Annotated in this window: 236 protein-coding genes, 2 pseudogenes and 1 riboswitch (2 of these 239 only partly in view); of the genes and pseudogenes, 170 read left to right on the top strand and 68 right to left on the bottom strand. The window is 40.1% G+C overall.

Annotated elements, in window-relative coordinates:
- From ACQKEZ_RS09185 to cydC, 15 genes are all read left to right on the top strand, one after another.
- Nucleotides 1–253: the 3' portion of a winged helix-turn-helix transcriptional regulator gene (locus ACQKEZ_RS09185; RefSeq protein WP_427300073.1), read on the top strand. It extends 68 nt beyond the left edge of the window; 253 of the gene's 321 nt are visible here — the last part of the coding sequence; its start codon lies off the left edge, out of view; it ends in the stop codon at nucleotides 251–253.
- A 403-nt stretch (nucleotides 254–656) separates the two neighbouring features.
- A complete protein-coding gene (locus ACQKEZ_RS09180; protein ID WP_427300071.1) occupies nucleotides 657–1,115 on the top strand; it encodes an NEAT domain-containing protein in 459 nt (152 codons plus the stop codon).
- 20 nt (nucleotides 1,116–1,135) lie between these two features.
- Complete coding sequence (gene isdC, locus ACQKEZ_RS09175; protein WP_427300069.1) at nucleotides 1,136–1,804, top strand: heme uptake protein IsdC; 669 nt, start codon at nucleotides 1,136–1,138, stop codon at nucleotides 1,802–1,804.
- Between the two features lie 20 nt (nucleotides 1,805–1,824).
- Nucleotides 1,825–3,627 (top strand): NEAT domain-containing protein, encoded by a 1,803-nt coding sequence (locus tag ACQKEZ_RS09170; protein ID WP_427300067.1) that lies wholly within the window; start codon nucleotides 1,825–1,827, stop codon nucleotides 3,625–3,627.
- A gap of 66 nt (nucleotides 3,628–3,693) precedes the next feature.
- Entirely contained in the window at nucleotides 3,694–4,584 is an 891-nt protein-coding gene (gene isdE, locus ACQKEZ_RS09165; protein WP_427300065.1) for a heme ABC transporter substrate-binding protein IsdE, read from the top strand.
- Between the two features lie 36 nt (nucleotides 4,585–4,620).
- Nucleotides 4,621–5,607 (top strand): FecCD family ABC transporter permease, encoded by a 987-nt coding sequence (locus tag ACQKEZ_RS09160; RefSeq protein WP_427300063.1) that lies wholly within the window; start codon nucleotides 4,621–4,623, stop codon nucleotides 5,605–5,607.
- On the top strand, nucleotides 5,594–6,364 hold the full coding sequence (locus tag ACQKEZ_RS09155; protein WP_427300061.1) for an ABC transporter ATP-binding protein: 771 nt from the start codon (nucleotides 5,594–5,596) through the stop codon (nucleotides 6,362–6,364). Before ACQKEZ_RS09160 ends, ACQKEZ_RS09155 begins: the two co-directional genes overlap by 14 nt.
- Before the next feature lie 26 nt (nucleotides 6,365–6,390).
- Entirely contained in the window at nucleotides 6,391–7,161 is a 771-nt protein-coding gene (srtB, locus tag ACQKEZ_RS09150) for a class B sortase (protein ID WP_427300059.1), read from the top strand.
- A gap of 42 nt (nucleotides 7,162–7,203) precedes the next feature.
- Nucleotides 7,204–8,121: an ABC transporter substrate-binding protein gene (locus tag ACQKEZ_RS09145; protein WP_427300548.1), complete on the top strand. Its 918-nt coding sequence runs from the start codon at nucleotides 7,204–7,206 to the stop codon at nucleotides 8,119–8,121.
- Entirely contained in the window at nucleotides 8,118–9,131 is a 1,014-nt protein-coding gene (locus tag ACQKEZ_RS09140; protein WP_427300058.1) for a FecCD family ABC transporter permease, read from the top strand. Before ACQKEZ_RS09145 ends, ACQKEZ_RS09140 begins: the two co-directional genes overlap by 4 nt.
- A gap of 3 nt (nucleotides 9,132–9,134) precedes the next feature.
- Complete coding sequence (gene isdG / locus ACQKEZ_RS09135; protein ID WP_427300056.1) at nucleotides 9,135–10,256, top strand: heme oxygenase; 1,122 nt, start codon at nucleotides 9,135–9,137, stop codon at nucleotides 10,254–10,256.
- A gap of 332 nt (nucleotides 10,257–10,588) precedes the next feature.
- Nucleotides 10,589–12,004, top strand: coding sequence for a cytochrome ubiquinol oxidase subunit I (locus ACQKEZ_RS09130; RefSeq protein ID WP_427300546.1), 1,416 nt, complete (start codon nucleotides 10,589–10,591; stop codon nucleotides 12,002–12,004).
- The gene (gene cydB / locus ACQKEZ_RS09125; protein WP_427300054.1) at nucleotides 11,991–13,007 is read left to right on the top strand and encodes a cytochrome d ubiquinol oxidase subunit II; all 1,017 of its coding nucleotides are present in this window, start codon (nucleotides 11,991–11,993) and stop codon (nucleotides 13,005–13,007) included. Before ACQKEZ_RS09130 ends, cydB begins: the two co-directional genes overlap by 14 nt.
- Nucleotides 13,007–14,734 (top strand): thiol reductant ABC exporter subunit CydD, encoded by a 1,728-nt coding sequence (gene cydD, locus ACQKEZ_RS09120; protein WP_427300052.1) that lies wholly within the window; start codon nucleotides 13,007–13,009, stop codon nucleotides 14,732–14,734. The genes cydB and cydD overlap by 1 nt, the downstream gene beginning before the upstream one ends.
- Nucleotides 14,731–16,461: a thiol reductant ABC exporter subunit CydC gene (gene cydC / locus ACQKEZ_RS09115; protein ID WP_427300050.1), complete on the top strand. Its 1,731-nt coding sequence runs from the start codon at nucleotides 14,731–14,733 to the stop codon at nucleotides 16,459–16,461. The genes cydD and cydC overlap by 4 nt, the downstream gene beginning before the upstream one ends.
- A gap of 55 nt (nucleotides 16,462–16,516) precedes the next feature.
- On the opposite strand, the gene ACQKEZ_RS09110 is transcribed toward cydC, so the two are convergent.
- A complete protein-coding gene (locus tag ACQKEZ_RS09110; protein WP_427300048.1) occupies nucleotides 16,517–17,542 on the bottom strand; it encodes a pectate lyase family protein in 1,026 nt (341 codons plus the stop codon).
- 771 nt (nucleotides 17,543–18,313) lie between these two features.
- Here ACQKEZ_RS09110 and gdhA point away from each other — a divergent pair.
- The 8 genes from gdhA to ACQKEZ_RS09070 all read left to right on the top strand — a co-directional run bounded on the left by gdhA (nucleotide 18,314) and on the right by ACQKEZ_RS09070 (nucleotide 26,251).
- Nucleotides 18,314–19,684 carry an NADP-specific glutamate dehydrogenase gene (gene gdhA, locus ACQKEZ_RS09105; protein WP_427300046.1) on the top strand — a complete coding sequence of 457 codons (1,371 nt, stop codon included), beginning with the start codon at nucleotides 18,314–18,316 and terminating at the stop codon, nucleotides 19,682–19,684.
- Between the two features lie 86 nt (nucleotides 19,685–19,770).
- The gene (locus tag ACQKEZ_RS09100; RefSeq protein ID WP_427300044.1) at nucleotides 19,771–19,884 is read left to right on the top strand and encodes a hypothetical protein; all 114 of its coding nucleotides are present in this window, start codon (nucleotides 19,771–19,773) and stop codon (nucleotides 19,882–19,884) included.
- A 496-nt stretch (nucleotides 19,885–20,380) separates the two neighbouring features.
- Entirely contained in the window at nucleotides 20,381–22,324 is a 1,944-nt protein-coding gene (locus ACQKEZ_RS09095; RefSeq protein ID WP_427300043.1) for a BglG family transcription antiterminator, read from the top strand.
- Nucleotides 22,325–22,446: 122 nt separating this feature from the next.
- Nucleotides 22,447–22,752, top strand: a complete 306-nt coding sequence (locus ACQKEZ_RS09090; protein ID WP_427300041.1) for a PTS sugar transporter subunit IIB — start codon at nucleotides 22,447–22,449, stop codon at nucleotides 22,750–22,752.
- Between the two features lie 13 nt (nucleotides 22,753–22,765).
- Nucleotides 22,766–24,115 (top strand): PTS cellobiose transporter subunit IIC, encoded by a 1,350-nt coding sequence (gene celB, locus ACQKEZ_RS09085; RefSeq protein WP_427300039.1) that lies wholly within the window; start codon nucleotides 22,766–22,768, stop codon nucleotides 24,113–24,115.
- A 26-nt stretch (nucleotides 24,116–24,141) separates the two neighbouring features.
- Complete coding sequence (locus ACQKEZ_RS09080) at nucleotides 24,142–24,468, top strand: PTS lactose/cellobiose transporter subunit IIA (RefSeq protein ID WP_427300038.1); 327 nt, start codon at nucleotides 24,142–24,144, stop codon at nucleotides 24,466–24,468.
- Nucleotides 24,465–25,793, top strand: coding sequence for a 6-phospho-beta-glucosidase (locus ACQKEZ_RS09075; RefSeq protein ID WP_427300036.1), 1,329 nt, complete (start codon nucleotides 24,465–24,467; stop codon nucleotides 25,791–25,793). The genes ACQKEZ_RS09080 and ACQKEZ_RS09075 overlap by 4 nt, the downstream gene beginning before the upstream one ends.
- A gap of 284 nt (nucleotides 25,794–26,077) precedes the next feature.
- Nucleotides 26,078–26,251, top strand: a complete 174-nt coding sequence (locus tag ACQKEZ_RS09070) for a hypothetical protein (protein WP_427300034.1) — start codon at nucleotides 26,078–26,080, stop codon at nucleotides 26,249–26,251.
- Between the two features lie 79 nt (nucleotides 26,252–26,330).
- On the opposite strand, the gene ACQKEZ_RS09065 is transcribed toward ACQKEZ_RS09070, so the two are convergent.
- Nucleotides 26,331–27,422: a branched-chain amino acid aminotransferase gene (locus tag ACQKEZ_RS09065; protein WP_427300032.1), complete on the bottom strand. Its 1,092-nt coding sequence runs from the start codon at nucleotides 27,420–27,422 to the stop codon at nucleotides 26,331–26,333.
- 395 nt (nucleotides 27,423–27,817) lie between these two features.
- On the opposite strand from ACQKEZ_RS09065, the gene ACQKEZ_RS09060 reads away from it, so the two are divergent.
- From ACQKEZ_RS09060 to ACQKEZ_RS09040, 5 genes are all read left to right on the top strand, one after another.
- Entirely contained in the window at nucleotides 27,818–29,215 is a 1,398-nt protein-coding gene (locus ACQKEZ_RS09060; RefSeq protein ID WP_427300544.1) for a right-handed parallel beta-helix repeat-containing protein, read from the top strand.
- A 486-nt stretch (nucleotides 29,216–29,701) separates the two neighbouring features.
- A riboswitch (SAM riboswitch) is annotated at nucleotides 29,702–29,810 on the top strand.
- A 180-nt stretch (nucleotides 29,811–29,990) separates the two neighbouring features.
- Nucleotides 29,991–31,109, top strand: a complete 1,119-nt coding sequence (locus ACQKEZ_RS09055; protein ID WP_427300030.1) for a substrate-binding domain-containing protein — start codon at nucleotides 29,991–29,993, stop codon at nucleotides 31,107–31,109.
- A 59-nt stretch (nucleotides 31,110–31,168) separates the two neighbouring features.
- Nucleotides 31,169–32,668, top strand: a complete 1,500-nt coding sequence (locus ACQKEZ_RS09050; protein WP_427300028.1) for a sugar ABC transporter ATP-binding protein — start codon at nucleotides 31,169–31,171, stop codon at nucleotides 32,666–32,668.
- Nucleotides 32,665–33,678, top strand: a complete 1,014-nt coding sequence (locus tag ACQKEZ_RS09045) for an ABC transporter permease (protein ID WP_427300027.1) — start codon at nucleotides 32,665–32,667, stop codon at nucleotides 33,676–33,678. The genes ACQKEZ_RS09050 and ACQKEZ_RS09045 overlap by 4 nt, the downstream gene beginning before the upstream one ends.
- Before the next feature lie 94 nt (nucleotides 33,679–33,772).
- The gene (locus ACQKEZ_RS09040; RefSeq protein ID WP_427300025.1) at nucleotides 33,773–34,405 is read left to right on the top strand and encodes a GTP pyrophosphokinase; all 633 of its coding nucleotides are present in this window, start codon (nucleotides 33,773–33,775) and stop codon (nucleotides 34,403–34,405) included.
- A gap of 163 nt (nucleotides 34,406–34,568) precedes the next feature.
- Here ACQKEZ_RS09040 and ACQKEZ_RS09035 read toward each other — a convergent pair whose 3' ends face one another.
- From ACQKEZ_RS09035 to ACQKEZ_RS09025, 3 genes are all read right to left on the bottom strand, one after another.
- On the bottom strand, nucleotides 34,569–34,730 hold the full coding sequence (locus tag ACQKEZ_RS09035) for a hypothetical protein (RefSeq protein ID WP_427300023.1): 162 nt from the start codon (nucleotides 34,728–34,730) through the stop codon (nucleotides 34,569–34,571).
- A 15-nt stretch (nucleotides 34,731–34,745) separates the two neighbouring features.
- Entirely contained in the window at nucleotides 34,746–35,831 is a 1,086-nt protein-coding gene (locus ACQKEZ_RS09030) for a tetratricopeptide repeat protein (RefSeq protein WP_427300021.1), read from the bottom strand.
- Between the two features lie 738 nt (nucleotides 35,832–36,569).
- The gene (locus ACQKEZ_RS09025; protein WP_427300019.1) at nucleotides 36,570–36,953 is read right to left on the bottom strand and encodes a VOC family protein; all 384 of its coding nucleotides are present in this window, start codon (nucleotides 36,951–36,953) and stop codon (nucleotides 36,570–36,572) included.
- Between the two features lie 120 nt (nucleotides 36,954–37,073).
- On the opposite strand from ACQKEZ_RS09025, the gene ACQKEZ_RS09020 reads away from it, so the two are divergent.
- Nucleotides 37,074–38,255 carry a class I SAM-dependent rRNA methyltransferase gene (locus ACQKEZ_RS09020; RefSeq protein WP_427300017.1) on the top strand — a complete coding sequence of 394 codons (1,182 nt, stop codon included), beginning with the start codon at nucleotides 37,074–37,076 and terminating at the stop codon, nucleotides 38,253–38,255.
- A 112-nt stretch (nucleotides 38,256–38,367) separates the two neighbouring features.
- Here ACQKEZ_RS09020 and ACQKEZ_RS09015 read toward each other — a convergent pair whose 3' ends face one another.
- The 3 genes from ACQKEZ_RS09015 to ACQKEZ_RS09005 form a co-directional block, all read right to left on the bottom strand.
- Entirely contained in the window at nucleotides 38,368–39,399 is a 1,032-nt protein-coding gene (locus tag ACQKEZ_RS09015; protein ID WP_427300015.1) for a trypsin-like serine peptidase, read from the bottom strand.
- Between the two features lie 130 nt (nucleotides 39,400–39,529).
- Complete coding sequence (locus tag ACQKEZ_RS09010) at nucleotides 39,530–40,210, bottom strand: CidB/LrgB family autolysis modulator (RefSeq protein ID WP_427300013.1); 681 nt, start codon at nucleotides 40,208–40,210, stop codon at nucleotides 39,530–39,532.
- Entirely contained in the window at nucleotides 40,204–40,578 is a 375-nt protein-coding gene (locus tag ACQKEZ_RS09005; protein ID WP_427300543.1) for a CidA/LrgA family holin-like protein, read from the bottom strand. The genes ACQKEZ_RS09010 and ACQKEZ_RS09005 overlap by 7 nt, the downstream gene beginning before the upstream one ends.
- A gap of 173 nt (nucleotides 40,579–40,751) precedes the next feature.
- Here ACQKEZ_RS09005 and cidR point away from each other — a divergent pair, with 173 nt between their 5' ends.
- The 4 genes from cidR to ACQKEZ_RS08985 all read left to right on the top strand — a co-directional run bounded on the left by cidR (nucleotide 40,752) and on the right by ACQKEZ_RS08985 (nucleotide 43,701).
- Complete coding sequence (cidR, locus tag ACQKEZ_RS09000) at nucleotides 40,752–41,639, top strand: cidABC operon transcriptional activator CidR (RefSeq protein WP_427300011.1); 888 nt, start codon at nucleotides 40,752–40,754, stop codon at nucleotides 41,637–41,639.
- 15 nt (nucleotides 41,640–41,654) lie between these two features.
- On the top strand, nucleotides 41,655–42,479 hold the full coding sequence (gene thiM, locus ACQKEZ_RS08995) for a hydroxyethylthiazole kinase (RefSeq protein WP_427300009.1): 825 nt from the start codon (nucleotides 41,655–41,657) through the stop codon (nucleotides 42,477–42,479).
- A complete protein-coding gene (gene thiE / locus ACQKEZ_RS08990) occupies nucleotides 42,466–43,137 on the top strand; it encodes a thiamine phosphate synthase (protein ID WP_427300008.1) in 672 nt (223 codons plus the stop codon). The genes thiM and thiE overlap by 14 nt, the downstream gene beginning before the upstream one ends.
- A gap of 186 nt (nucleotides 43,138–43,323) precedes the next feature.
- Nucleotides 43,324–43,701 carry a nuclear transport factor 2 family protein gene (locus tag ACQKEZ_RS08985; RefSeq protein ID WP_427300541.1) on the top strand — a complete coding sequence of 126 codons (378 nt, stop codon included), beginning with the start codon at nucleotides 43,324–43,326 and terminating at the stop codon, nucleotides 43,699–43,701.
- A gap of 35 nt (nucleotides 43,702–43,736) precedes the next feature.
- On the opposite strand, the gene ACQKEZ_RS08980 is transcribed toward ACQKEZ_RS08985, so the two are convergent.
- From ACQKEZ_RS08980 to ACQKEZ_RS08960, 5 genes are all read right to left on the bottom strand, one after another.
- Nucleotides 43,737–45,278, bottom strand: a complete 1,542-nt coding sequence (locus ACQKEZ_RS08980; protein ID WP_427300006.1) for a solute symporter family protein — start codon at nucleotides 45,276–45,278, stop codon at nucleotides 43,737–43,739.
- On the bottom strand, nucleotides 45,275–45,589 hold the full coding sequence (locus ACQKEZ_RS08975) for a DUF485 domain-containing protein (RefSeq protein ID WP_427300004.1): 315 nt from the start codon (nucleotides 45,587–45,589) through the stop codon (nucleotides 45,275–45,277). The genes ACQKEZ_RS08980 and ACQKEZ_RS08975 overlap by 4 nt, the downstream gene beginning before the upstream one ends.
- Before the next feature lie 107 nt (nucleotides 45,590–45,696).
- A complete protein-coding gene (locus ACQKEZ_RS08970; RefSeq protein ID WP_427300003.1) occupies nucleotides 45,697–46,365 on the bottom strand; it encodes a glycosyltransferase family protein in 669 nt (222 codons plus the stop codon).
- Nucleotides 46,358–47,047 carry a class I SAM-dependent methyltransferase gene (locus tag ACQKEZ_RS08965; RefSeq protein WP_427300001.1) on the bottom strand — a complete coding sequence of 230 codons (690 nt, stop codon included), beginning with the start codon at nucleotides 47,045–47,047 and terminating at the stop codon, nucleotides 46,358–46,360. The genes ACQKEZ_RS08970 and ACQKEZ_RS08965 overlap by 8 nt, the downstream gene beginning before the upstream one ends.
- Before the next feature lie 296 nt (nucleotides 47,048–47,343).
- The gene (locus ACQKEZ_RS08960; protein ID WP_427299999.1) at nucleotides 47,344–47,484 is read right to left on the bottom strand and encodes an anti-repressor SinI family protein; all 141 of its coding nucleotides are present in this window, start codon (nucleotides 47,482–47,484) and stop codon (nucleotides 47,344–47,346) included.
- Nucleotides 47,485–47,900: 416 nt separating this feature from the next.
- Here ACQKEZ_RS08960 and ACQKEZ_RS08955 point away from each other — a divergent pair, with 416 nt between their 5' ends.
- The gene (locus ACQKEZ_RS08955) at nucleotides 47,901–48,332 is read left to right on the top strand and encodes a GtrA family protein (RefSeq protein WP_427299997.1); all 432 of its coding nucleotides are present in this window, start codon (nucleotides 47,901–47,903) and stop codon (nucleotides 48,330–48,332) included.
- Nucleotides 48,333–48,357: 25 nt separating this feature from the next.
- Nucleotides 48,358–48,615 carry a hypothetical protein gene (locus tag ACQKEZ_RS08950; protein WP_427299995.1) on the top strand — a complete coding sequence of 86 codons (258 nt, stop codon included), beginning with the start codon at nucleotides 48,358–48,360 and terminating at the stop codon, nucleotides 48,613–48,615.
- 33 nt (nucleotides 48,616–48,648) lie between these two features.
- Here ACQKEZ_RS08950 and ACQKEZ_RS08945 read toward each other — a convergent pair whose 3' ends face one another.
- Nucleotides 48,649–49,494, bottom strand: coding sequence for a helix-turn-helix domain-containing protein (locus ACQKEZ_RS08945; protein ID WP_427299993.1), 846 nt, complete (start codon nucleotides 49,492–49,494; stop codon nucleotides 48,649–48,651).
- 185 nt (nucleotides 49,495–49,679) lie between these two features.
- Here ACQKEZ_RS08945 and ACQKEZ_RS08940 point away from each other — a divergent pair, with 185 nt between their 5' ends.
- From ACQKEZ_RS08940 to qoxD, 8 genes are all read left to right on the top strand, one after another.
- The gene (locus ACQKEZ_RS08940; protein WP_427299991.1) at nucleotides 49,680–50,855 is read left to right on the top strand and encodes a galactokinase; all 1,176 of its coding nucleotides are present in this window, start codon (nucleotides 49,680–49,682) and stop codon (nucleotides 50,853–50,855) included.
- Nucleotides 50,856–50,857: 2 nt separating this feature from the next.
- Complete coding sequence (gene galE, locus ACQKEZ_RS08935) at nucleotides 50,858–51,850, top strand: UDP-glucose 4-epimerase GalE (protein WP_427299990.1); 993 nt, start codon at nucleotides 50,858–50,860, stop codon at nucleotides 51,848–51,850.
- A 34-nt stretch (nucleotides 51,851–51,884) separates the two neighbouring features.
- On the top strand, nucleotides 51,885–53,408 hold the full coding sequence (gene galT / locus ACQKEZ_RS08930) for a UDP-glucose--hexose-1-phosphate uridylyltransferase (RefSeq protein WP_427299989.1): 1,524 nt from the start codon (nucleotides 51,885–51,887) through the stop codon (nucleotides 53,406–53,408).
- Nucleotides 53,409–53,412: 4 nt separating this feature from the next.
- Complete coding sequence (locus ACQKEZ_RS08925; protein ID WP_427299987.1) at nucleotides 53,413–54,495, top strand: M24 family metallopeptidase; 1,083 nt, start codon at nucleotides 53,413–53,415, stop codon at nucleotides 54,493–54,495.
- Between the two features lie 661 nt (nucleotides 54,496–55,156).
- Complete coding sequence (qoxA, locus tag ACQKEZ_RS08920; RefSeq protein ID WP_427300539.1) at nucleotides 55,157–56,113, top strand: cytochrome aa3 quinol oxidase subunit II; 957 nt, start codon at nucleotides 55,157–55,159, stop codon at nucleotides 56,111–56,113.
- A 27-nt stretch (nucleotides 56,114–56,140) separates the two neighbouring features.
- A complete protein-coding gene (gene qoxB, locus ACQKEZ_RS08915; RefSeq protein ID WP_427299985.1) occupies nucleotides 56,141–58,099 on the top strand; it encodes a cytochrome aa3 quinol oxidase subunit I in 1,959 nt (652 codons plus the stop codon).
- Nucleotides 58,099–58,716 carry a cytochrome aa3 quinol oxidase subunit III gene (qoxC, locus tag ACQKEZ_RS08910; protein ID WP_427299983.1) on the top strand — a complete coding sequence of 206 codons (618 nt, stop codon included), beginning with the start codon at nucleotides 58,099–58,101 and terminating at the stop codon, nucleotides 58,714–58,716. Before qoxB ends, qoxC begins: the two co-directional genes overlap by 1 nt.
- A gap of 1 nt (nucleotide 58,717) precedes the next feature.
- Nucleotides 58,718–59,104, top strand: coding sequence for a cytochrome aa3 quinol oxidase subunit IV (gene qoxD / locus ACQKEZ_RS08905; RefSeq protein ID WP_427299981.1), 387 nt, complete (start codon nucleotides 58,718–58,720; stop codon nucleotides 59,102–59,104).
- 80 nt (nucleotides 59,105–59,184) lie between these two features.
- Here qoxD and ACQKEZ_RS08900 read toward each other — a convergent pair whose 3' ends face one another.
- Nucleotides 59,185–59,445, bottom strand: a complete 261-nt coding sequence (locus ACQKEZ_RS08900; RefSeq protein WP_427299979.1) for a spore morphogenesis/germination protein YwcE — start codon at nucleotides 59,443–59,445, stop codon at nucleotides 59,185–59,187.
- A 480-nt stretch (nucleotides 59,446–59,925) separates the two neighbouring features.
- On the opposite strand from ACQKEZ_RS08900, the gene ACQKEZ_RS08895 reads away from it, so the two are divergent.
- The 3 genes from ACQKEZ_RS08895 to ACQKEZ_RS08885 all read left to right on the top strand — a co-directional run bounded on the left by ACQKEZ_RS08895 (nucleotide 59,926) and on the right by ACQKEZ_RS08885 (nucleotide 63,061).
- Nucleotides 59,926–61,140, top strand: a complete 1,215-nt coding sequence (locus ACQKEZ_RS08895) for an FtsW/RodA/SpoVE family cell cycle protein (protein WP_427299977.1) — start codon at nucleotides 59,926–59,928, stop codon at nucleotides 61,138–61,140.
- A gap of 107 nt (nucleotides 61,141–61,247) precedes the next feature.
- Entirely contained in the window at nucleotides 61,248–61,997 is a 750-nt protein-coding gene (gene nfsA, locus ACQKEZ_RS08890; RefSeq protein ID WP_427299975.1) for an oxygen-insensitive NADPH nitroreductase, read from the top strand.
- 56 nt (nucleotides 61,998–62,053) lie between these two features.
- Nucleotides 62,054–63,061 (top strand): LLM class flavin-dependent oxidoreductase, encoded by a 1,008-nt coding sequence (locus tag ACQKEZ_RS08885; RefSeq protein ID WP_427299974.1) that lies wholly within the window; start codon nucleotides 62,054–62,056, stop codon nucleotides 63,059–63,061.
- Between the two features lie 9 nt (nucleotides 63,062–63,070).
- Here the strand turns inward: ACQKEZ_RS08885 and ACQKEZ_RS08880 are convergent, their stop codons facing one another.
- Both ACQKEZ_RS08880 and ACQKEZ_RS08875 read right to left on the bottom strand, forming a co-directional pair.
- On the bottom strand, nucleotides 63,071–63,298 hold the full coding sequence (locus ACQKEZ_RS08880; protein ID WP_427299973.1) for a hypothetical protein: 228 nt from the start codon (nucleotides 63,296–63,298) through the stop codon (nucleotides 63,071–63,073).
- Between the two features lie 88 nt (nucleotides 63,299–63,386).
- Complete coding sequence (locus tag ACQKEZ_RS08875) at nucleotides 63,387–65,810, bottom strand: S8 family peptidase (protein ID WP_427299971.1); 2,424 nt, start codon at nucleotides 65,808–65,810, stop codon at nucleotides 63,387–63,389.
- A gap of 501 nt (nucleotides 65,811–66,311) precedes the next feature.
- Here ACQKEZ_RS08875 and ACQKEZ_RS08870 point away from each other — a divergent pair.
- The 6 genes from ACQKEZ_RS08870 (at nucleotide 66,312) to ACQKEZ_RS08845 (ending at nucleotide 71,474) form a co-directional block, all read left to right on the top strand.
- Nucleotides 66,312–66,590 carry a hypothetical protein gene (locus ACQKEZ_RS08870; protein WP_427299969.1) on the top strand — a complete coding sequence of 93 codons (279 nt, stop codon included), beginning with the start codon at nucleotides 66,312–66,314 and terminating at the stop codon, nucleotides 66,588–66,590.
- A 51-nt stretch (nucleotides 66,591–66,641) separates the two neighbouring features.
- On the top strand, nucleotides 66,642–67,475 hold the full coding sequence (locus tag ACQKEZ_RS08865) for a PRD domain-containing protein (RefSeq protein WP_427299967.1): 834 nt from the start codon (nucleotides 66,642–66,644) through the stop codon (nucleotides 67,473–67,475).
- Nucleotides 67,476–67,728: 253 nt separating this feature from the next.
- On the top strand, nucleotides 67,729–69,117 hold the full coding sequence (locus ACQKEZ_RS08860; protein WP_427299965.1) for a sucrose-specific PTS transporter subunit IIBC: 1,389 nt from the start codon (nucleotides 67,729–67,731) through the stop codon (nucleotides 69,115–69,117).
- 19 nt (nucleotides 69,118–69,136) lie between these two features.
- The gene (locus ACQKEZ_RS08855; RefSeq protein WP_427300537.1) at nucleotides 69,137–70,591 is read left to right on the top strand and encodes a glycoside hydrolase family 32 protein; all 1,455 of its coding nucleotides are present in this window, start codon (nucleotides 69,137–69,139) and stop codon (nucleotides 70,589–70,591) included.
- 229 nt (nucleotides 70,592–70,820) lie between these two features.
- Nucleotides 70,821–71,075, top strand: coding sequence for a hypothetical protein (locus ACQKEZ_RS08850; protein ID WP_427299963.1), 255 nt, complete (start codon nucleotides 70,821–70,823; stop codon nucleotides 71,073–71,075).
- 105 nt (nucleotides 71,076–71,180) lie between these two features.
- Entirely contained in the window at nucleotides 71,181–71,474 is a 294-nt protein-coding gene (locus ACQKEZ_RS08845) for a hypothetical protein (RefSeq protein WP_427299961.1), read from the top strand.
- Nucleotides 71,475–71,824: 350 nt separating this feature from the next.
- Here the strand turns inward: ACQKEZ_RS08845 and ACQKEZ_RS08840 are convergent, their stop codons facing one another.
- A complete protein-coding gene (locus ACQKEZ_RS08840) occupies nucleotides 71,825–72,634 on the bottom strand; it encodes a bifunctional hydroxymethylpyrimidine kinase/phosphomethylpyrimidine kinase (RefSeq protein WP_427299959.1) in 810 nt (269 codons plus the stop codon).
- 286 nt (nucleotides 72,635–72,920) lie between these two features.
- On the opposite strand from ACQKEZ_RS08840, the gene ACQKEZ_RS08835 reads away from it, so the two are divergent.
- Together ACQKEZ_RS08835 and ACQKEZ_RS08830 are read left to right on the top strand one after the other, a co-directional pair.
- Complete coding sequence (locus ACQKEZ_RS08835) at nucleotides 72,921–73,748, top strand: glycosyltransferase family 2 protein (RefSeq protein ID WP_427299957.1); 828 nt, start codon at nucleotides 72,921–72,923, stop codon at nucleotides 73,746–73,748.
- Nucleotides 73,745–74,425 carry a uracil-DNA glycosylase gene (locus tag ACQKEZ_RS08830; RefSeq protein WP_427299955.1) on the top strand — a complete coding sequence of 227 codons (681 nt, stop codon included), beginning with the start codon at nucleotides 73,745–73,747 and terminating at the stop codon, nucleotides 74,423–74,425. The genes ACQKEZ_RS08835 and ACQKEZ_RS08830 overlap by 4 nt, the downstream gene beginning before the upstream one ends.
- A gap of 35 nt (nucleotides 74,426–74,460) precedes the next feature.
- Here ACQKEZ_RS08830 and ACQKEZ_RS08825 read toward each other — a convergent pair whose 3' ends face one another.
- Entirely contained in the window at nucleotides 74,461–75,819 is a 1,359-nt protein-coding gene (locus ACQKEZ_RS08825; RefSeq protein ID WP_427299953.1) for an aldehyde dehydrogenase, read from the bottom strand.
- 229 nt (nucleotides 75,820–76,048) lie between these two features.
- Here ACQKEZ_RS08825 and ACQKEZ_RS08820 point away from each other — a divergent pair, with 229 nt between their 5' ends.
- The 3 genes from ACQKEZ_RS08820 (at nucleotide 76,049) to ACQKEZ_RS08810 (ending at nucleotide 78,168) form a co-directional block, all read left to right on the top strand.
- Nucleotides 76,049–76,381 carry a YwdI family protein gene (locus ACQKEZ_RS08820; RefSeq protein WP_427299951.1) on the top strand — a complete coding sequence of 111 codons (333 nt, stop codon included), beginning with the start codon at nucleotides 76,049–76,051 and terminating at the stop codon, nucleotides 76,379–76,381.
- 34 nt (nucleotides 76,382–76,415) lie between these two features.
- Complete coding sequence (locus tag ACQKEZ_RS08815) at nucleotides 76,416–77,735, top strand: purine/pyrimidine permease (RefSeq protein WP_427299949.1); 1,320 nt, start codon at nucleotides 76,416–76,418, stop codon at nucleotides 77,733–77,735.
- Between the two features lie 61 nt (nucleotides 77,736–77,796).
- Nucleotides 77,797–78,168 (top strand): DUF423 domain-containing protein, encoded by a 372-nt coding sequence (locus tag ACQKEZ_RS08810; RefSeq protein WP_427299948.1) that lies wholly within the window; start codon nucleotides 77,797–77,799, stop codon nucleotides 78,166–78,168.
- A gap of 54 nt (nucleotides 78,169–78,222) precedes the next feature.
- On the opposite strand, the gene ACQKEZ_RS08805 is transcribed toward ACQKEZ_RS08810, so the two are convergent.
- The 3 genes from ACQKEZ_RS08805 to ACQKEZ_RS08795 all read right to left on the bottom strand — a co-directional run bounded on the left by ACQKEZ_RS08805 (nucleotide 78,223) and on the right by ACQKEZ_RS08795 (nucleotide 80,433).
- Complete coding sequence (locus ACQKEZ_RS08805) at nucleotides 78,223–78,840, bottom strand: cupin domain-containing protein (RefSeq protein WP_427299946.1); 618 nt, start codon at nucleotides 78,838–78,840, stop codon at nucleotides 78,223–78,225.
- A 242-nt stretch (nucleotides 78,841–79,082) separates the two neighbouring features.
- Nucleotides 79,083–79,601 (bottom strand): spore coat protein GerQ, encoded by a 519-nt coding sequence (gene gerQ, locus ACQKEZ_RS08800; protein WP_427299944.1) that lies wholly within the window; start codon nucleotides 79,599–79,601, stop codon nucleotides 79,083–79,085.
- A gap of 157 nt (nucleotides 79,602–79,758) precedes the next feature.
- Nucleotides 79,759–80,433 (bottom strand): YIP1 family protein, encoded by a 675-nt coding sequence (locus ACQKEZ_RS08795; RefSeq protein ID WP_427299942.1) that lies wholly within the window; start codon nucleotides 80,431–80,433, stop codon nucleotides 79,759–79,761.
- Nucleotides 80,434–80,610: 177 nt separating this feature from the next.
- Here ACQKEZ_RS08795 and ACQKEZ_RS08790 point away from each other — a divergent pair, with 177 nt between their 5' ends.
- The 11 genes from ACQKEZ_RS08790 to ACQKEZ_RS08740 are packed head-to-tail and all read left to right on the top strand — an operon-like array spanning nucleotide 80,611 to nucleotide 90,770.
- On the top strand, nucleotides 80,611–81,381 hold the full coding sequence (locus ACQKEZ_RS08790) for a glycosyltransferase family 2 protein (RefSeq protein ID WP_427299940.1): 771 nt from the start codon (nucleotides 80,611–80,613) through the stop codon (nucleotides 81,379–81,381).
- Between the two features lie 5 nt (nucleotides 81,382–81,386).
- Nucleotides 81,387–82,799 carry a CDP-glycerol glycerophosphotransferase family protein gene (locus ACQKEZ_RS08785; protein WP_427299938.1) on the top strand — a complete coding sequence of 471 codons (1,413 nt, stop codon included), beginning with the start codon at nucleotides 81,387–81,389 and terminating at the stop codon, nucleotides 82,797–82,799.
- 21 nt (nucleotides 82,800–82,820) lie between these two features.
- Complete coding sequence (locus ACQKEZ_RS08780) at nucleotides 82,821–83,999, top strand: DegT/DnrJ/EryC1/StrS family aminotransferase (RefSeq protein ID WP_427299936.1); 1,179 nt, start codon at nucleotides 82,821–82,823, stop codon at nucleotides 83,997–83,999.
- Entirely contained in the window at nucleotides 83,996–84,868 is an 873-nt protein-coding gene (locus ACQKEZ_RS08775; protein WP_427299934.1) for a GNAT family N-acetyltransferase, read from the top strand. Before ACQKEZ_RS08780 ends, ACQKEZ_RS08775 begins: the two co-directional genes overlap by 4 nt.
- 2 nt (nucleotides 84,869–84,870) lie before the next feature.
- Nucleotides 84,871–85,992 carry an N-acetylneuraminate synthase family protein gene (locus ACQKEZ_RS08770; RefSeq protein WP_427299932.1) on the top strand — a complete coding sequence of 374 codons (1,122 nt, stop codon included), beginning with the start codon at nucleotides 84,871–84,873 and terminating at the stop codon, nucleotides 85,990–85,992.
- Entirely contained in the window at nucleotides 85,982–86,722 is a 741-nt protein-coding gene (locus ACQKEZ_RS08765) for a cytidylyltransferase domain-containing protein (protein WP_427299931.1), read from the top strand. Before ACQKEZ_RS08770 ends, ACQKEZ_RS08765 begins: the two co-directional genes overlap by 11 nt.
- Nucleotides 86,719–87,750 carry a PseG/SpsG family protein gene (locus ACQKEZ_RS08760; protein ID WP_427299929.1) on the top strand — a complete coding sequence of 344 codons (1,032 nt, stop codon included), beginning with the start codon at nucleotides 86,719–86,721 and terminating at the stop codon, nucleotides 87,748–87,750. The genes ACQKEZ_RS08765 and ACQKEZ_RS08760 overlap by 4 nt, the downstream gene beginning before the upstream one ends.
- A 2-nt stretch (nucleotides 87,751–87,752) precedes the next feature.
- Nucleotides 87,753–88,487: a sugar phosphate nucleotidyltransferase gene (locus ACQKEZ_RS08755; RefSeq protein ID WP_427299927.1), complete on the top strand. Its 735-nt coding sequence runs from the start codon at nucleotides 87,753–87,755 to the stop codon at nucleotides 88,485–88,487.
- A gap of 11 nt (nucleotides 88,488–88,498) precedes the next feature.
- Nucleotides 88,499–89,464 carry a dTDP-glucose 4,6-dehydratase gene (gene rfbB, locus ACQKEZ_RS08750; RefSeq protein ID WP_427299926.1) on the top strand — a complete coding sequence of 322 codons (966 nt, stop codon included), beginning with the start codon at nucleotides 88,499–88,501 and terminating at the stop codon, nucleotides 89,462–89,464.
- 3 nt (nucleotides 89,465–89,467) lie between these two features.
- Entirely contained in the window at nucleotides 89,468–90,322 is an 855-nt protein-coding gene (gene rfbD, locus ACQKEZ_RS08745) for a dTDP-4-dehydrorhamnose reductase (protein WP_427299924.1), read from the top strand.
- Nucleotides 90,315–90,770 carry a dTDP-4-dehydrorhamnose 3,5-epimerase family protein gene (locus ACQKEZ_RS08740; RefSeq protein WP_427299922.1) on the top strand — a complete coding sequence of 152 codons (456 nt, stop codon included), beginning with the start codon at nucleotides 90,315–90,317 and terminating at the stop codon, nucleotides 90,768–90,770. Before rfbD ends, ACQKEZ_RS08740 begins: the two co-directional genes overlap by 8 nt.
- Before the next feature lie 82 nt (nucleotides 90,771–90,852).
- Here ACQKEZ_RS08740 and ACQKEZ_RS08735 read toward each other — a convergent pair whose 3' ends face one another.
- Both ACQKEZ_RS08735 and hemQ read right to left on the bottom strand, forming a co-directional pair.
- Entirely contained in the window at nucleotides 90,853–92,034 is a 1,182-nt protein-coding gene (locus ACQKEZ_RS08735; protein ID WP_427299920.1) for an MFS transporter, read from the bottom strand.
- A 68-nt stretch (nucleotides 92,035–92,102) separates the two neighbouring features.
- Nucleotides 92,103–92,870 (bottom strand): hydrogen peroxide-dependent heme synthase, encoded by a 768-nt coding sequence (gene hemQ, locus ACQKEZ_RS08730; RefSeq protein WP_427299918.1) that lies wholly within the window; start codon nucleotides 92,868–92,870, stop codon nucleotides 92,103–92,105.
- 254 nt (nucleotides 92,871–93,124) lie between these two features.
- On the opposite strand from hemQ, the gene pta reads away from it, so the two are divergent.
- The 22 genes from pta to ACQKEZ_RS08620 all read left to right on the top strand — a co-directional run bounded on the left by pta (nucleotide 93,125) and on the right by ACQKEZ_RS08620 (nucleotide 108,599).
- Nucleotides 93,125–94,096: a phosphate acetyltransferase gene (gene pta, locus ACQKEZ_RS08725; RefSeq protein WP_427299916.1), complete on the top strand. Its 972-nt coding sequence runs from the start codon at nucleotides 93,125–93,127 to the stop codon at nucleotides 94,094–94,096.
- A gap of 111 nt (nucleotides 94,097–94,207) precedes the next feature.
- On the top strand, nucleotides 94,208–95,059 hold the full coding sequence (locus ACQKEZ_RS08720) for a MurR/RpiR family transcriptional regulator (protein WP_427299914.1): 852 nt from the start codon (nucleotides 94,208–94,210) through the stop codon (nucleotides 95,057–95,059).
- Between the two features lie 151 nt (nucleotides 95,060–95,210).
- The gene (locus ACQKEZ_RS08715; protein ID WP_427299912.1) at nucleotides 95,211–95,882 is read left to right on the top strand and encodes an RraA family protein; all 672 of its coding nucleotides are present in this window, start codon (nucleotides 95,211–95,213) and stop codon (nucleotides 95,880–95,882) included.
- An 11-nt stretch (nucleotides 95,883–95,893) separates the two neighbouring features.
- Nucleotides 95,894–96,769 carry a DUF1932 domain-containing protein gene (locus ACQKEZ_RS08710; protein WP_427299910.1) on the top strand — a complete coding sequence of 292 codons (876 nt, stop codon included), beginning with the start codon at nucleotides 95,894–95,896 and terminating at the stop codon, nucleotides 96,767–96,769.
- 47 nt (nucleotides 96,770–96,816) lie between these two features.
- Nucleotides 96,817–98,151 (top strand): TRAP transporter large permease subunit, encoded by a 1,335-nt coding sequence (locus ACQKEZ_RS08705; RefSeq protein WP_427299909.1) that lies wholly within the window; start codon nucleotides 96,817–96,819, stop codon nucleotides 98,149–98,151.
- A gap of 13 nt (nucleotides 98,152–98,164) precedes the next feature.
- Nucleotides 98,165–98,431 carry a hypothetical protein gene (locus tag ACQKEZ_RS08700; protein ID WP_427299907.1) on the top strand — a complete coding sequence of 89 codons (267 nt, stop codon included), beginning with the start codon at nucleotides 98,165–98,167 and terminating at the stop codon, nucleotides 98,429–98,431.
- A gap of 169 nt (nucleotides 98,432–98,600) precedes the next feature.
- A complete protein-coding gene (locus ACQKEZ_RS08695) occupies nucleotides 98,601–99,008 on the top strand; it encodes a YwqH-like family protein (RefSeq protein WP_427299901.1) in 408 nt (135 codons plus the stop codon).
- A gap of 1 nt (nucleotide 99,009) precedes the next feature.
- Nucleotides 99,010–99,288 (top strand): YwqI/YxiC family protein, encoded by a 279-nt coding sequence (locus ACQKEZ_RS08690; RefSeq protein WP_427299899.1) that lies wholly within the window; start codon nucleotides 99,010–99,012, stop codon nucleotides 99,286–99,288.
- An 11-nt stretch (nucleotides 99,289–99,299) separates the two neighbouring features.
- Entirely contained in the window at nucleotides 99,300–100,907 is a 1,608-nt protein-coding gene (locus tag ACQKEZ_RS08685; RefSeq protein ID WP_427299905.1) for a T7SS effector LXG polymorphic toxin, read from the top strand.
- 7 nt (nucleotides 100,908–100,914) lie between these two features.
- A complete protein-coding gene (locus ACQKEZ_RS08680; RefSeq protein WP_427299903.1) occupies nucleotides 100,915–101,334 on the top strand; it encodes a hypothetical protein in 420 nt (139 codons plus the stop codon).
- A 168-nt stretch (nucleotides 101,335–101,502) separates the two neighbouring features.
- A complete protein-coding gene (locus ACQKEZ_RS08675; protein ID WP_427299901.1) occupies nucleotides 101,503–101,910 on the top strand; it encodes a YwqH-like family protein in 408 nt (135 codons plus the stop codon).
- Between the two features lies 1 nt (nucleotide 101,911).
- On the top strand, nucleotides 101,912–102,190 hold the full coding sequence (locus tag ACQKEZ_RS08670; RefSeq protein WP_427299899.1) for a YwqI/YxiC family protein: 279 nt from the start codon (nucleotides 101,912–101,914) through the stop codon (nucleotides 102,188–102,190).
- 11 nt (nucleotides 102,191–102,201) lie between these two features.
- Nucleotides 102,202–102,348, top strand: coding sequence for a hypothetical protein (locus ACQKEZ_RS08665; protein WP_427299897.1), 147 nt, complete (start codon nucleotides 102,202–102,204; stop codon nucleotides 102,346–102,348).
- 110 nt (nucleotides 102,349–102,458) lie between these two features.
- The gene (locus tag ACQKEZ_RS08660) at nucleotides 102,459–102,731 is read left to right on the top strand and encodes a colicin E3/pyocin S6 family cytotoxin (RefSeq protein WP_427299896.1); all 273 of its coding nucleotides are present in this window, start codon (nucleotides 102,459–102,461) and stop codon (nucleotides 102,729–102,731) included.
- A 15-nt stretch (nucleotides 102,732–102,746) separates the two neighbouring features.
- Entirely contained in the window at nucleotides 102,747–103,073 is a 327-nt protein-coding gene (locus tag ACQKEZ_RS08655; protein ID WP_427299895.1) for a hypothetical protein, read from the top strand.
- Nucleotides 103,074–103,364: 291 nt separating this feature from the next.
- Complete coding sequence (locus ACQKEZ_RS08650; protein WP_427300536.1) at nucleotides 103,365–103,643, top strand: hypothetical protein; 279 nt, start codon at nucleotides 103,365–103,367, stop codon at nucleotides 103,641–103,643.
- Complete coding sequence (locus ACQKEZ_RS08645; RefSeq protein WP_427300534.1) at nucleotides 103,640–103,840, top strand: HNH/endonuclease VII fold putative polymorphic toxin; 201 nt, start codon at nucleotides 103,640–103,642, stop codon at nucleotides 103,838–103,840. Before ACQKEZ_RS08650 ends, ACQKEZ_RS08645 begins: the two co-directional genes overlap by 4 nt.
- 154 nt (nucleotides 103,841–103,994) lie before the next feature.
- Nucleotides 103,995–104,270: a hypothetical protein gene (locus ACQKEZ_RS08640; protein ID WP_427299894.1), complete on the top strand. Its 276-nt coding sequence runs from the start codon at nucleotides 103,995–103,997 to the stop codon at nucleotides 104,268–104,270.
- A 41-nt stretch (nucleotides 104,271–104,311) separates the two neighbouring features.
- Entirely contained in the window at nucleotides 104,312–104,581 is a 270-nt protein-coding gene (locus tag ACQKEZ_RS08635) for a hypothetical protein (RefSeq protein WP_427299892.1), read from the top strand.
- A gap of 60 nt (nucleotides 104,582–104,641) precedes the next feature.
- Nucleotides 104,642–105,037 (top strand): SMI1/KNR4 family protein, encoded by a 396-nt coding sequence (locus ACQKEZ_RS08630; protein WP_427299890.1) that lies wholly within the window; start codon nucleotides 104,642–104,644, stop codon nucleotides 105,035–105,037.
- A 324-nt stretch (nucleotides 105,038–105,361) separates the two neighbouring features.
- A complete protein-coding gene (locus ACQKEZ_RS08625) occupies nucleotides 105,362–106,216 on the top strand; it encodes a lipoate--protein ligase family protein (RefSeq protein ID WP_427299888.1) in 855 nt (284 codons plus the stop codon).
- A gap of 106 nt (nucleotides 106,217–106,322) precedes the next feature.
- Complete coding sequence (locus ACQKEZ_RS08620) at nucleotides 106,323–108,599, top strand: glycosyltransferase (protein WP_427299886.1); 2,277 nt, start codon at nucleotides 106,323–106,325, stop codon at nucleotides 108,597–108,599.
- A 280-nt stretch (nucleotides 108,600–108,879) separates the two neighbouring features.
- On the opposite strand, the gene ACQKEZ_RS08615 is transcribed toward ACQKEZ_RS08620, so the two are convergent.
- On the bottom strand, nucleotides 108,880–109,713 hold the full coding sequence (locus ACQKEZ_RS08615; RefSeq protein ID WP_427299885.1) for a hypothetical protein: 834 nt from the start codon (nucleotides 109,711–109,713) through the stop codon (nucleotides 108,880–108,882).
- A gap of 126 nt (nucleotides 109,714–109,839) precedes the next feature.
- Here ACQKEZ_RS08615 and ACQKEZ_RS08610 point away from each other — a divergent pair, with 126 nt between their 5' ends.
- Complete coding sequence (locus ACQKEZ_RS08610; protein ID WP_427299884.1) at nucleotides 109,840–110,073, top strand: DUF5970 family protein; 234 nt, start codon at nucleotides 109,840–109,842, stop codon at nucleotides 110,071–110,073.
- A 35-nt stretch (nucleotides 110,074–110,108) separates the two neighbouring features.
- Here ACQKEZ_RS08610 and ACQKEZ_RS08605 read toward each other — a convergent pair whose 3' ends face one another.
- Nucleotides 110,109–110,912 carry an RsfA family transcriptional regulator gene (locus ACQKEZ_RS08605; protein ID WP_427299883.1) on the bottom strand — a complete coding sequence of 268 codons (804 nt, stop codon included), beginning with the start codon at nucleotides 110,910–110,912 and terminating at the stop codon, nucleotides 110,109–110,111.
- 237 nt (nucleotides 110,913–111,149) lie between these two features.
- On the opposite strand from ACQKEZ_RS08605, the gene ACQKEZ_RS08600 reads away from it, so the two are divergent.
- From ACQKEZ_RS08600 to ACQKEZ_RS08585, 4 genes are all read left to right on the top strand, one after another.
- Nucleotides 111,150–111,371 (top strand): DUF1450 domain-containing protein, encoded by a 222-nt coding sequence (locus ACQKEZ_RS08600; protein ID WP_003215259.1) that lies wholly within the window; start codon nucleotides 111,150–111,152, stop codon nucleotides 111,369–111,371.
- Nucleotides 111,372–111,543: 172 nt separating this feature from the next.
- Complete coding sequence (locus ACQKEZ_RS08595) at nucleotides 111,544–112,845, top strand: HD domain-containing protein (RefSeq protein WP_427299882.1); 1,302 nt, start codon at nucleotides 111,544–111,546, stop codon at nucleotides 112,843–112,845.
- A gap of 30 nt (nucleotides 112,846–112,875) precedes the next feature.
- On the top strand, nucleotides 112,876–113,376 hold the full coding sequence (locus ACQKEZ_RS08590; protein ID WP_427299881.1) for a YwgA family protein: 501 nt from the start codon (nucleotides 112,876–112,878) through the stop codon (nucleotides 113,374–113,376).
- 228 nt (nucleotides 113,377–113,604) lie between these two features.
- Complete coding sequence (locus ACQKEZ_RS08585; protein WP_427299880.1) at nucleotides 113,605–114,414, top strand: zinc-dependent metalloprotease; 810 nt, start codon at nucleotides 113,605–113,607, stop codon at nucleotides 114,412–114,414.
- 57 nt (nucleotides 114,415–114,471) lie between these two features.
- Here the strand turns inward: ACQKEZ_RS08585 and ACQKEZ_RS08580 are convergent, their stop codons facing one another.
- On the bottom strand, nucleotides 114,472–114,657 hold the full coding sequence (locus tag ACQKEZ_RS08580; RefSeq protein WP_427299879.1) for a 2-hydroxymuconate tautomerase: 186 nt from the start codon (nucleotides 114,655–114,657) through the stop codon (nucleotides 114,472–114,474).
- Nucleotides 114,658–114,764: 107 nt separating this feature from the next.
- Here ACQKEZ_RS08580 and ACQKEZ_RS08575 point away from each other — a divergent pair, with 107 nt between their 5' ends.
- Nucleotides 114,765–115,421 carry a site-2 protease family protein gene (locus tag ACQKEZ_RS08575; RefSeq protein WP_427299878.1) on the top strand — a complete coding sequence of 219 codons (657 nt, stop codon included), beginning with the start codon at nucleotides 114,765–114,767 and terminating at the stop codon, nucleotides 115,419–115,421.
- Nucleotides 115,422–115,433: 12 nt separating this feature from the next.
- A complete protein-coding gene (locus ACQKEZ_RS08570) occupies nucleotides 115,434–115,958 on the top strand; it encodes a YwhD family protein (protein ID WP_427299877.1) in 525 nt (174 codons plus the stop codon).
- A gap of 128 nt (nucleotides 115,959–116,086) precedes the next feature.
- On the opposite strand, the gene ACQKEZ_RS08565 is transcribed toward ACQKEZ_RS08570, so the two are convergent.
- A complete protein-coding gene (locus tag ACQKEZ_RS08565; protein ID WP_427299876.1) occupies nucleotides 116,087–118,147 on the bottom strand; it encodes a transglycosylase domain-containing protein in 2,061 nt (686 codons plus the stop codon).
- A 235-nt stretch (nucleotides 118,148–118,382) separates the two neighbouring features.
- On the opposite strand from ACQKEZ_RS08565, the gene speE reads away from it, so the two are divergent.
- The 4 genes from speE (at nucleotide 118,383) to argS (ending at nucleotide 122,486) form a co-directional block, all read left to right on the top strand.
- Nucleotides 118,383–119,213, top strand: a complete 831-nt coding sequence (gene speE, locus ACQKEZ_RS08560) for a spermidine synthase (RefSeq protein WP_427299875.1) — start codon at nucleotides 118,383–118,385, stop codon at nucleotides 119,211–119,213.
- Nucleotides 119,214–119,283: 70 nt separating this feature from the next.
- Nucleotides 119,284–120,156: an agmatinase gene (gene speB, locus ACQKEZ_RS08555; RefSeq protein WP_427299874.1), complete on the top strand. Its 873-nt coding sequence runs from the start codon at nucleotides 119,284–119,286 to the stop codon at nucleotides 120,154–120,156.
- Between the two features lie 237 nt (nucleotides 120,157–120,393).
- Nucleotides 120,394–120,816, top strand: a complete 423-nt coding sequence (locus tag ACQKEZ_RS08550; protein ID WP_427299873.1) for a DUF1934 domain-containing protein — start codon at nucleotides 120,394–120,396, stop codon at nucleotides 120,814–120,816.
- The gene (gene argS, locus ACQKEZ_RS08545) at nucleotides 120,813–122,486 is read left to right on the top strand and encodes an arginine--tRNA ligase (protein ID WP_427299872.1); all 1,674 of its coding nucleotides are present in this window, start codon (nucleotides 120,813–120,815) and stop codon (nucleotides 122,484–122,486) included. Before ACQKEZ_RS08550 ends, argS begins: the two co-directional genes overlap by 4 nt.
- A 109-nt stretch (nucleotides 122,487–122,595) precedes the next feature.
- On the opposite strand, the gene ACQKEZ_RS08540 is transcribed toward argS, so the two are convergent.
- Nucleotides 122,596–123,564: a S66 family peptidase gene (locus tag ACQKEZ_RS08540; RefSeq protein ID WP_427299871.1), complete on the bottom strand. Its 969-nt coding sequence runs from the start codon at nucleotides 123,562–123,564 to the stop codon at nucleotides 122,596–122,598.
- 157 nt (nucleotides 123,565–123,721) lie between these two features.
- Here ACQKEZ_RS08540 and cls (ACQKEZ_RS08535) point away from each other — a divergent pair, with 157 nt between their 5' ends.
- The 3 genes from cls (ACQKEZ_RS08535) to ACQKEZ_RS08525 all read left to right on the top strand — a co-directional run bounded on the left by cls (ACQKEZ_RS08535) (nucleotide 123,722) and on the right by ACQKEZ_RS08525 (nucleotide 127,423).
- A complete protein-coding gene (gene cls / locus ACQKEZ_RS08535; protein ID WP_427299870.1) occupies nucleotides 123,722–125,224 on the top strand; it encodes a cardiolipin synthase in 1,503 nt (500 codons plus the stop codon).
- Nucleotides 125,225–125,335: 111 nt separating this feature from the next.
- Nucleotides 125,336–127,051, top strand: a complete 1,716-nt coding sequence (locus ACQKEZ_RS08530) for an ABC transporter ATP-binding protein (protein WP_427299869.1) — start codon at nucleotides 125,336–125,338, stop codon at nucleotides 127,049–127,051.
- A gap of 120 nt (nucleotides 127,052–127,171) precedes the next feature.
- Entirely contained in the window at nucleotides 127,172–127,423 is a 252-nt protein-coding gene (locus ACQKEZ_RS08525) for a hypothetical protein (RefSeq protein WP_427300532.1), read from the top strand.
- Here ACQKEZ_RS08525 and ACQKEZ_RS08520 read toward each other — a convergent pair.
- The 3 genes from ACQKEZ_RS08520 to cls (ACQKEZ_RS08510) form a co-directional block, all read right to left on the bottom strand.
- Nucleotides 127,415–127,639 (bottom strand): general stress protein, encoded by a 225-nt coding sequence (locus tag ACQKEZ_RS08520; RefSeq protein WP_427299868.1) that lies wholly within the window; start codon nucleotides 127,637–127,639, stop codon nucleotides 127,415–127,417. The genes ACQKEZ_RS08525 and ACQKEZ_RS08520 overlap by 9 nt on opposite strands.
- Nucleotides 127,640–127,724: 85 nt before the next feature.
- On the bottom strand, nucleotides 127,725–128,684 hold the full coding sequence (gene uvsE, locus ACQKEZ_RS08515) for a UV DNA damage repair endonuclease UvsE (protein WP_427299867.1): 960 nt from the start codon (nucleotides 128,682–128,684) through the stop codon (nucleotides 127,725–127,727).
- Nucleotides 128,685–128,696: 12 nt separating this feature from the next.
- Nucleotides 128,697–129,893, bottom strand: a complete 1,197-nt coding sequence (cls, locus tag ACQKEZ_RS08510; RefSeq protein WP_427299866.1) for a cardiolipin synthase — start codon at nucleotides 129,891–129,893, stop codon at nucleotides 128,697–128,699.
- A 154-nt stretch (nucleotides 129,894–130,047) separates the two neighbouring features.
- Between cls (ACQKEZ_RS08510) and ACQKEZ_RS08505 the strand changes: the two genes are divergently transcribed.
- The 7 genes from ACQKEZ_RS08505 to pyrG all read left to right on the top strand — a co-directional run bounded on the left by ACQKEZ_RS08505 (nucleotide 130,048) and on the right by pyrG (nucleotide 139,468).
- Nucleotides 130,048–132,159 carry a heterodisulfide reductase-related iron-sulfur binding cluster gene (locus ACQKEZ_RS08505; protein ID WP_427299865.1) on the top strand — a complete coding sequence of 704 codons (2,112 nt, stop codon included), beginning with the start codon at nucleotides 130,048–130,050 and terminating at the stop codon, nucleotides 132,157–132,159.
- Nucleotides 132,160–132,287: 128 nt separating this feature from the next.
- Nucleotides 132,288–133,466, top strand: a complete 1,179-nt coding sequence (locus tag ACQKEZ_RS08500) for an acetyl-CoA C-acetyltransferase (RefSeq protein WP_427299864.1) — start codon at nucleotides 132,288–132,290, stop codon at nucleotides 133,464–133,466.
- A 15-nt stretch (nucleotides 133,467–133,481) separates the two neighbouring features.
- On the top strand, nucleotides 133,482–134,342 hold the full coding sequence (locus ACQKEZ_RS08495; RefSeq protein ID WP_427299863.1) for a 3-hydroxybutyryl-CoA dehydrogenase: 861 nt from the start codon (nucleotides 133,482–133,484) through the stop codon (nucleotides 134,340–134,342).
- 14 nt (nucleotides 134,343–134,356) lie between these two features.
- Entirely contained in the window at nucleotides 134,357–135,466 is a 1,110-nt protein-coding gene (locus ACQKEZ_RS08490) for an acyl-CoA dehydrogenase family protein (protein WP_427299862.1), read from the top strand.
- A gap of 18 nt (nucleotides 135,467–135,484) precedes the next feature.
- Nucleotides 135,485–136,624, top strand: coding sequence for an acyl-CoA dehydrogenase (locus ACQKEZ_RS08485; protein ID WP_427299861.1), 1,140 nt, complete (start codon nucleotides 135,485–135,487; stop codon nucleotides 136,622–136,624).
- Between the two features lie 474 nt (nucleotides 136,625–137,098).
- The gene (gene rpoE, locus ACQKEZ_RS08480) at nucleotides 137,099–137,623 is read left to right on the top strand and encodes a DNA-directed RNA polymerase subunit delta (RefSeq protein ID WP_427299860.1); all 525 of its coding nucleotides are present in this window, start codon (nucleotides 137,099–137,101) and stop codon (nucleotides 137,621–137,623) included.
- A 237-nt stretch (nucleotides 137,624–137,860) separates the two neighbouring features.
- Nucleotides 137,861–139,468 carry a glutamine hydrolyzing CTP synthase gene (gene pyrG, locus ACQKEZ_RS08475; protein WP_427299859.1) on the top strand — a complete coding sequence of 536 codons (1,608 nt, stop codon included), beginning with the start codon at nucleotides 137,861–137,863 and terminating at the stop codon, nucleotides 139,466–139,468.
- A gap of 36 nt (nucleotides 139,469–139,504) precedes the next feature.
- Here pyrG and ACQKEZ_RS08470 read toward each other — a convergent pair whose 3' ends face one another.
- Nucleotides 139,505–140,035 carry a DUF2529 domain-containing protein gene (locus ACQKEZ_RS08470; protein WP_427299858.1) on the bottom strand — a complete coding sequence of 177 codons (531 nt, stop codon included), beginning with the start codon at nucleotides 140,033–140,035 and terminating at the stop codon, nucleotides 139,505–139,507.
- 180 nt (nucleotides 140,036–140,215) lie between these two features.
- Between ACQKEZ_RS08470 and ACQKEZ_RS08465 the strand changes: the two genes are divergently transcribed.
- From ACQKEZ_RS08465 to ACQKEZ_RS08420, 10 genes are all read left to right on the top strand, one after another.
- Nucleotides 140,216–140,590, top strand: coding sequence for a response regulator (locus ACQKEZ_RS08465; RefSeq protein WP_427299857.1), 375 nt, complete (start codon nucleotides 140,216–140,218; stop codon nucleotides 140,588–140,590).
- A gap of 178 nt (nucleotides 140,591–140,768) precedes the next feature.
- A complete protein-coding gene (locus ACQKEZ_RS08460; RefSeq protein WP_427299856.1) occupies nucleotides 140,769–141,626 on the top strand; it encodes a class II fructose-bisphosphate aldolase in 858 nt (285 codons plus the stop codon).
- 113 nt (nucleotides 141,627–141,739) lie between these two features.
- Nucleotides 141,740–142,381 carry a fructose-6-phosphate aldolase gene (gene fsa, locus ACQKEZ_RS08455; RefSeq protein ID WP_427299855.1) on the top strand — a complete coding sequence of 214 codons (642 nt, stop codon included), beginning with the start codon at nucleotides 141,740–141,742 and terminating at the stop codon, nucleotides 142,379–142,381.
- 270 nt (nucleotides 142,382–142,651) lie between these two features.
- Nucleotides 142,652–143,941 carry a UDP-N-acetylglucosamine 1-carboxyvinyltransferase gene (locus ACQKEZ_RS08450; protein ID WP_427299854.1) on the top strand — a complete coding sequence of 430 codons (1,290 nt, stop codon included), beginning with the start codon at nucleotides 142,652–142,654 and terminating at the stop codon, nucleotides 143,939–143,941.
- A gap of 32 nt (nucleotides 143,942–143,973) precedes the next feature.
- The gene (gene glpX, locus ACQKEZ_RS08445; protein WP_427299853.1) at nucleotides 143,974–144,939 is read left to right on the top strand and encodes a class II fructose-bisphosphatase; all 966 of its coding nucleotides are present in this window, start codon (nucleotides 143,974–143,976) and stop codon (nucleotides 144,937–144,939) included.
- A gap of 370 nt (nucleotides 144,940–145,309) precedes the next feature.
- On the top strand, nucleotides 145,310–146,593 hold the full coding sequence (gene rho, locus ACQKEZ_RS08440; protein ID WP_427300530.1) for a transcription termination factor Rho: 1,284 nt from the start codon (nucleotides 145,310–145,312) through the stop codon (nucleotides 146,591–146,593).
- Between the two features lie 128 nt (nucleotides 146,594–146,721).
- Entirely contained in the window at nucleotides 146,722–146,922 is a 201-nt protein-coding gene (gene rpmE / locus ACQKEZ_RS08435; RefSeq protein WP_034318270.1) for a 50S ribosomal protein L31, read from the top strand.
- A gap of 88 nt (nucleotides 146,923–147,010) precedes the next feature.
- Entirely contained in the window at nucleotides 147,011–147,619 is a 609-nt protein-coding gene (locus tag ACQKEZ_RS08430; protein WP_427299852.1) for a thymidine kinase, read from the top strand.
- 273 nt (nucleotides 147,620–147,892) lie between these two features.
- Complete coding sequence (gene malS, locus ACQKEZ_RS08425; RefSeq protein WP_427299851.1) at nucleotides 147,893–149,596, top strand: oxaloacetate-decarboxylating malate dehydrogenase; 1,704 nt, start codon at nucleotides 147,893–147,895, stop codon at nucleotides 149,594–149,596.
- Nucleotides 149,597–149,687: 91 nt separating this feature from the next.
- Entirely contained in the window at nucleotides 149,688–150,644 is a 957-nt protein-coding gene (locus tag ACQKEZ_RS08420) for an AEC family transporter (protein WP_427299850.1), read from the top strand.
- Nucleotides 150,645–150,679: 35 nt separating this feature from the next.
- Here the strand turns inward: ACQKEZ_RS08420 and racA are convergent, their stop codons facing one another.
- Entirely contained in the window at nucleotides 150,680–151,228 is a 549-nt protein-coding gene (gene racA, locus ACQKEZ_RS08415; protein WP_427299849.1) for a chromosome-anchoring protein RacA, read from the bottom strand.
- A 210-nt stretch (nucleotides 151,229–151,438) separates the two neighbouring features.
- Between racA and prfA the strand changes: the two genes are divergently transcribed.
- The 21 genes from prfA (at nucleotide 151,439) to ACQKEZ_RS08310 (ending at nucleotide 168,484) form a co-directional block, all read left to right on the top strand.
- Entirely contained in the window at nucleotides 151,439–152,509 is a 1,071-nt protein-coding gene (prfA, locus tag ACQKEZ_RS08410; RefSeq protein ID WP_427299848.1) for a peptide chain release factor 1, read from the top strand.
- On the top strand, nucleotides 152,496–153,386 hold the full coding sequence (gene prmC, locus ACQKEZ_RS08405) for a peptide chain release factor N(5)-glutamine methyltransferase (RefSeq protein ID WP_427299847.1): 891 nt from the start codon (nucleotides 152,496–152,498) through the stop codon (nucleotides 153,384–153,386). Before prfA ends, prmC begins: the two co-directional genes overlap by 14 nt.
- A 125-nt stretch (nucleotides 153,387–153,511) precedes the next feature.
- Nucleotides 153,512–153,991, top strand: coding sequence for a hypothetical protein (locus tag ACQKEZ_RS08400; protein WP_427299846.1), 480 nt, complete (start codon nucleotides 153,512–153,514; stop codon nucleotides 153,989–153,991).
- Nucleotides 153,992–154,132: 141 nt separating this feature from the next.
- Nucleotides 154,133–154,801, top strand: coding sequence for a stage II sporulation protein R (gene spoIIR, locus ACQKEZ_RS08395; RefSeq protein WP_427299845.1), 669 nt, complete (start codon nucleotides 154,133–154,135; stop codon nucleotides 154,799–154,801).
- Nucleotides 154,802–154,865: 64 nt separating this feature from the next.
- Nucleotides 154,866–155,309 (top strand): GNAT family N-acetyltransferase, encoded by a 444-nt coding sequence (locus tag ACQKEZ_RS08390; protein WP_427299844.1) that lies wholly within the window; start codon nucleotides 154,866–154,868, stop codon nucleotides 155,307–155,309.
- A gap of 163 nt (nucleotides 155,310–155,472) precedes the next feature.
- The gene (locus tag ACQKEZ_RS08385) at nucleotides 155,473–156,513 is read left to right on the top strand and encodes an L-threonylcarbamoyladenylate synthase (protein ID WP_427300529.1); all 1,041 of its coding nucleotides are present in this window, start codon (nucleotides 155,473–155,475) and stop codon (nucleotides 156,511–156,513) included.
- Nucleotides 156,514–156,584: 71 nt separating this feature from the next.
- The gene (locus ACQKEZ_RS08380) at nucleotides 156,585–157,139 is read left to right on the top strand and encodes a manganese efflux pump MntP family protein (RefSeq protein WP_427299843.1); all 555 of its coding nucleotides are present in this window, start codon (nucleotides 156,585–156,587) and stop codon (nucleotides 157,137–157,139) included.
- Nucleotides 157,140–157,202: 63 nt separating this feature from the next.
- Nucleotides 157,203–157,652 carry a low molecular weight protein arginine phosphatase gene (locus ACQKEZ_RS08375; protein WP_427299842.1) on the top strand — a complete coding sequence of 150 codons (450 nt, stop codon included), beginning with the start codon at nucleotides 157,203–157,205 and terminating at the stop codon, nucleotides 157,650–157,652.
- 159 nt (nucleotides 157,653–157,811) lie between these two features.
- Nucleotides 157,812–158,261, top strand: a complete 450-nt coding sequence (gene rpiB / locus ACQKEZ_RS08370) for a ribose 5-phosphate isomerase B (RefSeq protein WP_427299841.1) — start codon at nucleotides 157,812–157,814, stop codon at nucleotides 158,259–158,261.
- Between the two features lie 9 nt (nucleotides 158,262–158,270).
- Complete coding sequence (locus tag ACQKEZ_RS08365) at nucleotides 158,271–158,813, top strand: TIGR01440 family protein (RefSeq protein WP_427299840.1); 543 nt, start codon at nucleotides 158,271–158,273, stop codon at nucleotides 158,811–158,813.
- A gap of 177 nt (nucleotides 158,814–158,990) precedes the next feature.
- The gene (gene glyA, locus ACQKEZ_RS08360) at nucleotides 158,991–160,238 is read left to right on the top strand and encodes a serine hydroxymethyltransferase (protein WP_427299839.1); all 1,248 of its coding nucleotides are present in this window, start codon (nucleotides 158,991–158,993) and stop codon (nucleotides 160,236–160,238) included.
- Between the two features lie 147 nt (nucleotides 160,239–160,385).
- Complete coding sequence (upp, locus tag ACQKEZ_RS08355) at nucleotides 160,386–161,015, top strand: uracil phosphoribosyltransferase (RefSeq protein ID WP_427299838.1); 630 nt, start codon at nucleotides 160,386–160,388, stop codon at nucleotides 161,013–161,015.
- A 544-nt stretch (nucleotides 161,016–161,559) separates the two neighbouring features.
- Nucleotides 161,560–161,943 (top strand): ATP synthase subunit I, encoded by a 384-nt coding sequence (locus ACQKEZ_RS08350; protein WP_427299837.1) that lies wholly within the window; start codon nucleotides 161,560–161,562, stop codon nucleotides 161,941–161,943.
- 7 nt (nucleotides 161,944–161,950) lie between these two features.
- Nucleotides 161,951–162,685: a F0F1 ATP synthase subunit A gene (atpB, locus tag ACQKEZ_RS08345; protein WP_427299836.1), complete on the top strand. Its 735-nt coding sequence runs from the start codon at nucleotides 161,951–161,953 to the stop codon at nucleotides 162,683–162,685.
- Nucleotides 162,686–162,739: 54 nt separating this feature from the next.
- Nucleotides 162,740–162,952, top strand: a complete 213-nt coding sequence (atpE, locus tag ACQKEZ_RS08340) for a F0F1 ATP synthase subunit C (RefSeq protein WP_427299835.1) — start codon at nucleotides 162,740–162,742, stop codon at nucleotides 162,950–162,952.
- Between the two features lie 125 nt (nucleotides 162,953–163,077).
- Nucleotides 163,078–163,599, top strand: coding sequence for a F0F1 ATP synthase subunit B (atpF, locus tag ACQKEZ_RS08335; RefSeq protein ID WP_427299834.1), 522 nt, complete (start codon nucleotides 163,078–163,080; stop codon nucleotides 163,597–163,599).
- Nucleotides 163,596–164,141 (top strand): F0F1 ATP synthase subunit delta, encoded by a 546-nt coding sequence (locus tag ACQKEZ_RS08330; protein WP_427299833.1) that lies wholly within the window; start codon nucleotides 163,596–163,598, stop codon nucleotides 164,139–164,141. Before atpF ends, ACQKEZ_RS08330 begins: the two co-directional genes overlap by 4 nt.
- A 16-nt stretch (nucleotides 164,142–164,157) precedes the next feature.
- Entirely contained in the window at nucleotides 164,158–165,666 is a 1,509-nt protein-coding gene (gene atpA, locus ACQKEZ_RS08325) for a F0F1 ATP synthase subunit alpha (protein WP_427299832.1), read from the top strand.
- A gap of 88 nt (nucleotides 165,667–165,754) precedes the next feature.
- Nucleotides 165,755–166,618, top strand: coding sequence for a F0F1 ATP synthase subunit gamma (locus tag ACQKEZ_RS08320; protein ID WP_427299831.1), 864 nt, complete (start codon nucleotides 165,755–165,757; stop codon nucleotides 166,616–166,618).
- A 24-nt stretch (nucleotides 166,619–166,642) separates the two neighbouring features.
- On the top strand, nucleotides 166,643–168,064 hold the full coding sequence (atpD, locus tag ACQKEZ_RS08315) for a F0F1 ATP synthase subunit beta (RefSeq protein WP_427299830.1): 1,422 nt from the start codon (nucleotides 166,643–166,645) through the stop codon (nucleotides 168,062–168,064).
- Nucleotides 168,065–168,088: 24 nt separating this feature from the next.
- Complete coding sequence (locus ACQKEZ_RS08310) at nucleotides 168,089–168,484, top strand: F0F1 ATP synthase subunit epsilon (protein WP_427299829.1); 396 nt, start codon at nucleotides 168,089–168,091, stop codon at nucleotides 168,482–168,484.
- Between the two features lie 50 nt (nucleotides 168,485–168,534).
- Here the strand turns inward: ACQKEZ_RS08310 and ACQKEZ_RS08305 are convergent, their stop codons facing one another.
- Nucleotides 168,535–169,002 (bottom strand): hypothetical protein, encoded by a 468-nt coding sequence (locus ACQKEZ_RS08305; protein ID WP_427299828.1) that lies wholly within the window; start codon nucleotides 169,000–169,002, stop codon nucleotides 168,535–168,537.
- Nucleotides 169,003–169,174: 172 nt separating this feature from the next.
- Here ACQKEZ_RS08305 and ACQKEZ_RS08300 point away from each other — a divergent pair, with 172 nt between their 5' ends.
- From ACQKEZ_RS08300 to ACQKEZ_RS08275, 6 genes are all read left to right on the top strand, one after another.
- On the top strand, nucleotides 169,175–169,405 hold the full coding sequence (locus ACQKEZ_RS08300) for a DUF1146 family protein (protein WP_427299827.1): 231 nt from the start codon (nucleotides 169,175–169,177) through the stop codon (nucleotides 169,403–169,405).
- A 126-nt stretch (nucleotides 169,406–169,531) separates the two neighbouring features.
- A complete protein-coding gene (locus ACQKEZ_RS08295) occupies nucleotides 169,532–170,266 on the top strand; it encodes a YwmB family TATA-box binding protein (protein ID WP_427299826.1) in 735 nt (244 codons plus the stop codon).
- Between the two features lie 32 nt (nucleotides 170,267–170,298).
- Nucleotides 170,299–171,609, top strand: coding sequence for a UDP-N-acetylglucosamine 1-carboxyvinyltransferase (gene murA, locus ACQKEZ_RS08290; protein ID WP_427299825.1), 1,311 nt, complete (start codon nucleotides 170,299–170,301; stop codon nucleotides 171,607–171,609).
- Between the two features lie 247 nt (nucleotides 171,610–171,856).
- A complete protein-coding gene (spoIID, locus tag ACQKEZ_RS08285; RefSeq protein ID WP_427299824.1) occupies nucleotides 171,857–172,882 on the top strand; it encodes a stage II sporulation protein D in 1,026 nt (341 codons plus the stop codon).
- 336 nt (nucleotides 172,883–173,218) lie between these two features.
- The gene (locus ACQKEZ_RS08280; protein WP_427300527.1) at nucleotides 173,219–173,920 is read left to right on the top strand and encodes a VWA domain-containing protein; all 702 of its coding nucleotides are present in this window, start codon (nucleotides 173,219–173,221) and stop codon (nucleotides 173,918–173,920) included.
- A gap of 82 nt (nucleotides 173,921–174,002) precedes the next feature.
- Nucleotides 174,003–174,677, top strand: a complete 675-nt coding sequence (locus tag ACQKEZ_RS08275; RefSeq protein WP_427299823.1) for a VWA domain-containing protein — start codon at nucleotides 174,003–174,005, stop codon at nucleotides 174,675–174,677.
- A 44-nt stretch (nucleotides 174,678–174,721) separates the two neighbouring features.
- On the opposite strand, the gene ACQKEZ_RS08270 is transcribed toward ACQKEZ_RS08275, so the two are convergent.
- Nucleotides 174,722–177,070 (bottom strand): FdhF/YdeP family oxidoreductase, encoded by a 2,349-nt coding sequence (locus tag ACQKEZ_RS08270; RefSeq protein ID WP_427299822.1) that lies wholly within the window; start codon nucleotides 177,068–177,070, stop codon nucleotides 174,722–174,724.
- Nucleotides 177,071–177,153: 83 nt separating this feature from the next.
- Nucleotides 177,154–178,419 carry an L-lactate MFS transporter gene (locus ACQKEZ_RS08265; protein WP_427299821.1) on the bottom strand — a complete coding sequence of 422 codons (1,266 nt, stop codon included), beginning with the start codon at nucleotides 178,417–178,419 and terminating at the stop codon, nucleotides 177,154–177,156.
- A gap of 134 nt (nucleotides 178,420–178,553) precedes the next feature.
- Here ACQKEZ_RS08265 and fdhD point away from each other — a divergent pair, with 134 nt between their 5' ends.
- Complete coding sequence (gene fdhD / locus ACQKEZ_RS08260; protein ID WP_427299820.1) at nucleotides 178,554–179,342, top strand: formate dehydrogenase accessory sulfurtransferase FdhD; 789 nt, start codon at nucleotides 178,554–178,556, stop codon at nucleotides 179,340–179,342.
- A 10-nt stretch (nucleotides 179,343–179,352) separates the two neighbouring features.
- The gene (moaA, locus tag ACQKEZ_RS08255; RefSeq protein ID WP_427299819.1) at nucleotides 179,353–180,372 is read left to right on the top strand and encodes a GTP 3',8-cyclase MoaA; all 1,020 of its coding nucleotides are present in this window, start codon (nucleotides 179,353–179,355) and stop codon (nucleotides 180,370–180,372) included.
- 920 nt (nucleotides 180,373–181,292) lie between these two features.
- Here the strand turns inward: moaA and ACQKEZ_RS08250 are convergent.
- Both ACQKEZ_RS08250 and ACQKEZ_RS08245 read right to left on the bottom strand, forming a co-directional pair.
- Complete coding sequence (locus ACQKEZ_RS08250) at nucleotides 181,293–181,745, bottom strand: hypothetical protein (protein WP_427299818.1); 453 nt, start codon at nucleotides 181,743–181,745, stop codon at nucleotides 181,293–181,295.
- Nucleotides 181,746–182,133: 388 nt separating this feature from the next.
- Nucleotides 182,134–182,628: an N-acetyltransferase family protein gene (locus ACQKEZ_RS08245; protein ID WP_427299817.1), complete on the bottom strand. Its 495-nt coding sequence runs from the start codon at nucleotides 182,626–182,628 to the stop codon at nucleotides 182,134–182,136.
- A 127-nt stretch (nucleotides 182,629–182,755) separates the two neighbouring features.
- Here ACQKEZ_RS08245 and ACQKEZ_RS08240 point away from each other — a divergent pair, with 127 nt between their 5' ends.
- Nucleotides 182,756–183,643, top strand: a complete 888-nt coding sequence (locus ACQKEZ_RS08240) for a peptidoglycan DD-metalloendopeptidase family protein (protein ID WP_427300525.1) — start codon at nucleotides 182,756–182,758, stop codon at nucleotides 183,641–183,643.
- A 91-nt stretch (nucleotides 183,644–183,734) separates the two neighbouring features.
- On the opposite strand, the gene ACQKEZ_RS08235 is transcribed toward ACQKEZ_RS08240, so the two are convergent.
- The 5 genes and pseudogenes from ACQKEZ_RS08235 to ACQKEZ_RS08215 form a co-directional block, all read right to left on the bottom strand.
- Nucleotides 183,735–184,082, bottom strand: coding sequence for a P-II family nitrogen regulator (locus tag ACQKEZ_RS08235; RefSeq protein WP_427299816.1), 348 nt, complete (start codon nucleotides 184,080–184,082; stop codon nucleotides 183,735–183,737).
- 18 nt (nucleotides 184,083–184,100) lie between these two features.
- Entirely contained in the window at nucleotides 184,101–185,309 is a 1,209-nt protein-coding gene (locus ACQKEZ_RS08230) for an ammonium transporter (RefSeq protein WP_427299815.1), read from the bottom strand.
- Between the two features lie 192 nt (nucleotides 185,310–185,501).
- On the bottom strand, nucleotides 185,502–186,242 hold the full coding sequence (locus ACQKEZ_RS08225) for an amino acid ABC transporter ATP-binding protein (protein ID WP_427299814.1): 741 nt from the start codon (nucleotides 186,240–186,242) through the stop codon (nucleotides 185,502–185,504).
- A 10-nt stretch (nucleotides 186,243–186,252) separates the two neighbouring features.
- Nucleotides 186,253–186,915: an amino acid ABC transporter permease gene (locus ACQKEZ_RS08220; RefSeq protein WP_427299813.1), complete on the bottom strand. Its 663-nt coding sequence runs from the start codon at nucleotides 186,913–186,915 to the stop codon at nucleotides 186,253–186,255.
- A 57-nt stretch (nucleotides 186,916–186,972) separates the two neighbouring features.
- A pseudogene (locus ACQKEZ_RS08215) lies at nucleotides 186,973–187,861 on the bottom strand (transporter substrate-binding domain-containing protein).
- A 194-nt stretch (nucleotides 187,862–188,055) separates the two neighbouring features.
- On the opposite strand from ACQKEZ_RS08215, the gene ACQKEZ_RS08210 reads away from it, so the two are divergent.
- Entirely contained in the window at nucleotides 188,056–189,444 is a 1,389-nt protein-coding gene (locus ACQKEZ_RS08210; RefSeq protein WP_427299812.1) for an MFS transporter, read from the top strand.
- Nucleotides 189,445–189,486: 42 nt separating this feature from the next.
- Here ACQKEZ_RS08210 and ACQKEZ_RS08205 read toward each other — a convergent pair whose 3' ends face one another.
- The 3 genes from ACQKEZ_RS08205 to ACQKEZ_RS08195 all read right to left on the bottom strand — a co-directional run bounded on the left by ACQKEZ_RS08205 (nucleotide 189,487) and on the right by ACQKEZ_RS08195 (nucleotide 191,821).
- Nucleotides 189,487–190,086, bottom strand: coding sequence for an undecaprenyl-diphosphatase (locus ACQKEZ_RS08205; protein ID WP_427299811.1), 600 nt, complete (start codon nucleotides 190,084–190,086; stop codon nucleotides 189,487–189,489).
- 112 nt (nucleotides 190,087–190,198) lie between these two features.
- On the bottom strand, nucleotides 190,199–191,392 hold the full coding sequence (locus tag ACQKEZ_RS08200; RefSeq protein WP_427299810.1) for an MFS transporter: 1,194 nt from the start codon (nucleotides 191,390–191,392) through the stop codon (nucleotides 190,199–190,201).
- Nucleotides 191,393–191,407: 15 nt separating this feature from the next.
- Nucleotides 191,408–191,821, bottom strand: a complete 414-nt coding sequence (locus ACQKEZ_RS08195; protein WP_427299809.1) for a MarR family winged helix-turn-helix transcriptional regulator — start codon at nucleotides 191,819–191,821, stop codon at nucleotides 191,408–191,410.
- 350 nt (nucleotides 191,822–192,171) lie between these two features.
- Between ACQKEZ_RS08195 and spoIIID the strand changes: the two genes are divergently transcribed.
- The 4 genes from spoIIID to ACQKEZ_RS08175 all read left to right on the top strand — a co-directional run bounded on the left by spoIIID (nucleotide 192,172) and on the right by ACQKEZ_RS08175 (nucleotide 195,463).
- Nucleotides 192,172–192,447 carry a sporulation transcriptional regulator SpoIIID gene (spoIIID, locus tag ACQKEZ_RS08190; RefSeq protein ID WP_427299808.1) on the top strand — a complete coding sequence of 92 codons (276 nt, stop codon included), beginning with the start codon at nucleotides 192,172–192,174 and terminating at the stop codon, nucleotides 192,445–192,447.
- Between the two features lie 185 nt (nucleotides 192,448–192,632).
- Complete coding sequence (gene mbl / locus ACQKEZ_RS08185; RefSeq protein WP_427299807.1) at nucleotides 192,633–193,634, top strand: cell shape-determining protein Mbl; 1,002 nt, start codon at nucleotides 192,633–192,635, stop codon at nucleotides 193,632–193,634.
- Nucleotides 193,635–193,767: 133 nt separating this feature from the next.
- The gene (locus ACQKEZ_RS08180) at nucleotides 193,768–194,607 is read left to right on the top strand and encodes a flagellar hook-basal body protein (protein ID WP_427299806.1); all 840 of its coding nucleotides are present in this window, start codon (nucleotides 193,768–193,770) and stop codon (nucleotides 194,605–194,607) included.
- 34 nt (nucleotides 194,608–194,641) lie between these two features.
- Nucleotides 194,642–195,463 carry a flagellar hook-basal body protein gene (locus ACQKEZ_RS08175; protein WP_427299805.1) on the top strand — a complete coding sequence of 274 codons (822 nt, stop codon included), beginning with the start codon at nucleotides 194,642–194,644 and terminating at the stop codon, nucleotides 195,461–195,463.
- Between the two features lie 20 nt (nucleotides 195,464–195,483).
- On the opposite strand, the gene ACQKEZ_RS08170 is transcribed toward ACQKEZ_RS08175, so the two are convergent.
- Nucleotides 195,484–196,542 carry a tetratricopeptide repeat protein gene (locus ACQKEZ_RS08170; protein ID WP_427299804.1) on the bottom strand — a complete coding sequence of 353 codons (1,059 nt, stop codon included), beginning with the start codon at nucleotides 196,540–196,542 and terminating at the stop codon, nucleotides 195,484–195,486.
- A gap of 224 nt (nucleotides 196,543–196,766) precedes the next feature.
- On the opposite strand from ACQKEZ_RS08170, the gene fabZ reads away from it, so the two are divergent.
- Both fabZ and mscL read left to right on the top strand, forming a co-directional pair.
- Nucleotides 196,767–197,198, top strand: a complete 432-nt coding sequence (fabZ, locus tag ACQKEZ_RS08165) for a 3-hydroxyacyl-ACP dehydratase FabZ (protein WP_427299803.1) — start codon at nucleotides 196,767–196,769, stop codon at nucleotides 197,196–197,198.
- 126 nt (nucleotides 197,199–197,324) lie between these two features.
- Nucleotides 197,325–197,717: a large conductance mechanosensitive channel protein MscL gene (gene mscL / locus ACQKEZ_RS08160; RefSeq protein ID WP_427300523.1), complete on the top strand. Its 393-nt coding sequence runs from the start codon at nucleotides 197,325–197,327 to the stop codon at nucleotides 197,715–197,717.
- 26 nt (nucleotides 197,718–197,743) lie between these two features.
- Here the strand turns inward: mscL and ACQKEZ_RS08155 are convergent, their stop codons facing one another.
- The gene (locus tag ACQKEZ_RS08155) at nucleotides 197,744–198,154 is read right to left on the bottom strand and encodes a YwpF-like family protein (protein WP_427299802.1); all 411 of its coding nucleotides are present in this window, start codon (nucleotides 198,152–198,154) and stop codon (nucleotides 197,744–197,746) included.
- Nucleotides 198,155–198,271: 117 nt separating this feature from the next.
- Here ACQKEZ_RS08155 and ACQKEZ_RS08150 point away from each other — a divergent pair, with 117 nt between their 5' ends.
- The 3 genes from ACQKEZ_RS08150 (at nucleotide 198,272) to ACQKEZ_RS08140 (ending at nucleotide 200,856) form a co-directional block, all read left to right on the top strand.
- Nucleotides 198,272–198,640: a hypothetical protein gene (locus ACQKEZ_RS08150; RefSeq protein WP_427299801.1), complete on the top strand. Its 369-nt coding sequence runs from the start codon at nucleotides 198,272–198,274 to the stop codon at nucleotides 198,638–198,640.
- 399 nt (nucleotides 198,641–199,039) lie between these two features.
- Nucleotides 199,040–199,900, top strand: coding sequence for a Cof-type HAD-IIB family hydrolase (locus ACQKEZ_RS08145; protein WP_427300521.1), 861 nt, complete (start codon nucleotides 199,040–199,042; stop codon nucleotides 199,898–199,900).
- Between the two features lie 167 nt (nucleotides 199,901–200,067).
- A complete protein-coding gene (locus ACQKEZ_RS08140; RefSeq protein WP_427299800.1) occupies nucleotides 200,068–200,856 on the top strand; it encodes a PAS domain-containing protein in 789 nt (262 codons plus the stop codon).
- A gap of 70 nt (nucleotides 200,857–200,926) precedes the next feature.
- Here the strand turns inward: ACQKEZ_RS08140 and ACQKEZ_RS08135 are convergent, their stop codons facing one another.
- Entirely contained in the window at nucleotides 200,927–203,704 is a 2,778-nt protein-coding gene (locus tag ACQKEZ_RS08135; RefSeq protein WP_427299799.1) for a DEAD/DEAH box helicase, read from the bottom strand.
- Complete coding sequence (locus ACQKEZ_RS08130; RefSeq protein WP_427299798.1) at nucleotides 203,691–205,298, bottom strand: SWIM zinc finger family protein; 1,608 nt, start codon at nucleotides 205,296–205,298, stop codon at nucleotides 203,691–203,693. Before ACQKEZ_RS08130 ends, ACQKEZ_RS08135 begins: the two co-directional genes overlap by 14 nt.
- 186 nt (nucleotides 205,299–205,484) lie before the next feature.
- On the opposite strand from ACQKEZ_RS08130, the gene ACQKEZ_RS08125 reads away from it, so the two are divergent.
- Together ACQKEZ_RS08125 and ACQKEZ_RS08120 are read left to right on the top strand one after the other, a co-directional pair.
- On the top strand, nucleotides 205,485–205,628 hold the full coding sequence (locus ACQKEZ_RS08125) for a hypothetical protein (RefSeq protein ID WP_427299797.1): 144 nt from the start codon (nucleotides 205,485–205,487) through the stop codon (nucleotides 205,626–205,628).
- A 114-nt stretch (nucleotides 205,629–205,742) separates the two neighbouring features.
- On the top strand, nucleotides 205,743–207,062 hold the full coding sequence (locus tag ACQKEZ_RS08120) for a UDP-glucose dehydrogenase family protein (protein ID WP_427299796.1): 1,320 nt from the start codon (nucleotides 205,743–205,745) through the stop codon (nucleotides 207,060–207,062).
- A gap of 31 nt (nucleotides 207,063–207,093) precedes the next feature.
- On the opposite strand, the gene ACQKEZ_RS08115 is transcribed toward ACQKEZ_RS08120, so the two are convergent.
- The 3 genes and pseudogenes from ACQKEZ_RS08115 to ACQKEZ_RS08105 form a co-directional block, all read right to left on the bottom strand.
- The gene (locus ACQKEZ_RS08115; protein WP_427299795.1) at nucleotides 207,094–207,627 is read right to left on the bottom strand and encodes a chromate transporter; all 534 of its coding nucleotides are present in this window, start codon (nucleotides 207,625–207,627) and stop codon (nucleotides 207,094–207,096) included.
- The gene (locus ACQKEZ_RS08110; RefSeq protein ID WP_427299794.1) at nucleotides 207,627–208,211 is read right to left on the bottom strand and encodes a chromate transporter; all 585 of its coding nucleotides are present in this window, start codon (nucleotides 208,209–208,211) and stop codon (nucleotides 207,627–207,629) included. The genes ACQKEZ_RS08115 and ACQKEZ_RS08110 overlap by 1 nt, the downstream gene beginning before the upstream one ends.
- A 23-nt stretch (nucleotides 208,212–208,234) precedes the next feature.
- A pseudogene (locus ACQKEZ_RS08105) lies at nucleotides 208,235–208,462 on the bottom strand (AsnC family transcriptional regulator); the annotation flags it as partial.
- A gap of 87 nt (nucleotides 208,463–208,549) precedes the next feature.
- Here ACQKEZ_RS08105 and ACQKEZ_RS08100 point away from each other — a divergent pair.
- A complete protein-coding gene (locus ACQKEZ_RS08100) occupies nucleotides 208,550–209,167 on the top strand; it encodes a flavin reductase family protein (RefSeq protein WP_427299793.1) in 618 nt (205 codons plus the stop codon).
- Nucleotides 209,168–209,378: 211 nt separating this feature from the next.
- On the opposite strand, the gene ACQKEZ_RS08095 is transcribed toward ACQKEZ_RS08100, so the two are convergent.
- From ACQKEZ_RS08095 to ACQKEZ_RS08040, 12 genes are all read right to left on the bottom strand, one after another.
- On the bottom strand, nucleotides 209,379–210,023 hold the full coding sequence (locus tag ACQKEZ_RS08095; RefSeq protein ID WP_427299792.1) for an ABC transporter ATP-binding protein: 645 nt from the start codon (nucleotides 210,021–210,023) through the stop codon (nucleotides 209,379–209,381).
- Between the two features lie 14 nt (nucleotides 210,024–210,037).
- Nucleotides 210,038–210,733, bottom strand: coding sequence for a hypothetical protein (locus tag ACQKEZ_RS08090; protein ID WP_427299791.1), 696 nt, complete (start codon nucleotides 210,731–210,733; stop codon nucleotides 210,038–210,040).
- A 713-nt stretch (nucleotides 210,734–211,446) separates the two neighbouring features.
- Nucleotides 211,447–212,316 carry an NADH dehydrogenase FAD-containing subunit gene (locus tag ACQKEZ_RS08085; protein ID WP_427299790.1) on the bottom strand — a complete coding sequence of 290 codons (870 nt, stop codon included), beginning with the start codon at nucleotides 212,314–212,316 and terminating at the stop codon, nucleotides 211,447–211,449.
- 643 nt (nucleotides 212,317–212,959) lie between these two features.
- The gene (gene rbsB, locus ACQKEZ_RS08080; RefSeq protein ID WP_427299789.1) at nucleotides 212,960–213,877 is read right to left on the bottom strand and encodes a ribose ABC transporter substrate-binding protein RbsB; all 918 of its coding nucleotides are present in this window, start codon (nucleotides 213,875–213,877) and stop codon (nucleotides 212,960–212,962) included.
- A gap of 13 nt (nucleotides 213,878–213,890) precedes the next feature.
- Entirely contained in the window at nucleotides 213,891–214,844 is a 954-nt protein-coding gene (rbsC, locus tag ACQKEZ_RS08075) for a ribose ABC transporter permease RbsC (RefSeq protein ID WP_427299788.1), read from the bottom strand.
- A 1-nt stretch (nucleotide 214,845) separates the two neighbouring features.
- Complete coding sequence (locus ACQKEZ_RS08070; RefSeq protein ID WP_427299787.1) at nucleotides 214,846–216,327, bottom strand: sugar ABC transporter ATP-binding protein; 1,482 nt, start codon at nucleotides 216,325–216,327, stop codon at nucleotides 214,846–214,848.
- 15 nt (nucleotides 216,328–216,342) lie between these two features.
- The gene (gene rbsD, locus ACQKEZ_RS08065; RefSeq protein WP_427299786.1) at nucleotides 216,343–216,738 is read right to left on the bottom strand and encodes a D-ribose pyranase; all 396 of its coding nucleotides are present in this window, start codon (nucleotides 216,736–216,738) and stop codon (nucleotides 216,343–216,345) included.
- Nucleotides 216,735–217,616 (bottom strand): ribokinase, encoded by an 882-nt coding sequence (gene rbsK / locus ACQKEZ_RS08060; protein WP_427299785.1) that lies wholly within the window; start codon nucleotides 217,614–217,616, stop codon nucleotides 216,735–216,737. The genes rbsD and rbsK overlap by 4 nt, the downstream gene beginning before the upstream one ends.
- Entirely contained in the window at nucleotides 217,609–218,598 is a 990-nt protein-coding gene (locus ACQKEZ_RS08055) for a LacI family DNA-binding transcriptional regulator (RefSeq protein WP_427299784.1), read from the bottom strand. Before ACQKEZ_RS08055 ends, rbsK begins: the two co-directional genes overlap by 8 nt.
- Nucleotides 218,599–218,726: 128 nt before the next feature.
- On the bottom strand, nucleotides 218,727–219,866 hold the full coding sequence (locus ACQKEZ_RS08050) for a Ger(x)C family spore germination protein (protein WP_427299783.1): 1,140 nt from the start codon (nucleotides 219,864–219,866) through the stop codon (nucleotides 218,727–218,729).
- Nucleotides 219,856–220,959 (bottom strand): GerAB/ArcD/ProY family transporter, encoded by a 1,104-nt coding sequence (locus ACQKEZ_RS08045; protein ID WP_427299782.1) that lies wholly within the window; start codon nucleotides 220,957–220,959, stop codon nucleotides 219,856–219,858. Before ACQKEZ_RS08045 ends, ACQKEZ_RS08050 begins: the two co-directional genes overlap by 11 nt.
- Complete coding sequence (locus tag ACQKEZ_RS08040; protein ID WP_427299781.1) at nucleotides 220,949–222,430, bottom strand: spore germination protein; 1,482 nt, start codon at nucleotides 222,428–222,430, stop codon at nucleotides 220,949–220,951. Before ACQKEZ_RS08040 ends, ACQKEZ_RS08045 begins: the two co-directional genes overlap by 11 nt.
- Nucleotides 222,431–223,176: 746 nt before the next feature.
- On the opposite strand from ACQKEZ_RS08040, the gene pgsB reads away from it, so the two are divergent.
- The 5 genes from pgsB to ACQKEZ_RS08015 all read left to right on the top strand — a co-directional run bounded on the left by pgsB (nucleotide 223,177) and on the right by ACQKEZ_RS08015 (nucleotide 227,509).
- Nucleotides 223,177–224,358, top strand: coding sequence for a poly-gamma-glutamate synthase PgsB (pgsB, locus tag ACQKEZ_RS08035; RefSeq protein ID WP_427299780.1), 1,182 nt, complete (start codon nucleotides 223,177–223,179; stop codon nucleotides 224,356–224,358).
- Between the two features lie 15 nt (nucleotides 224,359–224,373).
- Nucleotides 224,374–224,823: a poly-gamma-glutamate biosynthesis protein PgsC gene (gene pgsC / locus ACQKEZ_RS08030; RefSeq protein WP_353854388.1), complete on the top strand. Its 450-nt coding sequence runs from the start codon at nucleotides 224,374–224,376 to the stop codon at nucleotides 224,821–224,823.
- A gap of 18 nt (nucleotides 224,824–224,841) precedes the next feature.
- Nucleotides 224,842–226,017, top strand: coding sequence for a CapA family protein (locus ACQKEZ_RS08025; protein WP_427300519.1), 1,176 nt, complete (start codon nucleotides 224,842–224,844; stop codon nucleotides 226,015–226,017).
- Nucleotides 226,004–226,174, top strand: a complete 171-nt coding sequence (locus tag ACQKEZ_RS08020) for a hypothetical protein (protein WP_427299779.1) — start codon at nucleotides 226,004–226,006, stop codon at nucleotides 226,172–226,174. The genes ACQKEZ_RS08025 and ACQKEZ_RS08020 overlap by 14 nt, the downstream gene beginning before the upstream one ends.
- 114 nt (nucleotides 226,175–226,288) lie before the next feature.
- On the top strand, nucleotides 226,289–227,509 hold the full coding sequence (locus tag ACQKEZ_RS08015) for a C40 family peptidase (RefSeq protein ID WP_427299778.1): 1,221 nt from the start codon (nucleotides 226,289–226,291) through the stop codon (nucleotides 227,507–227,509).
- Between the two features lie 68 nt (nucleotides 227,510–227,577).
- On the opposite strand, the gene ACQKEZ_RS08010 is transcribed toward ACQKEZ_RS08015, so the two are convergent.
- Nucleotides 227,578–228,459 (bottom strand): Cof-type HAD-IIB family hydrolase, encoded by an 882-nt coding sequence (locus ACQKEZ_RS08010; RefSeq protein WP_427299777.1) that lies wholly within the window; start codon nucleotides 228,457–228,459, stop codon nucleotides 227,578–227,580.
- Nucleotides 228,460–228,644: 185 nt separating this feature from the next.
- Entirely contained in the window at nucleotides 228,645–229,610 is a 966-nt protein-coding gene (locus ACQKEZ_RS08005; RefSeq protein WP_427299776.1) for an LCP family protein, read from the bottom strand.
- A 445-nt stretch (nucleotides 229,611–230,055) separates the two neighbouring features.
- Between ACQKEZ_RS08005 and ACQKEZ_RS08000 the strand changes: the two genes are divergently transcribed.
- A protein-coding gene (locus tag ACQKEZ_RS08000; protein ID WP_427300517.1) for a glycosyltransferase crosses the window boundary here: on the top strand, nucleotides 230,056–230,686 show its 5' portion. 764 nt of this gene lie beyond the right edge of the window; only the first 631 of its 1,395 coding nucleotides appear in the window; it begins with the start codon at nucleotides 230,056–230,058; the stop codon falls past the right edge of the window.

Here is a 230,686-nt window from a genome sequence, read left to right as displayed (position 1 = left end):
GATCATGAATCAACTTCTGACAGGGCCAAAACGCTTTTGCCAGCTAGAAAACGAAATGAGCATCAGCGGAAGGTTATTATCAAAGAGGTTGAAGGATTTGGAAGCTGAAGGACTCGTTGAAAAAAAAGTATATGCAGACATTCCTGTTCGAGTGGAATACGAGTTAACCGAACAAGGGGAAAAAATTGAAAGTGTCATTCGAGAAATTTCTTCATGGTCTGTTCAGATAAAAAACAGAGGGCAAAAAATATAATTTTATGTCTCAAACGTTGATTCCGACTGGTGTTGCTGGTCGGAATTTTGTTGTTTTATTTTCCAATATTCTAAGTCAATAGTATGAAATTGATATTGACAATAAATTTATTAATCATATAATATCAAGGAGTAGAGGGGTGTTTTCCCTGTAAAGGATTGGAGGTTATGCCATGAGATCATGACGGGACTGATAGCCTAGAGGATTCGACACATGCAGGTGAACATCAAGACAAGACATCTTTGATTCATTAGAAGCAAAGATTTATTTTTTTACCTTGATTGATAATGATAATCATAATCATTTATGGATTGCTAATCATAGGTAATTCAAAGAAGGTTATTTTTTTTCATTCCAATTGAGAATAATTATCAATATCATTTATTAATTAGGAGGAGTACACATGAAATCATTTCGTTCCGCTTCAAAAGTATTTTTATTATTGAGCTTTGTTTTCTTATTTGCATTTGCCCCATTTAGTTCAGCGTCTGCTGCGACATTAAAAGATGGTCAATATACTGCACAATATGCTGTATTGAAGGCTGATAGCGATTCTACATCAACAGCTAATTCTTATTTTGAAAAGCCAGCAAAGCTGATTGTGAAAGATGGAAAGATCAAAGCACAAGTGACGTTAAATAACAGTTCTTGGATTACGAAATTCCAAACACTTGATAATGGTGTGTATAAAGCTGCAACGGTTGTCAGCACAAACACTTCTGCGAATAAAAGAACAGTAGAGTTTAATGTATCTAGCTTAACAAATGTTTTACCAGCAAAAGTGAGCGTGACTGTACCACTTATCGGATATACAGGTAACTACGATATTCGTCTGAAGTTTGACGAATCAACTGTTCAGTAAAAAGGGAGGAAGCCAGCTTTATGAAAAAAATAATGTTTGTGCCTGCTTTGATCATGGCTATCTTGCTGGCATGGGTGATGCCTTACTCAACAGTACAAGCCGCATCATTAAGTGATGGTACATATTCGGTGAATTACACCGTGTTGAAAGCAGAGGGCAATGCCGTCTCAATGGCAAATGATTATTGGCTTAAGCCGGCAAAGGTCATTGTGAAAAATGGCAAGCTGACTGTACAAATGACCATTAAGAACAGTAGCTGGGTCACTGAATTTAAAGTGCCTAGTAATGGCGGTTATACCGACACACAAGTCTTATCGACGAATAAAAGTGCCAATACACGTCTTGTTCAATTCAATGCTCAAAGTATATCAAAACCAATTAAATCAAAAATTCATGTCACTGTAAAATCGGCTGACTACGATCATGATTACACGATTCAACTCAAATTTGATGAAAGTAGCATCAAATCATTGTCAGCAAGTGGTTCGAACGAATCTACAAGTGAAAGTAAAGAAGAGACAAAAACATCTTCATCCCAAGAGCAATCAACAGACAAGTCTTCTGAAAAGAAGGATGTAAAAAATGAGGAAAATCCTCAAACAGGTGATAACAGCCACATGGGTTGGCTTCTCGTCCTTGTGATATGTTCTGGAGGATTTTTAGCTAGAAAATTTGTGATGAAGCATTAAGAGAAGGGAAGTGTCACCACTTGAAACGTCTTTTACACCTTACGACAGCTAGCCTACTGCTTTTATTCAGTTTGCTGACTGCACTTCAGATTCCAGCAGGAACTGCTCAAGCTGCATCGCATGCAGATGGTGAGTATACTGTAGGATTCACCATTTTGAAGAATGATTCAACGGAAGCATCGATGATGGATACCTATACAGAAAAACCGGCGAAATTGACTGTAGAAAAAGGAAAAATCACTGCATTTTTAACGCTTAAACAAAGCAAAGAAATAACAGATTTTAAAGTGGAACAAAATGGCGCATTGGTTGACACTGTGACGGTAAGTGAGGATGTAGAAGCGAATACCCGAGTCATCAAATTCGATGTCGCAGATTTATCTTCAAAGCTAAAAGGCTGGGTGAAGATTTATTGGGATTTAGGCAGCTTTGTCTATGATGAAGCATATGATGTTCAGCTTTCTTTTGATCAAAGTAGTCTGACGCTCGTGTCACCTGCTGATCCGGATGATAGTACGACAACACCGGATGACGACAATACAACAAAGCCTGACGATACCACAACAACACCGGATGACGACAATACAACAAAGCCTGACGATACCACAACAACACCGGATGACGACAATACGACAAAGCCTGACGATACCACAACAACACCGGATGACGACAATACGACAAAACCTGACGATTCTTCCCATCAAGGAATCAAAGATGGCGTGTATCGTTTGAGCTATGAGGTGCTAAAAGGTGATACGGATGAGGCATCTCGTATGAACCAATACTTTTCTCATCCCGCATCTTTAACGGTGAAAAATGGTAAACAAACGGTTTCCTTCACTGTAAAGGATGATGCGTCAGTTGCTTCTGTTAAAACAGAACAAAACGGTACTTATCAAGAAGTGAAAACAGTGAGTAAAAATGAAGCGAAAAATACAAGAGTGGTTTCTTTTGAAGTAGCTGATCTTTCTAAAGCTGTCAAAGGAAAGGTTCATATTGTAGTGGCAGCTGCTAACTACAATCAAACGTACGACATTCGCTTCAAATTTGACCCGAGCAGTATTCAAGCGCAGGGTGATAACTCAGTAGATGAAGAAACACCGACAACAACACCAAATCCACCAACAAAACCAGAAACAACAGATGGTGGATCGAATCAAGAAGCAGTTGAACTTAAAGATGGTGTATATCAGTTGCCATTCTCAATCAAACAAGCTGATAAAGATGAGCTTTCTCGGATGAACGATTATGTTGTTAGTCCAGCTACATTGGTTGTGAAAAACGGACGTCATTACGTGTCCTATACAATCAAGAACAGTTCTGCCATCACAGCTTTTGAAATTGGGACGGCTGGAAAATATGAGAAGACACTTGTTGCGTCAACTGATGAAAAAGCAGATACACGTATTGTTCAATATGAAGTGAAAAGTTTAAGTAATGATCAATTTGCCCGTGTGAAAATTGACCTGCCAGCTGCAGGTTACCACGAGCAGTACGAAGTAAGACTGGACTATGACACAACAGGTATTGCTCTAGGAGAAGGAAGCGGTATCGCAACGGTACTTGGTGAAGATGATAGCATCAACTTTAACCAAAATCCAAATGAAAACGATTCGCAAACAACGCCATTAGTGAACCTTGAACCAGAAGAGACAGGTGCAGAGGAAATGACATACAACCGTACAGATGATGAATCTGAGACATCAGCAGCAGTTGAAACAAATCCGAAAACTGGAGATGCCTCTGTGATGTGGATCTATGCACTTCTATTTGCAGCATCAGCCTTCGTACTCGTCAAAAAATATCGAGCACGTACGCTATAATATACGTTTCATTGTGTGATGCGCCTTCATCCATTGGCGCATCCACTCTCTTTTTTTGAAAGGAGGATGCGCTTCTTGAAGCATCAAACGCTGTTTGCCGTAATCGGCACACTCATTCTTGTCCTCATGGCGGGTTGCAGCCATACGGCTGAAAGTTCAGCTAGTAGCAAGGTGGATACAGAAAGCAAGACACGTGTAGTGGCAACGACAGTTGCAGTCACCGAAATGATGGATGCCCTTAAGGTGGATCTTGTCGGGGTGCCAACAAGTCAAAAAAATCTACCTTCAAGGTATCGCGATCTGCCAGAAGTCGGGAATCCGATGAGTCCAGACATGGAAATCATTCAATCACTTCAACCGACAGATGTCCTATCTGTCACCACCCTTAAATACGACTTAGAAAAATCCTTTAAAAATGCAGGTGTCCACACGACATACCTGAATCTTGAGAGTCTGGACAAGATGGGTCAAGCCATCACCAAGCTTGGGAAAAAGTACGACAGAGAGAAACAAGCGAAAGAGATTGTTTCATCTTTTGAAAACAAAAAGAAAGAAATGAAAGAGAAAACAAAAGGAAAGAAAAAACCAACGGTTCTTATTTTGTTAGGTGTGCCAGGTAGTTATTTAGTTGCAACCGAGAATTCCTATATTGGCGACCTTGTGCGAATTGCAGGTGGCGACAACATCGTTAAAGGAGAAGAAATGGAATATTTGGCTTCAAATACTGAGTATTTACAAAAAGCCAATCCCGATATTATTCTTCGTGCTGCTCATGGTATGCCGGATGAAGTCGTTAAAATGTTTGATGAAGAGTTCAAAAAGAATGACATTTGGAAGCACTTTGAAGCTGTCAAACAGAATCGCGTATATGATCTCGAAGAAAGTCTTTTTGGTACGACAGGTAATTTAAAAGCGACAGAGGCTCTTGATGAGCTTGCCCGTATGTTATATCCATAATGAGTTGCTTATCTTATTCATAAAAGGACGTTCAAGATGAAAAAAACAGGATTTCTTTTTCTTATTGTGAGTGCATTGCTGGTGGGGATGTTTATTTATTCAGCAATCACTGGAAGTATTCACGTGACACCATTTGAGTTAGTCGAAGGTTTGGTTACAGGGCAAAATGCACAAGTAGACATCATCAAAGATTTACGGATTCCTCGTATATTAATCGCGCTATTTACAGGAGCAGCATTATCCGTATCTGGTGTGCTTTTGCAGTCTGTGATGCGGAATCCGCTAGCAGATGCAGGGGTTATTGGCATTTCATCAGGTGCCAGCTTTTTATCTCTAATTGCCATTACAGCACTTCCCCAATTTTATTTCTATTCCCCTCTCTTTTCTGTATTTGGTGGTGCGCTTGCCTGTTTCCTGGTGTATACCTTGTCGTGGAAAGGCGGACTAAGCCCGATCAGAATGATTTTGGTGGGGATTGCCATCAACGCCATGTTTACAGGTTTAACAGAGGCATTTGTCACGATTTGTAGCTATTTCAATGTAACGATCAATCAATCAGGTCAATCTAACCTCACAATGAAAACATGGAACGATGTTCGATTGGTTGGCGTCTATGGTGTCGTCGGTCTCGTCGTTGCGATGTTCTTTAGTAAATGGTGTAACTTGCTCTCGCTTCAGGATAAAACGGCAAAAAATCTAGGAATGCGTGTGACGAGAATGCGTGTATTCATTTCCATTACAGCCGTTTTGCTTGCAGCAGTGACAGCGGCAGTGGCAGGTGTCATTTCGTTTGTTGGTCTTTTGATCCCTCACATTGCAAGAAGGCTTGTTGGTTCCAATCATCGGGTGCTGATTCCATTTTCTGCGCTGAGTGGCGCTTTGCTCATTTTGACGGCTGATACTTTAGGTCGAACGCTGGTGGCACCGAATGAGATTCCAGCATCCACCATCATGGCTGTGATTGGCGGACCATTTCTCATCTTTTTATTAAGAAGGAGTGATCGAATTAATGGACATTCATGAGGTTTCCTTTTCATATGACCAGAAGAAGGACATTGTCCAAACGATCACGACAAGTATTGATATGGGGAAAGTGACGACGATCATTGGGCCGAATGGTTCTGGTAAATCAACACTGTTGTCATTAATGGCACATAACCATTTACCAAACAAGGGGCATATTTTATTAGATGGGCATCAGATTCATACTTATAAACCGAAGGAATTAGCGAAGCGATTAGCCGTTGTTCATCAACAAAATGAAGCGCCTGGTGATTTGACAATTGAACGAGTGGTTGCGTTTGGCAGAACCCCTCATCAATCAATTCGTGGAAGCAATCGGCTTGAGGATGAAAAGGCGATAGAGTGGGCGTTATCAAGCACAAAACTACTTGATAAAAGAAAGGTGACGCTTGACTCACTCTCAGGTGGGGAACGGCAGCGGGTGTGGATTGCGATGGCACTTGCACAAAAAACCCCTATCCTATTTTTAGATGAACCGACGACCTATTTAGATATTTATTATCAGTTTGACATCCTAGAGCTCATCCGAGAATTAAATGAACAGCATGGCTTGACCATCGTGATGGTACTGCATGATATGAATCAAGCTGTTCGCTATAGTGACGTGCTGATTGCGTTGAAAAATGGGCAATTAATGACCAAAGGACGACCAAGCGAAGTTTTAACCGAGGACATGGTGAAGCACATTTACGGTGTCTCTGTGACCGTTAAACAAGATGAAGACACAGGGATGTATATCGTGCCTGTTGGTATTTAAAGGCTTTGCAAAAGCAGGTGAGAAATGTGAAACAAGCAAAAAAACAACCATCGAAAGGAACACGCCTTTTTCAACGAATGTTCACGTTTGTGTGTATATGTGTTTTTGTGTACAGCGGAATTGCCTTAGGAGCCGAGCTGCTCGGTTATTACCAGAATCGCAAGGTACTTGCTGAAGCACAAACCATGTATGATCGTCAGACAGCGACAACTGAACAGCATGAAGCGGGGAAGGTGCGTTCTTCATTTGATGAACTTCTTAATGTGAACCAAGATATTGTTGGCTGGGTCGACATGAAAGATACAATGATTCAGTATCCAATTGTACAGGCGAAGGACAATGCGTATTATTTAACCCGTAATTATTTAAAAGAAGGTACTCGCGCTGGAAGCATCTTTATGGACTATCGCAATGATGCATTAGAAGAAAGTCCAAATACAGTCTTATATGGACATCGTATGAAGGATGGATCAATGTTTGCTGGGTTGAAGAAATATTTGCAAAAGGATTTTTTTGAAAGTCATCGGACCTTTCATTACGATACGCTCTACAAAAGCTATGAAGCAGAAATTTTTGCAGTCTATGAAACGACTGTTGCTTTTGATTATATTCAGACGGATTTCAGTGATTTGGGAGAATATGCACATTATCTTCAAGACGTTCGGAAAGAATCTATTTACAAAACGGATACAGACGTTTCAACGGATGATCTCATTCTCACCTTATCAACCTGCGATTATGTACTAGCTCCTAAGAGTGGTCGTCTTGTGGTTCAGGCGAAGCTGAAGGAAGTTTAAGAGAAAAGGAGAGAAAGAAGTTTGAGATTCATACGCACAGTCATGATGTGTTTGACCATGATGCTCCTCATTGCAGGATGCAGTCAAACGTCCTCTACAGAAAAAAAGACAGGGCAAGGCTCTTTGCAAATAAAAGATTTTTCCGACAGAACATTGTCCTTTGATTCAACACCTAAAAGAATTGTCGCTCTATCAACAGGAGATATGAGCATCGTCTATGCACTTGGTGAAAAGGTAGTTGGGCGCCCATCAGCGGATTTACCTGCTTCATTAAAAAAAGCGTCAGATATACAAGAAGTTGGAACAACCCATCAATTTGACCTTGAGCTCATCACAAGTCTTCAGCCGGATGTCGTACTAGGTCACGAGCAACTGAATGCAAAGGATGTTGCTTCCATTGAAGGAATTGGATCGCAAATGCTACTGACAAGTGTGAACTCTGTGAAGGACATCCAAAGACAGATTACACTGTTCGGTGACCTACTAGACAAAGAGAAAAAAGCGAAGGCACTGAACGAAAAAATTGAACAACGAATGTTGGGCGTTCAAAAAAGTAAAAAGGCGATTCGGACACTGGTTGTATACGGGGCACCAGGCACTTATATGGCAGCCCTGCCCAATTCATTAAGCGGGAATTTACTTGAACTGGCTGGTGGCGCAAATATTGCTGCTGATGAACCAGCACTAGAGCAATTTCCACAATATGCTCAGATAAATGCTGAAAAGGTGATTGAGGCAGATCCAGATCTCATTTTGCTGATGACGCACAGCAATCCTAAGGATGTAAAGGCAGGATTTATCAGTGAAATGAAGCAAAATGCAGCGTGGCATGATGTAACAGCTGTGAAAGAAGGACGAATTGAGATTTTGCCCAATGACTTATTTGGGACAAACCCAGGCATAGAAGTTATGGACGCACTGGACTATCTTGAGAAGAAATTGAAGCGGTTGGCAGTATGAGGCTAGATGTAGACTTTGATTTCCAAAAAAGACAATCAAGACGAAAGTGGCTATTTCCCTGCTTATTGATTTCCTTATGCATCGCTGTATTTCTTGGGCTTGCTCTTGGCTCGGTCCATTTATCCTTGTCAGATGTGATCTCTGTATTCACCTCTTCGACCAATCACGTTCATGAGAAAATTGTGATGGATTTAAGGTTGCCTCGTGTATTACTTGGTCTATTAGTGGGCGCTTGTCTAGCAGCATCAGGAGCCATTTTGCAAGGTGTTATCAGAAATCCACTGGCTGATCCAGGGATTATCGGTGTGACAGCGGGCGGAGGACTTGCGGCAGTGCTATGTATGCTTGTCTTTCCACAGTTAGCTTATTTACTGCCAGTTAGTGCCTTTCTCGGTGCTTTTTTAGCCGCATTTGTTGTATACATGTTGTCTTGGGATCAGGGGGCATCACCGCTTAAGCTGATTTTAGCTGGGGTGGCGGTGAACGCATTACTTGGTGCTGTAATGAACGGTCTGATGGTGCTTTACAGTGACCGAGTACAATCCGTTTTACCTTGGCTTTCAGGAGGATTAAACGGAAGAAGCTGGCATCATGTCAGCTTTATGTCACCATATGCACTTGTTGGACTGTGCCTTTGTTTCTTTGTCATTAAACCAATCAATCTCCTGCTTCTAGGAGATGATGCTGCACAATTATTAGGACAAAGAATTGAGATGACCCGTTTTTCCTTGATCGTCCTTGCCGCTCTTTTAGCAGGTGCGGCTGTCAGTGTCAGTGGGCTTGTCGGCTTTGTTGGACTTGTCGTCCCGCATTTTATTCGTCTGCTTATTGGAGATGACTACCGGTATTTGTTGCCACTGTCCATATTAGGTGGAGCTGTACTAGTGGTCTTTGCAGATACAGCGGCACGTGTATTGTTCTCTCCGATTGAACTACCTGTTGGCATCCTGCTTGCCTGTTTAGGAGCGCCTTTCTTCCTCTATTTATTAAAAAAGAAAGGGAGGGGCTAACATATGGATGTGATTTTACTCGACCAAGTATATCTCAAGCAAGGGGGATTCCAATTATCCTCTGTATCAGCAGCGGTACCAAAAGGCAAGATCACTGGCATTATCGGTCCTAATGGTTCTGGGAAATCCACCTTTATTAAAGCTGTGGCACGACTCACTCAGGCTGATAGCGGAGCGATTTTTATTAATGGAATGCAGCAGGCGACGATGACGGCTAAGGACATTGCAAAAGAAGTGGCTGTACTGATGCAATCAAGAACAACCATTCCGGCAATGACCGTAAGAGAGCTAGTTGCATATGGACGGACTCCGCATCGATCGTTTTATAAAAGACAAACCAAGGAAGATCGTGAAGCGATTGATTGGGCGATGGATGTGACGAATATTAGAGGAAATGAGAACCGCCTCCTTCACACGCTGTCTGGAGGAGAAAGGCAAAAGGCTTATATCGCCATGGCGCTAGCACAACAGACAGACACACTCATTCTCGATGAACCTACCACATTTTTAGACATTGCGCATCAGCTCGATTTACTTGAGCTTTTGAAGGACCTCAATAAAACACATGGATTAACAGTGTTAATGGTGCTTCATGATTTGCAACAGGCCGCAAAGTACTGTGATCGGCTCATTGCGATGAAAAGGGGCTCTGTTCATCAGATCGGTACACCAAAAGAGGTGTTCACTGCTGATTTTTTTGAAGAAGTCTTTGGGATTCAAGCAGAAGTTCATTTGGAAGGGGCGCATCCGCTCATTATTCCAATTGCTTCGATTCAACATAAAAAGGGAGATGAAAAGAAGATGATCATTGTTAACAACCAAGTAAGAGTTGAAAAAGGAAGTGCCGATAAACTCGTTCAACGCTTTAACAAACAAGGGCAAGTGGAGTTTATGGAAGGATTTTTAGGCATGGAGGTTTGGGTGACACAACAGACAACAGATTATGATGAAGTAACCATTCATACACGCTGGAACCGAAAGGAAGACTTTGTGAACTGGACAAAGAGTCAAGCTTTTGGCGAAGCACATTCACATGGGAAAGCCAAACCTGATGGTCTTCTAAAAAACAAGATTACTTATTACGAAGTACAAGTGACAAGACCAGCACTTCAAAAGAAAGCATAATATGACATAAAAAAGGCGCCGCAAGTAGACGAGCAGCGCCTTTTTTTATTGGGGTGAAAATGGCTACGTCACATAAACTTGACAAAGCTTTCAAACAATTGACACAATACCTCCCAATTTTTAGGTAAAAATTACTTTATTTTTGAATTACATCGGTGTAAAGTACAGGTATAAATAACTAACCGAATGAAAATCAAGAGTATACTTTCACTTGATGAATCATTTCAATAGACTCATTCATGTGAAGTGTTGAACAAACAGTGAACTTTATGTGAAGTTTTGAGCATGATGGAATGTTCATTGACGTTCGGTGTAAAGGAGGATGCCAAATGGTGAGTGAGTTATTTTTAGCAAGATTTCAATTTGCCTCAACGACATTATTTCATTTCATTTTTGTTCCTATGTCCATTGGCTTAGTGTTCATCATTGCTGTGATGCAAACACTATATGTCATGAAGAAGAAAGAAGTATATAAAAAAATGGCAAAGTTCTGGGGGCACCTTTTCCTGATCAACTTTGCAGTAGGGGTCGTCACCGGTATTTTACAAGAGTTCCAGTTCGGGATGAACTGGTCAGATTATTCAAGGTTTGTCGGTGATGTATTTGGGGCTCCGCTTGCCATCGAGGCGTTGCTAGCATTCTTCTTAGAGTCTACTTTTATTGGACTGTGGATTTTCGGTTGGGATCGTCTACCGAAAAAAATTCATTTATTGTGTATTTGGCTTGTTTCCATTGGGACCATTTTTTCGGCTTTTTGGATTTTGCTTGCAAACTCTTTTATGCAGGAGCCAGTTGGGTTTGTCATCAAAAATGGACGAGCAGAAATGAACGATTTTGGTGCGCTTGTGACAAATCCACAGCTATGGGTTGAGTTCCCACACGTCGTTTTTGGTGCACTTGCAACGGGTGCTTTCTTTATTGCAGGTGTCAGTGCCTATAAAATGCTGAAAAAACAAGAAATGGCATTTTTCAAAAAGTCATTTCAAGTGGCAATGATCATTGCGATGATTTCTGGTTTAGGTGTGGCATTCTCAGGACATGATCAAGCGAAGCATTTAATGCAGTCACAGCCGATGAAAATGGCCGCAAGTGAAGCACTTTGGAAGGATAGCGGTGATCCAGCTGCATGGACTCTTTTTGCCAACATAGATACAGACAAAAAGGAAAATCGCTCTGAGATCAGTATTCCATTCGCTCTTAGTTACTTGGCATACTCAAAATTCAGTGGCGATGTCCCTGGAATGCTTACGCTTCAAAAAGAATATGAAGAAAAATTTGGACCAGGAAATTATATTCCGCCTGTGAAAACAACGTTTTGGAGCTTTAGAATTATGGTCGGTTCAGGGATGCTAATGATTTTTGCTAGCTTGATCGGGCTATACCTTAGCTTTAGAAAGAAAATTGAAACGAGCAAATGGTTTTTACGCTTTATGGTAGGGATGATTGCTTTTCCGTTTATTGCAAATTCAGCTGGTTGGATCATGACAGAAATTGGACGCCAGCCTTGGACGGTCTTTGGCATGATGACAACGGCTCAATCCATTTCGCCAAACGTCACATATGGCATGCTGTTGTTCTCTGTTATTAGCTTTACAATCATGTATCTGATTTTAGCGATTTTATTAGGTTACTTGTTCATTCGTGAAATTAAAAAAGGTGCACATTCTGAAGATGACAAGCATCAAAAGGATGAAACAGACCTTTCAACAGACCCATTTGATGGAGGGGCATATCATGGCATATCTTAATGAGATTTGGTTTATTCTTGTCGCCGTATTATTTATCGGGTTTTTCTTTCTGGAAGGGTTTGATTTTGGTGTTGGAATGTCGATGCAGTTGCTTGGTAAAAACGATCACGAGCGCCGCATTTTAATCAATACGATTGGTCCTTTTTGGGATGCGAATGAGGTTTGGCTCATTACCGCAGGTGGAGCGATTTTCGCTGCTTTTCCGAATTGGTATGCGACCATGTTCAGCGGGTATTACATTCCGTTTGTCCTGCTGCTTTTAGCCCTCATTGGACGAGGGGTTGCCTTTGAGTTTCGTGGTAAGGTCGAGAAGGCTTCGTGGATCAAGACGTGGGATTGGGTGATCTTTTTTGGCAGTCTTCTGCCTCCATTCCTTCTAGGGGTGCTGTTCACCAGTATTCTGCGTGGAATGCCAATTGATCAGAGCATGAATATGTATGCTGGCTTTTCAGACTTTGTTAATGTGTATTCTGTCCTTGGCGGTGTGACTGTCACTGTACTTTGTCTTCTGCATGGGTTGATGTTTTTGACACTAAGAACAGAGGGTGATTTGCGAAAGCGTGCGAGACAGCTAGCGAAAAAGGTAGTGTTTGTTGCTTTGCCATTACTCGTTGTCTTTGTTGTTTTATCCATGATACAAACAGATATGTATACAGTACGTCCTATCGTCACAATCCCAATGACAGTCCTGATTGTCATTAGTTATCTCACCGCATTCGTTCTAATGAACAAAGAACGTGACGGTTGGACCTTCTTTTTTACAGGAGCAGGTATTATGCTCACCGTTGCGATGCTATTTGCTTCACTATTCCCGCGTGTCATGATTAGTTCATTGAATCACGCGTTTGATCTTACGATTCAAAATGCCGCATCAGGCTCTTACTCATTGACGGTCATGACGATTGTAGCGATTTCTTTGTTGCCTTTTGTGCTTGGGTATCAAATTTGGAGCTACTACGTGTTCCGTAAGCGTGTAAGTGGTAAGGAGAAAATGACGTACTAATGGATAAACGTTTGCTTCAATTAAAAGGGATAAAAGGGCTTCTTGCCCTTTTAGGCATTGTGTCGTTTATGCAAGGGGCCAGCATCATTTTTCAAGCACAATGGTTGGCACATGCCATTACAACGCTGTTTGACGGGAAAGATTTGTCTCAAGCCATTCCGTATGTTCTTTTGTTTCTTGCCGCTTTTGCGGTTCGTCACAGCCTAACATTGATTCGTGAGAAAGTGATGTTCGTCTATTCAACCCGAATTGGAGCTGACGTACGTAAACAGTTGCTAGATCAATTGTTTCGGCTTGGTCCAGCTTTTGCAAAGAAAAAAGGGACAGGGCAGCTTGTGACACTTGCGATGGAAGGCATTGCCCAGTTTCGTCAATACTTGCAGTTATTTCTTCCGAAAATGGTCAACATGGCGGTCATTCCAGCAATGGTGCTGATCTATGTGTGGATGCTTGATGGGACATCGGCTGTCATTTTGATCGTCACGTTACCTATATTAATTGTTTTTATGATTTTACTTGGTCTCGTTGCCCAAAAAAAAGCGGCAAAGCAGTGGAGATCGTATGAGAAATTATCCAATCATTTTACTGACTCGCTTCGAGGACTTGAGACCCTCCGTTATTTAGGAATGAGCAAAAAGCACCGCCGCAATATCGCTGAGGTGTCTAAACGTTATCGGCAGGCGACGATGAATACGTTAAAGGTTGCATTTCTCTCATCGTTTGCACTTGATTTCTTTTCAATGCTTTCGATTGCAACAGTAGCGGTATTTCTCGGTTTGAGATTGGTAGAAGGAGAGCTACTTCTTCTGCCAGCACTCACTGCATTAATGCTTGCACCCGAGTATTTCTTACCTGTACGTGAAGTCGGTAATGACTACCATGCCACACTAAATGGCAAAGAAGCAGGAGAGGCGATTCAGGTCATTTTAGATGAGAAGGGCTTCCAAACACAAGATGGACACGCGGTGACGTTAAATCGTTGGACAGAAAACGATGTGTTATCGCTGAAAGACATCAGTGTTCAGCACGATCTAGATGCGCCTTTATCCATTCAGCATGTTCATTTTTCTGTAAGAGGAAAGAAAAAGATTGGCATCATTGGTGAAAGTGGCTCTGGTAAGTCAACATTCACTGATGTGCTTGGCGGATTTGTCGAGCCGTCATCGGGTCAAGTTGCAATAAATGAACAGTCGCTCGTTCATTTACAAGTAGAGAATTGGCAACAGAATCTTGTTTATATGCCACAACATCCGTACTTGTTTCATGCGACATTAAAAGAGAATATTCGTTTTTATGAACCGAGTGCTTCAGATGGAGAAGTAGAGAGAGCGGCGGTTCAAGCTGGACTGACACCATTATTGGCTGAATTGCCAAACGGTCTAGATGAAGTCATTGGTGAGCAAGGGAGAGGTCTAAGCGGAGGCCAGGCACAAAGAATTGCGCTGGCACGAACCATTTTAGGCAAAAGATCGATCATGCTATTAGATGAGCCGACTGCTCACCTTGATATTGAGACAGAATATGAGCTGAAAGAAACCATGCTTCCACTATTTGAAGATAAGCTTGTATTCCTTGCGACGCATCGACTGCACTGGATGCCAGAAATGGATGAGATCATTGTTATGAATCAAGGAACTGTAGCAGAAGTAGGGACACATGAGACTTTGATGCAAAAAAAAGGCGTGTACTATGAGTTGGTTCAAGAGCAAATGGGGGAGATCACATGACAAGAGAAGGCTGGTTTACGCCTTATATTAAAGAGAATAGACGACTGTTTGCCTTGGTTCTGCTGTTAGCGGGAATTGCCGTTTTTTCTGCCTCTATGCTCATGTATACATCAGGTTATTTGATTTCTAAGGCGGCGACAAGGCCAGAAAATATCTTGATGGTCTATGTACCTATTGTGGCAGTTCGAACCTTTGGTATTTCACGTTCAGCAGCTCGATATGCAGAGAGGCTGGCAAGCCATCAGCTCATTTTGAAGATGATTGAAAAGATGAGAGTGCGTTTATATGATATGGCAGAGCGAAGCGTTGCTCATGCAAAGCTTGGAACGGGAGATATGCTTGGTTTGCTGTCAGATGATGTGGAACGCTTACAGGATGCGTATTTAAAAACCATTTTTCCGTCGATTGCAGCATTACTTTTATATGCTGCTTCAATTGGTGCACTTGGCCTTTTTTCACTTCCATTTGCAGGCTTGATGCTACTTTATTTGTTTTTGCTAGTTTTTGTTTTTCCTTTTGTGACGGTTCTGGTGAATAGAGCGCGTCAGATTCAGATGAAGCGAGGAAGAAGTGAATTATATAGTCAACTTACAGATGCGGTGATGGGGATAAGTGATTGGTTATTTAGCGGCAGACAGGCTGATTTCGTCCAAGCATATGAACAAAAAGAAGCACAACTCCTTCGTCTTGAAGCAACTAAACATCGTTTTATCCGTATGCGCCAGTTCCTTGCTCAGCTTTTGATTGGTGGTGCAGTTGTGCTGGTTGTATGCTGGAGCGGTTCACAAGTAGCCGTTGGATCAATGTCTCATACATTGATTGCGGCATTTGTACTTGTGCTATTTCCGTTAACAGAAGCCTTCTTGCCATTGTCAGATGCGGCTGGTGATATTCCTGTTTATCAACATGCTGTCCACAGGCTCAACCAGTATGAAGAAGAATCTTATCAGATGAACGAGGTGTCATCAGGGCAAGCCTTGTCGTCAGATGAAACAGCGGCGGTTTGTTTTGATCATGTTCATTTTTCTTACGATGATCATCATGAGGTCCTACATGACTTTTCCTTTTCGTTAGAGCAGGGTGAAAAACTTGCATTGCTTGGGAAAAGTGGAGCGGGTAAATCGACCATTCTCAAGTTGTTGGAAGGCGCTATTAATCCTAATCAAGGTTCAATTACGTTAGAAGGAAAGTCTGTGCAGGACTTGCAGGGAGTGATTTCTGAGCATGTATCTGTCCTGAATCAACAGCCATATTTGTTTGATACTTCGGTCATTAATAATATTCGTCTAGGTTCGCCTGAATCAACAGATGAACAGGTAAAAGAGGCCGTCAAACAGGTCAAGCTTCATGATTATATTGAGTCATTGCCAGAAGGTTATCGTACAGGAGTTCAAGAAACAGGTGTCCGCTTTTCTGGTGGAGAAAGACAGCGTATGGCATTAGCACGTATTTTACTTCAGGACACACCGGTTGTGATTTTAGATGAACCAACAGTGGGGCTCGACCCACGTACTGAGCGGGAGCTACTTGCGACGATCTTTCAAGTATTGAAAGGCAAAACGGTCATTTGGATCACACATCATCTGACAGGGTGTGAGGCATGCGACAAGATTTTATTTATAGAAAATGGTCAAATCGAGATGCAAGGCAACCATCAGACATTGATGGAGAAAAGCCAGCGCTATCAAAGGCTTTATCGCATGGATCGACCACTTTCATTTAGATAGAAACGAGTAAAAACGTTCGAACAAATGGTTGTCCGAACGTTTTTTTAGCTGTTCTTTAAGGATTGACTTTCCCAATGCCGGCGTATCCAATGACTTCTGACTTCACATTGCTCACGTTAAGCAAAGAATAATTATAAGGAGGGTTGTAAGATCCAGTAGAAGACGTTGGCAGGCTGCCTGTGCTGTTGACATACGAGTTGTTGATGACATGCCATGTACCAACTTGTCGGCTGTCCCAGCTACCAATTGCATTTTTCGTATTTTCAAATACGTTATGCTCAATACGCATTTTGGCACCCATTCGAGAGTTAATAGCAGTTGCCAGGATATTTTTGTAGTAGTTATTGTAAACGTGACCTTCACCAAAGCGCATGGACGGTACACGAGAGTTCAGATTCTCAAAACGGTTGTTGTGGAAGGTGATTTTACGGTTATAGTTGTCATTGTCAGAGCTGCCCATCAGCATGGTTTTCCAACTGTCGTGCACATAGTTCCAAGAAAACGTAATATAATCAGAATCATTTTTTACATCAAACAAGCCATCGTAGTCATCTTTGCCAGAGTTGAGGGTGTTGTAAAGCTCGTTATGATCGACCCATATATTTTTAGAACCGCCTTCGATGCCGATTGCATCCTTATCGCCAATATTACTATGGTGAATCTTTAAGTTACGAATGATGATGTTATTGGCACGCCATACTTTAATGCCAATGCCGTTAAATTCGCCTTTTGCTCCTTTGCCAACGAGTGAGACGTTATTTGTATCTTTAATATCAATTTTGTTTGCAGAGGTATTTGAAGGTGTAATTGTACCATCTACGACAATCTTCAATTTTTCGTTAGTCCCTTTGTTTTTTAATGCATTTAGGATGTCATTACCTGTTTTGACAGTGACCGTTTTACCGCCTTCACCGCCAGTTGTTCCCCCATTTAAGGTCGAGAAGCCTTGCTGATTGAAGTTTGCCATAATAGAAGGACTTTGTGGATATTTTGTTGTTGCTTTTGCTTCACCGCCTGGGGCAAATAAGGAGGTCACTAGACCAACAGCTAATACACCGGCTAACATAGGTACCTTTTTCATAACACAATCCTCTCCAGTCAAATTATTTTTTCACAAGGCTAATGATAAACGATTACAAAAAGAAGTCAGAATTTAATCTCTTTCCTTCTTTCTTTGGCATCGCCCCTTTCGGAATGTAGGACGAGCATAGCATGCAAAAAGTAATCATCGGCTAAGACATCAAGGTAGTTATTCCATGATTTTCTAGTTAACTAAGACGATGATTATTTGATTTTGTCTAAATGAGACAGGGTTCATTTGTTTAAGCCACAGTAGTCACATAGGGATCATGCTTCAAGGGTCTTCTATTTGCATAAAGACGCTGAGGATTATTAAAAATAATAATTGTCAGAAAATTTAGATTGTCATAATCATTACATAAGAAAAAATGAATTTTCGAGTTAATTTAAGATCTTAAATCATGAAAACAATGACAATTACGACAAAAATCTTCTATGGCAATTGGGTATTATCTATTGGTTTGTTGCTTCTTTTGTCCTTTTTTTTATCTATTGTAAACGGTCCAAAAAGAATGATGAAAGAATCGAGATAACATGAAAGAGCGGGACAATCCAAGTCTATGCTGACATCTTTAGCGCTAAAGTCATAAAAGTACGTCACGATTGTTCCTTAAAAAAGAGGCTAACTGCTTGATCTATCTCAATTCGGCATCGTTTTCATCTATTATCAATATTGATACTTTTTTACAACAAGTGTTAAATTGATCTCAATATGCGTTAGAAAATCTAACAATAGATTTTATGATAAATTCTACAAGGAGGCAGATGACACATGTTGACCTTAGATCGAGAAGCACAAGCAGCACAACACTATGTTAATCAAGTATTTGAAGCCGTTGTGAAACGGAATCCGGGAGAGGAAGAATTCCTTCAAGCGGCAAAGGAAATATTCGATTCGCTTGCACCTGTTTTTGCAAAACATCCTGAGTATGAAAAGCATGGAATCTTAGAGCGGATTGTCGAGCCAGAGAGATTATTGGTTTTTCGGGTGCCGTGGGTGGACGATGAAGGGAAAGTACGTGTCAACAGAGGATTTCGTGTCCAATTTAACAGTGCAATAGGACCTTACAAAGGGGGAATTCGCTTCCATCCTTCTGTCAATGCAAGCATTATGAAGTTTCTCGGCTTTGAACAAATTTTCAAAAATGCATTAACAGGCTTGCCGATTGGTGGAGGAAAAGGTGGAGCAGACTTTGACCCTAAGGGTAAATCCGACGGTGAAATTATGCGCTTTGTCCAAAGCTTTATGAGTGAGCTTGGCAAACACATTGGACCTGATCAAGATGTACCAGCAGGCGACATTGGTGTAGGTGCACGTGAGATTGGATATATGTTTGGGCAATACAAAAAAATGCGTGGAGTCTATGAAGCAGGCGTTCTTACAGGAAAAAGTCCTGGATTCGGAGGCAGCCTAGCAAGAAAAGAAGCAACAGGATATGGACTTGTTTACTTCATGGAAGAAATGCTAAAGTCACAGGATTTGCAATTCAAAGATCAGACCGTTGTTGTATCAGGTTCGGGTAACGTGTCCATTTATGCAATGGAAAAGGTGATCGAACTTGGCGGTAAAGTTGTAGCTTGCAGTGATTCAGGTGGTTGTATATATGATCCGCAAGGGATTTCTCTTGAAACGGTGAAGCAGTTGAAAGAGGTAGGGAAGAATCGAATTCAAGATTATACAGCCATTCATCCGCATGCTGAATTTATTGAAGGTTTTGAAAATATTTGGACCATTCCTTGTGATATTGCTCTACCATGTGCAACACAAAATGAAATTTCAGAAGAAAGCGCGAAGCAACTTGTTGCAAACGGAGTGATCGCTGTAGGCGAAGGAGCAAATATGCCATCGACGCTTGAAGCGGTAGAAATATTTAAAAATCACAACGTTCTATTTGCACCTGCGAAGGCGGCAAATGCTGGCGGTGTGGCAGTATCTGCTTTAGAAATGGCACAAAATAGCACGAGACTGTCATGGCGGTTTGATGAAGTAGATGATGAACTAAAACGCATTATGCAGTCAATTTACGCAAATTGTGTAGAAACAGCAGAAGAATATGGACACTCAGGCAATCTTGTCGCAGGGGCAAATATTGCTGGTTTCCGTAAAGTGGCTGATGCGATGATCGCACAAGGTGTGATTTAATCGCCTGCTCTCTAGTGTTTGTTTATACAGCGATTCGTTTGGGAATAGTGCTGTATGAGAAACAATAAGGGAGGCATAGAACAACAATGAAAAAATGGATGAAACGAATAATCAAATGGACACCCGTCATCTATCCAGTGATGAGAAAGATATATAAGGAGCGTAAAGCTGCAAAAGAGCGCAGTGTATCGGCCGGATAATCCGGCTTTTTTTTATGGACAATGATCTTAAGAAAATTTGAGGCTCTAAAGCCATGACAGGCTGTTCCATTCATATAAATCGTCTTTTGAACAGGCGGTTTATTTTTTTTGTGAAAAATATATACATCTAGTGATCTAATTGTTTTTTTCTCCGTTAAGTTCATAATAAATAGAAATATAAGGAAATAAATATGAAATGGAAAAAACATTTTAGCGGTACCGCTTAGTGTACGAATACCATGAAAAGGTGTATCGTCTTTTTCTTATAAAGTAAATCGTACGACCTGTAGAATGGAATTTAGAAAGGTTGATAGATCATTGGTCATGCATGAAAAAGTATAAAAAGGGGTCTATTGTCATATAAATGAGTTGGCATATTTCATTTTTTTCAGTGAACTATGAATAATGAAGAGGAATCCGTCTGCTGATCTAAAAAATAGATACATATTTACCGTGTCAGATCGGTTCTTCATCCTCACAGAAGGAGGCTTTTCATATGCTGAATAAAAGACTGTCTCATATATTAAGTCAGCTCATGGCAGCCAAAACCCCCTTAACTAGCTCTGCCCTCTCCGCCAGCCTTCAAGTGACAACACGTACCATCAGAACAGACATCAAAGAATTAAATACATTGCTGACGTCCTACGAAGCGAGTGTAGTAGCAGTAAGAGGCGCTGGATACGAGCTTATGATACAAGATGAAAAAGCATTTCGTTTGTTTATGAAAGAGGTGGTCGAGCAAAAAGAACCGTTGGCTGTTCTTCCTGAAGAGCGAGTGCGTTTTATCTTAAAAAAACTTTTGCTAGCTGACGGTTATACGAAGCTCGAAGACTTGCAGGAGCAATTGTTCATTAGCAAATCAACGATGAACAATGATATGAAGTGGGTCAAACGAAAGCTTGCGCCGTTTGAACTGACACTTCAAGCAAAACCGAATAAAGGATGCCGCGTTCGTGGTTCAGAAATGAAGATACGCTATTGTATGTCAGAATATTTATTTAATGAACGTCGTGCCTATCAAAATATGTGGAGTACGGCGGTCACTATTTTGCCAAAGGAAGAGCTGGATCTAATTCAGGAGACCATCATTGATTACATGAAAGAAGAAAAAATAGCGCTGTCTGATATTTGTATGAATAATTTAATTGTCCATGTTGCCATTGCTTGTAAACGGATGAGACATGGCAATTATGTTTCGGTCCTGCCAGAAGAAATTAAGGAGATTCCTCAGTCAAAAGAATACAAGGTTGCCAAACGAATGGTTCAGCACATTGAAGATATGCTACATGTGTTATTTCCTGAAGAAGAAGTTGTTTATATTGCCATTCATTTGCTTGGTTCAACCAAAATGGTGCAGTCCTTTTCTGGCGCAGGGCATCAGCAGATTGTTGATGATGAAACAAGTCACCTTGTCAGTGAGCTACTTACAGCGATTGACCACAAGCTTCAGCTTGGCTTAGCAGATGATGCAGAGCTCATGATTGGTTTGAGTTTGCATTTAAAGCCAGCAATAAATCGTTGTAAATATGGTATGAACCTTAGAAATCCAATGCTTGATGAAATCAAGATAGGTTATCCACTTGCTTTTGAGGCAGGGATTATTGCGGCCAGAGTCATCAAAGAAGAAACAGGTCTATCCATCCATGAGAATGAAATTGGCTATATTGCGCTGCATCTTGGGGCTGCTTTAGAGAGAAGAAAGATGGAAGTCCCGCCGAAACGTTGTCTCATTGTTTGTGCATCTGGAGCAGGGAGTGCACGCCTTTTGCAAGATCGCTTGCGCTCACAATTTGGCTCAAAGCTCAACATCCTTGGAACTGCGGAGCTTTATTCACTGCCGCATGTCTCATTACATGCACTCGATTTGATTATCAGTACTATTCCAATCAACATGGAGCTACGGATTCCAGTGGTTCAGGTAAATACGATCTTAGGTGGCAATGATTTTCTCAAAATCGAAGAAGCCCTCTCTAATGAATCCCGTGTGAACCTTGCGTCTCAATACATGAAAAAAGAATTGGTTTTTACAAAATGTGCATTTGATACAAAAGAAGCGGTCATCATTTTTTTAACAGAGAAGGTCATGGCACTGGGCCTTGCGTCTGCTGGACTGACTGAATCTGTGGTGGAAAGAGAGCAAGCAGCACCTACTTCATTTGGACATTATATCGCCATCCCACATCCGATGACGCCGCAGACACTAGAGACGTTTTGGGCAATTTGTACGTTGGAAAAGCCCATTGATTGGGGCGATAAAAAGGTGCAATTCGTTTGTCTTCTGTGCGTTGAAAAGAACAACCTAAAGGATCTAAAAGGCATGTATCACCTGCTTGGTGAGCTTGTTCATAACAACAAATTAATTCATTGTCTCATCGCTTGTGACAGCTTTGAGGAAATGCTCGATGTCTTGTACAAGAAATCACCTTCGTACAAGGAATAACAGCGTGATATTAACTTTTTCCACTGAGAAGCGGAAAAAGTATAGGTGTTTATGAAAGCGGTTTCAAAATATGATAAATGTGTAAAGTAAAGCTTCACACTTCATAAAGGGGGAGTTTACACATGAATATTTTATTAGTTTGCGCAGCGGGGATGTCGACTAGTTTGCTTGTGACAAAAATGGAGAAAAGTGCACAAGAACAAGGAAAAGACTATCGCATTTGGGCAGTGTCAGGAGATGCTGCAAAAAATCATATTGATCAAGCAGATGTGCTTTTATTAGGACCACAGGTTCGATACTTATTGCCACAAATGAAAAAGATAGGAGAGGAAAAAGGTATTCCAGTAGATGTCATCAATACTGTGCATTATGGCGTATGTAATGGCGGTGAGGTGTTAAAATCTGCTGAGCAATTAGTGAAAGAATAAGGGGGCGGCAGGGATGAATGGATTCAACCGATTTTTAGAAGAGAAGGTTATGCCGTTTGCTGGAAAGATCGCCGCACAAAGACATTTACAAGCATTGCGTGACGGTATCATCTTAACAATGCCTCTCATTATTGTCGGTTCACTATTCCTCATTTTAGCCAACCTCCCAATCCCAGGATATAGCGAATTCATGGCTAGTATCTTTGGAGACGAGTGGGCAACGAAGTTATCCTATCCTGTCAATGCAACTTTTGACATTATGGCACTTGTTGCAACCTTTGGTATCGCGTATCGACTAGCCGAGAAGTATGGTGTCGATGCTTTATCATCTGGTGCTATCGCTGTTGCTGCATTTTTACTAGCAACACCTTATCAGGTTCCTTTTACGCCAGATGGTTCCACTGAATCTATTCTAGTAAATGGGGGCATCCCAGTCACATTAATGGGCAGTAAAGGGTTATTTGTTGCCATGCTCATTGCGATGCTATCAACTGAGGTTTATCGTTTCATTGTTCAGCGCAATATTGTGATCAAAATGCCAGATGGTGTACCGCCAGCAGTGAGTAAATCGTTTATCGCACTTATACCAGGTTTTGTGGTGATCACACTGATCTGGTTGGTTAGACTGATCATAGAAATGACACCGTTTGAGAGCATTCACAACATTGTGACGATCCTAATCGGTACGCCGCTTTCGATACTGGGTGGTAGCTTAGGCGGGAGTATCATCGCCATCGGTGTGCAAATGCTTCTATGGGCTTGTGGAATTCATGGTGCGACCATTGTTGGTGGTGTTATGGGCCCAATCTGGCTTGGAGCAATGGACGAAAACCGACTGGCTTTTCAAGCAGGAGAGGTTTTACCGAATATTTTCACAGCACAATTCTTTGATATTTTCATCAACGTTGGTGGTAGTGGAGCGACACTTGCCTTAGTGCTGACAATGATTTTACGAGCACGAAGCAAGCAAATGAAACAGCTTGGAAGGCTTGCCATTGGGCCTGCAATCTTTAACATCAATGAACCGATTATTTTTGGAATGCCGATTGTAATGAATCCGATGCTCCTTATTCCATTCATCTTAACACCAATCCTCATGGTGATTACGACATATATTGGGATGAGTACAGGACTGGTCGCCAAGCCAGCGGGTATTGCCGTCCCTTGGACGATGCCGCCAATCATCTCAGGTTACCTTGCAACAGGTGGTAAAATCTCTGGAGCAGTTATGCAACTGATCAATCTTGCTCTATCATTTGCCCTATACTATCCTTTCTTCAGAATGTGGGATAAGCAGAAATTGAAAGAAGAAAATGAACTGGAATCAAAAGCTTCATCTGCTGAGAACATTGTCAGTATGTAATGAGGGAAGCGAGGGGGAACTGGCCAATGGAAATGGAACAAATCGTGTTTCAACTCATATTGCACGGTGGAAACGGCAGAAGTGCAGCGATGGAGGCCATCACTTGTGCAAAACAAGGCAATTTTGATGAAGCGAAGCAGAAATTACAAGAGGCAGCAGAGGCGCTGAATGAAGCACATCACTCACAAACAGAGTTGATCCAAGGTGAGGTTCGAGGAGAAAAGGCAGAGCTCAGTCTGTTGATGATTCATGCACAGGATCATTTAATGAACGCAATGACTGTCAAAGAGCTAGCAGCAGAAATCATTGAGATTCATGAGAAGATGAAACAATTCGGAGGTGTCAATTCATGATCGAAGGAATTAAGATTGTCACGATCGGGGGCGGATCAAGCTACACGCCGGAACTAGTGGAAGGCTTTATTAAACGCTATCACGAACTGCCCATTAGAGAATTATGGTTTGTGGATATTCAAGCAGGCGAAGAAAAATTGAACATTGTCGGTGCACTGGCGAGACGCATGATTGAAAAAGCAGGCCTGCCCATTGAAGTCCATTTGACATTAGATCGTCGTGAGGCCCTCAAGGATGCAGATTTTGTGACAACGCAATTCCGTGTCGGCTTGCTTGAGGCGCGAGCAAAGGATGAACGAATTCCGCTCAAGTACGGTGTCATTGGTCAAGAAACCAATGGTCCAGGGGGGCTATTCAAAGGGCTTCGCACGATACCGGTGATTCTAGACATTGTAAAGGATATGGAAGAGTTATGTCCAAATGCGTGGCTTGTTAACTTTACAAATCCTGCCGGCATGGTGACTGAAGCTGTTCTGCGCTATACCAATTTGAAAAAGGTCGTGGGTCTTTGTAATGTACCGATTGGGATGAGAATGGGGATTGCCAAAGCACTTCAAGTCGATGTTGAACGCATACAAGTACAGTTTGCTGGGTTGAATCATATGGTGTATGGATTAGATGTTTTTTTAGATGGTGTCAGCATTATGGATCAAGTGCTGCAGGAAATGGGCAATCCGACCAGTCAGTGGTCGATGAAAAACATCGAAGCGAAAAATTGGGAGCCCGCCTTTATCAAAGGGCTTGGCGTTATTCCTTGTCCATATCATCGCTATTACTATAAAACAAAGGATATGTTTGAGGAAGAACAGCTTGCCGCAAAGGAGAAAGGAACGAGAGCGGAAGTGGTTCAACAAGTAGAGCATGAGCTATTTGAACTCTACAGGGATCCAGACTTGGCCATCAAGCCACCACAGCTGGAAAAACGGGGCGGTGCTTACTATAGTGATGCGGCATGTAATTTGATTAGTTCTATTTACAATGACAAGCACGACATCCAGCCAGTCAATACGATGAATCGTGGTGCGATCGCTAGCATTCCAGCAGACTCTGCCGTAGAAGTAAATTGTATTATAACAAAGGATGGACCAAAGCCTATTGCTAGTGGCGATCTGCCTGTCGCAGTTAGAGGACTTGTCCAACAAATCAAGTCATTTGAGCGTGTTGCAGCAGAGGCGGCAGTGACTGGAAACTATGAAACAGCCCTTGTCGCTATGACCATCAACCCACTTGTTCCATCTGATGAGATAGCGACACAAATTCTAGATGAAATGCTTGAAGCGCATAGAGAGTACTTGCCTCAATTCTTTAAATCAGTGAACGCATAATCATGATCGGCTCCATGTTGAGGAGCCGATTTTGTATATGTATGAAGTTGTGACGACATCTGGTAGAAATACATTCTATTCAATTGGATAAAAATGTAAAAAATGATAGAGTGGCGACAAGTAAAGAAAACTAATACATTTTCAACATCGGTGAAAATGCTAGGGATATACTGGTGTTGCATCAGGCTATTGTGCAAATAACAAAGGATGTATATGTATGTGCTACTTGGGGGAGAGTTTAGAGTTTCATCTCTTTAAAACATGATATAAAAAGGTGATGTAATATGATGACAATTGTAGCTGTATTAATGATTTTTACGGGTGTTTTTTATTTTGGCGTTTATATGAAAAAATGTAAAGATCATAAACAAAAGGACATAGGTTATAGAATTGTGTTTGGATCTATTTTCCTTTTGTTGAGTGTTCCAATTATCAACACCATCATGACTGGTAGTTAAATGAAACAAGTGTTTAAGTCTATTACTTTAAAGATGATTGAACGCAAAAAAGAACCCATTTAGGGTTCTTTTTTCAAATTCACGCTTGTTTCACGACAGAATCAACTTCGACGGTCCAGCCAAAGATGTCAGGTTTTGAGCCTTTTTGGATACCAGTGATGGCATCATACAATTTCTTGGATACTTCGCCTGTTTCGCCATTTTGAATGACATAACGTTCTTCATTAAAGATCAGTTCGCCAACAGGAGAAATAACTGCGGCAGTTCCTGTTCCAAAAATTTCTTCAAGCTCGCCAGCTTTATGTGCTTCAATCAATTCATCAATCGAGATTTTGCGTTCGGTGACTGGAATCTCCCAATGCTTGAGCAGTTCAAGAACAGAATTACGTGTAATGCCTTCTAGAATGCTACCGTTTAAGGCAGGTGTCACAATCTCACCATTGATTTTAAAGAAGATGTTCATACTGCCGACTTCTTCAATATATTTTTTCTCCACCCCATCAAGCCAAAGAACCTGAGAGAAGCCTTTGCTTTCTGCTACCTGCTGCGCTTTTAAGCTTGATGCATAGTTCCCCGCAGTTTTAGCATTTCCCGTACCGCCTTTCACTGCACGCACAAATTCATTCTCAACCGCAATTTTAACGGGATGTATTCCTTCTTTATAATACGATCCAACAGGAGAGAGGATGATGAAGAGTTTATATGTGCTAGATGGTGCTACTCCTAAATAAGGCTCTGTTGAGATGATAAATGGACGGATGTACAAAGAAGTTCCCTCTGCATCAGGCACCCAATCTTTATCGACGCGAATCAATTCGTTCAACCCTTCTAGCACCGTTTCTGTTTCAATCTGTGGGATACAAAGACGGTCATTCGATTTGTTCAAACGCTCCATGTTTTTTTCTGGTCTAAATAAGAGAATTTTTTGATCCTCCGACACATATGCCTTTAAACCCTCAAATACAGATTGCCCGTAATGGTATACCATTGATGCAGGATCCATTGGAATCGATTGATAAGGAATAATTCTCGGATCGTACCAGCCTTTCTCAACTGAATAATCCATCACAAACATGTGATCTGTGAAGATTTTTCCGAATTCAAGTTTATCAGAGTGCGGTTTTGTCTTTTTGGTTGAACTTAATTCAACTCGGATGGGTTGTTTTGACATTGTAGATCTCCTTGCTGTTTGATTATTTGAAAATTCTAATAATATGAAATAATTATGATTCTATTCTATACCTTCAAAAAATATTAGCAATAGGTTTTCTGGAATTATGAAAAGAAAAATCTACAGAAAGCGCTTTCCCCCTCTCTTCTTCATTTTCTCTTGTCATAGCCTAAATGAAAACAAGAAAATTCACCCATAAACATTATTAACTGACTAATCAGAAAATTTAAAAGTGAAGTGTAAAATAGAATCGTTATGTGAAATATTCTTTCAACCATACACCTTTTTATCAGACGAATGCAAGAAAAAAAGAAAAATGTAACAACCTTTTTCGAAAACCGATACAATTGAGTAAGAAAGGAGCGAATCAATTGAAACGATTCTTACTAGGTCTAATGATTATATTTATCATGACAATGAGCTTTGGCTGTCAAGCGTTGACTGAAGAGGCGAGGGCTAAGCAAGGACCTACATATTACGTAGCGACGAACGGAAGCGATCAACATCCAGGAACGAAAAAGAAGCCATTCAGAACGATCCAGAAAGCGGCACGTATGGCGAAGCCGGGCGCGACGGTATACATTCGGGGTGGAACATATTTAGAAAGATTGGTCATCCAGCATTCTGGCACAAAAAAAGCGCCAATTGTGTTTCAAGCCTATGGAAAAGAAAAGCCTGTCATTAGCGGTGCATCCATAAAAGGAAGCAAGGCAAATGGAGGATTAGTGGACATAAATCAGAAGAGTTATATTACAATCAAAGGTTTGTCGATTGCCCATTTGATCAGTCAATCTGAGGATGCCACGCCTGCCGGTATTTTTATTTCTGGGAGCGGAAAAGGGGTCAAGCTGCTTCATAACCACATTTTTGATATTCAAACCAAACACCGAAACGGTAATGCACATGGTATTGCTGTATATGGAACAAAGGCACCAAAAGCAATTGAAGACCTCGAGATTAAAGGGAATTTAGTGGAACGATTAAAGCTTGGTGCAAGTGAAGCAGTTGTGTTAAACGGCAATGTCACCAAATTTCGTATAACCGATAATATTGTGAGACGATCAGATAATATTGGTATAGATTTAATCGGCTTTGAGAAGACAGCGCCAACCACAGCTTATGATCAGGTACGAAATGGTGTTGTATCTAAAAACAAAGTATATGAAATTTCCAGCTATGGAAACCCAGCGTACGGAAAGGAATTTTCCGCAGGTGGGATTTATGTCGACGGTGGAAAAGACATTGTGATTGAACACAATATCACACATCACAATGACATCGGAATTGAGGTGACAAGTGAGCATAAAGGGAAAATGGCAGAGAATGTCCGCATCCAATATAATCAGGTCTATCTCAATCGTTTTACAGGCATTTCGATTGGAGGCTATGATGAAAAAAGGGGCGGCACTTCTTATTCAACGATCTCACATAATGTTCTGTATAAAAATGATACAGCTGGTTTAGATGGCGGGCAATTCTTGATGCAATACAAATCAGTGCATAATAAAGTGACGAAAAATATCATGACGGCAAGCTCATCCCATTTTTTGATTGTCAATCTGTATCAAGTGAATGAGAAAAATCTATTTCAAAAAAACGTCTACGATGATCGGCAGGGGGCGGCTAAGTCAAAATGGGTATGGAAAGGAAAGGAGCTGAACGGGTATCAAATATACCGCAAAAAAAGCGGGCAAGATAAAGGTTCAGCATATCTTAATCCTTTATATATCAATGAAAAAAAATATGATTTTCGCTTGAAGTCAACATCACCTGCCAAAAAAATTGTTGAGTAGATAATAGGGTTTTTTGAAGGAACGATAAAAAGGCTAAACAATTAAGTGGAAGTGACAGAAAATGTACTTCCCGAACTGTCAGTTCAGGTGATCATTGTTTGAAAGACCAAGACCAGCCTAGCCAAATTTTCTCGATTCAGATGACATCTCATGATAAAACAGATCGAACTCATAAGGGATGTTGTCTTTGATGACAGCCCTAGTGCATGATCAGTGATTTGAATAAGGTTGGTCTCAGAATGAGTATGTTGAACGGCATTCATCAAAAAAGTCTGTTCATAACGGTACAAAACAAATTCAGCAAACATCATTCAGTACATTATCACTTCCAAATACTACCTGGCGGCTCAATGCTGTCAGGCTTTTTTAACTTTCTGTTCATGCAATTAAATGGGAATTTTGAAAATATTCTAAAAGGTTATTGACAATCCTTTAGTCCCCTATTAAAGTAAAGAGTACATTTGAACATGACAATTTGATAGTATTCTCTTATCAAGAGAGGCAGAGGGACTGGCCCGATGATGCCCGGCAACCGTTTCTAATTAGAAATTGGTGCTAATTCCTGCAAAGCTCAAGTAGCTTTGACAGATAAGAGAGGAAGACTTCCCGATAAATATCCATCTTTGACGGTAATGAAACCTCTCTTAATCAAGAGAGGTTTTTTTGTGTCTTATGACAAATATGGATACCTCATGTGGGTGAAAACCTGACAACTATTTACCCTAGTTTTCAGATGTGAAAAATAATAATAAACAACTTAAGGGGGAACTTAGGAATGAAACTTCGTTTATGGAAATCATCCATCTTGTTACTCATTGTCTTTACTTTAGTGTTAACTGGTTGTGGGGCGGGCTCAAGCGCAGGCTCAAAAGCGAAATCAAATGAAAAGGTGTCATTTGACAATGTGCCGAAACGGTTTGCAAAAGGACAGGGAGCAAAAATCAAAGTCATTCGAAAAATTGGCGGTGACGATCACACTGCACAATTTTTAGCTGGAGCAAAAGCAGAAGGAGAAGAAATGGGTTTTACAGTGGATGTGTATACAGCTAACGGAGACACAGCAAAATTCCATGATGCGATTGCGCAAGCACTTGAAGAAAACTATGACGGCATCATTATTTCACATGGTGACGATGACGCAACGGTTACTGATGTAAAAAAGTTAGCTGAGAAAGGAATTCCGGTGGTCGCATTTGACTCCAATCCTAAGCTCAAAGACATAAAAGGTGTGACAGTCACATCTCAGGATGATGAACAGCTTGCTAAACTTTCACTTGATTCACTTGTTTCTGATTTTAAAGGAAAGGCAAACATCGCTTATTTATGGGTAGATGGATTTCCACCAATGGTGAGACGCAACAAAGTATATAAAGAAACCCTTGAGAAAAATCCAGGCATTAAAGAGCTTGATCGCTTTGGGATTGCCTCATCCGATACATCTGTTCAAACGCAAAATGCAGTAGCTGCCATGCTGAATAAATATCCAAAGGGTAAACTTGATGCCATCTTTGCTACTTGGGATGCATTTGCAATCGGTGCTGCACGTGCATTAAAGGAGGCAGGCAGAACAGAAGTGAAAATCTACGGGATTGATGTATCAAATGCCGATCTTCAGGAAATGCAAGCAAAGGACAGCCCTTGGAAATATACAGCGGCGGTTGATCCCAAGCTCATTGGTGCTGTTAATCTAAGAATTTTAGCGAAGAAATTAGCAGGTGAAGATACGCCTGCATCATTCGACCTTGAGGCTTCACTCATTTCACAAAAGCAGCTACAAGACGCAGGCAAGGCAGTGAACATGGTGAACCTTGCTGAAGAAGTCAAAGGCTTTGGAACTTCGACAGCATTTGAAGAAGATTGGATCAAAACATTGAAGGGACATTACGCTAAATAACACCAATTGCACTCTCTTCTAAGCAGAGAGTGCTTCGTTTTTCAAAAAGGAGGATCAATATGTCAACGCCACTTGTAAATATGAAGCAAATATCGATCGAATTCCCTGGGGTCAAAGCGCTTGATCGAGTTGATTTCACACTCCAAAAAGGCACAGTTCACGCCCTGATTGGAGCAAATGGCGCTGGTAAATCCACCTTAATGAAGGTATTGGCAGGCGCACATCAGCATTACGAGGGAATTATTCAAATCAATGGGGAAAAACAAACAATCCGCTCACCGAAGGAATCCACTCTATACGGGGTGCAGACCGTGTATCAAGAGGTTGATACCGCACTTGTCCCGTATTTGACGGTTGGAGAGAACATGCTTATACACGAACTGGAACACAAACAGTTTGTCAGATGGAAGGAGCTACATCACAAAGCAACTAGCATCTTGAAGGAGATGCAAATAGACGTTTCCTCCAAAAGGCTTGTGAGCGAATTGACACTAGCAGAAAAACAGATGGTACTCATTGCTAAAGCCGTATCTACTAAGTGCAGTATCTTAATTTTAGATGAGCCAACAGCTCCGCTTAGCCACACAGAAACGAACAAGCTGTTCGCAATCATTCGTCAGCTAAAAGCAAATGGAACTGGAATTATCTTCATCTCACATCGTATGCCTGAAATATTCGAGCTATGTGATGAATTAACAGTGATGAGAAACGGGACGCATGTGGCCTCACATCATATATCCGAGACAAATACCAAGCAGGTCATCGAAGAAATGCTAGGCCAGAAAATGGAGGAACAGTTCCCAAGCAGACAGCCTCAGATTGAATCAACAGTCGTGTTTGAAGTAAAGGAGCTACATGATAGTGGGAAATTAAAAGACATCAGTCTTCATGTGAAAAAAGGAGAGATTGTTGGGATTGCAGGTCTCGTAGGAGCTGGAAAAACCGAGCTATGTAAAGCGCTCTTCGGTGCTTCCGAGAAGAAGAGTGGGATCATGAAACTCAATGGAAAAACCGTTCATGTGAATTCACCATATCAGGCTGTCAGGTCAGGGCTTGCCCTTGTTCCAGAGGAGCGCCGAAAGGAAGGCATTTTGACTGAGGAAACAGTGGCACGTAACATAACTGCCGCAAACCTCGGCTCTTTTACGCGCTTGTTCAGTTTCCTACATCGGTCAAAGGAAGAACAGGCGGCGTCCGAAATGGTTCAACAGCTTGGCGTGAAAACACCAACCATTGAAACAAAGGTAAAGCATTTGTCAGGTGGCAATCAGCAAAAGATTGCAATCGGTAAATGGCTATTAGCTGACGCTGATGTATATGTCTTCGATGAACCGACAAAAGGGGTAGATGTCGGTGCCAAGAAGGATATCTTTTCACTCATAGCTGCACTCGCTGCACGTGGAAAAGCGATCATTTATGCTTCAAGTGAGCTTTCGGAAATTGCCGGCATCACTGATCGAGTCTATGTGCTGTATGACGGTGAAATCATCCGAGAGCTAACCAATCGGACAGATGAAGAAGAGCTTTTATATTATTCAACAGGAGGACAATCACAGTGAGTGAGCTACAAAACCCAGCGCCAGTTCTTGAAATTAAAAAGAAACGCCCATCGTTTGACCTATTCGATTTCTTTTATAAATATGGCACGATTTTAACGATTGTCGTGTTGGTGGTTGTTTTCGCTATTGCCAATCCATCCTTTTTACAGACAGGGAATATCATTAACATTTTACGGTCGATTTCGATTGTGACCATTATTGCAGTTGGACTGACCATTTCGCTTGCAGTGAATGGCTTTGATTTATCAGTTGGTTCGATTGCGACGTTATCGAATGCGATTGTAATTTCAATGTTTGTCTGGTTTTCTCAAAATCTGTTCATTGCCATCCTATCAGCGCTTGCTGCTTCCATTATTGTCGGATTACTGAACTCATTTATGATTGTGAAGATGAAAATTCCCGATATGCTCATGACATTAGCCATGATGTTTATCATTCAAGGAATAGCGCAGACCTATACAAAAGGAGCAACGATCTCTGAAAATATGGTCATGCCTGATGGGACATTTTCAAGTGGTACCATCCCATCCTTTTTCAGTCAGATTGGACAGGCGCCTTACATCATCCTTATTATGGCAGTGGTGGTTGTGTTTGCCCATGTTTTTCTCACATATACGAAACATGGCCGTTACATGTACATCATTGGAGGTAATAAGGAAGCGGCAAGGTTGTCTGGTATTCATGTGAACAAATATAAGGTTATGGCCTATTTATTATCAGCATTATTTGCTGCGATTGGCGGGATTGTTCTTGCATCAAGGGTCATGACCGCAGAAATTAACGCAGGCTCACCTTATTTAATGGACGGAGTAGCTGCTGCTTTTATTGGCTTCTCTGTCATGGGAGTAGGAAAGCCGAATGCTTTTGGCACTTTTGTTGGTGCAGTGCTGATTGGTATTCTCCAAAACGGTCTTGTGATGATGTCTGTTCCTTATTATGCGATGGATATTGTGAAAGGGTCTGTACTCGCTCTTGCGCTAGCCCTTACGTATTACAAACAGCGAGGCTAAAATGAACATTTTTTAAAACTTGAGAGGACTTTTCTCCGTCTAGTCTATGGAAAGCGGTGTTGGAGCCGTTTGCTAAAGGAGATGACAAACAGAAATGAATATGTCAGCAACTCACGTGGAAGATTTGAAAAGTGTGATGGAAGACTGGAAAAATGAACTTTTAGTGTATAAATTCGCTTTAGATGAAATGGATACAAAATTCTCTATTATTAGCCAAGAATATAACTTGATACATGGACACAATCCAATTGAACATACAAAATCTCGTATTAAATCCTTTGAAAGCATCGTTAATAAACTAGCGAGAAAGGGCTGTGACATCACAACACAATGTGCAAAGGATCATATTCATGACATTGCTGGTGTACGTATCATTTGCTCGTTTATTCATGATATTTATAACATCATTGATGTGCTGAGGCAGAGAGAGGATCTAAAGATACTTCAAGTCAAGGATTATATTAAACATCCGAAGCCGAATGGGTATCGCAGTCTCCATTTAATCGTGGAAATTCCGGTCTATTTAACAAATCGAGTGGAACACGTCAAAGTCGAAATTCAGGTGCGTACCATTGCGATGGATTTCTGGGCAAGCCTAGAACACAAAATCTACTATAAGTTGAATAATGAAGTTCCGACCCAGCTCACAGATGAGTTGAAAGAAGCTGCGGATATTGCTCACTATTTAGATGAAAAAATGCAAAGCATTAAACGCGAAATAGATTAAAGAAACCGCCAAAATCGGCGGTTTTTCATCATATAGTGGGGTCTCTTTTTCTTGTATACGTCAAAATCAAAAATCCAAGCCTATCACCCTATCAAACGGCAAAGGAGACAACGTTTCAAAAAATCAGAGCCCAGAGCCCCTGTGTTTTGTTTTTCACTTATGCCTATGGGTTGGTTCCTCGATCATTTTTTTGGGCAATAATTGAGATATCCTGCGCTTGTTTTGCCTGTGTATCACTCTCTTGATGGGCTGTTGTGGTTAAGATTCCTGACACAGTCAACAAGGCTGTTAATGCCCCAGTGATTAGCCATTTCTTCATCATCATCAACTCCTCAAAAACTTAAAAAGTTTTCAGTTTTAATGCCTTATTCCAGAAATAAGATGCTGCCCCATGCTGCCCTGTTTCAGTTAAATATTCAGCAACGTCGGCACTGATGGCTTCAAGATCAACGAGAAAGTTCATAGCCTCTAATTGGTCGCAATACGTGTTAATTTGTTCAATCATATTTGGTTTTTCTAGCATTAATGCTTCTAAAATAGATAGTTTCAGAGAAATATTTCGTTGTTTTAAATTTTCTGCTTTTTTGAGTGAAAGCTGTACATAGTAGTGGAACAATCCAGGCTTTTTCAGCTTAAATAATGCCTTTGTATAAGCATACATAGCAAGTAAATAGCCACCTGGAGAAGAGATTTCGAATTTCTCGATTAATAATGCTTTTTCGAGAAGTGGGACAGCCTCACTGTACTCGCTTCTCAAACTTTTAATAAAAGCAGCGTTGCAGTAAGCATGACCCAGCAAATCTGGATCTTCCATGTTTTCTAGTGATTGAATCACTTGCTGGAATAGTTGTTCAGCTTCAACATATTGACCTTGATCGGCATAATTCAATGCGAGCATCATTTGACAGCTGATTGATTTCTTCACATAACATGGATCTGCGTCATAAATAGATGAAGCAATATTTAAGTGGTGTATGGAGAGAAGTGTAGATCTAATATTGTAATACAAACATCCTGTTTTATAATGAAATTCTGCTTTTTCAATATCGTCGTGTACATGATCCAATTGATCTTCTGCCAGTTTAAAATGATCAAAAGCTATATTGTGATTCCCACGGCGCATCTCGTACATCCCTTTAAAAAAATAATAATAATAGCTTAGCATATGATCTGTACGGAGAGCATCTTCATTGACGAAAAGACTATGATCCAAGGAAGCGGTATCTTCCATGAAATCTTTAAAACGATATTCTAATAATTGGTAATATAAAAGCACATCTTGATTTTCTTCCATCCGATCGAGCGCTTCAAGAATGTCTTCTTTTAATTGAACGGCATCTTGAATCTCCCTTTTTTTCATCATCACATACCAGTCATTTAACATGTTTGCTACTTCAACTGATGACAATACCCCTGTTTTCCCCAATTAATATCCTCCTTTCTTTCACTTTTTCAACAAATTTAAAAAACCCTAACAAGAAATATTTTACAATTTGAACCTTAAATGTGCAATATGGATTTTCGATACAAAAATGGCTGAGTCATATATTTATATATTAAGCTGTCCATATAGGTTTGTAAAACATGTTTTCATATGTAAATCCAACCAACGATTACAAATAAAGTTATTTATTGATGCGAATGTTTATGTATGCGTTTGCAAAAATGGATCGATATCAAACGAGTATGATTACAATGAAAACCTAAAGAAATCCTTTGATGAACATGAAATATTGAAAACATCATTGCATCGGTGAAATTCTAATGGATCGAGAAAAAAGTACCTGACCTGCTTGATAAAGTAGGTTTGAAGGAAAAGGCAAAAAGCTATCCAAACAGTGATCTGTCAGACAGAAACATCGTGTAGCAATCGCAAGAGCATTAGCTATGGACTAGAAGGTGCTATAAAAGAGTAAAAGCAGGTGTGCATGGCATACCCGCTTTTACTCTTTTTTTCGTGAAAAAATATAGCAATATCATCATAATGAACAATCCGATGCTGGCACTGCCAGTTACCAAGCTCTGCGCAACAAATTTAATAGTGCGATAATGGCGAGACAAAGAGCTCCAATTAGAGGATGTTGGAGCTGTAACTTCAATGTTATATCAACTAGCTGTTGAGTCATCTAATGTATCAGCCTATAGCTACATTTCCTAGGAAATATTAACGTTGGAAAAATTCAATCCACTCACGGTCTGGTCCACGGAAGAAGAAATAGCAGTAACCATTTGGAAGTGTTGTGATTTCCTCATCGATTAACTCAATTTGCAGTTTCTTGATTCGATTGAATTCTGCGTGGATATTGTCAGTGGTAAAGGCGAGGTGATGCACGGTTCCTTCATCAGGTAGTTCACTACTGTAGCCTTGTATGAGCTCGATTTCTGTTTCTTCGCCATCTTTAAATCCAAGAAATGCAAGCTCTATCACACCATTTGTGTGGGTGATACGATCTTTTAACTTCATACCAACTACCTTTTCGTAGAAATCAATTGAATTGTCAATACTCTTTACCATGATGCCTGTATGATCTAATCGTAATGTCGTCAATATGGTGCCTCCTCTATATGAATGAGTCATATTTTTCTCCTCATCTTACCATAATACAACGTAACATATACATTCATATGGTAGGATAGAGAGAGTCAATTTAGGATAGGGATGACATGAATGAAAAAGATTACATTAAAGCAAGAATACGCAGACAAAGTGAAAAAAGGATATCCCCTCATTTCAAAGGATGCTGTTTTGAACGTGAAAGGCGCAAATGAAGGTGAGATTGTCGAATGGCTGGATGAGAGAGGTACCTTTCTAGGAAAAGGCTATTACGGTGTGCAAAATAAAGGTATTGGCTGGGTGCTGACCTATGATGCCAATGAGAAAATTGGCAAAGCTTTTTTCATCTCAAAAATGGAGCAGGCTGCTAAGAACCGAACTCACCTATTTTGCGATCCAAACACAACAGCATTTCGTGTCTTGAATGGAGAGGGTGATGGTGTTGGTGGCATCACCATTGATTATTATGACGGATTTTATCTCATCCAATGGTATAGTGAAGGAATTTACACATTTAAAGCAGACTTCCTTGCAGCAATGGAGCAGGTTTTTTCTGATTATAAAGGCATCTATGAAAAGAAACGATTTGATACGTCTGGTCAATATATAGAAGATGATGACTTTGTGAAGGGTGAAAAGGGAGAATTCCCACTCATCGTGAAGGAAAATGGGATGAATGTCGCTGTTTACTTAAATGATGGGGCAATGACAGGTATTTTTCTTGATCAACGTCATGTCAGAAAGGCCATTCGTGATCGTTATGCTAAAGGGAAGACGGTATTAAACACATTCTCTTATACAGGTGCTTTTTCGGTGGCGGCTGCGCTTGGCGGAGCAAGTCAGACCACAAGTGTAGACGTGGCAAATCGCAGTTTAAGCAAAACGACAGAGCAATTTGAAGTGAATGGAATAGATGCTTCAAGTCAATCCATTAAAGTCATGGATGTGTTCAAATACTTCCCTTATGCAGCCAAAAAAGAATGGCGATACGATCTTGTGATTTTGGACCCGCCTTCCTTTGCCCGTACAAAAAAACACACATTTAGCGCAGCGAAAGATTATAAAAAGCTGTTGAAAGAAGCTATCCAAATTACGTCAGAAAACGGCGTCATTGTCGCATCGACCAATAGCAGTGCGTTTGGAATGAAGAAGTTCAAAGGCTTCATTCAACAAGCATTCAAGGAATCAGGTCAAAAATATCGTATTCTAGAGGAATATACGCTTCCAGAGGATTTTCGTACAACAAAAGATTATCCAGAAGGCAATTACTTAAAGGTCGTATTTATCCAAACGTAAGATCCCATTATTTATCTGAGAAATCATGACAGGCTGTCGAATTACGACAGCCTGCATCTATTTTATTTCATTTCATCTTATAAATAAATGATCCGATTTTAATGATGTTTCCTCATTCCATTAAATCAAACATCGTTCGCACGTCTTGGGAGTTAGGAGTGGCAAATAACGTAGGGGTGCCTGAGGTTGAACGACGAGAGGTAACAGCAAAAACATATCCTAAGTTTTCATCAATGATTTCTCTTAGCCAAGGTCCCCCACTAGCACCCCCATTCATGTCACATGGCATTTTAGCGTCAGTACTAAATAATCCAGCACTTGTCGAAGCTCCATCACAGAAATAAGGCAATTGCCCATCAAAGGGGCTCTCCGCAGGCCATCCGAAAATACGCACACTGGGCTGATCTTTACCATAACCTGTTGACAGTCCATTTCCTCCAACAGTATTAATAAGATTCTTTGTCTTGGGATAAACAGTAAAAAAAGCTTGATCATGACTGAAATGACTGTTATTTATCCAAGCATTAAAGGTGCGAGCCTCTTTCCAATTCCAAATACCATAAGGTAAAGAACCGTTGTAATATGCTGGAGCAAAAGCAATGTTAGAGTGCCAGCCTTTGTCTTTCCCGCCATGTACACAATGTCCTGCGGTTATGACTAAATTTTTGTAATCGTTGTTTATAGCTGAGGCAGAACAAACGTAATCTTTCCTATCATAAGAATAAAATACTTTTCCCGCAGTAGAAGGAACAACAACATTTGTTTTAGCATCACTGCTACTATCGGGAGCAACGGGATCGGAAATATCACTAGGTTTCTCTTCTGTTAAAGATGAAGATTTATTATTTTTGGGATGCGTGTCGTTATTTGAGTGAGTTGGATCATTGGGAATGGCTTTTTTCATTCTGTCTTTTGTCCAATATCCTGTAGGATCGTCTTCTAAGTTAGAAGAGCTTTTGAAGTCTTTCGGTTTAACTGGTGAGGTCTTAGATTGGGTTAATGAATCTTTGTCTTTTGATGTGGCAAGAGCTTTAGGCATATTTAAACAAACTATAATCGTCAAGGCAGTTAGAATGGCAGAAAGTATGAATAGGAATTTCCTCATATCATCACCTCTTTTTCCATTATTTACAATCATCATCATTATAGCATATAATTCTAAAAAGGATTTAAAAACTTTCGTGTTGTTGATTCATTTGTTTAGCTCCATTACAGAGCGACTCGAAATGAAGAATTGATACTAAAAAGCCATTTTCACCCATGAAAATGGCTTTTTATAGTGTGATCGACATTAACAATGGTGCAACACAAAGGGTGATAATAGCTGATATGATCATAGATACACTTGAGATGGTCCCTGAAACAGCGCTAAGCTCAAATGCTTTAGATGTTCCAGCACCGTGTGCTCCTGTACCGAGTAGGACGCCTTTGGCAATATCGTTATCAATTCGGAAGTAGCGAATGACCATTGGGCCAATGATAGAGCCGAATAAGGCTGTTAAAATGACGAACACTGCCGTAACGGACGGCATTCCCCCGATCATTTCTGAAACGCTCATTGCGATGGGTGTTGTCACAGAACGAGGCACAAGACTTTCGATCAGACCTGTATCTAAATGAAGCAGTTTGGCAATAAAGGCAGTGGATAAAATGGCAATAACTGAACCGCAAGCCACGTTTAAAATAATTTCCACTGCATGCTTCTTTAAAATGTGAAAATACTTATATAACGGGATCGCAAAAGCGACTGTGGCTGGCTGAAGCATATTCGTTAACCACTTCCCGCCTTGATTATAGGCATCATAAGGAATGTTAATGATCAGAAGTAAGCCAACAAGGATAAGCGGTGTAATAAGCAACGGTGATACATAGACCTTAGGATGACGCTTGTAAATGGCTTTTGATCCAAGGTAAAGAAGGACCGTCAATATGAAAAACAACAACCCCACTAGCACAGCTTCTTACGCTCCTTTCTTTTGGCAATTGTCTGTGTCATGATGCCAGTAGAGAGCATCACTACAAATGTACTGATGAGGACGACAAGGACAATGCTTGTGCCAGATTGCGAGAACATCTCCCCATAATCTATTACACCGACCGCAGAAGGGATAAAAAAGAGCAATAGCTCACCCAATAACCACAAGGCTCCTAGTTCAATCCATTTTAATTGAATGATGTTAAAGTGAAGTAGTAAGAAAATGACAAGAATGCCTAAAATCGTACCCGGTATCCTAAGATGCAAAAAGGTCGCGAATAGGTTCATCAGCTTGGAAAAAACAAACAAGACAGTGACTTGAAGAGTGCCGACAAGCGACGTTTTGATCAAGTGCATTTTCTTTTCACTCCTTTTCTAAATAAAATGTTCATTCTTTCACAAAAGCATGATAACGTTTCATTCGTTTGGCTTAATTAAAAGTGTACAGCACGTTTTGTTATAGGTAAAATACATATATCGAATAGTTATTATTCCATTTGTCTATAGGGAGGAGGGCGTATATGGACATTAGACATTTAACGTACTTTTTAGAAGTCGCAAGATTAAAGAGCTTTACAAAGGCCTCACAATCTCTTTATGTTTCACAGCCGACCATCTCAAAAATGGTCAAAAACCTAGAGGATGAACTAGGTGTTCAATTGTTTGAGCGAAGCGGCAGACAAATTGAAATGACCGATGCGGGACAAACCATGTACACACAAGCAAGTGAAATTGCAAAATCTTTTCAAAACTTGACGAATGAATTAAACGATCTAATGAATGTGAAAAAAGGGCATATTCGCATCGGGCTACCACCGATGATTGGATCGAGCTTTTTCCCAAATGTGATGGGGGAATTTCGGCAGCAATATCCTGATGTCACCTTTCAGCTTGTCGAACATGGATCGATTAAGGTTGAGGAAGGCGTGGAAGACGGCTCTCTTGATATTGGTGTCATTGTTCTGCCTGCTAATGATAAAATTTTTCATACGTACACGATCATAAAAGAGAGTATGAAGCTTGTCACCCACCCATCCCACCCAATGGCGGAACGTTCTGAGGTACATCTAGCGGATTTAAGAGAAGAATCGTTTATCTTCTTCAGAGAGGATTTTGTGCTACATAGTCGGATTATGAATGAATGTATGAATGCAGGTTTCAGGCCAAATGTCATTTATGAGACTTCACAATGGGATTTCATTAGTGAAATGGTGACGGAAAATTTAGGAATAGGACTTTTACCAGAACGAATTTGCCGTGATCTTGATCCTGAGAAAGTGAAGGTCATGTCGTTAAATCCTTCTATTCCGTGGCATCTAGGTGTTATTTGGCGAAAGGATCGCTACATGTCATTTGCAGCAAGAGAATGGCTGAAGCATACGAAGTCCTATGTCTGGGGCGCAGAGTAAAAGGAGGACAATCATATGAATACGAAGCAAGCATCTGATATTTTAGAAGCAGTGAGAACGAAGAATCCACTTGTGCATAATATCACCAATCAAGTTGTCACTCATTTTACTGCAAATGGGTTGCTCGCTTTAGGTGCTTCTCCCGTCATGGCAAATGCCAAAGAAGAAGTGGCTGAGATGGCTCAAATCGCAGATGCACTTGTTTTAAATATAGGTACTTTAACAAAAGAGACAGTTGAAGCAATGATCATAGCAGGGAAAGCAGCAAATGAAAAAGGTGTACCTGTTTTATTAGATCCAGTTGGTGCAGGAGCCACAATATTTCGCACTCAGTCTGCTAAGCAGATATTAAATCAGGTCGATATAGCGGTTGTGAGAGGGAATGCCGCTGAAATTGCGAATGTACTAGAGGCAGAAGGTTGGGAAATCAAAGGCGTTGATGCGAAGGAAGGACATGGTGACGTTCGCGAATTAGCCAAAAAAGCGGCACTTGAGTTCGGTTCTGTTGTTGTCATTACAGGAAAAGTAGATGTTGTGACAGATGGAAAAGACGATTTGACCATCTGTAACGGACATGAATGGCTAACAAAGGTTACGGGGGCAGGATGTTTATTAACCTCAATTGTAGGTGCTTTTTGTGCAGTCTCGAACTCTCCGCTTCATGCAGCAGCAGCGGCACTTGTATTTTATGGTGTTGCCGCAGAGAAAGCGGCGCAAAGGACAGTAGAACAAGGCCCAGGAAGTTTTCAAATAGAGCTCTTAAATCAATTATTACAAACATCCGTACAGGATGTGGTTACATCTGGTCGATTAGGAGGACATGAACATGGCGAGGGTTGAACAACAGCAATTGAAACAACAATTATCTCTTTACTTTATTATGGGGACAAATAATACATCCGCACAGCCACTTGAGGTAATTGAGGAAGCTATCAAAGGGGGCATCACCATTTTTCAATTTCGTGAAAAGGGCAATCATGCGCTTCAAGGGGAAGAAAAGAAACGCTTTGCACAACAAGTACAGGCGCTTTGCCGACAGGCTCAGGTTCCGTTTATTGTGAATGATGATGTGCCCCTTGCACTTGAAATTGAGGCTGACGGTGTTCATGTTGGGCAAGAGGATGCGAATGCCCAAGAGGTGAGACATGTCATCGGAGATAAAATATTAGGCGTGTCTACTCACAACTTGGCTGAAGTGAAGCAGGCAATCCAAGCTGGAGCAGACTATGTCGGAATAGGACCTGTCTACCCGACAGAAACGAAAAAAGATACTCGCTCTGTACAAGGTGTTTCCTTCATAAAAGAGGTGCGCAGTCATGGTTTGGACATTCCGATCGTTGGAATTGGTGGCATTACTTTGCATAATGCTGCGCCTGTCATTCAAGCAGGGGCAGATGGGATAAGTGTCATTAGTGCCATTAGTCAGGATGATAATCCGAGCAAGGTCGCCTCTGCTCTTGTTTCGCTTGTTCTGGCTGAAAAAGAGGCACTGTTATAAGGAAAAAGCGAGGCGCATAGATTTCCATTATAAGCAGGTATGGATTCAATGAATTCATACCTGTTCGCTCACTCAATAAGTGATTTTTGTTGTAGATTTCAAGTAATTGACAAGCAATGATTCATTATGTACAATTTCGTTAGTTCGATAAACATCGAAATGTAAGGTGGGAAAGGAGATGAAATGATGGAAGTTTTAGATACGTATTTCCGCCGCTATGATGAGGCAGGAAAAGGGCAACAGCAAATGGATGAGCTGTTGAGCCTATTTTCTGAAGACGTGATGATCGTTTTAAATGGTCGTCAAAAACCTGGATTGAACGAGTTTAAACAGTTTTTAAATACATTTTTTCAAACGCATGAAGATATTAAACATATGTGGGATCAGTGGGTCAAAAGAGAAGATGGAAAATATGAGACAAATTGGGCTGTTTGTGGAAAGCTTGCGAATGGCAACGTCTATACGGCAGAGGGCGTCGATATTGCAGAACTCGATGAATCTGGAAAAATTGTCTACTTAGAAAACGTACCAAATAATCCTCAGTTATTTGCTCGTTATGAATAAAATGCCAGCTAAGTATAGCCGGCATTTTTTTCATTTCAACTATCTGAGTCCATGTGCATGCCCGTATGTGCTTTCACTTGGATTTCTGCAAACGCGTCTTCATCCACACGTTCAGATGACAAAATGGTACCTAAATAAGCTGCGAGGAAGCCTAGCGGGATGGAAATAATGCCAGGGTTTGTGAGTGGGATCAACGGTTCTCCAGTAAAGATTGCAGCGCCTGAAGGGTCCCAAACACTAGGACTGAATGACACAAGAATCAGTGCACTCACCAACCCAGTCAAGCTCCCTGCAATTGCGCCAGTCGAGTTGAATCTTTTCCAAAACACAGTAAAAATGATTAATGGTAAATTGGCACTTGCTGCTACTGCGAAGGCAAGTGAGACAAGAAATGCAACGTTTAAGGATTGCGCAAATAAAGCAAGAAGGATAGAAAGTACAGAAACACCAATGGAAGCAAAACGTGCTGCTTTCATTTGTTCTTTTTCGCTTGCTTTGCCTTTTCGGATCAGCTGGCTGTAGATGTCATGTGCAAAAGCAGAAGCGGCTGATAATACAAGCCCAGTCACGACTGCTAGTATTGTCGCAAATGCAATTGCTGACACGAAAGCAAATAAAAAATCACCGCCAAGCGCTTGTGCCAGAAGTGGTGCCGCCATATTTCCAGCTTGATCAGCTGCGGTGATCGCTTCAGATCCAACAAATGCAGCCGCACCAAATCCGAGGAAGACGGTCATTAAATAAAAAATCCCGATAATCCATGTGGCAGAAAGAACAGACTTTCTTGCCGCCACAGCATCTTTCACTGTATAAAAGCGAATCAGAATATGCGGAAGTCCAGCAGTACCAAGCACAAGCGCTAGATTAAGAGAGAGAGTTTCCAGTGGCACATTATATTTGTTTCCTGGATTCAAAAAGGCATCTCCTAGTGGTGTTGCTGTTTTCATCTGCTCAAACATATTGGCTAAGCTAAAATCAAATTTTGCAAACACTAGTAGAGAGATGATCAGTGTTCCAATCATTAGCAATACGGCTTTTGTGATTTGAACCCAGCTTGTGGCAATCATCCCGCCAAAAACAACATAGATGGTCATGAGCACACCTACGATCAGTACAGCGATTGAATAATCAATGCCTAGAAGAAGCTTGATGAGCGCACCTGCCCCCACAAGCTGTGCAATCATATAAAAAGTCGAGACAGTAATTGTATTAAAGGCGGCTACTCCTCTAATAGCGGGGCGTTTGAATCGAGAGGCGATCATATCCGCCATTGTATATTTACCAAGGTTTCTAAGTGGCTCTGCTACTATATATAAAACAACAAGGTAAGCAACTAAAAAGCCAATACTATAGAAAAAACCATCAAACCCATTCAGCGCAATCATTCCAGCAATGCCTAGGAATGAGGCCGCAGACATATAGTCCCCAGCAATGGCGAGACCGTTTTGAAATCCTGTCAGTCCTCCACCTGCTGTGTAGAAGTCACTTGCATTTGTTGTTTTTTTTGCTGCAAAATACGTAATGACCAGTGTGAGTCCAACGATCGCAACAAATAAGATAAATGCGGTGATGCTCATTTGTCATCACCACTTTCTAATTTTTTTAAAGCGCTTACATAACGATCGAACCGAGCTGCCTTTTTTGCGTATAGTCCACATAATGTCCAAGTCATGATGAACTGTGTGATGGCAAATAACCATGCCCATGAAATAGGACCAATTGCCGGTGTGTTCAAAAAGGTGAAATAGGATGTAGCAACCGGAAGTGAAAAGTAAAAGAGAAAAAAGAAAATTGTCATGGGTACAATAAATCGGCGTTTTTCCTCAAGAAGTTTTCGAAAATCCTCTGATGCGGCAACCTTCCTGTAATGAACGTGTTTTTCTGACATTGTTTCCTCCTTTATACGGATTAGGGACAAGGTACTCCAATGAATATGAGGCGTTCTGGTTGTTTATGACAGTATAACATAAAAAAGGCACCCGAAAAGGGCGCTTTTTACCTATAATTTGTAAGGAATGTTTGTCTGGCTTTTTCGTATGCAACCGCATCAAAATGATCACCGCATTTGTGCAAACACCAAGGCTCTCTCTGAGTAACAATCCCTACATCATATCCATGGCTCGCAAATTCGAGAGATTGAGAGACGTCATAAAAGTGAAAGTCATCAAATAAATCATCCCGCCATTTCAAATCATACTGGGTTGCCATCAATAAACCATCAATTGCAGCCGCTTTTGTAAAAGCTGGTGCTTCTTGTTGTTCAAGTGTAGATTCAAAACTAAGGAGCTTGTAGGTGTCATGTCTATATTCGATGACCTTACCATTACATCGCTTACTCTCCCACCAAATCCCATTATCCGGAAGATTTTCTGCTCCAATCACCCCGATCATCCCGAGTGATGGATTTTGCAAGAACAGCGGAATGAGTGTGTGGAGCATTTGTTGATAAATGATCAGTGTGTCCTGATGAAGATAAATTTTGAACCTCGCAGGATGCTCAATTGCTTGATTGTAGCCAGATGCCATACTTTTTACACCCCGTAAAGGCATGACTTCAACTCGATAGCCAGCAGGCGCAGGCAAGGAGGCGAGCTGCCTAAAGCATTGATCAAACATTGTATCATCATTCACACAGAGGACAAACAAAATCGTATGGTTAGTCAATGATTTGAACCGCCTCAATGACATATTGATAGGCAGTTGATTCCTGATTGAAATCAAAGCGAATACCATGCTTCACAAGCAGTTCATGTAAATCATTGGTGATGTGCACATAAGAGGGGTGCTGTACACGAATGGTTTCAACGTTCTGAATACGAAAGCCTGATGACTGAAACAGAGCATTTATTTCATGAAGGGTAAAAAAGCGTAAATGTGTTTGATCCATCAGTCCAGATTCTGTATACGTCCATCTACCTGCTAAAAGTTCAAGTACTGTTGAAATATGTCCAATGTTGGGAATGGAGGAGAGGATGACACCTTCTTTTTTGAGAAAGGGCTTCACCTTCTTTAATACAGCCCACGGATCAGTTAAATGCTCAAGAACATCACCAAATACGATACAATCAAACTGTTCGGACGAATAGGGTAAATCCATTTGTTCAATATCTCCACATAACACATGGTGTAGTTGTTGCTTTGCTTGTTTGGCTGCCTCTTCAAACGCTTCAAGTCCATATATTTTCCTTCCTTTTTGCTGCAATGCTTTCCCAAGCTGACCTGTCCCACACCCAATATCAAGAATTGTGGTCCATTCATTCCGAATTCGCTCAACGATGACGGGATTAGCACCGTGATAATATTGTTCTTTCTTTTGATGATAATAGGAAAGGGAATCTGAACTCACTGTCTACCCACCTTTCTTTGCTTAAAAAAGCCTTCTTGATAATATATTGTTGGATAGTTTGTCTTTATACCGGAAGATGTAAGGGAAATATAGAGGAGAGATGAGGTCATATAAAGAACGGGAATCGGACTGTCCTCCTAATATAGAAAGACAGGACCCCATCATGAGAAGGGATTTAGTGGAGAGGTTTTCGTAACGTTTAGCATATCGTCATGAAAGGATTTTCAAAAGATCAATTGACAGGTCAGAACTTTTTAGCCAAAGCAGTCTGAAAGACAAAGGATATCGGCGTTGATTTACGGTTTGTTTATTTTCTTCTGATCACCGTTGGATGTTAAAAATGCTTGTATTTCTTCGATGTCTAGTCCAATTTTTTTCGCTTCCTGAATCAAATAAACCCACTCTTCGTCAACTCTTCTTTTTACATGCGTATCCATAAAATCCTCCAGTTCAATAAGACATATTCATCTGCAACCAATGACTTTTACAAACCGTCTAAGTATCAGTACGAGTGTGTTGGTTGACTAACATCAAAACATAGCAGTATTAAAAAAACAATGACATTTAACCTATTTCGAATGCTAGATCACCGACCACATTCCTAAAAAAATGACTAAAAAACCCAAAAACATTCTGTACTTATTTCTAATAATAAACAATTGTAAAGTCACTTAAAAGATTATAAATTAAAATAATGATAAAGACCTAAATCATTTGGCTCATATAAAGAACGTGAGAGCATCCGTGCTTGTTTTGAGCAAGTTTCATCTTTTCAAGATGTGTACAATGCCGATTTGGGAAGTTTGCGCCAAGATGGTATTCTTAAAGAAACAAAGAAATCCACCAAGAAGGAATGAAGAAAGACATGTTTAGCCTTTTTCAAAAATATCAAGAAGTTGTCATGTATCTTGTGATGGGCGTGTGCACAACCATTGTCAACATTGTCAGCTTCTATTTACTAGTTGAGATGTTTTCCATGGATTATAAAACGGCAACAGTTGTATCTTGGGTATTTGCTGTTCTCTTCGCTTATATCACAAACAAAAAATATGTCTTCAAACAAAAAACACCTGACACCAAAAGCCTGATGCGTGAGCTTTCTTCATTTTTAAGTGTACGCCTCATCTCTCTAGGTGTTGACCTGGGACTGATGATTTTATTCGTGAGCCAAATGGCTATTAATGAAACAATCGCAAAAATCCTTGTGAATTTTGTGATCGTGGTTGTCAACTATGTCGCCAGCAAGTGGTTTGTGTTTAAGAAAACAAAAGAAGATGTTATTTAACAAGTGAAGAGATAGGTGATCAAGAATGAACAGCAGGCCAGACGAATTATACGATGTGATCTATCAACAGATGGAAAAGCAGCATGAACAAGTGCTGAAACTAGTCAAAGAAATGACGGCAAATCCAGAAGCATTTACAGAACGGGAAAAAGAAAAGATCGACCGAATGGACATTGCGCTCCAAACGACTACGGACATCTTAGAAAATTTAATGACACCCGATACACAGATGACCATCGTCCTGAAACAAGGGAGAATTCATGTCGATCTGACAAACGGATAAAGAAGCAGCCATTGAACAAGTGGCTGCTCTTTTTTATACATCGCTTGTTTCCCGTATCTGCTTTGGAGACATGCCAATTTTTTTGCGGAATACTTTATTTAAGTAATTCGCATTTCGGTAGCCGCACTGCATCGCAATTTCTTCAATCGAGTATTTCGTTGTTTTAAGTAACGTTTCCGCCTTCTCTAATCGAATATTTGTCAAATAGTGAATTGGGGTAAAGCCTGTCGCTTTTTTGAATTCTCTCGTAAAATGACTTTTGGATAAACGTGCCGCAACTGCCATGTCATCCGGCCCGATTTCTTCATGGAAATGGTGGCTGGCAAACAAGGCAGCTTGTACAATCGGTTCAGGCCATTTCTCCATTTGTCCTTCAAGCTTTGGCAAATATGAATAAAGTTCCATGACAAACTGATAAGCAAGGCTTGACCCCTCAAACGGATTGGTAATCCGCTTCTCACTGGCTTCGTCATAAATATCTTTCAGAAGACGGATCGGCTTTGAATTTGGATGAAAACGCATGACCTGCTTTCCTTGTTTAATAAAATGATCAAAACAAAGATCACAAGCTTCCCCGTAGAGCGTCAAATAGAGAAATTCCCAATGCTCACTGTCCTCTGGGAAGTAGTATTGATAAGCACTTGGGCTTTTCACGAGAAAGGCTTGCCCTGGTAGCACTTTAAACCGCTGTTCCCCAATTTCGATCATGCCATGACCAGACAGTGTGAGTTGAAAAATACATTTGCCCTGATCCTTCCGTTGTACACCATTCCAGCTATATAAAGAAGAAGATTGAACCTCCCAGCCAACAGACCAGATTTGAGCAGTAAGTGGAACATCAGAATGATGAAAACGAAAAGCAAATGCTTCTTTTTTCAAATTGGAAATCCCCCTTTCGTAGCAAAAAACAACCCTTTTGCGTTTTTAATCATGATACACCTCATAAACACATCGTACCATCCACAGCAAAAAAAGGGTATTTATTAACGGTTTTTTTACCATTGAAAATAGTCTGCTCCCGCAACTAGAATAAGAATATAAGATGATAGAAAAGGGGACATGACATGCTTGAGACCTTAAAATCCGCTTTCAAACAGCAATTTGGCCACACAGATTCACTTCGCTATTTCTTTGCTCCTGGCAGAGTTAATCTTATTGGGGAACATACAGATTATAATGGAGGACATGTTTTCCCATGTGCACTGACACTTGGAACGTATGCGGTTTGTGCAAAACGCTCAGATCGTCTTGTGAAAATGTACTCCCTGAACTTCCGGGAGGATGGAATCAAAGAGGTGGACCTTTCTGAAAACGTTTACAAAGATGCAGATGGCTGGGCAAATTATCCGAAAGGTGTCTTAAAGATGTTTGAAGAGGCAGGGATGTCTGTGAAGGAGGGGTTTAACATTGTCTACTACGGCAACATTCCAAATGGTGCAGGTCTCTCTTCATCCGCTTCCATTGAGCTTGTCACAGCTGTACTTTTAAATGAATGGCATGCATTTGGCGTATCGAAGGTCGACCTTGCACTTCTCGCACAGCGTGCAGAAAACAAGTTTATCGGAGTCAATTGTGGCATTATGGATCAGTTTTCTATTAGTCTTGGCAAAAAGGATCATGCCATTTTACTAAACTGTGACAACCTCTCGTATGAGTACAGCCCATTTCGGCAATCAGGGCTAGCGCTTGTGATTGCGAATACGAATAAACAACGTACGCTTGCTGACTCAAAATACAATGAACGTAGGGCAGAGTGCCAAGCCGCTTTACACGATCTCAATCAAATGCTACAAATCAATCATTTGTGTGAACTAACCGTCGATGAATTCGAAAAACATGCGCATTTGATTCAAAATCAGATCAATCTCAAGAGAGCAAGACATGTAGTGACTGAAAACGAGAGGACCGTCAAAGCTGTAAAATTTTTAAAAGGTGATAAAATTGAAGAACTAGGTTCTCTCATGAAAGAGTCGCATCTTTCACTTAAACATGATTATGAAGTGACTGGAGAAGAGTTAGATATACTGGCAGAAGCGGCATGGCTTCACCCAGGGACAATCGGTTCCAGAATGACAGGCGCGGGATTTGGCGGTTGTACCGTCAGCATTGTTAGGGAAGAGTCACTTGAATCATTTATAGAAGAAACTGGTGCGATGTATTTCAAACAAACAGGTCTTCAAGCAACGTTTTACACAGCTGGAATTGGGGGCGGAGCTAGAGAAATCACAGAGGAGGAATAAATGTGGCAATTTTAGTTTGTGGTGGCGCTGGTTTTATCGGCAGTCATGCAGTAGCAGCTTTACTAGCAAAAGGAGAAAAAACGGTGATTGTCGATAATCTTCAGACAGGTCATCAGGAAGCTGTACTAGCTGGTGCAGTGCTTGAACAAGGTGATTTAAGAGATGCTTCGTTTTTAAAAGCGGTATTTCAGACGCATGACATTGAGGCAGTGATGCATTTTGCGGCTGATTCTCTTGTTGGAGAAAGTGTGGTTGATCCGCTCAAATACTATGACAACAATGTCAGTGGGGCGACTGTGCTACTTCAAGTAATGAATGAGATTGGTGTCAAAAAAATCGTCTTCTCATCCACAGCAGCCACATATGGCGAGCCAAAGCGTGTACCGATCGTTGAGACGGACCCGACTAATCCAACGAATCCATATGGTGAAACAAAGTTAGCCATTGAAAAAATGCTGAAGTGGTCTGAACAAGCATATGGGATTGAGCATGTTGTGCTTCGTTATTTTAATGTAGCAGGCGCTCATACAGAAGGTCTTGTTGGGGAAGATCATCAGCCTGAGACTCACCTCATTCCGATCATTCTTCAAGTGGCACTTGGGAAACGAGAACAAATCATGATCTATGGAGACGATTATGATACAGAAGATGGCACATGCATCAGAGATTATATTCATGTAATGGATTTAGTGGACGCACACATTTTAGCAGTTGATCGTCTTCGTGATGGAAAGGGAAGTGCAACCTACAATTTAGGAAATGGAACAGGCTTTTCGGTGAAGCAGGTAGTGGAAGTAGCAAGAGAAGTCACAGGTCATCCGATTCCAGCACAGGTAGCAAAAAGGCGTGCAGGTGACCCAGCGAAGCTGATTGCTTCCTCTGAAAAAGCCCTTCAAGAACTAGGTTGGCAGCCTCAATATGCTGATCTTCACACAATCATTAAAAGTGCATGGACTTGGTTCCAAAAACATCCGAATGGCTATCAAAGTGAATAACGCGTAACAGCCGGCTTGAGAGGAGACAAAGGGAATGGCGATTGATATTTTTGAAAAGCTTGAGCAGTTGATTCAATACGGGGTAGATACAAAATTAATGACACCACTAGACAAGGATTATACAAGAAATAGATTACTAGAGGTGTTAGAACTAGATGACGTAGGGCTGAAGAAGCTGACGGGCGAAGTACAGCCGCTTGAAGTGATCCTGTCAGCTATCTTAGATTGGGCAGAACAAACAGGTCTCCTTCCTGAGGGAACAGATACGTATCGGGATTTGCTTGATGCGAAGCTAATGGGGTGCTTCGTGGCACCTCCAAGTGTTATTTTTGCCACCTTCGAAGAAAAACGACTTCAAGAAGGGGCGAAGGCAGCAACAAGTTGGTTCTATGAGCATCAAAGACATGCACATTACATTCACACAGGTAGAATTGCAAAAAATATTCAGTGGTTCACCAAAACGGATGATGGCATGCTTGAAATGACGATTAATTTATCTAAGCCGGAAAAGGATCCAAAGGCGATCGAAGAAGCAAAAAAAATGAGCCAAAAGCAATATCCACTTTGTTTGCTCTGCAAGGAGAACGTGGGATTTCAAGGGAGAGTTAATCATCCTGCAAGGCAAAACCATCGCGTGATTCCTCTGACGTTACGAGGGGAGGAGTGGTTTCTTCAATTTTCTCCATATGTTTATTATCATGAGCACTGTATCGTGTTGAAAGGGAAGCATGAACCAATGAAGCTGACGAAAGCGACCTTTGAACGTCTGCTTTCCTTTATCACGATGTTCCCTCATTATTTCATTGGATCAAACGCAGACCTTCCAATAGTAGGTGGTAGCATTTTAAGCCATGATCACTTTCAAGGAGGCGCACACGAATTTCCAATGGCAAAAGCAGAAATGGAGGACACATTCACCCTGAATGCATTTCCGCAAGTGAGAGCTGGTATTGTAAAGTGGCCAATGTCCGTTATCCGCCTAAGAAGCCATTGTCAAACGGAGCTTGCCAGTGTAGCAGATTTTATTCTTGAAAAGTGGAAGGCCTATTCAGATAAAGAAGTAGATATTGTCGCATATACTGGCGATACGCCGCATAACACGATCACTCCTATTGCCAGACGACAAGGAGAGCACTATGAGCTTGATCTTGTGCTCCGTAATAACCGTACAAATGAACAACATCCATACGGTATTTTTCATCCACATGAAGAAGTACATCATATTAAAAAAGAGAATATTGGTTTAATAGAAGTGATGGGGCTTGCAGTGCTTCCCGGAAGGCTAGCGGAAGAAATGCATCAATTGAAAGAGGCACTGTTATCTACAAATCCATTACAGGAAATCAAAGCCCGCCCAGATATTCAAAAGCATGAGGCATGGGCGAAGCGAATGCTAGAAAAGCGAGCGTTTACAAAAGAGAACGCCGACGACATTTTAAAAGAGGAGATTGGTTTTGTTTTCTCACGAATTCTTTCTCAAGCAGGTGTGTTTAAAAGAACGGAGGAAGGGAAAAAAGCCTTTAAGCGTTTGATTCATACATTAAATACAGGCAGGTGAAAGTATGATCGAAACAGTAAGAAGTCTGATGAAGGAAAAACAGCTTGACGGTGTGTTGATACAGAAACGAAATAATTTCTCTTGGCTGACAGGTGGCAGGCAAAATCATATTGTCTTGAATATCCCTGATGGCGTGTGCAAGCTGTTGATATTGCGTGATGAGATCATCCTGATTGTCAATCAAATGGAAGAAAAGCGGATTGTTGAAGAAGAAATGGCTTTCTTTGATCATCCATACAAAGTTGTCTCAATGAACTGGTTCGAGGATGAGGCCACATATGTCGAGGAACGGACGAAAGGCAAAAAGATAGGGACTGACCTTGAAACAGAAGGCTTTGAGCTGATAGAGGACGATTTGTCTCATGCAAGGTCTATCCTGACGAAAGAACAGCTCGATCAATATGAAATGCTCTGCCATGAAACAGCTACGATCGTTGAATCGATCTGCAAAGAGATTGTTCCTGGTCAAACAGAGAATGAGATTGCTTCACTTGTTGCTCAAAGGGCAATAGCAAAGGGCATGACCATCGAGGTACTGTTAGTGGCAACAGATGATCGCATAGTGCAATATCGTCATCCAATCCCGACGGGGAAAGCACTGCAAAAACATGCGCTCATCGTTCTTTGTGCTGAGAGAAACGGACTTGTGGCGAACGTAACACGCTCTGTCTACTTTGGAAGCCTGCCGAACGAGCTTGCTGAGAATAAAGAGCGTCTTGCACGTATTGATGTCGTCATGAATGCTGCTACCCGCCCAGGTAGTACGATTGGGGATGTTCTAAAGGCTGGAATCTCTCAATACGAGGCTGAAGGATATCCTGATAGCTGGAGAAAGCTACATCAAGGTGGAAAAACTGGCTATGCTTCAAGGGAAATCATCGCTGTGCCTGAATCAAGTGAAATAATTAAGCTTCATCAAGTTTATACGTGGAATCCTTCCCTTCCCGGCTTGAAGTCAGAAGATACGATGGTCGTTGAGGAATCAGGAAATCGCTTTTTAACTCACACGGGAAAATGGCCGTACATTGAAATTGAGCATGCAGGTGTTTTATATAGACGTCCAGATTTGCTAGTGAGAAACAAATAAATGCAGTACTACCGACAATTTGTCTTCTTTTCAGCGTGAATTGAAAGCCCTTGAAGTCTAGGAAGATTGAGCACTGGAGCGGAGCGAATTGAACATTCGTGAGCACCAGCGCGCAGATTTGACAATGAATGCGAGGGTTTGTCTACACGCTGCTACCGACAATTTGTCGGTTTTTTTATGGAAGTCTTTAGTGAGATTCCTCTCATTTATCTACATTACCAATTCTTACAGCATACAGGTTGAAGATATGATCTTTCTTTTCTCGTCAACATGCGTTAAAATGAGGAAGGTTTTGTTGGATGAGGGATTACTATTTTAGAATTGTTTACTTAGATAAAAGTTCATAAAGTTAAATTAAAATTTGACCAAACTTTTTTATTGTGGTAAACCTAAATTTAACAAATGTTTTGTTTGCATGTCCTTTGCCTTCAACTCTCATCTTTTCAAAATCTTTGAAAAAGTTTATTTCTACAATAATATAAATTTTTGACGAAATTATGACATTTTATTAGAAAACTGTTGAAAAATAAATGAACTTTTCAAAAAAGGGAGGCTAACTCCTGCAGATTTTGATAGCATTACAAAGTGGAAGAAAAGTTTTCGAAGGCAGATGGCTTTTCAACAATTATTCAACAATTTATACATTACTTGAGGAAGGATGGTGATCTTCTTGTTCAGAGCAATTAAACCTTTACTTTTACTAGCGATACTAGCGAGTGTATTTGTATTAGGGGGATGCAGCAATATCGCTGTTTTAGATCCTAAGGGACCTGTAGCTGCGCAACAAAAAGACTTGATTCTCTTGTCTATTGGATTCATGCTCTTTATCGTTGGAGCGGTATTTGTTCTATTCACAATCATCTTAGTTAAATATCGCGAGCGCAAAGATGTCGGGAACGCTTCATACAACCCAGAAATACACGGGAATACGCTATTAGAAGTTGTCTGGACAGTGATCCCAATATTAATCGTTGTTGCACTTTCTGTTCCAACTGTTAAAACGATCTATTCTTTAGATGAGGCACCTAAAGCAACGAGCCATAAAGATCCGCTTGTCATTTATGCGACAGCTGTAGATTGGAAATGGATCTTTAGTTATCCAGAAGAAAACATCGAGACAGTGAACTACTTAAACATTCCAGAAGATCAGCCGATTTTATTCAAAATCACATCTGCTGATACAATGGCATCACTTTGGATTCCTCAGTTAGGTGGAGAAAAGTATGCAATGGCTGGAATGGAAATGGAGCAGTATCTTCAAGCTGACGAAGTGGGCACTTATCAAGGAAGAAATGCAAACTTCACAGGTGAAGGTTTTGCACAGCAAAAATTCAAAGTCAATGCATTGACAAAGTCTGACTATGACAAATGGGTGAGTAAGTCTCAAAAAGAAGCACCAAAACTAACGAAGAAAAAGTATGATTACTTGATGCTTCCAGATGGTGCAGATGTGCAGACATTCTCATCAACTCATTTATCTTTTGCGAAGCACGGCGAAGATTCTGAATATGCGCTTCAAGCTCGCAAACGTTTAGGTTATCAATCAGTTTCTCCGCACTCTCATAAAGATCCTTTTGAGAATGTGAAGGGCTATAAAAGAAAATTAGATAGTGAATAATCTGACTAAGGAAAGGAGGAGGCCGTTATGCAATTAAAATGGGATGAGTTTTTTGTAACTGGAGACCCATTAATTCTTGGTGCGCAAATTTCTATCGCTCTTACATCCATTGCCATCGTTTTTGTACTCACATATTTCAAAAAATGGACGTGGCTCTGGAAAGAATGGATTACATCAGTTGATCACAAGAAGTTAGGGATCATGTATATCCTTGCTGCTGTTATTATGTTCTTCCGCGGTGGGGTAGACGGACTGATGATGCGTGCACAGCTGGCGCTTCCTAATAGCACGTTTTTAGATGCAAACCACTACAATGAAATTTTTACAACGCATGGTACGATCATGATTCTTTTCATGGCAATGCCATTTTTGATTGGATTAATTAACGTTGTTGTACCACTTCAAATCGGTGCACGTGACGTTGCATTCCCTTATTTGAACAACTTGAGTTTCTGGACCTTTATGGTTGGAGCAATGTTGTTCAATATTTCCTTCGTTATTGGAGGATCACCAAGTGCAGGCTGGACGAGTTACATGCCGCTCGCAGGCAATGACTTCTCTCCGGGACCTGGACAAAATTACTACTTGCTTGGGCTTCAGATCGCAGGTATTGGTACGCTAATGACAGGTATTAACTTTATGGTAACAATCCTGAAAATGCGTACAAAAGGTATGACGCTTATGCGTATGCCGATGTTTACATGGACGACTCTTATTACATCAGTCATCATTGTATTCGCATTCCCTGTACTAACAGTAGCTTTAGCACTTATGACATTCGATCGTTTATTCGGAACTGCATTCTTTACACTCGAAGCAGGCGGTATGCCAATGCTTTGGGCGAACCTTTTCTGGATTTGGGGACATCCTGAGGTATATATCGTTATCCTACCAGCTTTCGGTATTTTCTCAGAAATATTTGCAACGTTCTCAAGAAAACAGCTTTTCGGTTACAAAGCGATGGTTGTTTCCATCGTAGCGATTTCTGTACTAAGTTTCCTTGTATGGGTTCACCACTTCTTTACAATGGGTAACAGTGCAGCAGTTAACTCGTTCTTCTCGATTACGACAATGGCGATTTCCATACCGACTGGTGTGAAAATATTTAACTGGCTCTTTACGATGTATCGAGGGCGTATCAGCTTTACATCACCAATGCTTTGGGCACTTGGTTTCATCCCGAACTTCGTTATCGGTGGTGTTACTGGGGTTATGCTTGCGATGGCAGCTGCGGATTATCAGTACCATAACACGTACTTCCTTGTATCCCACTTCCACTATGTATTAATCGCAGGTACTGTATTTGCATGTTTTGCAGGTCTTATTTTCTGGTATCCAAAAATGTTTGGCCACAAGCTAAACGAGAGAATCGGCAAATGGTTCTTCTGGGTATTCATGATCGGATTTAACATCTGTTTCTTCCCGCAGTACTTCTTAGGACTGCAAGGTATGCCTAGACGTATTTATACGTATGGACCAGAGGATGGTTGGACTGCGCTTAACTTTATTTCAACAATCGGTGCATTCATGATGGGTGTCGGATTCATCATCCTTTGCTACAACATTTACTACAGCTGGAGACACGCGAAACGTGAAGTGTCTGGAGACAGCTGGGGAGAAGGACGTACACTTGATTGGGCGACATCTTCTGCGATTCCGCCGCATTACAACTTTGCAGCACTTCCAGAAGTAACAGCACCTGATGCTCTCCATGTTTGGAAGCAAAACAATGTGGATGTTCATCCTGAAAAAGAATTTAAGAAAATTCATATGCCGCACAATTCAGGCAGACCGTTTATCATGTCAGTATTCTTCGGAATCGGCGCGTTCGGTCTTGTGTTTGAATGGTACTGGATTGGCATTGTTGGTTTAATCGGTGTGTTCTTAACAATGATTTTACGTTCCTTCGAATACGATAATGGCTACTACATTCCTGTTGAAGAAGTGGTTGAAACAGAGAAAAAGAACAAGGAGGCGCAGAAGTAATGGGACATAATGATAATAGTTATGCAAATGCCCCACTTGAGTATCAGTCTGAAACCGGACGTTTAAACATTCTTGGTTTCTGGATATTCCTTGGTGCAGAGATCGTGTTGTTCTCAACACTTTTTGCGACTTACTTTGTTCTTCACGGTAGAACAGCAGGCGGTGTACTTCCGTCTGAGCTATTTGATATGAAGCTTGTTTTGATCATGACATTCCTTCTTTTGGTCAGTAGTTTCACTTGTGGGATTGCTGTTCATGAAATGCGTCGTGGTAACACAAAAGGTGTTGTTATCTGGACGATCTTAACCTTGCTTCTAGGTGCAGGTTTCGTTGGCTATGAAGTATATGAGTTCTTCCACTATGTACATGAAGGTGCATCTCTTCATACAAGTGCGTATTGGTCTGCATTCTTTGTACTTTTAGGGACTCACGGGTTGCACGTATCGATCGGTATCTTCTGGATCACTGGTATTTTAATCCAAATTAAAAAACGTGGTTTAACACCACAGACAGCTGCGAAGATTTTTATCTCAAGTCTTTACTGGCATTTCCTTGATGTTGTATGGATTTTCATCTTCACAGCAGTTTATTTGATCGGATTAGGGGGGCTTTTGTGATATGGCTGGAAAAACACAATCTCACACAGCAGAGCACGAACACTTCCCTTGGAAACACATTGTTGGTTTCGCCTTATCCATTGTTCTAACGATTTTGGCATTTTGGATTGCGATCGGAGCTGACATAAGCAGTACAGCAAAACTTTGGATTATTTTCGGTTTTGCTTTCATTCAGGCGTTCTTACAGCTTTTCATGTTCATGCATATGACAGAAAGCGAAAATGGTACAGTGCAAGTCGGAAATACATTGTTTGGTTTATTCTGTGCAATTATTTTCGTCATTGGTTCTGTATGGATCTTTGCAGCTCACTACAGTCACGGGGAGAACAGCAAAGACGGATACTCACCATCTGCACCTAAGCAGTCTGAGCATTCCGAAAATGAATGAATTGTGTAGAAATGCAAAAACCACTCATCCTTTAGAGATGAGTGGTTTTTTAGTTAAAATTGATGGCGTTTACAATTTTGCTATCTTGTGATTCTTTTGCGAATGAAAGGAAGTCCATAGATGAGGAATGCAGCGATGTGTGCAAGAACAACATTAATCGCAAAGAAAGCAATCATGAAGGTATGTCCTGTAGGAGATAAACTGCTTGTCATGTAAAGACCAAAGAAAATCCACATAATCATAATTGGCGGTATCGAAGCAATCGCGATTTTTCTATTCTCCAGCCATAAAAACAGTGGTGTAGCCGATGCAATACATAAGTACGCAAAGAACATATCCATCGTATCCAGCTCCTTTGTAAATTGATGTTCGGATCAACTAAGAGTGTTAGGATTCAATTGTGTCTGTTTTAAGGAGAAAATGTGAACATTTTGTTACAATTATTATACCACAAATGGTTTTGAAGTAAACTCAATTAATGGAAAATAGGCCTTATTCCACAAAATATGCATTTTTTTGTTTATATGCGGGTCTATATTTTTAGGTATGATTCGTTCATCAATTTCTATCAAAAACCACATATAAAATTGTATTTCCTTCATAAAATCGTTAAAATAGAGTTTTTAGAGGTCGTGCATCAGTGGAATTTTTTTATTTAATGAGCGTTTCATCTTTAGAAGTAAAAGTATTGTTTTTTTTTCAATTTTAATTGGAACTTTTGCTGACTTCTATTCGTCATATTTAAGGTGAGTTGCTTTTATGAAAATTTAATTCTAAGATAGATAAGGGTTTTTATGTTTGGTAATAAGGGTGGTTAGTTCATGAACAAGCAGAATACGTCTCCATTTTATCAGGGAGATTTGATTTTTATATTTTTTGCCTTTTTTACAATAAGTGTTGTCGCTATTTATGCGGCCGGTCAATTTGGTCAGTATGGTACTAACGCATGGACGAGACAGATTATTTACTATGCTGTTGGTGCCTTATTTATCATTGCTATTAACTACTTTGATTTAGAACAATTAGAGAAACTAAGTTTATATGTTTTTATTGGTGGAATTCTGCTTTTAATTCTCCTCAAAATTAGTCCAGCTTCAATTGGTGGCTATGAAATTGCTCCAATTAAAAATGGTGCGAAAAGCTGGTTTGTTCTACCTGGAATTGGGACCTTTCAGCCCTCAGAGTTTATGAAAATTGGATTAATTATGATGCTAGCGTCTGTTATCGGTAAGGCAACACCTAGAGGTAAACGTACATTAGAAGATGACATCTTTCTGTTATTAAAAATTGCAGGTGTTTCTGCAATACCGGTTGGGTTAATCTTTTTACAGGATGCGGGTACTGCAGCAGTATGTGGGTTTATTGTGCTTGTCATGATATTTTTATCAGGTGTCAATTGGAAGCTTATTTCAATAATTGGCTCTACGGGTATACTTTTGCTTGGATCAGTCTTGGCAATCATTATTTTATTTCCAAGTTTTGCGCAACATACCCTTGGCATTCAAAGTTATCAAATTGACCGAATCACAGCTTGGCTTCCCGATGATTCTACAACAGTGAATAAGGCAGAAACACAGGATGGATCAGGCAGTGATAAGTATCAGGTTGATCAAGCGATTATGGCGATTGGCGCCGGTCAGGTTTTTGGAAATGGGATTAAAAATTTGAAGGTGTATGTGCCAGAAGCGCAAACGGATATGATTTTTTCCATTATCGGTGAAGCTTTTGGATTTGTCGGATGCGCATTTGTAGTGATTGTGTATTTCTTTTTAATCTATCGACTGGTTGTACTGATTGATCGTATTCATCCTTATAGCCGATTTGCGTCGTTTTTCTGCGTTGGCTATACGGCATTGATCGTGATCCATACATTCCAAAACATCGGAATGAATATTGGTGTCATGCCTGTCACAGGGATTCCACTCCTCTTTATCAGCTTTGGGGGGAGCTCTGTCTTATCCGTTCTCATTGGATTTGGTATTGCCTATAATGCAAGTGTTCAACTAACGAAATATCAAAGCTATTTATTTAAATAACATGCAAAAGGACAGTCTACGAATAGGCTGTCTTTTTTGTAAGGCCTACTTTTTGAAAAACGTCTTACATCTGTCATATGATAAAGAGAGTGAAGGAGGTCTTTGAAATGAATCAAACCATTGAAACATTATTAAATCATCGGTCGATTCGTTCATTTACAGATGAACGTTTGACAAAAGAAGAAATTCATACCCTTGTTAAAAGTGCACAGGCTGCCTCAACATCTAGCTATGTACAGGCCTATAGTATCATTGGAGTAACGGATCAGAAGAAAAAAGCCAAACTGGCAGAATTGGCTGGCAATCAGCCATATGTTGAGAAAAATGGGCATTTGTTTGTCTTCTGTGCCGACTTAAAACGTCAAGATCATATTGCGTGTAAGGCAGGTGAAAACAATCGAGAAGCGTTTGAAAACACAGAAGCCTTCTTAATTAGTGTCATTGATGCTGCACTGGCAGCTCAGAATATGAGTGTGGCCGCAGAGTCGATGGATTTAGGCATTTGCTATATTGGTGGTTTACGCAATCAGCTTGTTGAAGTGGCAGAATTACTTAATATCCCTTCTTACGTCCTACCTTTATTTGGACTAGTTGTTGGTCATCCAGCGAAGCAATCGTCGAAGAAAGAGCGCCTACCATTTGGACTCATTTATCATGAAAATACGTATCAACAGGATGAAGCACATATTGACCGATATTTACAAGAATATGATGAGCAGATTTCACGCTACTATGAAGAGCGCACAAATGGAGAGAGAGCCGATACTTGGTCTGAACAAATGGTCAGAGGATTTAGTCAGCCAAAAAGAGAGTATATAAGTGACTTTGTAAAAGAAAAAGGGTTTAACCGAAAATAACGAACAACCCCCTTTCATACGAAGAGAGGGGGATTTGTAGCAAGAGGTGCTCAATTATGTTGACATTAAGTGTATTGGATCAATCTCCTGTTGTAGGAGGTGCATCTCCAGCAGTAGCCATGAAACAAACAATTGAACTTGCCAAGCAAACAGAAAAATGGGGCTATCACCGCTTTTGGGTATCGGAGCATCATTTTTCAGACAGGCTTGCCGGTTCAAGCCCTGAAGTGCTCGTCAGCTATTTAGCTGCTGTCACCACACATATGAGAATAGGGTCTGGTGGTGTGATGCTACCTCATTATAGTGCATATAAGGTCGCTGAGAATTTCCGAGTGCTTGAAGCGCTTGCGCCAGGTAGAATTGATCTTGGAATTGGCAGAGCACCAGGTGGAATGCCGATTTCATCTATTGCGCTTCATAATGGAGAGCGTAAACGGCTAGGGGATCGTTATCCAGATCAGGTAGAAGAGCTAAAGGTTTTTTTACATGACCTAGCAGATGAATCTTACCCATACCCAAATTTGACCGCTTCTCCTAAGGTTGAGACAGCACCAGAAGTATGGATGCTCGGCTCATCTGGAGAAAGTGCAAGACTGGCAGCTAAAGCAGGAGCAGGTTACACATTTGCCCTCTTCATTAATGGTGAAGGCGGTGAGGACCCTATTGAACAATACTTAAATCGATTTGAGCCATCTGTACTCGCTCAAAAACCTCGCATAAGTCTTGCAGTATTTGTTTTATGTGCAGAGTCAGAAGAGAAAGCAGAAGAATTGGCCATGAGTTTAGATTTATCAATTCTAGCAAACGAGCAAGGCATAAAGCTAAAAGAATTTCCTTCACTTGAACTGGCGAAAGCCTACTCATACAGCCCTTATGAACAAAAAAGAGTGCTCGAAAACCGAAAAAGAATGGTCGTAGGGACAAAAGAAACGGTGAAGCAACAGCTTTTAACGCTTGCGAAAGCCTATCATACAGATGAGGTGATCGCTGTTACAATCACTCATCGGCTTGAAGATCGGTTCACCTCTTATCGCTTGTTAAAAGAAGCATTTAATGAAGAATAGCGTATGTATTTATCGTCCTCTTATCCAATAAATCGGAAGTAGTACAATCATCGTCAGCATAAAGATGAGACAGACGAGCAAATTGAGTGGATAGACAATGGCAGTATCCACTGTTTGTTCACAGGCCTGAGTAAAAGGGCGACACTGTCTTTTCTTTAAAAAGATAAAAAAATAGATCAGGGTGATGATGAGAAAAAAAGAGGCAAAAAAAGAAACAATCCATAACAAAATCAACATGGGTTCACATTTCCTCCATTACATGATAGAAAAGCCTTGATGAGCGATATATATGCTCAGTCAAGGCTTTTATGATGTGAATGTTCAATTAAGGATAAATTTCAAATGGTTGTCTTGTTTGAACAGTATCTGATTTCCCTTTGAGGCTTGCATAAGCGAGAAGTGTATATTCACCAGCTTCGAGCTTCTGACCTTGGTTGATAGAGGCGTTCCATTTGAAACGGTGTTCGCCTTTTTCAAGGTTTTTGTAAACGCCTGCTTCACCAAGATATTCTCCCTCTGTTGAGTAGACGAGGAAAGCGAGATTTTCTGCTCCGCCAGGAAGATAAGCGCTCATGACATAGCTACCTGCTCGGCTATCTGGTTCAACTGAAACAGATGTAACACGTGGGTAGTCTGGCTCTTTGACGATCAATAATGTTGGGATTTCAGTGACTTTTTTTCCGTTTTCACGAAGAGTGATCTTTCCTTGATACGTCCCTTTTTTCGTTTTAGCATAATTGACTTGAACTGCAGAGAGGAACGAGCCGGTCGAATTGCCTTTGACTGTTAGCTTTTGCGTTCCATTTGTACTGATTCCCTGACCACTAAATTGATAGTCAATGGTATATGTTTTTGGCACATTTGACAGGTTTTCTACTTTAAATGTATTTGTTTTGATCTGAATGCCTTTTTCTTTTAAGAAAGTACCATAAGAATAGCTTGCATCAGAAACAATGGAAGATGCGTTCAGCGCTTCTATGATTCTCACACTACCTGTTCCTTGTGTGTTGTGTGGGGATGGATCACCATTTACATCATATAGTTTTTCTGCTGTGTTCATGAGGACAGCTTTTATTTTTGCTGTTGACCATTTAGGTTTCGCTTGTTTCACAATTGCTGCGACACCTGCTACATGGGGAGAAGCCATGCTTGTTCCTTGCTTTGAACCGTACCCGTAAGGATTAGCTGGTTCATGTGTTGGAATCGTACTCACAATGCTCACACCAGGAGCAGATAGGTCAGGTTTGATCATCCACGTGTCTACAACAGGTCCGCGAGATGAAAAGTCTGCTACTTGCTCACTTAATTCTTTCACAAATTGAATGGAGAAAGTGGTTGTATTTTTACCAGCATCTATATCTTTGACAAGTGACGTGCCGTCAGCTTTTGAGAGCTTGATTGTTGGCAGTGAAAGTCCAGGTACATCTACAGGAATGTCACCATCCACATTGTTGTACATGACAACACCGATTGCGCCAGCTGCTTTTGCATGATCAACTTTATCCACAAAAGCAATTACACCACGTTCAATAACCGCTATTTTTCCTTTTACATCAATGTCTTGAAAATCTTTTTCCTCACCGACCCCTGCATTCACAAGTGTGACTTGTTTTTGATTTAATGCTTTCAAATCACTCTCTTCATAATAGCCCATGATTTTCGCAGATGAATATGATGGGAAGGTCACGCGATATAGACTGTAAGGAAGCTGAGTTGCCCCAACGGAAATTGCATCTCGAGACGTACCTGGAGATCCAACAGTCCAGCTATTAGGACCACTGTTTCCATTTGATGTGACTGCCACTACTCCTTCAGACATTGCCCAATCGAGGGCGATACTTGTAGCGTAATCAGGATTGTTGACACTATTTCCAAGAGATAAGTTCATGACATCTGCGCCATCTGTGACTGCTCGGTCAATGCCAGCTAGCACATTTTCAGTCGTTCCTGTGCCGCCAGGGCCAAGCACACGGTAGGCTAAAAGCGTGGCATCTTTTGCGACACCTTTAATTTGTCCGTTTGCCGCAATCGTTCCTGCGACATGTGTGCCGTGATCTGTTGATTCACCACGTGGGTCACCTTTAGGTGTTTCCTGTGGTGAATAATCACTATCCACAAAATCATATCCTTTATAAAGATCGAAGTTTCTTTTTAAATCAGGGTGTGTATAGTCAACACCAGTATCAATGACAGCGACTTTGATTCCCTTACCTGTATACCCAGCATCCCATGCTTTAGGCGCACCAATGAATGGAGCACTTTTATCCATTAATGGCGATACATCCTCATTAGGAAGCTGTATATTTTCTTTTTTGATTTCATCTGTCCGATATGTAACATCCGGATAAACTGCTTTGACACCTTCAACAGCGAGGAGCTTAGGAATTTCACTTGCAGGAAGTTTCATAGAGAAGCCAGAGAATACTTTTTCATATTCTTGATTGACACTTGCTTTATCTAGTTTTTTTAGCGCTTCAGTTTTTACTTTTGTTCTGGCTTTTTTTAAAGCGGCTTTCGTTTGTGCTTTGCCTTCTTGTTTCGATTCTACTAACGATTTTTCTTTTAATTCAACAATAACAGTGGTATGTTTTCTTGATTTGGTATTGATTTCTCCGAAGATCTCCGCCTTGTCTAACTCGACTTTTTTGTTTGATGGAGCGGCAGTCGCCTGATGACCTGTGAAGAACGTGGATAAAATAAAAATTGTGGAGAACAATAGAACAGAAGAACGTGAGAGTACTTTTTTCAATTAATTTTCCCCTTTCTAGCTGTGTATTTAGGGAGATAGCCATCCTCTTTGTGCATAAATAGGAAGGATTAACTGCCCGTTATTAAGTATTCCATAACGATAAAACAAATCCTTTACTGAAATGGTCTTATTTTACATAGTTGAAAAGAACTATACCGTGTATAAGTAAGTACTTATGCACAATTACCTGTTGATAACTTGATAACTTAAATATATATATGGAAATAAAAAATAATAAACACACAAAATATAGTTTTGGGCTGTTGATATGTGGATAACATCTGTTGATAAGGTGTGTTTATCTTTGGGATAGTGTGTGAATAAAATATTCATAGAAAATATGAAAAGGACTTACTGTTCTTCTGCACGTTTCAACAAAACTTCTGAAAACTAGTTCGTTTTTTCACCCACATTGTGACAAACATCTCTTTTTCAGCGAGATATGATAGGAGCAGTTATTTGATAGAGTTGCTAGAATTCATAAAACGTGGAGGGATGTTTGTGAGAAAGATGATGGAATGGATGAATACGTGGTTTGTATTGGTAATGAATATCTTAGTGGGGTCACGTCTACTTCTGAAACAAGGTGCATTGCAGTCAGTCGCTATCGACATGCCGTTTCCTGTGGTGGTGGGTGATGAGAGAAAAGAAAAACTGGAAGAAGAGAGAATGAAGAAACGAAGAAAAGCAAAGGATCATTATAAAAGGCTGCTGAAGTTTCAAAAAGAGACGCCTAAGCAGGAACGTGCTGGTCCCGACTTTTCTTTACAGAACAGTTGAAACAGGGTAAAATCCCACATAACGAATGTTATCTGGTGGGAGAGATTGCCCTTGAAGATATATAAAATATTGAATAACAATGCGGTGGTTGTAAAGGAGGATGATCAAGAGAAGATCGTTATGGGTCCTGGCATTGCATTTCAGAAAGGGAAAAATGACGTCATTCCCCTTCAAAAGATAGAGAAAATTTTTGTTGTACGTGAAGAAAATGAGAAATTCAAACAAATTCTTGCGACGCTCCCCGAAGAGCACATCGAGGTAGCAGAGCATATCATCAGTTATGCGGAAGGTGAACTGATGATGCCACTAAGCGATCATATCCACATATCGCTAACGGATCACTTATCCTTTGCCATTGAACGCGTTCAAAAAGGAATTGTGCTTCATCATAAATTGCTAGGCGAGATTAAAGTGTTATATAAAAAAGAATATGAGATTGGTCAATATGCCATCCGCTATGTCAATGAGCGGCTAGCCGTTGGACTGCCTGATGACGAGGCAGGTTACGTGGCGCTTCATATTCATACGGCGAAAATGAATACGGAGACCATGAAAAAAACCGTCAAATTTACAACAATGATTAAAGAAATGATTGAGAAGATCGAACAGTTTTTTGAGCGTTCGATTGACGAGGATAGCATTTCTTATCAGCGGCTTGTAACGCATTTACGGTATGCACTTAACAGGTTGGAATCAAATGAAGCATTTCAGGTCATGGATGATGAGATGCTGATATTTATCCAAAAGAAGTATGATACGGCATACCAATGTGCACGTGAGCTTGCTGTCTTTTTAAAAAGTGAATATGAATTACATCTCCCTGATTCGGAGATTGGCTATATTACGCTGCATGTCCAGCGTCTACAAGAGGCCACAAAGGTTTAACCATTTTAGCCTGTAAGCAGGCTTTTTTTTATGCACACTACTAAGATTAGTGTATATGGGTCATTTGTTTTGAAATAGAGATTGACGAAGATCATCCTTTATACTATCATGAAAGCGTAATCAAAATTCTTATATCGTGGGATTGTGACTGTCAGGCAGGCAAGACCTAAAATTTGCGTAACGATTGGACGTGTATGTCTATGATCGTTGGTGAATTTTAGGTCTTTTTTGCTTTTAAAAAGGAGGAGACAACATGGATTACAAAAAAACAGCTAAAGAATTAACCAAGTTACTAGGTGGTAAGGAAAACGTAATCAGTGCGACACATTGTGCGACGAGATTAAGACTTGTAATGAAGGATGAAGATCAAATTCAAAAGGATGAAATCGAAGAGCTTGATGAAGTGAAGGGTGCCTTTTCAAGCTCAGGTCAATTCCAAGTGATTTTCGGAACAGGTTTTGTGAACAAAGTATATGAACAATTTGCACGTGAGATCGGGCTTGAGACAGGAGACGAGGAGCAAAAGCCTGTTCGTCATGATGAAGCGGTTAAACAAAAAATGAATCCGTTTGCGCGTTTTGCAAAAACGCTCTCCAACATTTTTGTGCCAATCATTCCAGCGATTGTGGCTAGTGGTTTGTTAATGGGCTTTCTTGGAATGATGAAGGCGTTTAACTGGGCAGATCCACACTCAGCTATTTTTCAAATGCTTGATATGTTCTCAAGTGCTGCCTTTATCATTTTGCCGATTTTGATTGGTGTCAGTGCGGCAAAAGAATTTGGTGGCAACCCGTACTTAGGAGCAGTCATCGGGGGAATTATGACGCATCCGAATCTACTCAACCCTTGGGGATTGACCGATGCAAAACCGGAGTACATGCACTTATTCAATGTTGATATTGCCCTTCTTGGTTACCAAGGCACAGTTATTCCAGTGTTATTAACGATATATATCATGTGTAAGCTTGAAATCAATCTGAGAAAAATTGTACCGAATAGTATTGATTTACTTGTGACTCCTTTTGTGACCGTCATTGTGACTGGGTTTGTGGCGTTTATTGCGGTAGGTCCGCTTGGCAGGGTGCTTGGTACTGGAATTTCCAATACACTCACATTTGTTTATGATCACGCAGGGTTTTTGGCAGGTCTTATTTTTGGCGGAGCCTATTCACTCATTGTGTTAACTGGAGTTCATCATAGCTTTCATGCCATTGAGGCAGGGCTTATCAATGATATTGGACGTAACTATTTGCTTCCAATTTGGGCAATGTCCAATGTTGCACAAGGTGGCGCGGGACTTGCTGTCTTTTTCTTAGCCAAGCGGGCAAAAACAAAAGAAATCGCTCTTCCTGCTTCCTTTTCTGCTTTCTTAGGCATTACAGAACCAGTTATATTCGGAGTTAATCTTCGTTATCGTAAGCCATTTATCGCGGCGATGATTGGTGGGGCATTAGGAGGAGCTTTCGTTGTATTCACAAAAGTGGCAGCAAATGCTTATGGGTTAACTGGCATACCGATGATTGCGATTGCAGCACCATTCGGTTTACAAAATGTGGTAAACTATATTTTTGGTATGGTGATTGCCGTTGCCGCCTCCTTTATTCTCACCCTTGTCTTTAAAATAAAAGAAGTCGAAAAATAATAAGGGAGTGGTCATAATGATGACAACAACTGATGCAGAACTTCGTCATAAAGTAACAGAGAGAATGAGTAATTACGAACATTTAGTCAAAAAAGATGTGTATCGCCAGCATTTCCATTTGATGCCACCTGTCGGGCTTTTAAATGATCCGAATGGATTGATTCATTGGCAAGGTATATATCATGTGTTTTATCAGTGGCAACCCTTTAATACTGGGCATGGTGCGAAATTCTGGGGACATTATACTTCAACAGATCTCGTCCATTGGAAGCATGAAGAGATTGCGCTGACTCCGAGTGACTGGTTTGACAAAGATGGCTGTTATTCTGGAAGTGCAGTAATTGATCAAGGAAAACTCCATTTGCTTTACACAGGCAATGTACGAGATGAACATGGAGGTCGTGAGGCTTACCAGTGTTTGGCAGTTTCTGAAGATGGTTTACACTTTGAGAAAAAAGGTGTTGTTGCAAAATTACCAGACGGTTTTACAGCACATTTCCGTGATCCAAAGGTGTGGAAAAGAAATGGGAAGTGGTACATGGTGTTAGGTGCTCAAAATAAAGAACTACAAGGTAACCTTGTGCTGTTTACTTCTGATAACTTAGAAAACTGGACATTTAAGGGAGCGTTAACAGGTAGCGGTCAAAATGGTCTAGGTGATTTCGGATACATGTGGGAGTGTCCAGACTTGTTTGAGTTAGATGGCAAAGATGTACTTATCGTGTGTCCACAAGGATTACCACCAGAGGGGCTGAAATATCAGAATATGCATCAATCAGGCTACTTTATTGGGGAATTAGACGATACCTCTTACAAATATAGGCATGGGAAATTCGAGGAACTTGACAGGGGCTTTGATTTTTATGCACAACAGTCATTTAAGGATGAATCGGGCAGACGTATTTTAATAGGATGGATGGGTGTACCTGACCAAGGGGAGGAACACCATCCGACCATTTCATATCAATGGATTCATTGTTTAACGATTCCACGTGAGCTTTCTCTATCTGAAGATGGAAAACTCATACAAAATCCTGTATCAGAATTAAAGTCAATGCGCACAAATGAACAAGAAGAAATATATCAAATTAAACGCTCTGTACACTCGATTCATGTAGAGGACATTTCTAAAACAGAACTTTATGCAGATCAAATTGAAACGCAAAAAGGATTTGAACTCTGTCTAAGAGGTGCTGCTCGCTTGACTTACGATAAACTGAAGCGACGATTGACGCTGGAACGGGAAAGCTTTGAGAATAGAACAACAGAAATACGTGAAGTAGAAATTGAGGAGCTAAAAGATTTACACATCTTTATTGACGCCTCATCTATTGAAATTTTTGTCAATGGTGGTCGTGAGGTTCTTACTGCTAGGTTCTTTCCTTCCCCGGGAAATAAATCGATTTCGATCAGTGGTAGGAATGAAACGAAGATTAGAATGAAAACATGGCACTTACAAAAAGAAGCAGACTAATTGTTCTGCTTCTTTCTTTGATCAAACTGGAGGAATCTTATGTCTAATTGAATAGCCCTGAATCTTGCTTCCTAAAATGCGGTATCTGATCGCTTGACCGCAGGCATGACGGTCATTTGATGACGTTTTCATATATAATAAATGGGTGAATTATGCTATAATTGAAAAATATAAACAGCTGAGGCTGGCATTTATCCAAATGAGGCAGGATAAAAAAGGGGTTGTTTAATTGAAATCAAAACAGCAGCCGACGACTAGACGACGCTTGGAGACAATGGCAGATCATGTTGAAGATAAACGTGAAGAATATAAAGAATTGCTCATTCAAGTCCAATCTATTCTTGGTGAACCTTCTCTTCAGCAGGACGAATTAAAAGAGAAGCTGTCAGATACGTATGAACAAATGAAAGAATACGCCTTATTTGTTGAATCAATTGAAACCTTTATTCGAAAGATGGCGAAGGAATCAGATCATCAAAAATAGGTGTTTATGTATGGGGAAAAGAGTGTACTCTCAAAGAGTGCGCTTTTTTAGTTGAATCTAGAAATGATAAAGAAGTGCGGTTCTAAAGTGTGAAGGTGAATTGAGTTGAAGATAAAAACTTATATTTATTTAGAAGACGAAGAGAGATTTGTAGCGATCAATGATATTGGAAGTATTAAGAAATTTGTTGCTACCAAAGAAGATTTTATGGAACAGGGATTTACAAATCTAGAGGGAACGATGACGTTCGATAATGGAAAAAAAGGTAAGATTGAGGATTTTGAGAATCCTGATTCTATTGAAGAGTTATGGCATTATGATAAAAATATATTAAAAGATTACATCGATGTAGGTTATGGAAAAATTTATTACCAAGTTTATCATTGGAAATACAGTTAGAAAAAAGATCCGATCAAGAAATGATGTTGTCGCTGGAAAATCAAACTTTGGTCGTAGAATTTAAGGAATTGGTATATACCCTAATTGCATATGGTCGTAAATTTATTGCGTTTTTGGAAGTAATAACTGGTAAACCTGATGATAGCGATTTACGTGAAGAGTTGGAGAGAATAGAAAAGGTATACATAAGCTTGTAAAATCTTTTTAAAATAAGTATGTGATCAAGAAGAAGTAGGTATTGAAGCCTTTTTCTTTTCATTATGATGATAATATTCTATTATGCTCAATGAGTGATAGTGAGATTAAAAAACCGATTCGCCTGTTTGACAAGGCGAATCGGTTTTACTGTTTTATTTGTTGAAACGATGAGCAGAATGTTTTGTTGGTCCAATGTACTCATTTAGCTGGAAAGAGCCTTGAATGGCAACAGTGATGAATTCTTTTGCTGCATAGATGGCGTCTTTCACTTCTAAGCCATTTGCTAGTTCGGCTGTGACTGCTGCTGAGAATGTGCAGCCTGCGCCATGTGTATATTGTGTGTCAATTTTATCGGATTCGAGACGTTCAAAGGTTTGTCCATCATAAAGCAAATCAATCGCTTTATCTTGACTTAGTTTACCGCCGCCAGTAATGACCACATACTTCGCGCCAAGGTCATGAATTCGTTTTGCCGCTTCTTCCATTTGTTCAAATGTTTTGATTTCACCAATTCCACTTAATTGTCCAGCCTCAAAGAGGTTAGGGGTAATGACTGTGGCCAGTGGTGCAAGACTTTCACGCATTGCTTCAGCATGCTCAGGATAAAGGACTTCATTTGCTCCCTTACAAACCATAACGGGGTCAATGACAATATTTTTCAAGTCATATTTCTTAATGGTTTCTGCTGCTAGCTCAATGATGTCTACAGTTGGAAGCATACCGGTTTTAAGTGCATCAACACCGATTCCTTCTACGATCGTTGAGAGCTGAGCACGAATGGTATCCGTCTCAATCGGAAATACTTGATGATCCCAATTGTGATGTGGGTCCATCGCAACGACAACTGTTAAAGCTGTCATACCATATACGTTTTTCTCTTGAAACGTTTTTAAATCTGCTTGAATACCTGCGCCTCCACTTGAATCCGAGCCTGCGATGGTGAGTGCTTTATTCATAGACATAGTAGCTGAACCTCCAATATGATGTGTAACAGTAAATGTTCTATTTCCTATTATAATCAGCTTTTCTATTTATCACAATGAAACGGACGAAAAAAGCGTTCTCATCAGAGAAGAACGCTTGTTGGTACTGACGAGCCTCTACATATGACCTTTTCATCATGAACTATTTTCTTCTTTTCACTCATTTCATCAATTCATGCGTATACCGCCTTTTATATCATGAGAAAAACGTAATTTTATGTTTTAATGAAATGGATGAGTCTGTTAAAAAAGGAGCAAGCCAATCATGAATATTTCACTATTAGTTGTGACACACAATCGACTAACGGCACTATGTGAGTTACTTGAATCCATTACGAAACAAACTGTACAACCCTTTGAAATTGTGGTTGTTAATGATGCGGGTGAGCGAGTAGATGTGATCCAGGAGCTTTATCCTGACTTACCAATTCGTCTTATTCATTTACAGGAAAATGTCCAGCATGTGAACGCAAGAAATGTTGGCATCCGTGAGGTAACAGGAGACGTGGTCATGCTAAGTGATGATGATGACTACTTTACACCTTGCCATATTGAACGAATGAGTGAGGCTCTTAAAGATGCAGATTTCGTCTTTTCTGATGCGGAAATTGTGTCTTTTGAAGAAAAAGGAGCGACACGTATTCCGACATCTAGACGGTTGTTTGCCTATACGGCAGAACTAGAAGAAATGCGGGTATTCTCTACATATGTTCCATCTGGTAGTATGTATAAGCGCAACTTACATGAACAGATCGGGTACTTTGATCCTGCCATGCATCATTACTGGGATTGGGATTTCTTTTTGCGTGTCTCAAACCATGCGAAGACTGAGCGTGTGCCAGTTGCCAGTGTGATTTATGCCTTCTTTGACGGTGGAGGAAATCAATCGAGTGATCTTGGTGAAAAAAGAAAACAGTATTTAGATGATTTAAGCAAAAAGCATTCGCTTGGGGATTTGCCGACTGCAAACTTCGCGGTTTTACTTGAAGAGCCAGCGATGAAAAAAAGAGAAGCCCAAAGTGATATTGTTTGGGATGGAAGGCCAATGATCTCTAGATTAGTTAAGCAAATGGAAGGAGGAGACCATGTATGAAGCAATTTCTGAATGATAGCTGGTGGAAGGTCATGGAGAGTGAATTTGAACATCCATATTATCAGGAGCTAAGAGAGTGGATTAAGGAAGAGTATCGTTCTCAACCTGTTTTTCCAAAGCCTGATGATATTTATCGTGCGCTCCATTTAACGACATATGAAGATGTGAAGGTTGTTATCCTTGGACAAGACCCTTATCATGGCCCAGGTCAAGCGCACGGTTTAAGTTTTTCCGTCCAACCAGGTGTGAGACAACCACCATCGCTCAAAAATATTTTTCAAGAGCTAAGAGATGACATCGGCTGTCAAATTCCAAATCACGGCTCACTTATCAGTTGGGCAGAGCAAGGAGTTCTCCTACTTAATACAGTGCTCACAGTCAGACAAGGGGAGGCGAACTCTCATAAGGGAAAAGGCTGGGAACGTGTGACTGACCGCGTGATAGATGTATTAAATGAACGGGAGCAGCCTGTTGTTTTTGTCCTTTGGGGAAGACATGCTCAAGCCAAAAAAGAACGCATTGATGGCTCAAAACATTTTGTCATTGAATCACCACATCCGAGTCCGTTCTCTGCACGAAACGGTTTTTTTGGTAGTCGTCCTTTTTCTAAGGTAAATGAATGCCTGAAGACAATTGGAACGCAGGAAATCAAGTGGTGTATTGAGGATATTGAATAGAAGAGGACGAAGGAAATGCTCCTTCGTCCTTGTGGTTATTTTAAAAATTTACGGACGATGTCGAGTCCGTTTTTTGCATTTGGATAACGGAAAGAGAAGTCGAATAAATTGGTTTGTCTCAACACGCTTTTTTCATGTGTGAAGGTAAGGAAGCTTTCATGACCATGGTAGCGTCCTATCCCGCTCTCTCCTACACCACCGAACGGTAAGTGTGAATTTGCTACATGCATCAGCGTATCGTTGACACAGCCTCCGCCAAAAGAGATGTGGTCTAAGATGTATGTTTCATTCTTTTTGCTTGTCGTAAATAAGTAAAGTGCAAGAGGTTTAGGTCTAGCACCTACCATTTCAATGACTTCATCTACAGAGTTGAAGGTCATGACAGGTAAGATCGGGCCGAAAATTTCTTCCTGCATAACAGGATCATCCCAAGTGATTTGATCTAAAATCGTCGGTGAAATTTTTAATTCTTCTTCGTTCTTTTTCCCACCAGTGACAATGTGACCATTTTTGAGAAAGCCTGATAACCGGTCAAAATGTCGTTTGCTCACAATTTTTCCGAAGTGTTCATTTGTTTCTGGATGATCTCCATAAAATGCTTGAATACAAACTGTCATCTCTTTTAAAAGCTCATCTTTTACTGATTCGTGGACGAGCAAATAGTCTGGTGCAACACAGGTTTGTCCGGCATTTGTGAACTTCCCGAACACAATGCGCTTAGCAGCTAGCTTTAAATTAGCATCTGGCATGACGATACATGGGCTTTTGCCCCCAAGTTCAAGTGTAACAGGTGTTAGGTGCTTGGCGGCAGCCTCCATCACGATTTTGCCGACACCGACGCTACCTGTAAAGAAGATATAATCGAATGGGAGCTTGAGCAGCTCAGTGCTTACTTCAACACCGCCTTCTACAACAGCGGCCTGCTCTTCTTGGAAGACACTTTCGACGATGACTCGAATGATTTCAGATACGTGAGGCGTTAGTTCAGATGGTTTTAAGGTCACTGAATTTCCAGCTGAAATGGCGCCGACTAGCGGTGAGAGTGCCAATTGGAAAGGATAGTTCCATGGTGCAATGACGAGAACGCTTCCGTAGGGCTCTTTAATAATGAAGCTTTTGGAACCGATGTGTGTTAACGGTGTTTTCACACGTGTTGGTTTTGCCCACTTTCGTAAATGCTTCATGGTATGATTGATTTCTTCGTAGACAATTCCAATCTCGGTCGTATAGGCTTCTTGTTCGGATTTATGTAAATCTAGCTGTAATGCTTGTAAAATCGCCTCTTCATTTTGTTTGATGGCTGATTTTAGTTTTGCTAGAATCAGGAGTCTTTCGTTGACCGTAGTTTTTTGATAAGCCTTTTGGCTTTTTAGTAAGGCTAATTCATTTTTCATTTCGTAGCCCCTTTCGGCTAATTGTATTTATCATTATCTAGGAATTGTCAAGGAAGGTCAAATAAGTTGTTTTAATGCTAGTTGACTTTGTTTTGCAGTGGTATCGTCAGGGGTATAAAAGAGAAGAAAGAGCACGAATATAAAAAATGGTCAGGTTTTGACCAAATGAGATGTTTGATTTGGTAAAATAACTGAGGAAAAGTATTTTAGCGATTGGGAGGGCATGGCCTTGAACATACATATATCAAGTCTTCTTCAAAAAATGGATGAAGCCATTCGAAAAGCAAAACAAGCGGGCAACGAAGAAGAGGTCAAGCGTCAAGTGGCAGCAATCTCGTCATTATGTGATGTGATTTTAGATGAGCCAGTGCAGGTGAAAACGCCGACTTCTCCAATGATTTCAACACCCCCCTCTGTCGTCATCCCTTCACCGCAGGTACAAACGACAGATCAGCTCATGCTCGAAAAGCTAATGGGAACGACTGGTGCGAAGCAATTTCAAAACAAAGGGGATACTCAAAAAGAGGAGGAAGGGAACGGCGACTCCATTTTTGATTTTTAACGTGTTCTTGTAGGGACAAGGGAAGGTGAGACGATTGAAACTATTTTTAGGAGCCATTCAATGGATGGCGTTTTTTATCGCTGCTTCAATTGCAGTGCCGATTGCAATTGCTCAAGCATTTGAGCTGAATCAAGTTCAGTCCGCGGAGCTGATACAAAGTACGTTCTTTTCACTCGGTCTTGTTGCAATGGTCCAATGCTTATGCGGACACATGCTACCAATCAATGAAAGCCCTGCCGGATTATGGTGGGGAGTCTATACGATTTATGCAGGGATGACTGGAACGATCTTCGCCTCCTATCCTGAAACACTTCAAGCGCTACAAGGAGCATTGATCATCAGTGGATTTTTCTTTTTGATTTTCAGTATCTTTAAGATCATTGATTGGCTTGCTTCATTATTTACGCCAGTGGTGACAGGCATTTATTTATTATTGCTTGTTGTTCAGCTCAGCCAGCCAATTATGAAAGGATTAATGGGCATCGGGTATAGAGGGAACAATGTGGATGGATTTATTTTTTGTTTGTCTATTTTTATTATCGTGATGACGTTCATCATTAATCGGTCAAAGTGGCTTTATTTGAAACAATTCTCTGTTCTGATTTCACTTGCGGGAGGATGGCTGCTGTTTGCTGTGCTTGGGTTAGCCAAGCCTGTTCGCATTCCCGAGAACGTGATTGAATTTCCAAAGCTGTTTCCATTTGGCATGCCGGTTTTTGACAGTGGCTTGCTTGTGACTTCTTTTTTCATTACCATCTTACTTATTGTGAACATGCTTGCTAGTATTCGGATTGTGGAAAGCTCGGTCAAAGCATTTGGAGAGCTACGTGAACGAAAAAGAGCCCGTCCTGCTGGTTTTGTTGCAGCATTTGGCCATGTTATGAGTGGAATCATTGGTGCGATTGCACCTGTTCCTATTTCAGGCGCAGCGGGTTTTATTCAAACAACCAAATCTCCTTCAAGAAAGCCTTTCTTTTTAGGGAGTTTATTGATTGTCTTTATTAGTTTATTCCCGCTTTTGATGAGCTTCTTTTCAGCATTGCCATCGCCTGTAGGATTGGCTGTTAATTTTGTTGTTTTCTCCTCAATGATTGGTATCGCTTTGTCTGAATTTGATGTGTATGAGAAGGAAGACATACCACGTGTGCGATTTGTGCTTGGGGTATCCATTTTAGCTGGAGTTGGTGCTATGTTTGTCCCGAAAGAGGCACTACAGGGAATGCATCCGGTTCTCATTTCACTATTAAGCAATGGGCTTGTGCTCGGTACACTCATTGCCATTGTCGTTGATCAAGTGCTATTAAGAAGAAAAATGAAATCTGACAATCTCGTGTCAACACAGGGGCAAAGTTGAATGTAAGCTCAGAAGCACGCTATGATAAACATAATTTGATATGAGATAAGGAGAATGACGAATGAAACTTTTTTTCATTTTAGGTGCAATTAACGCAATGCTCGCCGTCGGGCTCGGTGCTTTTGGCGCACACGGTCTTGAAGGGAAAATCCCAGAGAAGTACATTGAGATTTGGAATAAAGGGGTTCAATATCAAATGTTTCATGCCATTGGGCTATTTATCGTGGCGTTTTTAGCTGATAAGCTGACTGGCATTTCGGCTGTGCCGACAGCTGGGTGGATCATGCTAGCGGGAATCATCTTTTTCTCAGGAAGTCTTTATGTATTAGCACTCACACAGGTGAAGATTCTTGGTGCCATTACACCAATTGGTGGATTAGCATTTATCGCTTCTTGGATCATTCTTGTCGTCACTGCAGCGAAGAATTTATAGGATGAAAAAAACCGATGACCTTTCATAGAGGCATCGGTTTTTTGCTGCTTTGTATTAGCTCCAATAAGGAGAATAGTTCGGTGGAGTCTGATAGTACGGCACATAATGAGAAGGGGGTGTGGGACGGGTCGTGGCTTCCTCTTCTCTCTGGCAAAATGGACCTATGAACGCACCCGGTTTGACCGGTTGAATCGCCTGTTTCCACTGGGTTTCATTCATACAGTAAGTATGTGCCATGATGTTAGATGGTGTTAGTTTAAGAAGGTCAGATCCAAGAATAACCTCTGGTGTCGATGCATTAAATATGGCAAGCAAATGTGTTCGATCTTGCAGTGCCACCTCATAATGCCACCAGCCTTGAGGAACATTTGCCACTTGACCTGGCGTAATCGTGTAAGTTTGAAGCTTCTTTGTAAAAGGGTTCAGCAGTGATACCGCGGCTGACCCTGTAATGCAATAAACAAGCTCGGCTGCGTTTTGATGATAATGAGGTTCCACTACTTTGTTTTTACTTAGATATATATCTAGCAATGATACTTGGTCTAATGAATTCATTTGTTTTTTTCCTAAAATATTGATCAGGTTATGCTGATCATATTGAACGAGCGGACTTTTGTTTAAATCAAATGAATACGTCACATTTGGCGATGTATAATCCAAATCCATGGTCATTTATTACTCACCTCTAGGCTTTTAATGAAAGCTACTAGGCATCTTATGTAAAGCGGCGAGGAGGTGTGTCAAAAACCCATGTGAATAAAAATTAAGAGAAATAGTTATGGTAGTAGAATTTGATTCAGAATCATGTATGTTTTGGTCGCGATAAATCTCTGATATGTTTGATAAGTTGGTAATAGATACGAGTCATAACGAGAAAAGCAAGGGAATCATGATCCCTTGCTTTTCTCATGCCATTATCTTGGTGAATAAGTGGACATGGAATATGGATAATCATATTGAATTTCGCTATCAAAGGTAATGTAATCGAGGTAAATGGTTAAGAGTAAGTATCTTGTTCCTGTTTTATTGTCACTAATAATAATGTGGTCTCGACCCGCTGCTTCAATGACACCTCTGAAAATTTTAGAATTCCATTCCTTGCTTGCTTCAAAAGTCATATAGATGGTCGCGACTTTGCCACGGTTTAATCGGAGAATATTTTCAATATATGACTGTTCCAGTGGGAGCTGACCTGGGATATTTTGCTGATAAATAGGGCCGGACGGAATTTGATATGGCTGACCTCCGCCTTGTGCCCCTTGCCCTGAACCTGTTTGCATAGGTGTTGAATATCCTTGTTGCGGTTGACCTTGCGTTTGGGGAGGGACTGAGTAACCCATCTGTTGTGCAGGATAAGGGTTTGCCCCATATTGTTGTCTAAAATCATTTCCTTCAAAACCCGCTCCTTGCCCAAATTGATTTTTTAATTTCATATCGTTCCTCCTCTTTCCTCTTGGTGTTCTAAACAGAAGGCGGACAAGCACCTGTTGTTTCTATAGCTATCTTTCTCTCTTTCACACTATGAGACAGGAGGTCGGAATATGTACAATGAATGAAAAAAGAGACTGTCCACGACAGTCTCCTGATTTTTTAGCTTGGCAGCCAATTGAGTGTTGTATATGTTCCAAAAATGGCAAATGAAATCAAAACCAAGATAAGGAATGGCACAACAAGCGCAATGGCACCTTGCCAAAATTTTAAGTTGTGAATAGCGATGATGCCTAGAATAGACATTCCAAATATCCACATTCGTGTAAACACTTCAACAAGCGATAGTATGTCGAGGTAGTACCAAATTTCATCATGCATATCGAGATGAGGAGTGATATAGGTAAACGCATCTGAGCCAACAATCATCAGTGTCGGAATCCAAGTGAGGGAAAGCAGTGCGGAAGGAATGACAACCGCAATGAAACAAGCCCGTACGACTTGCATATATGTAGCATGACCGCCAAATAGCTTACCTGACCACTTGAGCACAAGCCCTGCTCCGAATAAAAATACATTTCCAACGAGCAAACCAAAACCTGCCCCGTGCCAAAGAATGAATGGATACGGAATCACATCGCCTGTATAGTCCCCGAGATAACCATTGTACATCCAGCCTGTCCCCATCATGCTTGCTAAGATGATCATTAACCAAATGGGAATGTGGGCATTTTTGTAAGAACGAACGATCGTTTTTGTGGCAATGAATACTTTGAAGAATCGAAAAAAACCTTTTCGTTTCTCCTCTTGTGAAAACTCTTCTTTTATGACGTCCATATTTAAGTACTCCTTTTCTAAAAATACAAATGATTACTTATATTACCAAACTATTGTAATCTTTCAAGGGAATAAGAATAAAAAATACAATTTTATTAAAAATAGGTCGCTCTACAGTCTTTTTTTTATGTGGAACATATGATAATCATAGTTTGAAAGAGACTGGGGTGACAATTTTTGACAAAAGTAACTGTTGTTATGACAAGCTACAACAAAGCCGCCTATGTAGGAAGATCCATTCAAGCAGTATTAAATCAGACGTTACCTGACTTTGAACTCTTCATTATGGATGATGGATCAGATGAAGCAACACTTGCAGCCATAGAGCCTTATGTAAAAGACTCACGTGTTCATTTGATTCAAAGTGGTGTCAAAACCCTGCAAGAGCGCACAGAAAAAACCCGTTATGCAGTTTTAATTAATCAGGCGCTTGAGCAAGCACAAGGAGAGTATATCTCGTATGCAACCGACGACAATGTGTATGCCCCTGACCGATTAGAGAAGCTCACAGGATATTTAGATGCTCATCCGAATGAAGATATTGTGTACTCTGGTTCAAAAGTAATCTATTTAAATAGTGAACGTGAGCAGGTAAAGGAAACCGTACGTCCCGCACAGGCTGTGCTATGGAATGCACCATGTGCCATTGATCACTGTTCTGTCGTCCATAGAGCCTCCATTTTGCAGAAGATCAAGTCTGAATTCGGCTCCTATTGGGATGAGAGTCCGCACTTTTACCGTATAGGGGATGCTCGTTTCTTTTTTAGGTTAAATCACTTTTATCTTTTTTATCCGTATGATGAAGTGCTTGATACGAACTACATCACAGAGCAATCCATTCACTATCAACTAGCAGATGAAGAGAAAAGTGACTTTATCAAGGCGTTGCCCCCACAAACATCGTGCTGGGAATTACGCAAGGTACTCAAACAAAAATATGGGAGGTAAATCGTTTGTCTCATTATATTCATCACTACTGGCAGGTGTATATGGAGTATGTCAACATCCTGAAAAGCCTGACCTATCAGCATATTCCCCTTGGATTAATAAGCAACTTTTATCAATATATCAGTCCAGAGGTTAGAGACAGGATGGAGAACGAAGCGTTTGGTGAACAGTTGCAAACATCCTGTCCTGTTCCTCAAGACATTCAACCTTTTTTTGATGAGAAAAAAAAATCGATCAAACCTGTTGCGTATAACCCAGGTAGCGGAAAGGTATTACTTCACTTTGATCACCTTCGTTTTACAGAAAATAATTATACTCGTTTCCATCCTGCAAAAACGTTGCTTCTTGCACGTTGGAAGAAAGCAGATTACTTCGGTATTCCAGTCATTAGCAAACCTGAATTAGCTGGAGAGGTTAATAAAGAAGCCCATGCCGAATATATTAAAGAAGCGAATGCTCTTTTCGAAGCTTATGCACAGCACCCAGTCTTTGGAGATTCGTTCTTTAAAGAGCGATTGAACAAGGATATTCCGCAGTTTATTGATGTCATTGATCAATCAGAGAGATTGCTAAAGCAGCATCACATTTCAGCTATTGTCGTCGGTACAACAGAAGATGTATACAGTAGGGTACTTGCACTGCAAACGATCAAAAGAGGGATCACAAGTATTTGTCTTCAGCATGGTGCATTAATGGGAGATGAAGCCTTTTTGCCAATATTCACCACGACACACGGGGTCTTTGGGAAGTATGAAAAAGACTGGTATGAGGATAAAGGCTGTCAGCCAGAACAAGTTGATGTGACAGGACATCCGAGATTTGATTTGGTGCAGGAGAGAAAGCCCATTCAAAAGGATTTGTTTTATCATAAATTAAATTTCAATGCAACAAACAAAACAGTTCTTGTAGCAACTCAGCCATTCTCTGGGGATTTTTATGGGGCGATCTTGAAAAAAATTGCGGTACAAAATGATGTGCAATTAATTATTAAGCCGCACCCTTGGGAAATTGCCCGAAATCAATTGAACGATTATGTCGCACTGGAGCGTTCCTCAAGTCAAGTGAGATTGGTGAAGAAGGAAATCGATTTGTATGACATGCTACCTTACGTGGATCTTGTCATCACATTAACCTCAACTGTAGGGCTTGAGGCGATGCTATTCAATAAAAGTGTCTTAATCGGAAAGATGGCAGGAGGCAGAAGATATCCGTACTATGAGTCACTACAACCATATTATTTCGAAGACCCTCAAAAGCTTGCTGAACAGGCAGTAACCATCTTAATGAATGAACAAGAGATGCAAAAAGCGAAACAACAAGGGGCTCTTTTTATCAAAGAAAATTATCCACATGCTCATTCAACAGATGTCCTCCTCTCTCTTTTAAAAACGAAAACAGGTGTAGATTTTCACAAATAAGTCTAGGGGTGTGCAAGCGATATGGTACAAAAGCGAGCACAATTTCTTCCTTACGCTCTTCCTTCCATTGAACAGGAAGAAATTGACCAAGTAATTGATACATTAAAGTCCGGTTGGTTGTCAACCGGACCTAAAGTGAAGCAGTTTGAAGACCAATTTAAGCAACTGACAGGAGCCAAGCATGCCATTGCTGTAAATTCATGTACAGCTGCCCTTTTTCTTGCTTTAAAAGGAAAAGGAATTGGTGTTGGAGATGAGGTTATCACTACACCATTAACTTTCTGTGCCACCGCCAATACTATTATTCACACAGGTGCTCATCCTGTGTTTGTTGATATTGATCCCGCAACATTAAATATCGATCCTGCAAAAATTGAAGAGGCAGTGACGCCAAAGACAAAAGCGATTGTTCCAGTTCATTTCGCAGGACAGTCATGTCATATGGATGAGGTGCTACAGATTGCCAAAAATCATGGTCTCTTCGTTTTAGAGGATGCGGCACATGCTCTCTATACAACGTATCATAATCGACCGATCGGTTCGATTGGAGATGCGACAGCCTTTAGTTTTTATGCGACCAAGAATTTGGCAACAGGAGAAGGGGGCATGCTGACGACGAATGATGATAAACTTGCTGATCGTATGAGGAGAATGGCACTTCATGGAATGAGTAAAGATGCGTGGAATCGCTACGGAGAAAAAGGTACATGGTATTACGAAGTAGAGGAGCCGGGCTATAAGATGAACATGTTTGATATGCAGGCAGCGCTTGGTATCGCCCAGCTTAACAGACTGACTGACATGCAGAAGCGCCGAGAACAGATTGCCATAGCCTACGGGCAGGCCTTTCAAGATGAGGCTGGGCTCATCCTCCCGCCCGTTCATGAAGAAGGAAGGCATGCTTGGCATTTATATGTCCTGCAAGTTGAACCTGAGAAGGCAGGTCTCACAAGAGATGAACTGATTAAACAGCTACATCAAACATATAAAATTGGCACAAGCGTCCACTTTATTCCTGTGCATTTACATCCCTATTACAAGCAATCCTTCCACTATTCTGATGCAGATTTTCCAGAAGCCATGAATTATTATCAGCGTACACTCTCACTTCCGCTTTATCCTAGCATGACCGATGAAGATGTGACCTATGTCATTGAAGCAGTTCTTGAGATTGTCAGAAAGGCGAGAGTAAAAAAATGAAAGTCATTCATGCAATAGATGAACAGGTGCTAATGGAGTGGGTGAGTAGGTATACTGAGCCATCTGAAGAGTTTACGAGTTTCAGCCAATTTGGACTTGTAAGCGGTGCGGAACTAAAGGCAGTGCTTTTATATGAATGGTCACAGTGGGAGAGCGGTTTATATGGACAGCATATTTTTCATGTGAAGTTCCTTGAAGCTGAGACCGACGCCACATTAAAAGAGCTAATGGAACGATTTATGAACTGGATGAGATCGGAAAAGTGTGATTTTTTCTTTCTTCGTCTCGATGCTTCAGATATGAGCAAAAACAGAATTGTACAACAGCTAGCACATGTTTATTATGTCGGCGGGCTCACAAGGCTTGAGGCACCACCTAAGATATATGACATAGAACAGCATGATGAGTTGAAAATCGAATCACCTGATGAGAGTGATAAAGAGATTGCGGCGTCTCTTGCCAATCAAGCCTTTATGAAAAGCAGGTATGCCCTTGATCCATTTTTAAATCAAGCAGATGTACAGCGATTTTATCAGGCGTGGATGAGAAATAATTTGAATGGCCGGGCAGACATCAATCTAGTTGCAAAGCTCGATGATGAAGTGCTCGGATTGATTCAAGGTAAGACAAATGGAAAAGAAATGGCACTTGAGCTTTTGTCAATTCGTCCAGATGTGCAAGGAAGAGGCTTAGGAAAAAAGCTGTTAGCTGCAATCATGGAAGTTTCATATCAAAGGCAACACTGCTTCGTTTCTGCGGGGACGCAAATGCATAATATAAAAGCCATTCAGCTTTATGAAAAGATGGGATTTAGAACGACAAAATCTTATTTGTATTATCATGTGTGGCCGAAAAAAGGGGAGAGGTAAGCATGGCGCAATTTTACATCGGTCATCGAAAGGTCGGTGATGATGCCCCTGTATTGATCATTGCAGAGGCTGGTATTAATCATGATGGTAAGCTGGATCAGGCACTCGCTTTAATTGATGTAGCTAAGGATGCGGGGGCAGATGCCGTGAAATTTCAAATGTTTCAGGCTGACCGAATGTATCAAAGAGAGCCAGGATTATATGAAACTGCAAAGGGTGAAGAGGTATCAATCTTTTCATTAGTGGAGCAAATGGAATTACCACCAGACTGGTTACCGGTTTTACTCAAACATTGTGAGGAGAAGGGGCTTATTTTTTTAAGTACGGTATGTGATGAACAATCAGCTGAGGTTCTAAGTAAAACGAACCCATTGGCATATAAAATTGCTTCCTATGAAATCAACCATTTACCGCTTCTTCGTCATACTGCGGCATATCAAAAGCCAATCATCTTCTCCACTGCTGGAGCGAACATTGCAGATGTGCATGAGGCGTATGAGACGATTGTTCGTCAGCATAACGACCAGATTGCCATTATGCATTGTGTTGCAAAATACCCAGCTCCTAGAGAATATACAAATCTTCGAGTTCTTCAAACATTAAAAACAGCATTTCCAGACGCTGTGATTGGTTTCTCCGATCACAGCGAGCATCCGACAGAAGCGCCTGTTGCGGCAGTTCTACTTGGCGCTGCCATCATTGAAAAGCATTTTACGATTGATAAAGAATTACCAGGAGCGGATCACTCATTTGCTTTAAATCCAGAAGAGCTGAAGGAAATGGTTCAGCACATTCGTTTGGCAGAAGCGCAGCGTACGCAAAATGTTGGAGAGTCATCATTGTCGGAAGAGCTGTTAGGCAGTTCATTTAAAACGACAACCGCAATTGAAGGGGCGATTCGTGAATTTGCCTATAGAGGTATTTTTACAACACGAGACATATCAAAGGGAGAAGCTTTTTCACCAGACAATATTGCTATTTTAAGACCCGGCCAAAAGCAACAGGGGCTACATCCTCGTTATTTAGAACTCTTATATCGTACAAATGCGACAAGTGATGTACCTGCTCATACAGGGGTTGCATGGTCACACGTATTATCACAGGAGTCTCATCATGATGGCTGATGTTTTGTTTATCATTCAAGCGAGGATGGGTTCAACAAGGCTACCTGGGAAAGTAATGAAGACATTAGGCGATTACAAATTGATTGATCTCATTGTCGAACGGGTAAAGCAATCAGCTTATTACGATCAAGTCATGCAAAACATCATCGTCGCCACGACAGTTGAGGCAGAGGACGATCTATTTGCACAATATTGTACATCAAAAGGCTATAAAGTCTTTCGTGGCAGTGAGGCAGATGTATTGCAACGATTTTCCAACATTGTACATCAGTATGAGCCACAAACAGTCGTACGCCTGACGGGTGATAACCCATTTGTTGATCCAGCGTTGCTGTCGAAAATGATTGAAAAACACACTCAAGAACAAGCGCATTACACGTATGTCAGCGGCAGTCCGCTAGGTATTTCCGGGGAAATGATTCACGCGCCCATTCTAGAAAAAATCGAAAAATGTTCATTAACGAAAGCTGATCGTGAGCATGTCACCCTTTATATTCGAAAGCATCCCGAACAATTTCGCATACATTTATTCACACCGCCCAAAGAACTTGCATATCCTGCATATCGATTCACAATTGATACGAAAGAGGATTATGAATTTGCCTCGCATTTGTTTCAAAAAGCGGGAGGCACTGCATTCGTTTCATGTGAGGAACTGTTATCCATATGTGAACGTTACCCAGAAATTGCGCGCTTGAACCAGTTTGTGAGACAGAAGGATGCTGAATGAACAAAAACATCATGATTATCGTATATGGTGGTTTTTGGATAGGGATGGGGCATGTGGTCAGAATGAAACTGCTGGCAAAAGAGCTACTCCAAAAAGGGTATCGTATTTTTTTCTATACAAATGAGCCAGTATGTATAGAGCTTCTTTCATATCCAGATTGGTTTGTTCACCTTGTTCCTTCAAAAGGAAATCAGGCATATTTCAATCGAGCAATCGAAATGGTTCAGCCTGATCTTCTGATCATAGATGTGCTGGAATTCGATCTTACATTGCTTAACGTGATGAAGTCCTCTTGTCGTGATGGGAAGATCGTCTTATTTGAAGAAAAGCGAGAGGATGCATGGAAACTGGCAGATGTAGTCATAAATGGCATCTATGGGGGCTTTCAGAATGATCATGTTCATGACAATGGACTGGAACACTTCAATGGAACACCTTATCTGTTATTAGAAAACGAACTTCGTCATTTGAAAGAAAAATACGAGGTTCACAAGGAATGTCGGAAGGTAGTTGTCAGCCTTGGTGGCAGTGATCCCAGTGGTTTATTAGAAAAGGTCACCTCTGCATTAAAGTCAGCGGATCACTTGGATGTGATCGCAGTTGCGGGCAGTGCTTCTCGATTTAATGAGGACTTGTCAGACGCTCAACATATTCAGTTACTTCGCCATACCACTCATTTGCCATTACTCTTGTTTGAAGCCGATTTGGCACTGATTGCAGGTGGGGTGACATTGTATGAAGCCATTTGTATCGGTGTCCCTAGTATTGTGCTCTCACAGGTGGAGCATCAGACTGAGACGGCTGCAATGTTTGCAAAAAAAGGCGCATGCCTGCATTTAGGGCTAGGGGCAAATGTAGATGAAAAAGACATTCTACAAGCAGTGGAAAAGCTTTCGAATAGCTATTTTCTCCGAAAGAGTATCCATCTGAATGGACGAACGCTCATTGATGGAAAAGGGCTAGAGCGTGTGCAAAACATTCTTATACACCTCATGAATCCTTACCAAAAAGAACATAAGGATGTGTAGATGTGAAGGGAGTTATTTTAGCAGGCGGAAAAGGCTCACGTCTTTCGCCGCTGACGAAAATTATCAATAAACATTTACTACCTGTTGGGCCGTATCCGATGATTTATTGGTCATTGTTTAAGCTAAAAGAAGCAGGCATTACAGAGGTCATGCTCATTTCTCAGAGTGAACAAATTCCTCAGTTTCAGAAACTCCTTGAGAGTGATAAAGAGTTGGGGATGAACATTGTTTATCAAGTACAGCCGGAAGCAGAAGGTATTTCTGATGGGTTATCGTATGCGAAGCCTTTTGTAACGAATGAGAAGTTTGTCCTTATGCTTGGGGACAATATTTTTGAAGATTCGTTAAAGCCATTTGTCCGCTCCTTTGAAAAGCAAGAGGGCGGTGCAAAGGTGCTACTCAAACAAGTAAGTGATCCACAGCGATTTGGTATTGCAGAGATTGATAGGGAGCACAACAGAATTCTCTCCATTGAAGAAAAGCCTGCAAAGCCTCGTTCTCCTTACTGCGTGACAGGCATCTATTTTTACGATCAAGAAGTCTTTCAATATATCGAAAAAATTTCGCCTTCTGCTAGGGGAGAGCTTGAAATTACGGATGTGAACAATCTCTATATCTCAAATAGCCAGATCACCTATGATATGTTAAAAGGGTGGTGGATTGATGCGGGAACTCATGAGTCCTTGCATCTTGCCTCAACAAAAATATTTGAAACCATTCAGAAAATTGAAGAATAAGAGGGATACGTATGATGAAGTCTTATTTAGTAACAGGTGGTGCGGGTTTTATCGGACTGAATTTTGTGAAGCTTCTCCTTCAGGAATCAAATGTCCGTATCACTGTATTTGATAAATTGACATATGCAAGCCACCAAGATGAAATGGCATCTTTAGCAAATCAGCCTCGTTTTCGGTTGATTCAAGGAGACATCACAAAGCAAGTAGAACTGGATGTCGCGTTCGATGAAACATATGATGCCATCATTCATTTTGCAGCAGAATCTCATGTGGATCGAAGCATTGAATCGGCAGAACCGTTTATTCAAACAAATGTCCTCGGTACTTATCGACTTTTGGAAGCAGTGGCAAAGGGAAAAGCGAACAAAATGATTCATATATCGACAGATGAAGTATATGGTGACCTTACTCACGATGATCCTGCCTTTACAGAGCAGACACCACTCTCACCGAATAATCCTTATTCAGCTAGTAAAGCCAGCTCTGATCTGCTTGTCAAATCGTATATTCACACACATCAATTACCTGCCATTATCACCAGATGTAGTAATAACTATGGCCCTTTCCAGCATGAAGAAAAATTGATACCGACGATTGTACGTAAGGCAATGAGTGGAGAGGAAATTCCAATCTATGGTGACGGGCAACAAATTCGAGATTGGTTATTCGTAGAGGACCATTGTCGTGCGGTGCAATTGATTTTAGAAAAAGGTACGATGGGCCAAGTGTACAACATTGGTGGTGGGAACGAGAAAACGAACCTCGACCTTGCCAAAGCCATTTTGACAAGCCTTGGTTTGAGCCATGATCTCATTTCATTTGTACAAGATCGAAAAGGTCATGATAGACGTTATGCCATTGATGCTAGCAAGCTAAAAAGAGAGTTAGGTTGGAAACAAGAAACGTCGTTTGAAAAAGGCATTCAAAAAACGATCAATTGGTACGAAACTAAATTTGATCAGAGCAAAGAAGGGTGACGGATGAAGGTTCTGGTAACCGGTGCAGGAGGTCAGTTAGGAAAAGAATTGACCAATCAGCTAAAAGCAAAAGACTTTACGGTTATTGCATTAACGAAAAATATGCTCAATATTGCGGATCAACAGGCTGTTAGACATGCGATGAGACATTTCAAACCTGATATCGTCATAAGTGCTGCTGCCTATACGTCTGTTGATCGATGTGAGATTGAATTAGAAAAAGCATATTTAGTAAACGGAATCGGCGCGTACTATACAACACTAGAGGCAAAACAGATTGGAGCAGATGTCCTTCATGTCAGCACTGATTATGTCTTTGATGGAAAGCAATCATCACCGTATTCAGAGGATGCACCACTCGATCCGCAAACCATCTACGGCAAGAGCAAAAAGCTTGGAGAAGAATTGATCCGTCTCGTATCTGATGAAGTGAAAATCATTCGAACTTCTTGGCTTTATGGCCATGAGGGACACAATTTTGTCAATACGATTCTTAGGCTTGCGGAGACAAAGGATCTCTTACGTATCGTTGATGATCAAATTGGTTCACCAACCTACACGAAGGATTTAGCAGGGGCTTTGATCCATTTATTTGATCAAGCACCAGGCATCTATCATGTCAGTAACCTAGAGAGCTGTTCTTGGTTTGAGTTTGCAAAAGAAATTGTCAAACGAAGTGGCTTAAAAGCAAAGGTTGAACCGATTTCTACTGAAGAATATGGGTTTCAAACACCTCGTCCAGCCTATTCTGTGCTTGATGTTCAAGCAATTCAGTGTGCTGGCTGGCATTCGAGGCATTGGAAAGAAGCCTTAGATGAATTCTTACAGCGAGAAGGGAGAGGACCTCACCATGATTGATGGCGTTGAAGTGAAGAAATTGACTAAGCATTGTGATGACAGGGGATTTTTTGCAGAGTTGATTCGTGATGATGAACCGATGTTAAAGCGATTTGGTCAGGCATCATGGTCAAAAAGTTACCCAGGTGTCATCAAGGCGTTTCATTATCACGAAAAACAGGATGATGTCTGGTTTTTCCCAACGGGTCATGCCCAAGTGGTGCTTTATGATCTAAGAGAAGACTCAAAAACAAACGGTCAAACCGATGTGTACTTCATGGGAGAAGACAATCCGATGTTACTACTTATTCCAAAAGGAGTGGCACATGGCTATCGTGTGCTTGGTCAGACACCACTTCAAATCATTTATTTTACAACAGAATCCTATGATCCAGCGAACCCAGATGAAAAGAGGATCGCTTGGAATGATGAAACGATCGGGTTCAATTGGGAAACGACTTTTAAATAAACATGTTTCGGTTACACCCGAGGGTCAGACTGTCGAGGAAGTTTCTTTATGACATGTCTTCAAAATCCTAGTGAAAAAGGGCTTATGCACTAAGCCCTTTTGCTTTGATCGCTATTTTTCGTTTATCTGATCGGTAGCTTATGATCGTAATGACGAGCCCAATCACGGTGACACCTGCCCCGAACAGTGGGACAAATTGTAGTTTTGTTAATTCAATGGCTAAACCGCCAAGTGCTGCACCGCCTGCATTTCCAAGATTAAAAGCAGAGTGACTTAATGTCGAGGCGAGTGTAGGAGCTTCCTGTGCCATATTCATTGTCCGATATTGCAAAGTTGGGACGAGAATAAATGAAATCATTCCCCATATAAAAATCGTCAATACCGCTGGCACTTTGAATGGAGAAGTCACAGTAAACAGCAATAAAATGGCAATGAGCATGATCAGTGTCATGATGATACTAGGCATCAGTCTCCAGTCTGCTAGCTTTCCACCAACTAAGTTACCAATCGTTACCCCAACCCCAAATAACACAAGAATGAGCGTGACGCCATTTTCCTGAAAGCCGGTGACCTGAAGCAAAATCGGACTAATATAAGTAAAGGCAGTAAATACTCCAGCAAATCCGAAGATGGTCATCGCAAAGGAGACAAGCACTTGAGGTTTTTTGAGAACAGCTACTTCACTTTTAATATCTAAGGCCTCTTCTTTTGCTTGATTCGGAACTAAATAGATGATGCAAATTAAGGAAATCAGACCAATGACCGCAATCACGAGAAAGGTAAAGCGCCAGCCAAATTGATTGCCGATCAATGTGCCAAAGGGGACGCCAAGTACATTGGCAACGGTTAGACCAGTAAACATAAAGCTAATCGCACTCGCACTACGAGCAGAAGGTACGAGACGTGCTGCCATAATCGCACCAACCCCAAAAAAAGTTCCATGTGCAAACGATGTGAGAATACGCGCTGTCATCAGTAAGCCATAGGTGGTCGAGACTGCCGCTACTAGATTACCTGCAACAAACAGAATCATCAGAAAAATGAGTAGGCGTTTCCTCAACATTTTCCCAGTCGATAACGTTAAAATGGGGCCACCTACTGCCACCCCAAGAGCATAGCCAGTAATCAATTGTCCTGAAGCGGGTATTGATACATGTAGGTCACTTGCCACATTTGGCAAAAGCCCCATGATCACAAATTCAGTCATGCCAATTGAAAACGCACCAAGTGTTAGTGCAAGAATGGCAACTGGGAAGTTTTTCATGATGCAATCAACCTTTCTAAAATCATGAATAAAAAGACCTCGGAATGCTCCGAAGCCTAAAGGAATTATTATACATGGAAATAAGATGCCAGTTGATCATTGGCTAAACGGTTTCCAACAAAGAAGGAGCCGAATTCACCATAACGTGCACTGACTTCATCAAAACGCATTTCATAAACAAGTTTCTTAAATTGCAGGACATCATCGGAGAACAGAGTAACACCCCATTCATAATCATCAAATCCGACAGAGCCCGTAATGATTTGCTTTACTTTTCCTGCATAGCTTCTACCAATTAATCCGTGGCTTCGCATTAAAGATTTGCGCTCATCCATTGAGAGCATATACCAGTTGTCGTTACCTGATCGTCTTTTATCCATTGGATAGAAGCAGACATATTTTGAAGCTGGAAGTTCTGGATATAAGCGTGCGCGAACATGCGGATTTTCATACGGATCACCCTCGCCGCCACTTGCTAAGTAATTGCTTAGCTCGACAACAGAAACATAAGAATAAGCAGGAATCGTAAACTCAGCCAATCTAGATTTATTGAATTCAAGCTCAATTTCATTTAATTCTTCCATTGTAGGACGCAAAATCATTAGCATAATATCTGCTTTTTGGCCGACAATACTATAGATTGTCTGGCTACCAGTTTTGGCCTGATCTGCTGCCTTCCATTTGTCTAAAAGGCTAGTGAATTCATGAATAATTGATTTGCGCTCATCGCTAGTGAGTAGCTTCCAAGCAGTCCAATCAATGGTTCTGAAATCATGCAGGGCATACCAGCCGTCTAATGTTTGAGCTGCTTCATTCGTTGTGTGTTGTTCGCTCATTTCTTTCACTCCTATATAAACAGTTTTCATCTTTTCCAACTATAACACAGTTTGTCCGCTTTTGATGTGAGCAAAACTTGAACTTCAAGGAATCCCCTCCTTCAAACATAAGCACAGTAATTGATTGAATTAGTTTGAAAAATAAGAATTTAATATGAAAGCGTTATTATTGAAGTTGGCTGTTTGAATTTATCAGGAAGAAGAGTATGCTTAAACGAGAACACTTTTTTTGTAAAATCAAGGAGGGTATTTTAGTGGCAGATATTTTTTCAGCAGTTCAGGAAAAGGTAAAAGGCAAAGGAGTTAAGATCGTTTTTCCTGAGGGATTGGACGAGCGCATTTTAGCGGCAGTTCAAAAGCTTGCAGCAAACAATGTACTTCAGCCAATCGTTGTAGGTAACAAACAAGAAGTAGAAGCAAAAGCAAAAGAGCTTGGCTTAACACTTGATGGTGTAGATATTTACGATCCTCATACATATGAAGGATTTGACGAGCTTGTACAAGCTTTTGTAGAAAGACGTAAAGGAAAAGCAACCGAAGAACAAGCAAAGAAAGCATTGCTTGACGAGAACTATTTTGGCACAATGCTTGTTTATAAAGGTCTTGCAGACGGTCTTGTTAGTGGTGCGGCGCATTCAACAGCTGACACAGTACGCCCAGCATTACAAATCATCAAAACAAAAGAAGGCGTGAAGAAAACATCTGGTGTCTTCATCATGGCACGTGGAGAAGAACAATATGTCTTCGCAGATTGCGCCATCAATATTGCGCCTGACAGCCAAGACCTTGCAGAGATTGCCATCGAAAGTGCAAACACAGCAAAAATGTTTGACATCGACCCACGTGTTGCAATGCTTAGCTTCTCAACTAAAGGTTCAGCAAAATCTGATGAAACTGAAAAGGTATCAGAAGCTGTTCGCATTGCAAATGAAAAAGCACCTGAGCTTGTGCTTGACGGGGAATTCCAATTTGACGCGGCATTCGTTCCATCTGTTGCAGCGAAAAAAGCACCAGATTCAGTGATCAAAGGTGATGCCAATGTGTTTGTATTCCCAAGCCTAGAAGCTGGAAACATTGGCTACAAAATCGCTCAACGTCTTGGTAACTTTGAAGCGGTAGGTCCAATCCTTCAAGGCTTAAACCAACCAGTCAATGACTTATCAAGAGGCTGTAATGCTGAGGATGTTTACAACCTGGCACTTATTACAGCAGTACAAGCGCTATAAGTTCACATAAAGGCAGCTAGCACGATTAGATTCGGAGCTGGCTGTTTTTTTATTCATGACATATGTGTACAATATATATAGGTAAAGCCGATAGAATGGGCAGGTGATATTATGGAAGATTTAATACATAAACTTCAGCATAAGATTGTTGAATTAACGGATGCTCAGAGAAGAATTGCAGATTACATTGTACAAAATCCGATGGAAGTCGCTTTTTTAACTGTTGATAAATTGGCTTCTAAAGTAGGTACTAGTACGGCTACCATTATGAGATTCTCAGCCGCCGTTGGATATTCAGGTTTCTCAGAGCTTCAAAAAGAACTGCAATCGAATATGAAGCATAAAGCCGCACCTCAAACAAGACTGGAAGCTAATTTAAAACATTCAAATAAGAGTAAGCTCCTGCATAATCATGTAGAATTACAATTCCATAATATCCAGTATTCATTAGACAATATTACTGAGGAAACCTTCCAGCACATTGTTGAAAAAATAGCGAATTCTCGGCAGGTACTCTGTACAAGTGTCCGAAGTGGGAGGCCTGTCGGAGAGTATCTCTCACTAGGAATTAATCGGCTATTAGGAAACTGTCAATATATTGACGCTGATAAAAGTGATTGGGTGGATGATTTGGTTCATTTGACTTCGTCTGACTTCATTATAGCTGTCAGCTATCCACGCTATGCAAAGCGTATTAAAGACATGCTGGAGGTAGCAAAGTCATATAATGTTGAAGTTCTCTTAATTACAGATAGCTATAGCTCTCCATTAACCAAATATGCTCATTATGTATTACCATGTTCCTCAGCGAGTGTGGGATCTCATAACTCCATCGTGTCTGCTATCTTTATCGTAGATTTCATTTTAAGTGCTTTAGCGATCAATGAGCCTGAGAGGACAAAACCACGTTTAGATAAAATTAATGATATTTTAACTAAAATGAGTTATCACACGACACAATAGTGGTGTGATCACTCATTTTTTTATTTAATATTTTTTATGTAAGCGCTTTACTAACCGGTGGCGAGGTGGTATGATCGTATCACTAAAGTAATGAATATTACTTTATATAAATAAAAAGTAATAAATATAACTTAAGGGGATGATTGAGACAATGAGTACAGTTCCTTTATTGTCAAATGATTTAATCAATCGGGCAAAAAAACTAAACTCTACGTTATTGGCAGACGTGATGGGATGTACAGGTACTATGGATGATCAAATCAAACCTGTTTCGAGTGGGATGAATGTGGTAGGTACAGCTTTTACCGTTAGTTTACGCCCTGGGGATAATTTATTTCTTCATCAAGCCATTTACTCTGCTAGAGAGGGAGATGTCCTCATCGTTGATGGGAAAAATCATAAGAGTCATGCCTATTTAGGGGAATTGATGGCCAGTTCAGCAAAGGCTATAGGGATAGAAGGTATCATTATTGACGGGCTTGTTCGAGATAAAGTCGCTTTAGAGGAGTTGGCTTTTCCGATATATAGTAAGGGGTTTATTCCAAATGGACCTTTTAAAGATGGTCCTGGTGAATTGAATCAAATCATTTCATGTGGCGGTGTGAAAGTAGAACCGGGAGATCTAGTCATTGCTGATGATGACGGAGTTGTGATCGTTCCAAAGGAGAAGGCAAATACCATGCTGTCACTAGCTGAAGAGAAACTAGAGTATGAGAATCAAAGACTAAAAACCATTCAAAATTACATGAGCGAAGGAAAGCAGGATATCAGTCTCTTAGCACCTGTATGGCTGGAAAACAGAATGAAAAAATTTCAGGAATAGGGGAAATGGTGATGAAGTTAGGTTTTATCGGTTATGGAGAAGCTGCATATGAGCTGTCAACGGGCTTAAAAACGGAAGGACTAGATCATTTTTATGCGTATGATGTACTATTACAAAATGAGAAATTTGCTGGAGCGATCAAAGAAAAAGCAGCTCATACAGGAGTTGAATTAACCAGCAGTGTCAGTGAAGTCATTGAGAAATCTGATATTGTGATTGCAGCTGTACCAGCGAATAAAACCTTAGAGGTGGCGCAATCCGCGTTAGGAAGTTTGAGAAAGAAGCAAGTATACGTTGATGTGTCTGCATCAACACCAGACATCAAAAAGCAAGTGGCTAAAGAAATTGCAAAGCATGATGCGCTTTTTGTAGATGCAGCGATGCTAGGATCTCTTCCGGTAAACAAACACAAGGTACCGATCAAGGCAAGCGGTAGTGGAACAGATCAATTGATTGAGGCATTGTCAAAGTATGGAATGAACATCACGAAAATCAGTGACCAACCAGGAGATGCTTCGGCTTTAAAACTGATAAGAAGCATTTATATGAAAGGAATCGTCGGATTATTAATTGAATTTTTGGAAACTTCAAAAATTTACGGAGTCGAAGATCAGGTCGTTGCTTCCTTAAGTGAAACAATGGATAGCAAAAGCTTTGAAGAAACCATGAATCGCCTCGTTACAGGTAGTGCACTGCATGCGAAAAGACGGGCGGTTGAGCTAGGTGGTTCTATTGAAATGCTTGATTCAGCTCATATTGATGCCAGTATGTCGCGTGCAGCACAGCAAAAGCTAGAGAAATTAGCAGATCTCAACTTCTTTGAACGATTTGAAGGGAAAAAACCAACCAGTTGGGAAGAGGTCATTGAAGTGATTCAACAAGGGTGATTTATTTGTAAGCGCTTTATTTAATCCGGAGGAGGCGAAGATAACTAATGGGTTTTATTGCGTTGATTGTATTCATTGCTGTCATTATTATATGGAATGTCGTAGTGAAACGTAATATGGGAGAAGCCATGCTATTAGGTTTTATTTCAACCACATTGTTTGGAGGAATGGAAGCATTACGACTTTTCTGGGATGGCTTATTATTTGCATCCACATACGAGGTACTGTACGCAGCAGTAGCATTTGTGTTTATGGCATATTTGATTGAAAAGCTTGAATTGATACATGCACTCTTGCGGATATTGAATTCTCTAATAGGAAAACTCCCTGGTGGAGCTGCTTATATGAGTACGTTAGGTTCTGCTGTTTTAGGTGCTCTTTCAGGATCGAACTCTGCAAACACAGCGGCTACTGGGTCCATCACCGCCTCTTGGATGATTAAATCAGGCTGGAGCCGCACAGATACGGCGACTATTTTAGCGGGTAATGGTGGACTTGGGGCAGCTCTACCTCCGAACTCTTCCATGTTTATCATGCTGGGGTTTGCACCAGTTGCAGCGCTTGTATCTGAGGGAGATTTATATATTGCACTTTTAATAGGTGGACTTTATCAAGTTGTTTACCGCTTTATCCTTGTTTTTCTTCTTGTGAAAAAGAATAAAATTAAAGCTATGCCACCAGATGATATTGTCTCTTTTAGAGAAGCTGTGAAAAAAGGATGGAAGTCTATCTTTATTTTCTTCGGTGCATTAATTCCTATCATCATCACAATTGGTCCATTGGCCAATTACTTGAAAAACAATCCAAACATCGGACCAGAGGCTATGGATCAAATTTCATTAATTACATGGATTCCTATCTTAATGATGCTGATTAGCTTAACGATTGGGAGAAAGAAGGCCTCTACATTAGATTGGTCTAAGTTTTTCAAATCAGCCATTCCAAAGTTTACGACAATCGGCGCATTGATGCTTTTTGCTGTCGCTGCGAGTCAGGTGCTGGCTGAATTAGGTTTAGCAGAAGATCTAACACTAATAACGTCAACAATTGCTATTCCGAAATGGCTCATGGTCCTCATTGTCGGTGTTCTTGTGACATTGGTGGCTGGACCATTATCTTCAACTGCTACGCTAACAGCTGTCGGACTTGTCTCATTTTCAGCCTTAATCTCAGTCGGAGTTGATCCAGTGGTGGCTGTTGTCTCCATTCTCGCATTCTCTTCGACAGAAGGAGCTTCACCACCTGCGTCAGGGTCTATCTTTATTGCTTCTGGTCTTGCAGGAGCCAAACCTGAGAAGACATTTATACCGCTGATTCTTTATTATATGCTTCCTATCGTCGGTATTGGCTGGCTAATAGGCATGGGGATACTTCCAGTATAGAGAGGAGAAACACATGAGAGCATTAATGGAATTTCTATTTAAAGTGTTACTTGTCCTTTTCTTAACGTCAGGAACAGTATTGGTACTGGGTCAGATATTGGGCATCCTTCTTCAAAAGGGTGATATGATCATTGCAAGTACTAACTTGTTCAAAACACCAACACTGGTGTTGAGCGCTTTTTTCAGTCTTGTCGGTTTTTCCCTTCATTATATCCCTGAAAAGAAAGACACCTCATATATTGATCGTGAATCAGCATCAGTAGGGGATTCGCTAAAATAAAACTTCAAAAGCTGGATTCAGTTATATGGATCCAGCTTTTTTTGTGTGTAAAATAGGTATTAAAACCCAATACATTCGATTCATTTTTTGTTGAATTCGTTTTCAATCATATGCCTCTTGTTCTAGTAAATGGTAACATAAAGGAGGACTATTTAAGGAATAGAGGTGCATGACGATATCTGGAACAATCATCGGATATACAACAGCCTTGTATTCGTTAAAGGCAGACATATCCACTAAAAAAGAACAAATTGCAGAACTCAAATTGTGTCGCAAAGAATTAAAGAAGGCAAAAGTCGATCTATTAGATGCTAGTCGAAAAATCAAACATCCAGTTCTTACGTCAGATACATGGTATGGAAAACTAGCAGATACGTTTGATGATATTCGGGATGTGATGAAATCTGCCAGTCGAGAGATAAAAGGCACACAACTCACCAATATATTGAATCGAATTGATGAAAAAATCAGTGACCTAACATCGGGTATCCATTCCTTAGAGAATGAGATTCGATCAGTCGAAAGAAAAATAGAGAAAGAGAAGCAAAAACAACTGGAAGAAAAAAGAGGTAAGTAAAATGGACCGAGAAATCAAAATGGATGCCAGTCATATCAAACGAGAATTGAACAATGCCAAGCAGGCAGGCTCTCAAATGAAATCGTCACTTCCAAAAACAATCAAGGGGAAAAACCAACTCTCAACAATAGAAAAGATAGAAAAGATCAATCACCAGTTAAACGAATTAAGTACAGCATATACAGATATTCTTCAGAAACAGCTTGCACAAACAGAACAAGCCGTAAACACCATGATTGAAACCGACAAAGCGCTTGCGTCTGCCAGTAAAAGAAAGTAAAGGAGAACGCAATGAAAACCCTTGACGCCTTTGCGCTGACAAACGGAATTGATAGGACGCTTGATGAGTTAAAACAACAATTACATGACATCAAAGCCCTAGAAAAACAAATCAAAAGAATCATCGCCCTTGATGAGGCACTAAAAGGGGAGGGCGGACAAGCCATTCGTGCGTTTTATGAAGAATGCCATATTCCTTTTTTACAATACTTTCAGGTTGTCATTGAGGAATACAGCGTAGCACTAAAAAAGACAAAACAGGCGCTTTATACCCTTGAACCGAAACAAAATGGCTTTATTTCACAAGCATTTCTTGAACACGAGCTAGATCACGGTTTAAAAAACGCAGAACGAGCAGTCTCTGATATCGTGTCCGATGCGAACCACGCCATCGGCAAGGTCAGCCATATTGTTCACTTATCAAGATTAGATGATTCCGCCTTCCAGCAAAGTTATCAAAAAGCATGGCTCGAAACCTCAAGAACTATTGGGTTACTCCATGCATTTGACAGAGAACAAACGAGTGCTTTAAATGAAACGAAAAGCTCACTTCAAACGATGAAGCAATATATGGATACGCTAAGGAGCATGTTCACTGGTCCAAAAATAGAGATCACAGGCTATCAAAAAGGATCTATTTTCAAAGATGGAAAAGAAGAAAAAGTAAGTAGTACCATCAGTGGATTGAATGAAAAAATAGACAATGCCAAAGACAATTCAATGATGATGATGCTCAAGAAGCTGAGTGAAAAAGAGCGGGCGAATGTGGAGACGGTTTTTAAGGAAAAGCTATCTAGTAAGATCAATCAAAATGTAGTGATCATAAATGGGAAAGTGTATGATACAAGTGAGTACAAAAATATCAACTTTGAAAATGCCAAAATAGTTGAAGTTATGCGAGATGGAATGGTGTATCGCTTACGAATATCGGAGCAAAACAAAGTAACGATTGAGAGCGTCAAACCAATTTCTGACGTAAAAATGAGCGATAAAGCCCAAAACATTTTAAATACAGCGGTTGAATTTACAGGAATAAATGACGCGATTCGGGCCATTACAGGGAGGGATCCTGTAACTGGTGATAAAGTCGCTGACACGGATCGATTAGTATCAGGCTTGTATATGATACCAGGAGCGAAAATTGTTAAAGTTGGAAAATACGTTTTTAAAATGATTAAAGGAGAGAAAACTACCAAGAAAGTCTCTAAGGTAGATAAAGGAACGAAAGCTACTGAAGATGTCAAAACAGTTGAGAGTAAAACGTCTAAAGCAAAAAACAAAGTTAAAGAATTTGATCTGAGTTTTGCGACTAGTAAGCTTAAAAATGGAAAAATTCATGCTTATGATTTAGAATCAATGATACCAAAGGGTACACTAAACAATTTTAAAGCAAGTGAAACAATTAAAAAAGGATATAAATACAACTTTGAAATTGACGGAAAAAAAGTAGAAGTAAAGTGGCATTCACCGGATTTAAACGCAAAACAGAAATTCCCAGACAGTAATTCTGGAAATATGTGGACTGCCCAAATAAAAATACAAAAAAAACTTCTGGGGCAAGATGGAAAACTCCATAAAAAACCAAGTAACATCACACACATTCCAGTTGTAGGAGAGTGAAATTAGCATGGATTTTTCTAAGTTTGATGAATTACCGGATTCTTTATCTGAAGGTACATTAGAAAATTATTTCAATCAGCTTGTTGATATTTATGAAAATTCAAAAGATAATATCAGTTATATTGAATTAACAGAAGCTATATACCAACTATCAGAAAGACAATGGCATACTTATAAAATTCTGAACGACAAAATTAAAAATGAAATAGATATTTTAATGAAAAATATCTTGGATGCAAATTCTTTTGATCTCATAGACAATGCTACATCTATAATAGCTTATTTGGGGCTTCCGGAAAGCTTTAAAGCATTACAGGAAATGCTTCAAGAAAATCTTAGTGATGAAGTTAGAGAGCTGATAGAGGAGACAATTGAGGAATTAGAAGGAAACGTTGAGAATCCATATTCAGGATTAGAATCAATATAAAAATTTTTAGAGGGCACCCTAAGTTGTGCCCTCTTTTGTTTAATTCATCAAAGTTTCAATTTTCGTCTTTGTCTTCCGCATGACTTTTAGGACATGCTTGTTTTAGATTAGTCGTGCTTTTTACAGGTAATGTTTTAATGCTTGTTATTTTTAAAGGAATAGAGGTGCATGACGATATCTGGAACAATCATCGGATATACAACAGCCTTGTATTCGTTAAAGGCAGACATATCCACTAAAAAAGAACAAATTGCAGAACTCAAATTGTGTCGCAAAGAATTAAAGAAGGCAAAAGTCGATCTATTAGATGCTAGTCGAAAAATCAAACATCCAGTTCTTACGTCAGATACATGGTATGGAAAACTAGCAGATACGTTTGATGATATTCGGGATGTGATGAAATCTGCCAGTCGAGAGATAAAAGGCACACAACTCACCAATATATTGAATCGAATTGATGAAAAAATCAGTGACCTAACATCGGGTATCCATTCCTTAGAGAATGAGATTCGATCAGTCGAAAGAAAAATAGAGAAAGAGAAGCAAAAACAACTGGAAGAAAAAAGAGGTAAGTAAAATGGACCGAGAAATCAAAATGGATGCCAGTCATATCAAACGAGAATTGAACAATGCCAAGCAGGCAGGCTCTCAAATGAAATCGTCACTTCCAAAAACAATCAAGGGGAAAAACCAACTCTCAACAATAGAAAAGATAGAAAAGATCAATCACCAGTTAAACGAATTAAGTACAGCATATACAGATATTCTTCAGAAACAGCTTGCACAAACAGAACAAGCCGTAAACACCATGATTGAAACCGACAAAGCGCTTGCGTCTGCCAGTAAAAGAAAGTAAAGGAGAACGCAATGAAAACCCTTGACGCCTTTGCGCTGACAAACGGAATTGATAGGACGCTTGATGAGTTAAAACAACAATTACATGACATCAAAGCCCTAGAAAAACAAATCAAAAGAATCATCGCCCTTGATGAGGCACAAAAATTGTTAAAGTAGGAAAATACGTTTTTAAAATAATTAAAGGGGAGAAAGTAGCTAAGAAGGTTGAGAAGACGGTTAAGAATACGGGGAATGGTGCTAAAGATTTTGAAAAATCGTTATTCAAATTGCCTCCAGCAGAGCGCGTTGCAGCTGTAAAAATAAAAGTACAGGAAGTTGCTAAAAGTAATAGTTTAATAAAAGATTCAAAATTAAGTAAGATGAATGGTAGAGATGTATATAAAGATCCTAAAACTGGAGATTTATATTCGGTAGATACACAGCATGGTCGGTTTGAAAAAACAAATAGCAAGGGGAAGCATCAAGGAGAGGTTGATTTTGATTTTAAGCAAACTAAACCTGCCGATGCATCTGGTGGTCATAATTTAAAAATTAAATAGAAAGGATGTAATAGAATGATTAAGAATGATTGGATATCTGTTAGTGAAGTTAAAGACGATACTCAAATTTGGGCTGGAACCATCGTCAGGGTTTTTAGGGAGGAATTAAATAAGGATAACAGTGAAGATAATTTCTATGATTATATAGTTTCTTTTATATATGATAACACAGAATATTTACAGTTAACCTGTCTAACACAAGGCGAGGGTGGCAATATTGTTTGTGTATTGCAAACAGAACCAGGGTCTAATTACTCATTAGGGAGGGAATTGAAAAGAATGATGGATGATGGCAAAGAATCTGTTTTTATGAAATTTTCCCCTAATTGTATCGTAAAATAAATCGCTACTAGGAGTTGGAAAGACCTGATTTTTGTCTAATCAAATGAGAAGCAGAGTTAAAAAAGGTGAGCTTACAGAGGTGTTGGCTCACCTTTCTTCTGTCCAAGTTGTTTTTGTGATGACAAAACAGAAGAAGTCGACAAAATACCAGAAAGCCGCAGCAACGGAAACGCCAAACGCATATTAGACGGAGAGATCGTCTCAAACGTTGAAAACATCGTCCTAGAATATAGCGGAATTTAAGACGGCTACCGAGCCGTCACAGGCAAAGATCCCGAAACTGGCAAAAAAATAAGCGGCACAGACCAAGCCTTATCCGTAGCCGCTATCATCCCAGTTACAAAAATAACAAAGGTTGGAAAATATGTTTTTAAAATAGACAAAGGGGCGAAAGTAGCTAAAAAAGTTTCTAAGGTTGGTAAAGATTCTAAGAGTAAAGTTAAACTTCCTAGCAGATATGGTGCTCTTAATGAAGCTAAAAAGGATGCAGGCATTATAAGATCTCAACACCCTGAATCAATTCGGCGTGTAGAGATGCGAACCGCTCCCCATGAAGGTAGCGTGTCATAAAAGACGAAAATGGTAAGGTTATTTGGACTAAAGAGCATCTATATACTAATAATAAGGGTCAGAAAATTATTATCCAAGATCATAGCGCGGGTCTTAAAAAAGGTGGACAAGGGCCTCACTTTAATGTACGACCCTTTGATAATCCTCGAACAGGAAAAGTCCCAGGAACAAAAGAGCATTATCCTTTCAAAAAATAAAATGGAGCTTTAGAAAAAGAGTAAATAAAAACATATGAGGCCCTTTTCAAGAAAGGGCCTTTTATATATTCAAGTAATAACAACTCGAGTTTCACTTTTTGTTTTGTCCCAAAATGCCGCAACTTAAAAAAATGTCGAGAAATAGGAGGATTATATGGATAAAAAAGAAGAGCTAACTAAACAAGTTCAAATGGTAATAGACATTCTAGAAAAAGAATATTCTCATGAGATAAAACAAGGTGTTTTCCATTTAATATATAAAAGATATAAGGATGCACGAAATATTATTCAGAACAATGAAGATTTTCATAAGATATATATTGTAGGCGGTGTAAGAGCTTATATGGATAGTTACAATGACTATCAAAATCCCTTTCTAAACGAATTACATAAAGCAGAGAGTTTGCTAAAAGAGTGTGGCGATATCTAGAGCAATAAAAAAACGATGCGGAAATACAGAAAGGAATGCGTATGGATCATAAAAAACACAAAAACAAAAAAGTATCGAATTGGTTATTAAGTATCAGTATTCTTCTTGTGATTGGCACATCTTTTATGAGTGGGATTTATCCACCCGATGCTAATTATCGAGGTTTACCCATTGATTGGTTAGTCCTGCATTCTCATCATGGTTTTGAATTTCTATGGTTAGGCTTTTTACTCGATGTGTTCATTTTCTATTTCATTTTAAAGGTGTTCATTCGGATGTATAAAAGGGTCATAAAAAAATTAGGCGCTTGATGATAAGCTCTGTATTGAGATGCTTACATCATATCTCGTCCATTTAGGAGGCTCCCGTAAATGATCAATTTACCCAGAATCCCAAACCTGCTCATCAACCATCCGGCAAGTGACATAAACATTAAAAAGGCAGAAGCCGAACTGAACATGGTTTTGCCTCATGCCTATACAGCCTTACTGAAACAGATAAATGGGTTTTCTATTGATGGTGAGCTGCTTATATACGGTACTGAGGATATTGTAGAACGTAATGAAACGTGGGAAGTCCATGATTATGCAAACGGCTATGTGGAGATTGGTGATGATGGCGGCGGGCAAGTATTTCTCATGCGGCAGGCTGAAGAAGAGAAAAAAGTGTGGATCGTGGATGCTGGTGTAATAGACCCTCAGCATGTGGAGATGATGACCCTAGACTTGATAAAATGGGTAAGTGATGGCTGTATCATAGAAGTGTAATCCATAAAGGAGATGATCAAAATGCCTTGGAACACGTTGATCACTGTCGGTCTCATTGTTGTGATACCTGTAGTCTTGATCGTCGCAGTAAGTTACATAATGAAAAATAAAAACAAGAAGACCGAATCATCCAGCTAAAAGCTCTGTGACACCCATTGTCTTAGAGTCTTTTCTTTTAATTAACCAAAAAATATCTTTTTACTCTAAACGCAAATCGAAAGCACTACCTAAAGGGACGCACATCACTTGTTTTTCAATGAATTTATCCCTTGTTCCTCCCATGTTATAATAAACACAGTTTATGAACGAGAGGATATGCAGGAGATGAAAAATGAACCTATTGATTTACTGACGCAGCCGAAGTGGCGAATTATTGACCAGTCAAGTCTTGGTCCTTATTTTGATGCGAAGCAATCCTTTGCAATCGATGATACGCTTTGTGCGGCGGTTGGAAAAGGGCTGGCACCAGCGACGGCGCGTTCTTGGGTGCATCATGATACGATTGTACTCGGTATTCAGGATACAAGGCTTCCTTTCCTGCGCGATGGGGTGCGTTTACTTGAACAAGAGGGCTATCGTGTGATTGTTCGGAATTCGGGTGGACTTGCGGTCGTGCTAGATGATGGTGTGTTGAATGTGTCTTTAATTTTTGAAGAACAGAAAAAAGGCATCGACATTGACCGTGGATATGATGCGATGGTTGCGCTTGTAAAGCGAATGCTCGCTTCCTATCAGGTTGACATTGAGGCTTATGAAATTGTCGGCTCATATTGTCCAGGAAGTTACGATTTAAGTATCGGTGGGAAAAAATTTGCAGGTATTTCACAGCGTAGGCTACGTGGCGGTGTTGCTGTTCAAATCTATTTGTGTGCAGATGGAAGCGGCAGGGAGCGAGCTAATTTGATTCGTCGTTTTTATGAAGCGGCATTAAAGGATAAGCGTCAAGATGTGAAGGCAACATTTCCTGATATTCAGCCTGATACGATGGCATCTTTATCAGAATTAGTTGGTGAGCCGATTGATTGTATGCTTCTCATGCGTCTTTTACTCGAAGAGCTTCAGAAGCTTAGTGAACAGCTGACGGCTTCAGGTCTAACGGCAGGGGAGCAGCTGGAATTTGAGAAAAACATGACACGTATGATTGAGCGCAATGAGAAGGTATTTGATGCATTTAGTTAAAAGGAGAATTTTCTCCTTTTTTTGCATTTGAATAGGCGAAAAGAACTAAATGATATATGATGGTTTCATTATTTCTTCATAAAAAGAGAAAGAAGGGAAAATTTTATTGTCATTATTCATCACGTACTACCCCTTAGTTATGCTCGCTCTTTTATGTATATTGTATGGTATACATCGTATTCAACTAGTATCCACCGCTGTTAAAAAAATCATCATTGTCCTTTGTGTGACAACAAATGTTGTATATATCAGCTGGCGTCTCCTGTTTACATTGCCGCATGAAGGAGCATTCAATATTGTCTTAGGCATCCTTTTGGTTGCTTGTGAATGTATCGGATTTTTGCAACTGTTCGTTTTTTATACACTCGTTTGGAAGCCTTCGAAGCGAAAAGCAATCAAGATGAGTGAGTTAGACAGGCTTCCCACGATTGATATTTTCATAGCTACATATAATGAGCCACTTGAGGTGCTGAAACGGACTATTGCAGGTTGTGTGAACCTCTCCTATCCAAAAGAACGCATCCACATTTATTTATGTGATGATGGAAAGCGTCAGTCTGTGGAACAGCTTGCCCGTGATTTTGACGTTCATTACCTAACAAGATCAGATAATAGCTTTGCCAAGGCGGGTAATTTAAATCATGCGATGTCTCAAACGAATGGGGAGCTCATTCTCACACTTGATGCAGATATGGTGCCGCTTCCTTCCTTTTTAGAAAAAACGGTTCCTTATTTTAAAGATGAAGCAACTGCATTTGTTCAGGTCCCACAGGCGTTTTATAATGAAGATCCCTTTCAATACAATATGTTCTCTAAGGATCGTATTCCAAATGAACAGGATTTCTTTATGCAAACACTGCAATCAGGCAAGGATCGATTTAATGCCGTCATGTATGTAGGGAGTAACACTGTATTTAGAAGAGCCGCCCTAGATGAAATCGGTGGGTTTGCTACAGGTGTGATTACAGAAGACATGGCGACTGGAATGCTACTCCAAGGAAAGTTCAAATCCGTGTCTGTTGGAGAAGTGTTAGCTGTCGGTCTGGCACCTGAAAGTTGGATTGATTTGTTGAGGCAGCGAGATCGGTGGTCGAGAGGAAATATTCAATGTGCCCGTAAGTTCAATCCTTTGAAGGTTCATGGCTTAACGGTGATGCAAAGAGTTCTTTATTTAGATGGTATTGTCTATTGGTTTAACGGTTTGTTTAAAATGATTTATATCCTAACACCGATCTTGTTTTTACTGTTTGGTATCCAAAGCTTTTGGGCAGATTTTAAGTCGATTTTCTTGTTTTGGCTACCTGCTTTCTTTAGCTCTTATCTAGCATTTAAGCTTGTGTCCAATCAAAAAAGAAGTATGTTCTGGAGTCATATTTATGAAACATCGATGGCATTTCACTTGGCTGGTGCGGCTCTAAGTGAGCTGTTTTTGAAGAAGCGAATTGAATTTCTTGTCACACCGAAGGGAATTCAAACGGACAAAAGGCATTTTCATTTGAAAACGATGATCCCTCATTTGATCTTCTTGTTGCTCTCATTGCTTGTCCTTGTGAAAACAGGGTACGACGTTAAGATAAAAGGTACAATGAGTGCTGACCTTACAATGATCAATATTTTTTGGGTGCTTTATAACGGTGCAGGTCTATTGATGGCAATGCTTGTTGCGTTTGACCGTCCGCGTTATCGAAAATCAGAACGATTTATCATTGAAAAAGAAGGGCACCTTCGTTCCGATCATCAAGATCATAATATTCCTTGTTTTCTCTTAGATATGAGTGATTCAGGTGCACGTCTATCCGTTCCGCTGGATCAGGCTCCTCATCTCTATCAAGGACAAACTCAATTATTCTTTTCAAAGGATGAAGGTGTTGCGTGTGACCTGGTCTGGAGCTACCCAGAGGGAGACCAGCTTTTGATCGGTGTCTCCTTTAATCAAACACACAAAGCAGAGTATTTATCGCTTATTCGTTTCTTATTCACACGAGAACATGTGGCGATGACAAATCGTGAGGAAAAATCATTTGCTGTTCGGACGTTGTTTCGCTTTTTAAGGGAAACGGAGAAAATGCCAATGGCTCTGCGACGCAAATTGATGAGAAGACCATTACAAGATGTAACAGGCACGCTAACCTATGAAGGACGATTAGAAGAGAAGACGGCGATTATCATACATGATATCAGTTTGTCTGGGTGCAGAATGGAGACCGCTGCTTCAATTGAATTAAATGAAAAAGTGATGATCACAATCGACACAGAATCTGTATCTAATCAACCAGCGATTGCCGTTTGGACATCACGTAAACGAGGCCGTACCATAGCTGGACTGAAGTTTGTTCAACCTGTACCAGAGCAAATAGAAGAAAGAGAGGGAACGGTATCTTGAAATCAAAAAACGGTGGTTATCTTTATGATGCGCAGATATAAATGAGAATCTTCTTAAATAGACATTTTGTATGAAATGATTTATGAGGGTTACATTATTGCGTTATGAAAAGAAAGTACTCAGCTTGTTAATGAAATTTAATTAAATGGTGCAGACTGTTAATATTATTAGTAGTTTATTTGATAGAATGGTAAAGAGGAAATTTGATTGATTTTTATACAATTTTAATTAGAATAGATCGACAAAATGATTAAAATCATTTTGTCGATCTTATATATTATTATTTTAATTCGACTCTATATACGATATAAATAGTAGGGTCAATTGTATATGTACCCGGTTGATAAAATGTACTAGCAGAAATTCGGAAAGCGAACCTCTGTTTAACAGGGATCCATGCGCCGTTTGGATAACCTGCAGGAAACAATGTGAAATTTGGGTACGTTGTATTAAACCAAGTCATATTGGAATCAGGACGTATGCTTCGTTTTAAGGTGTATAAGCTTAACAAGTTACGACCACTATCCGGTCCATCAGTTCGAACTTCTGTTATATAGCTATGATCAGGGATAGAAATTTCATTAGTTAAATCAAAATATTGTATTGAACTTGTTTTGTTGAACGACGTAATAGACGTTCTATTGAGTGATATCTTTTTTTCTATATCAAATGGATACAAAACTGGAGTACCTGCTGCAACATTTAATTCATAAGGAAATTGATTTTTATTATCATTAGAAGATTTTATCGAAATAAAGTAATTTCCAACTGTATCTGTTGGAAATTCAACTTGAGCTACTCCTTCATCGTTTAACGTATTTCTGCCTATGCCCGTTCTCTGTGTAATGATTTCACCATTTGGACTAGTAATTTTTACATCGAATGTTTTAGAAGAACGCAGTGTTAGTTTTTCGGTAGAGTTCATTCCTAGAGAGACTTTGTATAGTCGACTGTCGTGTTCATCTACTATAGTTGTCTTAACTTCTGTTGCGTTTCTAAAACCTTTATGCCTTTCTAATTCAATTGCTTGATTAGTCTCATCTGTTGCTTGTGCCGTAAAAGTGCCATTACTTAATAAGATAATGGTAGCTAGGCAAAATATAAATTTTCTCAATGAAAACAGCTCCTTAAAAATTATATCCTATATATCGACATTTATTACAAAAAATTAATATTATTTAGACATAAGACTATACATTTATTGAATATCGACAAATAAAAAAAGTGAGGTGTAGGTATCTTGAAATCAAAAAACGGCAGTTACCTCTATTTACTTTGGCTCCCCGTGATCATGGGAGTCGGCTACGGCATTTCGCTTTTAGTGCCGTTTCTTCAGCCTGTGCTCACACTTGGCATCGCAGGTCTTTATATTTTTATCTTTGGTGATATTCAGGTGAGACAGGTAAAGTATATATTTATGTTCGTTTTTCTGATCAATGTGCTATTTAGTCTTATCCTGTTTTTGGACATTTAAAAAAGTGCTTCCCGCTGATGGGGAGCACTTTTTTGTTATTCAGCCATTTTCTCTAGGTTGCCGTTTCGGTCCATTTTAAATGTTGGAGCGGCAGTGTCGTCATCTTCAAATAAAACTAGTTTTCTTGCACGATTCATGATCTTTACGAGTGTTTCGTAATCTTCTTGAATAGTGAGCTGATCTTTTTCTAGTTTTGCGACCTCTTCTTCAAGCTTTGTCACTTTATGAGAAAGCTCGCTATTTTCGCGTTTTAAGCGATTGTTTTCCATTCGAAGGGCAGTGGATTGCTGTCCATCTCCTTCATAGCGGCGGAGGAAATGAATGACATCTTCAATTGTCATTCCTTGTTTTTGTTCAGGCTGACGTGCTTGCGACGTTTTCTCCATCGTCATTTGTGAAGCTTGTGACAATAAATGTGATAAACTAGCTAACTCTTCATTATAGCTATGATCCACAAATTGAAGTTGTTCAGCTGTTTCAGTTGCCGGTGCGAAGGATTCATTTTGCACTGCTTCCTGCGTGGTTGTGACAGGCTCACTGGCGATGGTCTCATCTATTTTCGGCTGATACAGCAAGCGTTTTTTTGCAGGCTGTCCGTTGCCAAGCGCACGCATGCGCTGTTTGCGTTGTTTTTTTGCAAGCGCCAATGCTTTTTCATATTGATGTCTCACGACAGCATTCCATCTGAAACCGCAAGCCGCTGATGTGCGGTTGAGTTTATCGCCTACTTCTTCAAATGCATTGAGTTGTGTGCTGCCTTCTCTGACATGACGTAAAACCGTCTCTGCCAAGAGCAAGTCATCTTCCTCTGACCAAGCATCTTGTCTTTGTTTTGACATGTTTGAAACCCCCATATGATTTGATGGTATTAGATTAGCCAAGTTAAAGCAGGTTTATACAAGTTTGCTAAAAGAATAGTGGGAAATACTAGCTTTTTACGAGAAGAATTCTAGTGATGGTGCGTCTTGCAAGTGATGTCGCTTCGATGTACAATGTTTGATGGTATATTATTAACGATTGTTGTCCAACTGTTTCATATAGAATGAAGTTTCATAATTGAAAGGAAGCGTAAGACCATGGCTAATGAGTTTCGCGTATGTGACGATTGTGATGCGACGAATCTAAAAACGCTGTTGCCTCGATTGAAATCAGTAGATCCTGATGCGAAAATTGAGATCGGCTGTCAATCGTATTGCGGACCGGGGCGAAAAAAAGCGTTTGCGTTTGTCAATAATCGCCCATTATCAGCACCAACAGAAGATGAATTGTTAGAAAAGGTTCAAAAAAAAGTCAAATAAATTTCACTGAACATTTTGCGGTGATGCGAAAAGAAAGGTCCGTCCGCAGGAGGTCGGGCTTTTTCTGTGCGATGCTTCTACTAGAACACTATCTCCAGCAAATTCAAGGATGTTTTCGGGAGAAATTACCCGATATAATAAAAACACGTCTTAAAAAAAGAGGGACGAAACGATGGCGTATCCAAAAGGGAAATTATCCGAAGAAAAGGTATTTAAAGATCCTGTGCATCGCTATGTTCACGTACGGGATGCATTAATATGGGATTTAATAGGAACGAGAGAATTTCAGCGCCTAAGACGTATTAAGCAGCTAGGAACAACTTATTTGACGTTTCATGGAGCTGAACACAGCCGTTTTAACCATTCGCTCGGTGTCTACGAGATTGTGAGGCGAATTGTGGATGATGTCTTTAAAGGTCGTCCTGAATGGGATGAAGAGGAGCGAGACCTTGTTTTGAGTGCTGCTTTGCTTCATGATCTGGGGCATGGTCCGTTCTCACATTCATTTGAAAAGGTCTTTCATTTAGATCATGAAATGTTTACGAGAGATATAATCCTTGGACAGACGGAAGTAAATGAAGTGCTGAGTCGAGTGAGTGAAGATTTCCCAAAGCATGTGGCTGAAGTGATTGCAAAAACGTATCAAAATAAGCAAGTGGTCAGCTTAATTTCAAGTCAAATAGATGCGGACAGGATGGACTATTTACAGCGTGATGCCTACTACACAGGTGTCAGCTATGGTCATTTTGATATGGAGCGTATTTTGCGTGTGATGCGTCCACGTGAGGATCAAATTGTGATCAAGCAAAGCGGGATGCATGCGGTAGAGGATTACATTATGAGCCGTTATCAAATGTATTGGCAGGTGTACTTTCATCCTGTTACGCGAAGTGCAGAGGTCATTTTAACAAAAATCCTTCACAGGGCAAAAGAATTACATGAAACAGGTTATGTGTTTACACATGCTCCTGTCCATTTTTACTCCATCTTTGAAGGGCATGTCACCACCGAAGATTATATTAAGTTAGATGAATCGATTGTATTGTTTTATTTTCAGGCGTGGGAGGATGAAGAAGACAAGATTTTGTCTGATTTATGCCGCCGTTTTATGAACCGCCGTTTATTCCAATATACAGAGTTTAATCCGAACGAAGAGATGACAAAGTTTTTCAAATTGACAGCCTTGTTTAAGGAGGCTGGTATTGCCCCTGACTACTATTTAGTGGTCGATTCCTCTTCAGATTTGCCTTATGATTTTTATCGACCAGGAGAAGAAGAGGAACGGTTACCTATCCACTTGTTGACACAGAGCGGTCATATTAAAGAATTATCGCGACAGTCAGACATTGTAGACGCCATTTCCGGTAAACGAAGAACCGATCACAAACTTTATTTCCCGATGGACTTAATTGTAGATATGTCGGAAAAAGCTGAAGAAAAGAAGGCAATCATGAAATTGCTTGGACTGGGATAAGGAAGTACAGATAAAGGAGATGTCGGGAATTTGTTGAAAGAACATGCAAAGCTGATGAGGGTATTCTCAGAATCAGGAGAAATCGTTGGACGGAAGAAGCTGCAAAAGATGATCTACATAGCAAAAAAGTTGAATATGCCTTTTTATGAGAAATATGATTTCCACTTTTATGGTCCGTATTCAGAGGAGCTTACACTACGGATTGAGGAGTTATGTAATCTTGGATTTTTGGAAGAGATGAAAGAGAAAAAGGGCGGTTATTATCAATATCGTTATTCACTGACAGACAATGGAAAGGAATTTCTCGATCAGTTTGAGGTGGACATGCCTGATGTGAAGCCAGTCGTGCAACAGATGAATGAACAGTCTTCCCGTTTTTTAGAGCTTGTCTCTACCATTTTATATTTTGACGATCTCCCGCAGGATGAAGTGAAGGAGAAAGTCTTTACCATTAAAAGCAAGCAACGCTATACGGACGATGAATTTGAGGCGGCACTTGCGTACATTGTCAGTTTAAAAGAGCTATGCTGATATGCTTAAAAGGCCTGAGGAATTCGGGCCTTTTTGTTTTTTTCTATGAACCATATAGAAAGACCTAGTTTACTAGAAAGTTTACTCCGGAATTTCAAAAAAACAGTAATTATGACATAATTGGACTTTTTTTTCGTGTATCCATTTCCCTGTTTTTCGCTGAATAGAAGGAAAATAGAGAATTTTCACTGAATAATGACTTTGTTAACAATTAAAGGAGGAATGGGTATGAAGAAACGTTCAGTCTTTTTGTCATTTTTATTGGTAGGTAGTTTGTTACCGGGAATTGGTTCCGCCGCACCAATTTCAGGACTAGGGAACGGGCATGATCACGATCATGGTCCTTTTGAAACTTTCATTGATGGTGATCTGCCAAAAGCGCCAGATTTTAAGGATCTAACGACTGCTCCATCCATTGAGCGTGATGTTACGACCAAAATTTTAGATGAATCAGGAAAACAGATTGGATCACGAACGTTTAAGGCGAATACGGGGGATTCTATCTCAACAAAAGCAAACACAGGTAGTCAAAAGGTAAGTGTATATGCAGTGGCAGATGCGCAGTATCGTGCGAAGTATAGTGATTGGCAAACGAGAATTGTCAATATCATTGAGCAAGCGGATGTGACGTTTAACCGTGACTACGACATCGACTTTGTCGTACAGGCAGTCGGTTCTTGGACATCGTCTGGTTCGAACGCTTCGCAAATCTTGCAAAGTCTTCAAAGAAACTTTGATGGAAGAGGCTATAAATTTGTCACAGGATTTACAGCAAATCCGAACTTTGATGCAGGTGGAATTGCATATGTGTACGGGAATAAGCCTAACGGTAGTGCATTCAGTGTAAACCTTGATCAAGGGACAGCAAATACTGCAAAAGCAGCCACTCATGAATATGGGCATAACTTCGGTTTAAATCATGATCCTCAGGGGAGTGGGATCGTTTGTTTGATGAACTATGACTATTCTTACACGGTTGATTACTTTGATTCTGCTCATAGCAATCAGATTAATCGAAATAAAGTTTGGTACAGATAAGTAAAATAAATAGATCAAGGACAAACAACTATATGAGATGTTTGTCCTTTTGTATGCTTATAAGTCACTAATGCGTTTGCCTGCTACTGCGTAGTGTTCTTTTTTCATTTCTTCAATAATGACAGAAACTTTTTCTACGCCTGCGCCTGTTGTTTCCACAACCGCTTCCGTCACTTTTTCAACAAGTGCTCTTTTTTGCTCATCTGTTCTTCCTTCAAGCATTTGTACTGTCACAATCGGCATTTCCTAGAACCTCCTTTGATGATCACGCTCTCCCTTTAGTTTAAGGGACTTCTTATAGTATACTGAATGAAGTAAACCATTGTATAGAAAGAAAGAGGGATTCATCTTTGGACCAGTTTCTTGTTTATCCATTAGAATATATTCCATATGTCGCCATTACGCTCATGATTGCTTTCACGATGCATGAGCTTGCACATGCGTATGTTGCCTATCGGTTTGGGGATCCTACCGCCAAAAATCAAGGGAGGCTCACCTTAAATCCGTTCAAGCACCTTGATGTGTTTGGTACGCTATTGATTTTTGTTGCTGGGTTTGGTTGGGCAAAACCTGTGCCTATCAATCGTTTTCATTTTAAAAAGCCTCGATTAGCAGGAATTTGTGTGTCCATTGCTGGCCCGCTTAGCAACTTGCTGCTGGCGTTTATCGGCTTTTTTGTGTATGTGCTTCTTCAAAAGTTTGGTGGAGAATGGCTTGTCCGCTTTGAGCCGGGGATAGATCGATTTTTTCTGATGTTTATTAATTTGAACCTGATCTTGTTTTTGTTTAATTTATTACCGCTCCCGCCACTAGATGGATACCGGATTATTGAGGATGTTGTTAGTCCAAAGATGCGTTCAAAGATGACGCAATTTGAACAGTATGGGATCATTATTTTCCTTATCTTGGTGATTACACCACTTGGTCGATTTATTTTTGATCCGCTTATCAGTGGAAGAAATCAAATCATCGTTTGGTTTAACGAAATTTTCAAGCCGTTGCTGTAGGAGGTCAAAAGAATGGAAGAGAAAAAGAAAAAGCCAATTGGTTTTAACATTATCAAAAAAACAGATGCAACAGATGGTCACGGCGGCTTCGGTGCAGGTGCACTAAGCCTTGACAACATTTCTCCTGTCATAATAGATGTAGAGGAGAAAGAGGCTGTTATTGATATTGGTGCAATGCATGCGAGAAGTGCTGTTGAAAAGGGAATTAAATTTTTGAAAACGAAAGAAGAGGTGCCGAATGGCAAGCCATATTGGCTCGTTTGGGTGACCATTGATCGAAGAGAACAAGGACCTTATTATGCAGGTGTGACGGCTTGTGAAATGATGGTAGACCGTTCGATTCGTCGTGGCTATAAGTCGCTTCCTGAGCATGTGAATTTAATGGATAAATCAATGAAACGACATATTGTGGTTGATCATATGGATGATCCATCGAAGAAAGTGCTTGCTGATTTCTTGAGAAATCATAATGAGGCGCTTTGGGAGGCATCAACAGAGGAATTAAAAAACAGTCTAGCAACAGATGAACAATTGTGAATTTTTTGTGAAAAATGGTGAAAGATACACCATTTCGTTTCACTTTTGAGTAAACTGATTGTAAAGCTAGGACATGGAGAATCCCGAGACATGATTGCCTCGGGGTTTTTCATGTCTTTTTTTAATTTTTACCGATGTAACCACTTTTCCCACCATTTCTTTGGTCCCTGTGCAGGTGGTGGTTCTTGTTCTGACGTGTCACCTTCCGTTCCATAGCAAACACCTGTCGGCTCAGTTCCTTCTATGAAATAGGTGAAAACCTTTGATTCACACCCTGGACCAGCAATTTCGCCCGTTTTAGGGTTGATATAGATGCCTTTTACACCATCAGGAGGCATAAAGGATGAAACAGGCTGTTCTTCAAGTGCTTCTTCCATAAAATTCGCCCATATTTTTTTTGCATAGGCAGTTTCTTCAACAGAATCAATTGTCCGATCTTTGTCATAGCCCGTCCAAACCCCCGCAACTAAATGTGGAGAAAACCCAATCATCCAGCTATCTGCACCTGTGGTGCCTGACTTTCCAGCGTACGTACGAGAGAGGTCTTTGATAATGGTCCGCCCCGTCACACTTGTATAACCATTTAATTGCTCGTTGAACATGCCTGTCATCATCTGTGAAGTGACAAATGCGGTTTTTTCATCGAGCACCTGCTGTGTTTTTTTGTCCTGTTCGTATAATACATTTCCTTTCGCATCGGTCACTTTTTGTATAAAGGTTGGCTTAACGTCATGTCCACCATTTGCGAGCCTACCATAGGCACCCGTCATTTCGAGCGGTTTAACTGGTGACGTCCCTAGTGCAAGGGACGGGACAGCATCGAGCTTGGACTGAATGCCAAATGCCTTGCCGACATGAACAAGCTGTTCTATACCTAGAAATAAATGGGTTTTCACTGCATAAATGTTATCTGACAATGCAATAGCTTGCAGCATTGTAATCCCGCCATTCGCATAATAACCGTGGTAATTGCTCGGAGAATATGTGCCGCCATATTCATCAGTGTCGAAGACAGTTTCTTCACTTTGCATAACGGTTGCTGGTGTAAAGCCATTTTGAATCGCCGCATAATAAAGTAGCGGCTTCAGTGTTGAACCAGGCTGTCTTTGTGCTTGTGTGACCCGATTGAATGGACTCTTCTCATAATCTTTTCCGCCGACAAGTGCGAGAACATGTCCCGTTTTCGGATGAATGGCCGTAAAGCCAACTTGGATATCTGACGCCGATTTGATCGTCTTTTTGATTGTCTCTTCAGCGATACGTTGGAGTCTTGGATCAAGGGTCGTTTGGATATGAAGCCCGTATGTTTCGATCTGTTCATCTGTTAGACGTAATGTCTGCTTTAACTCCCGAATCACATCATCATAAAAATAAGGTGCTTGTTTTGCATGTAACTGTTTTTGAATGGGGCGATAGGTCAGCTTTTCCTGTTTGGCAGCAGTTGCTTCTTTTTTTGAGAGCATACCTTGTTCCTTCATCAGATGTAGGATCATATTTTTTCGCGCATTTGCTTTTTCTTCATTGACGTAAGGAGAATAAAGAGAAGGTCCTTTTGGAATACCGGCGAGCATGGCTGCTTCTGCAATAGAAAGCTGACTTGCTTTTTTTCCGAAATAAAGGCGTGAGGCGGCTTCAATACCATAAGCGCCATGTCCATAGTAAATTGTGTTTAAGTAACCTTCTAAAATCTCATTCTTCGTATAGCTTTGTTCCAATCGAATGGTATAAAAGGCTTCGTTCCATTTTCGTTTCCATGTTTTGTCGTGGTCTAAATAAAGATTCCTTGCATATTGCTGGGTGATTGTACTAGCGCCTTGTACCTTTGCCATCGCACGAATATCGGCAATCGCGGCACCTGCCATTCGCTTCATATCAAAGCCATGATGGTGATAAAATGTTTTGTCTTCTACAGCAATGGATGCTCGCTGTAAATGTGGGGCGATTTTCTTCAAAGGAACCCAATAACGTTTTTCACCGAAATTGGTTTCTCCAAGCTTTGACCCATCGGCTGCATAAATCGTTGTAGATTGGGGAACTTGTACAGAGGGGGCACCTTGCCATTTGGCTAGTAGAATGACTGTTAAAAAGATCGTACCGGCAAATAGAAAGGCGAGCATGCCAATAAAAAAGCAAGCCCTTATCGTTTTCATGGTCATGCGGATTCTTTTATTACTCGTGATTGTGTCCATGCGAATGCCCCCAATTTGACGGTTTTTTACCAGTATGTGAAAAAGAAAAACGTTTTAAACAACCGAATGGCTAGAATACTGGGAAAATGAAGGCAAGCTATTGCTGACCTTTACAATTTGAAGTGAATCCACTATACTTTTTTCTTGGACAAACGATATGTCACTAATGATTGAAGAGCCGATGAAGGCTAGAAAATAGATGATTTATCATCATAGGATGAGAGGAAGATGAACAATGAGCGAACTTTGGTATACAGAGAAGCAGACGAAAAATTTTGGAATTACGCTTAAGGTGAAGAAAACACTACACACAGAGCAAACAGACTTTCAATATCTTGAGATGGTCGAAACAGAAGAGTTCGGGAATATGCTATTTTTAGATGGAATGGTGATGACATCAGAGAAAGATGAATTTGTATACCACGAGATGGTTGCCCATGTTCCTCTTTTCACTCATCCCAACCCAGAGAACGTACTTGTTGTTGGTGGCGGAGACGGTGGAGTGATTCGTGAAATCTTAAAGCACCCAAGCGTGAAGAAGGCAACACTTGTTGACATTGATGGAAAAGTCATCGAGTATTCTAAAAAATTTCTCCCATCTATTGCAGGGAAACTTGATGACCCACGTGTGGACGTGCAAGTAGGCGATGGCTTCATGCATATTGCAGAAGCTGATAACGAATATGATGTTATCATGGTTGATTCGACTGAACCAGTTGGACCGGCTGTCAACCTGTTTACAAAAGGGTTTTATGCAGGAATTTCAAAAGCATTAAAAGAAGACGGAATTTTTGTCGCTCAAACAGACAATCCTTGGTTTACACCAGAACTCATTACGAATGTACAACGGGATGTAAAGGAAATCTTCCCGATCACTAAGCTGTATATTGCAAACATCCCAACATACCCAAGTGGTCTATGGACTTTTACAATCGGTTCGAAAAAATATGACCCACTTGCAGTTGAAGATAGTCGTTTCTTTGATATTGAGACGAAGTATTACACGAAAGAATTGCACAAAGCGGCATTTGTTTTACCGAAATTCGTGAGTGACTTAGTGAAATAAACATAGAGGGAATGAAATGCGCAAACGTTTAATTTTGCGCATTTTTTGAAGCGTAAAAGGAGGAATCTTGATGAGATTTGATGAAGCCTATTCAGGAAAAGTGTTTATTGGAAGCAGTCAGACGTGGGAAGACGCAAAGGTCATTTTATATGGTATGCCAATGGATTGGACGGTCAGCTACCGCCCAGGCTCTCGTTTCGGTCCGAACCGAATTCGTGAAGTATCAATCGGACTTGAAGAGTACAGTCCTTATCTTGATCGTGAACTGCATGAAGTGTCGTTCTTTGATGCAGGCGACATACCTCTTCCATTTGGCAATGCGCAAAAAAGTCTTGATTTAATAGAAGAGTATGTTGACAGTATTTTAGAAAAGGGCAAATTTCCGTTTGGAATGGGTGGAGAACACCTTGTTTCATGGCCGGTATTTCGCGCGATGCATAAGAAATATCCTGACTTAGCTATTATCCATATGGATGCACATACAGATTTACGGGTTGAATATGAAGGAGAACCACTTTCACATTCAACACCGATTCGTAAAGTAGCAGATCTCATTGGACCAGAAAATGTCTATTCATTTGGCATTCGTTCAGGAATGAAGGAAGAATTTGAATGGGCAAAAGAGGCTGGTATGCACATTTCTAAATTTGAAGTGCTTGAGCCATTAAAAGAAGTTTTACCGAAGCTAAAAGGACGTCCTGTCTACGTGACAATTGATATTGATGTTCTTGATCCAGCGCATGCGCCGGGTACTGGAACAGTAGATGCAGGCGGGATTACTTCAAAAGAATTGCTTGCCTCAATCCATGCCATCGCAGGATCTGATGTGCAGGTAGTAGGTGCTGATTTAGTGGAAGTAGCACCCGTTTATGATCATTCCGATCAAACAGCGAACACAGCGAGCAAGCTCATTCGTGAAATGCTGCTAGGGTTTGTAAAATAAGGTAAGATGAAAAAGCTTGTCATCAAACTTTCTTCTAGAAAGGCGCGGTGAACAGGCTTTTTTTATACGTTATGTATCATCATTGAGATCCTTTTTTTACCTTATATATTTCTAGTGGATCACTAGGGAGAAATACCCGTTTAACTTCAAGTAAGTTTAGAAATGATGATATGATAGGTTGATGTGAATATGATATAATACTTTAGTTAAACGGGTCTTAGCAAAGGAAGTGCAAAATTGACACAAAACCAGATTTCAATTCATGTAAAGTCTGTGATTAAGCCAGAGGCTGAAGCGGCGGAGACGATAGAATTTCATACGACAGGTACTTATCAGCAAAAGAATGAAAAAACGTATCTGACTTATCACGAAGAACATGAAATGGGTAAAGTGAAAACAGTGGTAAAATTGAGTGAAACAGAAATCTTTGTCATGAGATCAGGTGCTATTCAAATGAAACAACGTTTTTTATCTGGAGAAACGACGGAGACCCATTATCAAATGCCGTTCGGGACACTTCAGCTTGAGGTGCACACTCATGAGATTGAACTCGATTTAGAAAAAGGATTGCTTCACATTTCGTACGATATGCTGACAGGTGAAAATCAGAAGCATTTACATACACTTTCAATTTCATATAAGGAGGATTTACGTTCATGAATATTGCAGAACAAGTCAAAGATGCGTTAAAGGAAGAGATTATTGCCGCAGTCGTCAAGGCAGGACTTGCCGAAGAAAGCCAGGTGCCTGATGTCTTGCTAGAAGTACCGAAGGAGAAGGCACACGGTGATTATTCTACCAATATGGCGATGCAGCTTGCTCGAATTGCGAAGAAAGCACCTCGTCAAATTGCAGAAGACATTGTGGCTTCCTTTGATAAAGGGAAAGCATCTATTGAAAAGCTTGATATTGCTGGTCCAGGTTTTATTAACTTTTATATGAACAATCAATATTTAACAAAACTGATCCCGGCTGTACTTGAAGCAAAAGACGCATATGGAGAAACAAATACAGGGGGCGGTCAAAAGATCCAGGTAGAGTTTGTTTCTGCAAACCCAACAGGAGACCTTCACCTTGGACATGCGCGTGGAGCGGCTGTTGGTGATTCTCTTTGCAACATTCTTGACAAAGCAGGCTATGACGTCAGCCGTGAATATTATATCAATGATGCTGGAAACCAAATGAATAATTTGGCGCTTTCTGTAGAGGCTCGCTACTTCGAGGCACTCGGTCTTGAAAAGGAAATGCCAGAAGATGGCTACAGAGGAGAAGATATTAAAGGGATCGGACAAAAGCTGGCTGATGAGTTCGGTGATCGTTTCGTTCATGAGAATGAAGAAGAGCGTATGATGTTCTTCCGTGAGTACGGTTTAAAATATGAATTAGAAAAACTGCGTGTAGACCTTGAGAATTTCCGTGTGCCATACGACGTTTGGTATTCTGAAACATCCATCTATGAAAATGGTAAGATCGCTCCTGCTCTTGAAACGCTTCGTGAAAAAGGCTATATCTTTGAAGCTGAAGGTGCGACTTGGCTCCGATCTACGGATTTCGGTGATGATAAAGATCGGGTGTTGATTAAAAAGGATGGTAGCTTTACGTACTTGCTTCCAGATATCGCTTACCACAAAGATAAGCTGGACAGAGGCTTCGATCAGCTTATTAACATTTGGGGAGCAGACCATCATGGGTATATCCCTCGGATGAAAGCGGCTATTCAAGCCCTTGGTTATCCTGCGGAAATACTAGAGGTTGAGATTATTCAGCTCGTTCACCTTTACAAAAACGGTGAAAAGATGAAAATGAGTAAGCGTACAGGTAAAGCTGTAACCATGCGTGATCTGATTGAAGAAGTGGGCTTAGATGCCACTCGTTACTTCTTTGCTATGAGAAGTGCAGCGACACATATGGATTTTGATTTGGATCTTGCCATTTCAACGTCAAACGAAAACCCAGTGTACTACGCTCAATATGCTCATGCGAGAATTTGCAGTATGCTTCGCCAAGGAGAAGAAAAAGGCTATCAGCCTGACCTTGAAAAGGCGGACCTTTCTCAAATTCAATCAGAAAAAGAATATGATCTACTCAAAATCATTGGTAGCTTCCCAGAAGTGGTGGCAGAGGCAGCTGAAAAACGTATTCCACACCGTGTGACTAATTATATTTATGACTTAGCATCTGCTCTTCATAGCTTTTACAATGCTGAGAAGGTCATCGACTTAGAGAATGAAACAAAAACAATTGCGCGCCTGACATTAATGAAGGCAACACAAATTACATTATCCAATGCACTGAAGCTTATCGGTGTATCCGCTCCAGAAAAGATGTAAACAAGCAAAAAGATCCGCCTCATGCGCGGATCTTTTTTTGATGTATCCAATTAAAAAACAGCCGTCAAGGTCATTATTCAAGCATGTTAATGCAGGGTGCTTTTCGTCTTTATTTACTAATGGTCATCTGTATTTGTTTTTCTTTGCTACATAACTTTACCTTTCCGCCAATCGGAAAAGTCAGTACCGGCTGTGTATGTCCGAAGTCTACATCGTATATGACTGGAATGGTTTTGAGGATGGGATGCTTATCTAAGATGAAGCGTAGGTGTTCGTCAGTCATGTTAGATTTCTTTTGAAAGCGCCCAATGACTAATCCGTTCAATGTTTCCGCATGCTGAAGGATAGATGTGAGGTCTCTGGCGAACATTTCAGGAAACACCAATTCATCATCCTCTACAAATAAAACTGTATCCTTTAGAGAAGGCATGTAGGGTGTACCTTGTAGCAAATTCAACGTACATAGATTGCCGCCATACAACATCCCTTCAGCTTGTCCTTCTTGGTATACTTTCCATTCTGTTTGATAAAATTGGCGATTCACTTGATCCAGATACCAAGCGTCATCACTCCATTTGATAGAAGGACTCAGTTCAAAAGATTTGCCGTTCATAATGCAGGCTTGAAACATTGCTGTTTGTTCCTCCTGCATTTGCTCCATGTGAAAGCTAGAAAAGTGCGGTCCTGAATATGTCACAAAATCACATTTTGCTGTAATGGCATTGGCGAGTGCAGTAATATCGCTATAGCCACAGAACACTTTTGGATGCAGACGAATCATCTCAAAATCAATATATGGCAAGAGCTCATTGCTATTAAAACCACCGATTGCTGTTAGAATCCCATCTACTTGATGATCTGAAAATGCAGCATGCAAATCGGCGATTCGGTGTTCAACAGATGATGATGAATGGAGATCACATTCAAATGCATACTCTCCAAATGATACGTGCAGTCCTAATTCTTCTAAATGTTTTTTCGCCTGCGTGATTCCTTTCTCTGATAAAATACTTGCACTCCGACTAGGGGCGATGATTCGAATATGATCACCCCTTTTTAATGGCTCCGGTATACGCATAAAAAACGCCTTCCTTTCAACAACATGTTTCTCCATTATAAAGGATCAAATCCATCCAGTCTGTAAAAGCTAGAAGGAAGCAGAATCGGAAGTGTTTGATAGAAATTGTCCAAAGGGTATAGAGAAGGAAAGACAAAAATAAATGAGGCGGGTCGATGTGAAAAAGAGGAGACTGGAGTTTTTATTTTTATATTTCATGATATTTGGAGCTTACGCTGTATTCTGGATGTCAGTTCCAAAGCTTGCAGTGTATGTGTATTTTGTCAGCTATATTGCCATTATATTGTTTAGTATCTTATCGCTCATGCTAGAAAACCGTACATCCCAGCATACGTTGCTATGGATGTATGTACTGATCTTCTTCCCGATCATCGGTTATATGTTCTATTTGTTTTCAGGGCAGCTTTATGTCAAAGGTCACCTATTCAAATCTAAAAGAATGTACAATCGAGAGAAATTACGCAGAATTTCTGAGTTGGAAGATACGCCGGATGAATCACGTTTAACAGAGCATCAGCGAACCTTCTTTCATTATTCAGAAAAAGCGACAGGCATGCATGTGAATACCAATAGTGAGATTGAGATCTTGAAGAATGGGCAAGAAACCTTCCCGCGAATTTTTGAAGAGCTGAAGAAAGCAGAAACATTTATTCATATCGAGTATTACATGTTTAAATCAGATTTCCTTGGACATCGAATGATGGAGATTTTAATTGAGAAGGTGAAGCAGGGGGTAGAAGTGCGATTCATTTATGATGCGGCAGGCAGTATCCGTTTTTCACGAAAGGATATTAAACGCTTAAAGCAGGCAGGGATCAAGGTGGCTCCATTTTTACCGATCAAGTATGGCTTTTTTAATCAAAAATTCAATTTCCGTAATCATCGCAAAATCGTTGTCATTGATGGCAAAACAGGCTTTGTCGGTGGATTAAATGTCGGAAAGGAATATGTAGGTCGTGATGAACGGATCGGATTTTGGAGAGATACGCACGTGATGCTCAGAGGAGAGGTCGTTCAAACCCTGCATTCCATCTTTATGCTTGATTGGGAATATGTATCGGATGAGGTCTTAATAGATGAGCCGGTCTATCATACCCCTCACCCCGTAACTGGAGATGACGTATTACAGGTCGTCCCGACTGGCCCTGATATGAAAGAGAGCATGAGTGACTTATATGATGCCATGATCTCAAGTGCAAGGCGGTTTATTTGGATTGCTACACCCTATTTTGTTCCAAATGAATCAATTCGAACGGCTCTAAAGGTTGCGGCAACAAGAGGGGTAGATGTACGTGTCATGGTTCCAGAAATCAATGACGGCTTCCTTACGCAATATGCGACTCGTTCGTACTTTCCAGAGCTATTAAAAGAAGGGATTAAAGTGTATCACTATCAAAAAGGCTTTATGCATCAAAAGGTGATGATCGCTGACGGTGAACTCGCTTCTGTTGGTACAGCGAATGTTGATATGCGGAGCTTCCAACTGAATTTTGAAGTGAATGTCTTTTTGACAGCTAAGGAACCGATTGAGCAACTGATGGCGCATTATGAAGAGGATATGAAGGAAAGTGACCAGATCAGACCGGTTCATTTTTATAAAAGAGGCTGGAAGGAGCGGATAAAAGAGTCGTTCGCTCGGCTGTTTTCGGGCGTTTTGTGATGAAACTTGAACAAGAAATGTCTTCCTAATCTAGTATTTTCATGTTGATTCCACTATAATATAAATGAAAATCATTATCAATGACAACGGAAGAAATGAGGTACATCACATATGTTGAAACGCTTTTTCGCCTATTACAGGCCGTATCGCGGTCTGTTTTTCCTGGATTTCTTTTGTGCCATTGCTGTAGGGCTGATGGAACTAGGATTTCCACTGATTGTGAACTATTTTATTGATACTTTATTACCAACAGGCAATTGGACCATTATTGGATGGACAGCGCTTGGGCTTCTCATTGTTTATGCATTTAGCTCCATCATGCAGTTCATCGTTTCATATTGGGGGCACATGCTAGGAATCAATATTGAAACCGATATGAGGAAAAAGCTTTTTGATCATTTTCAAAAGCTTTCTTTCAAATTTTTTGATAACAACAAAACAGGGAAGCTCATGTCACGTATGACGAACGATCTAATGTATATCGGAGAGGTTGCTCACCACGGTCCAGAGGACTTATTTATTGCCATTATGACCATTATTGGCGCCTTTGTTGTCATGCTATTTATCAATTGGCAACTCGCGGTTTTAACCTTCCTCATTATGCCGATCATCATTTGGCTTGCGCTTTACTTTAATAAAAAAATGACAACGGCGATTACTCAGTTAAACAACGATATTGGAGACTTCAATGCAAGGGTCGAAAATAACATTGGCGGAATTCGTCTCGTTCAAGCCTTTGCTAACGAGAATTTTGAAAAGAAGCGTTTTGCTGAAAATAATAACCGTTTTCGTAAAGCGAAACTACTTTCCTATAAAATTATGTCAGTGAATGGATCGATCAGTTATATTTTGACACGTCTTGTCACATTATTTGTTCTTGTGGCGGGGACTTGGTTTGTGTTACAAGGGCAGCTAAGTGCCGGTGGTTTTATCGCTTTCGTCTTACTAACCAATGTGTTGTTCAGACCAATTGATAAGATCAATACAGTGATTGAGATGTATCCAAAAGGAATTGCTGGATTTAAAAGCTATGTCAATTTATTAGATACAGAACCAGATGTAAAGGATGCACCAGATGCTCGTGATGTTGAGGATCTGAAAGGGGAAATTGAGTATCACAATGTCACCTTTGGCTATGATGAGCATAGCAAGGTGCTCCGCAATATCAATTTGAGCATTCGCCAAGGAGAAACAATTGCTTTTGTGGGGCCATCAGGTGCTGGGAAATCCACAATTTGTAGCCTTCTCCCTCGATTTTATGAGATTGAATCAGGCGAAATCACGATTGATGGAATCAATACAAAATCAATGACATTGTCTTCACTCAGACAGCAAATTGGCATTGTTCAGCAGGATGTCTTTTTGTTCTCAGGCACGATTCGTGAAAATATTGCGTACGGGAACTTAGAGGCAAGTGAGGCAGACATTTGGGGTGCGGTTCGTCGTTCGCACTTAGAAGAGCTGGTCAGCAGGTTCCCAGAAGGTCTTGATACAGTCATTGGAGAACGAGGTGTGAAGCTGTCAGGCGGACAAAAGCAACGCCTGTCGATTGCTCGCATGTTTTTAAAGAACCCGTCGATCTTAATTTTGGATGAAGCGACGTCTGCACTTGATACAGAGACAGAAATGGCTATTCAGGATGCGTTAAACGAGCTGGCAGTTGGTCGTACAACTCTTGTGATTGCACATAGGCTTGCAACGATTAAAAATGCCGATCGTATTATTGTGGTGACAGAAGACGGCATCGAAGAGCAAGGTCATCATCAAGAATTAATTCAAATGGGTGGTGTGTATAGCAGGCTACATCAAGCCCAGTTTGGTCAATAAAACGAGAAAAAATCCTTTTAAATAAGGACTTTATGGCATTTGGGGAAGTCCCTTTCATGTCGTGTATTCAAAGCAGAGACATCCTTTTTATAGGGTAATGTATGAAAATAGCATTTTTCCATTCTGTTAGGCAAGCATGAATTGTTTGATGATGAAGGAACTGGCAGGAAGCCACACGACATTTTAACAGAGGTTCTTGGCTACACAAACATACCGATCATTGCCGATTTTGATTGTGCCCATACGCTTCCGATGCTGACGATGCCAATTGGCAAGACTGTCAAGATAGATGCAGAAAGAAAACAAGTATGGCTAACCGAATCAACAGAAAAACAGAGCAGTCACCGTGACTGCTCTGTTTGTTTATGCTAGGTTCTCGCCTTCAAAGGATCGAAGGAGATATTTTGCTTTATTTCCTTCCACCACAATTAAATAATCAGATTCATGATGGGTTAACCGGAATGCTTCAAGCTCAAGAATGTTTTTGACTCTGCACATTGTTTTTTTGGAATATACATATAACTGATGCTTTGCACGGTGGCATTTATCGTAAAGGGAAATGAGTCTGTGTGAGTAGATTTGTGACATCTCATGATCCTCCAACTTAAAACTTTAGTACAATCGTTTCTTACCCTTATTCGTTTCACTGTAAACCTCATATGGCATGCTTCATCTATTTCCACTCAATCGTGCCGCCGCCAGTCCGTCGATTCCCCCTGATAGCAGATAGTTCTTCCACTAGACGAAGCATTGCCTGATCCTTTTGCTTTGCTTCAATCATAAAATCGACGTCTTGATTGAATGGTTTTAATGCTTGAAACAAGGGGAGGATGAAGGACATTTCCACAAAATCAGCATGACTACGAATCGCCTTTTCTGATTTAGGCGAAGAGAGATGAATTTTTGGTGGAATCCCAGTATCCTCCCACGTATGAAACATACGTTTTAAGATGTCTTCGAGTGGTGTGTGATCGTCTTTGTTTGCGATGTAATGATGAAAGTCAAAGACAAACGGAATGCCATGTTTTTCACATACGCTTAATGTTTCTAAAGAAGTGTATGTTTTGTCATCATTTTCTAATGTCATTCTTGCTTTTATGTGAGCTGGTAGTTGTTTTATGTTTTCATCAAATCGTAGGAGAGCGGATGCTTTATCTCCGTAAGCACCGCCAACATGAATATTCAAATAACCTGCTTTCTCTAGCCCAATCGCTTCTAATAATTGATAATGATACGTTAGATCAATCACCGCATTGTTTGTGATAGAGGGCTTTGAGCTGGTGAACAGTGTAAATTGATTCGGGTGGAAGCTAATCCGCATACCATGCCTTTTGACGACACTTCCGATCTCGAGAAGCTCTTGCTTGAAAGGTGAAACAAAATCCCACAGAACATCAGGATGAGTGGCAAGAGGAACAATCGAGCTTGAAAAACGATAAAGTGGGATATCATGTGCGATGGCATAGTAAAGGGTTCTTAACGTATTCACTAAGTTTGCCTTTGTTGTGCGTAAAAGGGCTGCCTTTCGATCCTGCTTGGACAGCTTGCTATATCTCGTGTAGGTAAGGGACTTAGCTGGTGATGCCTCCCAAAGAGTAACTGCATTTGAAACATATCCAAAGCGATAACGCATGCTTCATCTCCTTTATAAAAAATAAGAAAAAAGAGCGCCAAGCCATTCGAGTGGTCTTGTGAGCAATGGCCTTTTATTATATTTCTCCTTCGTCAACAGCTCAGACACCGCAATATGCTCATGCACCTTTTGTTCTACTTCTTGTGTAAATGCTGCGTCATCAATGACAACATCCACTTCCTCATTCAAAAAGATACTGCGCTTATCAAAATTCGCCGTGCTGATCATGCAACGCGCTTGATCAATGAGGATGGCTTTAGCGTGATAAAATCCTTTGTAAAAACGATAAACCAAGCATCCAGCGTCCAGCAAATCTTTAAAGTAATGGAAGCCTGCTTCTTTGACGAGAGGATGGTCTGCTTTCATTGGAACGACAATGACAATATGCACACCTCGCTTTCTTGCATCAAGTAAAGCCTGATAAAGCAATTTTGACGGAATAAAATAAGGCGTGCAAATAGTGATATTCTTATTGGCGCTCTGAATATCGTGAAGAAGCATGTGTTCAAGGGAAAAACCAGCTGTTGCATGAGTTGTGCAACGTAATGATCCTGCTTCAAGCGACGGGAAAACTTCATATTGAAGCTGATGAATACCAGAACAGCGGTACAGATCATTTAGGAAGACATGCTGTAGATCTGCGACAACATGTCCTGTCATGCGTAAATGATAATCCTTCCATATGCCAAAGCGGCCTTTTTTGTTTACATATTCATCTCCAATATTAAAGCCACCAATATAACCTATTTTTCCATCAATGACTGTAATTTTACGATGATTTCTCATATTGAATCGGTAAATAAGAAAAGGGAAGCGAGGCTTATTTAAAAAGTAAAATCGAATGCCGCTTTTCTTTAGCATTTCAATCGTTTGTTGGTCAAATGAATATGAGCCAAGACGATCTGTTAGTAAAAAAACAGACACACCTTCTTTTGCTTTTTTCTTTAAGGCTTGAAGGATTCTTTGTCCGATCGCGTCGTTCTTTACAATAAAAAACATCATATGAATAGAAGAGACAGCCTTTTCAATGTCTTGAAGCATTTGTTCAAAAAGTGGTTCACCATTATGGTAAAAGAGAGCGTCCCCAGAAGTTGTTTCAAACGTTCGTTCAAAGGCATGTGTGGAAAAATACTTTTTTGCAAAATAAATATCAAGAATAACAAATAGTGCAAGTATGACGAGTATCGCTAAGATGATCAGAATGAACATGAATCTTTCCTCCTTCTTTACAGGTTTCATTAGTGTACCCAAACCTGTAAAAAATATTGACTGAACACTCATTCATTATTTATGATAGAGGTACAACATGACTTTGTAACGGAAGAACATGGATCGTTTTGGGGGAATGAAAGGGGGAGACAACATGAATATCCTTTTGATCGTCAATTTTATCGCTTTTGCGGTTGTAACCGTTTACGCTGTGTATTTGTTTATTTATCTCATAAGAACAAGAGCGGCGTACATTCGTCTTGGAAAAAAAGAAGTATTTCAAAAGGACATGAAGAAACGTTTAGAAAAAGTATGGGTCAACGTGTTTGGACAAAAGAAGCTGTTAAAGGATAAAAAGAGCGGCATGATTCATGTACTGTTTTTCTATGGTTTCATTCTTGTACAGTTTGGCGCCATTGACTTCATTGCAAAAGGACTTGTCCCTGATAGTGGGTTGCCGCTTGGACCGTTATATGGAGGCTTCACATTTTTTCAGGAACTTGTGACATTGCTCATTTTAGTTGCAGTTGTTTGGGCATTTCATAGGCGCTATGTTGAAAAGCTTGTCCGCTTAAAAAGAGGGTTTAAATCGGGGCTTGTGCTTCTATTTATTGGTGGATTGATGCTGACCGTACTACTTGGCAATGGCATGAACATCATTTGGCATGGACATCAATTATCGGCCACTGAACCGATCGCATCAAGTATCGCCTTTCTTTTAGGTGGTTTATCTCCTATGACAGCGACTGTCATCTTTTATATTGCATGGTGGGTGCACCTGTTGATCTTGCTCACTTTCTTAGTGTATGTTCCACAATCAAAGCACGCCCATCTCATTGCTGGACCAATCAATGTGTTTGTCAGCAGACTTGATCCGCCAGGTAAATTACAAAAGATTGATTTTGAAGATGAAACGCAAGAGACATTTGGAGTTGGGAAAATTGAGGACTTTAGACAATCTCAGTTGATTGATTTATATGCATGTGTGGAATGCGGCAGATGTACGAATATGTGTCCAGCAACGGGAACAGGTAAAATGCTCTCACCAATGGACTTAATTTTAAGACTCAGAGATCATTTAACCAATAAAGGGGCAGCCATCACATCTAAAACACCGTGGGTGCCGCAAGTGGCATTTCATCAGACAGCAGGAAATCAATTAGCGATGCAGGCAAAAGGGGCTGGCGCAAAGGAAACAGCGGCAACGGCTCTTTACAACCCTTCTCTTATTGGAGAAGTCATTACCGAGGAGGAGATTTGGGCTTGTACCACGTGCCGAAATTGTGAGGATCAATGCCCTGTGATGAACGAGCACGTGGATAAGATTATTGATATGCGTCGATACCTTGTTTTAACAGAGGGGAAAATGGATGCAGATGCCCAGCGTGCGATGACGAGTATCGAACGCCAAGGAAATCCATGGGGGCTAAACCGAAAAGAAAGAGAAAACTGGCGCGACCTTCGCGATGATGTATATGTACCAACAGTCAAGGAATTGAAAAAAGAGGACAGATCATTTGACTACTTATTTTGGGTTGGTTCAATGGGGGCCTATGATAGCAGAAGCCAAAAAATCGCACTTGCATTTGCGAGGCTTCTGAATCAAGCTGGTGTGTCATTTGCGATTTTAGGAAATAAAGAGAAAAACTCAGGGGACACACCGAGACGACTAGGAAATGAATTTTTATTCCAAGAGATCGCAGCAAAGAACATTGAAGAGTTTCAAAAAAATGGTGTGACAAAGATTGTGACAATCGATCCGCATGCGTACAACTTATTTAAAAACGAATATCCAGATTTCGGACTAGAAGCAGAGGTCTATCACCACACAGAGCTACTAGCTGAGCTAGTGAAACAAGGGAAATTAATGCCAATACATGAGGTAAACGAGGTTATTACGTTCCACGATTCATGCTATCTAGGCAGATATAATGAAGTGTACGACCCACCAAGAGACATATTAAATGCCATTCCAGGCGTAAGATTAAAGGAGATGGATCGAAATCGTGAAAATGGCATGTGTTGCGGAGCTGGTGGTGGATTAATGTGGATGGAAGAAGAGACAGGAAATCGAATAAACACTGCGCGCACGGAACAAGCATTGAGCGTTCAACCAACTGTCATTAGTTCTGGCTGTCCGTATTGCTTAACTATGTTAGGAGATGGGACGAAAGCGAAGGAAGTAGAGGATCAGGTCGGAACATACGATGTCGCAGAGCTTCTTGAGAAATCTGTCTTTGGAAGCAATCTGTCACACGCTTCATGAGCAGGAAGCTCTGAAGGATGGATGTATAAAGCATGTCGATTTCAATCAAATGCTGATTGGAATCGACATGTTCAAGATGCACATGCATCCTTTTTTTCTTTTTGACAGCACCCGCAGGAGGGGATGAAATGGGAAGGACAATCATTGTATCTGGAGCGAGAACACCTTTTGGAAAACTAGGGGGAACGCTTAGCAGTAAAACGGCATCAGAGCTTGGAGGAATAGCCATAAAAGCGGCGCTCGAAAAAGGATCGGTCGCACCACAGAACATCGATGAAGTCTTGATGGGAACTGTATTGCAAGGAGGACAAGGACAGATACCTTCGAGACAAGCGGCAAGAAGTGCGGACATTCCCTGGTCTGTTTCAACTGAAACAATCAACAAGGTATGTGCTTCTGGCATGCGAAGTGTGAGCTTAGCAGATCAGATCATTCGCGCTGGTGATGCGCGTACCATTGTCGCCGGTGGAATGGAATCAATGTCGCATGCACCTTACCTTTTAAAGAAAGCAAGGTGGGGTTTCAAAATGGGCGATGGATCTGTAAAAGATGCCATGCTCGAGGATGGGCTCACCTGCTCCTTTACCGGTTCACATATGGGCGAGTATGGCAACGAGGTAGCAAAAGAGCTAGGAATTACGAGAGAAGAACAGGATGTATGGGCGCTAAGAAGCCATGAACGAGCGGTTCAAGCGAGAAATAAAGGATATTTTCAGGAAGAAATAACGCCTGTTACCATTCAACAGAAACAAGGGGCTCAGACCATCACCTTAGACGAATCCCCACGGCAGGATACGTCATATGAAAGATTGTCGAAGTTGATGCCGGTCTTTGGTAGAGAAGGCACGATTACAGCAGGCAATGCGCCCGGTGTGAATGATGGTGCTTGTGCGCTTGTGTTGATGGATGAAGCGTATGCGGAGGAGCAGGGGATGAATTCACTGGGGGTAATATTAGGGCACGTCCAAGTGGCATTAGAGGCGAAGGATTTCCCAAAAACACCTGCACTTGCTATCCAAAAATTATTACAAAGAACTGGGAAGCGCTTAGAGGACATCGACCTTTTCGAGATCAATGAAGCATTTTCTGCCGTTGCACTGGCCTGTGAAAAAATGCTTGGCTTAAACAGACAAAAAATCAACGTTAACGGTGGAGCGGTTGCGCTTGGGCATCCAATTGGGGCAAGTGGTGCTCGAATCATTTTAACGCTTGCTCATGCGTTAAAGCAAAGAGGCGGTGGGATTGGAATTGCGTCGATTTGCAGTGGTGGTGGTCAAGGTGATGCCATCATGATTCAAGTGAGATAGGAGGTGTTCGATCTAATGAGTACTGAAGAAACAATTATGGTCGTCGGTGCAGGTCAAATGGGGTCTGGAATTGCACAGGTATTTGCTCAATCGGGCTATACAGTACTGCTATATGATTTGACAGAAGAACGCATTCATCAAGCCATCTCATCCATGACAAAACAACTAACCAAACGAGCAGAAAAAGGCAAATTAGCGCATCAAGCCGTACGAGACATCACCCAACGTTTAGCAGTATCAAACGATCTAAAAGATGTGAAACAGGCACATTTGGTCATAGAAGCAGCTTCAGAACAGATGACCACGAAGAAGCATATTTTCGAAGCGCTTGATCAGTATGCAGATAGTCAGACCATTTTCGCAACCAATACTTCATCATTGTCCATTACAGAGCTTGCGGCAGTCACAAAAAGGCCAGAGCAGGTCATTGGTATGCATTTCATGAATCCTGTGCCTGTTATGAAACTTGTAGAAATAATTAGAGCTTTGCAAACAAATGAAGACACGTACAAAGCAGTATGCGAAACTGCAAAAAAAGTAGGTAAAACCCCCATTGAAGTCGAGGATTTCCCAGGCTTTATTTCAAACCGTATTTTAATGCCTATGATCAATGAGGCAATCTATACACTCTATGAAGGGGTTGCCGATGTAGAAAGCATTGATGGCATAATGACGCTTGGGATGAACCACCCGATGGGACCGTTACGATTGGCAGATTTGATTGGGCTAGATACATGCTTGTTTATTATGAATACCCTTCATGAGGGTCTTGGTGATAGTAAATATCGACCTTGTCCGCTCCTTAAGAAATATGTGAGTGCAGGCTGGCTTGGCAGGAAAACAAAAAGAGGCTTTTACACATATCACGACCTTTAATAGGGGGAGTTCATATGGATGTAAGGTTGACAGAAGAACAGCGTCGTTGGAAACACGAGGCTGTCGTTTTTGCCAAGGAAGAAGTGATGCGCGAAATTCCAATCATGGAGCAAGGGCATTTCCCCAAAAAACTCCTAGACAAAATGGGGCAGCGAGGGTTTTTAGGGATGCCAATTCCAACGTCCTATAGTGGCATGGGAACAGATTTCACCTCTTATATTCTCGCCATTCATGAACTGTCGAAGGTAAGTGCAACGTTAGGTGTCATTGTCTCTGTTCATACCTCCGTTGTCACATTACCGATCCTTACATTTGGCAGTGATAAGCAAAAGGAAACGTATGTCCATTCACTTGCATCTGGAAAGAGTCTCGGTGCATTTTGTTTAACTGAACCGACGGCTGGATCAGATGCATCTAGTATTCGATTAAAAGCAGAGCGAACAGGCGATCATTATCTACTAAATGGAACAAAAATATTTATTACCAATGGTGGTGAGGCAGATGTGTATCTTGTATTTGCCGTAACTGATCAGACCGCCTCTAAAAACAACATTTCGGCATTTATTGTGGAGAAGGGAACACCGGGATTCTCTATTGGAAAAGATGAAAAGAAGATGGGGCTTCATGGCTCAAAAACAGTTTCACTTCATTTTGATCAGGTTAATATCCCGAAGCTTCAATTGCTTGGAAAAGAGGGGGAAGGCTTTCAAATCGCACTTTCTAGCTTAAGTGCGGGTCGAATCGGAATTGCGGCACAAAGCCTTGGAATTGCAGAAGCGGCTCTTGATGAAGCAATTTCTTATTTAAAGAAGCATCCCAAGGGAATTGAAACGACCATCAGATTAGGAGATATGGCTACTAAGATTGAAGCGTCTAGGTTGCTCGTCTATCAGGCGGCTGCTCTGAAACAAACAGGTCGATCTGTTGTGAAAGAGGCATCTATGGCAAAGTTATTCGCTTCTCATACAGCAGTTGAGGTAAGTACAGAAGCACTTCACCTTCTTGGAGTGGCTGGCTATACGAAGAATTTCCAAGCAGAGCGTTATTTCCGCGATGCGAAAATATGTGAGATTTATGAAGGAACGAGTGAAATTCAAAGGCTCGTCATTTGTAAACAGCTATAACGAAATGAGGTGGCTCATATGCAGTTTATCTTAAGTGATGAACATCAAATGATTCAAAAAATGGTGAGGGATTTTACGAAGAATGAAGTGGAACCGACAGCTGCAGAGCGAGATGAGCACGAAATGTATGATCCAGCCATCTTTCAAAAAATGGCGGAGCTTGGACTAACAGGAATCCCATGGCCAGAAATCTATGGCGGTATTGGTAGTGACTATTTAGCTTATGTCATTGCAGTCGAAGAATTATCTAAAGCTTGTGCGTCCACAGGTGTAACGTTATCAGCTCATACATCACTTGCCTCTTGGCCGATCTATACCTTTGGCTCGGAAGCACAAAAGAAGCAATATTTAACGCCTTTAGCAGAAGGCAAGAAGGTTGGTGCATATGCACTGACAGAAAGCGGCTCAGGTTCAGACGCAGGCGGAATGAAAACAACTGCAATTAAGGCTGGCAATGAATATGTAATCAATGGCTCTAAAATTTTTATTACAAATGGTGGAATCGCAGATTACTATGTTGTATTTGCTGTAACTGATCCCAATTCAAAGCCTCGGCAAACAACAGCATTTATCATCGAAAAGGATACACATGGTTTTTTCATTGGAAAAAAGGAAAGCAAGTTAGGCATTCGTTCATCACCAACAACCGAAATCATATTTGAAGATTGCCGCATTAACGAAGCAAATCGACTTGGTGAAGAAGGAGATGGCTTTAAAATTGCGATGATGACACTAGATGGCGGTCGGAATGGTATCGCAGCACAGGCAGTAGGTATTGCCCAAGGCGCACTAGATGCGGCCGTCTCCTATGCAAAAGAGCGCAAACAGTTTGGGAAACCGATTATTCAGCAGCAGGGAATTGCATTTAAACTAGCAGATATGGCAACAGCCATAGAAGCGGCAAGACTACTTACGTATCAGGCAGCTTGGCTTGAAACACAGGGCTTGCCATATGGAAAGGAATCGGCGATGTCAAAGCTATTTGCGGGTGATACGGCGATGAAAGTAACGACTGAAGCAGTACAAATATTTGGTGGATACGGCTATACGAAAGACTATCCAGTCGAACGCTACATGCGAGATGCCAAGATCACACAAATCTATGAGGGAACGCAAGAGATTCAAAGGCTTGTCATCTCAAGGAAACTACTAGTTTAGCCGTCTATATAAGGCTTCTACTATATAGCATTCATAAATATTCCACACTGTTTAACTTTTACAGACATTGTGGTAGAAATAATGAGCGAAAAGCATCGGGCGAGCCATTCGCGATGCTTTTTTTGCATAAGAGAAAAATAAACGTAAAGAGCGCATCCGCTGAAAAAATAGGTAATAGAAGTCATTTCAAGAAAATGTTAAAATTGAAGATGAACAGCGACAAAAAACCAATCTTCTATTTCCAAGGAAAAATCATAAGACGGTTGTAAAGAAAATTTGCCTATTCTCACAAGAATATTCACTGCCTATCACTAAATTGTGAAAAAATCATAATTTAACAGCGATAAAGGTGGCATAAACTCCTCTAATTTGTTTATAATGAGAGGTATGGTTTGTCGTAAGAATAAGGTATAAATACTTATTATTTCACTGATAAATGGATACATACATGTAATAGAAAGGGAGTGTCTGGCCTTGAGTTTGAAACAATACTCTCAGGAGCAGCTCAATCAAATGTCTTTAGTTGAACTTGCGTATGAAATTTTTAGAGGCAACAAAAAACCGATTACGTTTTCCGAGTTAATAGATGAAATCGTCCGTTTGCAAGGAATTCAAAAGTCTGATCTTGATGATCAGATTGCACAATTTTATACAGACTTAAATATAGATGGTCGCTTTATCTCACTTGCTGATCAAAAGTGGGCGCTTCGTAGCTGGTATCCAATTGACCAGCTTGAAGAAGAATCTCTGCCGGCAGTCAAAACAAAAGCGAAAAAGAAAAAAACAAAAGCAGCAGCCGTTGAAGAAGACTTCGATGAAATTGAAGAAGTGGAAGAGGTTGAAGAGCTTGAAGAAGATCTTGACATCGTAGAAGATGACGCTGATCTTGATTTAGAAGATGAAGAGCTTGATGAGTTCGATGATGAAGATGACGAGGATGACGATGGTCTTTCTGAAATCGAAGAAGACGATTTAGAAGAAGAGGAAGAAGAAAAATAAACCTCTCATCTCTCCCTTAAAACAGGAAGAAAACCGTCTTGACTTTCGAGAGCGAACTATGTAGTATGTATTTTGGGCTCTTTAAAAAGAGTATGTAAAGATACGTTCGTTACGCTCCCTTTCATTTATTTGAAAGGGAGCTTTCTTATTTTTCAAGAGATTTAGGGCTAAACTCTAGATGGATGAAGCTGTGCATGCCTTTTGCATGCAAGGGTAAAAAAGAGAGGAGTATATGAAATGACAAAGTATATTTTTGTAACAGGAGGAGTTGTTTCCTCACTTGGTAAGGGAATCACGGCTGCATCATTAGGCCGCCTTCTTAAAAATAGAGGGATGGATGTCACAATTCAAAAGTTCGACCCTTATATAAATGTAGACCCAGGAACGATGAGTCCATATCAGCATGGAGAAGTATTTGTCACTGATGATGGTGCTGAAACTGACCTTGACTTAGGACATTATGAGCGTTTTATCGACATCAACCTAAACAAATATAGCAACGTTACAACAGGTAAAATCTATTCGACGGTATTGAAAAAAGAACGTCGTGGTGACTACCTTGGTGGGACTGTTCAAGTCATCCCTCACATTACAAATGAAATCAAAGACCGCGTCTACCGTGCTGGAAAAGAGACCGGTGCCGATGTCGTCATTACAGAAATAGGTGGAACAGTTGGTGACATCGAATCCCTTCCATTCCTTGAAGCTATTCGTCAAATGAAGAGTGACATTGGACGCGAAAATGTGATGTATATCCACTGTACGCTTGTACCATATATTCGTGCGGCAGGTGAACTGAAAACAAAACCGACACAGCATAGTGTAAAAGAATTACGTAGCCTTGGTATTCAGCCAAATGTCATCGTTGTCAGAACGGAAATGCCAATGACTCAAGATATGAAAGATAAAATTGCCCTATTCTGTGACATTGATACAAAAGCTGTTATCGAGTGTCAAGATGCGGATACACTTTATTCCATTCCACTTGATCTTCAAAAGCAAGGACTGGATAAGCTTGTATGTGAACATATGAAGCTAGAATGCCAAGATGCAAACATGGAAGAATGGAAAGAGCTTGTCAATAAAGTGCAAAATCTATCCAAACAAGTCACAATTGGACTTGTCGGAAAATATGTTGAACTGCAAGATGCGTATATCTCTGTTGTCGAATCTCTTCGTCATGCCGGTTATACATTTGATGCAGACGTACAAATCAAATGGATCAATGCAGAAGAAGTAACAGCTGAAAATATTTCTGACTTTGCTCATGACGTTGATGGTATTATTGTGCCTGGTGGCTTCGGTGACCGTGGAGTAGAAGGGAAAATTATCGCAACACAATACGCACGTGAAAACAAAGTGCCTTTCTTCGGTATTTGCCTTGGTATGCAAGTGGCATCCATTGAGTATGCAAGAAACGTACTAGGACTAAAAGGTGCACACTCAGCAGAAATTGATCCAGAAACGAAATTCCCCATCATCGATCTTCTACCAGAACAAAAGGATGTAGAGGACCTAGGTGGAACACTTCGTCTTGGCCTTTATCCATGTAAATTAGAAGAAGGTTCAAAAGCATTTACTGCTTACAACGATGAAGTGGTTTATGAACGCCATCGTCACCGCTATGAGTTCAATAACGAATTTAGACAGCAAATGGAAGCATCAGGCTTTGTCTTCTCTGGAACAAGTCCAGATGGTCGACTTGTTGAAATTATCGAACTGAAGGATCACCCATGGTTCTTAGCATCTCAGTTCCATCCAGAATTCACTTCAAGACCAACAAGACCACAGCCACTGTTTCAAGCTTTCGTAGGCGCTTCTCTAAAAGCTGCTGAATCAAAATAAGACAAAAACTGCCGGACATCACTGTCGGCAGTTTTTTTATTCATATTCTTCTACAATCTCTTTTAAAGTAAAAGAAAGTGCATGGTATACATAAAGACAAGCCATTAAAGCGGGAAAGCCATATCGTGTACCATCTTCAGCAGGTACAAGCGGTTTTTTTAGCTGGAAATCAATATGGACATCACAATGTTCTTCAACAAATGAAGGTTCCTTTTGGGCTGGACCTACACCGACAATAGGTGTACCCTGATCATATAGTTTTTTGACAAGTGCCTGAATCTCTTCATCTTCTGGATCGGAGTAGAAGAGAAGCACTCGATCACTCATATCAAGTGAAGCGCACTGCACTTGATCATCTAGCAGTACCTTCGCCGCCGGAAACGGTTCCTGACTGTGGATGGCTTCTAAGGCAACAGCGGCAAGCTCATTTTTGCCATAAAAATAAACCGAGTTCCCACTAATGACAGCTTGTGCCAAAAGGCGGCTGCCATCTTCTATTGCTTCCGTCCCTTTGCCTTCAATACGTGAAAATATACCTGATAACTGGGTCGTAAAAATTTTTAACAAGACTCATTTCCTCCTTCTGTTAGCTCATTTTATAATATATTTAAAGAGAATATTAGGAAAAATACTCAGAAAATGTCGTAAAGTAATCTATTATAATTAAAGGAAATGCGAAAATCAAACAGAATTATTTAACAACTGCTCTTTTTATGACGAAAAATGAATGCAATGGGGTGTAAACGGATGAATGAAAAAATTTTAATTGTCGATGATCAGTACGGTATCAGAATATTATTAAACGAAGTGTTCCATAAAGAAGGCTATCAGACGTTTCAAGCAGCAAACGGACTTCAGGCGTTAGACATTGTCAAGAATCACAGACCGAACCTTGTATTACTTGATATGAAAATTCCGGGCATGGATGGAATCGAAATTTTAAAGCGCATGAAGGTTATAGACGAAGATATTCGTGTCATCATCATGACAGCTTATGGTGAGTTAGATATGATTCAAGAATCGAAGGAGCTTGGTGCGCTCACGCATTTTGCAAAGCCATTCGACATTGATGAAATTAGGGATGCGGTAAAAGAATACTTACCTCTTGAAGCAAATGGCTAACTGGAAATGATTGAATCAATTCATTTTGTTGCCGATTTGTCGAATAATTGGTATCCTATATAAGTAGAAGAAAGCGATCTGGCTTTGAAATTTTACATATGGCGAGAAATTCTGGTCATGCTAGGGTAGAGAGCTTTTTTTAGTAAGCAAATTAGCTACATAGGGAGGATTTTTCATCATGCCTTTAGTATCAATGACAGAAATGTTGAAAGACGCAAAGGAAAAAGGTTATGCTGTAGGGCAATTTAACTTAAATAACTTAGAATTTACACAAGCGATTTTACAGGCTGCTGAAGCTGAGAAATCTCCTGTTATCCTAGGGGTATCAGAAGGTGCTGGACGCTATATGGGCGGCTTTAAAACTGTTGTCGCAATGGTAAAAGCTCTTATCGAGGAATACAATGTAACAGTTCCTGTTGCAATTCATTTAGACCACGGTTCAAGCTTTGAATCTTGTGCGAAAGCCATTCATGCAGGTTTTACATCTGTCATGATTGATGCTTCTCACCACCCGTTTGATGAAAATATTGCTACAACTGCTAAAGTAGTTGAACTTGCACATTTCCACGGTGTATCTGTAGAAGCTGAGCTAGGAACTGTTGGCGGTCAAGAAGACGACGTCATCGCTGACGGCGTTATTTATGCTGATCCAAAAGAATGCCAAGAGTTAGTTGAGCGCACTGGCATCGACTGCCTTGCGCCTGCACTTGGCTCTGTACACGGACCATACAAAGGTGAACCAAACCTTGGTTTCGCTGAAATGGAAGAAATCGGTAAAACGACAGGTCTTCCACTTGTTCTTCATGGCGGTACAGGCATTCCAACTGCTGACATCAAGCGTTCAATTTCACTTGGTACAGCAAAAATTAATGTAAACACAGAAAACCAAATTGCTTCTGCGAAAGCAGTTCGCGAAACTCTTGCAGAAAAGACTGAAGAGTATGATCCACGTAAATATCTTGGACCAGCTCGTGACGCTATTAAAGCAACTGTTATTAGCAAAATGCGCGAATTTGGTTCTTCTAACCAAGCTTAATTCCATTAGGATTGAAAGCCGCCTGACAGTAACAGGCGGTTTTCTCCATATCTTGAGAAAGCGCAATCAAACACACATTTCAGAAAACTTCATTATACAGGAGAGTGGATCATATGTTATTTTTCATCGATACAGCCAACATTTCAGACATCAAAGAAGCTCATGAACTCGGAGTTCTTGCTGGTGTGACAACAAACCCTAGTTTAGTAGCGAAAGAAAAGAATGTTTCCTTCCATGATCGCTTACGTGAAATCACTGAAGTGGTTTCAGGCTCTGTCAGCGCTGAAGTCATTTCACTAAAAGCAGAAGAAATGATTGAAGAAGGAAAAGAGCTTGCTGCTATTGCACCAAACATCACAGTAAAAGTTCCAATGACAACTGATGGATTAAAAGCCGTCAAAGCACTAACAGATTTAGGCATCAAAACGAACGTCACACTGATCTTTAACGCAAACCAAGCACTTCTTGCGGCAAGAGCTGGTGCAACGTATGTATCACCATTCCTTGGACGTTTAGATGACATTGGTCACAATGGCCTTGATTTAATCAGTGAAATCAAAACAATCTTTGATGTGCATGGCCTAGATACACAAATTATTGCAGCGTCTATCCGTCACCCGCAACATGTGACAGAAGCAGCACTTAGAGGAGCTCACATCGGAACAATGCCGCTTAAGGTGATTCATCAATTAACAAAGCACCCATTAACTGACGCAGGCATTGAGCAATTCTTAGCTGATTGGAACAAAGAATAACAGACTTTAAAGCATAGTAAATTGATAATTGTGGCAAGCGGAAGCAGGTATCCGTTTGCCGCGATTCTTGCGGGAAACGCTAGAAACGTTTTGTGTATAGGAGAGATCATCACAGCCTCGCATAGCTTCGATTATTTTTCTTCCGACAAATTTCGTTTAACCTGTATTCTTTCTCTTGATATTGGCTAAATTTTGGACAAGACTTTTTTAGCGCGAAATCCACACCAGTATAGCTCCAGTAATGATCTTCTTTAAAGAAGGGAGACAAATATGGAAAAGTTAAATATTGCCGGCGGTGATCCCCTTCGTGGGACCGTACATATTAGTGGTGCGAAAAACAGTGCAGTTGCACTAATTCCCGCCACAATTCTTGCTGATTCTCCAGTAACCATTGAAGGCCTTCCACATATATCAGATATCACCACATTACGCGATCTTTTAGAAGAGATTGGTGGCAAGGTCAACTTTGAAAAGGGAGAAATGGTCGTTGATCCATCGACAATGATCAGCATGCCTCTTCCTAATGGAAAAGTCAAAAAGCTGCGTGCATCCTATTATTTGATGGGGGCGATGCTTGGCAGATTTAAGCAAGCTGTCATCGGTCTTCCAGGAGGCTGTCATCTTGGTCCTCGGCCAATTGACCAGCATATCAAAGGCTTTGAAGCACTTGGCGCAGAAGTGACAAATGAACAGGGTGCGATTTATTTGCGTGCAGAAAAATTAGTCGGTGCCCGCATCTACTTGGATGTCGTCAGTGTAGGTGCCACGATTAATATCATGCTTGCGGCTGTTCTTGCTGAAGGGAAAACAGTCATTGAAAACGCAGCAAAAGAACCAGAAATCATCGACGTTGCAACACTACTTGCCAGCATGGGGGCAAAAATTAAAGGTGCAGGAACCGATGTCATTCGGATTGAGGGAGTTCAGTCCCTTCATGGATGCAAACATTCTATTATTCCGGATCGCATTGAAGCAGGTACATTTTTAATTGCTGGAGCTGCCATGGGACAGGAAGTTGTACTTGATAATGTGATACCAACTCATTTAGAATCAATTACGGCTAAACTAAGAGAGATGGGATTCACAATTGAAACAAGTGATGATCAACTGCTGATCGTTGGAAGAAATGAAGGCCTCAAGCCTGTTGATTTAAAAACCCTTGTCTATCCAGGATTTCCAACTGACTTGCAGCAGCCAATGACTGCCCTATTAACAAAAGCGAAAGGAACAAGTGTTGTAACGGACACAATTTATTCTGCTCGCTTTAAGCACATCGACGAATTGCGCCGCATGGGTGCAAACATGAAGGTGGAAGGGCGTTCGGCGATTGTTACTGGACAAACGCAACTTCAAGGTGCAAAGGTCAAAGCAAGCGACCTACGTGCAGGTGCATGTCTAGTAGTGGCTGGGTTAATGGCAGATGGTGTAACAGAGATAACAGGGCTTGAACATATTGACAGAGGTTATAGCATGCTTGAGGAGAAACTAGAAGGCTTAGGAGCGACCATCTGGCGTGAAAAGCTGAATGACCAAGAAATAGAAGAACTTCAAAATTCATAAGGCTTTGACAGTGAGAGGAGATTTGGACAAAAATGGAAAGAAGTTTATCGATGGAACTAGTACGGGTGACAGAAGCAGCTGCACTTAAATCTGCACGTTGGATGGGCAGAGGCAAAAAAGATGAAGCAGATGATGCGGCAACAAGCGCTATGCGTGATGTGTTTGATACAATTCCAATGAAAGGGACAGTTGTCATTGGTGAGGGTGAAATGGACGAAGCACCAATGCTTTATATCGGGGAAAAGCTTGGGAACGGCTATGGCCCTCGTGTTGACGTGGCAGTTGATCCATTGGAAGGTACAAATATTGTCGCAAGTGGTGGCTGGAATGCACTTGCAGTGATTGCAGTAGCTGATCATGGCAACTTGCTAAATGCACCTGATATGTACATGGATAAAATCGCAGTTGGTCCAGAAGCTGTCGGCTGCATCGATATTGAAGCCCCTGTGATTGATAACTTACGTGCTGTAGCGAAAGCAAAAAATAAAGACATTGAAGACGTTGTTGCCACCGTTTTAAACAGAGAACGTCATGAAAAGATTATTGCTGAGCTTAGAGCAGCAGGGGCAAGAATTAAATTAATCAACGATGGCGATGTAGCAGGGGCAATCAATACAGCCTTTGATCATACAGGTGTTGATATTTTATTTGGTTCTGGTGGTGCGCCTGAAGGAGTCTTATCTGCTGTTGCACTTAAAGCACTTGGCGGAGAAATCCATGGGAGACTACTTCCTCAAAGTGAAGAAGAGTTAAGACGCTGCGAAAAAATGGGTCTCGATGTAGGTAAAGTTCTTCGTATGGAAGACCTTGTAAAAGGCGATGACGCCATTTTCGCTGCAACTGGTGTAACTGATGGTGAACTGTTAAAAGGCGTGCAATTTAAAGGATCTGTTGGCACAACACACAGTGTCGTTATGCGTGCAAAATCAGGAACTGTTCGTTTTGTTGATGGTAGACATAGTCTTAAGAAAAAACCAAACCTTGTCATTCGTCCGTAATAAAAACAGAGCGGGTATGTATTACCCGCTTTTCATATAGGTGTCAAATTTATATCATTTGCCTATTAAAGTTGAATAATCTCCGCAAATGAGGTAAAACTAAAGAGTGCTGCGAAATTTTCTGCGAATTTACTTCTTTTAAGCTTCAATAAGTTTAAATACTGCCGCATCATGACGATATACTCATTGTCCTTCTCTATTTAAAAGCTCAATTCACATGTTCCTACTTTATATGATATAACGAGTTGGAGCGTTATCAATAGAGCTAGGTAAATCCTAAAAAAGCGGAATTCGTTTAAAAAAGCTAATCAAATACAATGGTCATGCATTTGTAATGAAATACATTGACTGGAAAAGCGTGGTGTCCATATTGAAAGATGTCTCGATTTCATCTTTGGAAAATATGAAATTAAAAGAGCTGTATGAGTTAGCAAGACGCTATAAAATCTCTTATTACAGCAAACTAACAAAAAAAGAATTGATTTTTGCCATTCTGAAAGCAAACGCAGAACAAGAGGATCTCTTATTTATGGAAGGGGTTCTAGAAATTATCCAATCAGAGGGGTTTGGTTTCTTAAGACCAATCAACTATTCACCTAGCTCTGAAGATATTTACATTTCTGCTTCTCAAATCAGACGCTTTGACTTGCGGAACGGAGACAAAGTTTCCGGAAAGGTTCGCCCTCCAAAAGAAAATGAACGCTACTATGGCCTCCTTCATGTTGAAGCGGTAAACGGGGACGACCCGGAATCTGCAAAGGAACGTGTACACTTTCCTGCACTCACACCGCTATTCCCTGATCGTCAAATGATCCTTGAAACACAACCAAACCACGTGTCCACAAGAATTATGGATATGATGGCACCGGTTGGATTTGGACAACGTGGATTAATTGTTGCCCCGCCTAAAGCAGGAAAAACCATTCTTTTGAAGGAAATTGCAAACAGCATCTCTGAAAACCACCCAGAAGCAGAACTCATTGTTCTGTTAATTGATGAGCGTCCAGAGGAAGTTACAGATATTGAACGATCTGTTGCAGGTGATGTTGTAAGCTCAACCTTTGATGAAGTGCCAGAGAACCACATTAAAGTAGCAGAGCTTGTGCTTGAACGTGCTATGCGTCTTGTTGAGCATAAAAAAGATGTCATTATCCTAATGGACAGTATTACAAGACTTGCCCGTGCTTACAATCTCGTCATCCCGCCGAGTGGCAGAACACTTTCTGGAGGGATTGATCCTGCCGCATTCCACCGCCCAAAACGATTCTTTGGTGCAGCGCGTAATATTGAAGAGGGCGGAAGTTTAACGATTCTTGCAACCGCACTTGTTGATACAGGATCACGTATGGATGATGTTATTTATGAGGAATTTAAAGGAACTGGTAACATGGAGCTTCACTTGGATCGTGCACTTGCGGAAAGAAGAATATTCCCTGCCATCGATATTCGCCGTTCAGGAACGAGAAAAGAAGAGCTGCTTATGCCTAAAGAGCACCTTGACCGCCTGTGGGCGATGAGAAAATCAATGTCAGATACACCAGATTTCGCTGAGAAATTTATGCGAAAAATGAGAAAAACGAAAACAAACCAAGAGTTCTTTGATATTCTCACACAGGAATGGAAGCAGGCAAATATGTCTGCAACTAGAAGGTAAATGCTGAAAAAATACATTTGCAATCATAGACTTGCACTGTTATAATTTGTTCATGTGCGTTTCAGATTTACTCTGAAATAATAACTCTGTTTCCGAATTGGATTCAGGGCGGAAGGAGATGACAGTAGATGAAAACAGGAATTCATCCTAACTACAAAAAAGCTACAGTCAAATGCGCTTGTGGAAATGAGTTTGAAACTGGATCAGTAAAAGAAGAGATTCGCATTGAGATTTGCTCTGAGTGCCATCCTTTTTATACAGGTCGTCAAAAATTCGCTTCTGCAGATGGACGTGTTGACCGCTTTAACAAAAAATACGGTCTTAAGTAATAATAGATACAATAAACAGGCAGGAATCCGTTCTTGCCTGTTTTTTTACGTGTATTGATGGAACACCTAGAACGGGGGAGAAGACCATATGTATGTGATGAAACAAAGCGGTTGGCTTGAAGTCATCTGCGGCAGTATGTTTTCTGGAAAATCGGAGGAATTGATTCGGAGAGTCAAAAGAGCCACTTTTGCCAAACAAGAAGTAAAAATATTCAAACCTGCCATTGATAATCGCTATAGTACAAGTTCAGTTGTGTCTCATAACGGTTCATCAGTGGATGGATTATCAGTCGCCTCGCCAAAAGACATATTAGCGCACATATCAGAAGAAACAGATGTCATTGGCATTGATGAGGTGCAATTCTTTGATGAAACCATCATCGATATTGTCACTCAATTGGCTGATAAAGGCTACCGAGTTATTGTGGCAGGTCTTGATCAAGACTTTAGAGGCGAGCCATTTGGTGTTGTTCCGAATTTAATGGCACGAGCAGAGCTTGTGACGAAGCTTCAAGCAGTTTGTTCGGTATGCGGCTCCCCAGCGAGTAGAACACAACGTTTGATAGACAGGAAGCCTGCTTCTTTCGATGATCCAATTATTTTAGTTGGTGCACAGGAATCATATGAAGCGAGATGTAGACACCACCATGAAGTACCAACATTAGATGTGGATACAACACTTGACAATTTAAAATAGCAAATGCCGCTGCGTTTTGTCTATCGTGTTTTTTGGCTTTAGCACTCATTATTTGTAGTTAAATAAATTAAAAAACACTATGAAAAAATTATCTAATGTCCATTGCTTGCGTTATGACAAAAGCAGGCATAAAATGACTAACTGTAGTGTAAAGCATTTAGACGAAAAGTTCGATTTCTTGTCATAATTTTTTTGATTAAGGATTATCTCCTTAATCATTCTTCTGGTTAATAATTAACTTTTATTTATATTTTAGAAAGAGGGTATTTTTTGATGAACAACGTGAAGAGAACAAAAGAAGGTTATCTCGAGACGACATTGACAGGTAAAGATGTATTATCGATCCCGACGTTGAATAAAGGCGTTGCTTTTTCACAAGAAGAAAGACAAGAACTTGGCTTAGAAGGATTGCTGCCTCCAACTGTTCTTACACTTGAACAGCAAGCAGAAAGAGCGTACAAGCAGTTTCTTGCTCAGCCAGATCGCCTTCGTCAAAATGTTTACTTGAGCGACTTGCAAAACCGTAATGAAGTATTGTTCTACAAACTGTTAACAGATCATCTGCGTGAAATGCTACCTGTTGTCTACACACCAACTGTTGGTGAAGCCATTCAAGAATATAGCCATGAATATAGAAGACCTCATGGTATATATCTTTCCATCAACAACATTGACGGCATTGAAAAAGCATTTGAAAATCTGCATGCAACTGCAGGAGACATTGACTTAATCGTTGCAACTGATTCTGAAAGCATACTTGGAATTGGTGACTGGGGCGTAGGTGGTATTAACATCGCAATCGGTAAATTGGCTGTGTACACAGCGGCAGCAGGTATTGATCCAAGCCGTGTTATCCCAGTTGTGTTAGATGTTGGAACAAACAACGAGAAATTATTGAACGACCCATTATACATCGGAAATGAGCACAAACGTGTACAAGGTGAGAAGTATGAAGAGTTCATTGACGCTTATGTAAAAGCAGCACTGAAATTCTTCCCGAAAGCATTGCTTCACTGGGAAGACCTTGGGAACAAAAATGCACGTAACATCATGAAGAAATACAATGACAACATCCTCACATTCAACGATGATATTCAAGGTACTGGTGCTATTACTTTAGCGGGTGTCCTTGCAGCTGTCAAGAAAACAGGTACTCAGTTGAAAAACCACCGCGTGATGATCTTCGGAGCAGGATCAGCCGGTATCGGAATTTCAGATCAAATTCGTGACAAGATGATTCTTGAAGGACTTACTGAAGAAGAAGCAAACAATGCATTCTGGACGCTTGATTACAGAGGACTTCTAACAGATCAGTTTGAAGACGAAGTTTTTGACTTCCAGAAACCATACTTACGCTCTTCTGTTGAAGTAGAAGGATGGGAGCGCGATGAAAAAGGACAAATTTCCTTTGCTGAAGCAGTTCGTCGTGTAAAACCAACGATCCTTATCGGTACATCTGGTCAAGGCGGAGCATTCACAGAAAGTATCATTAAAGAAATAGCAGCTCATACAGAGCGTCCTGTGATTATGCCAATGTCTAACCCAACACCACTTGCAGAAGCTGTACCTGAAGATCTATTCAAATGGACAGAAGGTCGTGCTTTAGTTGCAACTGGAAGCCCGTTTGAAAACTTTGAATACAACGAAATTGAATATGAAATTGGTCAATCAAACAACGCATTTGTATTCCCAGGTCTTGGACTTGGTTCGATCGTAACAGAATCTAAAATTATCACCAAAAGCATGTTTGTTGCTTCAGCTGATGCTATAGCTGAAATGGTTGATCATGAAAAGCCAGGCGCTGGTTTACTGCCAAGCATTGATAAACTTCAAGAAGTATCAATTCGAGTTGCAGTTGAAGTGGCAAAGGCAGCGATTAAAGATGGTGTTGCAAGAAAAACGCCTGATAACATCGAACAAGCTATTAAAGATGCAATGTGGATTCCGCAATACAAAAAAATAGTTAGAGCAAAATAAATTTTTGAGGGTAATGCGGTATTGTTTAGGGTATCCTAAGCGATACCGCATATCAATAATGTTTTGAAGGATTTGAAGGAGGAAGAACAACATGGATTTTCTAAATATATTGGTCCTCCTAGCACCGATCTTCTTTGTTATCGCGCTGGGGTGGTTTGCAGGTCATTTCGGCAGCTATGATGCTAAATCTGCAAAAGGTGTAAGTACACTTGTTACGAAGTATGCTTTACCAGCACATTTTATCGCCAGTATTCTGTCAACGCCAAAAGATAAGTTTTATAGTCAAATTCCGTTTTTTACTGCACTTGTTATAGGGATCGTCGGCTTTTATGTCATTATACTTTTCGTTACAAAATTTGCTTTTAAATATGATTTAACGGATTCTTCTATCTTCTCGTTAAACTCAGCACAGCCGACCTTTGCATTTATGGGGATTCCGGTCCTAGGTAGTTTATTTGGGGCTCAAGAAGTTGCAATTCCGATTGCAATTACCGGAATAGTTGTAAATGCGATGCTCGACCCAATTGCAATCATCGTCTCTACTGTCGGTGAAAAAACAAAAGGAAAAGGCAAAGAGGGAGAAAGTTTCCTCAAAATGACAACGAAAGCGATTTTGCATGGTTTATCAGAACCGCTTGCGCTTGCACCGCTTGCAAGTATTGTTCTTGTTCTTCTCGGCTTTAAACTCCCTGCAATCGGACATGAAATGTTAGAGGAAATCGGAAGCGTTACATCAGGGGTTGCGCTATTCGCAGTCGGTGTGACTGTCGGAATTCGCAAAATCAAACTCAGCCTACCAGCGTTTAGTATTGCTTTGCTAAAAGTGGCGGTTCAGCCTGTTCTTATGTACTTGATCGCTATTTTAATGGGACTTTCGGCTGATGAAATTACAAAAGCTGTCTTACTTGTTGCCTTCCCAGGGTCAGCAGTTGCGGCAATGATTGCAACTCGCTTTGAAAAACAGGAAGCAGAAACAGCTTCGGCATTTGTCATCAGTGCGATCATGTCACTCATCACTTTACCGATTATTATCGCACTCACAGCATAAAATAGAAGAAAGGCTGCCTACATTAGGCGGCCTTTTTAACGAAAAGAATTGAAAAGAGGGAAAAGAACTCGCTTCTTTTTTACTTCTGCTCTGACAGTTTCCTTATCTTCTACTAGATGCTTTTTGTTTCCCTCATCGTTCGTTAATTTCTCTAAACAAGTGGCAAGCTCTTCAATTTCTCTACGGTGTTGTAGAAGTTGATAAGAGACCCCTTCGTCGGCCTTTTTTGCTAATTTGCGCTCTATATCTTTTAGGCGCAGCTCAATCTCTGTATATTGTGATTGCTGATGAAGAATCTGCTTGATTGTTTGTTCAAGTGCTGCTATTTTTTGTGAGTGATCATCTGTCTCTCTTGAAGGAGCAAGCTGAATGGACGTTTCTCCATCTATGGAAAGCCTGATGTCTTGAAGCAATACACCTTCATTCATTTGTTGTTTCACTTGTTTTAAGAGCGTCAGCGTTTCCTCATCAAATTCATAATGTCCAAGTTCATTCCGACTGACAGGGATATGGAGTTGTTTTACCCAGCGTTGAATTGTTTTTACCGAGACGTCGAATTCCTTTGCAACTTCACTTGTAGTCAATCTTAACAACCTCCCTTTTCTCGTTTAGATAATTACATTCTTCAGGAAGGGACACGCTCCTTCACGTTAGACAAAACAAGTAAGAATTCGTCAAATAAAGTGTTTTCTAGCAAAAAAACGCATATGATGAAATTGCTTGGAATTTTTTTTGACTGTCATACTCCGCTATACTATAATTAGACTGTTACGCACAAAACAGAGGTGAAGGCCATGTTAGACCGTTTAAAATCAATCGAAGAACGATATGAAAAGTTAAATGAATATTTGAGTGACCCAGAAGTAGTGAATGATCCTAAGAAGCTTCGGGAATATTCAAAGGAACAATCTGATATCCAAGAAACTGTTGAGGTATATAGAAGCTATCGTGAAGCATATGAACAGCTAAATGAAGCGAAAGCCATGTTAGAGGAAAAATTAGATGCTGACATGCGCGAAATGGTAAAGGAAGAAATTTCTGAGCTTTCAGATGAAAGTGAACGTTTAGAAGAAAAATTAAAGGTTCTGTTGATTCCAAAAGATCCAAACGATGACAAAAACGTTATTGTGGAGGTCAGAGGAGCGGCAGGAGGAGAAGAAGCAGCGTTATTCGCTGGTAACCTTTACCGTATGTATAGCCGATATGCTGAAATGCAGGGATGGAGAACGGAAGTCATGGAAGCAAGTGTGACAGGTACAGGCGGCTATAAAGAAATTATTTTCATGATTAGTGGTAGCGGTGCATATTCAAAACTTAAGTTTGAAAATGGCGCTCACCGTGTCCAGCGTGTTCCTGAAACAGAGTCTGGTGGACGTATTCATACATCTACTGCAACAGTTGCTGTCTTACCTGAGGCGGAAGAAGTGGAAGTAGACATTCATGAAAAAGACATCCGTGTTGATACATTTGCTTCTAGCGGACCTGGTGGTCAAAGTGTAAACACGACCATGTCAGCCGTCAGATTGACTCACGTTCCAACAGGTGTGGTCGTTTCCTGTCAGGATGAAAAATCGCAAATTAAAAACAAAGAAAAAGCAATGAAGGTATTGCGTGCAAGAATTTATGACAAGTTCCAGCGTGAAGCACAAGCAGAATATGATCAAACGCGTAAATCAGCAGTTGGAACAGGAGATCGTTCAGAGCGTATCCGTACGTATAACTTCCCGCAAAACCGAGTGACGGATCACCGTATTGGTTTGACGATTCAAAAGCTTGATCAAATATTAGAAGGTAAACTTGATGAAGTCATTGACGCATTAATCGTTGAAGATCAATCAAGAAAACTCCAGCATGCACAGTCTTAAACAAAGAACGATATTTGAAGCCCTCAAGTGGGCTTCTTCTTTGTTAACGGCAGTGGGAAGGGACCAAAATGCAGCGGAAATTCTGCTCATGCATGTACTGGAAAAGAGTAGAAGTGAGCTCCTTGTTAGCTTTCATGACGACATGCCAAGTGAGCGAGACAGGTATTTCTTCGAATTGGTTAAACAGCATGAGAAAGGGATACCTGTGCAGCATTTAACGGGGTCTGAAATGTTTTATGGACGATCATTTGAAGTTAATGAACATGTACTGATTCCAAGACCTGAAACAGAAGAAGTGGTATTGGCTGCATTGGAAATGCTTGAAAAAGTATTTCCCAATGATCAGGAATTATCGGCTGTTGATGTTGGAACTGGTAGCGGAGCAATTGCCATTACACTTGCGCTTGAAAAGAAAGGCATGTCAGTGACGGCATCAGATATATCCAAAGAAGCATTAGAAGTAGCGAAACGAAACAATCAAACTCTCAGTGCAAATGTGCAGTTTTTACAGGGAGATTTGCTTGACCCAATCGTCTCTCATAAGTTAAAAGTGGATTTGTTCATATCCAATCCCCCTTATATTGCACAGGAGGAAATGGAAGGTTTATCAACCGTTGTGACAAAATATGAACCAACACATGCACTCACAGATGGGCGAGATGGACTCTGGTTCTATAAACGAATGACTAAAGACCTATATCGGGTTTTAAAAGATGAAGCGATTGTTGTTTTTGAAATTGGTCATACACAAGCGCAGGATGTCCAAACGCTCTTATTGCAAGCATTTCCTTCTACTGATGTCCAGATCGTCAAAGACATCAATGGAAAAGATCGAGCGGTTTGTGCACACATTCAAACGAAAAGTCCGGCTAAATAAAGTCGGACTATTTTATTATGTAAAAATGAAACTTATGGTAAAAGAGAATCGTATATAAAGTAGTGAATGAACATTCTGATAATAATTGAGTTTTTACATAAAATTGTCGTGAAGGAGAGAAACGTGTGAATAGAAAGTATACGATGATGTTGGTCATCGTCAGTGTACTGTTGGTCGTTAGTGCTTGTGGCAAATCTCATTTTAAAAAAGAGGCAATTGCATTCGGAGAAAGCTTCAAAAAGGTCCAATACACAGTAAACCGAACAGATGACATTTCTAATTTAAAAAAGCAACTTCAATACTACTTAACAGAGCATGAATACCAAGAATACACTGAGGATAGCATGTTCCCGAGTGTATTAGAGGCTGCGAAAGACCAAGACTGTCAAATCAAACTGAAAGAAATAAAATTCACACCTTCAGATGAAAGCGATGACAGAATTGAATTTGACTATGATATGGTCATCCAACTGATTGACCAGAAAGGAAAGATTAAAAAAGAAATTGAGAAAAAAGGGCAGATGACTGTGATTCAAACAAAGGATGGATTGAAAATCAGCAGAGACTGGGATGGCAGGTTGTTCCCATCTGATTATCAATCATAATTATTCAAGAACCGTTCATATGAAGGAGCGGTTTTTTTCATGTATCTGATAATCTACTAAAACATTTATTTTCTCTGTTTACAACATGGAATTCCTGGACACACTGTGTGTAGCAAAGTTAAAAGCGGGGGGAATTTCACCATGTTACAAAAGAAATCCATGATTTGTTTTTATATGTTTCTACTATTATTCGGCGCACTAATGAATTTAGGAAATGAGGATACGGCAAAGGCGTCTACTAATCAGCAAGTCGTCATTCCAGATGAAGCCATTCGGTTACGTATTTTGGCAAACAGTGATCGCGCGGCAGATCAAGAGCTCAAGCGAAGCATTCGAGATGAAGTCAATGCAAGTATGACGGAATGGGTCAAAGACTTAACTTCAATCGAACAAGCAAGAACTATCATTCGTGCGAAGCTGCCAGAAATGAATCAAATCGCCAAAGAAAAAATGAAAGAACAAAATATCCATCAATCCGTCTCTGTCACCTTTGAAAAAGTATCTTTTCCAACAAAGTTATATGGGAACTTTGTTTATCCTGCTGGCAAGTACGAAGCCATTCTGATTACCCTTGGTGAGGGAGAAGGGGCGAATTGGTGGTGCGTTTTATTTCCACCATTGTGCTTCTTAGACTTTTCAAACGGAGAAGCAATCGTTTCTCCTGAAGGGGATGGAGAAGGTCAAGAAACGCAGCAGGTTGAAGAGAATCAAACAAAAGAGCCTGTAAATGAGGTTGTCAAAGAAGAGAAGGAAGACGAAGGTGAAGTGAAATTCTTTATCGTTGAATGGGTCACAAACCTTTTCTCTTAACAATTGGTATAAATCCGGTTTCGTCTCATAGAGTTGATGTAAGAGAAAAAAATGAGGTGAAAACATGTTTTATCAATTAAGAATAGCGACAGAGGATGATCATGCCGCCATCGAAGCCTTTTTAAAAAGAGGTCATGCAAAAACGGGTTTATTGAATATGAGTCACACGCAGTTTGTTGTAATGGAGGATGCAAATCATGAGCTGGCAGGCTGTCTTGGTCTTGAGAAGCTGAATGAACAAGAAGGCTTGCTACGTTCACTTGTTATATCGGACAAACTGGGACAAGGTCATATCGTCTCATTGTTCCAAAGTGTGCAGACCCTTGGAGAAAAACAGGGCATTGCCTCGTTCTATGTTGTTGCCAATCAAATGTCTCGTGTGGATTTTCTAGAATTGATGGGATTTGAGCCTTCTAACGAAATACCAGAAAGTATGTGGACTTCCCAGCATGCGAAAGACTCGTTAGAAATGCAACATGCTGTCGTGCTACAAAAACAGGTTAGTTAACCACATATAACGGAATTATACACATACTTATCCACTGTTTAACAAGCGTTATCCACAAATTGTGGATAACGCTTGTTTTATTCATCAGCATCTTTTATACTTTCAACAGGATAATTGAGATATATCAACGGTTTTATCTTTTTTAAAAGGAGTTTGTATGATGATGAAGACAAAAAGATGGCTTGTGGATTTAGAAAGTGATTTATCCACATACCATCCACAAATTAAACAGGCGGCTGAGTTGTTGCGAAAGAATGAAGTTGTTGCTTTTCCGACTGAAACTGTGTATGGACTAGGCGCTAATGCAAAAGAAGCAGAAGCAGTCATGAAAATTTATGAAGCAAAGGGACGACCAAGCGATAATCCGCTGATTGTGCACATTGCAGATATTGAACAGCTTCATGCATTTGCTGAAGTGACGAATGAAAAAGCTCAAGCTCTCATGGACGCTTTTTGGCCAGGGGCTTTAACCATTGTTCTTCCTTGTAAAGAAGGAGCGTTGTCAAAACAGGTCACCGCGGGTTTATCCACAGTTGGGGTTAGAATGCCAGATCACCCTGTTGCGCTTGATTTGATTCGTGAAACGGGTCTACCTATTGCAGCGCCGAGTGCCAATCGTTCTGGAAAGCCATCCCCAACACAAGCTGAACATGTTGTAGCAGATTTAGATGGAAAGATTGCTGGAATAGTAGATGGTGGGCCTACTGGTATAGGGGTAGAGTCGACAGTTGTTTCTTGTATAGAGGATGTTCCTGTGATTTTAAGACCGGGTGGAATTACAAAGGAAGCACTTGAACAAGTAGTAGGGGAAGTAAAGATCGACCCAGGTTTAACAAAAAAAGACGAAGCGCCAGTATCACCAGGAATGAAATATGCACATTATGCGCCTGAAGCAAAGATGTATATTTTCTATGGGAATGAAGTAGATATGCAAACACATATTGATCAATACCGAAGCAACGGCAGTAAAGTGGGTGTTCTGACCACTGAGGAAAAGAAGGACCTTTTTTCTGCTGATGTTGTGTACAGCTGTGGATGGAGAGAGCGACCTGAAACAATTGCTACCAATCTTTATCATGTTCTTAGACAATTTGATGGAACAGATGTGGATCTCATTATTGCAGAAGGATTTTCTGATAAAGGTGTAGGAGCTGCCATTATGAATCGATTGCAAAAAGCGGCAGGAGGACGAATTCTCTCATAGCATTCATACAGTTCTAACCCCCTTTGGACAAACATAGGCTAAAGAAGAATGCGTGTCCAAGGGGGATTTACATGAACGGACTAGCCGGAGAATTGTTGACACTAAGTATGATGGCTTTTGCGCTTGGGATGGATGCCTTTTCTGTAGGGCTTGGCATGGGGATGATTCAATTAAGGGTACGTCAAATCATGTACATTGGACTGGTGATTGGTTTATTTCATATGTTAATGCCGCTTTTAGGTATGTTAACAGGGCAACTATTATCAGGCCTGCTTGGTCTGCTTGCTTCATATATAGGGGGTTCGTTGCTTTTGGTGCTCGGCTTACAAATGATGATTGCTGCGATCAAAAAACAGGATACCCCATTTATTGCCCCGGTTGGAGCTGGTTTACTTCTTTTTGCTATTAGTGTTAGTTTAGATAGTTTTTCAGTTGGTTTAAGCCTTGGTATATATGGTTCAAGAGTGCTTGTGACCATTTTATTATTTGGTTTTTTTAGCATGATGCTCACATGGGTGGGGCTCTTATTAGGCAAGCAGGTACGTTCATGGGTGGGAGCATACAGTGGTGTGCTTGGTGGTAGCATATTATTGTCGTTTGGGATAAAGTTGCTGTTTCCTCTATAGCCAATCCTCTTACATACCAATTTGACAATATTCCTATATAATAGAAGAAAAGGAGGGCGGAAAATGAATATCCTATTTGTTTGCACAGGTAATACATGTAGAAGTCCGATGGCTCAAGCCCTTTTTGCTTCAATTGCTGATGAAAAACATTTAAAAGTCAAGGTGAAATCAGCCGGTATTTTTGCATCTGATCATGGGAAAGCATCTTATCAAGCAGTAGAAGCATTATTTGAGAAAAGCATTCCACTCAATCATACCTCCTCCAAGGTGACAGAGGAGCTCATAGAGGGAGCGGATTATATTTTCACCATGACAGCACAGCATAAGCAGTTTATCCTTGAGCAATATGGGCAGGCGAAAGGAAAGGTGTTCACACTAAAAGAATTTGCCACAGGAATGGATGGCGATGTATCCGATCCATTCGGTGGAAGCCTAAGCATTTATCAAGAAACAAGAGATGAGTTAGAAGTGTTACTCTATCAGCTAGCAGAACAGCTAGAGAAAGAAAGTTAGGTCTGGCATTTTAAATAAATGGATAACAACTTATAAAACCGTTGATCAAACGGTTTTTCTGCTTTTGTTTGCAAAAAGAGAGGCAGAGGGTAAAATATAACTGTAAATATGATTAAACGAAAATACATGATTTCAACTCACCTTTAGGAGGAATGCCCCATGAAAGTAGCAATTGCGTCAGATCACGGTGGAACGAATATTCGAGAAGAAATTAAACAACTGATGGACGAGTTAAATATTGAATATATTGATATGGGCTGTGAATGTGGAGCGGGATCTGTGGATTATCCAGATTATGCATTCCCTGTAGCGAATAAAGTAGTAAGCGGAGAAGTAGACCGAGGGATTTTAATCTGCGGGACAGGTATTGGAATGAGCATTTCAGCAAACAAAGTAAAAGGAATTAGATGTGCTTTAGCGCACGATACATTTAGTGCAAAGGCAACTCGTGAACACAATGATACGAATATCCTTGCGATGGGAGAGCGTGTCATTGGACCTGGTCTTGCTAGAGAGATTGCACAAGTATGGCTGACAACAGAATTCACAGCTGGTCGTCATGCTTTACGAATCGGTAAAATTACTGATTATGAAGAAAAGCACCTATAAGGAGTGCCTATGATGAACATTGGTCAAGATTGGTTTGAAATGCTAAAGGAGTTTCATCAAAAAATGGAGTTGCGCGGAGGTCAAATTCTTGTCATTGGTTGTAGTACATCAGAAGTGGCAGGGGAACATATCGGCACATCTGGAAGTGAACAAATTGCGCAGTCGATCTTTTCTGAGCTGGCAACATTGAAGCAGGAGACAGGAATTGAACTGGCTTTCCAGTGCTGTGAGCATTTGAATCGAGCGCTAGTGGTAGAAGAAGAAACTGCTTGCAGACTTCAGTTAGAGGTGGTCGCAGCAGTACCGGTTCGGAAGGCGGGCGGTTCAATGGCAGCGTATGCTTACAAACAAATGGAACATCCTGTGCTAGTAGAAACAATTGCGGCCCATGTAGGTATTGATATTGGTGATACATTTATTGGCATGCATTTAAAGCGTGTTGCTGTACCTGTTAGGCTAGAGAAGAATCGTCTTGGACAAGCACATGTGACGTTTGCAAGAACGAGACCTAAATTAATTGGTGGCGAACGTGCGGTATATACATTGGAATAGAAGATCATATGTTTTTAATATAATGTTGAATGTTGAAGGCGCTTTACTGCTTGAATATTCGTGTTTTCATAAAAATGAAGTCGATTTTCTAAAAAAAACTTTTACATTTCACTCAAAAACCGTGTACAATGAGATGGTGAAAACATCGAATGGAAATAGATTGGAGAGGATTCGCTGATGAAACATTTACCTGAGCAAGACGCACAAGTATTCAAAGCAATTCAACAAGAACGGAAACGCCAACAGGACAAAATCGAATTAATTGCATCAGAAAACTTCGTAAGCGAAGCGGTCATGGAAGCACAAGGCTCTGTCTTAACGAACAAATATGCAGAAGGATATCCTGGCAGACGCTATTATGGCGGTTGTGAATATGTCGACATTGTTGAAGATATTGCACGTGATCGCGCAAAAGAGATCTTTGGCGCTGAATATGTAAACGTACAGCCACATTCTGGTGCTCAAGCAAACATGGCGGTGTACTTTACGATTCTTGAACATGGAGATACTGTTTTAGGAATGAACTTATCTCATGGTGGACATTTAACACATGGTAGTCCTGTTAACTTTAGTGGTGTGCAGTATAACTTTGTTGAGTACGGTGTCGACAAAGAAACACAGCATATTGATTATCAAGATGTACTTGAAAAAGCACGTACACATAAGCCTAAACTCATCGTTGCTGGTGCAAGTGCTTACCCTCGTCAAATTGATTTTAAGAAGTTCCGTGAGATTGCCGATGAAGTTGGTGCGTATTTCATGGTGGATATGGCTCATATTGCTGGTCTTGTAGCAGTAGGTCTTCATCCGAATCCAGTTCCTTACGCTGATTTTGTGACAACAACAACACACAAAACATTGCGTGGACCTCGTGGCGGGATGATCCTTTGTCGTGAAGAGTTTGGCAAAAAGATCGACAAGTCTATCTTCCCTGGCATCCAAGGTGGACCACTTATGCATGTTATCTCTGCGAAAGCTGTTTCTTTCGGTGAAGTATTGAACGGTGATTTCAAAACATATGCGAAGAACGTCATTGAAAATGCTAAACAGCTTGCTGAAACTCTTCTATCTGAAGATATTCAGCTTGTATCAGGCGGAACAGATAACCATCTTGTTCTTATTGATTTGCGTTCTCTCGGTATTACAGGAAAAATTGCAGAAAACGTACTTGATGAAATTGGCGTCACAGTAAACAAAAATGCAATTCCTTATGATCCAGAAAAACCATTTGTTACAAGTGGTGTACGTGTAGGTACAGCCGCTGTAACAAGCCGTGGTTTTGATAAAGAAGCAATGAAAGAAGTCGGTTCTATCATTGCACTTGCACTGAAAAACCATGAAGATGAAGCGAAATTAGAAGAGGCGAAAAAACGTGTATCTGAGTTAACAGCTCGTTTCCCTCTTTATAAAGAGTTAGATTATTAAAAAGCGGACCCATTTGCCTATATTTGGCATGTGGGTTTTTTTTGTAGGATTTGCGAATCATATTGAAAGACGATGTATTTTTCTGTAGAATTGTAGGAAGTGTGCAAAGTTCACCGGAAGATGACAGAAAAGGAGTTGTAGCAAGCGATGGCAAAGGTTTACGTATTTGATCACCCGCTCATTCAGCACAAGCTTACATATATTCGTGACGTAAAAACAGGAACAAAAGAATTTAGAGAGCTAGTGGATGAAGTAGCGACGTTAATGGCATTTGAAATCACAAGAGATTTGCCACTTGAAGAGGTAGATGTTGAAACACCAGTACAAGTAGCAAAATCAAATGTGATTTCAGGTAAAAAACTAGGTGTTGTTCCGATCCTAAGAGCTGGTCTTGGAATGGTAGACGGAATTTTGAAGCTCATTCCAGCGGCGAAAGTAGGACATGTTGGTTTATATCGTGATCCGAAAACATTAAAGCCAGTAGAATATTATGTAAAACTTCCATCTGATGTGGCAGAGCGCGAATTTATTGTGGTAGATCCAATGCTTGCCACTGGTGGTTCAGCAGTAGAAGCATTAAACAGTCTCAAAAAGCGTGGTGCAAAAAACATCCGCTTCATGTGTCTCATTGCAGCTCCTGAAGGTGTAGAAGAAATGCAAAAGCATCACCCAGATGTAGATATCTATATTGCAGCACTTGATGAGAAGTTAAATGAAAAAGGTTACATCGTTCCGGGGCTTGGCGACGCAGGCGATCGTATGTATGGTACAAAATAACAATTTAAGCAAATAAAGGTCATGTATGAAATCCGTACATGACTTTTGTTTTTCAGAAGATTGTTCGCCTTTTTTATATTTAGCAACACATTCTCATCAAGGAAAAGCACATTTGTTGCTGTGATTTATCCTGAAAGAATCGCTTTTTGTACAAAAAGCGAGATGTTTTTAATAAAGTGTGTTGAAAATGTGAACATTCTGTGTGCTCCGTCATTATAGAAAAGTTTTTTAACTTTCAACGGATTGACACATCATAGAGGCTATTGTATGCTAAACGAGGGTATTATGGTAAGGTTTTCATAGCCTATAGCACTCTATTAATCCTCATTGTGAATCCTAAAAAAACCCAAATAAAACAGGTTCATATCAGCGAATGAAGCAGAATCCCATAGATCTTAAGATGTCAAGTCTGATTCCAAAAACAGACAATTGGGTGATTGGTTTTTTTTGAACTGGACTCCTTACTATAAGGGTCTTCTACTCGGGTTTAATCACCATTTTTTGCCTTTTTTCACAATATTCTTCATCAGGAGACAGATATTTAATGGATGATCCTAAACAGATTTTTCGCAGGCAAAGTAAATATATGTTATATCTCTTGGCTATTTTCGTTTTAGGATATGCGCTGCCAAGCTATAAAACAATATTTCTTGGTTTAATTATCGGCACGATCTTCAGTTTCTTTAATTTACTGCTGATTTTGCAGAGAATGCGAGCCTTTGATCACTCCATTGAAACGGGTAAACCTATTCGTTCTCTAGGAAGTGCGGCAAGATGGTGCAACGGACTGATCGCAGGTGCCATTGCTTGGCGCTATCCAGAATATGTTCATCTGGCAGGCGTTGTTATTGGTTTAATGACAATTTATCCTGTCATTATGATAGATTCCTTCATTCAGCTAAAACGCTCTACTACGGAAGAGAGGTGAATACTCTTTGAACCACGGTGCAAGAACAGAAGAATTTCTAGGATTAACATTCAACATGTCCAATGTCCTTATGATCACTGTAGCCAGCATCATTGTATTTTTAATCGCAGTTTTAACGACACGTAGATTGGCAATCCGGCCTACTAAAGCACAAAACTTCATGGAATGGGTTGTTGATTTCGTACGTAATATCATCGGAAGTTCCATGGACATGAAGACAGGTGCCCCGTTTATCGCACTGGGTGTGACATTGCTTATGTACATATTTGTCTCCAACATGCTTGGCTTACCATTTGCCATCACAATCGGGGATGAGCTTTGGTGGAAATCACCTACAGCCGATCCAGGCATTACGCTGACTTTAGCTATTACTGTTGTGGGTCTATCTCATTATTATGGGATTAAACATAGAGGAATGAAGAATTATGTGAAAGGTTTCCTCGAGCCGATTCCGTTTCTATTTCCACTTAAGATAATTGAAGAATTTGCAAACACATTAACGCTTGGTTTGCGTCTTTATGGTAATATCTTTGCTGGAGAAATTCTACTTGGTCTGATTGCGGGATTATCAGTTAATTTCTATGCTCATAACATTGGGCTTGGCATCGTCGGAACGATTGGTGCGATTGTGCCAATGCTTGCTTGGCAAGGATTTAGTTTATTTATCGGAGCCATCCAAGCATTTATCTTCACAATGCTGACAATGGTGTATATCTCACATAAAGTCAGCGATGAACACTAAAATCAAAATTTTCTTGTCCATACACGGACGTAAATTAAAGGAGGAGCTTTATAAATGAGTATGTTAGCAGCAGCAATTGCAATTGGTTTAGCAGCACTAGGTGCAGGTATTGGTAACGGATTAATCGTTTCAAGAACAGTAGAAGGTATCGCTCGTCAGCCAGAAGCTGGAAGAGAACTAAGAACAGTTATGTTCATCGGGGTTGCATTAGTTGAGGCTGTTCCGATCATCGCAGTAGTTATCGCATTCCTTGCATTCTTTGGTTAATGTGTTAAGAACTGCACTATATGAAATGAAATGGCGAAGATCATTCTAGACAGAACCTTCGCCATTCCTTTATGTTTTATTGGTTTCTTAACAATTAACTTGAAGAAGGGAGTTGCCTTACAAAAATGTCACAGTTACCAATGGTACTAGGAGCAGGTGGTGGCGTATTTACAGGTGGGGACATGCTTTTCCAACTTGTAGCTTTGCTTATCTTGCTTGCGCTTTTAAAGAAATATGCGCTTAAGCCTTTACTAGGGATTATGCAACAGCGTGAAGATCATATAGGAAATGAAATTTCAAGTGCTGAACTAAAACGTGAAGAGGCTGAAAAGCTTCTTGAAGAGCAACGCGTGTTATTAAAAGAAGCTAGAGAAGAGTCTCATATGATGATCGAAAATGCAAAGAAACTTGGCGAAAAGCAAAAAGAAGAAATTATTCATACTGCGCGTCAGGAATCAGAGCGTTTAAAAGAAGCGGCTAGAACTGAAATCGTGAAAGAGAAAGAACAAGCTGTTGCCGCACTACGTGAACAAGTTGCATCACTTTCTGTCTTGATTGCATCTAAAGTGATTGAAAAAGAGCTTGATGAACAAGCACAGGAAAAACTGATTCAAGACTACCTTAAAGAGGCAGGCGAAAGCCGATGAGCGTAACAATTGTCTCTAAGCGTTACGCTTCTGCTCTTTTTGACATCGTTCTTGCTTCTTCGGCAGTAGACGAAACTGAAAAAGAGCTAAATGAGATCAAAAAAGTTCTAAAAGCTGAAAAAGAGCTGAATGACTTTCTTGTCCATCCGAAAATCTCTGCAAACAAAAAGAAGACCTTAATTGCTCAAGCTTTACAAGGTGTTTCAACACATGTCTTGCACATGCTCTATTTACTAATCGACCGCCGTCGCACGAATATCATCCCTGAGATGACAGAAGAGTTTGTGAAACTAGCAAACCGTACTAGACTTACAGAGGATGCGATCGTGTACTCAGTGAAACCACTAAGCGGTCCTGAAATTCAATCAATATCTGAAGTATTTGCCAAAAAAGCCGGCGTCACATCACTTCGTATTGAAAACGTGATTGACAAGGATTTAATAGGCGGAGTGAAAATCCGTATCGGAAACCGCATTTATGACGGCAGTGTAAGTGGAAAACTTTCACGCATTGAACGTCAACTTGCAGGCGAAAATCGTTAGAAGGGGTGAAACCTTAGTGAGTATCAAAGCTGAAGAGATTAGCGCGCTGATAAAGCAGCAAATCCAAAACTATCAATCTGAAATTGAAGTAAAAGATGTCGGTACAGTCATCCAAGTAGGGGACGGTATCGCGCGTGTACATGGCCTTGACGACATTATGGCGGGAGAATTGGTTGAATTCTCTAACGGTGTAATGGGTATGGCTCAAAACCTTGAGGAGTCTAACGTAGGTATCGTTATTTTAGGACCTTACAAAGATATCCGCGAAGGTGATGACGTAAAACGTACAGGACGTATCATGGAGGTTCCAGTCGGTGAAGAGCTCATCGGTCGTATTGTGAACCCACTTGGTCAGCCTGTTGATGGCTTAGGCCCAATTTTAACAAGCAAAACTCGTCCAATCGAAAGTGAAGCGCCAGGCGTTATGGATCGTAAATCTGTACATGAGCCGCTTCAAACAGGGATTAAAGCAATTGATGCCTTGATTCCAATTGGCCGCGGACAGCGTGAATTGATCATCGGTGACCGTCAAACAGGTAAAACATCTGTTGCGATCGATACAATTTTAAACCAAAAAGATCAAAACATGATCTGTATTTATGTAGCAATTGGGCAAAAAGAATCTACAGTTCGTGGTGTTGTAGAAACACTTCGTAAGCATGGTGCACTTGATTACACGATTGTCGTGACTGCTTCTGCATCACAACCAGCTCCACTTCTTTACCTTGCTCCTTATGCGGGTGTCACAATGGGTGAGGAGTTCATGTATAACGGCAAGCACGTACTTGTTGTATATGATGATCTTTCTAAACAAGCGGCAGCTTATCGTGAGCTTTCACTATTGCTTCGTCGTCCTCCAGGTCGTGAGGCATTCCCTGGTGATGTTTTCTATCTTCACTCTCGTTTATTGGAGCGCGCAGCGAAGCTTAGTGATGCAAAGGGAGGCGGCTCTATTACGGCATTGCCTTTCGTAGAAACACAAGCAGGCGATATTTCTGCATATATCCCAACAAACGTTATTTCGATTACAGATGGACAGATCTTCTTGCAATCTGATCTCTTCTTCTCAGGTGTCCGTCCAGCGGTAAACGCAGGTTTGTCAGTTTCACGTGTTGGTGGATCTGCCCAAATTAAAGCAATGAAAAAAGTAGCAGGTACACTTCGTCTGGATCTTGCTTCTTATCGTGAGCTTGAAGCGTTCGCTCAGTTCGGATCAGACCTTGATCAAGCCACTCAATCGAAATTAAACAGAGGGGCACGTACAGTTGAAGTTCTAAAACAGGACTTAAACAAACCGCTTAAAGTTGAAAAACAGGTTGCGATTCTTTATGCATTAACAAGAGGATACCTAGATGACATTGCGGTTGCAGATGTAAATCGTTTCGAATCAGAGCTATTCTTATATCTTGATGAAAACCATAAAGACTTGCTTGATACAATCTCTCAAACAGGAAATATGCCTGCTGATGAAGACTGGAAAGCAGCAATCGAAGGGTTTAAACGTACGTTTGCACCAAGTAACTAATTTGTAATCTTTCTGAGAGAAAAAGATTCTCTTTTTCTCTCTTTTCACGTAAATGAACACGGATTCCTGAAAAAAGGTGGTGAATTCTTTGGCCTCATTACGCGATATTAAGTCAAGGATCACGTCAACGAAAAAATCGAGTCAGATCACAAAAGCGATGCAAATGGTTTCAGCAGCAAAGTTGAACAGAGCAGAGAACAATGCGAAGTCATTCGTACCTTATATGGAAAAAATCCAAGAGGTCGTGGCTGCTGTTGCAACAGGAACGAACTCAAAGCATCCAATGCTTTTATCAAGACCAGTTAAGAAGACAGGCTATCTCGTCATTACGTCTGATAGAGGACTTGCGGGACCTTTTAACAACTCGATTTTGCGTGCCGCTTACCAAACCATTCAATCTCGTCATACATCAAACGATGAGTATGCAGTGATTGTCATTGGTAAAATCGGTCGCGATTTCTTCAAAAAGCGCGGTATTCCGGTGATTTCTGAAGTAACAGGTCTTGGAGACGAGGTGGCATTTGCTGACATTAAAGAGTTGGCAAGCAGTACAGTTCAAATGTTCTCAGATGAAGCATTTGATGAGCTTTATATGTACTATAACCATTATGTTAGCGCAATCTCTCAAGAAGTAACAGAGAAAAAATTATTGCCGCTTACTGATCTTTCAGTCACAAAATCAGATAAACGTTCCGCATCATATGAGTTTGAGCCTTCAGAAGAAGAAATTCTTGAAGTCCTTCTTCCTCAGTATGCAGAAAGTTTGATTTTCGGTGCGCTTCTTGATAGTAAAGCAAGTGAACATGCTGCGAGAATGACAGCAATGAAGAGCGCAACAGACAACGCAAAAGAATTAATTGACAACTTAACACTCTCATACAACCGTGCTCGTCAAGCGGCGATTACGCAAGAAATTACAGAAATTGTCGGTGGAGCAGCCGCCTTAGAATAGAAATAATTGTCAGGAGGGAATGCAATGAAAAAAGGACGCATCAGTCAGATCATGGGACCAGTTGTAGACGTTCGTTTTGAAGATGGTCACTTACCTGAGATATATAATGCGATCAAAGTTTCACATAAAGCGGAAAGCGAAAGTGAAGTTGATATCGAATTAACCCTTGAAGTAGCACTACATTTAGGTGACGATACAGTTAGAACCATTGCGATGGCATCTACAGATGGTGTTAAACGTGGAATGGAAGCTGTCGATCTAGGTTCACCAATTTCAGTACCAGTTGGAAATGTCACGCTTGGACGTGTATTCAACGTACTTGGAGAAAACATTGACTTAGATGAGCCATTGAAAGCGGAAGCTCAAAGAGATCCGATTCATAGACAAGCGCCATCTTTTGATCAACTTTCAACAGAAGTTGAAATTCTTGAAACGGGAATTAAAGTTGTTGACCTACTTGCCCCTTACATCAAAGGTGGAAAAATCGGTCTGTTCGGTGGAGCAGGTGTAGGTAAAACAGTTCTTATTCAAGAATTGATCAACAACATCGCACAAGAACATGGCGGTATCTCAGTATTCGCTGGTGTTGGAGAGCGCACACGTGAAGGAAACGACCTTTACTATGAAATGAAAGACTCTGGAGTTATCGAAAAAACAGCGATGGTCTTCGGTCAAATGAACGAGCCACCAGGTGCACGTATGCGTGTTGCGTTAACTGGTTTGACAATGGCTGAGCATTTCCGTGATGAGCAAGGACAGGACGTTCTGTTCTTCATCGATAACATCTATCGTTTTACACAAGCAGGTTCTGAAGTATCAGCCCTTCTTGGACGTATGCCATCTGCGGTAGGTTACCAGCCAACACTTGCAACTGAAATGGGTCAGCTTCAGGAGCGTATCACATCGACAAACGTTGGATCAGTTACATCAATTCAAGCGATCTATGTACCTGCCGATGACTATACGGATCCGGCTCCTGCAACAACGTTCGCTCACCTTGATGCGACAACAAACCTTGAGCGTAAACTGACAGAAATGGGTATCTACCCAGCGGTTGATCCTCTTGCGTCAACTTCTCGTGCACTTGCACCTGAAATTGTTGGAGAAGAGCATTATGCTATTGCGCGTGAAGTACAACAAACACTTCAGCGCTATAAAGAACTTCAAGATATTATTGCTATCTTAGGGATGGATGAATTGTCTGAAGAAGACAAATTGATCGTAAGCAGAGCACGTCGTGTTCAATTCTTCCTATCTCAAAACTTCCACGTAGCTGAGCAGTTTACTGGTCAAAAAGGTTCTTATGTACCTTTGAAGGAAACTGTTGAAGGCTTCAAGGAAATCTTATCTGGTAAATATGATCATCTTCCTGAAGATGCGTTCCGTCTAGTTGGTCGCATTGAAGAAGTGATTGAGAAAGCGAAAGAGATGGGTGTAGAGGCCTAATCTGGTCCTTAGGAGGGTAAAAGCATGAAGACCGTTCAAGTCAATATCGTTACTCCCGACGGCCCAGTGTATCAAGCGGATGTGGAAATGGTCAGTGTGAGAGCTGAAAACGGTGAGCTTGGAATTCTAGCTGGCCACGTTCCAACGGTTGCTCCGCTAAAAATCGGTGCAGTTCGCTTAAAAAAAGGTGACTCAACTGAATTGGTTGCAGTCAGTGGCGGCTTTGTTGAAGTTCGTCCAGACCAAGTGACCATTCTTGCTCAGGCTGCTGAAACATCAGAAAAAGTTGATGTAGATCGTGCGAAAGCAGCGAAACAGCGTGCAGAAGAGCATTTGAACCACCCGAATGAAAGTGATGTACGCCGGGCGGAACTCGCATTAAAACGGGCATTAAACCGTTTGAATGTCGCAGGGAAATAAAACAGAAAATCCTTCTTATCGTGTGATAAGAAGGATTTTTTTATAACGAATTAAAGTAAAGACTGATATAAGGACACGTAAGGATGTGAAGCCTGCTTTTCAAGATAAAGGTTTTCGCAAAATTGTGTGCTATGCCATGTCTTGTTGTTTCGGCGTAAACCTAGTGTGAATTGCTGAGAGGAATCCATATAAGGTTGAACAACCCATTCAGCATCAGAATGATGACGAATGACAACCTCTCCCAAATAGACGCTCATCATCGCTTCGAATACTTCGATCGGCATCTGCCATTCAGCGAACAGTTGATGAGCAAAGGCGTCGAAGTACAGAGATTCTAATTGATACAAGCTTTCCTCAGATGCATCTAAAGAAATGTTATGAAAATGACACAATTTTGCTAACTCTTGCAGTTGTGTCTGTCTATAATCAAAGTAGAACGCAATGGCTTCCCATTCGTAGTCAAAGGTGGGAACGATTTCTCCGTACAGATCAACAAAATCTGGAAATGAATCTTTCAAATGTGTTCAACTCCTTCCACTCGCAGTATAACATCTCCCTATTTGAGAAATAAGTGGAGATTCACGTTAAATATAGTTCATTTTTCCAAATTGATCATCTTTCCATTTTAAGCGGATATAATGAAAGGGAGTTTTCCTTTACATCATCAAAAACAAGGAGGATTCGATTGATATGGACGACTTAGGTCAACAAGCTGTGATCAGCATTGGGGTGCACCTGTGTTTTATTGCAGCCACTTGGTGGGCACTACTTGCAGTCAACATTGAACCGATGATTAAGAAAGGACGGATTGTCCAAGCGAGATTGCTCATGATTTTATTAACCATTGCAATCGCGTCAACCGTTAGTAATTTTTTCCTCGACTATTTAAATTTCTCCAGACAAATCCCTTATATGTTTTAAAAAGTTTTGTCTGTTTTATCACCGGGAAAGAATGAAGAACACATAAAAAAGAATGGGCACTGATAGCTTTTTCCACGTATGCATTCACCTGCTAGCGGCAACAATGGTAGCAAGGGGGAATGACAAGTGAGAAAGTATGTAAAAGGCTGGCCATTATTTGCGTTTATTCTTTTTTTTGTGTTGATCATGCAGGGAGTTCGAGCAGAAGAAACATCGCCAATGTCCCAAATAGCTGAAGGACTAAAAAATCAACAAATTGATATTGAAGGGTGGACCCTTCATGCAAAAACAAACGTATCACTTTCTCAAAAACAATTTTCGCAAAAAGTGAAACGTTTGAAGAGACAACTACGACAATATGAGTGGATTGTAAAAAAAGAAGAACATGTCACAAAAGTCACAGGAACGTTCATTGACGAAAAAAATAAGACAGTTTCGAAAATTTTGTTCGTGAATACCGACACAAAAGACAAATCAAAGTCGTATTTATTATATGAGCAAAAAGGAACTCGCCCACTGAATACCTGGAATAATACATATGATCAATTCGTGCGTCATGCAAAAAGCATCTTACAAGAAAAATTCGTTATTTTTACTTGTCTCGATGGTCATGTAAATGGTATGATGAATGTTGTTTTGCAAAAAAAAGCAAACATGTTAGTTGAAGAGTTTCAAGCGAAACCTGTTGAGTATCTTGTTGAGTCTAACTTTGTATCGATTTCCGCTTACACAGATAAGTGGGAACAGTTCATCATGACTTCAAATCAAAAATTGAATGTACAAATAGCCATCAGAAGTTCGGAAATGAACAAAAAACATACGATTACGGTTGGCACACCAATCGTAACGACTGAATATTAATATAGAGAAATTGGGACGCGGAGGGGAAGACCTTGGAAAAAATCATCGTCCGCGGCGGTCAAAAGTTAAACGGCACAGTCAAAGTTGAAGGCGCAAAAAATGCCGTTTTACCAGTCATCGCTGCATCTTTGTTAGCAAGTACAGAAAAAAGCGTAATTTGTGATGTACCTACGCTCTCCGATGTATATACGATTAATGAAGTGTTACGTCATTTAGGAGCAGAAGTACATTTTGAAAATAACGAAGTATCAGTAGACGCATCAAATGCTCTACAAAATGAGGCTCCGTTTGAGTATGTTCGTAAGATGAGAGCATCCGTTCTTGTGATGGGTCCACTTTTGGCCCGCACTGGTCATTCAAGAGTAGCACTTCCAGGTGGTTGTGCAATTGGTTCAAGACCTATTGACCAACATTTAAAAGGCTTTGAAGCTATGGGTGCAAAGATTCAAGTAGGTAATGGATTTATTGAAGCGGAAGTAAATGGTCGCTTAAAAGGTGCTAAAATCTATTTGGACTTTCCAAGTGTAGGAGCAACTGAGAACATTATTATGGCAGCTGCATTAGCAGAAGGAACAACAATTTTGGAAAACGTAGCAAAAGAACCAGAAATTGTTGATCTAGCCAATTATATCAATGCCATGGGCGGTAAAATTCGTGGGGCTGGTACAGGTACCATTAAAATTGAAGGTGTTGAAACACTTCATGGTGCAAAACACAACATCATACCTGACAGAATTGAAGCTGGAACATTCATGGTTGCTGCTGCGATCACTGAAGGAAACGTGCTTGTAAAAGGCGCTGTGCCTGAGCACCTTACTTCACTCATTGCAAAGATGGAAGAAATGGGTATTCAGATCATTGAAGAAGAGGAAGGTTTAAGAGTCATTGGACCATCTGATTTAAAACCAATTGATCTAAAAACAATGCCACATCCTGGGTTCCCAACGGATATGCAATCTCAGATGATGGCACTATTACTATGTGCGAACGGAACAAGCATGATCACAGAAACTGTTTTTGAAAACCGTTTTATGCATGCAGAGGAATTCCGTCGTATGAATGGTGATATCAAAATTGAAGGACGTTCTGTGATTATCAACGGACCAGTTCAGCTTCAAGGAGCTGAAGTAGCCGCAACAGACTTGAGAGCTGGCGCAGCCCTTGTGCTAGCAGGATTAGTGGCTGAAGGTCATACACGTGTTACAGAGTTAAAACACGTGGACCGTGGATATGTGAACTTCCACCAGAAGCTTGCTGCTATCGGAGCAGATATCGAAAGAGTAAACGAAGAATCAACAGATGCTTTACAACAAGAACAAGTTGTATCAGACTTAAATGCTTAAAATAATCAGTGTGTCCACATGGGCATGCTGTTTTTTTATAGAGTAATAGATCAAGATAAATTGAGAAGCTTATCAATAGTGTATCCGTTTATATTAAATTTTATTCATAAGACTGTAAGGTAAGCATGACTATATAGTTGTACCGAAAAGGAAAAAGGCCTGTCCAATTAATTGAAGAAGCTGTCATATTAGCTTGTCCTTGTCCATAGGATAAAAGAGATTCAATGACAAATGGGGGCAGCCAAATATGAAACCAATGATATGGACAATTGCAGGAATATGCATCATTATTTTAATCATTCCGACCTTGCTTGTGCTACCGACATTTCAAGGGAAAACGACAGCGAACACACAAGCATCAGTTGAATCATCACCACAAAAAAAGGTCAAAGGTGCGGCGAAGCTAAAACAATCGCCAGTCTCCATCCCCGTTTATCGATCAGCCAATCAGCAGGTGGAGAATATCCCTTTAGAGGAGTATGTCATAGGTGTGGTTGCTTCAGAGATGCCAGCTGATTTTGAGACAGAGGCATTAAAGGCGCAGGCGCTTGCAGCAAGAACGTATATCGTCAGACAAATGATAGCAGATAAGGCAGTCAAGTCTCCGAAAGGCTCGCTTGTAGATGACACTCAAATGTTTCAAGTCTACAAAAACAAACAAGAACTTAAAAAAATATGGGGCAAGGACTATGATTGGAAATTGAAAAAAATCACTCAGGCGGTAGCCAGTACCCAAGGGAAAGTACTAACATACGATGATAAACCAATTGATGCTTCTTTCTTTTCAACAAGTAACGGACAGACTGAGAATGCCGAAGCCTATTGGAAAAATGAAATTCCTTACTTAAAAAGTGTCGATAGCAAATGGGACACAGCCTCACCCAAATTCAAAAACACCAAAACAATAAAAGTAACTGAATTTCAACAAAAGCTAGGTGTCACTTTGAACAATTCCGATAAGGTAGGGGATATTACGACTCGGACACCAGGGCACCAAGTAGCGAAAGCAGTCATCAATGGCAAAACGTTAACAGGCAGAGATATTCGTGAGTCATTAGCTCTTCATTCAGCAGACTTCACATGGCAACGAAAGGGCAATGAGATTATCATTACAACAAAAGGCTATGGGCATGGTGTTGGAATGAGCCAGTATGGCGCACATTATATGGCGCAGTCTGGAAAAAAAGTAGAAGAAATCGTAAAACATTACTATCAAGGGATTAAGATCGAATCGGCAGATCACTTTCTCAACACATATATGGCAAAAAATTAAGTGAAAAGGTGTCCTCAACAAGGGGCATCTTTTTTTTTATGAAGGGTGTTTCAATAAATTTGAATAGAATGTGTCAAAATTGAGTCATAAGGCGCATCGCAGGAAATCTTGAACAATTATGTCCCGACAAGCACTCACGACTGATACAAAGTCTTTCGAAAGAAAGAGAAATTGTAAGGGAAAATCAATCATTGGGTGTAAGTAACTAGACATTTTACAGGTTTTTAGTGATTTAGATGAAAGGGAAAAAGGGATCGTGTCCTATATCAATCAGTCGCATAATCTTTTACGATAAAGATGTTTCAACTAAATACATAAGGAGGCAGGAAAAGCATGATGAAAAAAATGTTTACACTCGTAACTCTAGCTGTATTGGCATTATCAATGTCAGTCTCTTCACCAGTATTTGCTGAAGAAGCAGCAGCCAAGAATCCAAAGACAGATAAAGATGTGAGAGTCACAATTTTGCTTGATGCAAGTGGAAGTATGGCAAGAAAAGTAGACGGAGAGCGCAAATTTGATCTAGCAAAACAAGAGATCTTCAAATTTGCACAATCCCTTCCTGAAAATGCAAAAATTCGTATGAGCCTTTTCGGTTCTGAAGGTAACAACAAAAACTCAGGGAAATTCCAGTCTTGTGAAGTCATCAGAGGTGTATACGGTGTACAGCCTTATGACCAGCAAAGCTTTGAAAACTCACTGAACGGTCTTGGACCAAACGGCTGGACACCGATTGCAAATGCACTTGAAAGCGCTAAGCAAACAAATGAACAGCTACAAGAAGGAACACAACATATTGTTTACTTAATCACTGATGGTGAGGAAACTTGTGGTGGTAACCCTGTTCAGGCAGCAAATGATTTGCAACAATCAAAAGGATCTACTGTAGTCAATGTCATTGGTCTTGACTTTAATGAAGGCTATGAAGGTCAATTGATCCAAGTAGCTAAAGCAGGAAAAGGAACTTACTATCAAGCGAGCACTGGCAAAGAAATTGAATCGATTTTAACTGCTGAGTCACTAAAATTGCATGAATAGTTAGAAGAAATGCCAAGGGAAACGATTTAAACTGTCGTTTCTCTTTTGCTGTCCAAGTATATGAAAAAGGAGTGTCGTGATTATGAAAAGAAATATCATTCTGACCATTTTAGCAAGTTTGGTGTTGTTACTTTCATCACCAGTACATGCTGTAATGAAAAAGGAGCCTGCACATGTTGTCATCTTATTAGATTTAAGTGGCAGTATGGCCCAATCAATTGATGGAGACAAAAAGATCGACATTGCCAAACGTTCTATCCAAAGCTTTGCAGGTATTCTATCTGATGAAACGCAAGTGCTGCTTCGCGTATTTGGTCACGAAGGGAATAATAAAAATGCTGGAAAAGCTGTTTCCTGTGGAAGTTCAGAAGCTGTATATGGTTTTGCGACATATGAAGAATCAACATTTGAAAATGCGTTGAATCTATATGGACCAACAGGATGGACGCCATTAGCGAAAGCATTAACAGATACAAAAGAAGATTTTCAAAATAACACAACTTCTGGTAAAAACATTGTGTATGTCGTGAGTGATGGACAAGAAACATGTGGAGGTAGCCCATCTCAGGCGGCAAAAGGGTTACATGAAGAAGGTGTTGAGACAATCGTTAATATCATTGGTTTTGACGTGAATCAACAGGAAGCAAAGCACTTGCAATCTGTAGCTAAAGCAGGTGGAGGTCAATATCAGCCAGCAGCAAACGCAGATGAATTAAACGAAATTCTGCAAAAAGAAGCACAATCTCTAGGGAATTAATCAAAAGATCGGCAAGGCTTATATGAAAGCCTATGCCGGCTTTTTTAATTCAAGGTGGTTTCTAAATCATCAATTCGCTTTTCTACATAGTTCTGATCTTTTCGTGCATGAAATGTTTCTGCTTTTTCTAAAATAGCGGCTGTATTGTATTCTGGAATCTGCGAGTGGCTTTCGTATATTCCTTTTGGAATTAAGACATTACCCTCAGGCCAATATACGGCAATGTTACCACGTTGAAGCTCTCCGAATTGTGCAACGCCTTGGTATGAACCAAATTGATTAAACAACACAACAGGATCACCCGCTTGAATGTATAATTCTTTAGCATCCTTCTCGTTAATGAGAATAGAGTGGCGGTTTCCGCCATTAAAAGCATCTTTATCGCTGTAAATCATAGAGTTGAACTGTTTACCACGTCTTGTTGTCACATTAAAATGCCCTTCTGATTTTCGATACTCTGGCAACTCAGCAGGGAGCAAATACCCTTTTCCATCAGAAGTAGGACAAATACCATCTTCACAAAGCCAAGCGCCACCCCATTGAAAGACATCTCCTTTTCGGTGCAAATGCTGAATTCCATCATAATTCCGATTAGCAACGGCAATCTCTTGACGTATATCTTTAGCGTGATCAAAATGAATCAACTCTGCATCTTCAGGTCGAACTCGTTTCGCAAGATCGATATAGATCTGCCACTCAGCTCTTGCTTCCTCAATACGAGGACCTTCAATCTCAGGGCTAAAATAGACCATCCGTTCTGTGCTTGTAGAAGTACCGCCACCTGGCTGTTCATATCTTGTCATTGCTGGAAGAACGATCACCGCTTCCTCTGCTTCAACAAGCGTGGACGTATTAAGAATAATATCCTGATGGACACGGATTTCTAGCTCGGATAATGCCTTCTCAATTGCCTCAGGGTTTGGCATTGTTTCTAAAAAGTTCCCACCGCTTGTGAAAAGCATTTTTAGTTTTTGAGGATGTTCTTTAGGAAGCGCCATTTTTTCAAAAGACTGCCCAATTGTATCTCCGTGCCATTTTGGAATATCGAAGCCCCAGATGTTTTCTATTCTTTTAATGTTCTCTTCGTCAAAATCACTTCCAGGTAGAACAAAGGGATCAGCGCCCATTTCTCCAGAGCCTTGAACACCACTATGCCCACGTATTGGCATAACACCACAATGTTTTCTTCCGATGAAACCACGTAACATTGCAAGGTTTGCTACTTGTGAGATATTGTCAGTAGCAAAACGATGCTGAGTTAAACCCATGCTCCAAATAAAAACACCAGATTTGGAATGAGCTAGCAACACGGCAAACTCTTTCATTCTCTCTTTTGATAATCCAGATGATGCCTCCAAATCATCCCAGTTTAATCGTGAAACATGTTGTTGAAGTTCATCAATTCCAGTTGTATGCTCTTGGATAAATGCATGATCTAGAGCGGAATGTGATGCTTGATGTTCCATTTCAAACCAGTGTTTCATCACACCGTTCATAAATGCAATGTCACCACCGATATTGACCTGAAAAAAATCATCAGCAATTTTTGTACCAAAGAGAGCACTTTCAGGGATAGATGGTACCCAATATTTTTCCATAGCAGGCTCTTTATATGGATTAATGACAATAATCTTAGTTCCTTTTTTCTTTGCCGCATACATATACTTCGTTGAAACAGGCTGATTATTAGCAGCAACGGAACCCCAGAAAATGAGGATGTCAGTTCCAATCCAATCGCTATAATTACAGCTAGAAGCCCCTATGCCAAGCGAGCGTTTGAGTGCGGTTTTGCTAGGTGAATGGCAAATACGTGAAGCGTTATCAATGTGGTTGGTTCCAATAAATCGTGCTGCCTTAGCGGCAGTATAATAAACTTCATTTGTAATGCCTCTAGCGGTCAAATAAAAGGCGAGCTGATGTTTATCAATTGTTTTGATTTTAGAAGCAATTTGATCTAAGGCATGGTCCCAAGAGATTCGAGAGAAAGCATTTTCGCCTTTTTTTCTTATGAGGGGATAAGGGATACGTCCAAGTTTTCGAAGTGCTGTACTATCCATCATTTGAAGTTTTTGAATATCTGTAAACCACTTTGGATCAATCGCTGGCATTGTATTTAATCGAAGCACATTTAATCTTGTCGTACAAATATGTGGTCCTGTTAGAGTTTGATCGTATAGACCTGATACACCAAGAGCACATCCGTCACAAACACCTTGAGTTAAGATACGGTAGGCATAGGGAAGATTATCTTTGTTCTCCCAAGCTACTTTTATTGTGTCTCTGATATGCTTAGGCTTGACTTTGCCAAGACCCATAGGTGTAAAGGAGGCCCAGAGCTTAGGCGAGGGCTTTTTATTGAGTTTAATAGGCCCTGTGTGTTTTGTTTTCCCCATAATTTCATCACCCTCCTTAGAACTTTTTAAAACGGTTTCATATCTAAAAATTACCTGTAGATCGCTGTGCTGTCAAATCCAAATTAAGTACGTGAAGAAATTGTTGAAGTTGAAATGGTACTCAATTTCTGAAGTTGCTGTATATCTTTCCTGATAAGCAATGAGATGAGGAGTGCAATCAAAAATAAACCTGAGAAGACCATAAGGCTTTGAGTGTAGCCGCCTGTAACATCTCGTATAAATGATGAAAATAAGGGTCCAGCTAAGCCAGCGGCAGCCCAAGCTGTGAGAATATAACCATGAATTGCACCGAGCTGTTTCGTCCCGAATAAATCACCAATATATGCTGGTATTGATGCAAAACCTCCACCATAGCAAGTGTATATGATCGCCATAATAATAGAGAAAATGATTGGCTCTTTTAAATAAGGGAGTAAAGGAAATGCAATTAATTGAATACTAAAGAAGATTGTATACGTATTTGGCCTGCCAATATAATCAGAAAGGGATGCCCACCCGATTCTCCCCATCCCATTAAAAGCACCTAAAATACCGACAAGAGCTGCAGCGGCTCCAGCTGTTAACCCAGCACTTTCTTGAGCGAGGGGAGAAGCAACTGAAATAATGGCAATGCCGCATGTGATATTGATGAAAAGCATCAACCATAGGTAATAAAAACGTCTCGTTTTCATTGCTTCATTAGCAGTCAGTTGAGATAAATCTTGTTGAACTTTCCCGTGAACTGACTTTTTAGCAACGAAGTTCTCTGTGTAATCAGCAGGTGGAGGTGCTAAATAAAGAGAGGACAACAACATGATGATAAAATAAGAGATCCCGAGAATATAAAACGTGTTGGCGATGTTTACTTGTTCAATTAAAAATTGAATAATAGGACTGCAGATGAGTGAGGCAAAACCGAAACCCATAATAGCTAACCCAGTGGCAAGCCCCCTTCTGTCAGGGAACCATTTTACTAAAGTTGAAACTGGTGCAATATAACCCACCCCCAGACCAATACCAGCTAGAACACCATAAAACAAATAGAGTAATGGCAGAGAGCCAAGCTGTATAGCAAGTCCGGATCCAGTAATGCCAATTCCGAAAAAGAAAGCAGCAAATAGACCGGATGCTCTAGGACCATGCTTCTCAACAAAGTGACCCATAAAAGCAGCTGACAAACCTAAAAATAAGATTGCAATGCTGAAGGTTAGACTAATTTCTGTTAGTGACCATTGAAATTGTTCACTTAAAGGATTGGTGAAAACACTCCAAGAATAAACGGAGCCTATGGATAAATGAATTCCAACGGCACTAATTGCGATAAGCCAGCGGTTCTTAATTTTGTTCATAGTTTGACCTCCATATCCCTCATTTTAAAAGTCTGTTAATATAGTAATATGTTACATTTTTCTCACTTTTTAAAATAATATCATAATTTGATTGAGGGTCATATCTAAAGTTCAGTTGGAGGGGAGATCAACGAATGGAGCCTTTTATTAAAAAGAATTGGACAATTTATCAATATCATGCTGGTAAAATTGTTCGACAATCGGATGAAGTCGTTGGTGAATATCCATTAACAGTTATTGTGAATGATGAGGAATTTGTCACTCTTGTTTGCTCTCCAAATAACTTGAAAGAATTGGTGATTGGTTTTTTAGCTTCAGAAGGTGTCATACGATTTCAAAATGAAATCAAAAGGTTTACAATAGATGAAAGTACGGGTTTTGCTTATGTTGACTTATTTAATCCAAATGGTTTTCAAACGTCAGATTTCACGAAAAGAGTAATAGGTTCATGCTGTGGAAAAGGAAGGCATTTTTATTTTCTTCAAGATGTCAAAACGGCTAAAACTGCAGTTGGTTCAATTCAAGTTTCCGCCAAAAAATGTTTGTATTTAATAAAAAGACTGCAAAATGCTAGTCAGTTATTTCAGCATACAGGCGGTGTTCATAACGCTGGTCTCTGTGATACAGAAGAACTTTTATTGATGAGAACAGATATTGGTAGACATAATGCTTTAGATAAAATATACGGACATTGTTTGCTTAATCAAATCTCAGTAAGAGACAAGTTACTCGTATTCAGTGGGCGAATCTCTTCTGAAGTCTTGTTAAAAGCAGCGAAGCTAGGTGTATCGATCGTCATTTCCAAATCAGCGCCGACTGAACTTGCGCTAGAAATGGCAAATGAGTTAAATATAACGACAGTTGGATTTGCGAGAGGTGAATCTTTTAATATATACACTCATCATCATCGTATTACAGAATAGGAGGCAAAGCATGGTAAGTATCTTAGATAAGAGAAACCGACCATTGCGCGATTTAAGAATATCAGTGACTGACCGCTGTAATTTCAGATGTACTTACTGTATGCCTGCCGAAATTTTCGGTCCGGATTACCCCTTTTTAGAAAAAGAAGAACTTCTTTCTTTTGAAGAGATTGAACGACTTGCAACGATTTTTGCGAAAGACTTAGGTGTGGTCAAACTCCGTATTACTGGAGGGGAGCCTTTAATGCGAAAGGATTTGCATGTTTTAATAGAACGTCTTGCTGCGATTTCGGGTATTGAAGATATTGCAATGACTACGAATGGTTCGCTTTTACCTGTATATGCAGAGAGATTAAAGCAAGCGGGTCTTCAGCGTGTAACGATTAGTCTTGACTCGCTTAATGATGAACGATTTAAAAAAATGAATGGCCGCAATATTTCTGTTAATAAAGTCTTAAGAGGTATTGATGCTGCGAAAAAAGCAGGATTAGCTATTAAAATAAATATGGTTGTTCAAAAAGGTGTAAATGAACAAGACATCCTACCGATGGCGAGGTACTTCAAGGAAAAGGGACACATTCTTAGATTTATCGAATTCATGGATGTTGGCAACACAAATGAATGGAACTTTGATCATGTCGTAATGAAAAATGAGATATTGGATAAAATTGGACATGAATTCCCTCTGATTTCGGAATCGGCAAACTATGTTGGCGAAGTTGCAAAACGTTACTTCTATAAAGATGGAACAGGTGAAATAGGTATTATCTCCTCGGTATCAGATGCATTTTGTGGGCAGTGTAACCGAGCGAGACTCTCTGCGCGAGGTGAGCTGTTTACGTGCCTATTTGCTTCATCTGGTGTTGATATAAAAAAGCTTATCCGTTCAACAAATCAGGATCAAGTGTTATCTAAGCAACTAAAGTCGATTTGGTCTAATAGATACGATCAATATTCAGTTGATAGAGGGCAAGTCAACGGGCAAAGAACAGGTCGAAAGAAGGTAGAGATGTCCTATATTGGTGGCTAATCTAATCAATGAACTGACAAGTGGATTCATTTCTTGCTTCCATGTGCTTTACAGGATACCACGAGGAATTTGAGATGAAAAATAGGTGAAAAGGATAAATTGATAGGGAAAATGATTTTTTGGATGAACCGTTGTAAATGCCATAAGTTAAGAGCACAAAAGAAAAACAGCAGAAAATCTGCTGTTTTTAAAATGTCATTTTTGAGATGATAATATCGAAAATATCAATAGAAAATGTCCTTTTGGTGATAAATAGCAACTTTACTTTTCATTTCGCTATGTTATGATGATCTCATTCATCACCAACTGATTTTTTTCACCCCGAGAATTTGGCCTTTGTATGCAAGTTCTCGAAGTACAAGACGGATAGGGGATGAATTCTTAATGCAGTGTATTTCATCACAAACTGCTGTCATTTCTTTTCTTTTTTGTCAAGTATAGCCCCTAGCCCTCCTGCGAAAATTAATTGTGTATTTCCAATTAATCAAGTCTTCTAGCTGGCCCTAATCTTGATCAAATTCTCCAGTTGTTAATAAAGTATCGCTTTACTTGCTCCTAAAAACCCACTAAAACTGCATTTGAGGCAGTCTTTGTTTGATTTGTCATTTCTCATCAGCCTCATTTAAAGACTAATTATTAGGATTAGCAAGTCGGAAATTATTTTGTTTCTCTATAAATGGTCTGAAATCTAAACTATCAGGATTTGTTCGCTTATTTTTGTTGTTATACTGTCAACTGTTTCTGTACAGATAAACGTCATTTTAACTCGTATATGAAATCAAAACCCTTTTTTATTTCGTGATTATTACGATTTGAATTGTGACTGGATAAAAACTCTTTGTAAACCTGCATTTAATTAAGCATATAAAAGGGGACACCAAAAAGTCTCGCTATCGATACCCCCTTAGTAATTAAAAAAATTAAAAGAAATCGTTGAGTTCTACCTCATCGTTCATGTCCTCGTCGTAATCATTATAAATATTTTCTTCATACTGTGTTTCGTTAGGACTTTCAAGAAAAAAGGCAAACCCACCAATAAATATAAAAAGGAAGATCGTTGTGATAATGGTGAGAATAATTGAAGCTATACTCGAAATGGCGTACAGTGCCTGCATTTTGATCATTTTAGAATATTGCTCTAATAGGTCCTCGAAAGGTGTATTTGGCTCTAGAATAATTTGTTCAGCTGCCTTTACAGATTGCTGTACATGAATTCCACCCATGATTAGAAATACGCCCAGTGCGGCAGGGAGAATCAGCCAAAATCCGACGAGAATAGATAACCCACCTAAAATAAAAAGAAAGATGCTACATATCTTTCCCCATTTCGAAATTGAAGTAAGAGACTGAATCATTTTATCAGTTGTTTGCACAGTGTTCACTCCTTGTTCGGTTACATTATCTATCATACTTGAGTGAGTAATGTTTTAGGAAGACGAAATTTAAGAAGTGACTAATTTTGTGAAGATGAATATTCACTTATAGAAACTGAATTTGTTTATCTGCAATTATATGAGTCATACGTTTAATAACTATTTGTCATTAAGAGAAAAGTAGTGAATGTTTCACCTTCTAAATATGGTGTTAAATGTAATGAAATGAGAGGTGAGAACTAAAATTTTATAGTGGAATCATCAAAAATGTTATTTATTGCAATCGAATTGGTTATTATTGCGGTTTAATAAAACAAATTATGGAAGGCTTCAGGTTTCATAAAAAAAGCGCCTCTTGAAGAGAAGACGCTCGGGGGGCATTGAGTGTTTATAGCTCTTTTCCTAAAATAGCAAGGTCATATTTGTTGCCATCCATTTTTGCTACTTGTGGTAAATATCCCCACTGCTTGAAGCCGTATTTTTTAAATAATTGAATGCTGGCTTTGTTGTGACCAAAAATAAATGCAAGTAATGTGCGGATGTTGAGTGAAGGAGCTAATTCAAGGGCTTCTTTTAGAAAAAGAGACCCGATACCTTGTCCTCGATAATCTTGATTCAGGTAAATGCTGATTTCTACTGTTCCGTTGTATGCTGGTCTGCCATAAAATGTTTCGAAACTTAGCCAGCCATAAATTGTGCCATTGTCGTCTGTCTTCACATAAAGTGGTCTCTTGTCAGAGTGGTTTAAAAACCAATTTCTCCGTTCTTCCACTGTGACTGGCTCGGTATCAGCAGTTACTTCTCTTGATGCGATGGTCGAATTGTAAATATCAACTATGGCTTTGAGATCGTCTTCTGTTGCGATTCGGTTAAATGTTTTCATCTGTGACCTCCGTTTTTTTATATAAATCATACATAATTTGTGCGTGTTTGCGCAAAATAAAAAGAAAAATGATTTCATGTGTATATATTTTCTGAAAAGTGTTCAGAATGTTGCTGAGGTGATGAAAATGAGAGAGGAAGAAAAGAAACGTACTTCCAAAATCACAAAAATGCAACAATTTTTCCGTAAGCGTTGGGTATTCCCTGCCATTTACTTGGTGAGCGCGGCGGTCGTATTAACAGCGGTACTCTGGTACCAATCCGTATCAAAAGATGTGAAGGACCAATTGTCAGACGGTAACAAAACAACACAGGAACAACGTGACGATGCCGTTGAAGTTGGTAAGCCAATTGAAAATGTTGCCATGCCGGTTCAGAATTCTGATAGTATCTCTGTTGTGAAAAAGTTCTATGAAGCAGATGCTGAACAAAAAGAAAAAGAAGCAGCACTTGTAAACTATAATAACACCTACACCTTAAGCAAAGGTATTGACCTTGCAGATAAAGATGGCAAAGTGTTTGATGTCACGGCTGCTCTTAGTGGAACTGTTGTTCAAGCGAAGAAGGATCCCGTCCTTGGCCATGTTGTTGAAATTGAGCATGAAGATGGTTTGTCTACGGTGTATCAATCGTTGTCTCAGGTCGATGTAAAAGAAGGCGATGAAGTGAAGCAACATGCTGTGATCGGATCTTCTGGTAAGAATTTGTATGGTGCAGAAAGTGGAAACCATGTCCACTTTGAAATCCGTAAGGAAGGTTTAGCGCTAAATCCACTCAACTTTATTGACAAGCCGGTTTCAACTATTGAAAAAGCGGCTCAAGAAGTGACAGAAGAGGCGAAAGAGCCTGTTCAGCCAAAAGCTGAAGAAAAGGAAAAAGAGCCTTCTTCTGAAGAAAAATCAAAAGAAGAATCTGAAGAAAAATCAGAGAAGAAAGATGAATCTTCTGAGAAAGATAAGTCTTCAGATCCAAAATCGAAGGATAGTAGTCGGTCAGAAGAGACAAAACAATCGTAATGTCTTTCTATCCGAAAATACCCTGCGTGATGCGGGGTATTTTTTTTGTATCCATAAAAATATCCTCCCCATTGAGTGGAGGATATTGGTGTTATAGTCCAGCAGGACCTTCTTCTCCTGTCCGAATATTAATGGTGTTCTCTATTTCATATATAAAAATTTTCCCATCCCCTGGTTTGCCTGTGCGTAGGACTTTCTGAGCGGTTTCGATGACTTGTTCCACAGGCACTTTGCTGAGCACGATCTCTACTTTTAAGCGCTCGTATACGTTGCTTTCTTTTTTAACCCCTCGATATAATTCTGTATGCCCCTTTTGTAAACCACAGCCATGTACATTTGAAAACGTGATAGAGGTTATGCCAATTTTTCCAAGCTCCACCTTTAGTGTTTCAAAATTAGCTGGTCGTGTGACAATTTCCACTTTATACATTTTGCTCATAAAGACACCCCATTTCTTTTAATCTTGATAGGCTTTTTCACCATGCATTGTTAAATCAAGACCAATTGATTCTTCTTCTTCGGTTGCTCGAATTTTGAGAAATACATTGACCACTTTTATGATAACGTACGTCATGATTGCAACAAAGGCGTATGTGGCAACAATGGCAACGATTTGTTTCCAAAGTAGACTTGGGTCTCCATAAAATAATCCGTTTGCGCCTCCGTCATTGACAGAAGTTGTTGCGAATAGACCTGTGGCAATGCCTCCCCATGTACCGCCAATCCCGTGTAATCCGAAGGCATCAAGTGCATCATCGTACCCAAGTTTTGCTTTAAGGGTGAAAATGCCCCAGAAGCAGACGATTCCGCCGATGATTCCTATGATGATCGAAGCGAATGGTGTGACGAAACCAGCAGCAGGTGTAATGGCAACTAGGCCTGCGATTGCACCAGATATTGCACCAAGCATCGTTGGTTTTTTATTTGTAACCCATTCAACCAATAGCCAGCCGATGATCCCTGCAGCAGCAGCTGTGTTTGTATTGATGAAAGCATACATCGCTACGCTGTTTAGGGTGAGTGCACTTCCAACATTGAAGCCAAACCAACCAAACCAAATAATTGCACCACCAAGTAATGTGTATATTAAGTTATGTGGTGATGAGCTAGAGGCTTCTTTTCGTTTGCCAAGTACGATGGCAATGACTAGCCCAGCAACACCTGAGGAAATGTGTACAACATTACCGCCGGCGAAATCGAGTGCGCCCATTTCACCAATCCAGCCACCGCCCCAAACCCAGTGTGCTACTGGTGCATATACGAATGTGACCCATAGTAATGTAAAGACAACAACGGCTGAGTAGCGAATGCGCTCTGCAAAAGCACCCGAGATGATCGCCGTTGTTAAAACAGCAAATGTCATTTGAAACATCATAAACAATGAATGCGGAATGGTCTCGCTATATGAACCAGGTTCGAAGCCGACCCCTTTTAGTCCAACCCAGTCAAATCCTCCAATTAACGCATTCCCTGGTGCGAAGGCTAAAGAATAACCGAACAAGATCCAGACAATTGACACGATAGCTAGTGAAGTTAAGCTATGCATTGTTGTACTTAGTACGTTTTTTGTTCTGACGAGTCCCCCATAGAATAATGCGAGACCCGGTGTCATTAGCCACACGAGTAATGCACAGAAAAACATAAATACCGTATCACCCATTTGCATGCTACATTCCCCCGTATAATTCAGAATAGATTGAGTTCTTAATTCTTTATTATAGAGAGAAAAGTAATATATAACATATTTATGTTAGTTTATCTAACATGGTTTTTGGTTATTTTAAATATAAATGGATGAAAAGTTCGTTAAAAATGAGCACGAACGTGAGATTTTCTGTAAAAATGAAGGGCGTTTGTCCTATAGAATTGAACTCAGAAAGAGTTTTGTTCGTTCCTCACGTGGGGAATCGAATAGCTCTGTCGGTGTCCCTCGTTCAATGATTCTTCCGTCATGCAAATATACAACCCGATCAGCTACTTCTCGTGCAAAATTCATTTCATGAGTCACGATGATCATGGTCATGCCCTCTTTTGCTAATGCTTTCATGGTTTGTAGCACTTCTCCAACAAGCTCAGGGTCGAGGGCTGATGTTGGTTCGTCAAATAACATGACATCTGGCTTCATGGCAAGTGAGCGGGCGATGGCGACTCGCTGCTTTTGGCCTCCGGATAATTTAGATGGAAAGACGTTGGCTTTGTCTTTTAGTCCGACCTTTTCTAAAAGCTGAGTACCTTCAGCGATGGCGATATCTTTTTTTGTCTTTTTGACCATAATGGGTGCCTCGATAATATTGTCTAAGACGGTTTTGTGAGGGAAGAGGTTGAAGTGCTGAAATACCATCCCTATTCTTTGTCTCAAGTGATTCAAATGATCGCGTTTTGGATGAACTGGGTTGCCGTCGATGATAATGTTTCCGTCATCTTTCATTTCTAAAAAATTTAAGCATCGGAGCAAGGTGCTTTTTCCTGAACCGCTCGCGCCTATTAACACGACCACGTCATTTTCGTGCACAGTCAGGTTTATGTCCTTTAACACATGAAGGCTTCCGAAAGTTTTATTTAAGTTCTCAACACGAATGATTTCTTTATGTTCTGTCATGCTCTTCCTCCTATTGATCGCTTGCCGAAAGCTTTTTTTCAAAGGTCTGGACAGCAAATGTTAACAGAAGTACAAGGATTAAGTAGTAGATGGCGACCACAAGTAGATAAGTCATATTGTCAAAGCTGTTGGAGCCTTGAGTGGTTGCCACATTAAACAATTCATTGACACTAATGAAGGCAGCGAGTGATGAATCTTTTAGTCCGATGATAAATTGATTTCCAAGTGGTGGTAGTGCTCGTCTCATTGATTGAGGAAGGATAATGCGCCTCATGGTCAAAAAGTGGCTCATGCCAAGAGATCGCCCGGCTTCCTGTTGACCTTTGTCGATAGATTGGATGGCTCCACGAAAGATTTCTGCAATATAGGCACCATTGTGAAAGGCAAGAGCAATAGAGGCGGCCCAAAAATCAGGGATGTTTAATTCAGTCAGGCCAAAGTACAAAATGAAAATTTGTACAATCAGTGGTGTGCCTCTCACAAGGAAAATATAGGCGTTAGCCAAATAAATGAATGGTTTGAGTCTAGAGATTTTCAGCAGTGCAAAGAAGAGGCCAATGATCATTCCTATTAAAATGCTAATGACGGTTAATTGAAGAGTCAACAGCATTCCTTCAAAGAAGATGCCTCTAGAATCAATCAACGTTTGGAAAAAGTGTGATAGGCTAGGCAAAATCAATCATCTCCATTTGAAGAAAGTGCGCCTTCATGAGGGCACACGATCGTGGTTTTATTTCTGTTTGACTGTGATATCTTCGTCAAAGTACGTCTCACTTATGCTCTTCAGTGTTCCGTCTTTCTTTAGGGCATCAAGGGCATTGTTGATTTCTTCTATGAGATCTTCATTTTCTTTTGAAACTGCAATCGCTTGTTCACTTTGACCAAGCCTTTCCTGTGCTTTGATCTTCAGCTTTTTTTTCATCGCTTCGGCTCCAGTGGCAAAGTCAGTTATGACGGCATCATGTTTTCCATTTGATAATGCCTCAAGTGCTACGACATCACTGTCATAATACTTCGGTTCCTGATCGCTATGTTTTTTTGCTATCGCGGCATAGGAAGAACCTTTTGAAACGGCAATTTCTTTTCCTTTTAAATCTGTCGATGTTTTGATCTTGGCATTTGGTCTTGTGAAGATTTGGGGACCTGAGTAATAGTACGGTTTAGAAAAAAGAACATGTTTTTTTCGTTCCTCATTGATGGTATGGCTTGCGATAGCGGCATCGAATTTGCCTGCTTTGATACCTTCTACGATGCCAGCAAATTTGTATTTCTTTTGGACAGGTTCTAGACCGAGCTTGTCAGCGATAGCATTTCCTACATCGATATCAAAGCCAGCCATTTTGTTACCTTCCATATAGCTGAATGGCCGGAATTCTCCAGACGCTGCAAATACAAATTTTCCATCCTCCAAAATCGGTGACCCTTTCGCTGTAGAATTACTTTTGTCTCCGTTACCGTTTGTTTGATTTGTGCCACACGCAGACAGAAGTAATACTGCAACTATGAAAAAGGCTGGGATTGAAAACAGTCTTTTTCTTAAAATAGGCTTTTCCTCCTTTTTAGCCGCTTCTCCAAATAAGAGAAAAGCAGGCGTTCAAATGATGTGTGCATCTTACCATTAGTTCGAAATATTCTCAATTTTATATGTGTTTTTCCAAAAGCTCGCCCTCTTTTACTGTATGTCTAGGCACAGAAAGAGAGAACTGTCCTTTTATTGAATGGGTGAGATTAAAAAAGGTAGTTCAACAACATAATAACGGAAAGATAAAAGGGGGGAGATTGTTGTGCTGAACTACGAAAGGAGTGGAATGGAATGAACATTTCAAGAGAAAATCGAAAGATCTTTTTGACAGCAGTCGCATTTGGGACGATGTTAAATCCATTAAACTCCTCAATGATTTCCTTAGCGCTTCATCAAATTCAACATGATTTTCACTTATCGTTTACGACTGTATCGTGGCTCATTTCTACATTTTATTTAGCAAGTGCCGTTACACAACCTGTCAGTGGTCGAATTGGAGATGGTTTGATTAGCCGAAGAACCCTTTTTTTATTCGGACTTGTACTTGTTGCGATCTCGGCTATTTGCGCCCCGTTTGCACCAACCTTTGAAATACTCATCGTGATTCGTTTATTGCAGGCGATTGGAAGCAGTGCAATCTATCCATCAGGTGTTGGTTTAATTAGGGATCATGTAAAAGAAAGACAAGCATCGGCGCTTGCGGTACTATCCGTTTTTGCATCTGCCATGACTGCACTTGGTCCGACACTTGGTGGATTTTTGATCACATTTGGCGGGTGGTCAGCGATTTTTCTCGTGAACCTTCCTTTTATTTTCATAAGTTTTGGTCTGGGGCTTTTTATGTTTCCTAAAGGGAAGAAGAAAGAAGGAATACGTGTCAAAGTAGCTTTAAGAACACTTGATTTACCAGGGATGCTGCTTTTCACATTATGCATTGTCCTGTTGCTCTCATTTTTACTTTCTCTCTCGGGTGGGATTCAGTATGCGCAGGGGGTTTTATGTTTATTGAGCGGTGGTGCTTTTATATGGTGGGAGTTAAAGATCGATCATCCGTTCATTGATATTCGTCTATTTCGCTCGCAAAAGCGACTGTCGACTGTCTATTTACAATTTATCGTATTAAATATTTTCTTCTATTGTTTATTTTTTGGTCTTCCAAGTTATTTTCAGGATGAATTGGGTTGGCATGTAGAAATAACAGGATTATTTATGCTTTGTATGTCAGGGGTGAGTATCATCATTTCACCGATTACGGGGAAATGGATTGACCTCGGAGATGAACGACATCCAATTCTGGCGAGCTCGGTGCTGATGCTCGCAGGTGCATCGGCGATGACATTCTTTTTTATTCCTGCGCCATTGGTTGGAAAAGGAGTTATTCTTTCTTTGCTTGGTTTAAGTTATGGGATTGGCAATGTTGCTCTTCAGTCCGCCATGCTAAATGCCAGTCCAGGACATATGATTGGTACTTCTTCTGGGCTCTTTCAAACTTGCCGTTATCTAGGTTCCATTTTGTCCTCGGCGGTGCTGGGAATGCTATTTGGAAAAGAGATTGCAGGTGCACACTTTGAGCGCCTTGGTTGGATACTTGTGTTTATTTCTTTACTAGGAATTGGTGTGAGTTTGTATTTTTCAACACTTGTGAAGCAAGTTCAAACAGGAAAAAAAGCGCCAGGATAAAGTGGGGAGAGTGACTTCCGCATTCCTTTATCGCTGGTCGCTTTATAAGTTAGAGAGATCAGACTTCTGATCTTTATTTTTCTTTTTCAATACCTTGCCTACAATTGTCTCATAGAATGTGACGATACGATCAATTGGAGAATCAAAGAATTTCCATAACCTATTCATGAGAAAGACAACGACAATCGATACGATCAGGCTGCCTAATACATCAAATGGATAATGGTGGCCAACCCAAATGCGAGAGAAACCTGTGAGTAGACCAAAAATCAGCAGAATGTTTCCAAGTTTTTTATTGCGTGATCTAATAGCTAATGAAAGGGCAAGAGCACCCGTTGTGTGGTCACTTGGAAAGGAAGCGTCTGCTGAATGTGGAATGAGTGTATCCACTTTATGTGCAACAAATGGACGTTCCTCATAATAAAACAATGTAATGGCGAAGTTCACAATTAGTGCCATAATTCCTGTGATACCTGAGAAGAATACATGCTTTTTAAAGTCATGATTACCCGCAAACCAGCAAAGAAGTAAAACAAGTGCATACACGATGAGGGCTTTATCTGTAATGAAGATCATGACCTGATCTAAAAAATCAGAATGATGTGCCATTCCGTGTATGGCTTTAAACAATTCGTAATTCAAATCATCACCTATACTTTCGCTTATTGCTTTGCTATTTTTCAAACGAGCATGTGCGCTTTATTTGAAATATCCTATATTTTAGCATGTTTTCTCTGAAGTTTAAAATAGTATCCTATTCTGATACTGAAACCTTTTGGCGTGCTGTCTTTGCTTCAGTAGGTTTTTTCTCACTCCAATAAAAGACGACCATGCTAAATAGAACAAGGATTCCTGCGATTAAGTACACATTTGAAAAATCAGTAAAACTAACAAGTATTCCGAAAATCAATGAACCTGCGGCGATGCCTGAGTCATATAAAGTGAAGAATGTGGCTGTAGCATAACCTGTACGATGCGCAGGGGAGTGCTGGATAGCAAGTGTTTGCAAACAAGGAACAAGGGAACCGTATCCGAGTCCAATGACAGCACCTGATAGAAGCAGCATTGTTGCTGAGTGTGTGATAGTTAACATACATAGACCGAGTGCAAATAGAGCAATCGAAGGGTAAATCACGATGCTAGGACCAACTCGGTCAAATAGCTTTCCTGTAAAAGGGCGGGAGCCGAGCATGGCGGCGGCAAATACAATGAAGAAATAGCTGCTAGCATCCATCAAATGAAGTGAATTCGCATAAACCGAAATAAATGAAATAATCGGTGAATAGCAGAAAGAAATAATAATGCCAACAGCCGCCGTTTTTAATGCACCTTTTTCAAAAAGATGGGAGAGAGTGAATCGGAAAACAACAGATCCCCCTCCCTCTGGTACAGGTTGTCTAATGAATATAGTAAAAACCGCACCGATTGTCACAATGATGGAAAATAAAAGAAATAATGTATGGAAACCGACTTTGCCCACTTGATTTAACGCAATAAACGGGCCAATGACTACAGCCAGATTCATTGACATGATGAAATAACCTAAGCCTTCACCTCGTTTTTTCTTAGGAATCATATCGACTACGATAGCACTTGTAACGGTTGTCAAAATGCTAAAAAAGATACCCTGTATAAATCGAAGAACAAGCAATACTTGAAAGTGGTCGATAGGTATATATAAATACGTTAAAAAAGCGAACGCCATCGAAGATAAGATCGCTACTCTTTTCTTGCCAAACCGTTCAATTATTGCGCCTGAAAACGGACGTGTCAAAATGGCGGAAAGTAAAAAGATCGTTACTAAAAGACCGCCCTGTGATTCTGTCCCATTTAAAACATCTATCGTATAAATGGGAAGCAGTGTCAGAAGGGCATAAAAAGAGATGAACGTAAATAAATTAACAAGGACAATCATGATAAAGTCTCTCGTCCATATGCGTTCTTTCATGATGTATGTCACTTCCTATTCAGTTGATAACTTTTGCAAAAGGGTATGGAGAAGCTGTTTCTCCCCATCGGTAAATCCTGACAGACACTCGTCCTCGAATTGTTCCATTGTTTGTTTGATTTCCATGAATGTATCACGTGCGTCTTCGGTCATGACGATCAGATTTTCACGTTTGTCTTTTCCTTGCACTCTTTGGACCCAACCGTTCGCTTCCAAACGTGTCACCGTTCGTGTAATGGTTGGTGCTTCGACGTTGAGATACGTCCAGATTTCCTTTTGTGTTTTTGGACCAAAAGTATCAAGGCAAAAAAGTACGGTCCATTGGGACATATATAAATCATAGGCCGCTAATGCTTCATTTGCTTTTTTAGAAAGGAGCCTCGCCCCTTGATGAATTTGATGTATACACTGCCTGTTTAATCGATTCATATGCTCACCTTTTTATCATTATTTAGCTAGGTAAATAAAATCACTTCTCCTATTCTACGTGTTCTTTTTTAGGTTGTAAAGGTAGATTTTTCGATTCTCGAAATAAATTCTTTTTTTTTGGCATTTTCTGATAAAACCCTTGTCCCATCTTCATTTTTAGCATATTCCCTATTCAAAGCTAATACACTGTTACAAACCTGACAAAGAGAGTGTTTGAGGTGAGGGATCGTGTTTAAAATTTATGGCCAATGGATGGGAGCTTACGATGAACAAGCGCTGCTGACAATCATTGATCTTCATACGGATCTCATTTCACACTTCTCACATCCATTTTAGGGAGGTCGAGTGGTGTGCACGATTACATCAAAGAGCGAACAATCAAGATAGGAAAGTATATCGTGGAGACAAAGAAAACCGTTCGTGTAATTGCGAAAGAATTTGGAGTCTCTAAAAGTACAGTACACAAGGATTTAACAGAAAGACTGCCAGAAATTAATCCAGATCTGGCTAATGAAGTGAAGGAGATACTGGATTATCATAAATCAATTCGACATTTAAGAGGAGGAGAAGCCACCAAACTAAAATACAAGAAAGAAGAAATTCTAGAGGGTGAGCCTGTAAAGTAGTAACCTTAGTTCTTTGTTCATAAACAAGACATATATATCTTCCTCATATCGGTAGTTTCTAACCACAAATTTTGTAAAGACTTTTGTAAAGAAATATCTTTTTTTCAGCAAATTATGATAGAATATATAATTAGGGCAGAATGTGGTATTTGCTGTGAAACAGATTGCAAGGAGGATATATATAGATGTTTGCTAGGGATATTGGAATTGATCTTGGTACTGCCAATGTACTGATTCATGTCAAAGGAAAAGGAATTGTGTTAAATGAACCATCTGTTGTGGCACTTGACAAAAACAGCGGAAAAGTACTTGCTGTTGGAGAAGAAGCTAGACGGATGGTTGGACGTACGCCTGGGAACATTGTTGCGATCCGTCCATTAAAAGATGGTGTTATCGCCGATTTTGAAGTAACTGAAGCGATGCTCAAACATTTTATTAACAAGCTGAATGTAAAAGGGCTATTCTCGAAGCCGCGTATGCTCATTTGCTGCCCAACAAACATTACGTCTGTTGAGCAGAAAGCGATTAAAGAAGCTGCTGAAAAAAGCGGTGGTAAGCATGTATTTCTTGAAGAAGAGCCAAAAGTAGCTGCGATTGGTGCAGGGATGGACATTTTTCAGCCTAGTGGAAACATGGTTGTTGATATCGGAGGCGGAACAACAGATATTGCTGTCATCTCTATGGGTGACATCGTAACCGCCTCTTCTATCAAAATGGCTGGAGACAAGTTTGACCTTGAAATCTTAAATTACATTAAAAAAGAGTACAAGCTATTGATTGGTGAGCGTACAGCTGAGGATATTAAAGTGCAGGTTGCGACGGTATTCCCAGACGCACGTCATGAAGAGATTTCAATTCGTGGACGTGACATGGTTTCCGGATTACCAAGAACAATTTCAGTCACAAGTAAAGAGGTAGAAGAAGCATTGCGTGAATCAGTATCTGTCATTGTACAGGCTGCCAAGCAAGTGCTTGAGAGAACACCTCCTGAGCTATCAGCAGACATTATTGATCGTGGTGTCATCATTACAGGTGGAGGAGCACTTCTAAACGGCCTTGATCAATTGCTTGCAGAAGAGCTGAGAGTTCCAGTCTTTGTAGCTGAAAATCCAATGGATTGTGTAGCAGTTGGTACTGGCGTCATGCTAGATAATATGGACAAACTTCCAAAACGTAAGCTGATCTAATAAATACCCTCATTCTTTTTGAAAAGAATGAGGGGTTTTTATTAAAGAAGTCTAAAAAATGCCGATATAATGCTTAGAAGATTGTGTACTTATATTTTTGGACAATGTGAAAGAAACATGATGAGGTGAGAGCATGTTAAAAGGTCTATATACAGCAACGTCTGCTATGATTGCTCAGGAGCGACGCACAGAAATGCTTTCGAATAATATAGCGAATGCCAATACACCAGGATATAAAGCAGATGAAGGTACGATGAGGGCATTCCCAGAAATGCTACTTAGCCGAATGGAATCAGGGAGCTTAAATACATCGTCAGGTAAAAGCTTTAGCATCCCGCAGCAAACAGCAATTGGTGGTATCAATACTGGAACTTATATGCAGGAGCTGATACCGCAATTTACACAAGGTACGTTAAAAACGACAGACCAAACGACAGATGTAGCATTGATTGAAAATAACGTTCCGATCAACCAAGAGACGAACCAAAAATCTGCTTTGTTTTATGCCGTTAATACACAAAATGGTGTGCGCTACACGAAAAGTAGTTCGCTGACAATGAATGAACAAAATCAGTTAACGATTAATGGAAATCTTCTTCTTTCTGTAACGGGCGAACCGATCACAGTTCAGAGCGAGAACTTCAAAGTCAATCCAGATGGTACTGTGACAGAAAACGGTCAGAACCTTGGACAGATTGATGTACGTGTTGCAATGGATACGAGAAACTTGGCACGTGAAGGAAATGACTTGTATCGTACAGAAGATAATCAGCCTCTTCCAAGTGCAGTGAATAATGGTCAAATCACATATACAGTGAGCCAAGGAATATCTGAGCTGTCCAATGTAGATGTAACAAAATCATATACGGAAATGACAGCAGCATACAGATCTTTTGAGACAAACCAAAAAGTCATTCAAGCATATGATAAAAGCTTAGAAAAAGCAGTAAATGAAATCGGGAGAGTTTACTAGCTGATGGCAACAGTGTCACGAATGGAGGATCAGTATGCTTAGAACAATGATCAACGCAGCAGTATCAATGAACGAGGTGCAAAAGCAGCTTGATATCATAAGTAATAACATAGCCAATAGTGAAACGACGGGCTATAAAACGAAAAATACACGATTTTCAGAACTAATTAGACAGCAGTTCAACCAAGTGGATGAAAATAATCAGCAGGTGACAGATAGCCGCCTAACACCTGACGGACTGCGTCTTGGTACAGGAACAATGGTGAATGCATCTGTTAATTCGCTGCAAGGTTCAATAAAAGAAACTGGCCGTGATTTAGATATTGCTTTTAGTGCGCCTTCGCAATATTTGCAGATAAATGCTGCAGGAAATGTTCGCTACACAAGAGATGGATCACTCTATCTGCAACCTGGGGCGAACAACAATCAGGTCCAACTGGTCACAAAAGAAGGTTATCCGGTTCTTGATGAAAATGGGAATGCCATCGTGTTAAACAGTAATTTTAGTGATATTTCAATTAATAAGAACGGTACGTTAACAGCGATTTCTAGAAATAATCAACCAAATCAACAGTTTAATCTTGGTGTCGTTCAAGTGAATAATTCTTCAGCACTGGTTTCTGAAGGCGATAATTTGTTTTCAATTGATGGAAATTATCAAGGGATCGCTTTAACAGCTTTAAATGGTGCAGACCGTCAAAACATCCAGCTTCAGCAAGGTGCACTTGAAACATCAAATGTTGATATATCCAAGGAAATGACAGATTTGATGACAACACAAAGAGCATACCAGTTGAACTCTAGAACAATTACAATGGGAGACCAGATGCTAGGTTTAATTAATCAGGTGAGATAATTGAATTCGAGGCGAGCAATCTAGCCTCTCATAATGAAAAAGGCGGCTTTGCCAAAGTCGCCTTTTTTTTTGTAGAAATCAGAGACATCTGCGAGCAGGTCTTCGAGATCAACCCATGCTTCTTTTTCTTCAAGGCATGTCACAAGTGTCGCAATTTGTTCATCAGCATGAGGAGATTGGCTGTAAAGCAGATTCAGTATTTGAAATTTCATTCTTAGAATATCAAAATGACGAGCGATAGACTCCTTTAACCCTTTTTGTATATATTGCATTCCTTCCTCTGTTAAATTCTCTTTGAAGCATGAACGAGCGGTTTCGTATAAACAACAGACGTAAGAATGCGATGAGCGCCTATAGGCAGGGAGACGAAGCGCCTGCTTGAAATAGAATAATGCTTCCTGATGTAAATTTTGTCTGGATTTAATAAAACCAGCGTCGTAATAAACAATGCCGAGCAGTGATTGGTCATCAATCATTTTGACATATTTAATAATGTCTAGAAAAATTCTTTCTGCTTCTTGGTATTTTTTTTGATCACTGAAATTGAGTGCAAGCACAATCTTACACCGATTTAGGCTATGGATATCACCATGTTTCTCAAAGATATCCATCGATTTTTCAATGTGCTTAATGGATAATAAAGGGTATCTATTGTTGTAATATACACCACTTGTCCGAAAGTGAAACTCTGCTTCTTCTAGTTCATCCTGTAAAAGAGGTAGTCTCTCCTCTGCAAGTTTTAAATAATGAATCGATTGGTTATGGTCGTTACTAACTGATGACTCATACAATCCAATAAAGAAATATAAATAGTATTGGAGTTTAGCAGACATTTCATGTTCATATAATAGAAGATCATTTCTTATATTTTCTAGGCCTTCTGGCTGATCAAACGATATTTGATGACGAAAATACATCAATTGATAATGTAGAAAAAGTTCGCGTTTTTTCGATAGTTTTCTTTTATATTTAGCAAGTGTTGTTTTGATTTCTTCAGCTTCTATGAAATGACGGTATTTCAGCATGTTATACCATGAATTGAGTAATTTTCTAATGGATTTGTCGCTTATAATATTCATTTTTACCCTCTTATTCAAATAAATGATTTCATTTATATTATCATATTTGTGAGAATTCTATTAGAGTAGAGTGGATTATATTTGTCGACTAAAGGTAATAGTGAAAAGTAATTATTTTCCACAATATCGTTAGCTCATCATTGAAAAATCAGCTCATTCATAATATACTACTAAAGGAATCATTCCATATGTAAGTGATATATAGAAGAAGGAGAGATCAAGATATGCTTGATGCTCAGCAAATTAAAGAGATTATTCCACACCGCTATCCATTTTTACTAGTGGATCGTATTTTAGAGGTCGATGGTGAAAAAAGAGCGGTTGGTATTAAAAACGTAACAGCAAATGAAGAGTTTTTTAATGGACATTTTCCTGACTATCCTGTGATGCCGGGTGTGTTAATTGTTGAAGCTTTAGCACAGGTTTTCGGAGTGATTATGCTAAACAAAGAGGAAAACAAAGGAAAAATTGGGCTATTTGCTGGTATTGATGGCTGCCGTTTTAAGAAACAAGTCAAGCCGGGTGATCAGTTACGCTTAGAGGTAGAAATAACGCGCTTTCGTGGTCCTGTTGTAAAAGGAAAAGCTGTAGCAACAGTTGATGGCGAAGTAGCATGTGAAGCGGAGCTTACATTCTCAATTGGTCCGAAAGTATAAAATAAGGGAAAGCGGTTCATGATAGATGAGCCGTTTTTTTTATGCTGATGACGAAGAATGAAAGAAAGACTTGCATTTTTGATAAAAAAACGTCATATTAGACAAAAAAAGATGAAGGTGATTATGGTGCTAAGAGAATTTAGAGAGTTTGCGGTCAAGGGTAATGTTATTGACTTAGCCGTTGGGGTCATTATTGGCGGAGCATTTGGAAAAATTGTTACTTCACTTGTCAATGATCTCATCATGCCGCTAGTAGGGATCATCATTGGTGGCCATGATTTTAATGGATTATCTATCAAAATTGGTTCTGCCCAAATTTTATATGGGAATTTTATACAAACTGTAGTTGATTTCCTCATTATTTCGTTTTCTATTTTCCTTTTTATTCGCTATTTGAATAAATTGAAACGGAAAAATGTGGAGGAAGAGGCTATTGAAACGCCTGAACAAACAGAGGTGTTGCTAACTGAAATTAGAGATTTATTAAAAAATCAGAGCCAATCAAAGGATGTACAATAAAAAAAGAGCGGCTGATCCGCTCTTTTTTACGTGTTTTGTTTAAAGGCATCAAGAAGTTTCTCTCCAGAGAGTCCTTCTTTGACGAGATCTTTTAATACTTCTTCTGTTTCTGTTCTGTACCTATTTGTGATCATTTTACCATCGAGTAAAACAGAGATATGCTCGTCTAATGATACGATGTTTTTGACTTGTACAGACAAGTGAACAGGTCGGTTGTTTTCTTTCGTAATCGTCACGAGAATTTTCACTTCTGTATGTTGTTGAAATAATACTTCAAATACCTGTCTATGTTTCTTTTGAATGAGTGCCTCAATCATCCAGTGATTTTCACCGTCTTCTTGATTAATAATTAAGCCGTCACTAAGAGGAATGCTGGACATTTTATCTTGTTTAGGATCCAGTTCGATTTTTAAATCAATCAGCCTAAAGGTTTTCAATTCAATCACCTCACAAGCTTTCGTTAATGGTATTTATCATTATAGCATACAACATCCGTAGAAATGAAACCGCTACCTATGAAGTCAGCACATATTAAGCGAAAAAGGAGATGTTTTATGGAGTCCTATCAGCTGAGAGAAATTCACATGAGAAGTAAGGAGAAGACAAGTACTGAAAACGGGAGAGTGTATACTTGGTTAAAGAAGGAACCATTTTGTGATGTATACATAGAAGATGAGCACCAACTGACATTTAAGTATATAACAGAGGATCAGATGGACCGTTTTGAATTTCATTTATCTGTTTATGAGGGAAAGCTAACTTTTTATTGGTTTGCTTGGGATGGCTCAAAGTACATACATATGCAATCAAGTAACTGGATACATTCAGATATTTTTAATAAATTTATCAAAAATAAATATTTCGTAAAGCAAAATAAAATGATGTTTTACATCAATCGTGTAAAAAACAAAAATATTAAATGAAAACTTTATTTTAGATTTGGAAAATGTGATTTCCTCGTTTTGTCTATTTCGTGCTTAGCTAGTAGACTATGTGTCATCAAAGAAGAAAGGAGGCAGTCGAATCAAAAGGTAAGGTGCAATCAGAAAAGCAGTTGCCCCCCTCTATGGCTAAAGCTTTTTTACCTTTACCTTTTGCACGTGTACGTTGCGTAATAATAGAACCGAATACGCATATGTGCGTCCCCTTCAATCCCCCTTAATTGTATATCCGGCCTATTGATAGGCTGGATACTCTTTTATTTAGCGTAAGCAATCACCACTTGCAAAAGCATGAAGTGCATTACATAATGAGGTTGATAAGGGTGGAATATATCAGGATAAGTTCAAAAAAGGAAAATAAAGGAGAGGGCTATGACTAATATTCAATTAATTGCGACAGATTTAGACGGGACTTTATTGAACAGTGAACACAAGGTAAGTGCAGAAAATGAAAAAGCTTTAAAAGAAGCAGCCGCAAATGGAATAGAGGTTGTGGTCTCAACAGGAAGAGCTTATTTCGATGTGAAAGCTATTTTCGATCAGCTTGGAATGAACACGTGGGTAATTAGTGCTAATGGTGCAGTTATTCATGATCCAAAGGGTCATATCTTTCATTCAGCGCCTTTACATAAAAGCAGAGCCAAACAGATTTTAAAATGGCTTGAAGAACGAAACTATTATTACGAGGTATTCACAAACGAGGCAATCTTTACACCAAACAATGGTAGAGAGCTTTTGGCAATTGAAATAGATCGGTTAAAGAGTGCAAATCCACAGACAGATGGAGAGGTCTTGAAGCATGCTGCAGAGGTTCAGTATAGTCAGTCTGGCTTTGCATATATCAACACATATGAGGATTTGTTTGACGAAGGGAAAGAAATCGATTTTTATAACATTTTAGGTTTTACATTCTATGCAGACAAGCTGAAAGCTGGATGGGAAGCTTTTGAACATGATGAAGATATAACACTGGTCAGTTCGGCTGATCATAACTTTGAAATTGGCTCTAAGTTTGCATCTAAAGGTCAGGCATTAACACGCCTTGCTGAGCGGCTTGGCATTGATTTAAACAAAACAGCAGCAGTCGGTGATAGTTTGAATGATTATTCAATGCTTGAAGCAGCAGGGATAGGCGTTGCGATGGGAAATGCGCGGGCAGACATTAAAGAGATGGCAGATGTTGTGACATTAACAAATGATGAAAACGGTGTGGCGCATATGATACGTCACATATTAAAGTAATACTTCTTATGACGCTATCTATGCATAAATGCGCCTTTGTGTGTGCAGGATATGAGCAATCTCTACAAGAATAGATCGGATTCCTTCTGTTTACACTTTATCATGAACATCATATAATTTAACTATGAGAAGTAATTGAATGCAAGGAATTTGAAGGAGACTAAAAGATGGCGCTGGGATCGTATCAGTCTGAGAATCTGTATTTAATAAAGAAAGCTTTAGATTATACACAGGTTGGCTTGACGGTAACAGATCCGTCATTACCTGATAATCCTTTAATCTATATAAATAAAGGTTTCTTAGATATGACCGGCTATAAAGAATCGGAAGTTCTTGGTCGGAATTGTCGTTTCCTACAGGGAGACGAAGCACAGGAACCGGTACTGAATCAAATACGGTCAGCAATTGAAAATAAAGATTCCATTACAGTTCAATTGAAGAACTTCAAGAAATCTGGACAGATGTTTTGGAATGAACTAAGTGTTGCTCCCCTCTGGATTGATGAGCAAGGGGGAAAACGTCTCTACTTTGTTGGGTTGCAGAAGGATGTCACAAAGGAGAAGGAACAACAAGAATTACTGGAGCAGTCGATTGATGAAGTGCTGAATATCTCTGTGCCAATTGTGCCCGTGAAGGATGGTGTTTCGGTGTTGCCGATCATTGGGACTTTAACAGAACCAAGATTTGAGAAAATCATTTCAACCGTTTCAACTTATATTTCACAATCAAAGGATGATTATTTTATCGTTGATTTGTCGGGTCTATTAAAGGTCGATTCATTTGTAGCAGATGCAATCTTTAAGCTGAATGACTTGATTTTAATGACTGGTACAGAATTAATCGTCACAGGCATCAAACCAAATCTTGCGATGAAAATGGGCGAGTTGAGAACGGATTTTCGTGATCTTAATACGTTTATGAATGTAAAATCTGCTTTGAAGAAGCTTCAAATCTGACTTCATTAGAGCGAGGGCAGATCAATATAAAAAAGCTGACTTTTCTCTCAATGAAAAGTCAGCTTTTTTGTTATGATGACTGTGCTGCCGCACTTAATGTAAATAATTCTTCCAGTTCGTTCGTAGACATCTCTGTAATCCAATTTTCACTTTGAATAATTTGATCATTTAAGGTTTGTTTTGTTTCAAGCATTTTGTCAATTTTTTCTTCAATTGTTCCAGTTGTAATCATCTTATGGACATGGACGAATCTTTTTTGCCCGATGCGGTAGGCACGGTCTGTTGCCTGGTTTTCAACCGCAGGGTTCCACCATCTATCATAGTGAATGACATGGTTAGCGGCAGTTAAGTTAAGACCTGTTCCACCTGCTTTTAAGGATAAGATGAGAATTTTAAATTCTTTGTTTTGGAAGCGTTCGACCATTCGATCCCGATCTTGCTTAGACAAGCTACCGTTTAAAAATTGGACAGGTTCACCAAACATTTTCTCTGTCAGCTTTTTGATCATGTTGCCCATCTCAATATATTGTGTGAAAATCAAGCAGCTCTCTTCTTGTTCATGTATTGCTTTTAAAAGCTCTGCGAGTTTATCCATTTTTAATGACCGTTTGAGAAGTTTGATGTCCGTTCCTTTTTCTTTTAAGTAAAGCGCAGGATGGTCACATATTTGTTTGAGTCTGCCAAGCATACTGAGAATAATGGCTTTTCTTTGCATCCCTGCAAGTGAAGCCATATGATCAAATGTATCCTTTACAAGCTGTTCATATAATGACGCCTGTTCCGCCGACAGTGGAATGAATTGCTTTTCTTCTAATTTTTCTGGTAGGTTTAGTGCTACTTCTTCGTCCTGCTTGGTTCTTCTTAATAGAAACGGTTTAATGAGCTTTTGTAGCTGGTGAATTCGTTTTTCTTCTCGGTCTTTTTCAATCGGTAATACAAACTTTTTATGAAAATTAGTGAGGCTACCAAGGTATCCTTTGTTCATAAAGTCGAAGATAGACCAAAGTTCTGTCAGGCGATTCTCCATCGGTGTGCCGCTGAGTGCAATATGATGCTGTCCTTTTAACTGTCTAATCGCTCTCGATTGCTTTGTATGAGCGTTTTTAATATTCTGTGCTTCGTCTAAACAAATTGTACTCCATTGTGCAGAAGTCAGCTCTTCACGATCAGAATGTGCTAAACCATAGGATGTGAGGACAATATCTGCTGATTCATATGTGGCGGAGAAATCGTCTCCCTGCGGTCTGCTCGGTCCATAGTGTAAAGCAACATTCAAATGTGGAGCGAACGTTTCTAGCTCTCTTTGCCAGTTCCCTAATACCGAAGTCGGCGCAATAATGAGGGAGGGTCTTAACTCTTTCTCTTGCTCTTTCAGGTAGGTGAAGTAGGCGATCATTTGAATGGTTTTTCCAAGTCCCATATCGTCTGCAAGGCATGCACCAAAGCCATGTTTTCTTAAAAATAAGAGCCAATTGACACCGTGTTGTTGATACGGTCTCAATGTTCCCTTGAACTGTTCGCTTATGTCGTATGTTGGAAACTCATGTGTATCACTTAGCTGATGCATCAGACCTCTGAGCTGAGAAGAGAGCTCAAATTGAATGTGGGCAAAAGCAGAGCTGTCAAGCAGTTCAGAGATTGATTCGGATTGTTCCTCTTGATTTGCAAGCTCTCGCGTTAAAATATCGGACATATGCAAGCCTTCGTTTTCTGCTCGTTCCATCATCTTTTTCATCTGTTGAATGAACATAGGGTCAATTTTAATCCATTGACCACGAATATTGACGAGGCGTCGTTTGCTTTTGACGAGCTCATTGAATTCTTCTTCGGTTAGCTCAATGCCATTTGTGGCAAAGCGCCAATTGAAATCCATTAAAGCGTCCATTCCAACGTGAGATTCTCCTCTCGGTGTAGAGGAAACCTTTGCTTTGAGCATCATGTTGCTGTCTTTAACGATTTGCCACCACGATGGAAGGAGGATTTCAATACCCATATTCACGAGTGTTTCACTTGCCTCTGAAAGGAACAGCCATGCCTCATCTTCTGTAATGAGTGTGATTCCCGATGTAAATGATAGCCACGGTACAATTTGCTGGAAGCGCTCCAACTCTCTTGTCAGCTTACCTTCATATGTTCGCCATGATTTTTTGAGAGAAGACATGCCTTCAAAAAAGTGAAGATCACTGGTTTTTTTATCGCGCAGAAACATCTCGATCTTCCAGTCGTCCCCGTCGAATTCAGGCTCATTTAATCGTAAGCCGACGGTAAATGGTGTGTCATCCTTAATCCAGCCTATCGTTTCTAAAAAATCCACTTCATCTAGGAAATGTCCTTGAAAGGAGGTGATGGCAGGTGAATGTGTCAGGATACTGTTCCATTTTGTTCCGAATGTATCATTGTGTTGCATATAGTCATGCACAGCTTGAGAAAACCAATCAGCTGTGTAACCTTCAAGGAGCCCTTCTTTATCTTTGAAGCGAAGTGCACCTTGTGTCCATGCTTCGTAGTCTGGAACAAAATCTTCATCCTCGATAAATTCGTAAATGGTCGAAGCGGCTTTCATTAGCGGTTCGGTCTCATCTGTTAATCCGATACTACTAAAGGTGTTAAATGAACTTTTACCTAGCAGTTCAACAGCCATCCAAGGGCTTAGCAGGAAGGCTGGTGTGCCAATAAAGCTTACATCCTCTAAAAAGGTCCCGTAAAAAGACGATTCATGCCATTGGAAAAGTTGTTTTTTCATTTCATTCAGTGATACAGGTGCGCCATCATTGGTTTGTGCTGAGATGGAAAATGAAAAATCCTCTGTTTGTTCTGTGTGAATGATTATATGTTTATGGCGTGTCATCAATCAACTTTCCTTTCTTCATTTCCTCTTGAAACGCCCTTAATCGTTTTGTTGATTCTTGAAGCTGTTTGAGATATCTTTCCCAGATCGAAGGTTTTTTCGCTTTGTGATAAAGCGCTCGTAGTTTCTTAAGCAATTTGACCGCTTCTCGATAAGCACTACGGTTTTTTTGATCCACGAGAACTGAAATTTCACGATGATACGATGGGATGAGCGCTTCTGGTTCCTGCTTGGCGATTACTTGAATGAGTTCTTTTTCAAGCTCACTGATTGAAAAGCCAACAAGGCTGTGGATCTCAATCCATTCAGAAAACCTTTGTTGTTCATAGAGAAGCTGACTGTACTCTGTAAAAGCATAGGGCATACAGATTTGACAATAACGTTCATATAAAAATGAATCTTTTGTTTGTTTGACATACGTATCTAAGTAGAAGAAGAAATCACTGATGGCATCCCGAAGTTCCCTGTACGAAAGGTCAAGTTGACTGTACTCTTCCACCAAATAGGAGATTTCATTGTACCAATGTTTCAGCCTCTTCCAATCCTTTCGACTGGTCATGTCTTTTAGCCAATTCAATACTATGGGCATCATGTTTGCGTTAAATAACCGCAATTGTTTGAAAACGGTATCGTCTTTCTTTAACAAGTAATCCATATGCATTAGACCAATTCCACGTTCAACCATTGGCTCTTGATCCTGCAATTTGTTAAGCACTACGGTTTCTTGTTTGACCCATTTTCCTCTATTTAAAATCGTACCCCACATCTCCATAAAAACAGCGACTCTTTCGTATTGGAACGGTCCGCTAATATGGAGGAGGGATCTGACGGTTTTAGGTGTGTTTTCAAGAAAGGGGTCGAGGGAAAAGGAAAGAGCATATGTTTTTAAGTGATCGACTGCATCAAAAATTGAATTCATGAGCTGTTCTACATACGGATTAATGGAATAAAAATCCTTCTCTGCATCAATTCTGCCAAGATCCATTAATTCATATAGTCTGAGCCAAACATCAATGGATGAGTGGATGGTATAAAGACTCTTGAATTCGAGCTTTTTCGGTGCGTGTTTTTTTAAAATCGATAAGTATCCGTAATACAAATGTTGTGGTGTTTGATTGTGTTTAGGCGTTCGCTTGAGCCATAAGCTGAATTCTTCTTCGAAAAAAGTTAGCCAGCTTTGAAGGGATTGTTCATCTGGTCTTTTTACCTGAAAGTGTTCTCTAATAAGCTCTTTGCTACGTTCAATCTCCTCTTTTTCAGACCAACGTTCAGTAAAAGCTGTGACACTCTCTACACTCGCGTACAACGAAAAAAAAGTGGCAAGGATATGTTTGCATATTCCCTCGGCGGGACATGAGCAACTGCTGATGACTGGAAACAGCAAATGTAGGTTAACCCTTGCTGCCATCACATCATGGACATAAGCAGACCATTCAGTATCAGACTCTTGCTTGAGACGGTAAACACTGTCCTGTCTATATGTAATCAATGCTTTTTTGATGAGTTGTTTGTTTTCATCTGTCACAGGAAGAAGTTCTTTGATCTGTTCGGCTGTTTGTTTCAATTCTTCTTCATTGATGTTGTGCTGAAGCATTGCACTCGCTCCTAACCAAGTAAAAGATTCCAATTCTTTTATTATAGCTCAATGAGGTTTGTTAAAAAAGTTTTTCATGAAAATGGTCATAAAAATGAATGAATGTCGAATTATGTATTAGACTATTGCATAAACCAAACTTACAGCATATAATAATGAAATTAGTGGATTTGAAAGGATATAGACATGAATAATAAGGGTTTGAATCAAGAAGAATTTTTGAAAATTTTGATGTACGCTCATGATATTGGTGAAAATTCAAATGATCTCACGACAAAAGAAATGCTTGAAAACCTAATTGCACATATTCGAAATGGTCTTGTTTCATAATCGTGACCCTCTGCTTCCCAGCAGGGGGTTTTTATATGCTTTTGATGAATGAGTGGGCCCTTTCAATCATACGATGACATTAAAAGCAGAAGGAGTATAGGGGGCTGATTTTTGATGAAAATCGCCATTGCAGGCTGCGGTTATGTAGGTCTTGTGACGGGAATTTGTCTATCAGAAGCTGGACATGAAGTGACATGTATAGATATTGATCACCAGAAAATCAACAAATTAAAGCAAGGGCAGTCACCTATCTATGAACCAGGTCTTGACATCATGCTGAGGCGTCAGGTTGAAAAGGGGAGACTTTGCTTTCAAGTAGCTGGTCAAACAGCTTACAAAAAAGCGGACGTACTTATGATTGCCGTTGGAACACCTCAACAAGAAGATGGTCAAGCCGATTTACAATATGTCTTTCAGGCGGCAACGGAGATGGGACGTTGGGCAAAAGACGGTGCGATTCTCGTCATCAAAAGCACAGTGCCTGTTGGTACAGGAGATCAAATTGACATCCTTGTGAATCAAGAGATGGAGCGAAACGATCCACTTTTGATTGTATCAAACCCAGAATTTTTAAGAGAAGGATCAGCTGTTGAGGATACATTGCGGGCTGATCGAATGGTCATTGGGGCAGAGGAAGCGGAAGCATTTGTTCAATTGGAGAAAATGTACGCGCCTTTTCATATTCCATTTGTCATGACCGATCGAAAAAGCGCTGAAATGATCAAATATGCATCGAATGCGTTTCTTGCGACAAAAATTAGCTTTATGAATGAGATTGCCCATATTTGTGAGAAGACCGGAGCAGATGTAGAAATGGTGGCGTGTGGGATGGGGCTTGATAAAAGAATTGGCGCTTCATTTTTACGAGCTGGGATCGGATATGGTGGTTCTTGCTTTCCAAAAGATACAAACGCACTTGTACAAATAGCAGGGCATGTTTCCCATGATTTTGAATTGTTAAAAGCGGTGATCAAGGTAAACAATGAGCAGCAAACATTACTCATTCGCAAGCTGCAAAATAGGTTAGGGCATTCATTAGAAGGGAAACGTATTGCGCTGCTCGGGCTTTCCTTTAAGCCGAATACAGATGATATGAGAGAGGCGCCATCTATTCCGATTGCCCATGAATTGCATCGCCTTGGCGCTCATCTCATTGCATATGACCCTGTCGCAATGAGTCAGGCAGCGAAGGAGCTACCTGAAAATGTCGTGTTTGCTCAAACGTTAACCGAAGCGATTGAGGGGGCAGATGCTGCCTGCATTTTAACAGAATGGCAGGACATTCGAACATATCCTTTGCATCAATACCGGAACCTCATGAAGCAACCTATTATTTTTGACGGACGGAATTGCCATTCACTCGAAGTGGCAGAACGTGTCGGTGTAGAATACCATTCGATTGGTAGACGACCCATCACACCAATCTTTATTTGATCCTATTTCAATCGGCCCAAGGCCGGTTTTTTTAATGTGGTAGAATGAAGCCGCCATATAGAAAGGCAGCAAGGATGAGAAATGCAGGGTGCATTTTCAGTTTCGTCAGACAGATGAAAGAGATCGCTGCAATCGCAAGAGATTGATACCAGCCAATCGATTTCACTGCATCACCGCCTATTTCCCATGTTAACAGGAGCATCATCATAGCGATGACAGGTTGTACAGATAACGTCATTCCTTTGACAACAGGAGATTGACGAAAACGGTCAATCAGCTTTAACAAGAGGATGAATGCAATGGCTGATGGTAAAACTGTAGCGAGTAGTGCCACGATAAAACCTGGCCACCCCATGACATCATAGCCGACATATGCCGCAATTTTAGTGGCAATGGGTCCTGGCAACGCATTGGCTAGGGCAAGCATGTTTGAAAAACCTTCGTTTGTCATCCAATGAAAATGGTTGACGATTTCCTCATAATTCAGTGGTATAGATGCAGGACCGCCGCCATATCCAAGTAAATTTGAGATAAAAAATGCCCAAAATAAAAAGAAAAATAACATTATGATGATGACACTCCTTTCTCATCATTTGCCTTCTTCCATCGGTCCTTTAGCTTAAAATGAAAAGCACCATAGAGAAGGGAGATGATGACAATGATGCCAGGATGAATGGACAATACTTGAAGACCAACAAATGCAAGGATAAAAAAAATCACACCAAGTACAAGACCGAAGCCCTTTAATGCCTTTTGTCCAAATTCATATGCCATCATGCCCAGAAGGACAGCAATCACAGGTGTCACCGCACCAATCATATTCTGAACGATTTGAGAGGTGCTTAAAACAGTGACAAGAGTAACAAGCGCAACCATAGCAAGGCAGGACGGTAAAATATGTGCTACTGTCGAAATGATCGCTCCTGGAATGCCTTTTAGTTTATGCCCAAGATATGCGGACATTTTAGTCGCAATTGGACCTGGAAGGGCATTTGCGATGGCTAACGTCTCGCCAAATTCATCATCATCCATCCATTTGTATTTCACCACTGCTTCATGGCGAACCAAAGGAATAACAGAAGGGCCGCCGCCAAATCCTAAAATACCGGTTCTGACCATGGCGGTGATTAACTCAATATATGATTTCATTTCATCGTCTCCTATCTTCAATCCTACAATTTCATCCCCATTCGACTTTTATAACGTTTTATGAGCATTTGACAGTCCACACTCACCACGCCTTCAAGCGGATACAGTGAATGATTGCATTTATTGATCATCTTGGAAAATGCCGTGCATGTGCAATTTGCTGGGCCCAGTCATATTCTACATTAAAAAAGACGGGATATGTGTATTCCGACCTTTGCTGAATTAATGACTGCTGTCATCTCGTTCACCATGTACTGCACAGAGTGGAGATGGAGTAAACGCTTTTAATTTTGAGCGTTAATTGGATATAATGACGACAGATAAGGGGAGACGATGAAATGATTACATTACAAATGAACGAGCTATCTCAAAAAGAGGCATATAAAATATTATCGGGTTCTATTGTTCCGAGACCTATTGCATTTATCACAAGTCTATCAAAAGAGAATGTGCTAAATGCGGCACCTTTTAGTTTTTTTAATGTGGTCAGTGCGAATCCACCACTATTAGCTGTTTCAATTGGACGGCCAAATGGCGTGATGAAAGATACGGCACAGCATATCACAGACAGAAAAGAATTTGTTGTACATGTCAGTGATGAACAAATCATTGAGGATGTGAATCAAACTGCTGCTACACTGAGTCGAGACCAGAGTGAGCTTAACCGAACACACTTGCATACGATTGAGAGTACAGTCATTACAGTACCAGGTGTAAAAGAGGCACGCATCCGTTTTGAGTGCAAGCTAATGAAGCATATCACCTTTCAAAATGACGAAGGAGAAACAACCGTTGATCACTTGATTGGACGTGTCGTTTGTGCACATTTAGATGAAGCGGTCTATGATGCGAAGAAGGGGTACATTGCGACAGATGTATTGAAGCCCATCGCTCGTTTAGCCGGCAATGATTATGCACATTTAGGTGATGCCTTTGTGTTAAAAAGACCTGAATAGCATTGAGTGTTATGCTCCCCTAAAGAGACAGAAGCTGTATCTTTAAGGGAGTTTTTTATCTGCTTGAAAAATCTTGTACGTTCAACCTATCGGATATATTAATTATGGGGAACTGAATACCGCCAATGAAGGTCGACTACAAGAAAGATGAAACGGCATCAGCCCAAAGGATTACAGAGCTAAAGACGTTTTATTGCCACTGTTTACTCGCCTATTCATTATCTATCGGATGAACTTTGCCTGAATTCATTTTATATACAATGTGACATAATTCTTCAATATCCTCTTTATGGTGAGATGTTAATAAAATTGTAGCTCCTCGTTTATGTTCTTCTCGGATCAATTGATATACATTCTTAACCGCATCTTCATCAAGCCCATTCATTGGCTCATCCAATAAAATAATATCGGGCTTTTCCATGATCGCTTGGGCAATTGCTAATTTTTGTTTCATCCCTAAAGAATATGTTTTGACTCCCCGTTTATCATTAGGATCGAGACCAACACTTTCAATGACCTGTTTAATTTGATGATCATCTATACGATTTTGAATTTCTGCTAGAAATTTCAGGTTGTCAAATCCACTATATTGCTCTAAAAAACCTGGTTTCTCTAAAAGAACACTAATGCTATTTGGAAATGAAATATCTTTATGCAAAATTTGATCTGATATTTTCACTTCACCCTTTGTAGGTTTCACCAATCCTGCAATCACCCGAAAGAGCATTGTTTTTCCAGAACCATTATGACCAACAAATCCTATTATGTTTCCTTGTTGCAATGAGAGATGTATATCTTCTAACACAGTTTGACCCTTGATCACTTTTGACACTGCATTTAGTTCAATTTTTGCCATGGTAAAGCTCCTTTTTATACATAATCAATTTTCTTTGCATGAACTATGACGTAAATCATGAGTAACCAAATCATGATAAGTTCTAAAAGAACGGCAATTAAGTTGCCCCCTAGATTTGTATACATGCCGTAATATAGAGGAATATATGGTTCTTCTAGTTTTATACCTGCAAATAACATACCTAGTATCACAATGTTTGCTACTTCTACTTTCAAGTGATTTTTTAATATTAACCATAAAATTCCATGAATAAATAAACTAACAGTCAAACAGACAAAAATAAAAAACCAACTTAAATCAAATTGAAGTTTTATATGAAAACATTTAAATAAAACGATGGCTACACATACTGCACTAAAAACATAATAAAGCGTAAATAATATACCAATAATAAACTTGGCGAACCAGAGACTTTTCCACTGACCTAATCTTAAAACTATATTTATTTCAAACATATGCACATCATTTTTCCAAAGAATTTGCAAGCAAATAATATATCCTACACAAAAGGACAACCAATACATCCAGTTCATCAATGTTTCATGAGAAGAACTAAATAATAGAGTAAATGCGTCTTTTGATTCTCCCATTAAAACATCTAAATTCTTTATAAAAATGATTGTATTAATGAGATGTAGCAAAAGAATAATGAAAGAAATTCTAACTATGTCTATTTTTAAACGCTGACATTCAAGTTTTAATATTTTCATTCATTTAGGTCTCCATATAGTCAGAATCTAGTGTCAACCATCTAGTCAAAAAAATTAAAATAAAAATGATACAAGAGAGCTCTAAAAAAGATTGAAAAGGGGAATATTGATAACCATAATTCAGATAAAAGGATATAAATCCAGTTATTATTCTATCAATAATCATTAGACAGATTAAAAGAAGGATGACAAGCGTTTTATTAGAGAACATTTCTACAAAGAAAACAAACAGTATCCCAATCAAAAAAGTGACCAAAAAATAAGTGATAAAAAAAGATAAACTGACAACAAAAGATTGCTCATTAATTGCTGGGGAATAGGTCAGCAATGCCTGAAAACTTATTCCCTCTGAATATAAGTAACTAATTATTTTATATATCGCAACTGCCCATAAGCATAATATAGAAGAATATAAAAATGAATATCCAAAAATCATATTGATCTTATAAAATACGATTTGTTTTCTTGATGAGAATCGTCTTAAGATCATCCATTCATTCATTTGAAAAGATGTTGACGTAGCCAGGATAATCATAAATAGCGGACCAAATGAAAAATCATATCTAAAAAAAAGCAGAATATCTGTAAAGTTAGAAAATGTTGCGGTGCTAAATGATGAAATCGGGACAACCGACATGCTTAAAATGACAATAAACAAACTAATGGATAAGAAGAATCTTTTACGTTCTCTTTTTAAATCTATAAAAACGTAATTAAATTGCGTCAGAATGTTTTTTCACCCCTATGATATAAATGACTGATGTGACCAGCATTCCAATAATAAAATCAATATAAAAAGGAGAATAAGATAGATTGTTTATCGGCTGTCTTGGGTCTAAAAAATTAAACGGATCGATAAAAACCGTACCTATCATACTGCATATAAGCCATATTCCTAAGTAAAGGAGAAGCGGTGTGAAAAGCACAATGTATCTATTTTTTAAAAATAGCGAAACAGCTAGTCCAAAACATACATACATCCCTGCGTACATAGCACCTAATAAATAATATACACAAATGTACAAATATGGGGATTTAGCTAATATATTCGAAAATAAGTCCATTTTATGTCCATCAAATACATTATCAGCAAACGCTGCGGTACCATGCATCACTTTTTGGTAGACATCCGTATATGCCGTGAAATTCCACTGTCCTATTAAAAGATTAGACAAAACAAGTCCTAATATTAAAGGAAATAAAAATAGAATGACAGCAGTAAAATAAGTGAATATAAACTTCTTACTATAATATTTCAATCTGCTTTCTTTCGTTAGGATGTAGTTGATGTATCCTGAATTCTTTTCCTTAAAAATTGTATCAACAACGGGAATTCCAACAATTAGAGGAAAAACAAAATAAAAAAACGAAGAAAAAAAAGAATCAGATAACCCCATCCAGTTTTGATGCGCTGATAACATTGCAATAGCATCAGGAAAATCACTATATAAACGGGTATACAATGAATGGTCTGCTTGATATTGAAAATAACCAGCTATTGCATTACCTAAAGCAATCAAAAATAATATGAATAATACAATGTATAACAATTTATTCTTCAATAATTTTCTTAATTCGGACATAAACTTATCTCCTCTTAATTATGAAAGACAATACGAACGTCACTAAAGTCGTATTGTCTCCTTTTTAATTATTTATAGTCTGGATTCCAAGATCCTGAAACATTCACACCGTGAATTGTCCAATTAGAGGTTTGTGCACCCGCTTTTATTGTCTTTCCTTGAGCACTATAATCTACAGTGAAGTTACGTCTATCATTCTTTACTTGTGCTATACCACCGATACTCAGTCATAAAGTGGACACTTCTCTCCTAATTCTCTGTAGTGTATATGGTAATTTATTCTCAGTCAACAATATTTTTCATCATTAAGTTTTATTTAAAGTAATGATATTTACTTTTTTATTTTTAAAACAAATATTTGTAAAAAGTCCATTGCAACTGATATGATATGCTCTCTTAAAAGTAGACAGAAGAAATTAAAACTGGAGAGAGTTTATATGCCTAAAAAATGGTTTTCAAAAAATGAGAGAATGAACATTTGAAGTCATTTTGAGGAAACATGTAGGGAGCTTCAACGTAATATCGTTAAACCTTTACAATGATGATTGACTACAAGAAAAATGAAACGGCTTTAGCCCGAATACAGGGCTAAAGCCGTTTCAACTATTTTATTTATTTGCTCTGTCAATTGGACAGTCTGCATTTATTTCTTTTGCTCTAGTTTTAATGGAGCAGCAATATTTTTTTCAACTTTTTTGCCAGTTAGTACATCATTTGCAGCACGGACTGCTAGTTGGCCGATGAGTTCTGGCTGCTGTGCCACTGTGGCAGAGAGCTTGCCAGCTTTAATGGAGCTGATTGCATCTTCATTTCCATCGAAGCCTACAACGAGAACGTCTTTGCCAGAGCTTTGAATGGCTTCTAAAGCACCAAGTGCCATTTCATCATTATGGGCAAAAACTGCTTGGATGTCAGGATTTCCTTGTAGAAGGTTTTCCATGACATTTAAGCCTTTTGTTCGATCGAAATCGGCTGCTTGTTTTGCCACAACATCTAAGTCTTTATCTGCGATCTGATGGAAGCCTTTTCCACGTTCACGTGTAGCGGAAGCTCCTGGGACACCTTCTAGTTCTGCGACTTTTGCCTCTTTGCCAAGCTTGTCGATGATAAAGTCAGCTGCCATCTCGCCACCTTTGATATTGTCTGATGCAACGAGCGCTTCGACTTTCCCACTTTCGGCTGAGCGGTCGAGGGTAACAACTGGAATATCTGATGCATTTGCCGATTCGACAGCTGTGGAAATGGCTGATGAATCAGCAGGGTTAATGAGCAGCGCATCTACCCCTTGTTGAATTAAATCTTCTACATCACTTGTTTGTTTTGCTGAATCGTTTTGTGCATCAGCAATCACAACTTCGATACCAAGCTTTTTCGCTTCTTTGGTTACCCCATTTTTCATGGATACGAAAAATGGATTGTTTAAGGTTGAAACAGAAAGACCAATTTTAAAATCCTTCTTTTTGCCTTGTTTCGATGATTTCGCCCATTGTGGTGGTTCAAGCGAGCAGGCAGAGAGCATAAACAATGATAGAGTCAGGATGAGAATAAGATATTTTTTCATAGAAGCCGCCTCCTTATGCTGATTTCTTTCTGTCTAAAAGGACGGCAATGAGAATGACGACCCCTTTTACGACAGATTGATAAAATGATGATACGGTAAGCAGGTTCATTCCGTTATTTAAAACACCAATAATGAGAACCCCTATAAGTGTGCCGACAATTCGTCCTCTTCCGCCAGATAGACTTGTCCCGCCAAGGACAACTGCGGCAATGGCATCAAGCTCGTATGATGTACCTGCTGTCGGCTGCGCCGAGTTTAAACGAGAGGTAAGAATAGCGCCAGCAAGAGCTGACATCAATCCAGCTAAAGAATAAATCATTATTTTGACACGTGGCACTTTAATGCCTGAAATGAGAGCTGCTTTTTCATTTCCACCGATTGCATATGTTCTTCTGCCGAACGGTGTTTTGTGTAAAATCACCCATAGGATGATAAATGTGATCAGCATCGTTATAGCTGGGACGGGGATGCCTAAGAAATAGCCACGCCCAAATAGTTGAAATGCATAGTTTGAACCAAGACCAGTAATAGGATTCCCATCTGTATAGACGAGTGTAAGTCCTCTGAAAATTGTCATAGTTGCGAGTGTTGCAATAAAAGGTGCCATTTTACCTTTTGTGATTAAAAGACCGTTTATCATGCCAAGAAATGCACCGATGATACAGCCGACGATCATCGCTAAAATTGGGTCCATACCAGAGACGATAAACCCTGCTGAAAGTGCACTTGAGAGTGCTAGAATAGCTCCAACAGACAGGTCAATTCCTCCTGTTAAAATAACGAAAGTCATACCAAAGGCGATTAAAGCGTTAATCGAGATTTGTCTAAGTAGATTCAAAATATTTAATGGCTCTAAAAATGCCGGATTTAAAATGGAAACGATGGCAACAAGAATGATTAGTCCAAGGAATGGTCCAAGCTTCTGCATGATGTTGTCAAAGCGTCCGTTTGATGTGAGTGGTTTCATGTTACTTCCCTCCTGTAGCTAGTGTCATAATACGTTCTTGTGTCGCTTCTTTTCCGTCAATTTCGCCACCGATTGCTCCTTCATGAATAACAAGGACACGATCACTCATCCCAAGAATTTCAGGTAATTCAGATGACACCATGACAATGGCAACGCCGCGATCTGTTAGCTCATTCATTAAGTTGTAAATTTCGCGTTTCGCTCCGACGTCGACACCTCTTGTTGGTTCATCTAAGATGAGTACTTTAGGACCGATTCCAATCCATTTAGCGATGACGACCTTTTGCTGATTACCACCAGATAAGTTTCGTGCCGATGTTTCTGAGGAGGCTGTTTTAATCGTCAGCCGTTTAATGAGAAGATCGACAAACTTCTGTTCAGTGTTCTTATCTATCATCCCTTTTGGTGAAAAGCTTTCTAAATTCGGCAGACCAATATTTTCACGAATAGATGCATCTAGAATAAGTCCTTCATCCTTGCGATCCTCAGTAATAAATCCAATTCCAAGCTTGACTGCATCGTTTGGTTTTTTGATGGACGCTTTTTTACCATGTACCCAGATCTCCCCATTATCAAGGGTATCCAGTCCAAAGAGAGCACGCATAATTTCTGTACGTCCAGCTCCCATGAGTCCAGCTACTCCGACGATTTCGCCTGCTCTTACTGAAAACTGAATATCGTGGAATACGCCTTTTTTTGTTGCATTCTTTATCTCTAAGACGACTTCACCATAGGAGGGAGTGCGTTCTGGATAGCGGTCGGTCAACTCTCTGCCAACCATTTTTTTGACGACTTCGTTAAAATTTGTTTCAGGAATTGCTTTTGTATCAACGGTTTTTCCATCTCGCATAATGGTGATACGGTCACAGATTGTGAAAATCTCTTCCATTCTGTGTGAAATGTAAACGATGGATACGCCTTGTTTTTTTAATGATTCAATGACGTGGAAAAGCTTTTCAATTTCTCTGTCAGTGAGTGCAGCTGTTGGTTCATCCATGATGATGACCTTTGCATCGGTCATTAAGGCTTTGGCAATTTCAATCATTTGCTTTTGACCAACTGAGCACGTGCCTGCTTCTTGATCAAGTGAAAGGTTCACTGACAGACGATCTAGCTGTTCTTTTGCGAGTGAATTCATTTTCTTTGTATCAAGAATGCCAAACTTAGAATAAATCTCTTTGCCGATAAATAGGTTTTCAAGAACAGTCATGTTTGGCCAAATATTCATCTCTTGATGAATGAAGGCAATGCCGTTTTCTTCAGCCTCTTTCGGGTCTTTGAAAGCGGTTTCTTTTCCGTCGATTTTCATCGATCCTTGATCTACTTTATGAAGTCCTGTTAATAGGTTCATAAGTGTTGATTTTCCAGCGCCATTTTCACCCATGAGTGCATGTACTTCTCCTGTCACGAGGTCAAAGGAGACCCCGGAGAGAACGTTGTTATTTCCAAATGCTTTATGGATGTTACGCATTTCAATGTTCATATCAGGTTCCTCCTTTTAAAAAATCACACCGGCATGAAGGATGCAGTTAGCATAAGGTGTCGCTTCACCTGTCCGTATGATGGCCTTTGCCCCTTTAGTCAGTTCTTTAAATGACTCGTGATCCACATCTTCAATCTTTTGATTTAAAAACGTTTTCTTTAAAAACGCATGTTCACGTTCATTTGCCTCTTTAATTTCTGTCGCGATGGTTACTTTTTCGACTTCCATTTCATGAAACAGAAGGGAAGTCACTTCCTGAAAGGATGGTGTGCCTATTGATAAAGCGAGATCAATTTTTGTAGGTCCTTCCGGTATTGGGAGACCACAGTCTGCGATGACCACTGTGTCTGTATGGCCTAAATCTGCAAGTACTTTTGCAATATGACTATTTAATATGCCGTTTTTTTTCATGATGTTGTTCTCTCCAATTCTTCTCTTGAGGGCATACCACCTTGTGCACCAAATTTTGTAACAGAAATGGATGCTGCTAGGTTCGCAAATGAGAGGGCTTCAAACAATGGTTTGCCTTCTGTTAGTGCAACCGCTAATGCACCGTTAAATGTGTCTCCAGCACCTGTAGTATCAACTGCTTGAACCGGAAATCCAGGGACGAGGACTTCTTTTTCTCCATCAAAATATCTGACACCGCTCTTACCTTCTGTAATCAAAAGCTTGTTTGGGTATAGGCGAAGTGCTTCCGCTGGTGATAATCCTTGAAAGATAAGTGCTGCTTCATGCTCATTAGGCGTTAAGTAAGCCGCCTGATGAAGGACTTCTTGTTTTACCTCACGTGCGGGTGCTGGGTTTAAAATGACTGGAATATTTCTTTTTGTACAAAGTGTACACACAGCTTCGACAGTTTCTTCTGGGATTTCTTGTTGAATCAGTACAATATCTGCATTCTTGATTGATGTGAGCGCTTCTTTGACATAGTCTGGTGTGACTTCATCGTTTGCTCCTTTTACAACAACAATGCTGTTATCACCTTCAGCTAGGATGATATGGGCGGTACCGCTTTCCATTTCGGTAACCGGTTTCATATAGTCTGTGTTTACCCCTTGATCCTGTAAATTTTGAAGAATCTCTTGTCCGTACGAATCGTCACCAATTCTGCCTACCATATATACATCTGCACCAAGCCTTGCACTTGCTACTGCTTGGTTTGCTCCTTTTCCACCAGGGACTGTTTTGAATGACTCTCCAAGTACAGTCTCCCCGGCATTCGGACGCTTGCTTGAAGTGACAACAAGATCCATCGAACAGCTTCCTATTACAACGATTTTACTCATTTGAATCCACCTTTCTAGTCGTCTCTCTTTCAATAAAGGAGACGGGCATTTGTATGACAGTATTTTCTACAGGTTGATTTTGAATCAAATTGATTAACAATTTGGCGGCTTCTTTCCCCATTTCATAGGCAGGCTGCCGTATGGTTGAAAGGGAAGGATACAATAGCTCACTTTGTGGAATATCATCAAATCCGATGATTTGTAATTCTTCAGGTATATGTTTACCTAGACGAAGCGCTTCATTCATCACTGCTGCTGCGACTATATCATTGCTTGCAATAATACCATCTGTCTCTGGATACGCTTTGAATAGGTCTGTTGCACTTTTTCGTGCTTCTTGAAAGGAAAAAGAAGCAGTAGAAATGACTTGGAAGTCTGTTCCTTTTTCACCGAGGACATCTAGTGCACCTTTAAAACGTTGTTGAGCTGTTTGAAGATGTGTTGGTCCTTTTAATAAGGTGATTTTACGGCTACCACGCTTGATCAGCTCTAGTGCTGCCATTTTTCCACCAGTTTTTGCATCAGCAAATACGGATGGAGCATTCGGTACAGTTCGATCGAGAAAGACGACTGGCAAATCATGTTCATTGTACATGGCTGCCTCTGGTTCATTGGTGGCAGCAATGACACCGACGACTTGATTTTGTTTAAACGTTTGTAGGTAGGCTAGCTCTTTTTCTCTATTTTCGTCACTATTTCCAAACAATAATCGGAAGCCATGTGCATGAATTTCATCTTCGACTCCTCTTGCCAACTGTGGGAAAAAGGGGTTGGTGATATCAGGCAATAGCAAACCAATTAATCGTGATTCTCTTTTGAAAAGGGATCTTGCCACTTCATTGGGGAAGTAGTTGAGCTGCTGCATTGCTTCTGTCACACGTGTTCTTGTATCTTCATGTACATAACCCGTATCATTGAGCACGCGTGATACAGTGGCGACAGATACATTCGCCGCCTTTGCGACATCTTTTATTGTGGCCAATGGAGTGCCTCCCTTCCTCTGAATATTAAAAATGTGTAACCGTTTACACAAATAGGTTATCACGAAATAAGTCACTTGACAATCTTAAAAAAATAAAAAAAGAAAAGAAAGATTTTCACTTTCCTTTCTTAACTAATAATCCCAGTTTGTGTGATGTTTACTTTGATGTTAGGGATGATCTTGACGTTTGGATAATCGTTCACCCAATTCATTTTCATATACTCATCATAGTGTTGGACACGGTATTTTCTTCCGAGGCTCAGCACATCAGAGTTTGACTGCTGTATGACAGAGATCACTTTTTCCGCTTCCTTTGTCAGAATGGCAGATAGGCGTCTGTTTAATTCGTCGACCTTCTTGGCAGTATCTAAATTGTCTTTCGGATATTCAATGACAGACATATTGAACTTGAAGTCAATGCCGATTTTTACATTGCGATGATCGGGATTAATAAAACGAATGTCACGTTTTGATTTGGTTACTTGCACGGTGATGTAATTATTCTCCTTTGCTTTCATATCATTTCTAACCTTTTTAGTGAAATTTGCATATTTATCCAGTTTATTATCCATGACATTTAAAAGAATCGCATCCTGCCCATAAAGCTCACCTGTTTTTTTTTCGTTATTAAATAAAGCGACACCTGCAATTTTAACCAGTTTTTTAGATTGATCAAATTGAATTAAAGGAAGGGAGAAATCCTCACCTGTTTGTAACATTTTTGAACGTATGCTTTGAATATTACCAGGAGAGACCTGTGAAGCCCTTGAGGCAGTGGTAATTAGATTGTTTAAATAGTCACTGACGACCAGCTGTTCTTTTATTAGTTTATCGATTACATCAAAACTTGTCCCGCCTTTGACAACAGCTAGATTTGCTAGTAAAGGACTTTTTGGATCTCGGTAAAACATATCTAAGTAGGGAAGGATGCTAATCTCCGAAAACTCCTCCCCAATAAGCAGAACCCTCATTTTTGACATATCAATTTTTTGATCAATCATATGACTTAAGTTCGTTCTTGCTTTTCTTAATGTAGGAGCTTCTGTTGTTAAAACAGATGTCACATAACTACCTGTATTTCCTTGTTCCATGCTTTGTGTCTGTTGTACTTTTCGATACGTAATGGATACCTTCACATTGTTATCCTCACCCCGATCGATGGCAGATGTCAGGACGAGCGAAATATTTTTTAATAAGTTTTGATCCCAACAGCCAGTAAGAGAGAGGGAGAGGCACATGACTAAGATGAGAACAAATTTATGTCGCATGTGATTTCCCCTTTCCTTTTCTTTTTACTAGCACAATGATAGACATAAAAATAGGGAGCGTATAGATAAAAGAATATTGGGCGATCGTTGTAAATTCGTTGAAGTGTTCAATACGTGTATTGTCAGTCGATAAATAGCAGCTGACCGCATATATCACAATTGCAAATAGGTAAACAATTGTTTTGTGATGGTTTTTATGATTTTTCTTAATAAGTGTCCCTACACCTTTTGCAGCAAAGTGTAGATAATTTCCGAGTATTGCCAATATAGCTAAAACCCAAAAGCTTAGAAATATCAGGTCTGTTCTTTCAATCACTCCAAAGGACAGCGTTTTCAGTAAATAGATGACAGGGGTTGGAATGATATTGAGTTCCTTTGGACTAAAAAACATAAAACAAATGAGTGTCACAAACAAATAGTATAAGGTGGTGAAAATATTGGCAATCGTCATAACGTGATATTTGCTTTTTATCGATCCTTTCACAATCGGTGAGATAATGAGGATCATTTCAAAACCATTCATGGATAGAACCACATCTTTCAAACTAGTGCTAAGTTCGGAGGTATCTATTTGAAAAAAAGGTCTCAGATAATCAATGTTTGTCCCCTTTAACGCATAGAGCATAAGTAAGGACAAAATGATTAGCACAGGTGTCAAGATAAAATTAAATCGAACAATTGCCATGATTTTCTCTTTAGCAATATAAATAGCAGTGAAAATTAACAACAGATTAATGACCCAGTTAGGAGTTAACTGAAGTACCCAAATATCTAAAATTCTTGTGAAAGTGGATAAGACAATGATGCAAACAGAAGCGAAATACAGTGAGTACAGCACACACAAGAAACGGCCAATCATTTTCCCGAATACATCAATTAATGCATCGAAAAAAGAAATGTCTGGATATTTGTAGATGATGTAAAGAAAAATGGTGTTAAAGATTTGAATGAAAAAGCCACCAAGGATAATAGCAACCCAGCCATCGTGCCCCATATCTTTCATGAGTAGATGAGGAAGTGAAAGAACACCGACACCAATTTGCGATTGGATAATAAAAAAGACAGCTTGAAGTGGCGATAGTTTATTTTTCATTTTTCTTTTTCCACCCTCTAAGGTCTTCAATTTGTCCTTGTTTTTGCGGATTTAAATAGACAGGTCGTTTTTTATAGAGCCACATGGGCAGTCGGATAATTGTATCCTTTAAGTCTTGCCAATTGAATGGTGCAATGGGTGATAAGTACGGAACACCAAGGGATTCTAATCGGCACAGGTTCATTAAAATAATTCCAAGTCCAAAAGAGATACCGATAAAACCAAACATAGAAGCTATAAACATCAACGGAAAGCGAAGCATTCGAATGGTTGAAGTCATTTCAAATGAAGGAAGGACAAAAGAAGCGACCGCCGTTACTGCTACGACGATAACAAGTACATTTGAAATGAGTCCTGCTTTCACAACCGCATCCCCAATCACTAAACCACCTACAATTCCAATCGTTTGTCCAATTGGTTTTGGAAGTCTTATTCCTGCCTCACGAATGAGTTCAATCGTGACTTCCATAATCATTGCTTCAATCAATGGTGGAAAAGGAATCCCTATAATGGAATTTTTCATGGTTATTGCCAGTTCATCTGGAATCACTTCGTAATGGAAACCGATCACCGCAATATAAAATGATGGAAGGATGACGGCAATGATACAGGCAAGACAGCGAAGTACCCGAATAAAAGTAGCCGGAATCCAGCGGCTATTGTAATCATCAGGTGATTGAAAAAAACTAAAAAAGGTAATAGGTAATATAATAGCCATTGGACTGCCATCCATTAATAGCGCAATCCTGCCCTCAATGATTGCTGATCTTACCTTGTCCGGTCGTTCTGTATCAATGAGCTGTGGAAAAATAGAAAATGAGTCGTCTTCAATCGCTTCAGCAATCGAACCTGGACTAAGCAGTGTATCAACCTTAATACAAGAAAGTCGGAATTTTAATTCTTTCACTTTTTCGGGATCGACAACATCTGAGATATAAATCATGGCAACTTTTGTTTCGGATTTGGTTCCAATACTATGGTAATGAATTGCGAGGTTCCGATCACTTATGTGAGAACGTAAGACATAAATATTCGTATCTAAGCTTTCAACAAAACCATCATGGGCACCCATAATGTTGCTCTCAGATTGTGGTTCTGAAATGGATCGAAGTGGGGGCTGACCTACGACAAATAATTTAAGTTGTGCCGATTTTTCCTCAAGAAATGCAATGTTTCCTGCAATAATACCGTTTGTAATAAGGGATAGGTCACCGGTCTCCACACTGCTTAGCGATTTAGTATATTCTCCTTTTGTAGATTCATCTAATAAATTCCCAATGATAAAATCATTTAATTTGCCTTCATCTATTCTTGTTTTGATAAAAAACAAAGCAGATTTCGTTTCATTCACCATCAACTCTCGGTATTGAAAGTCCTCACTTTTTTCAAAAACATGCTTTAAAATCCTTATCTTTTCTTCAAAACTTCCAGATAAGAAGTGTAGACGTGTCTGTTCATTAGAAGTTGGCATCAACAGCCTCCTCTCACAGTGTATTTAATGATAGTGTGAGCTGACTGAATGATTTTATTCGTGATCTTTAAGCAAAGAAGTGACATCTCCAGACATTTTTCAACTAAATTCACATTATAAATGTTAAGAAATCATGAACATTTATAAAAACAAATGAACATTGTTTCATTGTTTAGGACATATGAAGTGATTTATGTGAAGTTCAAGTGAACCTAAAATCACATTTTTTTCCGTTTAATCCCAAATTTTCATGACCTGAAAATAAGCAAATTGCTTGATTTTTCTGAAGGTGACAAAGGTCGTGGGTCAGTTAGTAGCTTTATGACGTATGAGGATGACTTTATAACCTGATTCTTCGAAAAATGAAATAATTCTAAAACACGCATTATTTCTTTAAAGCGTTGATACGACTGATTCCAAGAGAAAATGGTTCGCTAAAACATTGATTTAAAATACATCTTATTAATTGTCGAAAAATTTAGGGAGAAAAGGACAAAAGATTTTTCAATGCTTGATGGTAACGCTTTCTCTTTCAGAGTGAAGAGAATCATGGTGAATTTTGTCCGTCTTTGTACCTTTCTATTTGCCAATCAGATAGGCAAATAAGCCTTATGATTAGAGGATTTTGGCATATGAGTCACCGAAAGATTATGTTACATAATACCGATTGTGATTTTATGCTGAACAGATATACTGTTGATTGAATTTACATATCACACTCACAAAAAAAGGAGATGTAGATAGCGATGTGGTTAATCGTTATAGCCTGTGTCATCATGTTAGGGATTGGCTTTATTGAAAAGAAGCGTCATCAGAAAAATATCGATGCCCTGCCGGTGCGCGTCAATATTAATGGTATTCGTGGCAAATCCACCGTTACACGATTGACAACCGGTATTTTAATGGAGGCGGGTTATAAAACTGTCGGCAAAACAACAGGAACGGATGCAAGAATGATTTATTGGGATACGCCAGAAGAGAAACCGATTAAAAGGAAACCGCAAGGACCAAATATCGGAGAGCAGAAAGAAGTCATGAGAGAAACAGTTGAAAGAGGAGCGAATGCAATCGTCAGTGAATGTATGGCGGTAAATCCAGATTATCAAATTATCTTTCAGGAAGAATTACTTCAGGCGAATATTGGCGTGATCGTAAACGTTCTTGAAGATCACATGGATGTCATGGGGCCGACACTTGATGAAATAGCAGAAGCTTTTACAGCAACAATTCCTTATAATGGTCACCTGGTTATTACGGATAGTGAATATACTGATTTCTTTAAAGAGATTGCAAAGAAACGTAATACAGAGGTTATTGTCGCAGATAATTCCAAGATTTCTGATGAGTATTTACGGAAATTTGAATACATGGTCTTTCCAGATAATGCTTCGCTTGCACTTGGCGTGGCACAAGCGCTTGGAATTGATGAAGACACAGCATTTAGAGGCATGTTAAATGCACCGCCTGATCCAGGAGCAATGAGAATTCTCCCGCTCATGGATGCCAAAACACCAGGACATTTTGTCAACGGATTCGCGGCAAATGACGCAGCATCTACATTGAATATTTGGAAGCGTGTGAAAGAAATAGGTTACCCAACAGATGAACCAATTATTATCATGAATTGTCGTGCTGACCGTGTAGACAGGACGATTCAATTCGCAGAGGACGTACTTCCTTATATTGAAGCAAGTGATTTAGTTTTGATTGGTGAAACAACAGATCCAATTGTCAAAGCATATGAGGAAGGTAAAATTCCGGCTGACCACTTACACAACCTTGAATATCAATCAACAGAACAAATTATGAGCATGCTTGAGAAGCAGCTACATAATCGAGTGGTATATGGAGTCGGCAATATTCATGGCGCTGCCGAACCTTTAATTGAAAAAATTCAAGAATATAAAATTAAGCAGCTTGTCAGCTAGGAGGAAGTTAAGAAAATGTTCGGATCAGATCTTTATATCTCACTAATATTAGGTGTTCTACTCAGTTTAATCTTTGCAGAAAAGACAGGGATCGTACCAGCTGGTCTTGTTGTACCTGGATATCTTGCACTTGTGTTCAATCAACCAGTATTTATTTTGATCGTGTTATCAGTCAGCTTGCTTACGTATGTCATTGTTCGATTCGGCTTATCAAAATTTATGATTTTGTACGGACGCAGAAAGTTTGCTGCGATGCTTATTACAGGGATTGCCCTAAAGCTCATATTTGATTTCTTTTATCCGATCGTTCCTTTTGAAATTGCAGAATTTCGTGGAATTGGTATCATCGTGCCCGGATTAATCGCAAACACAATCCAAAAGCAAGGTCTTACCATTACCCTTGGAAGTACATTATTACTTAGTGGTGCGACATTTGCCATCATGTATGTTTACTATCTATTTTAAGATAAGGTGTGTCCAATGATGAATAAAAAACTAAGCTTTCAGGAAAAGCTGCTGAAAATGACCAAGAACCAAAAGAAAAAGACAAATAAACATGTATTGATTGCGTTACCAATTGTGATTGCTTGTACGTTTCTCTTTACTTTTATCGGGAAAGCACAAGTACCAACTGTCGAAAAGAATCCAGAAAACGTCCTGACCGCTTCATTTGTCGGAGACATCATGCTTGGAAGAAATGTAGAGAAAGTCACCGATCGCTATGGAAAACAACATCTCTTTCAATATGCGAAACCATTTTTTGATGTATCTGATTATGTGACTGGCAACTTCGAACACCCTATTGCAACAGACCATGAACAGGCCGCAGAAAAGAACATTCATTTGAAAACGGACAAGCAATCTATTGAAGCCTTAAAAGACTTGAATTTTTCCGTCTTAAATTTTGCTAATAACCATGCAGCAGATTACGGAGAAAAAGGTCTTAATCGAACACTTGACGCATTTGAAGACTCAGGCTTGGACTTTACAGGTGCTGGACGTGACCTCCAAGATGCGAAACAACAAATTTCGTATAAAGATGTCAATGGTGTGAAAATCGCAACACTTGGCTTTACAGATGTATATGGAAAAGGGTTTAAAGCAACCAACCGTCAGGCGGGTATATTGCCAGCAGATCCGTCCATCTTTATTCCGATGATTTCACAGGCTGCTGAAAAAGCAGATCTAGTAGTTGTTCATGCACACTGGGGACAAGAGTATGACAATGAAGTCAATGATAGACAACGAGAGCTAGCAAAAGCGATGTCAAATGCAGGGGCAGACATTATCATTGGTGCACATCCACACGTACTTGAACCAATGGAAATGTATAATGGGACAGCGATTTTCTATAGTTTAGGTAACTTTATCTTTGATCAAGGTTGGTCTAGAACTCGTGACTCAGCACTTGTTCAATATCACCTCACTGAAGAGGGGAAAGCAACTTTCGAAGTGGTGCCGATGTATATTAAAGAAGCGACACCAGCTCCTTTAAAAACGGGTTCACTTGAGCAAAAATCTATTATCCGTCAGTTGACCAACGGAACCAATATCGATTGGAAAGAAAAAGACGGACACATTTTCTTTGAAGTCGATCATTCTGATAAAATTAAAAATTTGAAAGAACACGGAGTGAAAAAAACAAATGAAAATCATTAAAGCAAGCTGGCCGTTCGTTGCCTTAATTTTAGTGTTTGTGTTTATGTCTGCTTTCAAATTCAGTGATAGTTTAACAGATCAAGAAAAACAGAAAATTTCGGTTGAAATGCAAAAAATTGAGCAACAAAAACAATCCGAAGCGGATGCAAGTAAATAACAGCGATTCAAGCTGAAATGAGCACGCCTTGCGTGTTCTTTTTTTGTGAGAAAAATGATGTAAGATATTGGTGAAACGGTCGAAACTAAAAGGGGAAGGAGGAGATAAAAACAAATGAAAACAAAACTTTGGTTCATCGGAGGGCTTGCTTTGTTATGTTTGTTCGCTATGCCTCATGTTCAAGCCTCTGCAAAAATACTCTCGCTCAAAGAGCAAGCGGAAGCGCTAATTGGTACACCTTATGAAAAGGGAGGAACAGACCCTAAAAACGGCTTTGATTCATCTGGTTTTATTCAATATCTATTTAAACATGCAAAAGCGGTCGATCTACCGCGTAAAGTTGTGGATCAGCATCAACTTGGAGAAAGGGTTTCGTTAAATGAGGCAGAGCCCGGTGATCTGGTCTATTTCCGTAGTCTTGAAGAAAAAAAGGACACTCCCATCCATGTAGCGTTATATATCGGAAATCAGCAGATCATTCATACAACACTGTCTAAAGGAGTAATTGTGACGGATTTAAGCCAGAGCACTTATTGGAAAGAGCGTTATGATGTGACAAAACGTCTTCCTACGACCCAAAGGACGTCAAATGAAAAGATTGTCAAAGATGCGATGACCTATCTTGGTATTCCCTATGTATTTGGTTCAGCAGATCCAAAGGGCGGTTTTGATTGTTCTGGGTTTTTACAGTATGTATTTGGGCAGTCATTAGGTATTTATTTACCAAGAAGTGCACAGCAACAATGGATGGTCGGAGAAAAAGTCAACATGAAGAATATTCGCCCAGGTGATTTTATTTTCTTTAGCAATACGTACAAACAAGGTATTTCACATGTTGGCATGTATGTTGGTGATAATCGATTTATTCATGCGAGTCGATCAGAAAGTGTGACCATTTCTTATTTGTCAGAATCGTACTGGCGTGAAAAATTCACAGGTGTAAAGCGATTGACAGGATTGAAGTTAGCAAAACAAAATCCAGTCGTGTCAGAAGCCGCAATGTTCTTGGGTGAAGTGTGTTATGTCAAAGGTGGTACTACGCCAAAAGAGGGGTTTGACACAGCCGGATTTACACAATATGTGTATAAAAAAGCTCTTGGGATTGAATTGCCTCGCTATGCGGCAGGACAGTTAAAAGCAGGTACTACGGTGGGCAGAGAAGAACTGAAACCAGGTGATCTTGTCTTTTTTAGTGGGAGCTATTTGACACCAGCCATCTATGCTGGGGCTGGTCAGGTCATCCAAATGACAATTTCAAATGGTGTGGTGATTACGAATATGAATACAAGCACTTATTGGAAAGATAAATATGAGACTGCTGTTAGAGTGAAATAAAAGGTAAACAAAAAAACGATAAAATCGAAGATACGACTTTATCGGGCGAGATCTGTAGACGTTTCTGATCATACAAGCGTCTTTTTTGCGTTCAATTGGTTGGCTAAGAGCTTGTCAATAAAGTAGGCAACTCCATCCTCATGATTTCCCTTTGTGATGTAAGTGCTCTTTTCTTTAATAACATCCACTGCATTTCCCATTGCAATTCGATGATCGGCTTCTTCAAACATCGATAAATCATTAGGGCTATCTCCGATGGCATAGATATTCGTGCGATCAACTCCGTAATGTGCAGCTAATTTTTTTAAGGCAGTGCCTTTGCCTGAACATGCTGGAAGCACTTCAATGATATGTTTGCCGGATGAGGTTAATGATAGTTCCGGCATTTTACCAAGCATGTCTTGTGCCTCTTTCAGTTTGTTCATATCAAAAGAGTAGCATAGCAATTTATAGGTCGGTTCATCTGTTTCAAAAATCTGACGTATATCGTCCACAGGCTTGATGCCGAATTGTTTAAATTGAGTCATTGCCCCTTTCCATAAATCTGTTAAGTCTTCATTTGGATTGGCACTTGTCACAATATCAAACTCCGCTTGTAATTTGTTTTTTCCATCAAATGGTGAGAGTAGCGCATCATCGGTATAGACTTCAAAGTAAATCTTTCGTTCCACCAAGGCCTCTGCTGCTTTTTTGCCAGCTTGCTGATCCAGTGTGATTCGACTGAATAGGTGATATCCCTCGGTGTGCACAGTACCGCCATTTGCAGCAATAATCGGAATGTCTAAATCCCCCAATAGTGATTTCACGTCAAAGGTAGCTCTTCCGGTACAAATCGTTACGATGTAACCTGCGTTTTTTGCTCGAATCATAGCCTGACGGTTATTCTCGGAGATTTCACTTTTTGTATTCAGTAGTGTTCCATCTAAATCAATTGCGATCATTTTTTTCATCGGATGTATGGCCTCCTTTAATTCGTACGCTAGCATGTATTCAAAGTATGTGCGATTTCCTTCATTCTCATGAAAGGAGTGACGGCATAAATATAAAAAAACCTACTATGTAACAGGCTAAACAAAAATGAAACAATTTTCAATGCAGACTATATAAAAAAGCGCCCACATCGGACGCTTTCTGTTTATGACAATTCAAGCTGTTCTTTTAGGTCAGTTTTCACTTCATTTAATTGATTTTGATCGAGTTGGTAGTAGTAAATACCATTTGGCTCGTAGTCAGACCCTTTGAGTTGAAGCGTCTCGACAGACTTTAATGAAGTCAGAAGAGGGAACAAACCAACAAGCTCTTGCATGGACAGGTTGGTCGTCACATTATCACCAAGTGTGTCTATGATATTGTCATAGGACGGAATAGACGTCAGTGATTTGGATTTGTCGAAAATCGCTTTCAGCACTTCCATTTGACGTTTTCCACGCAGCAAGTCACTATCCGCTTTTCGCGTTCTGACATATGCGAGGGCTTCATCACCATTCAGCGTATGAGCGCCTGTTTGGAGAACGACCTTTCCTTTTGTATCTTTTTCAATTTGTTTCACTACATATTCATCTTGAATGTTGACGGGTACGCCGTTTAATTCATTGACAATTTCTTTGAACGCTTTAAAGTTACTTTGGATGACAAAGTCTACAGGGATATCAAGCAAGTTCTCGATCGTATCCACTGTTAAATCTGCGCCACCAAATGCATGAGCATGTGTGATTTTGTCATAGCCATGACCTGGAATATTCACATATGAGTCCCTTGGAATGCTAAGAAGTTTCACTGTTTTGTTTGTGCGATTGACTGTTGCTAGCACCATCGCATCACTTCGTGCCTGTTTGACTGTTTCTCCTTTACGGCTATCAATACCAAGCAATAATACGGAAAAACTATCTTTTCCGGGATCAAACGCTTTAATCCGTTTCACAGACTGTGATCCCCGGTCTAGCGAAACTTGTGCTTTTTTGGATGCGTTTGTGACTTTATAGTATGCATACCCTGTCACCGATGCAGTGGTGAGCAACAAAATTCCAAAAATGAATAGAGTGACTTTCACCCATGGTTTTAAACGCTTTTTCTTTTTGCGTTTGATTCGTGATTGATCCATATATTAAAACCCTCGCTAATTATTTTATAGGTAATGCAGGTGGATTCGTTTGGCAGAGTAAAACAAATATACCTTAAAACGGGAGCCTGCGATATATTTTTAGTCCAACGTTTAATTGACGTCATCTTTTATGAAAAAGTTTCGTTGACACAAAAATGAAATATTTTTGTCATAAAGCATCGAAATGTTTCAAATCACTTCACATGAGGAAAATCTTTTTTCATAGAGAAAAAGTCTTGAAGAAATTGAAGAGGACTTAAAGAAGAGAAACCGTGCCATTACCCATGAGCACTGAATAACAGTATAAAAAGAGAAGCTGGCTGTGCAGGCAATAAGTGCAGACGGCTTAAACAAACGTTTAATCAACAAAAAGCAGCCTTCCGACCTTCTGAACTATCCTGTTCTGACATACATATGGAAAAGGGAATTGAAAGGTGGCAGTGACATGAATGGGAAAACGAGTATCGTCATTTTGACTTATAATGAGCTTCATTTAACAAAGCAATGCTTGCAAAGCATCAAACAGCATACACCGGAAAATGAAATCGAGCTGATCATTGTTGATAATGCTTCAACAGATGGAACTAAGGAATATCTAGAACAATTAAGTGAGGCAACGGTTATTTATAATCAGAAGAATCTGGGGTTTGCAAAGGGCTGTAATCAAGGAGCAAAGGTGGCAACAGGAGACAGTATCTTATTTCTGAATAATGACACGATGGTAACAGAAAACTGGCTTCCTCCGCTCAGAACTGCCCTATATCAATCGAAACAAGTAGGGATGGTAGGTCCTGTCTCCAATTATGTGAGTGGCCCACAAATGGTTCAGCCCTCATATGACCATATTGATCAGCTTTCCTCTTTTGCAAAGCAATATACCGATGCAATGCGAGGGCAGGTGAAAAATGTTCTTCGCTTAGTAGGGTTTTGTTTGCTTGTGAAGAGGGAGGTTGTAGAGGATGTGGGATTATTTGATGAGCGTTTTGTTTACGGTTCATTTGAAGATGATGATCTTTGCGTACGTGCATTACTCAAAGGCTATCAGCTCCAAATTGTTTACGATTCATTCGTTCATC

The organism is Bacillus sp. NPDC077027 (assembly GCF_050269555.1).
Classification (GTDB): domain Bacteria; phylum Bacillota; class Bacilli; order Bacillales; family Bacillaceae; genus Bacillus.
This window is presented reverse-complemented; position numbering and strand designations above follow the sequence as displayed.

Bases quoted from the DNA above. Each gene is read 5' to 3' on its own strand.
- ACQKEZ_RS09180 (WP_427300071.1), top strand. From the start codon at position 657: ATGAAATCATTTCGTTCCGCTTCAAAAGTATTTTTATTATTGAGCTTT.
- isdC (WP_427300069.1), top strand. From the start codon at position 1,136: ATGAAAAAAATAATGTTTGTGCCTGCTTTGATCATGGCTATCTTGCTG.
- isdE (WP_427300065.1), top strand. From the start codon at position 3,694: ATGCGCTTCTTGAAGCATCAAACGCTGTTTGCCGTAATCGGCACACTC.
- ACQKEZ_RS09160 (WP_427300063.1), top strand. From the start codon at position 4,621: ATGAAAAAAACAGGATTTCTTTTTCTTATTGTGAGTGCATTGCTGGTG.
- ACQKEZ_RS09155 (WP_427300061.1), top strand. From the start codon at position 5,594: ATGGACATTCATGAGGTTTCCTTTTCATATGACCAGAAGAAGGACATT.
- ACQKEZ_RS09145 (WP_427300548.1), top strand. From the start codon at position 7,204: ATGATGTGTTTGACCATGATGCTCCTCATTGCAGGATGCAGTCAAACG.
- ACQKEZ_RS09140 (WP_427300058.1), top strand. From the start codon at position 8,118: ATGAGGCTAGATGTAGACTTTGATTTCCAAAAAAGACAATCAAGACGA.
- isdG (WP_427300056.1), top strand. From the start codon at position 9,135: ATGGATGTGATTTTACTCGACCAAGTATATCTCAAGCAAGGGGGATTC.
- cydB (WP_427300054.1), top strand. From the start codon at position 11,991: ATGGCATATCTTAATGAGATTTGGTTTATTCTTGTCGCCGTATTATTT.
- cydD (WP_427300052.1), top strand. From the start codon at position 13,007: ATGGATAAACGTTTGCTTCAATTAAAAGGGATAAAAGGGCTTCTTGCC.
- cydC (WP_427300050.1), top strand. From the start codon at position 14,731: ATGACAAGAGAAGGCTGGTTTACGCCTTATATTAAAGAGAATAGACGA.
- ACQKEZ_RS09110 (WP_427300048.1), bottom strand. From the start codon at position 17,542: ATGAAAAAGGTACCTATGTTAGCCGGTGTATTAGCTGTTGGTCTAGTG.
- gdhA (WP_427300046.1), top strand. From the start codon at position 18,314: ATGTTGACCTTAGATCGAGAAGCACAAGCAGCACAACACTATGTTAAT.
- ACQKEZ_RS09100 (WP_427300044.1), top strand. From the start codon at position 19,771: ATGAAAAAATGGATGAAACGAATAATCAAATGGACACCCGTCATCTAT.
- ACQKEZ_RS09095 (WP_427300043.1), top strand. From the start codon at position 20,381: ATGCTGAATAAAAGACTGTCTCATATATTAAGTCAGCTCATGGCAGCC.
- ACQKEZ_RS09090 (WP_427300041.1), top strand. From the start codon at position 22,447: ATGAATATTTTATTAGTTTGCGCAGCGGGGATGTCGACTAGTTTGCTT.
- celB (WP_427300039.1), top strand. From the start codon at position 22,766: ATGAATGGATTCAACCGATTTTTAGAAGAGAAGGTTATGCCGTTTGCT.
- ACQKEZ_RS09080 (WP_427300038.1), top strand. From the start codon at position 24,142: ATGGAAATGGAACAAATCGTGTTTCAACTCATATTGCACGGTGGAAAC.
- ACQKEZ_RS09075 (WP_427300036.1), top strand. From the start codon at position 24,465: ATGATCGAAGGAATTAAGATTGTCACGATCGGGGGCGGATCAAGCTAC.
- ACQKEZ_RS09070 (WP_427300034.1), top strand. From the start codon at position 26,078: ATGATGACAATTGTAGCTGTATTAATGATTTTTACGGGTGTTTTTTAT.
- ACQKEZ_RS09065 (WP_427300032.1), bottom strand. From the start codon at position 27,422: ATGTCAAAACAACCCATCCGAGTTGAATTAAGTTCAACCAAAAAGACA.
- ACQKEZ_RS09060 (WP_427300544.1), top strand. From the start codon at position 27,818: ATGATTATATTTATCATGACAATGAGCTTTGGCTGTCAAGCGTTGACT.
- ACQKEZ_RS09055 (WP_427300030.1), top strand. From the start codon at position 29,991: ATGAAACTTCGTTTATGGAAATCATCCATCTTGTTACTCATTGTCTTT.
- ACQKEZ_RS09050 (WP_427300028.1), top strand. From the start codon at position 31,169: ATGTCAACGCCACTTGTAAATATGAAGCAAATATCGATCGAATTCCCT.
- ACQKEZ_RS09040 (WP_427300025.1), top strand. From the start codon at position 33,773: ATGAATATGTCAGCAACTCACGTGGAAGATTTGAAAAGTGTGATGGAA.
- ACQKEZ_RS09035 (WP_427300023.1), bottom strand. From the start codon at position 34,730: ATGATGATGAAGAAATGGCTAATCACTGGGGCATTAACAGCCTTGTTG.
- ACQKEZ_RS09020 (WP_427300017.1), top strand. From the start codon at position 37,074: ATGAAAAAGATTACATTAAAGCAAGAATACGCAGACAAAGTGAAAAAA.
- ACQKEZ_RS09015 (WP_427300015.1), bottom strand. From the start codon at position 39,399: ATGATGATGATTGTAAATAATGGAAAAAGAGGTGATGATATGAGGAAA.
- cidR (WP_427300011.1), top strand. From the start codon at position 40,752: ATGGACATTAGACATTTAACGTACTTTTTAGAAGTCGCAAGATTAAAG.
- thiM (WP_427300009.1), top strand. From the start codon at position 41,655: ATGAATACGAAGCAAGCATCTGATATTTTAGAAGCAGTGAGAACGAAG.
- thiE (WP_427300008.1), top strand. From the start codon at position 42,466: ATGGCGAGGGTTGAACAACAGCAATTGAAACAACAATTATCTCTTTAC.
- ACQKEZ_RS08985 (WP_427300541.1), top strand. From the start codon at position 43,324: ATGGAAGTTTTAGATACGTATTTCCGCCGCTATGATGAGGCAGGAAAA.
- ACQKEZ_RS08980 (WP_427300006.1), bottom strand. From the start codon at position 45,278: ATGAGCATCACCGCATTTATCTTATTTGTTGCGATCGTTGGACTCACA.
- ACQKEZ_RS08975 (WP_427300004.1), bottom strand. From the start codon at position 45,589: ATGTCAGAAAAACACGTTCATTACAGGAAGGTTGCCGCATCAGAGGAT.
- ACQKEZ_RS08960 (WP_427299999.1), bottom strand. From the start codon at position 47,484: ATGGATACGCATGTAAAAAGAAGAGTTGACGAAGAGTGGGTTTATTTG.
- ACQKEZ_RS08955 (WP_427299997.1), top strand. From the start codon at position 47,901: ATGAAGAAAGACATGTTTAGCCTTTTTCAAAAATATCAAGAAGTTGTC.
- ACQKEZ_RS08950 (WP_427299995.1), top strand. From the start codon at position 48,358: ATGAACAGCAGGCCAGACGAATTATACGATGTGATCTATCAACAGATG.
- ACQKEZ_RS08940 (WP_427299991.1), top strand. From the start codon at position 49,680: ATGCTTGAGACCTTAAAATCCGCTTTCAAACAGCAATTTGGCCACACA.
- galT (WP_427299989.1), top strand. From the start codon at position 51,885: ATGGCGATTGATATTTTTGAAAAGCTTGAGCAGTTGATTCAATACGGG.
- ACQKEZ_RS08925 (WP_427299987.1), top strand. From the start codon at position 53,413: ATGATCGAAACAGTAAGAAGTCTGATGAAGGAAAAACAGCTTGACGGT.
- qoxB (WP_427299985.1), top strand. From the start codon at position 56,141: ATGCAATTAAAATGGGATGAGTTTTTTGTAACTGGAGACCCATTAATT.
- qoxC (WP_427299983.1), top strand. From the start codon at position 58,099: ATGGGACATAATGATAATAGTTATGCAAATGCCCCACTTGAGTATCAG.
- qoxD (WP_427299981.1), top strand. From the start codon at position 58,718: ATGGCTGGAAAAACACAATCTCACACAGCAGAGCACGAACACTTCCCT.
- ACQKEZ_RS08900 (WP_427299979.1), bottom strand. From the start codon at position 59,445: ATGGATATGTTCTTTGCGTACTTATGTATTGCATCGGCTACACCACTG.
- ACQKEZ_RS08895 (WP_427299977.1), top strand. From the start codon at position 59,926: ATGAACAAGCAGAATACGTCTCCATTTTATCAGGGAGATTTGATTTTT.
- nfsA (WP_427299975.1), top strand. From the start codon at position 61,248: ATGAATCAAACCATTGAAACATTATTAAATCATCGGTCGATTCGTTCA.
- ACQKEZ_RS08885 (WP_427299974.1), top strand. From the start codon at position 62,054: ATGTTGACATTAAGTGTATTGGATCAATCTCCTGTTGTAGGAGGTGCA.
- ACQKEZ_RS08880 (WP_427299973.1), bottom strand. From the start codon at position 63,298: ATGTTGATTTTGTTATGGATTGTTTCTTTTTTTGCCTCTTTTTTTCTC.
- ACQKEZ_RS08860 (WP_427299965.1), top strand. From the start codon at position 67,729: ATGGATTACAAAAAAACAGCTAAAGAATTAACCAAGTTACTAGGTGGT.
- ACQKEZ_RS08855 (WP_427300537.1), top strand. From the start codon at position 69,137: ATGACAACAACTGATGCAGAACTTCGTCATAAAGTAACAGAGAGAATG.
- ACQKEZ_RS08840 (WP_427299959.1), bottom strand. From the start codon at position 72,634: ATGTCTATGAATAAAGCACTCACCATCGCAGGCTCGGATTCAAGTGGA.
- ACQKEZ_RS08835 (WP_427299957.1), top strand. From the start codon at position 72,921: ATGAATATTTCACTATTAGTTGTGACACACAATCGACTAACGGCACTA.
- ACQKEZ_RS08830 (WP_427299955.1), top strand. From the start codon at position 73,745: ATGAAGCAATTTCTGAATGATAGCTGGTGGAAGGTCATGGAGAGTGAA.
- ACQKEZ_RS08825 (WP_427299953.1), bottom strand. From the start codon at position 75,819: ATGAAAAATGAATTAGCCTTACTAAAAAGCCAAAAGGCTTATCAAAAA.
- ACQKEZ_RS08810 (WP_427299948.1), top strand. From the start codon at position 77,797: ATGAAACTTTTTTTCATTTTAGGTGCAATTAACGCAATGCTCGCCGTC.
- ACQKEZ_RS08805 (WP_427299946.1), bottom strand. From the start codon at position 78,840: ATGACCATGGATTTGGATTATACATCGCCAAATGTGACGTATTCATTT.
- gerQ (WP_427299944.1), bottom strand. From the start codon at position 79,601: ATGAAATTAAAAAATCAATTTGGGCAAGGAGCGGGTTTTGAAGGAAAT.
- ACQKEZ_RS08795 (WP_427299942.1), bottom strand. From the start codon at position 80,433: ATGGACGTCATAAAAGAAGAGTTTTCACAAGAGGAGAAACGAAAAGGT.
- ACQKEZ_RS08780 (WP_427299936.1), top strand. From the start codon at position 82,821: ATGGTACAAAAGCGAGCACAATTTCTTCCTTACGCTCTTCCTTCCATT.
- ACQKEZ_RS08775 (WP_427299934.1), top strand. From the start codon at position 83,996: ATGAAAGTCATTCATGCAATAGATGAACAGGTGCTAATGGAGTGGGTG.
- ACQKEZ_RS08770 (WP_427299932.1), top strand. From the start codon at position 84,871: ATGGCGCAATTTTACATCGGTCATCGAAAGGTCGGTGATGATGCCCCT.
- ACQKEZ_RS08765 (WP_427299931.1), top strand. From the start codon at position 85,982: ATGATGGCTGATGTTTTGTTTATCATTCAAGCGAGGATGGGTTCAACA.
- ACQKEZ_RS08760 (WP_427299929.1), top strand. From the start codon at position 86,719: ATGAACAAAAACATCATGATTATCGTATATGGTGGTTTTTGGATAGGG.
- rfbB (WP_427299926.1), top strand. From the start codon at position 88,499: ATGATGAAGTCTTATTTAGTAACAGGTGGTGCGGGTTTTATCGGACTG.
- rfbD (WP_427299924.1), top strand. From the start codon at position 89,468: ATGAAGGTTCTGGTAACCGGTGCAGGAGGTCAGTTAGGAAAAGAATTG.
- ACQKEZ_RS08740 (WP_427299922.1), top strand. From the start codon at position 90,315: ATGATTGATGGCGTTGAAGTGAAGAAATTGACTAAGCATTGTGATGAC.
- ACQKEZ_RS08735 (WP_427299920.1), bottom strand. From the start codon at position 92,034: ATGAAAAACTTCCCAGTTGCCATTCTTGCACTAACACTTGGTGCGTTT.
- hemQ (WP_427299918.1), bottom strand. From the start codon at position 92,870: ATGAGCGAACAACACACAACGAATGAAGCAGCTCAAACATTAGACGGC.
- ACQKEZ_RS08720 (WP_427299914.1), top strand. From the start codon at position 94,208: ATGGAAGATTTAATACATAAACTTCAGCATAAGATTGTTGAATTAACG.
- ACQKEZ_RS08715 (WP_427299912.1), top strand. From the start codon at position 95,211: ATGAGTACAGTTCCTTTATTGTCAAATGATTTAATCAATCGGGCAAAA.
- ACQKEZ_RS08710 (WP_427299910.1), top strand. From the start codon at position 95,894: ATGAAGTTAGGTTTTATCGGTTATGGAGAAGCTGCATATGAGCTGTCA.
- ACQKEZ_RS08705 (WP_427299909.1), top strand. From the start codon at position 96,817: ATGGGTTTTATTGCGTTGATTGTATTCATTGCTGTCATTATTATATGG.
- ACQKEZ_RS08700 (WP_427299907.1), top strand. From the start codon at position 98,165: ATGAGAGCATTAATGGAATTTCTATTTAAAGTGTTACTTGTCCTTTTC.
- ACQKEZ_RS08695 (WP_427299901.1), top strand. From the start codon at position 98,601: ATGACGATATCTGGAACAATCATCGGATATACAACAGCCTTGTATTCG.
- ACQKEZ_RS08690 (WP_427299899.1), top strand. From the start codon at position 99,010: ATGGACCGAGAAATCAAAATGGATGCCAGTCATATCAAACGAGAATTG.
- ACQKEZ_RS08685 (WP_427299905.1), top strand. From the start codon at position 99,300: ATGAAAACCCTTGACGCCTTTGCGCTGACAAACGGAATTGATAGGACG.
- ACQKEZ_RS08680 (WP_427299903.1), top strand. From the start codon at position 100,915: ATGGATTTTTCTAAGTTTGATGAATTACCGGATTCTTTATCTGAAGGT.
- ACQKEZ_RS08675 (WP_427299901.1), top strand. From the start codon at position 101,503: ATGACGATATCTGGAACAATCATCGGATATACAACAGCCTTGTATTCG.
- ACQKEZ_RS08670 (WP_427299899.1), top strand. From the start codon at position 101,912: ATGGACCGAGAAATCAAAATGGATGCCAGTCATATCAAACGAGAATTG.
- ACQKEZ_RS08665 (WP_427299897.1), top strand. From the start codon at position 102,202: ATGAAAACCCTTGACGCCTTTGCGCTGACAAACGGAATTGATAGGACG.
- ACQKEZ_RS08655 (WP_427299895.1), top strand. From the start codon at position 102,747: ATGATTAAGAATGATTGGATATCTGTTAGTGAAGTTAAAGACGATACT.
- ACQKEZ_RS08640 (WP_427299894.1), top strand. From the start codon at position 103,995: ATGGATAAAAAAGAAGAGCTAACTAAACAAGTTCAAATGGTAATAGAC.
- ACQKEZ_RS08635 (WP_427299892.1), top strand. From the start codon at position 104,312: ATGGATCATAAAAAACACAAAAACAAAAAAGTATCGAATTGGTTATTA.
- ACQKEZ_RS08630 (WP_427299890.1), top strand. From the start codon at position 104,642: ATGATCAATTTACCCAGAATCCCAAACCTGCTCATCAACCATCCGGCA.
- ACQKEZ_RS08625 (WP_427299888.1), top strand. From the start codon at position 105,362: ATGAAAAATGAACCTATTGATTTACTGACGCAGCCGAAGTGGCGAATT.
- ACQKEZ_RS08605 (WP_427299883.1), bottom strand. From the start codon at position 110,912: ATGTCAAAACAAAGACAAGATGCTTGGTCAGAGGAAGATGACTTGCTC.
- ACQKEZ_RS08600 (WP_003215259.1), top strand. From the start codon at position 111,150: ATGGCTAATGAGTTTCGCGTATGTGACGATTGTGATGCGACGAATCTA.
- ACQKEZ_RS08595 (WP_427299882.1), top strand. From the start codon at position 111,544: ATGGCGTATCCAAAAGGGAAATTATCCGAAGAAAAGGTATTTAAAGAT.
- ACQKEZ_RS08585 (WP_427299880.1), top strand. From the start codon at position 113,605: ATGAAGAAACGTTCAGTCTTTTTGTCATTTTTATTGGTAGGTAGTTTG.
- ACQKEZ_RS08580 (WP_427299879.1), bottom strand. From the start codon at position 114,657: ATGCCGATTGTGACAGTACAAATGCTTGAAGGAAGAACAGATGAGCAA.
- ACQKEZ_RS08570 (WP_427299877.1), top strand. From the start codon at position 115,434: ATGGAAGAGAAAAAGAAAAAGCCAATTGGTTTTAACATTATCAAAAAA.
- ACQKEZ_RS08565 (WP_427299876.1), bottom strand. From the start codon at position 118,147: ATGGACACAATCACGAGTAATAAAAGAATCCGCATGACCATGAAAACG.
- speE (WP_427299875.1), top strand. From the start codon at position 118,383: ATGAGCGAACTTTGGTATACAGAGAAGCAGACGAAAAATTTTGGAATT.
- speB (WP_427299874.1), top strand. From the start codon at position 119,284: ATGAGATTTGATGAAGCCTATTCAGGAAAAGTGTTTATTGGAAGCAGT.
- argS (WP_427299872.1), top strand. From the start codon at position 120,813: ATGAATATTGCAGAACAAGTCAAAGATGCGTTAAAGGAAGAGATTATT.
- ACQKEZ_RS08540 (WP_427299871.1), bottom strand. From the start codon at position 123,564: ATGCGTATACCGGAGCCATTAAAAAGGGGTGATCATATTCGAATCATC.
- ACQKEZ_RS08530 (WP_427299869.1), top strand. From the start codon at position 125,336: ATGTTGAAACGCTTTTTCGCCTATTACAGGCCGTATCGCGGTCTGTTT.
- ACQKEZ_RS08520 (WP_427299868.1), bottom strand. From the start codon at position 127,639: ATGTCACAAATCTACTCACACAGACTCATTTCCCTTTACGATAAATGC.
- uvsE (WP_427299867.1), bottom strand. From the start codon at position 128,684: ATGCGTTATCGCTTTGGATATGTTTCAAATGCAGTTACTCTTTGGGAG.
- cls (WP_427299866.1), bottom strand. From the start codon at position 129,893: ATGTTCATTCTGATCATCTTAGCGATACTCGTCATACTTGCACTATTT.
- ACQKEZ_RS08505 (WP_427299865.1), top strand. From the start codon at position 130,048: ATGAATATCCTTTTGATCGTCAATTTTATCGCTTTTGCGGTTGTAACC.
- ACQKEZ_RS08500 (WP_427299864.1), top strand. From the start codon at position 132,288: ATGGGAAGGACAATCATTGTATCTGGAGCGAGAACACCTTTTGGAAAA.
- ACQKEZ_RS08495 (WP_427299863.1), top strand. From the start codon at position 133,482: ATGAGTACTGAAGAAACAATTATGGTCGTCGGTGCAGGTCAAATGGGG.
- ACQKEZ_RS08490 (WP_427299862.1), top strand. From the start codon at position 134,357: ATGGATGTAAGGTTGACAGAAGAACAGCGTCGTTGGAAACACGAGGCT.
- ACQKEZ_RS08485 (WP_427299861.1), top strand. From the start codon at position 135,485: ATGCAGTTTATCTTAAGTGATGAACATCAAATGATTCAAAAAATGGTG.
- pyrG (WP_427299859.1), top strand. From the start codon at position 137,861: ATGACAAAGTATATTTTTGTAACAGGAGGAGTTGTTTCCTCACTTGGT.
- ACQKEZ_RS08465 (WP_427299857.1), top strand. From the start codon at position 140,216: ATGAATGAAAAAATTTTAATTGTCGATGATCAGTACGGTATCAGAATA.
- ACQKEZ_RS08460 (WP_427299856.1), top strand. From the start codon at position 140,769: ATGCCTTTAGTATCAATGACAGAAATGTTGAAAGACGCAAAGGAAAAA.
- fsa (WP_427299855.1), top strand. From the start codon at position 141,740: ATGTTATTTTTCATCGATACAGCCAACATTTCAGACATCAAAGAAGCT.
- ACQKEZ_RS08450 (WP_427299854.1), top strand. From the start codon at position 142,652: ATGGAAAAGTTAAATATTGCCGGCGGTGATCCCCTTCGTGGGACCGTA.
- glpX (WP_427299853.1), top strand. From the start codon at position 143,974: ATGGAAAGAAGTTTATCGATGGAACTAGTACGGGTGACAGAAGCAGCT.
- rpmE (WP_034318270.1), top strand. From the start codon at position 146,722: ATGAAAACAGGAATTCATCCTAACTACAAAAAAGCTACAGTCAAATGC.
- ACQKEZ_RS08430 (WP_427299852.1), top strand. From the start codon at position 147,011: ATGTATGTGATGAAACAAAGCGGTTGGCTTGAAGTCATCTGCGGCAGT.
- malS (WP_427299851.1), top strand. From the start codon at position 147,893: ATGAACAACGTGAAGAGAACAAAAGAAGGTTATCTCGAGACGACATTG.
- ACQKEZ_RS08420 (WP_427299850.1), top strand. From the start codon at position 149,688: ATGGATTTTCTAAATATATTGGTCCTCCTAGCACCGATCTTCTTTGTT.
- prfA (WP_427299848.1), top strand. From the start codon at position 151,439: ATGTTAGACCGTTTAAAATCAATCGAAGAACGATATGAAAAGTTAAAT.
- prmC (WP_427299847.1), top strand. From the start codon at position 152,496: ATGCACAGTCTTAAACAAAGAACGATATTTGAAGCCCTCAAGTGGGCT.
- spoIIR (WP_427299845.1), top strand. From the start codon at position 154,133: ATGTTACAAAAGAAATCCATGATTTGTTTTTATATGTTTCTACTATTA.
- ACQKEZ_RS08390 (WP_427299844.1), top strand. From the start codon at position 154,866: ATGTTTTATCAATTAAGAATAGCGACAGAGGATGATCATGCCGCCATC.
- ACQKEZ_RS08385 (WP_427300529.1), top strand. From the start codon at position 155,473: ATGAAGACAAAAAGATGGCTTGTGGATTTAGAAAGTGATTTATCCACA.
- ACQKEZ_RS08380 (WP_427299843.1), top strand. From the start codon at position 156,585: ATGAACGGACTAGCCGGAGAATTGTTGACACTAAGTATGATGGCTTTT.
- ACQKEZ_RS08375 (WP_427299842.1), top strand. From the start codon at position 157,203: ATGAATATCCTATTTGTTTGCACAGGTAATACATGTAGAAGTCCGATG.
- rpiB (WP_427299841.1), top strand. From the start codon at position 157,812: ATGAAAGTAGCAATTGCGTCAGATCACGGTGGAACGAATATTCGAGAA.
- ACQKEZ_RS08365 (WP_427299840.1), top strand. From the start codon at position 158,271: ATGATGAACATTGGTCAAGATTGGTTTGAAATGCTAAAGGAGTTTCAT.
- glyA (WP_427299839.1), top strand. From the start codon at position 158,991: ATGAAACATTTACCTGAGCAAGACGCACAAGTATTCAAAGCAATTCAA.
- upp (WP_427299838.1), top strand. From the start codon at position 160,386: ATGGCAAAGGTTTACGTATTTGATCACCCGCTCATTCAGCACAAGCTT.
- ACQKEZ_RS08350 (WP_427299837.1), top strand. From the start codon at position 161,560: ATGGATGATCCTAAACAGATTTTTCGCAGGCAAAGTAAATATATGTTA.
- atpE (WP_427299835.1), top strand. From the start codon at position 162,740: ATGAGTATGTTAGCAGCAGCAATTGCAATTGGTTTAGCAGCACTAGGT.
- atpF (WP_427299834.1), top strand. From the start codon at position 163,078: ATGTCACAGTTACCAATGGTACTAGGAGCAGGTGGTGGCGTATTTACA.
- ACQKEZ_RS08330 (WP_427299833.1), top strand. From the start codon at position 163,596: ATGAGCGTAACAATTGTCTCTAAGCGTTACGCTTCTGCTCTTTTTGAC.
- atpD (WP_427299830.1), top strand. From the start codon at position 166,643: ATGAAAAAAGGACGCATCAGTCAGATCATGGGACCAGTTGTAGACGTT.
- ACQKEZ_RS08310 (WP_427299829.1), top strand. From the start codon at position 168,089: ATGAAGACCGTTCAAGTCAATATCGTTACTCCCGACGGCCCAGTGTAT.
- ACQKEZ_RS08300 (WP_427299827.1), top strand. From the start codon at position 169,175: ATGGACGACTTAGGTCAACAAGCTGTGATCAGCATTGGGGTGCACCTG.
- spoIID (WP_427299824.1), top strand. From the start codon at position 171,857: ATGAAACCAATGATATGGACAATTGCAGGAATATGCATCATTATTTTA.
- ACQKEZ_RS08280 (WP_427300527.1), top strand. From the start codon at position 173,219: ATGAAAAAAATGTTTACACTCGTAACTCTAGCTGTATTGGCATTATCA.
- ACQKEZ_RS08275 (WP_427299823.1), top strand. From the start codon at position 174,003: ATGAAAAGAAATATCATTCTGACCATTTTAGCAAGTTTGGTGTTGTTA.
- ACQKEZ_RS08270 (WP_427299822.1), bottom strand. From the start codon at position 177,070: ATGGGGAAAACAAAACACACAGGGCCTATTAAACTCAATAAAAAGCCC.
- ACQKEZ_RS08265 (WP_427299821.1), bottom strand. From the start codon at position 178,419: ATGAACAAAATTAAGAACCGCTGGCTTATCGCAATTAGTGCCGTTGGA.
- fdhD (WP_427299820.1), top strand. From the start codon at position 178,554: ATGGAGCCTTTTATTAAAAAGAATTGGACAATTTATCAATATCATGCT.
- moaA (WP_427299819.1), top strand. From the start codon at position 179,353: ATGGTAAGTATCTTAGATAAGAGAAACCGACCATTGCGCGATTTAAGA.
- ACQKEZ_RS08245 (WP_427299817.1), bottom strand. From the start codon at position 182,628: ATGAAAACATTTAACCGAATCGCAACAGAAGACGATCTCAAAGCCATA.
- ACQKEZ_RS08240 (WP_427300525.1), top strand. From the start codon at position 182,756: ATGAGAGAGGAAGAAAAGAAACGTACTTCCAAAATCACAAAAATGCAA.
- ACQKEZ_RS08235 (WP_427299816.1), bottom strand. From the start codon at position 184,082: ATGAGCAAAATGTATAAAGTGGAAATTGTCACACGACCAGCTAATTTT.
- ACQKEZ_RS08230 (WP_427299815.1), bottom strand. From the start codon at position 185,309: ATGCAAATGGGTGATACGGTATTTATGTTTTTCTGTGCATTACTCGTG.
- ACQKEZ_RS08225 (WP_427299814.1), bottom strand. From the start codon at position 186,242: ATGACAGAACATAAAGAAATCATTCGTGTTGAGAACTTAAATAAAACT.
- ACQKEZ_RS08210 (WP_427299812.1), top strand. From the start codon at position 188,056: ATGAACATTTCAAGAGAAAATCGAAAGATCTTTTTGACAGCAGTCGCA.
- ACQKEZ_RS08200 (WP_427299810.1), bottom strand. From the start codon at position 191,392: ATGAAAGAACGCATATGGACGAGAGACTTTATCATGATTGTCCTTGTT.
- ACQKEZ_RS08195 (WP_427299809.1), bottom strand. From the start codon at position 191,821: ATGAATCGATTAAACAGGCAGTGTATACATCAAATTCATCAAGGGGCG.
- mbl (WP_427299807.1), top strand. From the start codon at position 192,633: ATGTTTGCTAGGGATATTGGAATTGATCTTGGTACTGCCAATGTACTG.
- ACQKEZ_RS08180 (WP_427299806.1), top strand. From the start codon at position 193,768: ATGTTAAAAGGTCTATATACAGCAACGTCTGCTATGATTGCTCAGGAG.
- ACQKEZ_RS08175 (WP_427299805.1), top strand. From the start codon at position 194,642: ATGCTTAGAACAATGATCAACGCAGCAGTATCAATGAACGAGGTGCAA.
- ACQKEZ_RS08170 (WP_427299804.1), bottom strand. From the start codon at position 196,542: ATGAATATTATAAGCGACAAATCCATTAGAAAATTACTCAATTCATGG.
- fabZ (WP_427299803.1), top strand. From the start codon at position 196,767: ATGCTTGATGCTCAGCAAATTAAAGAGATTATTCCACACCGCTATCCA.
- ACQKEZ_RS08150 (WP_427299801.1), top strand. From the start codon at position 198,272: ATGGAGTCCTATCAGCTGAGAGAAATTCACATGAGAAGTAAGGAGAAG.
- ACQKEZ_RS08140 (WP_427299800.1), top strand. From the start codon at position 200,068: ATGGCGCTGGGATCGTATCAGTCTGAGAATCTGTATTTAATAAAGAAA.
- ACQKEZ_RS08135 (WP_427299799.1), bottom strand. From the start codon at position 203,704: ATGACACGCCATAAACATATAATCATTCACACAGAACAAACAGAGGAT.
- ACQKEZ_RS08130 (WP_427299798.1), bottom strand. From the start codon at position 205,298: ATGCTTCAGCACAACATCAATGAAGAAGAATTGAAACAAACAGCCGAA.
- ACQKEZ_RS08125 (WP_427299797.1), top strand. From the start codon at position 205,485: ATGAATAATAAGGGTTTGAATCAAGAAGAATTTTTGAAAATTTTGATG.
- ACQKEZ_RS08120 (WP_427299796.1), top strand. From the start codon at position 205,743: ATGAAAATCGCCATTGCAGGCTGCGGTTATGTAGGTCTTGTGACGGGA.
- ACQKEZ_RS08115 (WP_427299795.1), bottom strand. From the start codon at position 207,627: ATGTTATTTTTCTTTTTATTTTGGGCATTTTTTATCTCAAATTTACTT.
- ACQKEZ_RS08110 (WP_427299794.1), bottom strand. From the start codon at position 208,211: ATGAAATCATATATTGAGTTAATCACCGCCATGGTCAGAACCGGTATT.
- ACQKEZ_RS08100 (WP_427299793.1), top strand. From the start codon at position 208,550: ATGATTACATTACAAATGAACGAGCTATCTCAAAAAGAGGCATATAAA.
- ACQKEZ_RS08095 (WP_427299792.1), bottom strand. From the start codon at position 210,023: ATGGCAAAAATTGAACTAAATGCAGTGTCAAAAGTGATCAAGGGTCAA.
- ACQKEZ_RS08090 (WP_427299791.1), bottom strand. From the start codon at position 210,733: ATGAAAATATTAAAACTTGAATGTCAGCGTTTAAAAATAGACATAGTT.
- ACQKEZ_RS08085 (WP_427299790.1), bottom strand. From the start codon at position 212,316: ATGTCCGAATTAAGAAAATTATTGAAGAATAAATTGTTATACATTGTA.
- rbsB (WP_427299789.1), bottom strand. From the start codon at position 213,877: ATGAAAAAATATCTTATTCTCATCCTGACTCTATCATTGTTTATGCTC.
- rbsC (WP_427299788.1), bottom strand. From the start codon at position 214,844: ATGAAACCACTCACATCAAACGGACGCTTTGACAACATCATGCAGAAG.
- ACQKEZ_RS08070 (WP_427299787.1), bottom strand. From the start codon at position 216,327: ATGAACATTGAAATGCGTAACATCCATAAAGCATTTGGAAATAACAAC.
- rbsD (WP_427299786.1), bottom strand. From the start codon at position 216,738: ATGAAAAAAAACGGCATATTAAATAGTCATATTGCAAAAGTACTTGCA.
- rbsK (WP_427299785.1), bottom strand. From the start codon at position 217,616: ATGAGTAAAATCGTTGTAATAGGAAGCTGTTCGATGGATCTTGTTGTC.
- ACQKEZ_RS08050 (WP_427299783.1), bottom strand. From the start codon at position 219,866: ATGCGACATAAATTTGTTCTCATCTTAGTCATGTGCCTCTCCCTCTCT.
- ACQKEZ_RS08045 (WP_427299782.1), bottom strand. From the start codon at position 220,959: ATGAAAAATAAACTATCGCCACTTCAAGCTGTCTTTTTTATTATCCAA.
- ACQKEZ_RS08040 (WP_427299781.1), bottom strand. From the start codon at position 222,430: ATGCCAACTTCTAATGAACAGACACGTCTACACTTCTTATCTGGAAGT.
- pgsB (WP_427299780.1), top strand. From the start codon at position 223,177: ATGTGGTTAATCGTTATAGCCTGTGTCATCATGTTAGGGATTGGCTTT.
- pgsC (WP_353854388.1), top strand. From the start codon at position 224,374: ATGTTCGGATCAGATCTTTATATCTCACTAATATTAGGTGTTCTACTC.
- ACQKEZ_RS08025 (WP_427300519.1), top strand. From the start codon at position 224,842: ATGAATAAAAAACTAAGCTTTCAGGAAAAGCTGCTGAAAATGACCAAG.
- ACQKEZ_RS08020 (WP_427299779.1), top strand. From the start codon at position 226,004: ATGAAAATCATTAAAGCAAGCTGGCCGTTCGTTGCCTTAATTTTAGTG.
- ACQKEZ_RS08015 (WP_427299778.1), top strand. From the start codon at position 226,289: ATGAAAACAAAACTTTGGTTCATCGGAGGGCTTGCTTTGTTATGTTTG.
- ACQKEZ_RS08010 (WP_427299777.1), bottom strand. From the start codon at position 228,459: ATGAAAAAAATGATCGCAATTGATTTAGATGGAACACTACTGAATACA.
- ACQKEZ_RS08005 (WP_427299776.1), bottom strand. From the start codon at position 229,610: ATGGATCAATCACGAATCAAACGCAAAAAGAAAAAGCGTTTAAAACCA.